Here is a 230,686-nt window from a genome sequence, read left to right as displayed (position 1 = left end):
GCACCTATACAACGCAGTGTACCTCTTGCAAGCGCAGGTTTGAGTAGGTTACCTGCATCAAGAAAGCTACCACTTGTAGAACCTGCTCCAATGATAGTGTGTATTTCGTCAATAAAAAGGATAGCACCTGGTTTTGCCTCAATTGCTTTTATTATAGATTTTATTCTCTCTTCAAAATCACCTCTGTAGCGTGTCCCTGCAAGGAGTGATCCTAAATCCAAAGCATAAATTATACTGGACCTGAGCGCACTTGGAACACTGCCTTCAATGATCTTGAGTACCAAACCCTCAACTATTGTTGTTTTGCCAACACCTGGGTCTCCAACATATAAAGGGTTGTTTTTTCTACGCCTCAATAATATTTCTATAGTGCGATTTAACTCATAATCACGACCAATAACATAATCTATTTTTTTGCTTCTTGCATAGTCATTTAAATTTTTACAATAACTTTGTAGAATTTCCTCATCTTTTAGTAGCTCACCTTTATTTACTGTAGTAGGAGCGTCATTATTTTTATCAAGTTTTACTTTATGATTGGTGGTGTATTCATCTATATCGCTCAAGTATTTCATATTAGATATATGGTAAATCAAATTGGAATCTTTCGCATTTTGTTTCTGCAATAGATTTTCAACGTATAAGTCTTGCCTAGACAAAATTTCTACTAGAACATTTGCTCCATTTATTTCTTTTTTTCCCAAGCTATGAGCCCGTATTATTGCTCTGTGTATTATGCATTGAAACATTGAGCTAGGTTTAACTCCACTGATAATCAATTCAGAACTGCTTTGTAAAAACCCTTTTATATTATTATTATAATCATTAGCCTTAATATTGCATCTTGATAGAATGTTATCCATACTGATGATTTCATCGGCTCTGATATTACATCTTGATAAAACGTAATTTACATCCACGTCTTTAGTTAACGCCAGCAATAAATGTTCTACTTTCGCATATTTAAGATTAAAATTAGAAGCAATGAATAGTGCTCTATTCAAACTTGCCTCTAAGTTTTTGGAAATCATCTCCTATTCTCTTTAAAAGTGGGAACTCATATATAATGAATAGCACACAATTATTAAAAAATTTGAAATCCAGCAGTTCGCTGTAGCCAATTTGAATCCCACTCTGGATCTACGTCATAGCACCGCAATATCTCAGCATAGATTCCGCTAATGAGTAGCGGAATGACGAGTTTTACGCTTATCAAATTGTAGGTAAATCCTATTTAATACGCTTTTTCTAGTACTCTGCTTTTCTTCTTAAATGCATTGATCTTTTTTCTACCGTATTTAGTCTTTAACGTACTTGGCCTTTTAAAGACCTTTTTGCTGTTACGTTTTTTAAATTGCACACTACAATCAAAATTTAGCTCTCCTTCTTTGTCTGCCAGTACAGGCAGTCTTCTCTTATCTTGAGGTGTAACAAAAGATAGCGCATACCCTTCAGCTCCAGCGCGTGCAGTTCTACCTATACGATGAATATAGTCAGCTTGCGATTGTGGTGCATCATAATTGATAACATGTTGAATGTGGGGAATATCAAGGCCGCGAGAAGCAACATCTGTTGCAACCATGATTTGATTACGGCCACGACGAAAAGAATTAATGACCCTTTCGCGCTTGTGCTGCCTTAAATCACCATGAATTGCTAAAGCGCTATAGTCATCTTTGTGCAATCTGTTAGCTAGCTGATCCGCTCCTCGCTTTGTTTTGACAAAGATAATGATTGATCCTTCGCGCTGACATAGTTGTGTAACAAGCTTTTCATATTTTTCTGATTCTGATGCATAAACAATTTCTTGCTTAATTTTTACAGAAGTTGTAACCTCACAATCAACAGAAATACGTTCTGGTCGATTAAGGTACTTCTCAGCAAGTTTTACTATATCTCCAGGAAGAGTTGCAGAAAACATAAGAGTTTGCCTTATTTTAGGCAAATGCTTCATAATTTCTTCAATCTGAACTCCAAAGCCCATATCAAACATACGATCCGTTTCATCAAGCACAAGAACGCTAACATTGCGAGTAATCAAAGTTTTACGCTCAATATGGTCTATAATACGACCAGGAGTACCTATTACAATTTGTGGTTTTTTCTGAAGCTGATTTAGCTGCCTAAAAATAGGCTCACCACCAATCAACAAAGCGACCCTTAGTGCAGAATTTTGAGATAAGAGTTTTCTTATCTCATTTGTTACCTGATGCGCAAGCTCTCTGGTTGGCACGATGACTAAAGCTGAACCAGTGTTAGGCTCATTCAGCAACTTAGCAACCAACGGAATAGCAAATGCTAAAGTTTTTCCAGTCCCCGTTTGAGCAGATCCGAGAATATCTTTACCTTGTAGCGCTAAGGGAATCGCTTGTATTTGAATCGGAGTTGGGACGAAAAGATTATTTTTATCTAGAGCTTGTCTAAGCGAAGCTGGGAGACCCATCTCATGAAAATTATTCACAATACGTTAATCCTGTTAAAAGACTTCATAATAGATTAATCTTCCAATCTTAAATTTATTGCAGATTTTTTATCTTCTCCGTTTCTACCGCGCTCCTCTTTAACCTCATAACTCACCCTTTCTCCTTTTATTCCCTTCTCTTTATTCTCTCCTTTAAGTGCCTCAGGTCTTATTCCCGAACGTTCCAATGTGCTAATATGTACAAAAACGTCACCCCCTTTACCTTCTGGCTTGATGAAACCATAGCCTTTTTCGGCATTAAACCATTTTACATTACCAAATTCCATTTAAACAACTCCTAAATTATTAACTAACATTACTAATGTGATGAAAAACTTTGAAATTACGATTGAGAATGCTTTAAGCTTAGCTATTGAAACTAAACCTTTATACTCCATAGTCTATTCTTAACATTACATGACAATAATACACAATTGTTGTACTTGATGCAAATAAATTTTTTAATCGTTAAGCGAACCTGCAACCGTCATTTCGCTAACTTTAATCGTTGGTGAATTAAATTGCCCACAAAAAGTTAGATCATCTGCAACGACTAAATTGCTAAACATATCCTTCAAATTGCTAGCAATGGTAATCTCATGTATTGGATACGTTATTTTTCCATTTTCTATAAAAAATCCGGAAGCGCCTTGGCTGTAATCGCCATTGATTAAATTGACACCAAAACCAAATAAATCAGTTACATATATTCCCTCTTTCACTTCCTGAATTAATTCTTCAAACGATACATCACCATTCTCAATGTAGAGGTTACTAGCTGCAGGAATAACTGCAGCATTACTTGCACGAGTTGCACTTCCGGTTGTTTCTGAATCTAATTTTCTAGCCGAGTATAAGTCTAAAATCCAATTTTGTAATATTCCGTTTTTTACAAATATATTTTTCTTGCTAGTTATCCCTTCTCCATCAAATGGTCTCGATGCTATGCCTCTTGGCAACAATGGATCATCGATAATATTAATTCTATCGTTGAAAATCTGAGCGTTTAAACTACCCCTCAAGAAAGAACTGTTGCTTATAATACTGCTCCCATTTATAGCAGAAGCAAAACTTTTTACTAGCCCTTTTGCTGCTCTTTTTTCAAAAATAACTGGAAATTTACCAGTTTTCATTGTACGTGAATTCAATTGATCAACTGCTCTTTTTGCTGCTTCTTTTCCCATTAACTCTGGCAACTTTAAATCACTAAAATTACATGCTATATCATAATCGTAACCAACCTTCATTTCACTTTCTCTTCCAGCAACAACAGAGACCTGATTAGCAAAGGTTGATTTACTAAACGAGCCAATAAAACCAGAAACAGTCGATAATACTGTATTCACTAAAGCGTATGAAGAAGAGGCTCCTTCAGAATTAGTGATACTCTTATGTGCAAGGGCTGAATTTTCTGCAGCTTCAGCAATTTCTTTTAGGTTATCAACGGTTACAACATTATTATCTGAGATACTTAAATCTGCAGAAGAGATATAATTACTACCATTTACAGCAAAATTAATGCAAGGATCTTCTGGCGCATTCTTTGCCATTTCTACCACTTGGCTTACTGTATCACTCAGATTATTCAAATCGTTTGTAGAAATATACGCAGCTTTGTTTTTACCTGCTATAGCTCTGATTCCTACAGTGCAATTTTTAGATTGTGATATTTGCTCAATTTTTGATAGACGCTGAGAAACTGAAGTCTTATTAGTTTCATATATTGTAACTTCCGCATCTTGATTTTGCTTTTTTATTAGTTTAGTAATATCTGCTGCAATATTTAATATATTCATTTTCTATTCCTTAGATTTCTATAAAGATTCTGCACCACCTATAACTTCAATTAAATCAGTCGTAATCGCTGCTTGACGAGAACGATTATAAAGCAATGCTAATTTGTTCAGTATCTCTTTAGTGTTTCTGTTTGCTGATTCCATAGCAACCATTCTAGCACTATTCTCACTCGTTGCACTTTCAAGTAAAGCAGAGTAAAGAGCAATTACAACGTAATCTTGAACCAAAGATTTTAAAATAAATTCAATATTTTGTGGTTCATACTCATAGCCGTAATCTGTTGTTGGACCAGCCAGAGAGCTATCAATCAAGGATGAGTCTTTACTCCATGGTTTTATTGTTTCCAACATTGGTTTTTGCGTGAAGGTATTATAGAATTTACTATAAAAAACTTTAACTTTATCGTATTTACTTAAATCTATACCATCAACCAAAGCTTCTACGTGCTTTAACGTGATTCCCTTACTATTTTCAATTTTTAAGATACTTTTAGAGTCAAATCTATTTTTACCTACATCAAAAGCTTTTTTACCAAGAAATACAATATCTACTTTTTTGCCATTTGCGATTGACTTATTTACACGCTCTTGACTAAATTTGACAATAGAAGAGTTAAAGTTGCCGCACAAGCCACGATCAGACGCAATAATGAATACTAGGTAAGAACCGTCGTTACTGACATTTAGAATTTTTGCCAGTAATTCTTGATCAACTGATAGCATTAATGAAAAAATAATGTTATGCAGCTTAGATACATATAATTTTGAATTTAATAACTTCTTTTGGCTTTGTAACAACTTTGCTGCAGAAACCATTTGCATTATTTTCGTGGTTTTCTGTACAGACCTAATATTCTTAATTCTTAAGGATAATTCCTTTAAGCTCTTCATTTTGTATACAACCCTGATTTATTAAAATATATAACTGTTAGTGTCTAAAAGCAAGTTTTTTTGACATTAAAACCAAGTCTAGCTAAGAAACTTGCAGGTTTATTGTTTGGAGATAAGGATTATATTAAGAAAGTGCTCTAACTTCAGCAATATCAATGTGAAAGTAGCCTAATGGTAATTTCTACACTTTGTGGAATTTTATAATATATAATAAACACAATTAAAACTATTACAACTTGAACACTTATGATCCCATTGTTCTAGTTCCCTGTTACAATTTTTACATTTCCAGCCTGGATCAGGCAAAGCTTCTGAGCCCATCTTGTTTAGCCAATAAATTACCTTGTCGTGTTCTTGCAATGTAACCTTGAGTTGTATTACAATAAAGTAGATTGACATGTAATTAGCTTTTTTCATAGCAGTGTCTAAATATTGACTTGCAAGATCATATTTACCTGAACTCATTGAGGACAAAGCAAGTAAACAGTAACTAAAATAATAATCAGGGCGTAAGTTGTATAGTCTTTCAGCACCTTTACTATTTAAATTGATGTACATTTTAGCTGACTGAGGAGTAGGATTTACTGTATACTCTGCCTCTAGCACTGCAGAAGCTTTTCTGATTTTTCCAAGTTTAATATATAATTCTGCCTTTAAATAATTGATGGGCTGAAAAATTGCACTATAACGTTGTGCTCTAAATAAAGACTTTATAGCCTCCTTAAAATTTCCTTTACTTTCATATTGCTTTGCTAAAGCGCAATAAAACACTGCAAACATTTCTTTATGATCAAAGGGGAGAAAAATATTGGACTTAACTGCTTCCTTCAACCTCAAAATTGCATTAATCCAATCTTCTTTCAATATGCAATGCTCTATTTGAAAGGGAATAGATAGCATTTTATCGTTAATTGAACTAGAGCAATATTCTATAAATTTTTGAAAGACTACTTTTTCTTGTTTGAGGTGGACAATCAGCTTATTGGCTAGAAGTAGAGCTAAGTTACGATTTTTATTTGCAATATTTGTTAAACCGTTACTGAAAAAGCTGTAATTTCCCGTCTTACCTGAGTTAAAGAGCTTTATTAAAGACAACCTATCGCTCTCCTCACTCAGACTTTTAACTAGCTTTTGGGCATTCTCTATATTGTCTAAGTCTATGCTAAAGAAAGCTTCAAAGAGAAGCAATTCTTCCCTATCCCTTCTTCTATTTCTTATGTTGGCAAATGTTGATGAAATGGAGGAAAAAAAGCGTACAAGTGTAATTAATAAAAATAATAAAACTACACAAGTAAAAATAATGAAATATAGATCAATACTTATAGTGTAATTGCCTAATTCCAATTTTATTACTTCACCACTTACCTTGACCCATATACCAAATAAAAACGAAAAAGCGAAAATTATAAAATAAATCATGAGATATATTGTAATAAGCGATGATATATTGTTGAAATATTCTTAGAAGCTACAATAAAACCATTCAATTTATTCAGCCATGGCTTGAATTCTGAATGCGTTAAATTGCTTACTGTAACAGTTATATTTTGCCAATCATTATCATTTATTGACTCCTCAATTTCTGCGAATTTTACTCTTAATGGATCATTTCGGTCGTCTACCTTTATCCAGTTTGAAATGATTTTTTTAGACAATGTACTTTTGTTGTAATCGATAGTATCAATAGTTTTTTCAAAAGATAACTTCAATTCGTGTAAGGTATTTATCTCTTTCAAATTTTCTAATTCATCTACTGCATTTTCTATCTCTGGATCGTCAAGCTCTGATATCAAAGGCTTTATTGAATTTATATGGTTATCAAATTTTGCTTCTCGCAATAACGAATTCTTCATTTTAACCACAAGTAATAGCAATTTTGCAAGGTTCTTACATCTTGAGTTATTATCACCTTGCTCACATTGAGTATGCTGACTTCTCTTGAGGTCAAATATCTTTTTTTCTATTCTAGATTGATTAACTTCAAGCAACATTCTAAATTCATCCATGTTTTCCGTTAAAGCTTTCACATTGTTTTCACTCTCTTGCTGATTTATTTTTAAAAAGATTATGTTATTTATTGTGATGTAACCGGTAAATAACAATACAATTAAGAACCAACCTATGTACTTTTGCTGAGTATCATTCATAACGTAGTATCTCCGCAGGATCTTGTGCAGCTGCCTGCAACGCAGGAGCAATTGTCGCTAAAAATGATAAGAGTAACGCAAGTGCAGAAATATTTACTACGTCTTGGGGTACTAATATCACTGGCAAACTTGAAAAAAAGTATATCATAGGATCAAACAGCTTGACGTTAGTAATGTTTTCTAAAAACACTCTAATGCTTTCGATATTGAGAGAAAAAACGACACCTATAATACAGCCAAGACAAGTTCCCGTAAAACCGATTAATAGACCACAAGCGCAAAATATACGCATAATGCTTCCACTTGTTGCACCAAATGTACGCATAATTGCAATCGCGGATTTCTTTTCTTGCACTATCATCATTAAATTTGAGATAATATTAAACGCTGCTACAACTATAATCAAAGTGAGAATTAAAAACATCACATTTCTTTCAGTTTTTAAAGCACTAAAATAATGGCTTTGCTGTGATTGCCAACTTTCAGCTTCCATTCCTATTTCTTTTTCTATAGCATCTGCCAGCTTATCAGCTCTAGTAACGTCGTCTACAAGTACTTCTATATTTTTTATGCTATTTTTATAATTAAAAAAGGCTTGTGCTGATTTTAGAGGCATATATATCAAGGTATTATCATACTCAAACATACCCATATCAAATATTGCTATAACTTTATATTTTTTCATTCGCGGCATTTCACCAAGTAATGCATCAAATTCTTCAGATGATATAAACGTAATTTCGTCGCCATAGTCAACGTTCAAAGCTTCTGCTAAGCGTGCTCCTATTATTATTCCTTCATCAAATTTTTTTACATCACCTATAATTACATTATTTGTAACGGCAGTACTATCAAGCAAGTCTTTAGTTGATACACCTCGCACTACGCTACCTGCAATTTTACCGTTTGCTACAATAATAACTTGATCATTGGTCATAGGAGTAGCTTTTAATATACCAGGAATTCTCTCAATAGATTTTGAAACTGCGTAGTAATCTGAATTTATGTTCCTATCAAAATAAACATTAATATGGCCATCAATGCCAAGTATTGAGTCAAGCAACTTTGCTCTGAATCCGTTCATCACAGACATCACCACTATTAGTGTTGCAACTCCAAGGGCAATGCCGATAATAGAGAACAAAGTCATTATAGAGCAAAATCTGGCATTTTTCGCTCGCAAATAGCAAGCAGCCATAGTAATTTCAAAGGCAATGGACATTACAAAATATTTTGAGGTTAAACATTATATTTTTGAAACTTCGTATAATTGTAGACTTTTCTTTATTTGAAAACTAGAGATTTTTGCTTCCTTAAATTTAGCAGGCTTATAGAGTATCTTTAACATTAGAATTTCAAAATCTTCCATATACATCATCCAACCTCACTATATCATTATCAGATAAATGCTCTCCTATCTGAAATTCAACTATTTCAAGTGGAGAGCTTATGCTTCTATTTTCAATCCTATGGGAAACTTCCCTTGGGATTTCTATCATATGGTCTTTTGCTATAGCATATTCTTTGTCTTCTAAACTAACATACCCAACTCCTGATAGCACTATATGGTATTCATCTCTATAGTGATGGAATTGCTTAGAAGTGCAGCTTAATGGATTTATAAAAAGATATTTTATAAGAAAATTTTCGCTCATTAAAATTATACTACAAAATCCCCATGGTTTAACTTCTTTCCTTATCACCTTTACTTTCTTAACTTTATGAATAAATGAAATTAGACTTTTGTTTGGTTGCTTACAAGCTCCACCCAATAAATTTTTATTACTTTTTGTCGTTGAAACTGGTTCTTTTTCTCTAATCACATGCTGAAATGACACCGGTTCTTTACTAAACTTCTCACTCAATTCTAAAACTGAATTCCAAGTTCCAACATCCAACCAATCGAAATTAGCTTCTATCATTGCAACGTTTTTTGCTTTCTCCATCACCAAGTAATCAATGGATATGCCTTCAATTCCTGCAAAATCTCGTTGTTTTAAATACAGAAATCTCTCTTGCGGTGTGAAATATTTAAAACATAAATTGTAAAGATTCGGGGCAGATTTTTTAATCTCATCTATGTAGCGTTTTGCTTTAAACACAAATATTCCAGAGTTCCAATAATGATCGTTACTTAACTTACGCTCGGGCTTTTCTGTAAAATCTTTCACTATATGACATTTTTCTTTCTGATCATATACTGCATTTATATAGCCGTATTCAGAATTGAATTCATGAGGCTTAACCCCAAAAGTGACTATAGAGTTAGTTTCAGAGGCTAACTTAGACGCTTTTTGAGTAGAAGCATAAAAACTATTCAAATCACCTATAAAATGTTCTGAAGGCAGAATTAACATTGTCTCGTTTTCATTGCAGAGAAGTGCAGCAATTAATATTGCCGCTGTTGTTCCAATTTTCACTGGTTCGAAAATCACTTTATATTCTTGCAGTGCATGCAATTCCTCCATCACTAATGACTCGTACTGTATATTTGTAGCAATTATGGGCGGCATATAATCGCTTTTTAGCCTCAACAAAGTGTTGTGAAACATAGTGTTCTGACTAAATATTTTCTGAAATTGCTTTGGCTTAGATAAAGGCCAAAGTCTGCTACCACTACCACCACACAATATTACAGGGCGCATTTAGTTAAGATATTAATTAAATAATTAATATCTTATACTGAGGGCAAAATACATGCAAGTTTTTGTTGTGGAATAGTTAATAAAGAAAGTAAATGTTGATTTAAAGTAATTGCTAATGAGAGTGATCATGTGTAGCGCCTTGCCCTTGCTGTGAATTTCTTCTATTTTGTAATTCCTCAACATGACCTTTTCTTTTATCACTTAATATTTCATTACCCTTATTTTGTTCTTCCTCAGGACTCTTTAGTATTTCATTACTCTTGCTAACTTCTTTATCATCCCCTTGTTTCTTTGGCCTTCTAGCGTTAAGCTCATCCCATGTGCCCACTAGTGAATCACGATTCCCATGATCCGGCTTTAGCCTTTCTTCACCTTTAATAACATTAAAGTCACTTTTTGCTTCTTCCAAACATCCTTTCAGTTGGTGTTTCCACATGGTGTAGTAAGCATCACCATATTTTTTCTCATTTGCTACAAACAATAAAATTGGAGCCTTAAGTATAGTAGCTCCCATATTCACTAAATTTTTTATTGCCATTGCAGGAGTAAATAAAAGATAACCAAAAGACTTTGCAATTGGGTTTTGTTCGCTTATTAAATACTTCCCTAACTTTATAGGAAAAGAAGTCAACAATTTAGTACAAACTTTAGCCAAGCTTGTAGCAAAAACGATAGGAACAGATATAAGACTTTTATCTAGCTCTAGATTACCATTCTGATCTCTAATTTCTGAAAAATGGGTGCTTAGCTTTTTGTCATCACTAGTGTATAATAATTCTCCATTTCTTCCTTTTTCATCAACAACTTCCTGAACTTTACCTTCTTTATTTTTCACCTCTTTAGTTAGCACAGAAGAGTTAGTTAATTCAAACGGATATTGAGGATTCTTAGTTTTTTGAGCTTCGAAAATTGGCGCGTGTTTTTTCAAATCCATTCTCGAAAAGCCTAATGGCTCAAAGTATGACTTATTTAACCAATCTATAGGAATTTGCTTACCCTGATTGTCTATATAATTGATAGTAAAATAAGATCTATCATTATCTTCATTTTTGGGAACTAAAGATAATCTGAAACTTGGTTGTTTTCTATTCTCATCTTTTTGACCATACAAAAGTTTATAGGTTGGATTTTTATCTTTATCTAGTATAGCATTTCCATGCATATCCCTGTTTTCTATGATTTTAGCAGACTGTACAATTTGATCATAATTTTTTGGATACTGGCATTTCCTTCCATCATACATCATTACCTTTCTAAGGTCTTCGACGTAAACTTGAGATTCAGGTGAAGTAAGCAGACCTTTTGCTTTAAGTGTAAGATCTATTGCTCCCTTTTTTAATGCTTCAAACATATTGTCAAACCAAAATCGCTATAATGCTATAGTTCAATAATAAAACTAGTACACTAATAATATATTAACACAGCACCGGTGATTTTACAAGAAAATATGCCTGTAGAAGATAAAGATTGTAAAAGCGAGGGTTATATAAGTAATGCTTGATAAGTACTTTATGCATGTAATTGTAAAAATCCTCAAAGGTACGCTGTGTATATAATCTTCGCATACTACCTGCATTCCAAGAACTGCGTGCCAAAAAATGCAAAACAACAATACAACAAAAAATAAAAGCTCTAGAGGGTGATTAATAAATTTTTCACTAAAAGACAAAGAGCTATCAGTATAAAATGTGCAAGAAAATGAATAGATAAACCAAGGAAACAGGAACAGTAAAATTACCGCAGAAACACGCTGAACCCACCAATGATGTACTGAATTTCCAGACTGACTCATATAAACATAAATAAAAAAGCCATAGTAGAAAGAAGTAGCGTTACTGTCAGCAGTATAGCACCCCTTGAAACGCCAGTAATTTCTAAATTAAGCCCAACATCCCACAATAAATGACGAATACCATTAAGAAAATGATATACAAAACTTATAAAACATAAGACATAAGCTAATTTAGCAACAGGAGTGAATAATAATGCATTTAAGTACCTTACTATAAGTAACTCAGGAAAGTAAACATGTAATATGAAATACCAAGAAAGTATCATTAATAAAAGGAATAGCAAGATACCAGTCAATCTATGCATAATAGAGAAAAAACTAGTAACTTGTACTTTATATATTTGTAAATGTGGAGAAAGAGGTCTATCACTCATAAAATTCCGTTATCGGGAAATTAAAATAAAGTAGAAGTAAAGACAGCAGTATAGCACATAACAACACCATCATTAAAAATGGTAAATTATGTGCAAAGCCTAAGGAGGTAATCCAGCTGCAGATTCCCCTACTGCTACCTTGTTACGACTTCACCCCAGTCACCGATCCCACTTTAAATAACTCCCTCCTTGCGGTTAGGTCGTTAGCTTCGAGTGAAACCAATTCCCATGGCGTGACGGGCAGTGTGTACAAGACCCGAGAACGTATTCACCGTGGCGTGCTGATCCACGATTACTAGCGATTCCAACTTCATGCACTCGAGTTGCAGAGTACAATCCGAACTGAGATGGCTTTTAAGGGATTAGCTTAGCCTCGCGACTTTGCAGCCCATTGTAGCCACCATTGTAGCACGTGTGTAGCCCACTCCATAAGGGCCATGATGACTTGACATCATCCCCACCTTCCTCCAGTTTATCACTGGCAGTTTCCTTAAAGTCCCCAGCATTACCTGATGGTAACTAAGGATGAGGGTTGCGCTCGTTGCGGGACTTAACCCAACATCTCACGACACGAGCTGACGACAGCCATGCAACACCTGTGTGAAACCCGGCCGAACCGACCCTATCCCTTCGAATAGGTATAATTTCCATGTCAAGGAGTGGTAAGGTTTTTCGCGTTGCATCGAATTAAACCACATGCTCCACCGCTTGTGCGGGTCCCCGTCAATTCCTTTGAGTTTTAATCTTGCGACCGTAGTCCCCAGGCGGAATGTTTAACGCGTTAGCTGTAATACAGAAAGTAAAACTTCCCATATTTAACATTCATCGTTTACAGCGTGGACTACCAGGGTATCTAATCCTGTTTGCTCCCCACGCCTTCGCGCCTCAGCGTCAGATTTGAACCAGATAGACGCCTTCGCCACTGGTGTTCCTCCTAATATTTACGAATTTCACCTCTACACTAGGAATTCCTCTATCCTCTTTCAATCTCTAGATTAGCAGTTTTAAAAGCAATTCCAAGGTTGAGCCTTGGGATTTCACTTTTAACTTACTAATCCGCCTACGCGCCCTTTACGCCCAATAATTCCGAATAACGCTAGCCCTCTCCGTATTACCGCGGCTGCTGGCACGGAGTTAGCCAGGACTTCTTCTGTGAGTACCGTCATTATCTTCCTCACTAAAAGAGCTTTACAACCCAAAGGCCTTCTTCACTCATGCGGCATGGCTGGATCAGGCTTTCGCCCATTGTCCAATATTCCCCACTGCTGCCTCCCGTAGGAGTCTGGACCGTATCTCAGTTCCAGTGTGGCTGATCATCCTCTCAGATCAGCTATAGATCATTGCCTTGGTAGGCTATTACTCTACCAACTAGCTAATCTAATATAGGCTCATCTAATAGCAATAAATTTTTCCCCCGTAGGGCGTATACGGTATTAGTTGCCGTTTCCAACAATTATTCCGTACTACTAGGTAGATTCCTATACATTACTCACCCGTCTGCCACTAAGTTATACCATAGCAGGCTACAATATAACTCCGTTCGACTTGCATGTGTTAGGCCTGCCGCCAGCGTTCATTCTGAGCCAGGATCAAACTCTCAAATTTAGACTTCAACCTATAAAAGGTTGAGGGTACATCGGATAAATCCGACAAAAAATAATTTAGCTTAATACTGCTGTCTTTATTTCTACTTTAGAAATATTTTAATCTCCAACTATTCAAACAACTTTAAGAATATTATTATGTGATATAATCACTATGTCAATATGTTTTTGCAAATCAAAAGCATTAATGTATAAATATATAACTATTTGGAATATTACCATGAAAAAATACATCTTTCTGCTTGCACTCGCGCCAATGTTAGTTGGCATCACATTATACTTATTGCGCAACATTGATAACACAAAACAATCTATAACTGCAGGTGACAAGTTTTACGAAGTATTATTCTTAAAAAAAGATAATAAGCCGCTGCTAGAAGAAATAGATTCAAATTGGGAGTATTTAGCAAATTTTGAACGCGCATTCAATCATATCTCAGATTCAATGCCAACAGACACAGCATCTATTTATAATGATTTGGCAGATGATAAAGATGCTCCTAATGTTTTGCGTGAGTTAGCACAATATTTAGAAGTAATGAGCTTACTTCACTCCAACGGTGAAAAAATAAATAAAGATAAAATTGATAATTTAGAATCAAGTGCAGTGTATCCTTATTCAAGCCAAGAAGCTATTGCTGTAGTAAAGATACACAATAACGACGTTAAGGGTGCAACTGAAATATTGCGTTCCCTATTAAATGATAGAAAATGCCCTATCCTAATCAAAGCTAATGCACAAGAATTACTCAGGATATATGGGAGTTAACTCATTGGACTTTTTGCATAGCTTTTGGCAGCGCATCGGATGAAACGAAAAAACTTACTTGACACCCTTCGCCAGCGCCCTTATCATGATAGTGAAGCTATTGTATTTGCTTTCGCCAATCTGCAGATTAAAAGGTAAGGATTACTTAATGTATCGGCGTCTTATGTTCAATTTTTTGCAGTATATAGATACTGTATGTCTTTACAAAACTTCATCTACATCTAGATTTTTATCTAAATAAGCTGAACGCGCTTATAAAGCGTTACAAGACATCAAAAAATGCCAATACTCGACAGAGATAGTAAAAGACTAGCTAACTCGGGGATTCTTTGTCTTTTTTTCTGCTTAGTAAATTTCTTAAACATTTGCAGCGTAAGTTAGTTGCAATTAAAAGCAGCTTAATCTTGCTTGTCAAGCGTTTAAAACATAAAAAACGCCAATATTTTAAAGCGGATAATAACCCCAGGGCTTCTTTTGCCTTTTTTTTCGTTTGGTAAATTTCTTAATATTTATGGCTAAAGATTGCACGAATGTTGCAATTACAAAAACGATTTCTACTAGGGTGTCATCCCAGTGCGTGACACTGGAATCCAGCCTTTATTATGCAGCCACTTGGTTGAAATTAAGTCTTCTGGATCCCAGTGTCACGCACTGGGATGACACCATTCTTTTTCCTGGATCCAAGTAGTCAGGGCACTGGGATGACAGCTACCCTGACAATCGTCATCCCGCTGCTTGTTAGCGGATACCGCGGCGGTATGACGTAGAAGTTATACTTTTATGCTTACCAACTTAATAAAATTCCTGGATTCCAGTGGGCTTTGTTGCATCGCTCAAGTGAAAAGAACTGGCAGTTACTGACAAAATTCATTATAAATAGCCATTTAACTGTTGAAGAAAAAATATGCCACAAAAAATGAGAGTCAGTAACTGCCATGAATATAACAAATTTCTCCAAGAAAGAGGAAGCATTTTTTGTTATATCAATGACGCCATAGAAAATTGGTACGAGAATTGTCCAAAAATGCAGGGCGGCAACTATATTTATAGTGATAAAGTTGTGATTTTGGTGCATATAATCGTCAGTTTCTTTAGAATTGGTTTAAGACAAACAGTCGGGTTTATAAAAGGGTATTTGCAACAAATAGGAAGAGATTTGGCAGTTATCAGCTATTCACAAGCATCAAGAAGGTTTAAGAAACTTAATATTAAGATAAATGATTGCAGAAAATAATATGGAAGATATCGAAATTGCTATAGACAGTACAGGAATTAGTATATACAACAACACTCCTGGTCACAGCAAGGAAAATAGCACTGACAGAAAATATCGTGGCTATGAGCAAACGAGAAAATTGCACGTAATGTTGAATATAAACAACAAAAAAGCCATAGCTGTAAAATACAGTAACGGTGTCTACTCTGATCACTATGGAGCTTGTGATTTGCTAAAAGAAGTTGATTTTCAGCATGCCATAAAAGCACTATATGCAGATAGAGCATGTGATAGGCACAAGTTTTATAAGTTGTGTAACGAATATGATATAAAGACAAAAATTCCACCAATAAACAATGCGGCAGAACATCCAGAAATAGATTATATGTCTGACAGGAATGCTGCTATTAGGTTAATAAAATTATACGGTGAAGATGGCATGAAAGAATGGAAAAAAGAAGTAAATTATGGGAAAAGATCTTATATTGAAGGGTTTTTCTCAAGATTAAAGCAAATATTCGGATTTAGTTTGAGGAATAAATCTGAGATAAATCGAGAAAAAGAACTGCTAATCAAATGCTATTTGCTTAATAAATTCACTGATATTGGTATGGCTAAATTTGAGATAGTTACATGAATTTACCATAAATCACCATCTCATAAAGTGTGATGCAACAAAGCCATTCCAGTGTCAGCTACTTTCATGACACCAACAGTTGATATTGGTTTGTTGCTTTGCTAGCCAACTACTAGCTATGCCTCAAGTTTCCTATTCAAAATTTTCAATATCAAATCCAATTCATTTGGATTATCATACCGTATCATAACTTTACCCTTAGAATTGTTGTCATTAATTTTGATCTTTAAACCAAGTTGAGAAGATATAGCGCCTTCTATTACTGTCATATCTTGATTTCTAGTATATCTCTGCTCTTTTTGATTGTTGTTTTGATGTAGGTCCTTTATCAGTTTTTCAGTTTGTCTAACGCTTAAGCCCTGAGAAACTATTTTTTCTGCAATACTTTCCGCATTTTCAACATTAATCAACGCTCTTGCATGACCCATAGACAATTTTTTCTCATTGATCATTGTTTTCACCCTATCAGGGAGCAACAACATCCGAATCATATTGGTTATGTGGCTGCGGCTTTTGCCTATAGCTGAAGCTAATTCCTCATGTGTATAGAAAAACTCATCTATCAGTTTTCTGTAAGCTTCACCTTCCTCTATTGGATTAATATCTTGCCTTTGTATGTTTTCAATAATGGATACTTCCAAGCATTCCTTGTCGCTCAGATCTTTTATGATAACCGGTGCACTATCAAGATTTGCAATCTTGCTTGCTCGCCAACGACGTTCTCCAGCTATTATTTCATAACCATCATCATTTGAATCTTTGCGTACCACGATAGGCTGTATAATGCCACTTTTCTTTATCGAATTTGCAAGTTCTCTTAATGACTCCTCGTCAAAATGTTTCCTCGGTTGAAATTTGCTTGGGTGCAGTAATGAAATAGGCAAATGCTCTTGTCGATCTTCTTTATTATCATAATTATCGCCTATGAGGCCGGCAAGACCTCTGCCGAGGCGTCTATCATCCTTCATACTACGCCCTCGCTTACTAGTTTCTTCTCCTTACAACTGCTCGCGTGCTTTTTTAAAATTTCCCTTGCCAAACTTATATATGCTTGTGCACCAGGACACTTAAGATCATACACAATAGCGGGTTTTCCATGAGAAGGCGCTTCTGATAACCGTACGTTACGTGGAATAACAGTCTCATACAATGGGATGATAGTTTTGTATACTTTATCATTTAAATACTGGCAAATATCGTTTTTAATCTGTTCACTGAGTTTGTTGCGCCTGTCATACATTGTTAACACTATCCCTTCTATTGCCAAAAAAGGGTTTAGGTTATTTCTTTTTATCAGCTCTACAGTTTTAACTAAATGGCTTAATCCCTCCAAAGCAAAAAATTCACACTGAAGAGGGACAATAATAGAATTAGCAGCAGTCAAAGCATTTATGGTTAGAAGCCCAAGTGATGGAGGGCAATCGATGATTATATACTCATAATTATCGCGTATCTTCTCTAATGCGCTTTTTAGCACAAATTTTCCTCGCTCAAGTTGCGATAATTCAATTTCTGCAGCTGATAAATCAACTACTGACGAAATTAGTGATAAATTTGGAATTTCCTTTATATTGAAAATTGCCGATTCTATCAATTTATTTTCGCTGCTTAGTAGTATTTTGTATATATTTTTTTCTTCCCTACTACGATAAGAAATCCCGAGCCCGGTGCTAGCATTTCCTTGAGGATCAAGATCTACCAATAAAGTGCTTTTTCCCACAGCAGCAAAGGCTGTCGATAAATTTATACTAGTTGTGGTTTTGCCAACTCCACCCTTTTGATTTACTATTGCAATAATCTTGCTCACGCCTTTTATCTTATGTATAAAATAATTCTATTGTATATATGCAAGAAACTTTTGCATTAGAAAATTTTTTTGTTGTTAACCACACTAAAATTAGACTGTCTTTTTTGCTTTGTGTAACACACTTTGAACCTTGTTTCCTAATTCATTCAGAGTGAATGGTTTTGGCAAAAAGTGAAAATCTTCTATATTGATGTCATCACTCTTTAAAAAAGCATCTTCTGCATACCCAGAAATAAAAATAACGTTGATATTTGGCCTATGGATCAATGCTTCTTTAACTATTTCTGGGCCGCTCACCTCTGGCATAATTACATCAGTGATTATAAGATCTATGTGTTGACTTTTTTTACTGATTATTTCTAGCGCCTCGCTGCCTATGCTTGCTTCTATTACATCAAATCCTTTTCTTTTGAGTGCTTTAGAGATGAATTCCCTTACTGAATCTTCATCTTCGATTAATAAAATTATACCATTACCTTTAATTTCACTTACTACCGGTTTTTCTGTTTCTTCACTATCTTCCTCTCTATCATTTTCATCTGATATGTAAACCATGGGCAAAAATATGCTAAATTTAGTTCCATGATTTACTTTGCTAGCAACATAGATGTATCCTTCAGTTTGTTTAATAATGCCATATACAGTAGAGAGGCCAAGACCTGTACCAGAGGTAATATCTTTGGTAGAAAAAAATGGATCAAAGATCTTTTCAGTTGTATCACTCGTCATTCCACATCCAGTATCAATTACTTCAATCACAACATAATTTCCATGTTCAATCGCTTCCTTGTCTGGAGAAAACATATCCTGAGGTGTAGAATTTAATGAGTCAATCTTTTGATTAAAGGTTCGTATAGTTAATTCTCCGCCCTTTTCCATAGCAGCACTAGCATTGACTGCTAAGTTAAGTATAACTTGCTCTAATTGCCCTTGATCAGCCCTAACAGCACCCAAGTCTCTACCATAATAAATATTAAATTTTATATTTTCACCTATTAATCTTTTTATCATTTCATAAAGATTAGCTATAGTATTATTTACATCAATAATTTTTGGCTGCAAGGTCTGTCTTCTTGAGAAAGCAAGCAATTGTCTTACTAAATTTGATCCACGCTTTGCATTTTGCTGTATCTGTATTATATCTCCAAAAGATGGGTCACCAGCTGAGTGTTGGAGTAAAAGCAAATCGCAAAATCCTATTATCCCAGTCAATATATTGTTGAAATCATGCGCAATACCACCTGCTAACTGCCCTATAGCTTGCATCTTTTGATAATGCTCAAGCTTTATCTCTAGGTTTTTGTGTTCAGTATTGTCAATAAAATAACAAAGTATGAAGATCATTTTATTATGAAGAAACTTATTGAAATATATTTTTATGTTATTACCGCCGTTGAGCTGTACATCAAAGGACGCATTATTTATTCTATTACTCGAAAAATATTCACGTATTTTCACATGATAACTATCCAATATCAATGTAAAGATTGAATTATTATCTGACCCTGCAAGCTTTATTAGTGCCGTATTTTTCTTTACAAAGTTGCCGTTTATGTCACATTGTGCAATAGCAATTGATGAATTTGCAAAACAAGGGTGTAATTGATAATCAACAAGATTTGATTCGGTTGGTGTTATAAAGCCATATATATAGCTATGGTTGTATTTATCACAAAATATAGCAGTGCTCATATAAGCCTTGAATGGAATACCACTTATAGTAAAAAACAAAATTTCATTATCGGTTATTGTATTGTTATACTTAGATTGAGATATAAAATCACTGATTGAGCTACCTTTTTCCAGTTTTTTCAGTTCAAATATGTCTAAAAATCTTTTATTTACAGATAAAATCACTCCTTTGGCATTTGCAATGTAAGTTCCTATACTGTGTTTTTCTATTAACTCTTCATATATCTGCTCCTTGTTTATCTGTGTTGCTTTTAACACAAAATACCCATCTGGCCTTGCTATTGGCACTAATGATAAATTTAAAATCTTATTACTATTTATAGCAATTTGGGGATTATCTGGTATTGGCTCAAAGAGCAAAAGAAAGTTAGATACTCTATTCTTCTTGTTTAAGGAAATGCATACCTGTACAGAAGAGTTATTTTTTAGTGCATGATAGAGTACTTTTTTGTCTGCTTCTGAAACATCTCCTATTTCAAGAATCTTGCCTAACGTAATGTCATCATCTATTATATGATCTTTAAACCTTTCGTAGAACCTTGCATCAGCATAAATAACACCCTCATCTTTATGTAAAATAAGGCAAAATTCTGTATTATGATTTAGTGCATTTGCAAATATTGCATTTTGAAATTCTATAGTATTAAGTAGGTATCTGTAGCGTTTTACATTATACATCATAAAGAGAGTTGTTAGAATGCTAACTAATAAATTAATCTCTATATTAATATGCTGACTATATATATCAAAAAAGTAGAGTATCGATATTGCTACTGGAGGTAAGAGCATAATAACTGCCATCACAACAATTGACATTCCATAATTTCTTAGTATGAAGTCAACCCTGTTCTCTTTTTTGTTATCTATGTATCTTTTACTCATTATTGTTACTTGGCATTGTTGTACATACGAAAATGTTTTATTATATTGATTTAATTATTATAGATTTATTAACGTCTTTGATAGATAATTATCATCCAAATCTAATTAAGTTCCTTAAATATCAGATATAACAATGTTAATAAGCTAGCGAGAGGGTATTATGGAAAAACAAAGAACACAAGCATTTAAATGGTTCTGTGCACTAAGAGATAAGATCATAGAATCTTTCTTATTAATTGAAAAACAATCATCCGCAGAGCCAAAGATCGAAAAGAGAAAGTGGGATCGCCCAGGTGGTGGAGGTGGTGAATCTACAATTATTTTTGGTAATGTTTTTGAAAAAGTTGGAGTAAACGTTTCAAAAGTACACGGAAAATTTGCAGATTCAGCCATCAATGAAATTCCTGGTGCAAGTGAAAGTAACGGAGAGTTCTGGGCAAGCGGTATATCTTTAGTGTCTCATATGCAATCGCCCCTTATCCCTGCAGCGCATATGAACACAAGGCTGATATATACTTCAAAACAATGGTTTGGTGGAGGAATGGATTTTACGCCAATATATAGAAATGAAGAAGATTGCAAGTATATTCATGAATCAATCAAAATGACATGTGATAGATTTGACACCGGATATTATCCAAAATTTAAAGAGCAATGTGACAATTATTTTTTCTTACAACACAGAAAAGAGCCACGTGGCATTGGTGGCATTTTCTATGATAATCTGAGTTCTGGCAACTGGGAAAACGATTTTGAGTTCACAAAAGCAGTAGGTGAAGCCTTTTTGGAAATTTATTCGCACGTCATACGTAAACATATGCAAAAATCTTGGACAAAAGAACAACGAGAAAATCAATTAATAAAACGTGGCAGATATGTAGAATTCAATCTGTTATACGATCGTGGCACAAGGTTTGGTTTAATGACGGACGGCAATCCAGATGCAATTATGATGTCAATGCCACCACTTGTTAAGTGGTTATAGAGAGCTGCTATTAGTAGAAAATAAATCATCATAGTTTAAAATTGCACCATGATAGTGAGCTTTTATATAGGGGGTATAATCATGGGCATAATAGATAATTTTTTAATTAAATCTGTCAAAAACAATGACATAAAAGGTGTTAAACTGACTCTAATTCTCTATGATGCATTAAATAGTTTTAGAAAATTCTTTTCAAAGACTATGTCTCTCAAGAATACAGGATCATTTGATATAAATAATAATCAAGCTTTAAATCAGGCTTTAGGACATGCTACAGATCACAAAATAATGGAATTGCTGATTAATCGTGGAGCTGATATCCACTCAATAGATGAGAATGGAAAGAATGTTATAATTCGTGTTATTGAGAGTTTAGCAGAATCAAAAAATCTAAAATTGGATAGTGAGAAAAACTTACCAGCAGAGATAATTCTTCACCCCACAGTTTCCTTTTTACTAGGAAAAGGCGCAGAGTATTATTCTACAGATGATTTGAATGTTGAAGCTATACAACAAAAACCTCCTAGAACCTCTGAATATGAGCCAATAACTATGTACGCTGAGGTGAACAACAATGTAATACCACCTCAAAAACCTTCTAGAACTTTTGAGTATAAGCCAAAGAGCACTAATTATGATGCTTTGCCTTCAAAAGAGCCAATTTACGCTGAGGTGTATGATGCTAAGGTTAGTAACTCATTAGGGGAGAATGGTTATTTGAGTGTATCAGAAGAATCTATTTATGCTGAAATATATGATTCACATAAAAAATCCACTGAAAATTTATCATTGGAAGATAGTGGTTATTTGAGTATATCAGAAGAACCTATTTATTGCACTATAGATGATCTTTCAGAACAAAAAAAGCCTGCTAGCCTAAAACAGAAAGAGCCAGAACAGTCGTCAGAACCTATTTATGCTAGGGTAGATTTGTCCAAGAAAAGAGCAGAAAGAAAAGCAAAAGACATAAAAGCTAATTCTGGAACTTGCCATGGGTTAGTGCAAGATAAAGTGAATGATTGGCAAGTGAAGCTAAATGAGCTAAGTGCTAATAAGTCGATAAGTCAGCAACAGACTAATGATCAAAAAATTAAGACCAAGGCTGGCTTTAGTGTAGAAGAAATAAGGCAGAAATATGAGCGTAGAGATTCTGGCTACGATTCTGGCTATGATTCCGATACAAAAGTTGAACAACAATTAGAATTAGCTCCTAAATCTGAGATAGGTTCAGTGAGTATTGAGCATGGAGTAATAGGAGGCTGTCGATATAAGATTACTGATATATCCCTCTAACTATGTGATTCAAAATAATTGAATTGACTTTATATATGTAATCGATATAACCTAGTTAGATTTAAGTTGACTCTTTCGTCTAGTGGTTAGGACACCACCCTTTCACGGTGGTAACACGGGTTCAAATCCCGTAAGAGTCACTCAAATAGAATATAATTAAAGTTTTAAATGGGAAAAATTAGGCTTTATGTTGAAGAAGCTTTATCACAAGGCGTGAGTTTAGCACTTAATCCACAACAAAGTCACTATATTTGCAATGTAATGCGGCTTAAGAAGTATGATAATCTCTCTCTTTTTAATGGAAAAGATGGAGAATGGTTAGGAGAAGTAGTTAATATATCGCGTAAATTGACAAAAATTACACTCAAAGAATGTGCCAAACAACAGCAATATGAGGAAAATTTATACCTGTATTGTGCCATGGTAAAAAGTGCTGCTTTGAACAACATAGTAAGACAGGCAACTGAAATGGGAATAACTTGCATTCAATTTATTTCAACGGAACGTACAGTAGTAAAAAACATTAACCTAAGTAGAGCAAAATTACAAGCAATCGAAGCAGCGGAACAATCCGGTAGGATGAGTATACCAGAGATTTTGCCTCCTATTAACTTTTGCGAATTACCTGATTCCCAGAGTAAAAATTTTGTTTTATGTGATGAAACAGGTAAAGCTGATAAAGTGCTGAAAGGTAAGAAAAATGTTGCTATTATTGTTGGCCCTGAAGGTGGTTTTTCATCTTATGAACTTGATCTTGCCGATAAGTTTTGTCAAAAATTGAGTCTAGGAAAAAGAATTTTAAGAGTCGATACCGCTGTGGTTGCTGCACTAACTTTCACCAATTGGTGTAGCTAGATTTTTAAATATGGCTAAGATAAAGAAATCTGGTTCAGTGTTGCGCGCACAAAAACCCTGTAGACTTTCTACGAAGCAGTCTGTTGTTAAAGAGGAGCTAATAAAAAACATATTCTAAGATAATATTAAATCTCATATTATATTTTTTCTAAAGTAAACAAATGAATCTTGCATTTTGCCTGAGTTATTGATACTCTGAGTAAAGAAGTCGGGGCGTAGCGCAGCCTGGTAGCGCATTTGGTTTGGGACCAAAGGGTCGGGAGTTCAAATCTCTCCGCCCCGATGTTAGTATAATTGTAAGAACGCTGTAACATAAGAGTAATCTCCATCAGTAAGCAAGTAGCTGACACTGGAATGACATTATTCACCATGTAAATTATGGCATATTACATTTTAACGCTCAAGTTTATAAAATAATTGACAATGTTAATTTTCTAATTTATAAATAGATTTTGAAATGATTACCGAAGGAGGTATAGAGTTTGATAGAAGTATCAGTCCATTATGGTGATGTAGACAGAGCTCTTCCAGTATTGAAAAAAACAATTCAAAAGGAAGGAAGAGGGTTGAAAATGAAAAAACAATATCATGAAAAAAAATCAGAAAAAAGAGCTAAAAAGAAAGCTGAAGCTAAAAAAAAGAGGTACCAACAAGAGTGCAGAAGGCAGCGTTATGGTTGGTAGTTTGTACTCAGGTTAATAGTTTATCATTGGTTATTTTATGAATATTCACGAATATCAAGCGAAAGAAGTTTTGCATAAATTTAATGTCCCAGTGCCAAAAGGTTTTGTTGCTACATCTGCGGAAGAAGTAAAGACTCAAGTAAGTCAATTAAAATCTGACGTGTTTGTAGTTAAAGCTCAAATTCATGCAGGTGGTAGGGGTAAAGCCGGTGGCGTAAAGCTAGCAAAGTCAGTTGAAGAAGCTCAACAGTTTGTAAAGGACATGATTGGTATGACTTTAGTTACTCATCAAACAGGGCCAAGCGGGCAGCAAGTAAGAAAAGTGTACGTTGAAGAAGGCTCAAGCATTAAGAAAGAGTATTATTTAAGCCTGGTAATCGACCCGAAGCTCAGTAGGCCAATATTCATATTTTCCTCAGAAGGTGGAATGGACATTGAAGAAGTGGCGAAAAATTCTCCTGCAAAAATTGTGAAATTTGATATTGATTCTGCTACAAGTTTTGATAGCAGCAAGTTAAGCAGCAGTTTTGATTTGAGTCCAGAACAAATAGAAAAGATATCGAACATTGCAAAAAAAATATATGATGCGTTTATTGCAACTGACGCGAGCCAAATTGAAATTAATCCACTGGTTGAAACAAATTCTGGAGATTTTATTGCGCTCGATGCGAAAATTAATTTCGATGACAATGCTTTATATCGTCACCCAGAAATTATGGAACTTCGTGATTATGATGAAGAAGTGAAAGAAGAGATAGAGGCTTCAAAATATGGGCTCAGTTACATCAAAATGGATGGCAGTATTGGTTGCATGGTAAACGGTGCAGGTCTTGCTATGGCAACAATGGATATAATAAAATACTACGGAGCAGAGCCTGCTAACTTTTTGGATGTTGGTGGTGGAGCGAGTAAAGAAACTGTAACTGAAGCATTTAAAATCATATTGTCTGATAGCAACGTAAAAGGAATTCTGGTTAACATATTTGGTGGTATAATGCGTTGCGATATTATCGCAAGTGGAATTGTTGCGGCTGCAAAAGAAATGAGCATTAAAGTTCCTCTAGTGGTTAGATTATCAGGTACTAATTTTGAAGAAGGAAAAAAAATCTTAGAAGAGTCAGGATTAAATATTATTGCTGCAGATGAACTGGGTGATGCTGCACAAAAGATAGTAAAAGAGGTAAAATAAAGCATGTCCGTTTTAGTAAACAAAGATACAAGATTAATATGCCAGGGTTTTACTGGTGCACAAGGCACATTTCATTCAGAGCAAGCAATTGATTACGGAACGAAAATGGTGGGAGGTGTAACTCCTGGAAAGGGTGGTAGCACTCACCTTAATTTACCGGTTTTTAATACTGTAGCAGAAGCCAAAGAAAAAACCGGTGCAAATGCTACAGTTATATATGTACCTGCTAAATTTGCTGCTGCTGCAATACTTGAAGCAATAGATGCAAAAATAGAATTGATAATTTGTATTACAGAGGGCATTCCTATACTTGATATGGTGAAAGTTAAGCGTGCGCTTATCGGCTCAAAAAGTCGATTGATTGGTCCCAACTGTCCGGGAATTATTACACCTGAAGAATGCAAAATAGGAATTATGCCTGGCCATATCCATAAGCGTGGACACATAGGAATTATGTCTCGCTCCGGAACTTTAACTTACGAGGCAGTAGCACAAACAACCGCTGTTGGTCTTGGTCAATCCACGTGTATCGGAATTGGGGGGGATCCAATTCATGGTATGACATTTGTCGACTGTATGGAGCTCTTTTTAAAAGATGACGATACTCATGGTATTGTAGTTATTGGTGAAATAGGTGGAAACGAAGAAGAAGATGTATCATATTTTGTGAAAACAGAAAAAACTAAAAAGCCAATCGTTGGTTTTGTAGCAGGCCAAACGGCACCTCCAGGAAGACGTATGGGACACGCTGGAGCAATCATCTCCTCCAGCGGTGGAAGTGCTGGTGCAAAACTAGAAGTTATGCGGAGTGCCGGGATTGCAATTGCTGAAACCCCTGCAGTAATTGGTAAGAAGGTATTGGAAGTAATGCATCACTAGAATTAGGGTCACAAAAACCCTATATCACCGGTCATGAATACGTTATTTGCCCATTCGATTAATAACTTGCCTCCTGGTAAATTTACTGAAGTCTGTTGGGCAACCAGATATCCACGTAGTGTGGATGCAACAAGTGCTGCACAGGCTGCACTACCGCATGATGCAGTAATGCCTGTACCTCTTTCCCAAACTCTTAAAGCTATTTCTCCAGACTTTTCAACTTGTGCAATACTAACATTAATTTTCCGAGGAAATAATGCGTGATTTTCTAGCTTTGGTCCTAAATTTCGCAATGGTATTTCACTTATGTTATCAACAAAAAAAACTATGTGAGGATTGCCAATATTTACTGCAACAGGATCTTTTAGCATTTCAAGCTCTATAGGTAAGTGAAGAGTGTCACACTCAGTAGACAAGGGAATTTCATGCCATTTTAGCAAAGGTTTACCCATGTTAACCTTTATGGATTTATCACCCACTTTAAAACACTCTAAAATGCGTTTGCTTGTTAGCTCAATAATGGAGTATTCAGCACCTTTTTCTGACATTATCAAATATCCAACACAGCGTGCTGCGTTTCCGCACATTTCAGCTCGACTGCCATCAGCATTATAGATATGCATAAAACAGTCTGCAGCATTAGACATTGTTATAATTATCACTTGATCACAACTGCTTTGATCAGCAATTTGTCTATGGTTCCAGTCTAAATTGTTTGTTGAACGTGAGTCTATGATAACGAAATTGTTACCAGTGCCGTGCATTTTGATAAAATTTTCAGAATTTTGGCCACTCATCATAAAAAAATATTTCTTCTATTGGTCTTCTTTTCTTCTTACTTGTTTCAGCACCCTCTTCTTCGTAACCAACCGCTATCACTGACATTACGTTAAAGTCATTGGGTATATTGAACTCTTTCACTATTTTATCTCTATCAAATCCACCCATTTGATGGGCCATTAAGTTCATAACTGCAGCTTGTAACATAAGTCCATAATTTGCTGCACCAGTATCATGATTAGCCCAAAGATTTTCTCCTTTACCTTGTTTACGGAAGTTTTTAGCACTTAAAGATATGATTAACACTTGTGCATCTTTTGCCCATTTTTGATTAGATTCATCAAGGCAATTTAGCAGCTTTTCCCATACGCTTTGATTGTTCTGTTTGTTGCATATTACGTATCTCCAGGGTTCATCACCAAAACATGAGGGAGTCAGCCTTACAGCTTCCATTAAAATATCCATGTCTTCCTGAGATATTGCTCTTGTAGGATCGTATGAACGTCCGCTGTGTCTTGCTTTCATCAACGATAATAGATCTTGTTTACTCATCATTTTTAATTTAATAGTGCATAAATAATTCATTGTAGCACAATATAAGCAAAATTTAAATTGCAAAACCTCTCATACACATATATTACATTTAATAAGTTATTTTTATTGGGAAGGTATGTTTATAACACAATCTAGCAGCAGATCAACACTGGCTGAAATATTGTCTTGCGTTTTACTTTTATTCTTGATGGCTCAAATAAGCATACCATTGCAGCCTGTGCCTATCACATTGCAAACTTTAGGAGTAATGCTTATTGGGCTTAAATTTAACCGCAGAACAGCATTCTATTCTGTGCTTACATATCTATCACTTGGTGCAGCAGGATTGCCTGTTCTTGCGAATTTTTCTGGTGGTTATCACGCTCTTCTTGGACCAACCGGTGGATATTTAATTGGCTGTTTAGCTGCTGTTATGGTAATGAGCAAAGTAAATGAATTACTGAACTCTAAGTATAAATCATTTGTATGTAATTCTTTAAGTTGTCTGGCTGGTACAGTTGTAATCTTTATTTGTGGTGTTAGTTGGCTTGCTGTTTACTTGGGTCTGGGACAAGCAATAATGGTGGGTGTTTTACCATTTATCCTTCCTGGTTTGATAAAAATTTTTCTACTTGTAGCAGCTTTGCAATATTTGAAAAAATGATAAAATTTCGCCCTCATCATTTCATGTGCACCCTCGCGTTTCGGGGATATGGGTATTCTCAGGGTTTTGTAGAAAATTATAAAAGGATAGCAAGCAAAGTAATTAGTACTCAAATCGAAGTAGTTGGTAACCTTGATAATATCTGTAGTGCTTGTCCAAATCAGACTAAACAAGGTAAATGCACCACACAAGCTAAAGTTTTAGAGCTAGATAGAAGGCATATGGAAATTTTAGGAATTAAAATTGGCGAGACTTTAACTTGGAATGAGGCAGTAAAAAAGATTAGGGAGAAAATGTCTTTAAAGAAATTCGAGTACGCATGTGAGGGGTGCAACTGGCAGCCATATGGAATATGTAAAAATGCCCTTTTAAATCTACAAAGGTAGTTGACAAAATGTTAAGATAAATTGAAGCATTTTTGTGGAAATAAAGCGAAATATGGAAGACAAAAGATAAATGCATTCTGAAAAGCTACACAGCATGTTCGTCCCGCTAATTAATAATATCTTTATTATTGTATGAGATAGGTAATTTAGCATTTATGAATTTGTAATGTGTTACGCATAGCTCAAAGAAATAAGGTTTACTGGTTACACGCTGCAGCCAATGCCACAACACTAGGACCTATGTTTATCTGCATGTTAATTTGCGTTGTGATTTTATGGAGGTCTTCTGTTACCTATGCTAGTGAAAATTTGGAGATACAAAAGGCCTTCGATAGTGTTGTCAAGCATATAAAAGCTGATAAAAAATATAAAGATTTTGATGTTATTGAGAGAAAAAGTGACAAATTTAATATCAAAATTTCGCAGAATTCTGGCAAGAGTTTTGACATATACTCTACTTTAAAAAAAGCAAAAGATTCCTTTGAATCAGGAGATAATGAAGCAGCTATTTCTCTCCTTAATCAGATTATCGCAAAGTTTCCTTATCATAAAAATGCTTTAATTGGATTGGGAAATATTTATTACGCTAATAAAGAATACAAAAAAGCTGTAGAGATTTACACAAGACTGTTAAAAGAACACCCTAGTAACCCTTACATATTAAAAAATTTTCTGACGATAATCTCACAATATGATCCTGATCTGGCGTTGAGTGAAATGTTAAAATTGTATGATATACATAAAAATTATGCTCCTTTATTAGCAAATTTAGGTCTGATCTATATGAAAAAGGAGGATTATGTAAAAGGTAAAGAGTATATGATAACTGCTATTTCCCTCGATGAAAACAATATTTTTTATACTTATAATTTAGCTGTTATTCTAGATAAACTTTCAGATTTTCAAAATGCTACAATATTCTACTTAAAGTTGTTAAACATGGCTACAACTTCGAAAGATGTGAGTGAAAAAATACCTTTATACAAAGTGACAGCAAGACTAAAATTTATAAAACTTCACAGCACGCACCCAAAGATTTCATAAAAGCTTATAGCTTACCTAAAGCTAATTTATCGTATCTGTTCAAGGGAGTGGCTAATGTGCAAATATTGAAGCAAAGTGTGTGACACACAGCTGTACGAACATTTGTTTGCAAAGGTAATTTGCACAACAAATGCATAACTGTACGAACATTGTGATTTTGGCCCATCAGGAGGGTGTCATCCCAGTGCTTGACACTGGGATGGCTTTGTTGCATCGCTACTTATGAAAGGCTAACTATAGTTAGGATTATAAGCAACCTATTGAAAATCTTGTTTTTTTGCAATCAATCTGATCAAATTTAAGAATAGTAATTTGTTATTTATATTAATAAATTTAATTCTATTGAAAATAGCTAAAGCATTGAAATTCTTGAATTTTAGCCGGATTGGTAAATGGTAGTGAAATTTCTTTTACTCAAATTTAGGTATTCATTGACCGTTGACTGCCAGTACAACATTGCATAATTCTATTATGGCTATTTTGATCAAAATTTGCAAGACTTTTTATGCGAAATACTATATACAAGTGATTGTGATTGATTTCAATTTGATGAATTAACATTCTAATAATATTTTGCTTAGTCTGCCAATCCACTTGATCAAGCTTTGATTCAACACTTGAGGAAAAGTTTTTCAAGCTATCTGTAACAAGGCTCAATTCTTGTTGTAGTTTTTTTTGATCAAGCGTTCTTTCTTTCTCTTCTTCAATTTCTTTCAAATGCTGTTTCATTGTTGTGATTCTTGGTTCAAATTCTTCTTGGCTTATAAACCCTTTAGCATAGCTATCAATAAATTTTTTGATACTTAATCTTAACTTACTTTCTTGCTTTTCACGTGTTTGATTATGTAAAGGTTTTTTGTTCTCTGATAATCTACGTTGATATTCATTTGCAATCCTATCTGGCTCTTTCAAGATACTCTTGACTTCTTCCCATATAACTCCATCTAATATATCAGTGCGTATTGATTTATTATCGCAGATTTTATTGCCATTGAATTTGCTAGAGTTTGTACCAGAGCAACGATAGTAATAATATGTCGACTTTTTATGAACGTGGTTTGTACCGCAATAAGTATATTGACAACGTTGACATACCATTAAACCTTGCAATAAATATGTTTCTCTTCTTTGTCGTACTCTTGCTCTTTGCCTATTTTCAGTTAGTTGTGCCTGTACTGAATCAAATAAAGGCTCATTGATTATTTTTGGTACTGGAATATAAGTCCAGTTCTCTTTATCACTGTTAAAGCGACCACTTTTAAGTTTACCACAAGTTCCTTTTTTTGACTTTTTTACTTGTGGTTTTGAGCATGTCCTAGTTTTACCATAAGCTGCTTTTCCTATATAAGCAGGATTTCTTAACATGTTCCAAATAGTGCTCCTTTTCCAATACCTTTTTCCTGTTCGTGTTATTACCGGTATCTTATTCAGTTCATGTACAACTTCTCCTATACTTGCTCTTTCTTGGCCAACCCGACTAAATATTTTACGCACTATATTTGCCTCTTCTTCATCAACCTCAAATTGAGCACTTCCTTCACCTACATGTTTTGCTATGTAGCGATAACCGTAAGGCGCCCTACCCATCACACTTATACACCCAGCTTTGGCCGCATGAAGTTTACCTCTACGGTTTCGTTCCATAATCTTTGCACGTTCATACTCTGCTATTGCTCCCTGAATCTGTAGAAATAAATGGGAATCAGGATTATCATCAAACTTATGATTCAAAAATACTATTTCAGATCCAGCCTTTTTAAACTCTTCGAGTAAGATCATTTGATATGAAAATTTACGTGATAGCCGATCAGGTGAATGAATGTATATCTTATCAATCTTACCTTCTGCTACTCTATCACGTAAACTCTCTAAGCCAGGACGTTCTAAATTTGATCCACTGTAACCATTATCGATGAACCTATGCTCATCTAACAATTCATGTCCATCACTACTAATGCGACGCTCCAATTCTACAATCTGACTCTCTATTGTATTCTCCTGTGCCTGTTGTCTTGATGAAACTCTTGCATACAAGCTTACCGTTGTCATTTTCTTTCACCTCCTTTGTTTTACATTTCAATAATTGTTCATAAGCATTTGCCAAATATGTACCCGCCAACCTGTGAGGTTCATAACGGCAATTAATAGTTAATTCCCCTTTTTGCATGTTTTTCTTCCTGTGAATTTTTTTATAGGTTAGGAGACTTCTATTAAACTAAACCAATGCACACCTTATTTAAGAAAGCTATCTAGTTCACACAAATTCTCCCTAATAAATATACAAGATTTGAAGAAATTATGTCCAAAAAATCTTTGCCTAAATCATCATATTATGTATAACATGGCTTATTTAATATGTTATGGAGATTTATCCAAGTCATAAATTCTGGGAGAGCGACTTAGAAGTTCCGGTTAACCTTTTATTAGATCGTTTTCAGGATTCTAATATACGTCAGTCTTGGTTAGATTCCCTTTCTGGTAAACAACTGAGCATTATTTTTCAGCATTGCTTTAAAAATCATTTAAATGGACAACTTTTTCAAGACGGAGATTATGATGATAGATCCACTCAGCAAAAACGTAAGATACTTACCAATTACTCTGACTCTCTTTTTAACTATTATCTCATTAGCTACTTTGATCGTACAAAACTTGAGGCTACAGTCAGTGAAGTAGCAAGATTTGCTCTGACTGAGAAGTTAATGAGATCGTATCTGATAAAAAATAATACCAAGTATGATAAAAGATCCTTGTTGTTTTTACTATTTCACATAAATTGTGAATTTCTAAAATCTGTCTATCATTTTGATAAAGTACAAAAGAAAGGTTTCATATCATTTGCTCTACAGAAATCACCAAGACAAATAAACACTTCATTTAAAGAGTTTATGTCACAAGAAGCTGTAGAGCAGATACTTAAGGATGATGATCAGTTGCAGGGTTTTTTCCATCATCAAGATCGAATATATATGTTTGTACGTCGAGGAAGTGACATGGATTTACTGCTTAATTCAAACAAAGTTGTTCATGGTCATAAACCTGAGTGGATGATTTTAGATTTCTCTCTTGATGGCACTCAGGTTAATCTCTGTGCTAAAAATACTAATAAAGCTGTGGAAATAGCAAATAGCATTGTAAGTGGGTATTTTGACTGCGAATGTACTTTTGTAAATATACAAGATAAGAACTTTCCACTACAAGTGCACAAATTTCTTCAAGCATGTATAGATGGTTCTGACTCTGACATTTGTATATTTGAGTTAAATTTTAAGTCAGATTATTTTAAAAATAGTAATACATATCTTACTTTAAGTGTAAAACCGCATGATCCTATTGCACCAGAGTTACATATTTTAAAGCCAGCTATTGGCAACATACTACAATCTATTCAATCAGCTAAAGTAATGTTCCAAAACAAAAAGGTAACATTTTCTTTCAAAATAAGTGGGGAAGTTTATTATTCAGAGCATCCACTCAATAAAAAAGAAAGAGAGGACCTGAAGAAACATATGGAACAATCTTATGGTCTTAAAATTCTTTCACGAGCAAATTGCTGATCTTTTAAGTTCAAATGGTTCCTGGATTAATCCAAGCCAAAATCATATTAAAGCAGCAAGATACTTATTCGATCTTGGATTGATAAAAATGCAAGAAAGGTATTATATTGTTTGCTCTCGTGAAGAAGATCATCTTGATTGGCCAAATGTAATTGATTCAAGTTGTAGCAATGAGATTTTTATCGATTCAGACTTTGATGAAGCATGTGATGACGCTATTTGTGAAAACTGTTCTCGTCATATTCTGCCTAATACTTATCAAAAACAGAGATTTCATCTCTTATCCATATACTTAAATACAGAAAAGGTCATAGACTGGTTTGAAACAAAGTTGAATGATTCAAAACTTATGTGGGAAAAAGTGGAAAAAGGAGTTTATTATATTTGTAATCAAGGTCGTATTGTAAATCTAATAATCCTTGATTTTTGTACTGATGCGATATTTTTAACTATAGATAAACTTAGAGTCCACCCTACAGTTCTCATCACTCTAAAAAAAGATATACCAAATCTATTACTGAATCTATATGTAGTGCCAATGGTGAAACTGTTTTGTCAGCTTAAGACTGTAACTGAGATATTCCGAGAGGCAGCTAAAAGAGGAGTAGCAAAGGTAGTAGAAAATACTTCTTTGCAAGTTTTACCAGCTTCATATATTTCGCTTAAACGTGTTGAACCAATTATACCAACAAAGCTTTTGGAGTTACAGGTAGTTAAAGGTATGGTATATGTTAATAGTATTGAAGTTATAAATAAAAAAGCTGCATCATGTCTTAATATTTTTCGAATATTATTTAGGCAATTTTTACATGACTGTGAGAAAGAATTACCACCTGAAAAACATACACTTCTCAATATTAATCAGTTAGAAAAACTCTTGGGACTTAATTTAGAAGCAGATTTAGAACAACAAATCAGAAAACCATTAAATAAAATGCAAAGAACAATCAAATCTACACTTGCTGAGAAATTAGGATTAAGTATTGAACGTGATGATGTAATACAAACACTTGGTTGGCAAAGATTATCACATGGTTATCGAATTAACCCTTTTACTTTGACTATAAAAAAATAGAGTTTTTTGTTATCAAAAATAGTTTTTTTCAGCTCCATGAATAAATTTTCCCACCCCACGTGCAAATGGTCCTGTTTTTACATCAAGCCATTTATCCTCTTTTGAGCCATTAGCCATTCCTTTAACTATTTGCTTTACCTGTAAAAGCTCTTGTACTATACGCTCTAATCTATCCCTTCCCATACTATGAAAAATCTCAGGCAGTCTATGTCGTTGTTTATGTATTCCTGCACTTCCTGTATGAGTAAATGGATGTCCTGAACTAGCAGCTCGCGCAATTGAATCAATAAGATATATTTTAAGATCTTTATCGCTAATATTTTGAGCTTTTAATTGTTCAGTAATGTCTTCCAATAGCCCTGTTTCTTCATTTCTTAGGTAAGTACGTATGGTACGATCAGCTAGGCCATTTGCCTTAACAACAGCTCCATAAAATAAGGCATTTTGTCTTGGGATTTTTCCAATTGACCTAAAAATCATCGGTTTAGTCATATCCTCAACAGGCCAAAAAGCAAAAGAACACCTGACTCCATTTACGAGAGCAGAAGTACCTCGAATAGCATCTCGTGCTTGCTCTACTGTTGATATAGGCTTTTCTCCCTTCAGCTTTCTCATATGATGTGCAGTAATTATTGAAGCTCCAGTGCTACATGCTAAATCAGATAATAAACACATGAGATAATCCCCTACTGCTGGGTCAGCATTTAAATCTGCATGAATGAAAGAAGCAAGGGGATCAAATATAATGAGCTTTAAATCCTTTATTCTGCTCAGCTGCTTCATTACCGACTCAAATTCTGGAGATATTTCTACAACTTTACCGCGAACGTTCTTAAGTATGGTAAGAGATCCTCCGATGTTTGGTAATGGTACAATAAATAGCCTATCTTTATATTTCAATCTCTCGCATTTTGGATCAAGTCGTTCTAAGCGACGATGTATTTCATTTGTATCATCTTCTGCAGAAAATACCACAACAGATCCGTGTTCAGTAACAAGTTGGCCAAATCCGCATACCTGATCTATGCTAGCTGCAACCTTGAGGGCTAGGTCAAGAAGAAGCATACCTTTACCAGTATCACCCATTGCAGCTAAAATAGATGTGACACCCAAAGGAAATAATCCTTCAACTAAGAATCTTTGCTTTGGTACTGGACCTACAAAACGCTCTACACTCCAGCTGAAAATATCAAGTGGTGGTTTAATAATTATTTTTCTTGAGTTTTTTTCAATAAATTCTTCAATATTTATTCCCTCTAACACACAATCAGCAGCATCCCAACTCCTTGGTTTATCCGATGGAATCTTAAGCGTAGCAAGTGATGCAACACCAAGTTCTAAAAGTCTCTTTTCAGCGTTTTTGGTATATTTATTACCTGCTTCATCGTTGTCTGGCCAAATAATAATATGCTTGCCCTTAAGCGGAGTCCAATCTGTTTTATCAATAGGCGCATTTGCTCCAAACATTGCTGTTGTTGCAGTTATTCCTTTCTCTATAAGTGCTTCTGCGCATTTTTCTCCTTCAACCAGAATAACTTTATCGGACTTTAAAATACCTGGAATGTTGTAGAGTGGTCTTATCTCCGGCTCTTTGAATCTTTGTTTTTTAACATCAAATGGTTTAAACTGTTTTTTCTCTAGAGGAGGATCATAACGGTAGACTATTACGATTACTTGATTGCTCTCGTCGTAGTAGTTCCAGCTACAAGTCAGGTATTGTTCTAAATCTCTAGTATTATTTTTTTCTTTGATGCCGAGCCATTCACTTATTGAAAGCATTACTTCAGGAAATTCTGTTTTCGCATTCTTCCCGTGTACTGTTGCCCAAAGGTCAATAATGTCACCACCTTCTCCTGTTGCAAAATCTTTCCATAATCCGGCTCTTTCGCCTGTTAATTCTATTACAGTACTTTTGCCTTTGTTACCCTGTACATCACCTACATAAAACTTATCACCACGAAATGTCCCTCTTGGTAATAGATGAAAAAGACAAGATCTGATATTTTGCAAAAGCTGAGTCTTTAGCTCTACCATAGTATCCGTTTTTTGCGGACAAGTTAAGCCGTAGCTATAATTTTAGAATTCTGCCAACGCCCATTTACCCTGCTAATGAATTTTGCTGGTATTGATTTACCGTTTCTTAGCTCATATACTACCTGCAAGACATTTGCGCGTTTACTTGGTTGAAACATTACCATACCAGACGTGTAAAAACTTCTTAAAGCATTAGCACCAATTAAAGCTTGAAAAGGACTTTTTGCTAGTGTAGCTGTGGATACTTTTCTGGTATGACGTGTAATAATGATTCCAGCCGTAGGATTAATTACAGAACGTAGTTTTTCTATTCTGCTTTGCAGGCCAGAAAACATATTTTCATAGTCAAGAGAATCCAAGACGATAAGGTCTATTGTTTTAAATTTTTCTCCTATGATCTCTTTTATTCTCTCTATACCTTCATCGTTTAAAGTTAATCTCATCTTTGTAGTAACAATCAAGTTTTCCTCTGCTAGATTTGGCAGCCTTTGATTGGTTATGATTTGTTGTATTCGTTCCCTGATGTAATTGTACTCCATCTCATTTTGCAGATAGATTATTTTTAGTGGCCTTGCTGATTTCATCTTAAGAAACGACACTCCTGCTGCAAGATGTGCAAGCAAAGAGAGAAGAAAATAACTTTTGCCAACCTTTGGCGTACCACCAATGACTAAAAGACCACCTGGAGTGAGAATTCGTGGAGCTATTATGTCTTCTGGTATTGGTGATTGATCACTTAAGTACTGCTTTACAGAAAATATTTTTTCTTCTCTTTTCCCCCCTTTTTTTTCTCCACTCTTTGATTTTTTATTGAGCCACTTTCTAGCAGAATATATATCACCCTTAATTAAAATCCAAAGATCAATAATATCACCACCAGTTCCTTCAGTAAAATTACGCCAATCACCAGCTTCCTTACCTAATATTTTAACTGTAATTGTATTTCCATTTAAGTCTCCAATATAAGTTTTATCTCGGTAAAACTCACCATTTGGAAGTAGGTAAGAAACACACTCCTTGATATTATCAATCAATAACATCTTTAACTCTTTTTGCTTTTTAGACATAAAATTCCCATACATATTTTTCATACGTGTAAAGTTGAGATTAGCTAGCTCACAAACAGTTTCAAAAGACTTTGAATTCAGCCAATTAATTGCTTCTTCTCTTAGCTTTGGGTTTTTTCCTACTGCGTCCTGAATACCTCTAGTAACGACAGCAGACCAAAGCTTTTCCTCGTCGTACTTCAAAATGGTACTCTGTCAATTTCATAATTTTTGCGGTATTCTACCGAAGCAATTTTGTTTTTCTCTCCATATTCATCAGTTATAACACCTACCTTTACTGTAAACTCCAACCCATTTAATTCTGCAATTGAATTTAGCTTACGAGCAAGGATTGCATTTTCTGAGTTATCATGTGGATGAATGTCACGTGCCGATTCCAAGATACTGCGAAGCATAGAGCGACCCATTTCTCCCCAAGTATCTTCTGCTTTATTACTTTTAATACCAATTATTTGGTAAATCTTGTGCTTTTCATATAGACCTTCAATAACGGTAAATTCTGTATTTAAATAAATGCTACCGGTAGTGGGGCTTTTAGTAAACCAATGCTCATAACCTCCAGGCTTGATTGTCATTTTTACCTTTACTATTGTACCTTTTGGTATCAATCTACTTTGCGGTTTTACAGTGTTAAAATCAGTTAATAGGTTTTGTAACATATATCACTCTCCATGTTTAAATTTTAAAACTTGCTTTTAATCTTTGTAAGCAGCTTGCCTAAATGCGGTTCTTCAACCATACTCAGGCGTCCACTGCGGTCTTTAGCTGGGTATCCCCAAGGGTTTAAAGTGTGGCAAACAAAAGAGCGTTTCTCCGTTCCATCATCTTTCTTGATTCCAACCATACTGATTACTTCGTCAACTATCCCAGGAATTTCACTAGCAGTTTTAGCCCCTTCGCATTGAGGTAGCCAGTTTGGACGATTAAAATCGTCTAAATACTGACCTAAAGTACCAACTATGATGATGTCTTTGTCTCTGATATGTTGAAATTGATTGAGCCAAGCCATCATTTCTTGAGCAAGTAATCCATAGGCAGCTCTCATATCCTGTTTTCCTGATCTCTCAGAAAAAGCTTCAGGTTGCATTTTTGTCCATAAAAGACATAAACGTGAAGCAACGGTTATGCTATCTATAAAAATGCATCGGTATTTAGAAAACTCAGAGGAAAAATCTTTGTACTTACTAGATACATGTTCATAGTGTCTTTGGCTGTATGCCTGATCAGATTTTAATGCAGGATTAGAACCGCCTATAAGACAAGCAATATCTCTAGCTTCACTCCAAGTGCGAAGGCTAATTGAATCTCCTTGCCAGTCTTGAACAGCAAGAAGCCCTGCTTCAAAATCAAGGCAAAGTGTTGGTTCATCTATAGTCTTTAGTAGACTTGTTTTACCAATACCATAAGGACCAAAGATGACCATCTTTACACTTGATATTGTTTGCAATCTTTCATTATTATTCAAAATTTTAAGAATCATTATTTATCCATGCTGCAATGTATATATACAAGAAAGGCAAAAATTTTGTTCAATTTTTCTTTTTGCCTGCGTAGTAAATAGGAAAAAGTTTGGCACGTATCTTCTTGATAATATTGTTTAAAGTGGTTCTTGAAACGTTGTTCATTTTGGCAACTTCATGTAAGTTAAAAAATTTAAGTTGCTCACATATATTTTGCCATTCCTTTGGTAAAACCGAGATCATATAGTCTACATCAATGCGTTTTGTTATTTCACCCTCAAATAGCTCTGTTACATCAATGCTAAGATAGTTATTGATATTACGTTTTGCACATTGCTGTTTCTTTAACAGGTTAATAGCTTTATTTTCAGTTAATCTTGCTACAAAGGTATTAAAGCTACTTTTGTCTTCATCATACTGATCAAGATATGGCCAAATTTCACAGAAGAGTTCTTGCTCAAGGTCTTCGTTATTCTCATCAATAAAGCACTTGGCAAGTTTTAGTCTATAGGCTTGGTATTTTACGTTTTTAACAATTATAGCTATATTTTTTAATTTCATGGTTTTCCCTAAAACAAATTAATGCTTTAAGGATGAGAGTTATTAATGCCCTTATGTAGGACAGGAGCAAAAATAAATAATACTGATGCGATTTTTAATCTATTGATATTCTGTTATTTTTTTTTGAGAATAATACCGGTGCAATTTAAAATAATACAGTTCAGGTTTTTAGAAACTATTTTGAATGGATTTCAATATTTTTAAGAATGGGTAGCTCAGGCTTCCTAAAGTTATATTAAAAATATATAAGAATTTCATATTTTGAAATTCAATATCACCTAAAGAGCTAAAAATGTGGATTTCGCTATTAAAAGAATAGCTTAAATTTTTAAGAGGAAAATAGTTGAAAAGTATGCTCTCTATAACCTTAAGTTCCGTTCCTGATTACTGGCTTCCTAAATCAGGAATTAGGAATCAGGAATCTAGAACTAGCCTGTATGGCGGGGTTTCACCATACGTTCCTAAAACCGTTCCTAGGAACGGCATATCTGAAGTCCGCCAATATGGAGGATTCTAGCTTCCTGAAACCCTTATATATAATATATATATATAATACATATATAAAAATATACACATATATAAAAACATATAAAAGTAGAATAATAAAAAAACCTCTAGAAGTAGAAAAATCATGTTTAGAAGGTTTTCAAATTCGAGAAAAATTTTTCAAAAATTGAAGATTTTTTGGACGAAAATTTTCCAAATCTTGTATATATATGTACTCGGCAATTGAAAGATTTGGCAAACAAACTGGCTGTAAAAGAGTTTTCATGTTAGTTGTTAAATTTCGAAAATTAAAGATTTTTTGGACATAATTTTTTCGAATCTTGTATATATATGTACACAACAACTGAAAGGAAATGCTCACCCTAGATCTTGGCAAACAAACTGGCTGGACTATTTTAAATGATGGAATAGTGCAAAGTGGAAGTAAGAGTTTTCATGTTAGCAGGTTTAGTGGTGGTGGAGTGCAGTTTTTAAACTTTCGTAATTGGCTTAATGCACTTAAGTATAAATTTCCAGGTATTGAAGTTGTGTACTTTGAAGAAGTGAGAAGACATCTAGGAACTGATGCTGCACATATCTATGGAGGGTTTTTAGCACACCTTTCTGCTTGGTGTGAGGAAAGCAATATTTCCTATCAAGGTGTTTCGGTTAAGACTATTAAACGTTTTATAACTGGCAAGGGTAATGCAAGTAAAGCTGATGTAATTGAAGCAGTGCAGGAAAAGGGTTTTTGTCCAATGGATGATAATGAAGCAGATTCTTTAGCTTTAATGTTCTATGTTATGAATTTTAGTAAAGATTTTAATATATTAAAAACACCATAGAAAGTGGGTCCTTCCGGCCATGCTGGCAGGTTTGGTGGTCTTGACCTCGGGCCTTCTTTAGCGTTAGACATATTTCAAATGTTAACTACTTACGAAATTATAGCTGAGCAGTGCTAAAATAAGGAGAAAAAAAAGGTGAGAATTACGCAAGCAGAATGGGCAAGGGAAAAAGGGTTTTCGAGGCAATATGTCTGTTCTTTAGTAAAAAAAGGAATAGTTGAGCTGGAAGATGGACTTATTGACCGAGAACAAGCAAATGAAGCGGTAGCAGCAATAAGAGATCCAAGTCAACCACTGAGGAGAAAAGAGCGCGGAGAAACACTTTCAACGATATTGCTAAAAACGCGAATAAAAAATGAAACCGAGCGTGGTAAACTTTTGGAAGCTAAAGTGAAAGCTGAAGTAGGCAAATTTGTGTCAATTGAAGAAGTAAAAACTGAAGCATTTAATGTAGCAAGAGTTGTTCGTAATAATTTGCTTAATATTCCAAATAGGGTTTCAGCACTACTTGCATCACTGAGTGACACTGAAAAGATTCATATGGCGCTAACCGAAGAGATTACAAACTCATTACAAGAATTATCTAATACTAAATTTCAAATATAAAAAGATTTTGAATATAAAATGGCTGATAACTTAAGTTTGGAGTTAATAAAGTGTCTCATTAATCAACCTGGATTAGATGTTAATGTCAGAGGATTAAATGGAAAGACACCACTACATTGCGCTATAGAATTTGACGAATTAAGCATGGTAGATCTGCTACTCACAAAAAAGAATATCAATCCTTTTGTTGAGGACAATGAAGGCAAAACCTCCTTAGATTATGCCAAAGAAGGTAAAAAAGCAGAAATATTACAAGCGCTAATTAATAACAAATACGGATCAGAACAAGATAACTTACTTCATTTAGCTGCAATGATAGGTGAAGTTAATGCAGTTAGATATTTGATAGGAAAAGGTGTTGACGTTAATGTACGAAATGCTCTGCATCATACGCCATTACATCTAGCAGCAGGCATAGGACATGCAGAAGTTGTAAAGATTTTGATAAGAGAAGGAAACGCTGAAATAGATGTCTTTGATGTACGAAATCAGACACCAATGCACTATGCAGTTAATAATAAAAAGTTGGAGATAGTAAAGTTACTGCTAAAGCTTGGAGCAGATGTAAATAGCGCGCGCATGGGACAAAATTCAATGAAATTGTCACCTATTCATATAGCTGTAAATAATACTAATTACGATGAAAGAGACTTATGTCTTGATATCCTCAAATGCTTAATAAAGGAGCCTAATGCTCAAGTGAATCTACAAGACTACGAAAATAAAACACCACTACATTACGCTGAAAGACTTAAAACAATAGAGGTCTTACTAACGCGAGAAGATATAGACCCTCTGGTAAAAGACGATAGCGGTAAAACACCATTTGATTACGCTAAAAATAGACCTGAAATAAAGAAGGCTTTGATGAACAATAAGTATGGTTATGAAAAGAATAGTCTACTCCATTTAGCTGTACAAACGGGAGAAATTGAGCTTGTAGATGCAATTTTAAAGGAAGAAATCGATATTGATATTGTAAATAATAAAGGTTTATCATCGATTTACCTTGCTGCGGAAAAAAGGCATTTACATGTAGTAAAGTTATTGCTGAAAAAAGGAGCAAATTATACACCTGTTTTACATTTAGCAATTAAATCAAACAATTTAGAGTTACTTAAAGTTTTATTTACTGAAAAAAATAGGGCATTGCTCTGCAGAGATACCGTTGTTAATTTTCCAACCCTTCATAATAAATATATAGCACAGAGAGAAATAGCAGATAAAAGGATGAAAAAACATAATAATATTATCTGCATCTGTATTACAGTCAGCGCAATAGCAGTAGCAGTGTATATAGGGTTAATAACAACAATAAGCAGTGTAATCATTTTTACAACAATAACAGGGGTATTTGCGCTTGTTATAGCAATAATGATAAGTGAGATGAGCAAAAGATATATAGAAAACGAATTTCAGAAAAAGATGTTTATGGAATTGGAGGAGTGTGGAGGAATAAACTCTACTGTTAACGATATTGAGATAGAACCAATTATGAGTAGATGCAGACAATGATATACGCTAGAGCTTTTTCTGAAGGTTTAAGACCAGATCCAGAGCTTAAAGTATCAGAGTGGGCGAATGAGTATCGAGTTTTAGCTCCAACTGCAGCATCAGAGCCAGGAAAATGGAGAACGGAAAGAACTCCTTATTTAAAAGAGATCATGGATTCATTATCTCCATCTTCACCTGCTGAAAAAGTAGTATTCATGAAAGGAGCGCAGATTGGAGGAACAGAAGCAGGTAACAATTGGATAGGCTATATTATAGATCAGACTCCTGGTCCAATGTTAGTTGTGCAGCCAACAGTTGAAATGGGAAAACGTTGGTCAAAGGGAAGATTTGCACCGTTAATAGAGAGTACGCCATGTTTAAAAAGTAAAGTAAAAGACCCAAGGTCAAGAGATTCAGGGAATACTGTACAAAGTAAGGAATTTCCAGGTGGAATAGTAGTAATAACTGGAGCAAACAGCAGTGTAGGACTGAGATCTATGCCAGTAAAGTATCTCTTTCTTGATGAGATTGATGCGTATCCAGGAGATTCAGGAGGAGAAGGAGATCCAGTACTGCTTAGTATTGCTCGAACTAATACATTTGCACGGCGAAAGATTTTTTTAGTATCAACGCCAACGATTCATGGAATAAGCAGAATTGAGAAGGAATTTGAAGCAACAGATAAGAGATATTTTTTTGTACCATGTCCACATTGTAATTACTATCAAGTTCTAAAGTGGTCACAAATAAAATGGGAAAATAACGATTCAAGAACAACACATTATGTCTGCGCTGAATGTAGCGGCAAAATAGAAAATCATCAAAAGACAGAGATGCTTGAGCGTGGAGAATGGAGGCCTACTAATAGAGTAAAAGGGGAGAAAAAAGGATTTCACCTTTCAAGTCTTTATAGTCCAGTTGGCTGGTATAGTTGGCAACAAGCAGTAGAGGACTTTCTCCATGCAAAGGAAAGTGAACAATTACTGAAAGTTTGGATAAATACCACTTTAGGAGAAACTTGGGTAGATAAAGGAGAAGTACCAGACTGGAAGCAATTATTCAACAGAAGAGAATTTTTTCCCGTAGGCACAGTACCAAAAGGTGAAGTGGTTTTGACAGCAGGAGTAGATGTTCAAAAAGATCGGTTAGAAGTAGAAGTTGTAGCATGGGGAAAAAGCCGTGAAAGTTGGTCAATAGACTACCGAGTATTTGAAGGAGATACAGGAAGTGGAGAAGTATGGGGAAAGCTTTCGGAGCTCCTCAATCATCATTTTATCGGTGAAAATGGGCTTGAATACATGATAAGCATGATGGCGGTTGATGCAGGGTATGCAACGCAGGAAGTTTACAACTGGGTGAGAAGTCATCAAGGCTCTGGAAGAGTAATGGCGGTGAAAGGTGTAAATAAAGCACTAGTGCCACTTAGCAGCCCAAGTAGAGTAGATATAACAGTTGGTGGTCAAAAGCTAAAGAGAGGAATAAAGCTCTGGCCAGTAGGAGTATCAATATTAAAGTCAGAGCTTTTTCAATTACTTAATATTTCAAAAGGAGAAGAAGGAAAAGCTCTACCTGGATATTGTCATTTTCCCGAGTATGCACCTGAATATTTTAAGCAGCTAACAGCAGAGCAATTAGTCAGCAAAGTGGTAAAAGGATACACCAAACAAGAGTGGCAAAAGGTAAGAGAAAGAAATGAAGTATTAGACTGTAGGATTTATGCAAGAGCTGCATCTATTGCGCTTGGAATCGATCGTTGGCCAGAGAGTAAATGGAATAGTTTAAGTGAAAAACCAGAAAGTAAAAAGCCTAAAAAAGTAAGACAGAGTAAGTGGCTTGGTAATCAAAATGTACAGTGAAAAATATTTAACTCAAGTTGAGAAAGCAATTCAAAAACTGCAAAGCGGAGAAAGAGTTGTCTCAATTGCATATGGTGACCATGTTGTGCGGTACGGGGAAGTTCAAATAAAGGATTTATTGGAGCTCAGGCAACGAATAAAAGCGGGGTTAAAAGTTGCAGGCATGAGGCCAAAGAGGAAAATTGTTTTTTCAACGAGTAAAGGAATTTTATAAATGCTGCTCAAAACCTTCAAGCAATTATTTAACAAACCAAAGATAAAAAGCTCTGCATGGGATGCAGCAGGCTCAGGAAGAAGATTTTTTCACTTTCAACCAGAGTTAGGAAGCATAAATAATTTACTTTCTCAAAGCCTTGGGCACTTACGTAGCCGCTCTCGGGATATGGTAAGAAAAAATCCATATGCAGCAAATATCATTGATACAATAGTAAGTAACTCTATTGGAACAGGAATAAAACCGCAATCAAAAGCAAAGAATGCAGAATTTAGAAAGAAAGTGCAAGAATTATGGCTAAGATGGACAGATGAAGCAGACAGTAGCGGGGTAAGTGATTTTTATGGATTACAAGCTCTAGTATGCAGAAGTATGATAGAGGGAGGAGAATGTTTTGTACGTTTAAGAACGAGAAAGCTGGAAGATAGATTTTCTGTACCATTACAACTGCAAGTACTTGAGTCTGAACACTTAGATAATAAAACAAATCAAACTTTAGCAAATGGTAATGTAATAAGAAACGGGATTGAGTTTAACAGGCTTGGGCAAAGAGAAGCATACTACCTATTTAAAGAACACCCTGGTGAAAGTATGTTTGGAGAATCAGTGAGAGTGCCAGCAAATGATGTTTTACATATTTATAGACCATTAAGACCTGGGCAAATCAGAGGGGAGCCTTGGCTTTCTAATATACTGCTGAAGCTTTATGAGCTTGATCAATATGATGATGCAGAGCTGGTGAGAAAGAAAACTGCAGCAATGTTTGCTGGATTTATTACGAGACTCGATCCAGAAGCAAATATCATGGGAGAAAGTGAAAGTAATGAGCAAGGAGTGGCACTATCAGGTTTAGAGCCAGGAACAATGCAGCTTTTAGACCCAGGAGAAGACATAAAATTTTCAGAACCGTCAGATGTTGGAGGAAGTTATGAAGCGTTTATAAGACAGCAACTCAGAGCAATAGCGATTGGTACAGGGATAACATATGAACAGCTAACAGGAGATTTAACAGGCGTTAATTATTCATCCATTCGAGCAGGATTGATAGAGTTTCGCAGGAGGTGCACGATGTTACAGCATAACATTATGGTATTTCAGTTTTGCCGTCCTGTATGGGATAGGTGGTTAGAGTTAGCACTACTTTCTGGAGAGCTAGACATAGGTGAAGAATGGACAAAGGGAAAAGAAGGAGCAAAAAAAGAAGTAAAATGGATACCACAGGGATTTGATTGGGTCGATCCGCTAAAAGATCAGCAAGCACAGCAAATGGCAGTAAGAAATGGATTTAAGAGTCGATCGGAAGTAGTATCAGAAATGGGTTACGATGTAGAAGAAATTGACCAAGAAATAGCAGAAGATCAAAGACGTGCAAGTGAACTGGGCTTAAGTTTTGATTCTGACGTTACGGCCAATCAAGAGGTACTATGAAACAACAATGGCTAAACAGATGTGTAATGGTAGAACCAAGGAGTTTTGAATTACTGTCACTACAAGCAGGAAAGCAGCCTATCTTTAAAAATATAAAACATGCAGTAAGAAATAGTGAAAGAGGAATAATACCGATACATGGAATCTTGACAAAAAAGTCAGAAACTTTTGATGGTTTACTGGGTATGACATCATATGAAAAAATTCATGAAGAGATAGAGAGCGCTTTAGAAGATAAAAGCATAGAGACGATTCTACTTGATATAGATAGCCCAGGAGGAGAAGTAAATGGAGTGTTTGACCTTGCTGATTTTATTTATGAATCAAGAGCAAAAAAGAGAATTATTGCAATAGCAAATGACGATGCGTATTCTGCTGCGTATGCAATTGCTTCTAGTGCTGAAAAGATTTTTCTCACCCGCACTTCAGGAGTTGGGAGTATAGGGGTAATCGCAAGTCATATAGATCAAAGTGGGTTTGATGAAAAACAGGGGATAAAATATACTACAGTATTTGCTGGAAGTAGAAAAAATGATTTAAATCCACATGAGCCAATAACTTCTGAGAGTTTAGAAAATCTAAAAAGCGAAGTGAATCGTTTATATGGAATGCTGGTTGAGCTAATAGCGCGGAATAGAAGCCTCTCTGTAGAGGCAATAAAAAATACTGAAGCAGAACTATATTTTGGCGAGAAAGCAATAGAGATGGGTCTTGCAGATGGAATGACAATTCTTTCATCTATTAATAAAAACAGGAGTATTACTATGAATGAACAAACTATAAATGACCTAGAAACTGATAATTTAACCAAGTATCGTACTGAAGTTCTTGAATTAATACGATTATGTAATATATCGAAGATGCCAGAAAAGATAGGAGAATTTATTGAGCAAAGCGTAAGTGTTGAGCAAGCAAGGGAGGTTTTAATGGAATTACTTGCAGAAAGAACGAAGAAGACAGAGATACTGAGTGCAGTACAACAGAATTCAGGAGAAGAATTGATGATGCAGGTAGCGAAAAGTCGTAGGAGTTAAAGTATTTTTATAACCGCCGTATATAGCATTGATAAAAGCGGCGGTAATCAGTTAAGGAGAGAAATTTATGAGTTGTATAAGCGAACAAAATAATCTGGGTGACTTATTAAAGTATGAGGTGTCAAGTCTATATTCAAGAGATCAGATAACAGTAGCCAAGGGACAAAATATTAAGCTTGGTGCAGTAGTTGCCAAAAAGACGGAAGATGGTCTTATTAGAGTACTTAATCCCGCTGGAACAGATGGCACACAAACAGCGATAGGTGTAATAGTAAGTGATGTAAATGCAATAGAAAATACTAAAGCGGTAATTATTACTCGTGTTGCAATGTTAGCAGATCATGCAGTGGTGTGGCCAGCAAATATCACTGAAGAACAGAAAGCTGAAGCAATAAAGCAACTTGAAGCACGAGGGATCATTATCCGCAAGGGAGTTTAACTAAAATTAATAAGGAGAAAAAGAATGCAAAATCCATTTACAAATCCAGCATTTAGTATGACGGCACTAACAAATGCGATGAATATATTGCCGATAAATTATGGACGTGTTGAAAATTTAAATTTATTTCCAAGTAGGTCAGTAAGATTTAGACATATTACCATAGAAGAGCAAAATGGAGTATTAAGTTTACTACCAACGCAAGTACCCGGAGCACCAGCAACAGTAGGAAAAAGAGGAAAAAGAAAGGTAAGAACATTTACGATTCCACATATTCCACATGATGATGTAGTGTTACCAGAAGAAGTACAGGGAATAAGAGCATTTGGATCAGAAAGTGAACTTAAAGCGCTGGCAGATGTAATAACTGACCATTTGCAGCTAATGAGAAATAAACATGCAATAACGTTGGAGCATTTGCGTATGGGAGCGCTGAAAGGAATAATTTTAGATGCTGATGGGTCAGAATTATTAAATTTGTACAACGAATTTGAAATAACACCAAAAGTAGTAAATTTTGCACTGGGAACAGCAACAACAGATGTCAAGCGTAAGTGTCTGGAAGTATTGAGGCACATAGAAGATAATCTAAGTGGTGAATATATGACAGGAATTCATGCTTTAGTAAGCCCTGAGTTTTTTGATGCACTTACTTCTCATACTAAAGTGAAAGAAGCATATGAGAGATGGCAAGAAGGAGCAGCGCTAAGAAATGATATGAGGTCAGGATTTGCGTTCTGTGGAATAACGTTTGAGGAATATAGAGGACAAGCAACTGATCCTGAAGGAACCGTGAGAAGATTTATTGACAAAGATACAGGGCACTGTTTTCCACTAGGAACAGCAAGCACATTTACAACATATTTTGCACCAGCAGACTTTAATGAGACAGTAAATACTCTTGGACAGCCACTATATGCAAAACAAGAGCCAAGAAGATTTGATAGAGGGACTGATTTGCATACGCAGTCAAACCCTCTGCCAATGTGCCACCGTCCAGCAATACTAGTCAAGATCGTTGCAACATAGGTAGAACAAATATAAAGCGGTGTGAGGCAGAAGAATGCTTTACCTCTTCTTAGCATATAAATGTTAGTATATAGCGGAGAAATGTGCAAGAGAATATTAAGAGATTATTTAAAGATTGTTTTGCTCATTTAGGAAAAGTAGCTTTGTATGAATCAAAGGATAAGTCATATATGGTACAAGTACTAAAGCAACAGCCAGATAAATTATACGAGATTGGTGAAGGACAATTTGTGGGAGAGATGCTTTTTCTTGAGGTAAGCGTTTTTGATGTACTCAGGCCAATGGTGGGAGATATTTTTGTTATTGATGGTTGTAAATATAAAGTATATTCTCCGCCACTGCGAGGTAATTCAGGAATAGTTTGGAATATAAACTGTACAGTACTTGGAGAGAAAGATGTTTAAAATTGAAGTTAATGAAAACATTGAGAGAATTACTCACGACATTGATGCTAACAAAGCTAAAGTAGAGTTGGCAGCGGTAAGAGCGCTAAACAAAACGGCACTATGGTTAAAATCTCAGGCTGTCCGAGAAATCAGTGAAGAAAAGCAAATTAGGCTGAAAGTAATTAGAAAAAGACTAAGAATCATCAAGTCAAGAAAAAGCACTTTGAAAGTTTTAATTAGAGCATATCTGTATGATATAAATATAAAACAAGCAAAAATAAGAACAGCATTTAATGATGAATTTATGGCAACAATGCCAAGAGGCTATCGTGGTATTTTTAAACGTGTAGGAAGAACAGCACTACCGATACAGGAGGTTAAACTACCACTTGAACCTGAGGCTTCAAGGATAATAGAAAATCTTGTTAATTATGAAGTTGAAAGGATATTTGAAAAATATTTTACACATGAGTTATTTTATGACGGCATTTTGGACTAATTTACATGAGGCAATTTGTAATACGCTAAAGGCAGAGATACCAGCAATTCAAACTTGTGAGGTTTATCCAGCAATCAGGAAAGAATTGATAGCACCAGCAGTATTTATAGAACTTAGTGGCTTTGAAAAAGGACATGATCCAGGAACAGAAGAATTAGCGCTGAGAGCAAAATTTGAAGCACGAATTGTGATTGATAGCACAATAGAAAATGCACCTATTATTGTCAGAGCATTGGCGGCAGAAGTAGCAAGAATGGTAAATAAAAACACTTGGAAAGTGGAAAAAATTTCACCAGGAGAATTTATCTCAGGAGGAGGAGATGATTTTAGGCCAGAGCTCGATGCATATTTAGTGTGGATGGTAGAGTGGGTGCATGAAGTACATCTTGGTGATTCAGTATGGGCAAAGAGTAGTATTCCGCCGAGTACTGTTTACATTGGGTTTACGCCTGATATTGGAGTTGCTAATAAGCATAAATATGTAAAGGTTGGCAAAAATGATGAATAGTTTTGAAGATGCGAACTTACTAATAAAACTTAATAACTTGATTAGAGTTGGCACAGTCGAAGAAGTAGGCTGTGGAACGGCTAAGGTACGTGTAAAAATGATAGGTAATATATTAACAGACTGGTTGCCATGGGTAACAGCAAGAGCTGGAGAAGACAGAAGTTGGTCTGCACCAAGTATTGGAGAACAGGTGATAGTACTTTCGCCATCTGGTGAAATTGCCAAAGGGATTGTCTTACCTGCAATTTATTATAAAAAATATCCTATTCCAGAAGGAAGTAAGGAAGAAGTAAGCGGTTTTGTTTTTAAAGATGGAACAGTTATTTACTATGACCGAAATGGTCGTAAGTTTACAATTTCTGTCAAAGAAGAAGGAGCTCTTGTTTTTGCAGTGAAAGAAACGCAAATGGAAGTAACTAGTAAGGAAGTTATTTTAAAAACGGGAAAATCAAGTTCAAATATAACTGATGAAAAGATTGTCTTACAGGTTGGGAACTCAAGTCTAGAGATTACTGAGAGTAGCATTAAGTTAAATGCGAAAAAAATAGATTTAAACTAGCCAGAGAAAAATGTTAGAGCTAATAATGATAAGGGTATTATGATTGGTGATATTGAGTATACCTCTCAAACATCAGAATTAAGTGGATATGAATCAGGATGTGAAGATGAGTCAAGAAGAGAGGAGGAAACAAGAGGTTCATTGTTAGGGCAAAAACGACTTTCAGAATCAGACAAAGATTTAAGTTTGGCAAAACAGGGAAAAGTTGTTCGTTTTGGTGATATGTGTAACCAACATGGAGATTATTTACAAAGCCCTGGCATAGGAGGAAGCAGTAATGTGTTTGTAAATGGTAGGCCTGTGCATCGTCAAGGAGATGAATGGTCACAACATGCATCAACAGACCCTTATAAACCACCACATACTAGTCAATCCCTTCTTGAGGGGTCAGATTCAGTGTTTGTAAATGGCAAAGCCATTGCTCGTACTGGTGACCTAATTTCCTGTGGAGCAGTGGCAGAACAAGGAAGCAATGATGTCTTTGCAGGGTAAGTGATATGCGTGGTATGAATTCTGAAACTGGTAAAACAATAAGTGGTATAGAGCATTTAAAACAATCAATAGTTGATATTTTAACTACACCAATTGGTGCTCGTGTTATGCGCCGAGATTATGGATCAAGGTTATTTGAGCTGATTGATCATCCAATTGTACCTGGTTTTGCACAAGAGCTTTATGCAGCAGTTGCAGAAGCATTAGAAAAGTGGGAGCGTCGATTTAAGCTTAAACGTGTACAAATAACAGAAATAAAAGAAGGTAAAGTAACTCTCATTTTAGAAGGAATCTATCTGCCAAATGGAAAGCCGATCCGCCTTGATGGTATTATAGTATAAGGTAGTAGGATGAAAACACCAAATATTGTCGAAACATTAAAATTTGAGGAAATCTTTTCGCGAATGAAAGAAGAGTTAGTGCGTCGGAATGCAAGTTTTTCTGCACTAACTGAGAGTGATCCAGCAATAAAGATACTGGAAGTAGCAGCCTGGCGTGAACTTTTGCTTAGGCAAAGGATTAATGATGCAGCACAGGCAAATTTACTTGCTTTTGCAAGAGGTAATGACCTTGATCACTTGGCTGAATTTTATGGTGTGCTGAGAAAGGAGTCAGAGAATGATGAATCCTTAAGGAAGCGGGTAAAAGCCAAAATTGTTGGTTGGTCAACAGCAGGGAGTAAAGAGCATTATCGCTATCATGCATTATCTGCTGACACGAGAGTAAAAGATGCGCAAGTGGTATCACCTATACCAGGAAGTGTACAGATTTCAATACTTTCCACAGAAAATGGTGGAGTACCTTCAGAAGAATTGCTAGAGATCGTCAGAAATCACGTTATTCGCGATGATATTCGTGTATTAACAGATACGCTTACAGTTATTGGCTGTGGTATTATTCCCATTACTATTCATGCTAAAGTGCATATTTACCCTACTGCATCAAAAGATGTTATCGAAGCTGCAAAGGAACAATTTATCAAAGGTCTTGAGTCTACTAAAGGTTTAGGGTGGAATGTAACCAGGTCCTGGATTATTGCTCATCTTTTTACAGAAGGTATACAAAATATAGAGCTTACAGAGCCAATAGAAGACATAATTGTACAAAATAATGAATGCGTTGCTTTAAGTGATTTAAGTGTTAGGTAAAAATTGGTGATACTTCCTCCAAATGCTTCAAAGCAAGAGCAAATACTTACAGACATAATTAATTATTCTCTTGATGCAAATTCTCTACGGGGATTTAAATTTAACCCACAGACTGAAATGTTGCCGTGGCTAGTAGCGGAATACGGCTTGGGAGAAATTTTATCCTGGGGTAAGAAAGCTACTAAGAGTGCATTAAAAGAATGGGTCTTAGCTAAGCAAAACGGAATAAGATTTCAACGTTTGCGCGGTACACCACAGTCACTGAAGATGGCGCTGAAATGGGCAAACATTGATAATATTACCATTCAAGAAGAACCACCAGGAGAGCATTTTGCTGAATTTCAAATTGGCATCTCTGATGTTCCTAATGACTTTTTTGTCGATAGTGTAATTGCTCTGGCAAAACTTTCTGCACCGGCAAGATCTCGATTAATGCGAATATTCAATGATTATTACAATGCTCAGCGGTTTATGTTAGATGAAAGTATTTTTGGAGATCTTCTTTCAGACTACTCGGGTGTAAGAATAGCAAAAGAAGGGCCAGTATTATCGTTTGGAAGAAAAAACTCATTTGAGCTAAAAATAGGAAATCCAAGATTTAAATTTAGCACTTTTAGATCACATTATGATAGAAGTTACAGTAATGATTTATATAGGTTGGATGTTGCAGTATTAGGAGAGACAGAGCCTCACACCAAGAATTACAACGGTATATATGAAAGAAGTCACGAGTGGTATAACTTAAAAGCACTATATCCTCTACCACAGGGTTTATTGCCAGAAATTAAGTTTGCTAAAGCGTTGATAGTATTATCAGATAGTTGGAATTTGGGAAATATCAATGCTTGTTTTGCACCAACTGCTTATAAAGAAATAGAGCATACATTTTACTTAAGTGAAGATAAACTCTCTGAGCAGATTTGGAATTTTCGACGTACACCAATTTTAGAGCGGTTTAGTATAACTTATTACTACGAAGCAAAGAGTTTTACTGATCAAAGAATAATAGAGTCTAATTTAAGGGAATATCATATTGATTGTCAAAATGACTCAGATTTAAAACAGAAAGATCCTATTCATGAGCTAGAAAATTACGTAGCAGTATTTTACCCAGGTATGGTCACTTGGCATGAACATCGCCACTTAAATCGCCCTTGGAAAAATTTTGAGCCCATTATTACAAAAAAATTGGACGTTTTTTCTACGAATCTTGTATATATATAATATCAATCACGCAATCAGACATGTCAATACTGACACAATCAGGCAGAGCAGCTATTGCTGCGAGCATAAAAGAGCAACCGATACATCTTGCTTGGGGATCTGGAGATTCTACCTGGGAAAGCAGCTACAAAGTTGAAAAAACTTTTGCAGCAGGCGGCAAGATAGGTTTAGATCACCACACTATTAAAGATGTAAAAGTTTGTACAGGGCAAACAATTTATCAGTCAAGCATAGATTATATAGTTGATAGTAGCTCAGGCACTATTGAGCGTGTAGAAAATGGTGCAATTATAGCAGATAGCGTAATCACTATAGAGTACACTCAAGACACACCACCGGAACTAATTACTTCTGCAACATTAATTAAGGAAGTTGGACGTCGTGTTGTTGATGAGATACTCTTCTGCAGCGGTGATGAGAATGGAGAGCTTTTGACTCCTTCTGGAAGGTTTAGGCCTTCTGATGTACCAACCAATAATCTTTTTCTCAAATTCACTTTCGATTTCACGGATGCAGCAAATCGAGTAATCAGAGAGCTAGGGGTTATGGTTGGTACTAAAGTAAAAAAAGAATTACCTGAAGGACAGAGATATTTTGAACCTCAAGATATAGAAGACCATGGAATCTTGCTGATTTTAGAACACACTGTACCACTTATCAGAACTGCTGCCACAAGAGAGACTTTTTCATTTGTTGTAACCTTTTAGAATAAAATGACTTTAAACACCTATTATAACCGCTTTAATCCTGACAAAGAATACGAAAAAAGCTTATTTCTTGCTGGAAGAGGTCTACAGTCTGCAGAATTAAACGAGACTCAGGAGTATGCTCTCTCTAAGCTTAAAGGCATAGGCGATGCAATATTTCGTGATGGTGATGTTATAATAGGAAGCAATTGTATTATAGATAGAGAAACTGGTAAAGTTACGCTTGAATCAGGAAAAATCTATCTTCGTGGAGCGGTTAGAAAAGTCGAAAAAGAAGAGTTTGTTATTCCACTGAGTACCACAGTGCGTATAGGTGTTTATTACGTAGAATCTACCATTACAGAACTTGAGGATGAAAACCTTCGTGATCCTGCTGTTGGTACACGTAACTATCAAGAAGTAGGGGCTGCAAGGCTTAAAGTTTCCACCACTTGGAGTTATCAAGCTGAGGGTGTGACTACTAATGCTTCAGGAGAATTTTATCCAATTTATAACATTGAAAATGGAGTATTGATAGAACATTCACCGCCACCACAAGCAAATATAGTAACTACTGCGCTTGCTCGTTATGACAAAGAGGCAAATGGTTCCTACGTTGTAAATGGCCTTGAAGTAATGTTCCTCCACAAAGAAGAAAAGGGAGAAGAAGGGGTAAAAAAAGGTAAAAAAGAAATATTTGTGATTAATGAGGGCAAAGCTCATGTTGATGGCTATGAGATTGAGCTACCTCACAGTATTCGTGTTTCTTTTGATGAAGATCCAGATATAAAAGCAGTTGAATCAGAACCACATACTTTTCAGCCAAATAGCCAAAGAGTAATGGAACTTAAAGTTAATGATTTTCCAATAAGTGAAATCAAAAAAGTAGATATCACTATTCAAAAAACCATTACTGTTACTCACGGTTCATATTCAGGAGCCACTGATCCAATACCTGACTCTGCGGTACTTGAAATTATTCAAATTAAACAAGGCAATGTTATTTATGAAAATAGTATAGACTATAAGTTAAATGCAGGAAATGTTGATTGGTCATTACCAGGTAAAGAGCCAGCTCCTGGAAGTAGTTATCAAATAACTTACCGCTGTCGTACTCATGTAAGCCCTGAAGATATAAGTGAACAGGGATGCAAAGTAAAAGGAGCAGTTGATAACAGCTTGGTTCTGATTGATTACACCTGGAAAATGCCCCGCTATGATTTAATTACTATCGATAGCAAAGGAGTAGTAAGGAGAATAAAAGGTATAGCTCACCCTTGGCGACCATCAATGCCTAAAGCACCTAGCGGACAACTTTTGCTCTGCTACATTCATCAGACATGGAAAAACGGAGAAAAAGAAGGGGTAAAAATAGTGAATAATGCTATTCATGCTGTACCGATGAATGAGCTTGAAGCAATGAAAAAAGGAATAAATGATCTTTATGCACTTGTTGCACAGGAGCGTTTACGCAATGATGCAAATTCAAGAGAACCTACCACCAAAAAAGGAGTATTTGTTGATTCATTCTTTGATGATGATATGCGTGATCAAGGAATTTCGCAGTCTGCAGCGATAGTAAACAAGGAATTAATTTTACCTATAGATGTGGAAATTATTGATGTTGAAAGAGGTAAAGAACCTCATTTGTTGCCGTATGAACTTGAGCCGGTACTAGAACAGCTCTTACAGACTAAAGGAGAAAGAATTAATCCGTATCAAGCTTTTGATCCAGTTCCGGCACAAATTACTCTAAATAAAAATATAGATCACTGGACGGAGGTTACCACGAATTGGAAAAGTCCAATAACCAGAGCATTTAATGTTAAAGAAACAACAGAGCTGATGTCAAGTACTTCATATGAAGCTGAATTTATGAGAGAAGCAGTACAGAATTTTGAAATTGAAGGTTTTGAGCCAGGTGAAAGGCTTAAGGAGGTAAAGTTTGATGGTGTTGTCATTCAGTCTACTGCATAAGAGGTAAAAAAATATGCTCACAACTAACAACCAGGGAAAATTAAAGGGAAAGATAAAAATCCCAGCAAATATTCCAGCAGGTACTAAATTAGTACAGTTTTATGGGGATAAAGGAAGCTATGGAGAAGCAACGTATACTGGTAAAAAAACAATTACCATAGAGGAAAGAAGAAGAGTTATCGCAGCAAGAAGAGTTGATCCTTTAGCGCAAACGTTTACTTTAAATGAAAGTAGGCACATAGGAGGTGTGGAGCTATGGTTTATAAATAAAGGCAAAAAACGTGTTGTTGTGCAGATTAGAGAAACAGCAGTGGGAATGCCCTCGCAGACTGTCATTGCTGAAAGTTATATTGAGCCAAAAGATATAAAGATAGATGGCACAGCAACACGTATCACTTGGTCGCCAGTGTTTTGCCATGCAGGAGAGGAGTATGCAATAGTTTTACTTACCGATGATTCAGAGACAACAGTCAAAATAGCAGAACTTGGCAAATATGATGCAGTAAATAGCCGTTGGGTAACAAGTCAGCCATATCAAGTAGGAGTATTACTTTCATCTAGCAATGCAAGCACCTGGACTCCACATCAAAATTTAGATTTAACGTTTCGACTACTAGCTGCAAAATTTAGCGAAAATTCTCACGTTATTGATCTTGGCAAAGTTACAGCAACCAATACTTCAGATTTAATTGTTTTGACAAACGTCGAAAAAGTAGCATTTGATACCAATGTAGAATTTATCTTAATAGATGAAGAGGGAAAAGAAAATTTTCTATCTGATAACTTGCCGCTCGCGCTGCGTGAAAGACTATCTGGAGAGTTAACAGTAAAGGCAAATTTAAAAGGGTCAAAAGAAAGAAGTCCTGTTCTCTATCCTGGGTTACAGCTAGTTCTAGGTAATCTTTCAGAGTCTGGAGATTATGTTACAAGAAGCATTACAGCAGGAGCTAACACTAAAATTACCATAACGTATGATGCGCTAATACCTGGCACTGCAGATGTAAAAGCATATGTAGAACAAAGCGCCAAAGGATGGCAATTAGTAAATTTAACATCAGGAAAACCAATAGGGGAAAATTGGGTAGAGAGAACTCATGTGCTATCAAACTTTAACGCCAATGAGACAAGGATAAAATTGGTTTTAAGTGGAACAGTTGTCTATCGGCCAAAAGTCAAAAATCTACGAATCATTGTCACGTAGCAGAATGTCAGATGATAAAACAAGCAGAGGATATCCTTTGCCACACCCAGAGAATATTGCAGTGGAAGATGTAGTACGTATTCGCAAAGCGATAGAAAAAATAGATGAAGATATGAGTGAGAGAGAAAATGAACTTAAGAGTAATTTTGAGCGGTTTAACTTTGAAACTTTTTTAAATTTTTGGGAATGAAAGAAGCAATATACCAAAGGATAAAGGATTTAGCAGCAAATAGCACACCTGATCAACTGGCATATCTTGCAAAATCGCTGGAGTTGATAGCAGATAAAAAAGCTATTGCTGACATTGTGCAGATGACTGAGGTAAAAGAGATAATTGATGCACTACAAAAGAGGCTTAAGGATTTAGCAGCAAATAGTACACCAGATCAGCTTGCATATCTTGCTAAAGCATTGGAATCAATAGTCGACAAAAGTGCAGTTTCTGAAATTGTACAGATGACTGATGGTAAGCTAAAAGAACTTCTTGATAGTGCAAAAAAACACCTAAATGATATAAACAGCAATAAAACAAACTCAATATCAGCAATAACTGCAGTAAAAACAGAGTCTGTTAATGAAATCAACAAGCTTAGGGATAATTCCTTAAATACTTTAAAAGCATCATCAGATTCACATATATCACTACTTGATACGAGAAAGAATGCCAATATTGCAGCAATAAATAGCATTAGTAATAGTCATAAAGATGGTCTTAAAGGTTTAGTAGAAGATTTTCGTGCTGTTAATAATGTACCATCTGGCTCATCAATTATTGGGGAAATAGAAACTCGTGATAACCAATTAAAAACATCCCTGATAAATGAGGTAAAAACTCGGGATGAACAGTTAAAAGTGTCTCTTATAAATGAAATAAGAAAGCGCAACATGGTTGAACCAGGGTCATTACCTTTCTTATTTGGTGTACTTGGCAGAAAAAATAATTATTTTGGCCACGGAACTTTTACGACAGAGCTTGGAAAGTGGAGTAGTGATATAACAAAAACTGACTATATGTTACAACTACTAGCAGGTAGCCATACGTACAATACAGATTACGTTAGTTTTTATCGGCCAAGACAACTAAGTTTTATAGAGGGAAGTAAAGGAACATTTATTTACGGAGAGTTATGCACAAAAAGTTTTTCTGGTAGTTATGATGAGATATACTATTACCCATATGCTGCACTTGGAGTAGTATTTATAAAAAATACAACGAATGTGAACATAAATAAAACAATAGAATTTGTTGGATCATCATACTCTAGTACGGAGTATGGGGGTGCAGGACTATTTGTGGGAACACCAGATAATACCAATTCTAATAAATCAAGAATTTCAAGAATAATATGGAAAAATGTTTACCAATACACGAGTTCTGATAGCAAGTTAGCTGGATCTGGTAATGTGGAAATTCCAGCAGGAAAAACAGTTGCAACATTACTTTACACATCATCTTACCTATGTTCCAGAATACAAGTCAGTCAAGGTATGCTTGCATCAAATTATGTATACAACTATGGTCAATTTATCCAGTGGGGAATACATAACATACGTAGCAATTTTCTAACCACAGGGCTTGAGGTGGATGTAGAGAGAACACTAAAGGCTTGGCAATGTCCAGGATTATCTGAAACTTATGAGCTCTGGAGGTAGCAAAGAATGCCAATTTATATTAGATTTGAAAATAACAAACAGATAGAAGTAACAGTACTTGAAAATAAGCCAACTGGGAATGATTGGTATGAAGCACCAAAGAATTTCGACTGGCAAAAAAGTTATTGTTTAACAGAAGGAGGAGAAATTGCTCAGTGTACTAGAGAAGATATACAAAAGGAGTTGCTGGATAATGCGAAGCTTTGTGCATTTGATAGTATGCGTTTTTATTATGATAGCTATATTAACCAATATGCAGGGAATTCTCACCAAAAAGCTAAATCTTATGAGATTCAAGCAGAAGCCGCAAAAAACATTCTAGCAGCACCAGAATCTATAAATAAAAAAGATGCAGCAATTATAGAGCCTTTAGCAAGAGTGAGAGGAATTTCAGTAGTAGAGATGGCAAAAATAATTCAAGAGAAGGCAAAAAAAGCAGTAAAAGAAATAATGAAATGTGAAGAATTGGAAGACATCGCCAAGAAGAAAATTAAAGAAGTCAAAAGTGAAGAAGAGCTACAGACTTTGCTCGATGATTTCAGGAAAAAAATGCAAGAAAGTTAAAAAGGGAAGAAATGCCAGAAGAATTTTTACACGGAGTAAAGGTTATTGAGGTAACCTCAGGAGCAAGATCAGTACGTACAGCTAAATCATCAGTGATAGGTGTAATTGGTACTGCCCCTGAAGCTGATGAGCAAAAATTTCCACTCAATAGTCCAGTATTAATAGCAGGAAGCTTAAAGGAAGCAGCAAAGCTTGGGAAAAGTGGAACACTACCTTCTGCAATAAACGGAATATTTTCCCAAATTGGTGCAACAGTAGTAGTTATTCGAATTGAAGAAAGTGAAGCTATTCAAAATATAATTGGTGGAGTTGATGAAGAGACTGGAAAATATCAGGGAATTCAAGCATTCCTCAGCAGTGAAAGCATAATACATGTTGCCCCAAGAATACTAATTGCACCTCAGTTTACTCATCAATTGCCTGAATCTGAAAATCCTAAAAACCCAGTAGTAGCAGCTTTGATAGGAGTAGCAGAAAAGCTAAGGGCAATAATAGTTGCAGATGGACCAAATACCAATGATGAAGAAGCCATAAAATGGAGAAAAAGTGTAGGTAGCTCAAGAGTTTACGTTGTTGACCCATGGGTTAAGGTGTTTATTGAAGGAAAAGAAGAAATTTTGCCGTCTAGCCCATTTGTAGCTGGTTTAATAGCGAAAGTAGATAGCGAACAAGGATTCTGGCACTCGCCTTCAAATAAAGAGATAAATGGTATTGTTGGCACAAGCAGGCCTATTGATTTTACGCTCGGTAATACAAATTGTAGAGCAAACCACTTAAATGAAAATGAAGTAACAACGATAATTCATCAAAATGGCTATAGGCTTTGGGGAAATAGAACATGTTCAAATGACTCAAAATGGACTTTTCTGTCAGTGAGAAGGACTGCAGATTTAATCAACAATAGTCTACTTCGAGCTCATTTATGGGCAGTTGATCGCAATATTACCAAAACTTATATAGATGATGTGATTGAGGGGGTAAATTCCTATCTGGCAAATTTAAAAGCGCAAGGGGCGATTATTAGCGGAAAGTGTTATGCAACTCCAGAGCTCAATACACCAACAAATATTGCAAGCGGAAAAGTGTCTTTTGATTTTGAGTTCACGCCACCATATCCAGCTGAACAGATTACTTTCAGGTCACACCTTGTGAGTGGCGCAATATTGTAAAAGGAGAAAGAGAGATGTTACCAAAGATCCTAAAGAATTTTAACGTATTTGTTGATGGTCGTGGTTATGCAGGAAAAATAGATGAAGTAACCTTGCCAAAACTTACCATAAAAACAGAAGAATACAGAGCTGGTGGTATGGATATTCCAATAAATATTGATATGGGCATGGAAAAGCTTGAAGCAGATTTCACTTTTTCTGAATATGACTCTGAGCTCTTTAGACTTTTCGGATTGATAAACAATAATGCTGTTTCTCTTACTTTAAGAGGAGGTTTACAGGGAAGTAGTGATGCCGAATCAGTAGTAATTAACTTAAGAGGGCTCTTTAAGGAACTTGATTTTGGTAACTGGAAGGCTGCTGAAAAAGCAACACTAAAATGTATAATTGCTGCCAACTATTATAAGCTTACCATTGATGGCAGAGAATTGATTGAAATTGATGCAGAAAACATGATTCGCAAGATCGATGGTGTTGATCAAATGGCTTCTATGCGCACAGCCTTAGGAATTTGAGTAAGAAGGTAAAGTAATGCAAAAAATTAAATTAACTGAACCAATAAAAATCGATGGGATTTTAGTTTCAGAGTTAACTCTACGCCGTCCAAAAGTGCGAGATCGTTTAGCTGTTGAACGTATGAGTAATAACGATGCAGAGAAGGAAGTAGCACTGATTGCAAATCTTGCAAGTATTTCAAGAGAAGCAGTAGAAGAGCTTGATCTTGCAGACTACAGTAAGATTCAAGGAGCATTACAAGGTTTTTTGTCTCAGCAGAAGACTTGAGGCTGAGCGTATTATCGCTTAGCTCAATGGTTGGTGGTGGAATCAATCAGTGGCTTGATATGGATATTGAAGAATTTATTACTTGGTTTGAAAGTAGCGGAAAATTATACAAATGAAAGCAATTTCTATAGTAATTGGAGCAACACTGCAAAGCAGTTTTAATAGTACGATAGCAGGTAGTACGAAGCAGCTTTCTCGTATTGGTAGTACGATAAAACAACTTGAATCATCAAGTAAATCAATATCCAAGTTTAAAGAGCTCAGCCACGATGCTCTGCTTGCTAGGCGTTCTTGGAATGAGCTAGAAATAAAAACAAAATCTCTGGCTAAACAGATAAAAAATGCAGAAGCACCAAGTAAGAGCCTGCAAAATGAATTTACAAAATCTAAAGCTGCAGCACTGAAAGCTAAAACAGCTTATTTACAAAAAAGAAGTGCTCTCCACCATTTACGCACGGAGTTCAGTAAAAGTGGTAGAGATATAAAATCTCTTATTGGAGACCAAGCTAAACTTGGCTCTTCTATTGAAAAGCTTAAAAATAACTATACGGCTTTAAATTCCGTAATGCAAAAACGTAAAGGAGTTTTAGCGCAAAGAGCAAATTTTAGAGCTCAAATGATGGATGCTGTAGCACTTGGCCTCACACTTGCTGCACCACTTAAGGCTGCAATTAGTTTTGAGAGTGCCATGGCTGATGTAAAGAAAGTTGTAAAGTTTGAAGATACAGATGTAAATGGCTTAACAAAACTTGGTGAAACATTAAAGGAAATGTCGCGTACAATTCCGCTATCTGCAGCAGAACTTGCGCAAATTACTGCAAGTGGTGGTCAACTTGGTATTAAAGCTAAAGATCTTACGACTTTTACAGACACTGTGGCCAAAATGGCAACTGCATTTGATATGTCAGCAGAAGAGGCAGGAGATGCTATTGCTAAACTTTCTAATATTTATCAAATTGAAATTGGTGAAATGGCAAATATTGGTGATGCAATAAATCATATTTCTGATAACACTGCAGCAAAAGCTAAAGACATTATTCCTGCGCTAAACAGAATCGGTGGTACAGCAAGGCAATTTGGTTTAACTGCAGTAGAAGCAGGAGCTTTAGCAAGTAGCTTCATTAGCCTAGGTAAAACTCCTGAAAAAGCAGGTACAGCAATTAATGCAATGCTCAGTAAGTTGCAAACAGCAAGTAAGCAAGGTGGCAATTTTCAAAAAGCTTTTCAGCAGCTAAAAATAAATGCTAAGGAATTTGAAAAAGCAATTGGCAAGAATGCACAAGGCACATTAGTTAAGTTTTTAGAAACAGTTGCAAAATTAGGTAAGCAAGAGCGTTCTAGTGTTCTCTTTGATCTCTTTGGCCTTGAATATCAAGATGATATAGCACTACTCATTGGTAGTCTTGATGAGTACAAAAAATCTTTACGATTAATAAACGAGGAATATAAGGGCTCAATGCAAAGGGAGTTTGAAAACAGAGCAAATACTACAGCAAATAACCTTCAGTTACTTAAAAACTCAATGGCAGAAGTGGGAATGAATCTTGGTTCTGTATTATTACCACCTTTAAATTTTACTGTTAATCTTCTGAAGTCAGCAACTACACAAGTAGCACTTTATGCCAAGGAGTATCCAGTATTGACTACAGTGATCATGAGCATGATTACTGCGTTGATTAGCATTAAAATAGCAGCCATATCTCTTGGATATGCTTGGACTTTTGTAAAAGGTTCCTTATTGGCTCTTTTATCTACTTGGAAAGTGTTTGGATCTGTTATTACTTTGGTAAAAATAGGTCTTTATTCTACTTCTGCAGTTTTTCCAGCAATTATTGCTGGATTTAAAGCATTAACAATTGCTGTGATGAGCAACCCTATGGGGCTGATTATTGGTGGTATTGCTGTTGCTGCAACTTTGATAATTACCAAATGGCAAGCAGTAAAGAACTTTTTTGTTACTATCTGGGAATCAGTGAAAATTGTATGGAAGTCTTTTTCTGATTGGGTAGGAAAATTTTGGAATAATATTACTCAGCCCTTTAGAACAATCAGTAATCTGTGGAATAAAAGAAATGAGTCTAAACTAGAAGTTAAGTCTGTAAATAACGTTATAAGTGATTCTCTTAAGTACCCCATTGCAGCACACAGTAAAGCTATAGAGAATAAAACTCAAAATAATCACTTCAGTATTAATATTCATTCAACTCCTGGGCAAGATACACGTAGCATTGCTGATGAAGTAATGGAGCGAATTAGAGAGCAATTTAGTGGCGCACTTTACGATATAAATTAAATTATGTTATCTCTTGGTCCATATAGATTTTCATTAATTGAGCAAGGCTTTACACGCAGAAGTGAATATCGCTGGCCTGCACTTGAGCGTATTGGAGAAAAGCCGTTGCTTCAAAGTATTGGTCCTGGAGAGGATATTGTTGAGCTTGCAGGGGTAATCTATTCAGGAGGGCTGAAGCAAATAAATAATATGCGAAATTCATCAAACCCTTTCTTACTCATTGATGGCCAAGGTAACATTTTAGGCCATTTTGTTATCGTGAAAATAGAAGAAACGCAGAAATATTTTTTTCCAAATGGTGAACCAAGAAAGATTGAGTTTCACTTAAGTTTGAAGCACTACGATAACGTGTTGTTAGATGGATCACTAAATAATCCCGTTGACAATATACAACTTGATGATGATGTACTACAAAACTAAAGAAAATGATATGTTAGATTTGATCTGTTGGAAGCACTATGGATTCAGCTCAGAAGCAGTTGAGGTTGTGTTAAGAGCTAATCCTGGACTTGCAGAGTATGAACTTCTTCCTGCAGGATTAATTATTAAATTGCCTGTCATTCAAAGAACGATACAAAAGCAAGTAGTAAAACTATGGGATTAAAATGACACCAGACTTTAGTATTTCAGTAGAAGGCATTTCCATCACTGAGTTGATAAAAAGTCGGTTAGTATCAATGCATATTACTGATGAAGCTGGAGTAATAAGTGATACTGCTGTAATTCATCTTGATGACCGTGATTCATTATTTGAGATTCCTAGAACTGGAGCAAAGCTGAATATTTTGCTTGGATATAAGGAAACTGGCATTATGCCGATGGGAGATTACATAGTAAATGAAATTACGATACAAGGTCCACCACAAGCACTAAAGATTAAAAGTCATGCAGCAGATTTGAAACAGTCTTTAAAGGAACAAGTATTTAATGAGTGGCATCAAATTACTTTAAATGATTTGGTGGAAAAAATTGCAGGTAACCATGGCTATAAAGCTAAAGTTGCTGCAGAGTTTGCAAATATCATGATATCACATATTGATCAGGCTGCAGAGAGCGATATGCATTTTTTGACCAGGCTTGCTCAAATTTATGGAGCAATAGCAAAACCTGCTGGAGGATATTTACTTTTTGTTTCAAAAGGGAAAGCAAAATCAGTTACCGGAAAAACTTTAAGCACTATTACTTTAACACCTAGAGATATTACAAGTTGGCAAGTAAGATTTAATGAGCGTAATCAATATGGCTCGGTTATTGCCTATTGGTATGATTATGAGAAAGCAGAGACGATGACGGAAAAAATGGGTAATCAGGAACCAAGCTATATTCTACGAGATATTTATGCAAATAGTGATTTGGCGCAAAGTGCAGCATCTGCAAAATTAAATCAGCTGATGAGTGGTGCAGCAACACTAAATATCACAATGCCAGGGAGTCCTGAATTATTTGCCGAAGCAAAGATCAACCTTTTGGGGTTTCACAAGGGAGTTTATGGTGAATGGATAATAAATAAGGCTGAGCATGTGATTGATAACCTGGGTTATCGTACTATCATCACAGCTGCTATGGGAATAATTGATAGTGAGAAAGTAAATTGATAATTTCCTCATAAATATCTTCTTTATTATTGTTTAATTCCTCTACAGCAAGATCTAAAGGAGTTTTTTTATCTTTGTTTTTAGCAAGAGGATTTGCTCCATTTTGCAGTAGAAATTTAGCAATTCCCAGATGTCCTTTTCGTGCAGCATAGTGCAAAGCTGTCCAGCTAAAAGCGTCAGTAGTATTTACATCAATGCCCTCTTCAATTAGAAATTTTACAACTTCTAAACAATCTCCGCTTGTGGCATAGTGTAATGATGTTGCACCAAAATAATAGGTATCATTGATATTTACTGTGTTTTTTACTAAGGATTTTACGTTATCCAAATTGCAACTTTCAGCTGCAATGCGTAATGCTATTCTATCCTCACTAGTTGTTTTACTTTTTATTGGTATGTTTTTTGAAGGTTTAAAGTGCTGAAACAAAAAGATAGCACATATTATTGGTATTATCGAGTTTATTAATAACTTTCCAAGAAGGCTAGATTTCATGTCTCTTATATTATTTGCATCGCTTGTTTAGTGCAATCAATTAACTTTATTTTAGAAAAGATTTTTTGGACGTAATTTTGATGAATCTTGTATATATCAATACGCAGCTATTTGTGCAAGAGAACTTTAAGATGAAAAACCAAAGTACAGGAAAGATCCCTGTAGCAGTAATTGCTACTATGGTGATACAAACAATAGCATTTATCTGGTGGCTGGCAAAACTCGATTTAAGAGTGCATATGCATGATAAATTTATAGAGCAAAATCAAAGGACTACAGAAATCATCTATCGCCTTGAAGAAAGGGTCAAAAACCTTGCTGAGGAAGTTAATGAACTTGAGCAGAGACAAAAATAAAAAAGTGGCAAAGTATATTTTATCTGTTGATGGAGGTGGAATCAGAGGAATAATTCCTGCCATTATTCTAGCAGAAATTGAATCTAGAACAAAAAAGCCAATTTCTCAAATTTTTGACTTAATGGCAGGAACCTCAACCGGTGGGATTATTGTTGCTGGACTTTGTAAAAGCAATAAACCTCAATACTCTGCCAATGATTTAGTTGGACTTTACCAAGAGTATGGAGCTTATATCTTTCAATCATCATTTTGGAGAAAATCAATTGCTTCTTGGCTGAGTGGTTCTCAGTACTCGTATAGAAATATGGAATTTATTCTCAACAAATACTTTGGTGAAAGTACTATGGCCGATGTTGCGAGTAATCTACTGCTCACCAGTTATGACATTCACAATAGTTGTGAATTTTTCTTCAAAAGTTGGAAAGAAAAAAACATTAAGTTGAAAGATGCACTCAGAGCTACAACAGCTGCTCCAACGTACTTCACACCAAAACGTCTGAAAATTAGCCAAACAGAGAGAGTGTTGATAGATGGCGGAGTGTTTGCCAATAATCCAGCGGCTTGTGCATATGCAAGTGCTAAGAGGTTATTTCGAAATGATGAGATTATACTGCTATCAATAGGCACTGGTGGAACAGATAGAAGTATAAAGTATGCTAACTCAAGGAGATTTGGCAAAATAGGGTGGATCAAGCCACTATTGAATGTGATGTTTGCTTCTGGATTGGATTGCGTTGATTATCAACTAGAACAAGTAATAGATGATAAATACATAAGAATACAATCGCAATTGAAAGTAGCATCGACTGAGATGGACAATATTACACTCAAAAATATCAAATTTCTTCAGCAAGAGGCAAGTAAAATGATAGAGGATAACCAGAAAGTGATAGACAAATTCTGCAAGCAAAATCGAAAACTATAACTGAGCTAGAAAAACAAAATAAGCGAGTTTCTAGTATCTACTTTAATAAATTTACTAAAATATTTTTTTAATATTATATATTGAATACAGAAGCACAAGAATTTCATCCAGTAATGCAGATAATTAATTATGTAATCACCTTTGTTGGTATTTTAATATATTGTGTAGAAATCAGTAAACTAATGTTGCTTTTAATTCAGGTTAAGTTTTGGAAGCATGATTTTCAAGTTCCTCAATAGATAAATCTGTTATTTTAGAAATAGCATTAACAGAAACGTCCAACATAAGTAGATTATTTGCAACCTTTATTGACTCTGCTTTGTAAATCAGGAATGTTGCACCAAATGTTGACATTAAACTTTATGATATGAGGTATCTTTGATGTTTTTACGCTACTAAATTCATGATATCCATCTCTTGGCGATTTAAGCCTATTTTTAGAGTATTTATAAAAAGACGATAAGACCCTTCTACATCTAAAGCCTAAAATGCAATTCTCAGATGATCTCTGACAGACGTTTTTTTCATCAACACATTCAAAACAATAAAAAGATTGAATATTTCTTCACAATTGTGTATAATTATTAATGCTTTGGTGCACGTAACGATTATACTTTAAAAAAAATATTGGCTACTGAGAAGAATGAAGACATCATCATCAGCGAAAAAAAAGGGCAAAAAACAGAGAAAATTGATGTAACTACTTAAGGAAGGTGTCTCTATTGCAGCTGAGACAGCTGATCACTCATGATCAAATAAAAAAGTTATAAGCACACAGATTGGATTACAGTATCTTTTTTAAGAAGAAGATTTATCTTGCTTAAAAACTTGTAGATACTATATTTTACATAAATTCTTCATGCGAGGCCTTTATGTTTACTAATAGAATATCTAATAATCTGGATCAGCTACAATTTTTTGTAGAGTTTTTAAATGAAAATTATGAAACTCAGAAACATCTTAGTCTTACACCACTACATTTAGCAGCAGGAAATGGTCAGTTGGATTTAGTCAACACTTTATTAGGAGAGGGTTTAGATATTAACTCAGAGATTAAATACGATGGCTTTACGCCACTGTATTTTGCAATTGCAAAAAATCGCTTAGAGATGGTTAACTTTCTTATTGCTCATGGAGCAGATGTAAACCATAAGACCATTCTAGGCTTTACACCTTTAAGTTTTGCATCCCAGCAAGGATATTTAGATATAGTCAACACCTTGATTGCAAATGGAGCAGATCTTAGTACTAAAACAGATAAACTTAATACACCTTTACACCTAGCAGCAGAGAATGGTCATCTAGATATAGTAAATGTTTTTATTGAAAAGGGATTAGATGTTAATGCTGTAAATAATGATCGAGCAAGACCTTTGCATTCTGCAGTACAAAATGGTAACCTCGAAGTAGTTAAAGCTCTTATTTCACAAGGGTCTAATATTAACGCTGGATCTTCAGGCATAGGTAATCGTAAAGTTGATGCAAACATTACACCCTTACATCTGGGAACACAAACTGGTAGGTTAGATATAGTTAAAGTTCTGCTTGAAGCGGGAGCAAACGTTAATGCAAAAACAGATGATAAGATTACACCTCTACATTTAGCGTCTCAAAATGGCTTTTTAGAGTTAGTAGACATTTTACTAAAAGCAAAATCTAATGTTAATGCTAAGGATTATGAGAATCTTACACCTCTGCATTTAGCAGCAGAACGTAATCACTTTGGAGTAGTTAAGTCTCTTCTTCTCGTAAAGGGAATTGATGTTAATGCTAAGGACCACGATAATTCCACAGCTTTACATATAGGATCTCAGAATGGTCACTTAGAAGTAGTGAAGATACTAATAGAGAAAAAAGCCAATGTTAATGCTAAAAAAAACGAAGGTTTTACACCTTTGCATCTAGCAATTCAGCAAAGTCATTTCGAGGTGAGTGATTTTTTAATTAAAAATGGAGCAAACATTAACACCGTGGATGATCAGAATTGGACTCCTTTACATAATGCAGCATATAATGGTTTTTCTTTAAAAATAGTAGAGAGCTTAATTGCAAAAGGAGCAAATATAAATGCAAAGATGGATGATGGTAGAAGAGCTCTACATTTGGCAGCAGAACATAATCACTTGGAAATAATGAATTTCTTGATTGAAAATGGAGCAGATATTAATGCTCTAGATAACAGAAGTTGGACTCCTCTACATTGTGCAGCATATGATGGTAATTTAGAAGTTGCTAAATCTTTGCTTGATAAAGGAGCAGACATTAATGCTAAAACAGTTAAAAGTACTACACCTCTACACTTTGCAGTAGACCATGATCATTTAGAGGTGGTTGAATTGCTCTTAGAAAAGGAAGCAGATATTAATGCTTTAGATCACACAAATTGGACTCCTTTACATTTTGCAGCAGAAAAAGGTTATGATCAGATAGCAACCGTTCTATTGAAACATGGTGCTGATGTAAATGTAAAAGAAAATCAAAATAAAGGCACAGCCCTACATCTTGCAGCTCAATATGGTCATCCTAAGGTAGTTAAAACTCTTATTATAAATGGAGCGGATGTTAATGCAAAAATGGATAAAAATGCTACGCCTTTACACTTAGGGGCACAAATTGGTAATTTAGATATAGTTAGGTCTCTACTTATGAGCGGAGCATACTTTAATGCTAGAGCTGAAGGAGGTAGATATGTTTTACCATTACACTTTGCGGAAAGAAGAGGAAACCCAGAAGTAATAAAATTACTAAAATTGGTTGAGAAGTTATTTAAGGCTATAGAAGATAATAATTATTTAGGAATTGAGAGTTCCATTAGAGATGGAGCAATCATTGATTCGAAGAACGTGGATGGAAGAACGCCATTACATTATGCTGTTAATAATGGGCACATAAAAGTTGTAAATATCTTGCTAGCAAATGGAGCTGATGCTACTCAAGTTACTAACAAGGGTAATACACCATTACACACTGCTGCTTCCAAAGGTCATAAAGAAATTATTGAAGCTTTGTTACAACGTGTAAGCCACAATAAATTGAGTGATTTTATTAATGCTAAAACTACTTCTAGTGGTACTACATCACTTCATGTTGCAGCTAAAGGTGGCTCCTTGGAAGTTGTAAAATCTTTATTAAAACATGGTGCAATTTATAACATCAAGAATAAAGAAGGTAAAGCACCACTTGATCTTTCTCGAGACCAAAATATTACTAACCTATTGAAATTAGTAGAAGAGCTGTTTGAGAATGCAAAAAATGGTAATGTTGAAATTATCAGTAAGCTGAAAGCAATAAAACCTGATGAGCGCGTAGCTGTAACAAATGCTCGTAATGATCAAGACAAGTCATTAATCCAGGTTGCAGTAATCAATAAACACTCAAACCTTGCAAGTAGATTATTAGAAATATTAAAAAGTCCAGATCAGAGTTTACAAGATGTCAGCGTAGAAAATCGAGTAAAGAGTTTAAAGTTATAGCTCTCTTAAATGAAACTCTAATGAGGGTGCCAAGATCTAGAAAATATACAAAAATTTTGTTACAAAATAGTGAAATTTAGGAGGATTTTAAAAATATGCTAAATAATAATATTAACAAAGAATTAGAAAAAGCAGTCTATGAACGAAACTTAGAAAAAGTTAAAGCTCTTTTGTCTGCAGGTGCTAATGCTAACCTTAGAGTAGAAAGGAATAGAGATACGTTACTTCATACTACTAGTAGTGTAGAAATTACTAAAGAGCTTTTGTTAGGTGGTGCCGAAGTCAATTCAAGAAACATGTATAGTGAAACTCCACTACATTCTGCTATAACACTGGGGAAGGAATTAGAATTAGTTAGAGAACTTCTGAAACATGGTGCTGATGTAAATGCAACAAACCGTAAAGGCAATACTGCACTGAACCATGCTGTAAAAAAAAGTGGTAAAAATCTGGAAGTAGTTAAAGAACTATTAGAATATGGAGCTGATATTAATATAAGAAATCGTGAACGACGGCTTTATGATAATTGTTCCACATCTTTAGATAACGCTGTAAGTGATCTAGCATGCGCTAAATTGTTGATTAAATTTACTTTAGTAAGGAACTTCAATAAGGATTACGGAAAAATTATTGACTTATCTCCTTATAAAGGATGCAGTAATTACAGTAAATTATCAAGTTATCTAGATGACTGTGTTTGTGAAATTCTTCAAATGAAAACAGATGAAATAAAAGATAGCCTTCCACTATATGAATTTGTTACAAATAACTTCAACATACATGTACTATATAATAATCAATTATCTGTAAGACTAGCAAAAATTGATTATTCCATACGCTATCCTATATATAATGATATCATATTAGATAAGGTAAAACCTTTTTTAGAAAGAGCAGATTTGTTAAATAAGTTAAGTAAGATACAATTTTATACTAAATTAGATGTGGCAGATCAAGATGCCAAAGAAAAGAAAATTATTCTGGATCATGATTCTACATATAATATAACTGAATATCTATCTAATGATAACTTGTTAAACTTTATAGTAGCGTTTGATGATTCCAATAAACGTACTTTTCAATCTTTAAGTTCCTTAAATAATCTCGTAGAGCCTGGTACAAGACTTTATGAAACTTCTATAAGTAATGATACCAAACGTGCAAGATTAGAATAAATACATTTTTTGTCAGTACTAGAGTTTTTTATGAACAACAATTAGTCGTATGGTTCCAGAGAGGTGATACATAAGAGATTGCTATAATGCCAAAACACTAAACTTAGTGCTTTTTTATGTAAGTTGATCATCATTTCTCTTTGTTGTTTTCAAACGGGTTATTATTAGTAGGTGTTACTAATAATTTAAACAACCAACACATTTCCCACACCCAAAATCAAATGTTGTGAAGGCTTTTCGTCCTGAAATTGCAGGATTAGTAGATATTCTCTCAAAAATATTTTATTAACAAAAGATGCTATTTTAATTTTTGCCATATTAAGTAAACTTTGCTATTCTAATACTGGTGTAAATATATCTCAGAGAGGGTTTATGCATGTACCTAAACAACAAACCAGTTTTTATCAAGAAGATAAACAGTTTTTATCACGTTCTTACACATCAAAAGAGGAGTTTATTAGAGAATATAAAAAGCTCTACCGCAGAAAAGCAAAAGCTGAAGAACTTTATCTCCTGGTTTTAACTGAACTCGAAGAGGCAATATCAGATGGTAATGTCGACAGCTTAAAAAAATTAAGCAATTTTATTGATTACATAAGTGATGCAGAAGATCAAGTAACTTTGAGAGACTATTATGATAATGCTAACAATCCTGTTAAGAGTACTAACTTAGTTATCTTAGCTTGTAAACACAATAAGGTAAAGATTTTAGAATACCTACTTGGCAATAATAGTAAAATTCTCAGTAATTTATCTGTTGGCATCAGAGAAACTACTATATTACCAGATGATGAGGATGAAACATGCCATAATGCGTTTTATTATGCTATACGTTCAGGTAATGTTGAACTTCTTGATACACTCATTAATAAATGGCCAGGTAATTATTTTGCTGTTCATTTCAGGGAATTAGATGAAATTCTTTCACGAGCTTATGAGGAATTAAAACTAAAGAACGTATTCTTGTCAGAAGAGATAGAAATTTTTGTTGAAAATAAGTTGATAAACCTCCGTTTTTTCTCTAGTGCTTCTGGACAAGATCAGAATGTGAAGAGTTATCTTAATAACATAAGAGAGCGGATTGAGTTAGTACTTCAAAATATTAGCCTGTTAAAGGCAGAGTATTCAAACACAGAAAAAGTAGATGAAAAGTTTTTATTCATAGCAAAATTTATTGCACAAAATATTCATATATTAAAGCGGCAGTTGAAATCAACCTACGATAGACTACCTTGGGAAGAAATGGAATTTTGTTTGATCAGTTTTGTTTCTTCTCACATAAAACGACAGGAAATGAATCTATTCTATAATGCCACATTGAATAAAAGTAAAATACTAGACCACTTGGAAAATTTTGCAAAGAAACTTAAAGAAGAAAAAGATATTATAGAAGGTGTGGACATTGGTAAATTTGCTGATCTCCCGAAGTTAAAACGTGAGAGGGTTGTTGCAGAGATCGTTAGCAATTATCCTCAATTTGGAGAGTTGTATAGCGATTATCAACAAATTAGGGATATTCATTCTTTAGAGAAAATAAGTGATTATATAAAGTTGGCATTATCAGCTAATCCTAAAGAAAGGGAAGGACAGTTAATTATTACAAGGGTTTTACAGGTTATTGGTGAATATTTAAAAAACACTCTAGAATCTCCCAAGTTATCTAGCACTACAAGCGAGCTTCTTCTACTATCATTACCAAAGAACACAAGAGAAGTCATTATAGATTTACGTAACTCACTATCACATGCTTACTCGCTCTCTAAAAGAACAGAGATTGAGGAAAATACAGATGTTAACTTTTTTATTGGTGTTCAAAATGATACTAAAAGAATCGATAATGTAATTACTGATATTCTTTACAATAACAAGATTAAAATAGTCATAATATTGCTAAAGAAAATTACCAGTAGTGAAAACTTAGACGAGATAAAAGAAGTTGCTGGAATATTTAGTAACGTTGAATTAGATGAAATGATTACAGAGAGTTTTAAAGTGATGGAACATGATAAGCTTGAAAAACTCATAAAAGAATTAAGCAATAATATAACTGAAAAGACGAATTATGAAAAGGAGCTGTTTAATAAAATTGATAACATAATCAATTTTGCAAAAACTAAATCAAAAAATATCAGAACTGATTATGTTACGGCGTTTATATCATTAAAGAGCTTAGATGTTGGTTTGAATGACAATAAGATTGACCATAATGTTATTAGAGGAATAAAATTCTTTGCTAATAAAACACTAGAGAATATTCCTTCCCAAATAGAGTCTCACAATCTTAAAGAAATAGCCGAACTATCAATGAAAATTTCTCATAGTGTTAGGTCAAGAATACAGGATGACAACCTTGATAAAGTAAATAGATTAACTTGTGAGATTTTTTACATTGCTGAACTTGGAACAGGTGACCTTAAATGGATTGAGGAATTAAGAAACAAGTTGAATGAGAAAGGTTCGTTTATTCCTATACATAAACAAAGGAAGGCTTACAACATAACAGAAGAAAAATACAATAACCAGCTTGAACTGAAGTTATCTGAACTGAAAAGTATTTTGAGGAATAACGCATTAAGTGGCAAGTTAACTGAAAAGCTTCCTTCCTACAAGAGGAATAAAAAGTTGCAAGCAGTAGTAGAAATGCTTGTTCTGGATATAATGTCAATTTTAGGTAGATCAGAGAAGCATCTAGAAAACAATCTACTTTTTTTAGATGATAACACTCCTTTATTAACTGGAAAATGTTTGCGTAATCATTTAGCACACGATAATACCTTAGTTGATGTATTGTTATCTGATCCCTCAATAGCAGTTATCTTGAACGCTAAAAAACTTATTTCAGAAAATGTAATAAAAAGTAAGAAGAAAATTGGCAAGTCGGTAAGAGATGATCCTTCCAAGCTGAAAGATAAATACGATCAAAACCTTATCACTATTACTAATCAGGAAAAAATGTTTGCTGCGTTGGAAGAAGGAAATCTTGAAGACTTAAAGAGTTATCTCAAAAAAGGAGCAGACATCAATGCTAGAAGTATTAACTCATGGACTACATTACATTTTGCTGCTAAGGGACCTAGTCTTGAAATTATAAAATTTGTTCTTAATCAAAATTTAGACGTTAATGTTAAAGATATTAATGGTCAAAGCCCACTACATATTGCTGCTGCATATGGAAGGAAAAATATTGTGGAATTTTTTATAGGAAAAACAGGTGTATATGTTGATGATCTAGATAATAGTGGCAAAACATCACTACATATTGCAGCTAAAAATGGTCACAAAGATGCTGTTGAAATTCTACTAAAAAATAATGCTAATACTAATACCAAAGATATAGCTGGTTTTTCACCTTTACACTATGCAATAAAAAACAATCATATTGATGTTGCTAAGATTATGCTGGAAAAAGAAGCGAATGTTGACATCAACGAAACTATGGGTGGCTTTACTTCACTACATATAGCTGCAGAAAGTGGTTATCTAGGGCTAGTTAATTTTTTACTGAAAAATGAGGCAAATGTTAATGCAAGAAACGATAAGGAGGGAATACCATTACATACAGCAGCACTAAATGGCCACCTAGAAGTAGTGAATGCTTTAATTCTCAAAGGAGCCGATGTTAACTCCAGAGTTATAGATGGTTGTACACCATTACACTATGCAATAGAAAACGGTCATGAAAAGATAGCTAATATTTTATTGAAGCATGGAGCTAATGTTAATGTTGTTGACAAAACCTATAATAACACACCTTTGCACTACGCAGCAAAAGATGGACATGAGAAAATTGTTAAGGCTTTACTGACAAATAAGGCAAATGCTAGTATTGCCACTGTGGAAGGTATAACCCCACTACATTTTGCAGTGCAGAGTGGCCACTTGAAGATAGTTGTTGCTCTTCTCGAGCATGGGGTTAACATTCGCGCTAAAGATAAAAATAATGCTACGCCATTACACTATGCAGCAGAGAGTGGTCATAAGGCAGTTGCTGAGCTTTTAATAAAAAATGGAGTAGAAATCAATGATAAAGCCAATAATAATCTAACACCATTACATGTAGCTGCTCTGAAAGGTCACAAAGATATTATTGAACTCCTAATAAGAAATAAAGCTGAAGTTAGAGCTCAAGATATTAAGGGTAGTACACCATTACATGCAGCTGCGATGAATGGTAGCAAAGATATTATTGATCTTCTAATAAAAAATAAAGCTGAAGTTGATGCTAGAACTAATGATGGCATGACGCCATTGCATGTAGCTGCTCTAAGTGGACATAAAGACGCTATTGCTTTTCTAATCAAAAGTAAAGCTGAAGTCAATACTAGTGCTAATTATGGCCTTACACCTTTACATGCAGCTATTGTGGGAGGTCACAAAGATATTGTGAATCTTTTAATAAAAAATAAAGCTAAAGTTAACACAGAAGGTATTGCAGGTAGTACACCATTACATGTAGCTGTGGAAGGAGGTCATAAGGAAATCGTTGGAATTTTGGTAGCAAATAGAGCCAGTGTTAATGTTAAGAGTAACAACCTAACACCATTGCTTTCTGCTATTAAGCATAATCATAAGGAGATCGTTGAAGTTCTTGTAGAAAATGGAGCTAGTGTTAATGCAGAAGGTGGTGAACCTTTATCATTAGCAGTACTCGCTGGTTATAGGGATATTGTAGAGATTTTGCTAAAAGACAAGGCCCATATTGATATAAAAGGTCCTGAAGATGCTACACTATTACATTTGGCTGCTAAAAGAGGACATAAGGGGATAGTAAATGCTCTGATAGAAAGGGGAGCCAATGTTGATGCTATGACTATTAATAGTATAACACCATTATATCTTGCGGCACAAGAAGGCCATGAAGAAATTGCTGAAGTTTTGATAGCAAACAAGGCTAATGTTAACTTTGTAAATGTTGAAGGTACTCCACTACATATAGCTGCAGGACACGGCCATGTTAATGTTGTTGAAGTCCTATTAAGTAATGGAGCAAAAGTTAATGTTAAGGATAATAAGAGCAGAACACCTTTAGAATTAGCAGTTGCACATGGTCATTTGCAAGTGGTTAAAATGTTACTGCAGTATAAAAAAGTAGATATGAATGCTAAAGGCAATGATGATTGGACTATACTGCACATTGCTTCACAGGAAAGTAACTTGGAAATGGTAAAATGTCTAGTAGATGAAGGGTCTAATATTAATGCTAAAAATGCCTCTGGATCAAAGCCTATACACATTGCAGCTAGAGAAGGTTATAAAGATACCGTAGAGTTTTTCCTTAGCAAGGGGTTGAGTATTAATGAGCTTGGTACAGCTAACCAGACATTACTACACTATGCTGCAATGAAAGGTCGGTTAGAAGTTGTAAAGTATTTGATAGCACAAGGTGCTGACGTTAATGCTAAAGATACTAATGGCTTAACCCCTATGCATATTGCTGCTAATTTTGGTTATAAAGACGTTATTGAAGTTTTATTAAAAAATGGTGCAGTTTATAACGCTGTTGACAAGCTTTGTAGAAGACCATTAGAAATGACTAACGATAAAGACGTTATCAATCTATTAGCATCAACTGAGAAATTATTTGAGGCTGTAAAACGTAATAGCTCTTCAGAGGTTGAGAATTACATTAAAGCAGGAGCGTTTGTTAATGCCAAAAATGCTGATAGTGTAACACCATTATATTATGCTGCATGGAAGGGCTATGATGGAGTTGTCAATATTCTATTACAAAATAAAGCTAATCCTAATGTGGTTGGTAACAAGGGGTTTACTCCTCTGCATTATGCTGCTAAGTTCTCTCACTTAAAAGTTGTAAAGGCCCTATTATCTAATGGTGCAGTATACAATGCTGTCTCTGACAGTGGGAAAACACCATCAGATTTTACTGTGGATAAAAGTATAACTAGCTTATTTAAACTAGTCAGTGAATCATTTAAAAAGGTTAAAGATGGTAATGCTCAAGTTATTAATGACCTAAATAAGATAAAGGATATTGATACAGTAAAAGCAGTGATGAGTGCTCGTAATAGAGAGAACAAAACGTTAGTAGTTGCTGCAGTACATAGTAACTTTTCAAAAGTCGAGCAGTTGAAGCAGATATCGCAAAGTGACGTATCCGCTCAGATTGATACAGCTTTAGTGCTCTTGAATCAAGGCAATTACCAAAAAGCCTTAAGTATTTTCAGAAGCGCATTTGAAAGAAGAAAAGAAATACTAGGACCAGACAATCCTGGTACTTTAGATATTCAGACATATATAGCCAAAGTGCTATATAAGCAAGGAATTTACCAAGAAGCTTTAAATATGCTTAAAGAGATTTTTCAGAAACAAAAAGAAATGCTGGGTTTAAACGATAAGGATACTTTAAGTACAAGAAGTACAATCGCTTTAGTGCTGCATAGACAGGGGAAAGATGAAGAAGCTTTTAATATTTATCAAGAAGTCTATCAGAGACAAAAGGAAATACTAGGGTCAAATCATTCAGATACCTTAAATACTCAGTTTCACATGGCATTAGTATTAGATAAACAGGGAAAATATGAAGAAGCGTTAAATATCAATAGGGCAGTTTTTGAAAAGAGGAAAGAAACACTAGGTACACATGATCTAGCCACTGTGAGTGCCAAAAATAATATAGCAATGGTACTAGCTAACCAAGGTAAATACGAAGAGTCCTTAAAAATCTATAAAGAGGTTTTTGAAAAGAAGAAAATAATTTTAGGTATTAATCATGCTGATACCTTGAGAACGTTACATAACATTGCTGGGGTACTCTTCAATCAAAATAAATATCATGAAGCCTTGAAAGCTTTTCAAGAGGTTTTAAATATCCAGAAAAAAGCTTTACAACAAAATCACCCAGAAACCTTGAATACTCAATACAACATAGCAAATGTACTTTTTGCTCAAGGGAAATGGATCAGCGCACTTAAAGTCTACAGAGAAAGTTTAGATCAAAGAAAAGCTGTTTTTGGACCAAGTCATCCGAGTGTTTTAGATATTTTAAAAAAGATAGAGATGATTAATTTTAGATTTAAGCTTGAGGGTAGCGAAGCATCAGAGGTTCTCCAGCATCTGCAGAAAGATATCAACATTGCTGCTAGTAAAGGTGATATACGAACTGTTCAGCGTCTGTTAAAAGATGGAGCTGATGCCAACGATAAAGATATTGATGGAAGAACACCGTTGCATTACGCTGTTAGCAATGGACACATAGATATTGTAAACATCTTACTAACAAATGGAGCTAACGTTAGTCAAGTTACTAATAAAGGTAATACACCATTACACACTGCTACTTCCAAATGTTACAAAGAAATTGTTGAGGTTCTGTTACAACATATCAGTCGTGATAAATTAAATGACTTTGTTAATGCTAAAACTACTTCTAGTGGTACTACATCACTTCATGTTGCAGCTAAAGGTGGCTCCTTGGAAGTTGTAAAATCTTTATTAAAACATGGTGCAATTTATAAAATTGAGAACAAAGAAGGTAAAATACCTATTGATCTTTCTAAGGACCAAAGAGTTACTAACTTACTGAAATTGATCGAAGAATTGTTTAGAGATATAAAAAATGGTAATGTTGAATCTATCAGCAAGCTAAGAGCAGTAAAACCTGATGAGTTCTTAGCTATAACAAATGCTCGTAATAATCAAGGGAATACATTATTGCAAGTTGCTATAGCCAATAAACATAAGAATATTGCAACTAAATTGTTAAAAATGCTGAAGGAGCCAGATCAAGTTCAATCACAGTTTAGCCCTGAATGTGAGTTGGATCAACTTGAGAAGCTTAAAAGTGCTACAGAGGTGCATATCCGTTTTTCTGAGCTTTACCTTCCTATGTTGCGTAGCATGTCGCAACCATATAGTTCAGAAAAGAATACTTCTCCTTGGAAAACTCTTAAGGAAGGTTCTTATTACCTAGGAAATGCATATCGCTTAGTTGAGGTATACAAAGATTGTGTACCTGGTTCGATAAATAATAAAAGCATACAGTCAGTAAATGATATGCTAGTAGCACTAGAATTTGATCCAAAACACATAACGTCAGGGTATACAGATGAAGCTTACGGTGGGAAGGCTGAATGCTTCGTTTCCAAAGGGCAAGGTACAAAATATTATAAGTTATTGCATAGTGAGTTAAAGAAAGATGTAAGATCGTTCATAGAAATGGTTGAACTTAATATTGACATTCCTGTAAAAAGGTTTTTAGAGTCAATCAATCAGAGGTTACAGTCTGCTTTTTCTGAAAAGTTACTTGAGGCCATAGAAAATGACAATCCTTTAGCGGTTGAGAATTGCATCAAAAGAGGGGTAATTGTTAACTTCAAAGATACCGATGGAAGAACGCCATTACATTATGCTGTTAATAATGGGCACATAAAAGTTGTAAATATCTTGCTAGCAAATGGAGCTGATGCTACTCAAGTTACTAACAAGGGTAATACACCATTACACACTGCTGCTTCCAAAGGTCATAAAGAAATTATTGAAGCTTTGTTACAACGTGTAAGCCACAATAAATTGAGTGATTTTATTAATGCTAAAACTACTTCTAGTGGTACTACATCACTTCATGTTGCAGCTAAAGGTGGCTCCTTGGAAGTTGTAAAATCTTTATTAAAACATGGTGCAATTTATAACATCAAGAATAAAGAAGGTAAAGCACCACTTGATCTTTCTCGAGACCAAAATATTACTAACCTATTGAAATTAGTAGAAGAGCTGTTTGAGAATGCAAAAAATGGTAATGTTGAAATTATCAGTAAGCTGAAAGCAATAAAACCTGATGAGCGCGTAGCTGTAACAAATGCTCGTAATGATCAAGACAAGTCATTAATCCAGGTTGCAGTAATCAATAAACACTCAAACCTTGCAAGTAGATTATTAGAAATATTAAAAAGTCCAGATCAGAGTTTACAAGATGTCAGCGTAGAAAATCGAGTAAAGAGTTTAAAGTTATAGCTCTCTTAAATGAAACTCTAATGAGGGTGCCAAGATCTAGAAAATATATAAAAATTACAGTGGACTTTACATCTTACTAATTATAAATTAACTTACTACCTAATCAATTCCTGAGTTATGTATGAGTAACATTTTGATAATATTAGCAGCAGGAAAGAGCAGTAGAATGAATTCTGAATATTCAAAAGCGTTGCACCAAGTGGGAAATCTTACTCTTTTAGAACATATAATTTCTAATGCAAAATCGCTGAGTCTAAAAAGCTTATCAATTGTTGTTAACAACTCCCTTCTAAAAGATTTAGAAAACTTTGATACTCTAAAAAGTATAATCGATCAATACAATATAAAACTAATAATTCAAGAAGATATTACAGGCACTGGCACTGCAGTTAAAATTGCTCTAGAAAATCTGGAGGAGTTATCTGATCAAGACATAGTTTTAATACAGTATGGAGACACTCCTTTTATATCTAGCGATACAGTTATGAAAATGACTGATTGTTTAAAGTATAATAATTTAGTTCTTCTTGGATTCAATAGTCAAGATGAACAATATGGAAGATTAGTAATTGATAATTACGGCAATGTTCAAAAAATCCTAAAAAATGGAGATAAAATGCTTCTTGCAAACTCTGGAATAATAGCTTCATATGCTAAAGATCTCTTTACCTTAGTAAAAGAAATAAAATTTAATAATTCGACCAATGAATATTGTCTTAATGATATAGTACCCATTGCAGCAAACAATAACTTGAGTGTAGGTTATGTAGTTTCTGATGAAAGAGAAGCAATGGGAGTAAATAATAAAGAGGATTTGATTAAAGCCGAACACTATTTTCAAAAAAAAAGGCAGCCAACTTTTCTTTCATAACTACATTTTTTTATTCATTAATTTAAGTTGACATTTATTTTATACTTGTTTTATAATACCTTTTAATTCTTACTTGTAAGATAATTGGTACGACAAATTTTCCTAGTTGTAGTGAGAGGGTATACATGGGGATATTAATAACAGGTGCTGCAGGTTTGATAGGGTCAACCTTGGTGAAAAAGTTAGAAAACCAGGGCCATGAAGTAATAAGCTGTGATATTAGGTTTCACAACAATCCACTCAGTTTTTTTTCAGAAGATATAGTACCACTACTTGCTCAGTGTACAGGAATCATTCATCTGGCTGCAATTTCTAGAGTTATACATGGTGAACTTTATCCTACACTGTGTCAAAAAATTAATGTTGATGGTACAATGCGGTTTTTAGGGTTATGTAAGTCACTTCCAAATAAACCGTGGTTTATATATGCAAGTAGTAGGGAAGTTTATGGAGAGCAGAAGGAACTGCCAGTTACAGAATCTGCTAGTATCGATCCAATAAATAATTATGCCAAAGGCAAAGCATTTATTGAGGAACAAATAACAAGTTTAAAAGATTTTAATGTAGCAATATTACGCTTTTCAAATGTATATGGTGGTTTACTAGATCATAACAGTAGAGTAATTCCTGCACTCTGTATTAATGCATTAAGAGGTGATCCAATTAAAATAGAAGGTAAAGAATGTGTTTTTGATTTTACCTATTTGGATGATGTTATAGAGGGTATATGCTTAACTGTTAAATATTTACAAAGTGAAAAATCTTCTCTTCCTGCTATTCATCTTACTACTAATAGCCCATGTACTTTAGAAAACTTAGCAAAAACAATATTAAAAGTCACGAAAAGTGATTCTAGAATTGATTTTTATCCTCCAAGAAATTTTGACGTAACTAAGTTCCATGGTGATTTTACTAGAGCTAAAGAGCTACTTGGTTGGTCTCCAAAGTATTCATTAGAAATAGGATTAAGTAAATTTATAAAAAGTCTGCAAAACAATACAAAAGAATATCCTAACAATATAGATATGGTAATATATGAAAATATTAAAAGTTATTCATGGTTACCCTCCTTATTATAGTGCTGGTTCAGAGGTTTACAGCCAAACTCTTGCTCATGAACTAGCAAATAACAATGAGGTACAAGTATTTACCAGGTATGAAAATAGCTTTTTACCTGATTTTTATTACACTACAGTCCTAGATCGTAGTGATTCCCGGATTTTACTGCATTTAATTAATATACCTACAGCTAAATATCGTTATAAATTTATCAATGAAGAAGTAAATATAAAATTTAAAAGAATAATAGATAACTTTCAGCCAGATCTTATACATTTTGGTCATCTTAATCATCTATCAATTACTTTACCAGAAATTGCTTTTAAAGAAAATATACCTACAATTTTTACGCTACATGACTTTTGGTTAATGTGTCCAAGAGGAAGGTTTATTCAACGTAATTCTGAAGATTTATTACAGCTTTGTGATGGACAAAAGGATCAAAAATGTGCAACCCAATGTTACAAGGGATATTTTACAGGAGATGAAGAATTCCTGAATTCAGACATAAATTATTGGGAACAATGGGTTGCAACTAGAATGAAGCACACAAGGAAAATAATAGACTATATAGATTACTTTATTTCCCCATCGAAATTCTTGATGGACAAATTTACTCAGGATTTTAATGTTCCGATAAACAAAATTTCTTATCTTGATTATGGTTTTGATCTCAATCGTCTTAAGAAGAGAAATAGAGTACAAGAAAAAGAGTTTATTTTCGGTTATATTGGTACTCATACTCCCGAAAAAGGTGTTGATCTATTATTGAAAGCTTTTTCTCACTTATCATCTAAAGCAAAACTTAGAATTTGGGGAGCAGCAAGAGAAGAAACTAAAGCTTTAAAAGCGATTGCCGATCAGTTTTCACCTGTTGTTAAAGAAAGAATAGAATGGATGGGAAGTTATGATAATAAGAATATAGTTACTGACGTATTTAATAAAGTCGATGCAATAGTCGTTCCTTCAATTTGGGGTGAAAATTCACCGTTAGTAATACATGAAGCACAGCAACTTAGAATACCAGTTATAACAGCCGATTATGGTGGCATGGCAGAATATGTAAGAGATGGACTATTATTTAAGCACAGAGATGCAAGTAGTTTGTCAGAAAAAATGCAAGTCCTATCTACAGATCAGGAGTTATATAATAAACTTACCCAAAAAGGCTATCCTTATACTGAAAATGGAAATATACCTTCTATAGGTGAGCATACTGAGAAACTTAACAAGATTTACCGTAATGCTATTGAAAAGAAAGGCAAATCAGTAGCTGTGAAACCTGGTCCTTGGAGAATTACTTTTGATACTAATCCAGATTACTGCAATTTTGCTTGTATAATGTGCGAATGTTTTTCACCATACAGCAAAGTTAAAGAAGAGAAGAAAGCTAAAGGAATAAAACCTAAGATACTGTCGATAGAAACTATCAGAAAAGTAATTAAGGAAGCAGCTGGCACACCTTTAAGGGAAATCATTCCTTCTACTATGGGTGAGCCTTTAATGTATAAAAGCTTTGATGAAATAATCAATTTGTGCCATGAGTTCGGCCTTAAGCTTAACCTCACAACCAATGGTTCTTTTCCCATTAAAGGAGCTAGAAAATGGGCTGAACTATTGGTACCAATTTTATCTGATGTTAAGATTTCCTGGAATGGGGCAACTAAAGAAACTCATGAAAGAATCATGAAAGGTTCAAAATGGGAAGTAGTGACAGAAAATTTAAAAACTTTCCTTGAAGTTAGAGATAAATACTTTAGCGATACAGGTGAAAGGTGTACCGTTACTTTACAATTAACATTTTTGGAAAGTAATTTACATGAACTCTATGACATAGTTAAGATGGCCATAAAAAATGGCATAGATAGAGTTAAAGGACATCATCTTTGGGCACATTTTGAGGAAATTAAGGATCTATCTATGAGAAGAGATGAGTTAGCAATTAGTAGATGGAATACAGAGGTGAGAAGGTTATATGAGCTTAGAGATAATATGCTATTACCAAATGGTAAAAAGATAAAATTAGAAAATTTTACAATTCTTTCTCAAGAAGGTATTAAGGATTTGGCTCCAGGTGGTCAATGCCCATTTTTAGGTAAAGAAGCATGGATAAACAATGAAGGAAAGTTTAGTCCTTGCTGTGCTCCAGATGAACTCCGTAAGACATTAGGAAATTTTGGTAATGTTAATGAGGTTAAACTCGAGGAAATATGGCAGAGTAGTGAGTACCTAAGCTTACAAAAGAATTATTTAAATTACAAATTATGCAAAACATGCAACATGAGAAAACCTTTGATCAATTAATCAAAGATAATCTTAGATCTATTAAAATTTCACCGTGTGAGAGCTTTCACGAATTACTAGGAAATCCTTTGTATGAAAATAGGTTTATAAAGGTTGGTAAATTTCATGAGCCCGGTCTTGCACCGGTTTATGATCAGACAGGTGCTTATCATATCAATGTAAGAGGAGAAGCAGTTTATCATAATAGATTTCTAAAAACTTTTGGATTCTACTTTAATAGAGCAGCCGTAGAAGATGATACAGGGTGTTACCATATTGATTCATCTGGATGTAGAGTATACAAACAGTCGTATCAATGGATTGGAAATTATCAGGAAGATATTTGTGTAGTTAGAAGACATGATAAATGTTTTCATATTAATTTAAATGGCAACAGGATTTATCAGGAGGAATATGATTATGTTGGAGATTTTAAGGATGGTATCGCTGTAGTCTATAAGGATGGTAAAGCTACACATATTAATCATCATGGAAAGTTAGTACATAATAAATGGTATAAAAAACTTAATGTTTTTCATAAAGGGTATTCTATTGCAGAAGATCAACATGGTTGGTTTCATATAGATATTAATGGTGATCCTGTTTACCAGCAGAGATTTAAAATGGTAGAAGCATTTTATAATGGGATGGCAAAAGTTGAAACTTTTGAAGGTGTGTTAGGACAAATCGATATTACCGGAAATGTAAAGTTTAGTATTTTTGATTTAGGTAAAGAATCTCAAGTGCATAGGATTTCTGCAGAACTTTCAGCCTTTTGGAAAACTTACCTAACAAGCGTTGCTATTGAACTTGATTTGTTAAATATTTTACCTGCAACTGTGCCGTTTTTATCTAAAAAGTTAAACATTATCGTACCAAATCTAGAAAGGCTGTTAAGGGCGTTGTGGGAAATAGGGTTTATTGATTACGATAAGGACGAGGACTTATGGAAACTATCATCAAAAGGTAAGTGTTTTAAGGAAATACCATTTTTGCCAAAAGCAGCAACAATGTGGGCAAGAGTTGCCGCTGAAAAGAATTGGTTAAAGATGGCCGATATACTAAAACAGAAGTCTATCTCTTCATTTGAATCTTTTAAGGAAAGAGAAGCATCAGAAGATAAGAAAATAGCATTTTACCAAGCATTACTAGGATATTCTAGGTTTGATACTAAAGAGTTTAATTCTAGAATTAATATAGATGATGCTAAGAATATATTGCTATTTGGTGTACACTCTTTATTTCTTGCTTATTCTGATATACACAATAAAGGTTCTATAGGCCTATATAACGAACATAAAGTACCAAGACAGTTAGTAGAAAATTTAAAAGTCAAACTTATAACTCAGGAAGAACTATCAGTTACAAATTATGAATTAGGTGTCTTTTGCCGCTTTCTACAGCACTATGATGATGATAAAGTATTGTCTTATTTAAAATTGGTCAAAGGAATATCTCGTATTTTATTGATAGAAACTATTTTAGATTACCGCTCTCCAACTGGAGGCTCTGTAGATATTAATGTCATGGTTGAAACAGGAGGTAAACTAAGAACATTAAACGATTGGGAAAAAATACTCAAACAAGTAAAAGGATTCAAAATTTTTGCTGTTTTACCTTTAACAGATTACTTATCAGTTATTGATGTCAGATGTTAATCACATGGAAACATTACAAAAAAATGGTTTTTTTATTATCAAAAATCTGGTTCCTTTAGAGCTAATAATTCAGTCTTTAAGTGATATAACAAATAAGATATCAAAGCTATCCCAAGAAATAAGTGTTTCAACTTCTGACTACTTAAACTGTACCGGCAGATGGGGCATGTTATCTCAAGTAACTAGAATTATATCTCAAGCATTAGATAAAATTATTAAAAATTACCTTGAAAAGTCACTTCAGTGTCAGATACTGCAGAAAAAATCAAATGTTATATGTAAAACTGCTGATTTAATAGATGCAGTTCCCTTTCACCAAGACATCTCCTATAGTTTCAATGATCCTTACCACTTTTCCGTTTGGTTAGCTTTGAATAATGTAAGTGAAACTTCAGGTGCACTACAAATTATAGAAAACAGTCATAAATGGGAAATACAGCCTTTAGTTGATTTTTGGTACCCATATTTTTTTGATCAGTACTCAAACAACCGAGAAAATTACAAAATTAAGTCACTACCTATTTCAGCAGGAGATGCGATAGTTTTTGATTCACGGTTATGGCATGGTAGTGATAAGAATACAGATGCTAAAGATAGATTTGCTTATGTAACAAGGTGGATTATAAAAGATCAAGACCTTCCCTATGTGCCAAAACCTCAGCCTTCAGTTTTTGGTATACTCAATTGTGGTGAGTTAACAGAATCTATACTGAGAGAATGCTTGTCATTGTTTGGCTACCAGGAAAGTATAAAAGCAAAAAACATGGAAGAACTTATCAAGAGCTGGTTAGCCTTTATTACAGATACAACTACAAATATTTCTGAGATCGACACTACTGAGGCTAAGCGAGATTTATATAAGCTGCTTATTCTAAATCAAGCATCAGCACTACATGATGCTGGAGACATCTCAGGAAAAATATACAAAAATTTATGGTTTTCACTACTTGTATTTCTCAATAAAAAAGTCAACGTAGTGGAGCTAGCATTGTAAATGAACAGAAGTAGAGTTGATAGCTTCAAATGTGTATTGATGTTCATCTTGAATATAGTATCTAAATTCAAACTTAATGTACTTATAATGTCTTTAGTTGCCCTGGTGGTAGCTGTTGATTTGTCTTTTAGAAAGTATTTAGTAAAAAATATTCTAGATACAGCTGTAAAATATCAGGAAGGTAATGTAATTGAAAATCTTTTATTACCTGTAAGCGCTTATCTTGGTATGGCATTACTTATCACTACTGCTTTTAGATTCTATGGCTATTTTGTTGACATTCAAATGTTTACCTTAATGCGTCAAAAGATAGCTGATATATCTTTTTGTAGGCTACTCCAACAAGACCATTCCTATTATCAGAACAATTTATCTGGAAGCTTAGTACATAAGGTCAGTAGCTTAATGGATAGTGTGATAGAGTTAATAAGATTGCTTATAGATTGTTTTTTCGGTTACAGTATAGCATTAGTCTTAGCTATTTATACCTTATCATTAGTAAACATAAAGTTTGCAATCGCTACATTCACTTGGGTAAGCATTTTTATTTTAGTCTCGATTTTCAGCTTTCGTGTGCTTACTGAATTAGCTGATAATTACTCTAAACAAAATTCACAGGTAATAGCTAGTATAGCAGATAGTATTTTAAATGTTATATCAGTAAGGTTATTTTCTCAGCAAGCACATGAGAGACACAAATTTTTTCAAATATGCAAGAAAAGAACTATTGCAGAGAGAAAATTACAATGGGCATACTTTTGGCTTTGGTTTATATACGGCTATTCATTTGATATACTCCAAGCAGTAAACTTGTATTTTTTAATTCATGATTATCAATTGAACAAAATCGCAATAGGAGATATTGTTCTTGTACTTGGAATTAATATATCGATTATAGAGTTTCTTAACCATCTAACTAGGAATCTTACCCAATTTTCTACTCATTTCGGCAAAGTTTCAGATGCATTGCCAATCTTGACTACCGTACCAGAAATTCAAGATAAGGAAAATGCTAAAGAATTAAATTTATTAAGTGGAAGAATAACGTTTAACAATGTTTCTTTTTCTTATGAAGGTCAGGAGCCATTATTTCAAGATTTCTCAGTTACCATTAATCCTTGCGAAAAGGTAGGTCTAGTTGGTTATTCTGGAGGTGGTAAATCTACTTTTATAAACTTAATTCTAAGGCTATTTGATGTTAAAAAAGGTAATATACAGATTGATAATCAAATAGTATCAGAAGTTACACAGAGTTCTTTGAGGCAACAAATATCTGTAATACCTCAAGACCCATTGTTATTTCATGATACTATTTTAGCAAACATCATATATGGTAAACTTCAATCTACTATCGAAGAAATAATGAGAGCTGCAAAGCTGGCTGGTATTCACGATTTCATTATGACTCTACCAGATCAATATGGAACTACAGTTGGAGAAAAAGGCATCAAGCTATCTGGAGGAGAAAGACAAAGAATAATAATAGCAAGGGCATTTTTAAAAAACGCTCCAATATTATTTCTCGATGAACCAACTAGTCAGTTAGATTCTATAACAGAAAAAACAATTCAAATGAGTTTATTCAAATTGATGAAAAATAAAACTACGATTACTATAGCACACCGTATTTCTACACTTTTACACATGGACCGAATTATAGTATTTAACAAAGGAAAAATTGTCCAAGATGGTAAACACGCTGAATTAGTTTCTAAGCAAGGTCTTTACAAGGAACTTTGGAATGCTCAAATTGGTTGTTTGAATGGCAAGAAATAAGATGGAAAAAATTATTGATCTGAGAAGTGACACTACAACTCTGCAGAGCTCCAACGTTATACATGCAATAAGTAATGCAACTGTTGGAGATTTTGCTTATGGTGAAGACAAAAGCTGTAATGACTTATCAGAATATTGCAAACAATTATTCAAAGTAGAAGAAGCATTATTTGTAACCAGCGGTATGCTTGCAAATAGATTAGCCATTGCCATTCAAACAAGTCCTGGTGATGAACTAATAACTAATTATAATTATCACATTAATTTTTTCGATAGTGCAGGCAATGCAAAAGTAAATAATATCGTATTTAATTGTATTAGAAATAATAGCGGAATCTTAGATGTTGATGAAGTAGAATATGCTATTAATTCTAAGCCGAGGTATAAAATTTTTGCTCAGGTGAGTCTTGTTTCTATAGAAAATAGTATAAATGGGTTTAATGGTAAAATTTATCCTTTTGAAAAACAAGTCGAGTTATATCACTTTTTAAAAGCTCACAATGTAAATCTTCATTTAGACGGTGCAAGAATATTTAATGCTCATATCGAAACAAATATTGCTTTAGCAGATTATGCTAAATATGTGGATACAATGAGCTTTTCTTTTACTAAAGGACTTGGCGCTCCTTTTGGTTCAATGCTTATGGGTAAAAGAGAGATAATTGAAAGGGCTAAAAAGCTACAGGTTTGGCTAGGTAGTGGTTATCATCAGATAGGGTATTGTGCTAATGCAGCAAAATACGTACTACAGAATAATATCTCTAGGCTTAAAGAAGATAATAAGCTCGCTAAATTGTTTGCAGATAAGATTAAAGAAATTCCACACATAAAACTGGTACTACCTTATCCAGAAACTAATATAGTAAGCTTTAGTATAAAAGCACTAAATGTAACTAATGAGGTTTTCTTGAGTAAGTGCCAAGCTTATGGTTTATTGCTTTTTCCTTGGCTCGAGTCTCATATAAGAGCAGTTACCCATCTTGGCACAAAGGAAACAGACATCATGAAAGCTGCTGAAATTATAAAGGAAGTTGTGTTAAATTTAATATGAGAATAAAAATAGATTTCTTTAGCGATTCAAACACTGACCCTTCAGCTAAAATGAGGGAAGCGATGGCTAAAGCAAAAGTTGGAAACGAAGCTGCATGTGAAGATCCAACTGTGAACGAATTAGTGGCAACCGCATGTAAAATATTAGGTAAACCTGCAGGAATCTTTTTGATTTCAGGAACGATGTCCAATGTAATTGCTTATAAAGTACACATTCAAAGACCTGGTGATTACTTGCTGCTTGATGAAACTTCACATCCGCTCATAGTACAATCTGGCTTGATCGCAGCCCAGGCACATGCCACTCCTTTGCCCATCAAAGGTACGAGAGGAATATTTACTGGAGAACAAATTGTTGAGTTTATTACTCGTCCTAGTTTAAGAAATATTCCGAGAGTTGGGCTTGTTTCTATCGAACAAACGACAAATTTTGGTGGTGGAGCTGTGTGGCCTTTAGAATATATTCAAGAGATCTCAAGTCTCTGCAAAGAGAATGACGTATTCACTCATTTAGATGGAGCAAGACTGTTCAACGCTTGTGCTCATACTAAAATATCTCCAAAAGAGTATGCAAGTTATTTTGATTCGGTATTCATTGATTTTAGTAAAGGATTAGGTGCTCCAATGGGCGCAATATTGCTTGGAAGTGAAGAGTTTATTGAAAAAGCTTGGTACTATAAGTTTCAAATTGGCGGAGGTATGCACCAAGCTGGCATTATTTCAGCTGCATGTTTATATGCTTTACATAATAATATAAATTGTTTAGAGGAAGATCATAAAAAGATGCAGCACCTTATAGAAGGCCTAGACTCCATAGATCAAGTTATAATTGATATCGACCTATACAAAACTAATATAGCGTATTTTTCATTACGTACTAATTGTATATCTACTCAAGAATTAATAAACGTACTAGTTACAAATTATGGAATTAGAATGGCTAACATAAGAGGTAAAATCAGAGCTATAACACATAGAGATATAAGCTATGAAGATATTAATACTACTGTATCTGCTATAAGAAAGATACTAAGTAAGTAATTTTCTGCACTAATTGTTTGCAAACTTCTTGTCAAACAATATTATACCAATATAGTATTATGCTAGCATCTGCATAGAGCTATTTGGGAATAGGTGTGAACTTTGTCTTCTTTCAATATTTGCTATTCTTCTGTGGATATATGCTGCTTTATTTATCAAGACAAAGTATACCAATTGCTCTACCACTGTTAATAGATACTGACCATGTAAAATTAAGCTATTTTTTTGCCTGCTTTTCTTTTTTTTATGGAGTATCAAAATTTGTTAATGGAATAATCATGGACTCCAAAAATAATCCATTATTTATGTTTGGGCTATGCAATATTGCAACTGGATTATTAACCATTGGTATAACTTTATCATATAATAATCTAACTTTATTACTGTTAACATTAATATTATTAGCTTGGACACAAGGGTTAGGTTGGCCAGCTATTACCAAGTTTATGGTTACAAACTCTAGCATCTCTTCAATTGCATCATCATGGGGAGTTATGAGCGCATCTCAGCAACTTGGTTCTTGTATTACTTTAATTGTATTACCAAGTATAATTAAAATATATGATGCAAAAAGTGCATTTTTGTACTCTGGTCTCTTATGCTTACTTTTTGGAATTTATATAATATTAAAAGCATATTACAAAGAAAGTGCCAACTTTACTACCTATTATAAGGTGCAGAAATCTCAAATAGGTATCAAGGTAACAAGTTCCATATGGTTTCTATGTTGTGCTACTTTTTGTGCTTATATTATAAAAATGGGAATCTTCTTTTGGTTTCCTATAATTTTAAAGAATAAATTACAAATTTCTCTTGTACAATCCTCACTAATAACAGGCGTATATGATTTAGGTGGAATCCTTGGAACTTTAATCACAGGAAGAATTAGTGATATGTACTTCTTTCAAAATAGAAGCTTGCTGGCATCACTTTATATGTTGGGTATAGCACTCACTTTTATTGCAATGAACTTTGGTCAAAACATAATTCTTATGAACCTTGGTGCAACCTTATCAGGATTCTTTATATTTGGAGTGCAAGTACTGACAGGTGTTATAGCTGTAGAAATTGCTCCACAAAATAATGTATGTGCAATTGTAAGCTTAACAGGATTATTTGGGTATATTGCAAGTTCAATATTTTCATGCGTGCTCTTAGGAGTACTTGTTAAGCACTGCGGTAACAGTATTATGTTTTCATTTTTTTCCATTTGCTCTGTTGTTGCACTCGTTTGCTTTTCTATATTATCAAGCAAAGACCTTAAAAAACTAAGTAAAGCGGTGTAAAAAAAATTTCTCAACAGTTAAACTTTGTAGATAGATTTTTTACCCAAGTAATAAACATGGTAACCATATCTTAGTAATAGCTCGCTATCTAATAAATTACGGAAATCAAAAACATTAGGTGCAGCCATAATACTCTTTAAACTTGCAAAATCTTGATTTTTAAATTCTTTCCACTCCGTTAACAATAACAAGGCTTCCGCGTCCCTTGCAGCCCCTATAGCATTGTCCGCGTATTCTATATCCTTTAGAACTTGCCTAGCATTATCTATCCCCATTGGGTCATATGCAGTAATTTTAGCCTTGTTATTCACTAACAATTGTACAATATCTATAGCTGGGCTATTTCTTACATCATCAGTACCAGACTTAAAAGTTAGCCCCCATATCGCTATTTTTTTATTTTGGACTCCATTTAATACATATTCTACCTTTTTAGCAATGTTTGTTATATGATTATAGTTAGATTCCTTAACTGAATTTAAAATTTGTAGCTTGACATTGTGATCTTCAGCAAGCCTTATTAAAGCTGACAAATCTTTAGGAAAACATGATCCTCCAAATCCTGGACCAGCTTTGAGAAATTCCTTACCTATTCTATGGTCCATTCCCATACTGTTAGCTAAAAGGTCAATGTCTGCTCCTAATAGCTCACATAAACCTGCCATCTCATTGATAAAAGCAACCTTTGTTGCTAGAAAAGCATTAGAAGCATATTTAATCATTTCAGCAGTAACTGTATCAGTGACTATTAACGGAATATTCTTATCTATAAATGATCTATATATAACTTCTAGTTTTGCCCTAGCTAGCTTAGTTTTTACTCCTATTATTATCCTATCTGGGTATAAAAAATCTGATACTGCAGAGCCTTGCTTGAGAAACTCTGGATTAACTCCCAAATCAAAGTTATAGCCCTTATTAGATAAATAATTATGTATATTTTCTGCAGTACCAGGAGGAATAGTTGACTTTATCACTATTAAGCAATCTTGATTAACCCTCTCAGAAACTTCACTTACTGCATTATATACATTCTTTAAATTTGCATTTCCTAGGGAGTCTGATGGAGTATCTACAGTTACAAATACTACTTCTGTATTGGGATTTATTTGAGAATACGAATCAAAAAATCTTATCCTTTGTGACTTTATATTATTCTCTAAATAATCTGCTAATCCAGGTTCATATAAGGGAATTTTCCCTGATTTCAAAAGTTCAATCTTCTCAGTATTTATGTCAATGCAATCAACTTTATGGCCCTGCTCCGATAACATTGTACCAGATACTAAGCCTACATACCCTACTCCTATAATAGTTATGTGCATTTTATTATCACCTTAAAAATATAGCTTAGCATCTAAAATAAATACCATTAACAATTATAAACTTTTGTTGTTACATTATTTTTCTTAATTGCCTTACCTTCCGAATAAGCTATAAATAAGGTTGATGGTATTAATATCAAAGTACCATATAAAGCACTTTTATCAGGTAATTCATTAAATATAACGTATGCTACTATTGCAGAAATTATTAGCTCTATGTATCTATAAGGTGCAAGTGCAGTAGCATCAGTAAGAGCAAAAGCTTTTAACATGAAGAACAGAATTAGGTTTGAACTTATTCCTAAAATCAGCAGTAATACTAACTCCAACAAGGAAGGCATATGCCAATAAAATAACAAAGGTGGAGTAGAAAAAATAGTTGTCGTTAGAGCTGAATAAAATAACATACTTATTACTGACTCTTTTATCACAAGTTTCTTATTAAGTATGTCTAATATAGCAAAGATTAACGCAGATACAATAAAAATAAGAATTTTAGGATTAAAGTCTTCACTATGAGCTTTGGTGGTAATAGCAATACCAACAAAACCAATAATAGTTACTATCCATCTTTGCCAAATTATATTTTCGTTTAGTAAAGGGATTGCAAGAAGTATAACAAATAATGGTATAGAAAAACTTATAATCGTTGCAGTTACTATGGGGAAAACAGTCAACCCGTAAGTCCATAAGGTCATTCCACAAAACAACAACCCACCCCTGGTTATTTGAGTAGATATTTGACTTGTTTTAAAAGTTTCTATTCCATAGTAAAACATAAAAGGTACAAGGGTAATAGTGGTAAACAGAAAGCGGAAAAAAATTATTTCAAAACTCTGAAGATGTAAACTTAGATATTTTGATATAGTATCATTAGCTACACTACTAAGTAAGCTAAGTATAAACCAGATAACCCCAAACAAATAAGCTCTCAATCTGTAATCCATAAAGCTTCTGATTTAATAGATACGATGTACTCATATAATTTTACTACAAAACTAATAATATAAAAGTTTTCTGATGTACGTCCCCAGAATGTGATCGTAAGGGTTCATTATAAATAATTCGGGAAATTTCGTCTCTTTAGACATATTAAGAGCTATGTAACGAACGTTTATATTTGTGAGTAATAGTAAGGCTCAAGGTAAGGAAAATGCTAGTGAGGTAAAGTAGAATAACGTTAATTTGATAATTTAAGCTCATTCCCTCTTGCTACATCTCTCTTTAATATCTCCTCTTTTGCAGCAGGTCTATAATTACTGCTTAAATTTAGGTGCACACTAATTTTTCGATTTATATATTATTCTAATGCTTGTATAATACCTTCATTGAATATTTGATTTTGAGGTAATTAGATGCCAAAAAGTAAAACTAAACGTGGAACGGAAGATTTGAAGGGTAATGCAGGCCCAAGCAAAAGATCTCGTCTCAGTTCTGATCCTAAAAAAAATAAAGAGATTATCTCTAGCAAAGTAATAAGTAAGCTGAAGGATGTTGTTAAAGGTGATAGAACTTCAGCTATTGAGGAATGGGTCAAGGCTCACCCTGTAACAGTAGAGGGTCTAACCGTTGAGCAATCGGACCTCTTATGTAATGCGTTTCGTGATGAATCTTGTTGGTCAGGTGCGACACTAGATGTTGCTAAATTGGTAGGAGAATTAGCTAAATCAGGTGTGTTGAATCCATTTGCTATATATAAAATAGCATGTATTGAGTGTGTAGAGAGTGAAATTAAGCAATTATTTGACAAGGCGTTAGAGTCTTTTAGATCTGACTTATCTCATAAAGGTGCATGTGAGGAAGATAGGAATTTAGCTTGCAGTGATAAGCTTGCAAGAGTTGAATTGTTAAGTTCCATGGGAAGACGTGATCCTGTTTTCAATTTCTGGATTGATCAAGAATCAGGTAACCTTAGAGAAAATATAGAAGCAGAAGATGGATTTAATAAGGCTGTAGATTTCAAGTGGAGTAAGGGAGTGGAACACTTCTATAATCGTCTGTGTTCTGAAGAAAAATTAGTGAAAGAAGAGAGAGAAAAATTGCTAGTTTCTGCTATTGCAAAATTATCTCCATTGCAATCTAGCTATAAACTTGCTTCTACCTTAAGTTCCCTTCTAGGTAAAGTCATAAGCGCAAAAGTAGATCATAAGTCACTACTTGGGCTACCGAATAAGAAAGATAGGGGTGTGATCTATCGTCCTCTTAGTTACTTAGTAGAGCACGGTTTTCTTTGCACAACTAAGTATGTTATCCAGTACTTGAGCGAGGGATGTTCAAGATCTGAAGTAGAGAAAATGCTTTCACCTAGAGGATATGCACATCTTCTCTCATCGCTTTCATTTGTTGTAGTTTCTAAAGATTATGACTTGGATAACAGGAATGAAGCAAGGTCAGCTATTAGCAGTCTTTGGGAATCTAGTGTATTTAACCAAAATAAAATAAATGTTGTCGATCCTTTTAAAGATAGGATTGCTTTTGTTGCAATGGAAAATGCAATTTCAAATTTGATTGTAGATCAGGAGAACAGCAAGGATACTCAAAGTGCTGGCGATGGTGAAAAAGTTGATTTGGTCTTGAGTATTTTAAAGTTTGCTAAAGATTGTTGTTCAGACAAAAGCTTTAAATCATTAAAAGAGAGGATAGCAAATAGTTTAGATAAAACAAGGAATTCTAAGATGATAGATGCAACTAGCTCCTGCAATTTAATAGAAGAGTTGTGTAAGTCAGCGAGAAATTTGAATTTATTCTCTGCTAGCACTGAAGGTCCTCAATCTACGTTAGTGGGTACTAATGTTAGTATTTCGCCTGCTGCAGTTGTTAACAAATAGGAGTATTTATGCATGGTAATAATGAAGATCGTGAATTAGTTAGGGCTTTATTAAGTGGAGGTTGTGATGAGTTTAGTAGACAATTTGTAGGTTTTTTAAACAACTGTCCATCTTTTTTGCATTCGGCTAATAAGCCTGGCTTTTTTCCTACATTCTTTTTTGGTATGTTTTCTACTGCACATGATGCAGGTATATTAGTTGAAGATGAAAGAGTCTATTTTCGTTTTGACAATTATGGAAATCTAAAAGTTGCTGTTCTCACTAATAAAGAAAATAGAAGAATAGTCAGGTGTTATACTGTTGCTGATAATGAGAACAGCCCTGGGTCAAGGTTTAGTGCAGAAGAGAAGCAGCAGGTAGAAGAGAATCTTCCACAAGAATTACAGGAAGATAAGGATCTGGATTGGGAAGAGTATAAAATATTTCGGTTTGGAGAAGAATGTAGGTTTATTCATGAAATAGATAGATTTCCTCAACGTGATGAACCTGGAGCTCCAATTTTTCATGAAATTAACCCAATCAGAGAACAAGGTGAATTGTTAGACCTGATGAGTGAGTTGGCAAATGATGATACAGGAGAAGTGCGTACTAATGTTAAAAGAATTTTGGAATATGTTATTGATATCCATGATGAACATGAAGATAGCTTAGTGTTTCGTGCAGAGTCTGATTACCACGGTTTTCTGTGTGGGTTTTTAGTAAATTTTAGATACCGAGCTGTGGCTGATTTCTACCCAGAGCTACTTATAGGAAAAGGTTATGCAGATGTTGTTTTGCTTGTTCGTGGTGTTGATCAGACAAATGATTCGGTTCCAATTATAATTGAGTTGAAGGTTGGTGATGAGGAAGGATTAGAGCAAGCTAAAGATTATGCTAAAAGTTGTTCTGTTTCGTCTTTGCCTATTCATACCTCATCACCAAGTGCTGTTTGTGTAGCGTTAAATTTTCAATTACGTGGAGGTGCTGGTCTCCGAACTTCTGTGCAGGCCTTTTCAGAAGGTGGTCTTTCCTTAATACCGGGTTTACTACATCCTCATGGAAATGGAGTTAGGGGAAATGTAAAACGTTTTTTACAACCCATAGCATCAGAGTTCACTCAATCGCCTCATTGTAACACTTTTTCCTGTACGTCATCGTTTGTTTTTGGAAATGTTTTATCTACAAGGAGGGACTTAGAAACAAATGATGGGCGGGAGGTAAGGGTTACCAAGTATCTATTTAACCACTCTCAGGGAGAGAAAATGAAACGTACAGGTGGTAGGGGAGATGCAGCAGATATTGTAAGCCATGCGTTAACTTTAGCTCTATTTTTATCAAATATTGGTTTTGTTGTGCTTCACATTTTTCGTCGTTTAAAGTGGCAGACTTTACCAGACAAAGCATTGAACCTGTCGTTACTGCCTCAAGCCACAGATGATGCTAAGGTGCGTCAAGTACTTTGTGAAGTAGATGTCCAGGGTCATCTGGAAGTGGCTTCTGCAAAGAAATTCGAATCACTACGTGCTTACTCACGTTCTCATAGTGAAGGTTATTTCGAGGGAAGGTTTTCAGAACAAATGGGTAATGTTAGGAATTTACATCAACTTGCAGATCAGTTGATGAGTGCTGAGCCTAATTTTGGTAATGATGGTAATGTTAATGGTGAGTACAGGGCTAGGTATGAAGTTTTATTTAATGAGATTTCTCGTCTGTTGTCTCCGTTATTAAATGGAAACCGTCTACTCGTGAACAATGAAGCTAAATTTCAGGCTTTGTTGCGTGGGATATTTCAAAGTTGCGATAATCCTGCCAAGGTAATTATTGAGTTCCAGCTACAGAGAGGAAGGAAAATAGACCTAGTATTATCAAAATCTGCGGAAAATGATGATACTCATCCAATTGGAATAGAGTTGAAGTATGCTAACACCGCAGAACAAGTTGAACGAAAAAGGGTGGAGGCAAATCGACAGTTAAGTGAATACGAATTTTGTGGAGGATGCAAGCGTATTACTGGGGGAGATGCGATGGTTTTGTTATACGCTATATTAAATGCTGTAGGACAAGAGCAGGATCTGATATTGATTGGTGGGCTTCGTAGAGCATCTGGGTTTTCTAGATGACTTGTAACTAATAAAAGTACCAAAGATAAGGTTGTTTATGGGTAAAATTATGCATTAAGCTAGAGTACGTTTGAGTAAGGTTGGAGAAAAAGCAAGGTCTTTGAGCAAGAAAATTTGATTTATGTTTTCTTAAGTTAAAGTTAACCTGATGAAGTTTGCATAATTTATTGTTGGAGTTTTTTTGTTCTATTTTTACTGTAAGTTCAATCTGCTCTATCTTTGGTCTTTTTTTCTTAGTTTTGCGGCAAGTCTAATATTTTTACTACTTAATGGAATAACTTGCAGAAAGTGGAGATATAATGCTAAGGCAGAGGAGCTCAGACAGTTATCTTAAACAATAAAGAAATACTAAAGGCAAAAGATACGCTTGCGTAGTTCGAAAGCTTTCTATAGGATAAGCCTCACCTGATTTACAAATAGAATTGTTATGTTAGATGTTTGCTATTTATTCTTAAGCTCATTTTAACAGCATTTTGCTTTTTTTAGTATGTAGGGGTTTTCTAGGAATTATCCTACTGAATTCTATGATATTATTTTTTGTAACATTGTTATACATTATAATGCACCCATTTGTCTAGACCATTTTTTTCAAAGTGATCCGATTTTTAAAATGAATATGTTGATAAATACGTCGACACACATTTAAAGTATTTATCAATATATTCATTTACTGTTTATGATAATAAAGATCAGCAGGAACTTTATAATGTAGAGTCTGATGTCGCCTTCTATAGTTATACCAAGAAACAAAATCATTTATTATAAGATTTAAATCTCTGATACTATTTGGTCTATAATAATATATAGCTTCTTGCTTTAAAGTTCTCCATAAGCGCTCAACAAATATATTGTCGAAGCAACGTCCTTTATGGTCCATACTGATTTTAATATTAGCACGCTCTAATTCCATAATAAAGTTGTAGCTAGTAAACTGCACCCCCTGATCACTATTAAAAATCTCAGGTTTACCTTGTTTTAGAGCTTCTTTGAGAGTATAAAGGCAAAATCCAGCATCGAGATATGGTGATAATGAATGAGCAATAATATAGCGACTATACAAGTCCATTATTGCCACAAAATAGATAAACTTACCTTCTACCATAATATATAGTAGCCCATACCTGATTAACTCTACAAATAATCAAATCTTTGAGTAAATAAGGATATATTTTATGCTTTTTTTCTTTAATACTTGTATTACATCTTTTTCTACAATACAGCCCACTAATCTTCATTTTTTTCATAATTCTTAAGATTTTTTTGTGATTGACTACTACTCCACTCGCTATGATCTCAGCAGTAATTTTACGATATCCATAACGGCAATCAGAAGCCAAATATACTTCTTGAATCAAATTTCACTTTCGTTATTAATTATAGGCCTATAATATAGGCTAGATCTGCAAATCCCCAGTAAATCAGCCTGTTTCCTAATTGACAGATCAGAATCTTTTTCTATAAATCTTACTCTATCTTTTTTGCTTATTTCAGTAATTTTTTTTTCAAATAACTATTTTCCACTGTCAATTCTCCTATTACTTTATGTAAACTTTCTATTTCTTGCGCTAAGATTCTTTGTTTTCTCGCACTTTCACTTTCTTCAACAAATAGGTCTTTTAACCTTGCCAATACTCTATCACGCCAATCATATAGATTTGTTGATGGTATTTTATATTCACTACATATCTCAGCTGTGCTTCTTTGATTTTTTATTGCTTCCAAAGCTATCTTTGCTTTTAACTCTGGTTCATATTTTTTTGTTGCCATACTTTTACCCCTTTACTTTCCTACTCGGATCAACCATTTTTTTTTGGTCTAGTTTATGGGGTGCATTATAGCACAGCCACCTTGACCAAAAAATCATCCCCCTATCGCGTTCTTATTATTATGCCTTATACGCTGTATTACACCTTCAGATATAGTCATTGCTAACCTCCAACATCCTTGCTAATAAACCCTCGCTAAAACTGCCGAAAAGACTTTATAAGTTAATATTCTAAATCTCAATATTTTATGGTGCAGGTTTTTATTTTTAAAACATTATACTTTGTGTAGGGTATAACTACACGCATCAAAGTGAAAGAAAAGCAAAATGATGAAGAAAATGAAAGTTTAAGTTTTCTTCAACGACTCAAGGAGAGAATTTATGCTTTAAAGCCTGTATTAGCAAGAGCCTTAATCACTAAATGAACAATGTCACGCAGAGTTTCATCCTCAATTTTTCTATATTCCCTCACTAGCCTTGATATTTCTTCGCTGCCTACATCGCTATGGAAGGCCTTATCATGTAAGTCTTCAGAGGCTTTGGTAAAAAAATACGACATATCAACCGATAGTACTTCTGCTAATTTATATAACCTATCAACTACAAGCCTAATCTCTCCGCTTTCATATCCTTGTACATGCTGAAATGAAATTTCAAGCTTTTTTCCTAAGTCTCTTTGACTAAAACCACACATTAGCCTTCTTTTCCTTATTCTTTCACCTATTTGTTTATCGATAGGATGTTGTATAGTCATTTTACGTATCAGGTAATATTAACTATGTATTATCACTTTGAGAAAAAGATTTTACCAATATATAAACTGCACTACGTAACCTTTTGCTCTTAATTTCGTTATATCCTTTGACTAACTTTAGTATTTCTTCATCATAAGCTTCATGTGAGTCAGTGTGCATATCAGTAAAAAAGTTAGCAACATCTATCGATAGTGCTTTTGCTAAATCATATAATCTACTGGCCAAAACACAATTTGAACCATTTTCGTACTTTTGTATCTGTCTATACGAAACACCTATTCTCTTTCCCAATTCGGTCTGTGTCAAAGCACGATCTAACCTAAGTTGTTTTATTTTTTTACCTAATTGCACTTTTCACCTCTTATTCAAATTTACAACAAATTTTATGAAGTGGAAAAAAAGCTAGCAAAGTAATTGCTTTAATAATTTCTGCCTCTCGCTAATTAAATCGTTTGGCCTTACGTATTTTTTCTCAATTTCCCTCATCTCTTTTTCTCGTTCTGCAATGCTATTTCGTATTACTTCAGCCGAGTATCTGCTTTTGCCACTTGCAAACTCTGATCTTAATCTTCTAACCTTGTATTCGAGCTCAGCAAATCTTTCGTGTTGCTCAAGAAGTTCTATCATATGACTAATTTCAGAGTTTAGCTTTTTTTCCTCAACATCTCTTACAATAAAAGAAAGTAGAAGCTTATCTATTTGGTAATCAATATTTGGTTGAGCAGCAAATAGATCAATTATGGCTTTTACGTCAGTAGGATTTGTAACTAGTAAGTTAAAATTACTACATAAAAAACTATAGAACTTTATCGTCTTCTCAAGATAATTTTTCATATCTTGTGATAATTGCAATTCTTTGTGAATTCCTGACAGCAATATTTTCAATTCTTCCAAGTATTTCGTGTCAAAATTACTTACTTCTGTAGGTGAAAGGATCATTAGCAGCTTTTTTACAAGCTCAACATCATTTAACTTTACTGCATTATAAAGAGCTTTTTCTTTATCTTCTTTTAAATCATAAAGCTCTGATGAGTTATCTATGCTGAATAGATATTCAGTATTTCCTTGAGGAGAGTAGATTAAAATGTCCACTTCTCTTAGCGGGTGATCATCATTAAACTTTTCTAGTAACTGCTTATCGGTAGTTTCCTCTATTGCTACAACTGCTTTGCTTACCTCTTTCAACTTTGCAATATCATCTCTTGAGTTTTCAAGTATATCTTTAGCCTTGTCTAGCAGCTGCTCATATAGAACTATTTTTTCTTCATCATCAAGTAGCTGACAATGCTTTTTCAGCTTTTCAGTAGAGTAAGATAGGATATCCATTTTTTTCAATTTTACGATTACGATACCCCATTTTTGTTGAAACTGAAATAATTTTTATAGGATGTGTTTTTCTAGTGTAGATGCCCGCAAAACTTGTTATTATAATATACAGTAAATCAATAAGTCGTATAATATTAACAATTAAATAATATTTATCACGATATGATTGAATGTTAATAAGATTAAGTGAGGGTTACAATGAAAAAAATAAATGGTAAAAAATTGTCTAGTAAAATGTTAAAAGCGGTAGAGCGAATAGCAAAAGAAGGGTTATTACCTAATTTTATAAAAGCTGCTCCAACAGCGAATAAAAAGATTAGTAAATTACCTGTCTTAACATATCCTGAGGAGCTCAATCCATTTCGATCAGCTTTATGCAAGATAAGGCTAAGTGAATATGAAAATGTGAAATTAAATGAATTCTTGGAAAAAGCTATTGCAGCTGAAAATCTAGACAAATTAAGTAAAATCGTCGATGAAGCTTTGGATTTAGGAATAAGAGTAAACGCTCGCAACGAAGATGGCTTTAGCTTCACTAACGTTACAATGTTTAAGATGTATCGTGATGAATTCAAAGAAAATAAACAAGAAGATATAATCAGAAAGTTAGCCTTACATGGAGCAGATTTTAATGTACAAGTTGATAAGAAAATAGCTGAAATGTATCAAAAAGTGCAAAAAGAAATTGAGCCACAAATATATAGTAGGCTCAAGAAACTTAGGGAAGTTGGAGAAGACGCTACTATAGAAGGAACTGTTGAAGATGTAGAAATCGATAATAAGACCTTCTATATTGAATTTTCACATAGCTGCATAGTTGATGTTGCCAAAGTTGTAGAAGGTGCAAAAAATTTGGGCTTAAGTAAAGGAGACTTAAACCTTGGCGGTAGTATCATAAAAATAGGTGATGGTGAAGTTGAGGTCAAAACTGGGAAAGACGGTAAAAGAAATTACGTAGATATATCCGATAACAGCGCTTTTACAGTAACACTTTGCACTAGCCTAGGAGAGCTAAATTTAATGGTATATCATGACACAGAAGACTATCATCAAGTACAAGTTGAAGTAGAAGATGAAGAAATGTGGAACGAGTTGCAAGAAATAGGAGAAATCGTAGGAAAGGGTTGTTTATTTGGTGGAATGTCTGTTAAAGAAGTAGTGGAAAAAGGCAGCTTTACTAGATGTGGAAGGTGGGGCGACCAAAATTCTAAAAGTAGTGAGACCTTTTCTTGGGTGAGCAAATTAAAAGATACCAAAACGACATCTGTAGGACGTTCTTGATTGGTGGCTATGTTTTACATAGCCATAATTATTGCAAAGTAAAGTAGTTTTTGAAATTTAATTAAGATTACCATAAAAAATTTACCTTAATTAGTATTGCTTGTAGAAGTGTTTTATATTATAAAAAATACCTAAACTTTAAAATTTGTACTATTTGTTAGCAAGAGCCTTTATCACTGAATGCACAATATCACGCAATGTTTCATCTTTAATTTTTCTATATTCTCTTACTAATCTTGATATTTCTTCGCTGCCTACATCGCTGTGAAAGGCCTTATCATGCAAGTCCTCAGAGGCTTTGGTAAAAAAATATGACATATCAACGGACAAAGCTTCTGCTAATTTATATAACCTATCAACTATAAGTCTAACTTCTCCAGTTTCATATCCTTGTATGTGCTGAAATGAAATTTCAAGCTTTTTTCCTAAGTCTCTTTGGCTAAAACCACACATTAGCCTTCTTTTCCTTATTCTTTCACCTATTTGCTTATCGATAGGATGTTGTATGGTCATTTTACGTATCAGACAATATTACCTATGTATTATCACTTTGAGAAAAAGATTTTACCAATATATAAACTACACTACGTAACCTTTTGCTCTTAATTTCGTTATATCCTTTGACTAGTTTTAGTATTTCTTCATCGTAAGTTTCATGTAAGCCGGTATGCACATCAGTAAAAAAATCAGCGACATTAACCGATAGAGCTTTTGCTAAGTCATATAGTCTACTGGCTAAAATGTAATTTGAACCATTTTCGTACCTTTGTATCTGCCTATACGAAACGCCTATTCTATTTCCTAACTCAGTTTGCGTTAAACCACAGTATAACCTAAGTTCCTTTATTTTTTTACCTAATTCCACCTTTCACTACTAATTCTAGCTGTTCAAGCTTATATTGAATTTTTTAATTTATGAAGTGAAAAAAAGAAGGAAAGTTGGAGAACTTTCCTTCCGGTCTACAGATTACAATAAACCACTATCATAAAAACTAAAGTGGCTCTTCTGTGTTACGATTATATGGTCTATCAATTTCATTCCTACATTTTCGCAGGTTGCAGCTAATGTAAGTGTGTTATCCTCATCCTCTTTTGATGGTTCTATATCTCCACTTGGATGATTATGTGAAATTGCAACAGATGCTGCATCAATCAGTAATCCCTGTTTTATTATTTCCCTGACATACAGAGGTACTCTGTCTATAGTTCCACAGTCTTGAATATACTCATATATTAAATGACCACTTCGATCTAAGTATACCACTCGTAAGCTTTCCTTTCTTGACTGCCCTATTGCTGCTTTAAAGTATTTTAGTAGCTCTTCTCTATTATCAAGAATCGACAGCTTTTTTAACTTACCTTTCAATATCCTATCGAAAATCTCTTTCAGACAAAAGATACTTGCTATTGCTCCATCGTTCATTCCTGTAACATTTTTTAGCTCATGAAAATCAGCATTAATTACCCTTCCTAAACTACTAAAAAGCTCCATTAGCCTTTTGGCGACTTCTCTTCCTTCTGTACACGCGGATAGATTACGTTCCAGTAGCTCATGGTCAAGTAAAGACCTACCTCTACTTGATAGAATACGAGTTTCTAATTTCTCTTTTCTCTCACTATTATTCATAAAAACCTCCAAGATCAACATTATATACAAATTCAGCGCCAGCTTTCTGACGCAGTAGTTCTCGAGGAATTACCCTTTTGAACTCTAAATTTGCAATGTTGTCCTTGTTGCTTTGACTGCTAGTACAACATTGCATAATTCTATTATGCCTATTTTGATCAAAATTTGCAAGACTTTTTATGCGAAATACTATGTATAAGTGGTTGTGGTTGATTTCAATTTGATGAATTAACATTCTAATAATATTTTGTTTAGTCTGCCAATCTACCAGATCAAGTTTTGATTCAACACTTGAGGAAAAGTTTTTCAAGCTATCTGTAACAAGGCTCAATTCTTGTTGTAACTTCTTTTGATCGAGTGTTCTTTCTTTCTCTTCTTCAATTTCTTTCAAATGTTGTTTCATTGTTGTGATTCTTGGTTCAAATTCTTCTTGGCTTATAAACCCTTTGGCATAGCTATCAATAAATTTTTTGATACTTAATCTTAGCTTACTTTCTTGCTTTTCACGTGTTTGATTATGTAAAGGCTTTTTGTTCTCTGACAATCTACGTTGATATTCATTTGCAATCCTATCTGGCTCTTTCAGGATACTCTTGACTTCTTCCCATATAACTCCATCTAATACATCAGTGCGTATTGATTTATTATCGCAGATTTTATTGCCATTGAATTTGCTAGAGTTTGTACCAGAGCAACGATAGTAATAATATGTCGACTTTTTATGAACGTGGTTTGTACCGCAATAAGTATATTGACAACGTTGACATACCATTAAACCTTGCAATAAATATGTTTCTCTTCTTTGTCGTACTCTTGCTCTTTGCCTATTTTCAGTTAGTTGTGCCTGTACTGAATCAAATAAAGGCTCATTGATTATTTTTGGTACTGGAATATAAGTCCAGTTCTCTTTATCACTGTTAAAGCGACCACTTTTAAGTTTACCACAAGTTCCTTTTTTTGACTTTTTTACTTGTGGTTTTGAGCATGTCCTAGTTTTACCATAAGCTGCTTTTCCTATATAAGCAGGATTTCTTAACATGTTCCAAATAGTGCTCCTTTTCCAATACCTTTTTCCTGTTCGTGTTATTACCGGTATCTTATTCAGTTCATGTACAACTTCTCCTATACTTGCTCTTTCTTGGCCAACCCGACTAAATATTTTACGCACTATATTTGCCTCTTCTTCATCAACCTCAAATTGAGCACTTCCTTCACCTACATGTTTTGCTATGTAGCGATAACCGTAAGGCGCCCTACCCATCACACTTATACACCCAGCTTTGGCCGCATGAAGTTTACCTCTACGGTTTCGTTCCATAATCTTTGCACGTTCATACTCTGCTATTGCTCCCTGAATCTGTAGAAATAAATGGGAATCAGGATTATCATCAAACTTATGATTCAAAAATACTATTTCAGATCCAGCCTTTTTAAACTCTTCGAGTAAGATCATTTGATATGAAAATTTACGTGATAGCCGATCAGGTGAATGAATGTATATCTTATCAATCTTACCTTCTGCTACTCTATCACGTAAACTCTCTAAGCCAGGACGTTCTAAATTTGATCCACTGTAACCATTATCGATGAACCTATGCTCATCTAACAATTCATGTCCATCACTACTAATGCGACGCTCCAATTCTACAATCTGACTCTCTATTGTATTCTCCTGTGCCTGTTGTCTTGATGAAACTCTTGCATACAAGCTTACCGTTGTCATTTTCTTCTACCTCCTTTGTTTTACATTTCAATAATTGTTCATAAGCATTTGCCAAATATGTACCCGCCAACCTGTGAGGTTCATAACGGCAATTAATAGTTAATTCCCCTTTTTGCATGTTTTTCTTCCTGTGAATTTTTTTATAGGTTAGGAGACTTCTATTAAACTAAACCAATGCACACCTTATTTAAGAAAGCTATCTAGTTCACACAAATTCTCCCTAATAAATATACAAGATTTGAAGAAATTATGTCCAAAAAATCTTTGCCTAAATCATCATATTATGTATAACATGGCTTATTTAATATGTTATGGAGATTTATCCAAGTCATAAATTCTGGGAGAGCGACTTAGAAGTTCCGGTTAACCTTTTATTAGATCGTTTTCAGGATTCTAATATACGTCAGTCTTGGTTAGATTCCCTTTCTGGTAAACAACTGAGCATTATTTTTCAGCATTGCTTTAAAAATCATTTAAATGGACAACTTTTTCAAGACGGAGATTATGATGATAGATCCACTCAGCAAAAACGTAAGATACTTACCAATTACTCTGACTCTCTTTTTAACTATTATCTCATTAGCTACTTTGATCGTACAAAACTTGAGGCTACAGTCAGTGAAGTAGCAAGATTTGCTCTGACTGAGAAGTTAATGAGATCGTATCTGATAAAAAATAATACCAAGTATGATAAAAGATCCTTGTTGTTTTTACTATTTCACATAAATTGTGAATTTCTAAAATCTGTCTATCATTTTGATAAAGTACAAAAGAAAGGTTTCATATCATTTGCTCTACAGAAATCACCAAGACAAATAAACACTTCATTTAAAGAGTTTATGTCACAAGAAGCTGTAGAGCAGATACTTAAGGATGATGATCAGTTGCAGGGTTTTTTCCATCATCAAGATCGAATATATATGTTTGTACGTCGAGGAAGTGACATGGATTTACTGCTTAATTCAAACAAAGTTGTTCATGGTCATAAACCTGAGTGGATGATTTTAGATTTCTCTCTTGATGGCACTCAGGTTAATCTCTGTGCTAAAAATACTAATAAAGCTGTGGAAATAGCAAATAGCATTGTAAGTGGGTATTTTGACTGCGAATGTACTTTTGTAAATATACAAGATAAGAACTTTCCACTACAAGTGCACAAATTTCTTCAAGCATGTATAGATGGTTCTGACTCTGACATTTGTATATTTGAGTTAAATTTTAAGTCAGATTATTTTAAAAATAGTAATACATATCTTACTTTAAGTGTAAAACCGCATGATCCTATTGCACCAGAGTTACATATTTTAAAGCCAGCTATTGGCAACATACTACAATCTATTCAATCAGCTAAAGTAATGTTCCAAAACAAAAAGGTAACATTTTCTTTCAAAATAAGTGGGGAAGTTTATTATTCAGAGCATCCACTCAATAAAAAAGAAAGAGAGGACCTGAAGAAACATATGGAACAATCTTATGGTCTTAAAATTCTTTCACGAGCAAATTGCTGATCTTTTAAGTTCAAATGGTTCCTGGATTAATCCAAGCCAAAATCATATTAAAGCAGCAAGATACTTATTCGATCTTGGATTGATAAAAATGCAAGAAAGGTATTATATTGTTTGCTCTCGTGAAGAAGATCATCTTGATTGGCCAAATGTAATTGATTCAAGTTGTAGCAATGAGATTTTTATCGATTCAGACTTTGATGAAGCATGTGATGACGCTATTTGTGAAAACTGTTCTCGTCATATTCTGCCTAATACTTATCAAAAACAGAGATTTCATCTCTTATCCATATACTTAAATACAGAAAAGGTCATAGACTGGTTTGAAACAAAGTTGAATGATTCAAAACTTATGTGGGAAAAAGTGGAAAAAGGAGTTTATTATATTTGTAATCAAGGTCGTATTGTAAATCTAATAATCCTTGATTTTTGTACTGATGCGATATTTTTAACTATAGATAAACTTAGAGTCCACCCTACAGTTCTCATCACTCTAAAAAAAGATATACCAAATCTATTACTGAATCTATATGTAGTGCCAATGGTGAAACTGTTTTGTCAGCTTAAGACTGTAACTGAGATATTCCGAGAGGCAGCTAAAAGAGGAGTAGCAAAGGTAGTAGAAAATACTTCTTTGCAAGTTTTACCAGCTTCATATATTTCGCTTAAACGTGTTGAACCAATTATACCAACAAAGCTTTTGGAGTTACAGGTAGTTAAAGGTATGGTATATGTTAATAGTATTGAAGTTATAAATAAAAAAGCTGCATCATGTCTTAATATTTTTCGAATATTATTTAGGCAATTTTTACATGACTGTGAGAAAGAATTACCACCTGAAAAACATACACTTCTCAATATTAATCAGTTAGAAAAACTCTTGGGACTTAATTTAGAAGCAGATTTAGAACAACAAATCAGAAAACCATTAAATAAAATGCAAAGAACAATCAAATCTACACTTGCTGAGAAATTAGGATTAAGTATTGAACGTGATGATGTAATACAAACACTTGGTTGGCAAAGATTATCACATGGTTATCGAATTAACCCTTTTACTTTGACTATAAAAAAATAGAGTTTTTTGTTATCAAAAATAGTTTTTTTCAGCTCCATGAATAAATTTTCCCACCCCACGTGCAAATGGTCCTGTTTTTACATCAAGCCATTTATCCTCTTTTGAGCCATTAGCCATTCCTTTAACTATTTGCTTTACCTGTAAAAGCTCTTGTACTATACGCTCTAATCTATCCCTTCCCATACTATGAAAAATCTCAGGCAGTCTATGTCGTTGTTTATGTATTCCTGCACTTCCTGTATGAGTAAATGGATGTCCTGAACTAGCAGCTCGCGCAATTGAATCAATAAGATATATTTTAAGATCTTTATCGCTAATATTTTGAGCTTTTAATTGTTCAGTAATGTCTTCCAATAGCCCTGTTTCTTCATTTCTTAGGTAAGTACGTATGGTACGATCAGCTAGGCCATTTGCCTTAACAACAGCTCCATAAAATAAGGCATTTTGTCTTGGGATTTTTCCAATTGACCTAAAAATCATCGGTTTAGTCATATCCTCAACAGGCCAAAAAGCAAAAGAACACCTGACTCCATTTACGAGAGCAGAAGTACCTCGAATAGCATCTCGTGCTTGCTCTACTGTTGATATAGGCTTTTCTCCCTTCAGCTTTCTCATATGATGTGCAGTAATTATTGAAGCTCCAGTGCTACATGCTAAATCAGATAATAAACACATGAGATAATCCCCTACTGCTGGGTCAGCATTTAAATCTGCATGAATGAAAGAAGCAAGGGGATCAAATATAATGAGCTTTAAATCCTTTATTCTGCTCAGCTGCTTCATTACCGACTCAAATTCTGGAGATATTTCTACAACTTTACCGCGAACGTTCTTAAGTATGGTAAGAGATCCTCCGATGTTTGGTAATGGTACAATAAATAGCCTATCTTTATATTTCAATCTCTCGCATTTTGGATCAAGTCGTTCTAAGCGACGATGTATTTCATTTGTATCATCTTCTGCAGAAAATACCACAACAGATCCGTGTTCAGTAACAAGTTGGCCAAATCCGCATACCTGATCTATGCTAGCTGCAACCTTGAGGGCTAGGTCAAGAAGAAGCATACCTTTACCAGTATCACCCATTGCAGCTAAAATAGATGTGACACCCAAAGGAAATAATCCTTCAACTAAGAATCTTTGCTTTGGTACTGGACCTACAAAACGCTCTACACTCCAGCTGAAAATATCAAGTGGTGGTTTAATAATTATTTTTCTTGAGTTTTTTTCAATAAATTCTTCAATATTTATTCCCTCTAACACACAATCAGCAGCATCCCAACTCCTTGGTTTATCCGATGGAATCTTAAGCGTAGCAAGTGATGCAACACCAAGTTCTAAAAGTCTCTTTTCAGCGTTTTTGGTATATTTATTACCTGCTTCATCGTTGTCTGGCCAAATAATAATATGCTTGCCCTTAAGCGGAGTCCAATCTGTTTTATCAATAGGCGCATTTGCTCCAAACATTGCTGTTGTTGCAGTTATTCCTTTCTCTATAAGTGCTTCTGCGCATTTTTCTCCTTCAACCAGAATAACTTTATCGGACTTTAAAATACCTGGAATGTTGTAGAGTGGTCTTATCTCCGGCTCTTTGAATCTTTGTTTTTTAACATCAAATGGTTTAAACTGTTTTTTCTCTAGAGGAGGATCATAACGGTAGACTATTACGATTACTTGATTGCTCTCGTCGTAGTAGTTCCAGCTACAAGTCAGGTATTGTTCTAAATCTCTAGTATTATTTTTTTCTTTGATGCCGAGCCATTCACTTATTGAAAGCATTACTTCAGGAAATTCTGTTTTCGCATTCTTCCCGTGTACTGTTGCCCAAAGGTCAATAATGTCACCACCTTCTCCTGTTGCAAAATCTTTCCATAATCCGGCTCTTTCGCCTGTTAATTCTATTACAGTACTTTTGCCTTTGTTACCCTGTACATCACCTACATAAAACTTATCACCACGAAATGTCCCTCTTGGTAATAGATGAAAAAGACAAGATCTGATATTTTGCAAAAGCTGAGTCTTTAGCTCTACCATAGTATCCGTTTTTTGCGGACAAGTTAAGCCGTAGCTATAATTTTAGAATTCTGCCAACGCCCATTTACCCTGCTAATGAATTTTGCTGGTATTGATTTACCGTTTCTTAGCTCATATACTACCTGCAAGACATTTGCGCGTTTACTTGGTTGAAACATTACCATACCAGACGTGTAAAAACTTCTTAAAGCATTAGCACCAATTAAAGCTTGAAAAGGACTTTTTGCTAGTGTAGCTGTGGATACTTTTCTGGTATGACGTGTAATAATGATTCCAGCCGTAGGATTAATTACAGAACGTAGTTTTTCTATTCTGCTTTGCAGGCCAGAAAACATATTTTCATAGTCAAGAGAATCCAAGACGATAAGGTCTATTGTTTTAAATTTTTCTCCTATGATCTCTTTTATTCTCTCTATACCTTCATCGTTTAAAGTTAATCTCATCTTTGTAGTAACAATCAAGTTTTCTTCTGCTAGATTTGGCAGCCTTTGATTGGTTATGATTTGTTGTATTCGTTCCCTGATGTAATTGTACTCCATCTCATTTTGCAGATAGATTATTTTTAGTGGCCTTGCTGATTTCATCTTAAGAAACGACACTCCTGCTGCAAGATGTGCAAGCAAAGAGAGAAGAAAATAACTTTTGCCAACCTTTGGCGTACCACCAATGACTAAAAGACCACCTGGAGTGAGAATTCGTGGAGCTATTATGTCTTCTGGTATTGGTGATTGATCACTTAAGTACTGCTTTACAGAAAATATTTTTTCTTCTCTTTTCCCCCCTTTTTTTTCTCCACTCTTTGATTTTTTATTGAGCCACTTTCTAGCAGAATATATATCACCCTTAATTAAAATCCAAAGATCAATAATATCACCACCAGTTCCTTCAGTAAAATTACGCCAATCACCAGCTTCCTTACCTAATATTTTAACTGTAATTGTATTTCCATTTAAGTCTCCAATATAAGTTTTATCTCGGTAAAACTCACCATTTGGAAGTAGGTAAGAAACACACTCCTTGATATTATCAATCAATAACATCTTTAACTCTTTTTGCTTTTTAGACATAAAATTCCCATACATATTTTTCATACGTGTAAAGTTGAGATTAGCTAGCTCACAAACAGTTTCAAAAGACTTTGAATTCAGCCAATTAATTGCTTCTTCTCTTAGCTTTGGGTTTTTTCCTACTGCGTCCTGAATACCTCTAGTAACGACAGCAGACCAAAGCTTTTCCTCGTCGTACTTCAAAATGGTACTCTGTCAATTTCATAATTTTTGCGGTATTCTACCGAAGCAATTTTGTTTTTCTCTCCATATTCATCAGTTATAACACCTACCTTTACTGTAAACTCCAACCCATTTAATTCTGCAATTGAATTTAGCTTACGAGCAAGGATTGCATTTTCTGAGTTATCATGTGGATGAATGTCACGTGCCGATTCCAAGATACTGCGAAGCATAGAGCGACCCATTTCTCCCCAAGTATCTTCTGCTTTATTACTTTTAATACCAATTATTTGGTAAATCTTGTGCTTTTCATATAGACCTTCAATAACGGTAAATTCTGTATTTAAATAAATGCTACCGGTAGTGGGGCTTTTAGTAAACCAATGCTCATAACCTCCAGGCTTGATTGTCATTTTTACCTTTACTATTGTACCTTTTGGTATCAATCTACTTTGCGGTTTTACAGTGTTAAAATCAGTTAATAGGTTTTGTAACATATATCACTCTCCATGTTTAAATTTTAAAACTTGCTTTTAATCTTTGTAAGCAGCTTGCCTAAATGCGGTTCTTCAACCATACTCAGGCGTCCACTGCGGTCTTTAGCTGGGTATCCCCAAGGGTTTAAAGTGTGGCAAACAAAAGAGCGTTTCTCCGTTCCATCATCTTTCTTGATTCCAACCATACTGATTACTTCGTCAACTATCCCAGGAATTTCACTAGCAGTTTTAGCCCCTTCGCATTGAGGTAGCCAGTTTGGACGATTAAAATCGTCTAAATACTGACCTAAAGTACCAACTATGATGATGTCTTTGTCTCTGATATGTTGAAATTGATTGAGCCAAGCCATCATTTCTTGAGCAAGTAATCCATAGGCAGCTCTCATATCCTGTTTTCCTGATCTCTCAGAAAAAGCTTCAGGTTGCATTTTTGTCCATAAAAGACATAAACGTGAAGCAACGGTTATGCTATCTATAAAAATGCATCGGTATTTAGAAAACTCAGAGGAAAAATCTTTGTACTTACTAGATACATGTTCATAGTGTCTTTGGCTGTATGCCTGATCAGATTTTAATGCAGGATTAGAACCGCCTATAAGACAAGCAATATCTCTAGCTTCACTCCAAGTGCGAAGGCTAATTGAATCTCCTTGCCAGTCTTGAACAGCAAGAAGCCCTGCTTCAAAATCAAGGCAAAGTGTTGGTTCATCTATAGTCTTTAGTAGACTTGTTTTACCAATACCATAAGGACCAAAGATGACCATCTTTACACTTGATATTGTTTGCAATCTTTCATTATTATTCAAAATTTTAAGAATCATTATTTATCCATGCTGCAATGTATATATACAAGAAAGGCAAAAATTTTGTTCAATTTTTCTTTTTGCCTGCGTAGTAAATAGGAAAAAGTTTGGCACGTATCTTCTTGATAATATTGTTTAAAGTGGTTCTTGAAACGTTGTTCATTTTGGCAACTTCATGTAAGTTAAAAAATTTAAGTTGCTCACATATATTTTGCCATTCCTTTGGTAAAACCGAGATCATATAGTCTACATCAATGCGTTTTGTTATTTCACCCTCAAATAGCTCTGTTACATCAATGCTAAGATAGTTATTGATATTACGTTTTGCACATTGCTGTTTCTTTAACAGGTTAATAGCTTTATTTTCAGTTAATCTTGCTACAAAGGTATTAAAGCTACTTTTGTCTTCATCATACTGATCAAGATATGGCCAAATTTCACAGAAGAGTTCTTGCTCAAGGTCTTCGTTATTCTCATCAATAAAGCACTTGGCAAGTTTTAGTCTATAGGCTTGGTATTTTACGTTTTTAACAATTATAGCTATATTTTTTAATTTCATGGTTTTCCCTAAAACAAATTAATGCTTTAAGGATGAGAGTTATTAATGCCCTTATGTAGGACAGGAGCAAAAATAAATAATACTGATGCGATTTTTAATCTATTGATATTCTGTTATTTTTTTTTGAGAATAATACCGGTGCAATTTAAAATAATACAGTTCAGGTTTTTAGAAACTATTTTGAATGGATTTCAATATTTTTAAGAATGGGTAGCTCAGGCTTCCTAAAGTTATATTAAAAATATATAAGAATTTCATATTTTGAAATTCAATATCACCTAAAGAGCTAAAAATGTGGATTTCGCTATTAAAAGAATAGCTTAAATTTTTAAGAGGAAAATAGTTGAAAAGTATGCTCTCTATAACCTTAAGTTCCGTTCCTGATTACTGGCTTCCTAAATCAGGAATTAGGAATCAGGAATCTAGAACTAGCCTGTATGGCGGGGTTTCACCATACGTTCCTAAAACCGTTCCTAGGAACGGCATATCTGAAGTCCGCCAATATGGAGGATTCTAGCTTCCTGAAACCCTTATATATAATATATATATATAATACATATATAAAAATATACACATATATAAAAACATATAAAAGTAGAATAATAAAAAAACCTCTAGAAGTAGAAAAATCATGTTTAGAAGGTTTTCAAATTCGAGAAAAATTTTTCAAAAATTGAAGATTTTTTGGACGAAAATTTTCCAAATCTTGTATATATATGTACTCGGCAATTGAAAGATTTGGCAAACAAACTGGCTGTAAAAGAGTTTTCATGTTAGTTGTTAAATTTCGAAAATTAAAGATTTTTTGGACATAATTTTTTCGAATCTTGTATATATATGTACACAACAACTGAAAGGAAATGCTCACCCTAGATCTTGGCAAACAAACTGGCTGGACTATTTTAAATGATGGAATAGTGCAAAGTGGAAGTAAGAGTTTTCATGTTAGCAGGTTTAGTGGTGGTGGAGTGCAGTTTTTAAACTTTCGTAATTGGCTTAATGCACTTAAGTATAAATTTCCAGGTATTGAAGTTGTGTACTTTGAAGAAGTGAGAAGACATCTAGGAACTGATGCTGCACATATCTATGGAGGGTTTTTAGCACACCTTTCTGCTTGGTGTGAGGAAAGCAATATTTCCTATCAAGGTGTTTCGGTTAAGACTATTAAACGTTTTATAACTGGCAAGGGTAATGCAAGTAAAGCTGATGTAATTGAAGCAGTGCAGGAAAAGGGTTTTTGTCCAATGGATGATAATGAAGCAGATTCTTTAGCTTTAATGTTCTATGTTATGAATTTTAGTAAAGATTTTAATATATTAAAAACACCATAGAAAGTGGGTCCTTCCGGCCATGCTGGCAGGTTTGGTGGTCTTGACCTCGGGCCTTCTTTAGCGTTAGACATATTTCAAATGTTAACTACTTACGAAATTATAGCTGAGCAGTGCTAAAATAAGGAGAAAAAAAAGGTGAGAATTACGCAAGCAGAATGGGCAAGGGAAAAAGGGTTTTCGAGGCAATATGTCTGTTCTTTAGTAAAAAAAGGAATAGTTGAGCTGGAAGATGGACTTATTGACCGAGAACAAGCAAATGAAGCGGTAGCAGCAATAAGAGATCCAAGTCAACCACTGAGGAGAAAAGAGCGCGGAGAAACACTTTCAACGATATTGCTAAAAACGCGAATAAAAAATGAAACCGAGCGTGGTAAACTTTTGGAAGCTAAAGTGAAAGCTGAAGTAGGCAAATTTGTGTCAATTGAAGAAGTAAAAACTGAAGCATTTAATGTAGCAAGAGTTGTTCGTAATAATTTGCTTAATATTCCAAATAGGGTTTCAGCACTACTTGCATCACTGAGTGACACTGAAAAGATTCATATGGCGCTAACCGAAGAGATTACAAACTCATTACAAGAATTATCTAATACTAAATTTCAAATATAAAAAGATTTTGAATATAAAATGGCTGATAACTTAAGTTTGGAGTTAATAAAGTGTCTCATTAATCAACCTGGATTAGATGTTAATGTCAGAGGATTAAATGGAAAGACACCACTACATTGCGCTATAGAATTTGACGAATTAAGCATGGTAGATCTGCTACTCACAAAAAAGAATATCAATCCTTTTGTTGAGGACAATGAAGGCAAAACCTCCTTAGATTATGCCAAAGAAGGTAAAAAAGCAGAAATATTACAAGCGCTAATTAATAACAAATACGGATCAGAACAAGATAACTTACTTCATTTAGCTGCAATGATAGGTGAAGTTAATGCAGTTAGATATTTGATAGGAAAAGGTGTTGACGTTAATGTACGAAATGCTCTGCATCATACGCCATTACATCTAGCAGCAGGCATAGGACATGCAGAAGTTGTAAAGATTTTGATAAGAGAAGGAAACGCTGAAATAGATGTCTTTGATGTACGAAATCAGACACCAATGCACTATGCAGTTAATAATAAAAAGTTGGAGATAGTAAAGTTACTGCTAAAGCTTGGAGCAGATGTAAATAGCGCGCGCATGGGACAAAATTCAATGAAATTGTCACCTATTCATATAGCTGTAAATAATACTAATTACGATGAAAGAGACTTATGTCTTGATATCCTCAAATGCTTAATAAAGGAGCCTAATGCTCAAGTGAATCTACAAGACTACGAAAATAAAACACCACTACATTACGCTGAAAGACTTAAAACAATAGAGGTCTTACTAACGCGAGAAGATATAGACCCTCTGGTAAAAGACGATAGCGGTAAAACACCATTTGATTACGCTAAAAATAGACCTGAAATAAAGAAGGCTTTGATGAACAATAAGTATGGTTATGAAAAGAATAGTCTACTCCATTTAGCTGTACAAACGGGAGAAATTGAGCTTGTAGATGCAATTTTAAAGGAAGAAATCGATATTGATATTGTAAATAATAAAGGTTTATCATCGATTTACCTTGCTGCGGAAAAAAGGCATTTACATGTAGTAAAGTTATTGCTGAAAAAAGGAGCAAATTATACACCTGTTTTACATTTAGCAATTAAATCAAACAATTTAGAGTTACTTAAAGTTTTATTTACTGAAAAAAATAGGGCATTGCTCTGCAGAGATACCGTTGTTAATTTTCCAACCCTTCATAATAAATATATAGCACAGAGAGAAATAGCAGATAAAAGGATGAAAAAACATAATAATATTATCTGCATCTGTATTACAGTCAGCGCAATAGCAGTAGCAGTGTATATAGGGTTAATAACAACAATAAGCAGTGTAATCATTTTTACAACAATAACAGGGGTATTTGCGCTTGTTATAGCAATAATGATAAGTGAGATGAGCAAAAGATATATAGAAAACGAATTTCAGAAAAAGATGTTTATGGAATTGGAGGAGTGTGGAGGAATAAACTCTACTGTTAACGATATTGAGATAGAACCAATTATGAGTAGATGCAGACAATGATATACGCTAGAGCTTTTTCTGAAGGTTTAAGACCAGATCCAGAGCTTAAAGTATCAGAGTGGGCGAATGAGTATCGAGTTTTAGCTCCAACTGCAGCATCAGAGCCAGGAAAATGGAGAACGGAAAGAACTCCTTATTTAAAAGAGATCATGGATTCATTATCTCCATCTTCACCTGCTGAAAAAGTAGTATTCATGAAAGGAGCGCAGATTGGAGGAACAGAAGCAGGTAACAATTGGATAGGCTATATTATAGATCAGACTCCTGGTCCAATGTTAGTTGTGCAGCCAACAGTTGAAATGGGAAAACGTTGGTCAAAGGGAAGATTTGCACCGTTAATAGAGAGTACGCCATGTTTAAAAAGTAAAGTAAAAGACCCAAGGTCAAGAGATTCAGGGAATACTGTACAAAGTAAGGAATTTCCAGGTGGAATAGTAGTAATAACTGGAGCAAACAGCAGTGTAGGACTGAGATCTATGCCAGTAAAGTATCTCTTTCTTGATGAGATTGATGCGTATCCAGGAGATTCAGGAGGAGAAGGAGATCCAGTACTGCTTAGTATTGCTCGAACTAATACATTTGCACGGCGAAAGATTTTTTTAGTATCAACGCCAACGATTCATGGAATAAGCAGAATTGAGAAGGAATTTGAAGCAACAGATAAGAGATATTTTTTTGTACCATGTCCACATTGTAATTACTATCAAGTTCTAAAGTGGTCACAAATAAAATGGGAAAATAACGATTCAAGAACAACACATTATGTCTGCGCTGAATGTAGCGGCAAAATAGAAAATCATCAAAAGACAGAGATGCTTGAGCGTGGAGAATGGAGGCCTACTAATAGAGTAAAAGGGGAGAAAAAAGGATTTCACCTTTCAAGTCTTTATAGTCCAGTTGGCTGGTATAGTTGGCAACAAGCAGTAGAGGACTTTCTCCATGCAAAGGAAAGTGAACAATTACTGAAAGTTTGGATAAATACCACTTTAGGAGAAACTTGGGTAGATAAAGGAGAAGTACCAGACTGGAAGCAATTATTCAACAGAAGAGAATTTTTTCCCGTAGGCACAGTACCAAAAGGTGAAGTGGTTTTGACAGCAGGAGTAGATGTTCAAAAAGATCGGTTAGAAGTAGAAGTTGTAGCATGGGGAAAAAGCCGTGAAAGTTGGTCAATAGACTACCGAGTATTTGAAGGAGATACAGGAAGTGGAGAAGTATGGGGAAAGCTTTCGGAGCTCCTCAATCATCATTTTATCGGTGAAAATGGGCTTGAATACATGATAAGCATGATGGCGGTTGATGCAGGGTATGCAACGCAGGAAGTTTACAACTGGGTGAGAAGTCATCAAGGCTCTGGAAGAGTAATGGCGGTGAAAGGTGTAAATAAAGCACTAGTGCCACTTAGCAGCCCAAGTAGAGTAGATATAACAGTTGGTGGTCAAAAGCTAAAGAGAGGAATAAAGCTCTGGCCAGTAGGAGTATCAATATTAAAGTCAGAGCTTTTTCAATTACTTAATATTTCAAAAGGAGAAGAAGGAAAAGCTCTACCTGGATATTGTCATTTTCCCGAGTATGCACCTGAATATTTTAAGCAGCTAACAGCAGAGCAATTAGTCAGCAAAGTGGTAAAAGGATACACCAAACAAGAGTGGCAAAAGGTAAGAGAAAGAAATGAAGTATTAGACTGTAGGATTTATGCAAGAGCTGCATCTATTGCGCTTGGAATCGATCGTTGGCCAGAGAGTAAATGGAATAGTTTAAGTGAAAAACCAGAAAGTAAAAAGCCTAAAAAAGTAAGACAGAGTAAGTGGCTTGGTAATCAAAATGTACAGTGAAAAATATTTAACTCAAGTTGAGAAAGCAATTCAAAAACTGCAAAGCGGAGAAAGAGTTGTCTCAATTGCATATGGTGACCATGTTGTGCGGTACGGGGAAGTTCAAATAAAGGATTTATTGGAGCTCAGGCAACGAATAAAAGCGGGGTTAAAAGTTGCAGGCATGAGGCCAAAGAGGAAAATTGTTTTTTCAACGAGTAAAGGAATTTTATAAATGCTGCTCAAAACCTTCAAGCAATTATTTAACAAACCAAAGATAAAAAGCTCTGCATGGGATGCAGCAGGCTCAGGAAGAAGATTTTTTCACTTTCAACCAGAGTTAGGAAGCATAAATAATTTACTTTCTCAAAGCCTTGGGCACTTACGTAGCCGCTCTCGGGATATGGTAAGAAAAAATCCATATGCAGCAAATATCATTGATACAATAGTAAGTAACTCTATTGGAACAGGAATAAAACCGCAATCAAAAGCAAAGAATGCAGAATTTAGAAAGAAAGTGCAAGAATTATGGCTAAGATGGACAGATGAAGCAGACAGTAGCGGGGTAAGTGATTTTTATGGATTACAAGCTCTAGTATGCAGAAGTATGATAGAGGGAGGAGAATGTTTTGTACGTTTAAGAACGAGAAAGCTGGAAGATAGATTTTCTGTACCATTACAACTGCAAGTACTTGAGTCTGAACACTTAGATAATAAAACAAATCAAACTTTAGCAAATGGTAATGTAATAAGAAACGGGATTGAGTTTAACAGGCTTGGGCAAAGAGAAGCATACTACCTATTTAAAGAACACCCTGGTGAAAGTATGTTTGGAGAATCAGTGAGAGTGCCAGCAAATGATGTTTTACATATTTATAGACCATTAAGACCTGGGCAAATCAGAGGGGAGCCTTGGCTTTCTAATATACTGCTGAAGCTTTATGAGCTTGATCAATATGATGATGCAGAGCTGGTGAGAAAGAAAACTGCAGCAATGTTTGCTGGATTTATTACGAGACTCGATCCAGAAGCAAATATCATGGGAGAAAGTGAAAGTAATGAGCAAGGAGTGGCACTATCAGGTTTAGAGCCAGGAACAATGCAGCTTTTAGACCCAGGAGAAGACATAAAATTTTCAGAACCGTCAGATGTTGGAGGAAGTTATGAAGCGTTTATAAGACAGCAACTCAGAGCAATAGCGATTGGTACAGGGATAACATATGAACAGCTAACAGGAGATTTAACAGGCGTTAATTATTCATCCATTCGAGCAGGATTGATAGAGTTTCGCAGGAGGTGCACGATGTTACAGCATAACATTATGGTATTTCAGTTTTGCCGTCCTGTATGGGATAGGTGGTTAGAGTTAGCACTACTTTCTGGAGAGCTAGACATAGGTGAAGAATGGACAAAGGGAAAAGAAGGAGCAAAAAAAGAAGTAAAATGGATACCACAGGGATTTGATTGGGTCGATCCGCTAAAAGATCAGCAAGCACAGCAAATGGCAGTAAGAAATGGATTTAAGAGTCGATCGGAAGTAGTATCAGAAATGGGTTACGATGTAGAAGAAATTGACCAAGAAATAGCAGAAGATCAAAGACGTGCAAGTGAACTGGGCTTAAGTTTTGATTCTGACGTTACGGCCAATCAAGAGGTACTATGAAACAACAATGGCTAAACAGATGTGTAATGGTAGAACCAAGGAGTTTTGAATTACTGTCACTACAAGCAGGAAAGCAGCCTATCTTTAAAAATATAAAACATGCAGTAAGAAATAGTGAAAGAGGAATAATACCGATACATGGAATCTTGACAAAAAAGTCAGAAACTTTTGATGGTTTACTGGGTATGACATCATATGAAAAAATTCATGAAGAGATAGAGAGCGCTTTAGAAGATAAAAGCATAGAGACGATTCTACTTGATATAGATAGCCCAGGAGGAGAAGTAAATGGAGTGTTTGACCTTGCTGATTTTATTTATGAATCAAGAGCAAAAAAGAGAATTATTGCAATAGCAAATGACGATGCGTATTCTGCTGCGTATGCAATTGCTTCTAGTGCTGAAAAGATTTTTCTCACCCGCACTTCAGGAGTTGGGAGTATAGGGGTAATCGCAAGTCATATAGATCAAAGTGGGTTTGATGAAAAACAGGGGATAAAATATACTACAGTATTTGCTGGAAGTAGAAAAAATGATTTAAATCCACATGAGCCAATAACTTCTGAGAGTTTAGAAAATCTAAAAAGCGAAGTGAATCGTTTATATGGAATGCTGGTTGAGCTAATAGCGCGGAATAGAAGCCTCTCTGTAGAGGCAATAAAAAATACTGAAGCAGAACTATATTTTGGCGAGAAAGCAATAGAGATGGGTCTTGCAGATGGAATGACAATTCTTTCATCTATTAATAAAAACAGGAGTATTACTATGAATGAACAAACTATAAATGACCTAGAAACTGATAATTTAACCAAGTATCGTACTGAAGTTCTTGAATTAATACGATTATGTAATATATCGAAGATGCCAGAAAAGATAGGAGAATTTATTGAGCAAAGCGTAAGTGTTGAGCAAGCAAGGGAGGTTTTAATGGAATTACTTGCAGAAAGAACGAAGAAGACAGAGATACTGAGTGCAGTACAACAGAATTCAGGAGAAGAATTGATGATGCAGGTAGCGAAAAGTCGTAGGAGTTAAAGTATTTTTATAACCGCCGTATATAGCATTGATAAAAGCGGCGGTAATCAGTTAAGGAGAGAAATTTATGAGTTGTATAAGCGAACAAAATAATCTGGGTGACTTATTAAAGTATGAGGTGTCAAGTCTATATTCAAGAGATCAGATAACAGTAGCCAAGGGACAAAATATTAAGCTTGGTGCAGTAGTTGCCAAAAAGACGGAAGATGGTCTTATTAGAGTACTTAATCCCGCTGGAACAGATGGCACACAAACAGCGATAGGTGTAATAGTAAGTGATGTAAATGCAATAGAAAATACTAAAGCGGTAATTATTACTCGTGTTGCAATGTTAGCAGATCATGCAGTGGTGTGGCCAGCAAATATCACTGAAGAACAGAAAGCTGAAGCAATAAAGCAACTTGAAGCACGAGGGATCATTATCCGCAAGGGAGTTTAACTAAAATTAATAAGGAGAAAAAGAATGCAAAATCCATTTACAAATCCAGCATTTAGTATGACGGCACTAACAAATGCGATGAATATATTGCCGATAAATTATGGACGTGTTGAAAATTTAAATTTATTTCCAAGTAGGTCAGTAAGATTTAGACATATTACCATAGAAGAGCAAAATGGAGTATTAAGTTTACTACCAACGCAAGTACCCGGAGCACCAGCAACAGTAGGAAAAAGAGGAAAAAGAAAGGTAAGAACATTTACGATTCCACATATTCCACATGATGATGTAGTGTTACCAGAAGAAGTACAGGGAATAAGAGCATTTGGATCAGAAAGTGAACTTAAAGCGCTGGCAGATGTAATAACTGACCATTTGCAGCTAATGAGAAATAAACATGCAATAACGTTGGAGCATTTGCGTATGGGAGCGCTGAAAGGAATAATTTTAGATGCTGATGGGTCAGAATTATTAAATTTGTACAACGAATTTGAAATAACACCAAAAGTAGTAAATTTTGCACTGGGAACAGCAACAACAGATGTCAAGCGTAAGTGTCTGGAAGTATTGAGGCACATAGAAGATAATCTAAGTGGTGAATATATGACAGGAATTCATGCTTTAGTAAGCCCTGAGTTTTTTGATGCACTTACTTCTCATACTAAAGTGAAAGAAGCATATGAGAGATGGCAAGAAGGAGCAGCGCTAAGAAATGATATGAGGTCAGGATTTGCGTTCTGTGGAATAACGTTTGAGGAATATAGAGGACAAGCAACTGATCCTGAAGGAACCGTGAGAAGATTTATTGACAAAGATACAGGGCACTGTTTTCCACTAGGAACAGCAAGCACATTTACAACATATTTTGCACCAGCAGACTTTAATGAGACAGTAAATACTCTTGGACAGCCACTATATGCAAAACAAGAGCCAAGAAGATTTGATAGAGGGACTGATTTGCATACGCAGTCAAACCCTCTGCCAATGTGCCACCGTCCAGCAATACTAGTCAAGATCGTTGCAACATAGGTAGAACAAATATAAAGCGGTGTGAGGCAGAAGAATGCTTTACCTCTTCTTAGCATATAAATGTTAGTATATAGCGGAGAAATGTGCAAGAGAATATTAAGAGATTATTTAAAGATTGTTTTGCTCATTTAGGAAAAGTAGCTTTGTATGAATCAAAGGATAAGTCATATATGGTACAAGTACTAAAGCAACAGCCAGATAAATTATACGAGATTGGTGAAGGACAATTTGTGGGAGAGATGCTTTTTCTTGAGGTAAGCGTTTTTGATGTACTCAGGCCAATGGTGGGAGATATTTTTGTTATTGATGGTTGTAAATATAAAGTATATTCTCCGCCACTGCGAGGTAATTCAGGAATAGTTTGGAATATAAACTGTACAGTACTTGGAGAGAAAGATGTTTAAAATTGAAGTTAATGAAAACATTGAGAGAATTACTCACGACATTGATGCTAACAAAGCTAAAGTAGAGTTGGCAGCGGTAAGAGCGCTAAACAAAACGGCACTATGGTTAAAATCTCAGGCTGTCCGAGAAATCAGTGAAGAAAAGCAAATTAGGCTGAAAGTAATTAGAAAAAGACTAAGAATCATCAAGTCAAGAAAAAGCACTTTGAAAGTTTTAATTAGAGCATATCTGTATGATATAAATATAAAACAAGCAAAAATAAGAACAGCATTTAATGATGAATTTATGGCAACAATGCCAAGAGGCTATCGTGGTATTTTTAAACGTGTAGGAAGAACAGCACTACCGATACAGGAGGTTAAACTACCACTTGAACCTGAGGCTTCAAGGATAATAGAAAATCTTGTTAATTATGAAGTTGAAAGGATATTTGAAAAATATTTTACACATGAGTTATTTTATGACGGCATTTTGGACTAATTTACATGAGGCAATTTGTAATACGCTAAAGGCAGAGATACCAGCAATTCAAACTTGTGAGGTTTATCCAGCAATCAGGAAAGAATTGATAGCACCAGCAGTATTTATAGAACTTAGTGGCTTTGAAAAAGGACATGATCCAGGAACAGAAGAATTAGCGCTGAGAGCAAAATTTGAAGCACGAATTGTGATTGATAGCACAATAGAAAATGCACCTATTATTGTCAGAGCATTGGCGGCAGAAGTAGCAAGAATGGTAAATAAAAACACTTGGAAAGTGGAAAAAATTTCACCAGGAGAATTTATCTCAGGAGGAGGAGATGATTTTAGGCCAGAGCTCGATGCATATTTAGTGTGGATGGTAGAGTGGGTGCATGAAGTACATCTTGGTGATTCAGTATGGGCAAAGAGTAGTATTCCGCCGAGTACTGTTTACATTGGGTTTACGCCTGATATTGGAGTTGCTAATAAGCATAAATATGTAAAGGTTGGCAAAAATGATGAATAGTTTTGAAGATGCGAACTTACTAATAAAACTTAATAACTTGATTAGAGTTGGCACAGTCGAAGAAGTAGGCTGTGGAACGGCTAAGGTACGTGTAAAAATGATAGGTAATATATTAACAGACTGGTTGCCATGGGTAACAGCAAGAGCTGGAGAAGACAGAAGTTGGTCTGCACCAAGTATTGGAGAACAGGTGATAGTACTTTCGCCATCTGGTGAAATTGCCAAAGGGATTGTCTTACCTGCAATTTATTATAAAAAATATCCTATTCCAGAAGGAAGTAAGGAAGAAGTAAGCGGTTTTGTTTTTAAAGATGGAACAGTTATTTACTATGACCGAAATGGTCGTAAGTTTACAATTTCTGTCAAAGAAGAAGGAGCTCTTGTTTTTGCAGTGAAAGAAACGCAAATGGAAGTAACTAGTAAGGAAGTTATTTTAAAAACGGGAAAATCAAGTTCAAATATAACTGATGAAAAGATTGTCTTACAGGTTGGGAACTCAAGTCTAGAGATTACTGAGAGTAGCATTAAGTTAAATGCGAAAAAAATAGATTTAAACTAGCCAGAGAAAAATGTTAGAGCTAATAATGATAAGGGTATTATGATTGGTGATATTGAGTATACCTCTCAAACATCAGAATTAAGTGGATATGAATCAGGATGTGAAGATGAGTCAAGAAGAGAGGAGGAAACAAGAGGTTCATTGTTAGGGCAAAAACGACTTTCAGAATCAGACAAAGATTTAAGTTTGGCAAAACAGGGAAAAGTTGTTCGTTTTGGTGATATGTGTAACCAACATGGAGATTATTTACAAAGCCCTGGCATAGGAGGAAGCAGTAATGTGTTTGTAAATGGTAGGCCTGTGCATCGTCAAGGAGATGAATGGTCACAACATGCATCAACAGACCCTTATAAACCACCACATACTAGTCAATCCCTTCTTGAGGGGTCAGATTCAGTGTTTGTAAATGGCAAAGCCATTGCTCGTACTGGTGACCTAATTTCCTGTGGAGCAGTGGCAGAACAAGGAAGCAATGATGTCTTTGCAGGGTAAGTGATATGCGTGGTATGAATTCTGAAACTGGTAAAACAATAAGTGGTATAGAGCATTTAAAACAATCAATAGTTGATATTTTAACTACACCAATTGGTGCTCGTGTTATGCGCCGAGATTATGGATCAAGGTTATTTGAGCTGATTGATCATCCAATTGTACCTGGTTTTGCACAAGAGCTTTATGCAGCAGTTGCAGAAGCATTAGAAAAGTGGGAGCGTCGATTTAAGCTTAAACGTGTACAAATAACAGAAATAAAAGAAGGTAAAGTAACTCTCATTTTAGAAGGAATCTATCTGCCAAATGGAAAGCCGATCCGCCTTGATGGTATTATAGTATAAGGTAGTAGGATGAAAACACCAAATATTGTCGAAACATTAAAATTTGAGGAAATCTTTTCGCGAATGAAAGAAGAGTTAGTGCGTCGGAATGCAAGTTTTTCTGCACTAACTGAGAGTGATCCAGCAATAAAGATACTGGAAGTAGCAGCCTGGCGTGAACTTTTGCTTAGGCAAAGGATTAATGATGCAGCACAGGCAAATTTACTTGCTTTTGCAAGAGGTAATGACCTTGATCACTTGGCTGAATTTTATGGTGTGCTGAGAAAGGAGTCAGAGAATGATGAATCCTTAAGGAAGCGGGTAAAAGCCAAAATTGTTGGTTGGTCAACAGCAGGGAGTAAAGAGCATTATCGCTATCATGCATTATCTGCTGACACGAGAGTAAAAGATGCGCAAGTGGTATCACCTATACCAGGAAGTGTACAGATTTCAATACTTTCCACAGAAAATGGTGGAGTACCTTCAGAAGAATTGCTAGAGATCGTCAGAAATCACGTTATTCGCGATGATATTCGTGTATTAACAGATACGCTTACAGTTATTGGCTGTGGTATTATTCCCATTACTATTCATGCTAAAGTGCATATTTACCCTACTGCATCAAAAGATGTTATCGAAGCTGCAAAGGAACAATTTATCAAAGGTCTTGAGTCTACTAAAGGTTTAGGGTGGAATGTAACCAGGTCCTGGATTATTGCTCATCTTTTTACAGAAGGTATACAAAATATAGAGCTTACAGAGCCAATAGAAGACATAATTGTACAAAATAATGAATGCGTTGCTTTAAGTGATTTAAGTGTTAGGTAAAAATTGGTGATACTTCCTCCAAATGCTTCAAAGCAAGAGCAAATACTTACAGACATAATTAATTATTCTCTTGATGCAAATTCTCTACGGGGATTTAAATTTAACCCACAGACTGAAATGTTGCCGTGGCTAGTAGCGGAATACGGCTTGGGAGAAATTTTATCCTGGGGTAAGAAAGCTACTAAGAGTGCATTAAAAGAATGGGTCTTAGCTAAGCAAAACGGAATAAGATTTCAACGTTTGCGCGGTACACCACAGTCACTGAAGATGGCGCTGAAATGGGCAAACATTGATAATATTACCATTCAAGAAGAACCACCAGGAGAGCATTTTGCTGAATTTCAAATTGGCATCTCTGATGTTCCTAATGACTTTTTTGTCGATAGTGTAATTGCTCTGGCAAAACTTTCTGCACCGGCAAGATCTCGATTAATGCGAATATTCAATGATTATTACAATGCTCAGCGGTTTATGTTAGATGAAAGTATTTTTGGAGATCTTCTTTCAGACTACTCGGGTGTAAGAATAGCAAAAGAAGGGCCAGTATTATCGTTTGGAAGAAAAAACTCATTTGAGCTAAAAATAGGAAATCCAAGATTTAAATTTAGCACTTTTAGATCACATTATGATAGAAGTTACAGTAATGATTTATATAGGTTGGATGTTGCAGTATTAGGAGAGACAGAGCCTCACACCAAGAATTACAACGGTATATATGAAAGAAGTCACGAGTGGTATAACTTAAAAGCACTATATCCTCTACCACAGGGTTTATTGCCAGAAATTAAGTTTGCTAAAGCGTTGATAGTATTATCAGATAGTTGGAATTTGGGAAATATCAATGCTTGTTTTGCACCAACTGCTTATAAAGAAATAGAGCATACATTTTACTTAAGTGAAGATAAACTCTCTGAGCAGATTTGGAATTTTCGACGTACACCAATTTTAGAGCGGTTTAGTATAACTTATTACTACGAAGCAAAGAGTTTTACTGATCAAAGAATAATAGAGTCTAATTTAAGGGAATATCATATTGATTGTCAAAATGACTCAGATTTAAAACAGAAAGATCCTATTCATGAGCTAGAAAATTACGTAGCAGTATTTTACCCAGGTATGGTCACTTGGCATGAACATCGCCACTTAAATCGCCCTTGGAAAAATTTTGAGCCCATTATTACAAAAAAATTGGACGTTTTTTCTACGAATCTTGTATATATATAATATCAATCACGCAATCAGACATGTCAATACTGACACAATCAGGCAGAGCAGCTATTGCTGCGAGCATAAAAGAGCAACCGATACATCTTGCTTGGGGATCTGGAGATTCTACCTGGGAAAGCAGCTACAAAGTTGAAAAAACTTTTGCAGCAGGCGGCAAGATAGGTTTAGATCACCACACTATTAAAGATGTAAAAGTTTGTACAGGGCAAACAATTTATCAGTCAAGCATAGATTATATAGTTGATAGTAGCTCAGGCACTATTGAGCGTGTAGAAAATGGTGCAATTATAGCAGATAGCGTAATCACTATAGAGTACACTCAAGACACACCACCGGAACTAATTACTTCTGCAACATTAATTAAGGAAGTTGGACGTCGTGTTGTTGATGAGATACTCTTCTGCAGCGGTGATGAGAATGGAGAGCTTTTGACTCCTTCTGGAAGGTTTAGGCCTTCTGATGTACCAACCAATAATCTTTTTCTCAAATTCACTTTCGATTTCACGGATGCAGCAAATCGAGTAATCAGAGAGCTAGGGGTTATGGTTGGTACTAAAGTAAAAAAAGAATTACCTGAAGGACAGAGATATTTTGAACCTCAAGATATAGAAGACCATGGAATCTTGCTGATTTTAGAACACACTGTACCACTTATCAGAACTGCTGCCACAAGAGAGACTTTTTCATTTGTTGTAACCTTTTAGAATAAAATGACTTTAAACACCTATTATAACCGCTTTAATCCTGACAAAGAATACGAAAAAAGCTTATTTCTTGCTGGAAGAGGTCTACAGTCTGCAGAATTAAACGAGACTCAGGAGTATGCTCTCTCTAAGCTTAAAGGCATAGGCGATGCAATATTTCGTGATGGTGATGTTATAATAGGAAGCAATTGTATTATAGATAGAGAAACTGGTAAAGTTACGCTTGAATCAGGAAAAATCTATCTTCGTGGAGCGGTTAGAAAAGTCGAAAAAGAAGAGTTTGTTATTCCACTGAGTACCACAGTGCGTATAGGTGTTTATTACGTAGAATCTACCATTACAGAACTTGAGGATGAAAACCTTCGTGATCCTGCTGTTGGTACACGTAACTATCAAGAAGTAGGGGCTGCAAGGCTTAAAGTTTCCACCACTTGGAGTTATCAAGCTGAGGGTGTGACTACTAATGCTTCAGGAGAATTTTATCCAATTTATAACATTGAAAATGGAGTATTGATAGAACATTCACCGCCACCACAAGCAAATATAGTAACTACTGCGCTTGCTCGTTATGACAAAGAGGCAAATGGTTCCTACGTTGTAAATGGCCTTGAAGTAATGTTCCTCCACAAAGAAGAAAAGGGAGAAGAAGGGGTAAAAAAAGGTAAAAAAGAAATATTTGTGATTAATGAGGGCAAAGCTCATGTTGATGGCTATGAGATTGAGCTACCTCACAGTATTCGTGTTTCTTTTGATGAAGATCCAGATATAAAAGCAGTTGAATCAGAACCACATACTTTTCAGCCAAATAGCCAAAGAGTAATGGAACTTAAAGTTAATGATTTTCCAATAAGTGAAATCAAAAAAGTAGATATCACTATTCAAAAAACCATTACTGTTACTCACGGTTCATATTCAGGAGCCACTGATCCAATACCTGACTCTGCGGTACTTGAAATTATTCAAATTAAACAAGGCAATGTTATTTATGAAAATAGTATAGACTATAAGTTAAATGCAGGAAATGTTGATTGGTCATTACCAGGTAAAGAGCCAGCTCCTGGAAGTAGTTATCAAATAACTTACCGCTGTCGTACTCATGTAAGCCCTGAAGATATAAGTGAACAGGGATGCAAAGTAAAAGGAGCAGTTGATAACAGCTTGGTTCTGATTGATTACACCTGGAAAATGCCCCGCTATGATTTAATTACTATCGATAGCAAAGGAGTAGTAAGGAGAATAAAAGGTATAGCTCACCCTTGGCGACCATCAATGCCTAAAGCACCTAGCGGACAACTTTTGCTCTGCTACATTCATCAGACATGGAAAAACGGAGAAAAAGAAGGGGTAAAAATAGTGAATAATGCTATTCATGCTGTACCGATGAATGAGCTTGAAGCAATGAAAAAAGGAATAAATGATCTTTATGCACTTGTTGCACAGGAGCGTTTACGCAATGATGCAAATTCAAGAGAACCTACCACCAAAAAAGGAGTATTTGTTGATTCATTCTTTGATGATGATATGCGTGATCAAGGAATTTCGCAGTCTGCAGCGATAGTAAACAAGGAATTAATTTTACCTATAGATGTGGAAATTATTGATGTTGAAAGAGGTAAAGAACCTCATTTGTTGCCGTATGAACTTGAGCCGGTACTAGAACAGCTCTTACAGACTAAAGGAGAAAGAATTAATCCGTATCAAGCTTTTGATCCAGTTCCGGCACAAATTACTCTAAATAAAAATATAGATCACTGGACGGAGGTTACCACGAATTGGAAAAGTCCAATAACCAGAGCATTTAATGTTAAAGAAACAACAGAGCTGATGTCAAGTACTTCATATGAAGCTGAATTTATGAGAGAAGCAGTACAGAATTTTGAAATTGAAGGTTTTGAGCCAGGTGAAAGGCTTAAGGAGGTAAAGTTTGATGGTGTTGTCATTCAGTCTACTGCATAAGAGGTAAAAAAATATGCTCACAACTAACAACCAGGGAAAATTAAAGGGAAAGATAAAAATCCCAGCAAATATTCCAGCAGGTACTAAATTAGTACAGTTTTATGGGGATAAAGGAAGCTATGGAGAAGCAACGTATACTGGTAAAAAAACAATTACCATAGAGGAAAGAAGAAGAGTTATCGCAGCAAGAAGAGTTGATCCTTTAGCGCAAACGTTTACTTTAAATGAAAGTAGGCACATAGGAGGTGTGGAGCTATGGTTTATAAATAAAGGCAAAAAACGTGTTGTTGTGCAGATTAGAGAAACAGCAGTGGGAATGCCCTCGCAGACTGTCATTGCTGAAAGTTATATTGAGCCAAAAGATATAAAGATAGATGGCACAGCAACACGTATCACTTGGTCGCCAGTGTTTTGCCATGCAGGAGAGGAGTATGCAATAGTTTTACTTACCGATGATTCAGAGACAACAGTCAAAATAGCAGAACTTGGCAAATATGATGCAGTAAATAGCCGTTGGGTAACAAGTCAGCCATATCAAGTAGGAGTATTACTTTCATCTAGCAATGCAAGCACCTGGACTCCACATCAAAATTTAGATTTAACGTTTCGACTACTAGCTGCAAAATTTAGCGAAAATTCTCACGTTATTGATCTTGGCAAAGTTACAGCAACCAATACTTCAGATTTAATTGTTTTGACAAACGTCGAAAAAGTAGCATTTGATACCAATGTAGAATTTATCTTAATAGATGAAGAGGGAAAAGAAAATTTTCTATCTGATAACTTGCCGCTCGCGCTGCGTGAAAGACTATCTGGAGAGTTAACAGTAAAGGCAAATTTAAAAGGGTCAAAAGAAAGAAGTCCTGTTCTCTATCCTGGGTTACAGCTAGTTCTAGGTAATCTTTCAGAGTCTGGAGATTATGTTACAAGAAGCATTACAGCAGGAGCTAACACTAAAATTACCATAACGTATGATGCGCTAATACCTGGCACTGCAGATGTAAAAGCATATGTAGAACAAAGCGCCAAAGGATGGCAATTAGTAAATTTAACATCAGGAAAACCAATAGGGGAAAATTGGGTAGAGAGAACTCATGTGCTATCAAACTTTAACGCCAATGAGACAAGGATAAAATTGGTTTTAAGTGGAACAGTTGTCTATCGGCCAAAAGTCAAAAATCTACGAATCATTGTCACGTAGCAGAATGTCAGATGATAAAACAAGCAGAGGATATCCTTTGCCACACCCAGAGAATATTGCAGTGGAAGATGTAGTACGTATTCGCAAAGCGATAGAAAAAATAGATGAAGATATGAGTGAGAGAGAAAATGAACTTAAGAGTAATTTTGAGCGGTTTAACTTTGAAACTTTTTTAAATTTTTGGGAATGAAAGAAGCAATATACCAAAGGATAAAGGATTTAGCAGCAAATAGCACACCTGATCAACTGGCATATCTTGCAAAATCGCTGGAGTTGATAGCAGATAAAAAAGCTATTGCTGACATTGTGCAGATGACTGAGGTAAAAGAGATAATTGATGCACTACAAAAGAGGCTTAAGGATTTAGCAGCAAATAGTACACCAGATCAGCTTGCATATCTTGCTAAAGCATTGGAATCAATAGTCGACAAAAGTGCAGTTTCTGAAATTGTACAGATGACTGATGGTAAGCTAAAAGAACTTCTTGATAGTGCAAAAAAACACCTAAATGATATAAACAGCAATAAAACAAACTCAATATCAGCAATAACTGCAGTAAAAACAGAGTCTGTTAATGAAATCAACAAGCTTAGGGATAATTCCTTAAATACTTTAAAAGCATCATCAGATTCACATATATCACTACTTGATACGAGAAAGAATGCCAATATTGCAGCAATAAATAGCATTAGTAATAGTCATAAAGATGGTCTTAAAGGTTTAGTAGAAGATTTTCGTGCTGTTAATAATGTACCATCTGGCTCATCAATTATTGGGGAAATAGAAACTCGTGATAACCAATTAAAAACATCCCTGATAAATGAGGTAAAAACTCGGGATGAACAGTTAAAAGTGTCTCTTATAAATGAAATAAGAAAGCGCAACATGGTTGAACCAGGGTCATTACCTTTCTTATTTGGTGTACTTGGCAGAAAAAATAATTATTTTGGCCACGGAACTTTTACGACAGAGCTTGGAAAGTGGAGTAGTGATATAACAAAAACTGACTATATGTTACAACTACTAGCAGGTAGCCATACGTACAATACAGATTACGTTAGTTTTTATCGGCCAAGACAACTAAGTTTTATAGAGGGAAGTAAAGGAACATTTATTTACGGAGAGTTATGCACAAAAAGTTTTTCTGGTAGTTATGATGAGATATACTATTACCCATATGCTGCACTTGGAGTAGTATTTATAAAAAATACAACGAATGTGAACATAAATAAAACAATAGAATTTGTTGGATCATCATACTCTAGTACGGAGTATGGGGGTGCAGGACTATTTGTGGGAACACCAGATAATACCAATTCTAATAAATCAAGAATTTCAAGAATAATATGGAAAAATGTTTACCAATACACGAGTTCTGATAGCAAGTTAGCTGGATCTGGTAATGTGGAAATTCCAGCAGGAAAAACAGTTGCAACATTACTTTACACATCATCTTACCTATGTTCCAGAATACAAGTCAGTCAAGGTATGCTTGCATCAAATTATGTATACAACTATGGTCAATTTATCCAGTGGGGAATACATAACATACGTAGCAATTTTCTAACCACAGGGCTTGAGGTGGATGTAGAGAGAACACTAAAGGCTTGGCAATGTCCAGGATTATCTGAAACTTATGAGCTCTGGAGGTAGCAAAGAATGCCAATTTATATTAGATTTGAAAATAACAAACAGATAGAAGTAACAGTACTTGAAAATAAGCCAACTGGGAATGATTGGTATGAAGCACCAAAGAATTTCGACTGGCAAAAAAGTTATTGTTTAACAGAAGGAGGAGAAATTGCTCAGTGTACTAGAGAAGATATACAAAAGGAGTTGCTGGATAATGCGAAGCTTTGTGCATTTGATAGTATGCGTTTTTATTATGATAGCTATATTAACCAATATGCAGGGAATTCTCACCAAAAAGCTAAATCTTATGAGATTCAAGCAGAAGCCGCAAAAAACATTCTAGCAGCACCAGAATCTATAAATAAAAAAGATGCAGCAATTATAGAGCCTTTAGCAAGAGTGAGAGGAATTTCAGTAGTAGAGATGGCAAAAATAATTCAAGAGAAGGCAAAAAAAGCAGTAAAAGAAATAATGAAATGTGAAGAATTGGAAGACATCGCCAAGAAGAAAATTAAAGAAGTCAAAAGTGAAGAAGAGCTACAGACTTTGCTCGATGATTTCAGGAAAAAAATGCAAGAAAGTTAAAAAGGGAAGAAATGCCAGAAGAATTTTTACACGGAGTAAAGGTTATTGAGGTAACCTCAGGAGCAAGATCAGTACGTACAGCTAAATCATCAGTGATAGGTGTAATTGGTACTGCCCCTGAAGCTGATGAGCAAAAATTTCCACTCAATAGTCCAGTATTAATAGCAGGAAGCTTAAAGGAAGCAGCAAAGCTTGGGAAAAGTGGAACACTACCTTCTGCAATAAACGGAATATTTTCCCAAATTGGTGCAACAGTAGTAGTTATTCGAATTGAAGAAAGTGAAGCTATTCAAAATATAATTGGTGGAGTTGATGAAGAGACTGGAAAATATCAGGGAATTCAAGCATTCCTCAGCAGTGAAAGCATAATACATGTTGCCCCAAGAATACTAATTGCACCTCAGTTTACTCATCAATTGCCTGAATCTGAAAATCCTAAAAACCCAGTAGTAGCAGCTTTGATAGGAGTAGCAGAAAAGCTAAGGGCAATAATAGTTGCAGATGGACCAAATACCAATGATGAAGAAGCCATAAAATGGAGAAAAAGTGTAGGTAGCTCAAGAGTTTACGTTGTTGACCCATGGGTTAAGGTGTTTATTGAAGGAAAAGAAGAAATTTTGCCGTCTAGCCCATTTGTAGCTGGTTTAATAGCGAAAGTAGATAGCGAACAAGGATTCTGGCACTCGCCTTCAAATAAAGAGATAAATGGTATTGTTGGCACAAGCAGGCCTATTGATTTTACGCTCGGTAATACAAATTGTAGAGCAAACCACTTAAATGAAAATGAAGTAACAACGATAATTCATCAAAATGGCTATAGGCTTTGGGGAAATAGAACATGTTCAAATGACTCAAAATGGACTTTTCTGTCAGTGAGAAGGACTGCAGATTTAATCAACAATAGTCTACTTCGAGCTCATTTATGGGCAGTTGATCGCAATATTACCAAAACTTATATAGATGATGTGATTGAGGGGGTAAATTCCTATCTGGCAAATTTAAAAGCGCAAGGGGCGATTATTAGCGGAAAGTGTTATGCAACTCCAGAGCTCAATACACCAACAAATATTGCAAGCGGAAAAGTGTCTTTTGATTTTGAGTTCACGCCACCATATCCAGCTGAACAGATTACTTTCAGGTCACACCTTGTGAGTGGCGCAATATTGTAAAAGGAGAAAGAGAGATGTTACCAAAGATCCTAAAGAATTTTAACGTATTTGTTGATGGTCGTGGTTATGCAGGAAAAATAGATGAAGTAACCTTGCCAAAACTTACCATAAAAACAGAAGAATACAGAGCTGGTGGTATGGATATTCCAATAAATATTGATATGGGCATGGAAAAGCTTGAAGCAGATTTCACTTTTTCTGAATATGACTCTGAGCTCTTTAGACTTTTCGGATTGATAAACAATAATGCTGTTTCTCTTACTTTAAGAGGAGGTTTACAGGGAAGTAGTGATGCCGAATCAGTAGTAATTAACTTAAGAGGGCTCTTTAAGGAACTTGATTTTGGTAACTGGAAGGCTGCTGAAAAAGCAACACTAAAATGTATAATTGCTGCCAACTATTATAAGCTTACCATTGATGGCAGAGAATTGATTGAAATTGATGCAGAAAACATGATTCGCAAGATCGATGGTGTTGATCAAATGGCTTCTATGCGCACAGCCTTAGGAATTTGAGTAAGAAGGTAAAGTAATGCAAAAAATTAAATTAACTGAACCAATAAAAATCGATGGGATTTTAGTTTCAGAGTTAACTCTACGCCGTCCAAAAGTGCGAGATCGTTTAGCTGTTGAACGTATGAGTAATAACGATGCAGAGAAGGAAGTAGCACTGATTGCAAATCTTGCAAGTATTTCAAGAGAAGCAGTAGAAGAGCTTGATCTTGCAGACTACAGTAAGATTCAAGGAGCATTACAAGGTTTTTTGTCTCAGCAGAAGACTTGAGGCTGAGCGTATTATCGCTTAGCTCAATGGTTGGTGGTGGAATCAATCAGTGGCTTGATATGGATATTGAAGAATTTATTACTTGGTTTGAAAGTAGCGGAAAATTATACAAATGAAAGCAATTTCTATAGTAATTGGAGCAACACTGCAAAGCAGTTTTAATAGTACGATAGCAGGTAGTACGAAGCAGCTTTCTCGTATTGGTAGTACGATAAAACAACTTGAATCATCAAGTAAATCAATATCCAAGTTTAAAGAGCTCAGCCACGATGCTCTGCTTGCTAGGCGTTCTTGGAATGAGCTAGAAATAAAAACAAAATCTCTGGCTAAACAGATAAAAAATGCAGAAGCACCAAGTAAGAGCCTGCAAAATGAATTTACAAAATCTAAAGCTGCAGCACTGAAAGCTAAAACAGCTTATTTACAAAAAAGAAGTGCTCTCCACCATTTACGCACGGAGTTCAGTAAAAGTGGTAGAGATATAAAATCTCTTATTGGAGACCAAGCTAAACTTGGCTCTTCTATTGAAAAGCTTAAAAATAACTATACGGCTTTAAATTCCGTAATGCAAAAACGTAAAGGAGTTTTAGCGCAAAGAGCAAATTTTAGAGCTCAAATGATGGATGCTGTAGCACTTGGCCTCACACTTGCTGCACCACTTAAGGCTGCAATTAGTTTTGAGAGTGCCATGGCTGATGTAAAGAAAGTTGTAAAGTTTGAAGATACAGATGTAAATGGCTTAACAAAACTTGGTGAAACATTAAAGGAAATGTCGCGTACAATTCCGCTATCTGCAGCAGAACTTGCGCAAATTACTGCAAGTGGTGGTCAACTTGGTATTAAAGCTAAAGATCTTACGACTTTTACAGACACTGTGGCCAAAATGGCAACTGCATTTGATATGTCAGCAGAAGAGGCAGGAGATGCTATTGCTAAACTTTCTAATATTTATCAAATTGAAATTGGTGAAATGGCAAATATTGGTGATGCAATAAATCATATTTCTGATAACACTGCAGCAAAAGCTAAAGACATTATTCCTGCGCTAAACAGAATCGGTGGTACAGCAAGGCAATTTGGTTTAACTGCAGTAGAAGCAGGAGCTTTAGCAAGTAGCTTCATTAGCCTAGGTAAAACTCCTGAAAAAGCAGGTACAGCAATTAATGCAATGCTCAGTAAGTTGCAAACAGCAAGTAAGCAAGGTGGCAATTTTCAAAAAGCTTTTCAGCAGCTAAAAATAAATGCTAAGGAATTTGAAAAAGCAATTGGCAAGAATGCACAAGGCACATTAGTTAAGTTTTTAGAAACAGTTGCAAAATTAGGTAAGCAAGAGCGTTCTAGTGTTCTCTTTGATCTCTTTGGCCTTGAATATCAAGATGATATAGCACTACTCATTGGTAGTCTTGATGAGTACAAAAAATCTTTACGATTAATAAACGAGGAATATAAGGGCTCAATGCAAAGGGAGTTTGAAAACAGAGCAAATACTACAGCAAATAACCTTCAGTTACTTAAAAACTCAATGGCAGAAGTGGGAATGAATCTTGGTTCTGTATTATTACCACCTTTAAATTTTACTGTTAATCTTCTGAAGTCAGCAACTACACAAGTAGCACTTTATGCCAAGGAGTATCCAGTATTGACTACAGTGATCATGAGCATGATTACTGCGTTGATTAGCATTAAAATAGCAGCCATATCTCTTGGATATGCTTGGACTTTTGTAAAAGGTTCCTTATTGGCTCTTTTATCTACTTGGAAAGTGTTTGGATCTGTTATTACTTTGGTAAAAATAGGTCTTTATTCTACTTCTGCAGTTTTTCCAGCAATTATTGCTGGATTTAAAGCATTAACAATTGCTGTGATGAGCAACCCTATGGGGCTGATTATTGGTGGTATTGCTGTTGCTGCAACTTTGATAATTACCAAATGGCAAGCAGTAAAGAACTTTTTTGTTACTATCTGGGAATCAGTGAAAATTGTATGGAAGTCTTTTTCTGATTGGGTAGGAAAATTTTGGAATAATATTACTCAGCCCTTTAGAACAATCAGTAATCTGTGGAATAAAAGAAATGAGTCTAAACTAGAAGTTAAGTCTGTAAATAACGTTATAAGTGATTCTCTTAAGTACCCCATTGCAGCACACAGTAAAGCTATAGAGAATAAAACTCAAAATAATCACTTCAGTATTAATATTCATTCAACTCCTGGGCAAGATACACGTAGCATTGCTGATGAAGTAATGGAGCGAATTAGAGAGCAATTTAGTGGCGCACTTTACGATATAAATTAAATTATGTTATCTCTTGGTCCATATAGATTTTCATTAATTGAGCAAGGCTTTACACGCAGAAGTGAATATCGCTGGCCTGCACTTGAGCGTATTGGAGAAAAGCCGTTGCTTCAAAGTATTGGTCCTGGAGAGGATATTGTTGAGCTTGCAGGGGTAATCTATTCAGGAGGGCTGAAGCAAATAAATAATATGCGAAATTCATCAAACCCTTTCTTACTCATTGATGGCCAAGGTAACATTTTAGGCCATTTTGTTATCGTGAAAATAGAAGAAACGCAGAAATATTTTTTTCCAAATGGTGAACCAAGAAAGATTGAGTTTCACTTAAGTTTGAAGCACTACGATAACGTGTTGTTAGATGGATCACTAAATAATCCCGTTGACAATATACAACTTGATGATGATGTACTACAAAACTAAAGAAAATGATATGTTAGATTTGATCTGTTGGAAGCACTATGGATTCAGCTCAGAAGCAGTTGAGGTTGTGTTAAGAGCTAATCCTGGACTTGCAGAGTATGAACTTCTTCCTGCAGGATTAATTATTAAATTGCCTGTCATTCAAAGAACGATACAAAAGCAAGTAGTAAAACTATGGGATTAAAATGACACCAGACTTTAGTATTTCAGTAGAAGGCATTTCCATCACTGAGTTGATAAAAAGTCGGTTAGTATCAATGCATATTACTGATGAAGCTGGAGTAATAAGTGATACTGCTGTAATTCATCTTGATGACCGTGATTCATTATTTGAGATTCCTAGAACTGGAGCAAAGCTGAATATTTTGCTTGGATATAAGGAAACTGGCATTATGCCGATGGGAGATTACATAGTAAATGAAATTACGATACAAGGTCCACCACAAGCACTAAAGATTAAAAGTCATGCAGCAGATTTGAAACAGTCTTTAAAGGAACAAGTATTTAATGAGTGGCATCAAATTACTTTAAATGATTTGGTGGAAAAAATTGCAGGTAACCATGGCTATAAAGCTAAAGTTGCTGCAGAGTTTGCAAATATCATGATATCACATATTGATCAGGCTGCAGAGAGCGATATGCATTTTTTGACCAGGCTTGCTCAAATTTATGGAGCAATAGCAAAACCTGCTGGAGGATATTTACTTTTTGTTTCAAAAGGGAAAGCAAAATCAGTTACCGGAAAAACTTTAAGCACTATTACTTTAACACCTAGAGATATTACAAGTTGGCAAGTAAGATTTAATGAGCGTAATCAATATGGCTCGGTTATTGCCTATTGGTATGATTATGAGAAAGCAGAGACGATGACGGAAAAAATGGGTAATCAGGAACCAAGCTATATTCTACGAGATATTTATGCAAATAGTGATTTGGCGCAAAGTGCAGCATCTGCAAAATTAAATCAGCTGATGAGTGGTGCAGCAACACTAAATATCACAATGCCAGGGAGTCCTGAATTATTTGCCGAAGCAAAGATCAACCTTTTGGGGTTTCACAAGGGAGTTTATGGTGAATGGATAATAAATAAGGCTGAGCATGTGATTGATAACCTGGGTTATCGTACTATCATCACAGCTGCTATGGGAATAATTGATAGTGAGAAAGTAAATTGATAATTTCCTCATAAATATCTTCTTTATTATTGTTTAATTCCTCTACAGCAAGATCTAAAGGAGTTTTTTTATCTTTGTTTTTAGCAAGAGGATTTGCTCCATTTTGCAGTAGAAATTTAGCAATTCCCAGATGTCCTTTTCGTGCAGCATAGTGCAAAGCTGTCCAGCTAAAAGCGTCAGTAGTATTTACATCAATGCCCTCTTCAATTAGAAATTTTACAACTTCTAAACAATCTCCGCTTGTGGCATAGTGTAATGATGTTGCACCAAAATAATAGGTATCATTGATATTTACTGTGTTTTTTACTAAGGATTTTACGTTATCCAAATTGCAACTTTCAGCTGCAATGCGTAATGCTATTCTATCCTCACTAGTTGTTTTACTTTTTATTGGTATGTTTTTTGAAGGTTTAAAGTGCTGAAACAAAAAGATAGCACATATTATTGGTATTATCGAGTTTATTAATAACTTTCCAAGAAGGCTAGATTTCATGTCTCTTATATTATTTGCATCGCTTGTTTAGTGCAATCAATTAACTTTATTTTAGAAAAGATTTTTTGGACGTAATTTTGATGAATCTTGTATATATCAATACGCAGCTATTTGTGCAAGAGAACTTTAAGATGAAAAACCAAAGTACAGGAAAGATCCCTGTAGCAGTAATTGCTACTATGGTGATACAAACAATAGCATTTATCTGGTGGCTGGCAAAACTCGATTTAAGAGTGCATATGCATGATAAATTTATAGAGCAAAATCAAAGGACTACAGAAATCATCTATCGCCTTGAAGAAAGGGTCAAAAACCTTGCTGAGGAAGTTAATGAACTTGAGCAGAGACAAAAATAAAAAAGTGGCAAAGTATATTTTATCTGTTGATGGAGGTGGAATCAGAGGAATAATTCCTGCCATTATTCTAGCAGAAATTGAATCTAGAACAAAAAAGCCAATTTCTCAAATTTTTGACTTAATGGCAGGAACCTCAACCGGTGGGATTATTGTTGCTGGACTTTGTAAAAGCAATAAACCTCAATACTCTGCCAATGATTTAGTTGGACTTTACCAAGAGTATGGAGCTTATATCTTTCAATCATCATTTTGGAGAAAATCAATTGCTTCTTGGCTGAGTGGTTCTCAGTACTCGTATAGAAATATGGAATTTATTCTCAACAAATACTTTGGTGAAAGTACTATGGCCGATGTTGCGAGTAATCTACTGCTCACCAGTTATGACATTCACAATAGTTGTGAATTTTTCTTCAAAAGTTGGAAAGAAAAAAACATTAAGTTGAAAGATGCACTCAGAGCTACAACAGCTGCTCCAACGTACTTCACACCAAAACGTCTGAAAATTAGCCAAACAGAGAGAGTGTTGATAGATGGCGGAGTGTTTGCCAATAATCCAGCGGCTTGTGCATATGCAAGTGCTAAGAGGTTATTTCGAAATGATGAGATTATACTGCTATCAATAGGCACTGGTGGAACAGATAGAAGTATAAAGTATGCTAACTCAAGGAGATTTGGCAAAATAGGGTGGATCAAGCCACTATTGAATGTGATGTTTGCTTCTGGATTGGATTGCGTTGATTATCAACTAGAACAAGTAATAGATGATAAATACATAAGAATACAATCGCAATTGAAAGTAGCATCGACTGAGATGGACAATATTACACTCAAAAATATCAAATTTCTTCAGCAAGAGGCAAGTAAAATGATAGAGGATAACCAGAAAGTGATAGACAAATTCTGCAAGCAAAATCGAAAACTATAACTGAGCTAGAAAAACAAAATAAGCGAGTTTCTAGTATCTACTTTAATAAATTTACTAAAATATTTTTTTAATATTATATATTGAATACAGAAGCACAAGAATTTCATCCAGTAATGCAGATAATTAATTATGTAATCACCTTTGTTGGTATTTTAATATATTGTGTAGAAATCAGTAAACTAATGTTGCTTTTAATTCAGGTTAAGTTTTGGAAGCATGATTTTCAAGTTCCTCAATAGATAAATCTGTTATTTTAGAAATAGCATTAACAGAAACGTCCAACATAAGTAGATTATTTGCAACCTTTATTGACTCTGCTTTGTAAATCAGGAATGTTGCACCAAATGTTGACATTAAACTTTATGATATGAGGTATCTTTGATGTTTTTACGCTACTAAATTCATGATATCCATCTCTTGGCGATTTAAGCCTATTTTTAGAGTATTTATAAAAAGACGATAAGACCCTTCTACATCTAAAGCCTAAAATGCAATTCTCAGATGATCTCTGACAGACGTTTTTTTCATCAACACATTCAAAACAATAAAAAGATTGAATATTTCTTCACAATTGTGTATAATTATTAATGCTTTGGTGCACGTAACGATTATACTTTAAAAAAAATATTGGCTACTGAGAAGAATGAAGACATCATCATCAGCGAAAAAAAAGGGCAAAAAACAGAGAAAATTGATGTAACTACTTAAGGAAGGTGTCTCTATTGCAGCTGAGACAGCTGATCACTCATGATCAAATAAAAAAGTTATAAGCACACAGATTGGATTACAGTATCTTTTTTAAGAAGAAGATTTATCTTGCTTAAAAACTTGTAGATACTATATTTTACATAAATTCTTCATGCGAGGCCTTTATGTTTACTAATAGAATATCTAATAATCTGGATCAGCTACAATTTTTTGTAGAGTTTTTAAATGAAAATTATGAAACTCAGAAACATCTTAGTCTTACACCACTACATTTAGCAGCAGGAAATGGTCAGTTGGATTTAGTCAACACTTTATTAGGAGAGGGTTTAGATATTAACTCAGAGATTAAATACGATGGCTTTACGCCACTGTATTTTGCAATTGCAAAAAATCGCTTAGAGATGGTTAACTTTCTTATTGCTCATGGAGCAGATGTAAACCATAAGACCATTCTAGGCTTTACACCTTTAAGTTTTGCATCCCAGCAAGGATATTTAGATATAGTCAACACCTTGATTGCAAATGGAGCAGATCTTAGTACTAAAACAGATAAACTTAATACACCTTTACACCTAGCAGCAGAGAATGGTCATCTAGATATAGTAAATGTTTTTATTGAAAAGGGATTAGATGTTAATGCTGTAAATAATGATCGAGCAAGACCTTTGCATTCTGCAGTACAAAATGGTAACCTCGAAGTAGTTAAAGCTCTTATTTCACAAGGGTCTAATATTAACGCTGGATCTTCAGGCATAGGTAATCGTAAAGTTGATGCAAACATTACACCCTTACATCTGGGAACACAAACTGGTAGGTTAGATATAGTTAAAGTTCTGCTTGAAGCGGGAGCAAACGTTAATGCAAAAACAGATGATAAGATTACACCTCTACATTTAGCGTCTCAAAATGGCTTTTTAGAGTTAGTAGACATTTTACTAAAAGCAAAATCTAATGTTAATGCTAAGGATTATGAGAATCTTACACCTCTGCATTTAGCAGCAGAACGTAATCACTTTGGAGTAGTTAAGTCTCTTCTTCTCGTAAAGGGAATTGATGTTAATGCTAAGGACCACGATAATTCCACAGCTTTACATATAGGATCTCAGAATGGTCACTTAGAAGTAGTGAAGATACTAATAGAGAAAAAAGCCAATGTTAATGCTAAAAAAAACGAAGGTTTTACACCTTTGCATCTAGCAATTCAGCAAAGTCATTTCGAGGTGAGTGATTTTTTAATTAAAAATGGAGCAAACATTAACACCGTGGATGATCAGAATTGGACTCCTTTACATAATGCAGCATATAATGGTTTTTCTTTAAAAATAGTAGAGAGCTTAATTGCAAAAGGAGCAAATATAAATGCAAAGATGGATGATGGTAGAAGAGCTCTACATTTGGCAGCAGAACATAATCGCTTGGAAATAATGAATTTCTTGATTGAAAATGGAGCAGATATTAATGCTCTAGATAACAGAAGTTGGACTCCTCTACATTGTGCAGCATATGATGGTAATTTAGAAGTTGCTAAATCTTTGCTTGATAAAGGAGCAGACATTAATGCTAAAACAGTTAAAAGTACTACACCTCTACACTTTGCAGTAGACCATGATCATTTAGAGGTGGTTGAATTGCTCTTAGAAAAGGAAGCAGATATTAATGCTTTAGATCACACAAATTGGACTCCTTTACATTTTGCAGCAGAAAAAGGTTATGATCAGATAGCAACCGTTCTATTGAAACATGGTGCTGATGTAAATGTAAAAGAAAATCAAAATAAAGGCACAGCCCTACATCTTGCAGCTCAATATGGTCATCCTAAGGTAGTTAAAACTCTTATTATAAATGGAGCGGATGTTAATGCAAAAATGGATAAAAATGCTACGCCTTTACACTTAGGGGCACAAATTGGTAATTTAGATATAGTTAGGTCTCTACTTATGAGCGGAGCATACTTTAATGCTAGAGCTGAAGGAGGTAGATATGTTTTACCATTACACTTTGCGGAAAGAAGAGGAAACCCAGAAGTAATAAAATTACTAAAATTGGTTGAGAAGTTATTTAAGGCTATAGAAGATAATAATTATTTAGGAATTGAGAGTTCCATTAGAGATGGAGCAATCATTGATTCGAAGAACGTGGATGGAAGAACGCCATTACATTATGCTGTTAATAATGGGCACATAAAAGTTGTAAATATCTTGCTAGCAAATGGAGCTGATGCTACTCAAGTTACTAACAAGGGTAATACACCATTACACACTGCTGCTTCCAAAGGTCATAAAGAAATTATTGAAGCTTTGTTACAACGTGTAAGCAACAATAAATTGAGTGATTTTATTAATGCTAAAACAATAGTTAAAGGCACTACATCGTTGCATGTTGCTACTGAAAATAGCTTTTTCGAAGCTGTAAAATCTTTGTTGAAACATGGTGCAATTTATAACATCAAGAATAAAGAAGGTAAAACACCACTTGATCTTTCTCGAGACCAGAATATTACTAACCTATTGAAATTAGTAGAAGAGCTATTTGAAAATGCAAAAAATGGTAATGTTGAAATTATCAGTAAGCTGAGAGCAATAAAACCCGATGAGCGCGTAGCTGTAACAAATGCTCGTGATGATCAAGGCAAGTCATTAGTCCAGGTTGCAGTAATCAATAAACACTCAAACCTTGCAAGTAGATTATTAGAAATATTAAAAAGTCCAGATCAGAGTTTACAAGATGTCAGCGTAGAAAATCGAGTAAAGAGTTTAAAGTTATAGCTCTCTTAAATGAAACTCTAATGAGGGTGCCAAGATCTAGAAAATATACAAAAATTTTGTTACAAAATAGTGAAATTTAGGAGGATTTTAAAAATATGCTAAATAATAATATTAACAAAGAATTAGAAAAAGCAGTCTATGAACGAAACTTAGAAAAAGTTAAAGCTCTTTTGTCTGCAGGTGCTAATGCTAACCTTAGAGTAGAAAGGAATAGAGATACGTTACTTCATACTACTAGTAGTGTAGAAATTACTAAAGAGCTTTTGTTAGGTGGTGCCGAAGTCAATTCAAGAAACATGTATAGTGAAACTCCACTACATTCTGCTATAACACTGGGGAAGGAATTAGAATTAGTTAGAGAACTTCTGAAACATGGTGCTGATGTAAATGCAACAAACCGTAAAGGCAATACTGCACTGAACCATGCTGTAAAAAAAAGTGGTAAAAATCTGGAAGTAGTTAAAGAACTATTAGAATATGGAGCTGATATTAATATAAGAAATCGTGAACGACGGCTTTATGATAATTGTTCCACATCTTTAGATAACGCTGTAAGTGATCTAGCATGCGCTAAATTGTTGATTAAATTTACTTTAGTAAGGAACTTCAATAAGGATTACGGAAAAATTATTGACTTATCTCCTTATAAAGGATGCAGTAATTACAGTAAATTATCAAGTTATCTAGATGACTGTGTTTGTGAAATTCTTCAAATGAAAACAGATGAAATAAAAGATAGCCTTCCACTATATGAATTTGTTACAAATAACTTCAACATACATGTACTATATAATAATCAATTATCTGTAAGACTAGCAAAAATTGATTATTCCATACGCTATCCTATATATAATGATATCATATTAGATAAGGTAAAACCTTTTTTAGAAAGAGCAGATTTGTTAAATAAGTTAAGTAAGATACAATTTTATACTAAATTAGATGTGGCAGATCAAGATGCCAAAGAAAAGAAAATTATTCTGGATCATGATTCTACATATAATATAACTGAATATCTATCTAATGATAACTTGTTAAACTTTATAGTAGCGTTTGATGATTCCAATAAACGTACTTTTCAATCTTTAAGTTCCTTAAATAATCTCGTAGAGCCTGGTACAAGACTTTATGAAACTTCTATAAGTAATGATACCAAACGTGCAAGATTAGAATAAATACATTTTTTGTCAGTACTAGAGTTTTTTATGAACAACAATTAGTCGTATGGTTCCAGAGAGGTGATACATAAGAGATTGCTATAATGCCAAAACACTAAATTTAGTGCTTTTTTATGTAAGTTGATCATCATTTCTCTTTGTTGTTTTCAAACGGGTTATTATTAGTAGGTGTTACTAAAAATTTAAACAACCAACACATTTCCCACACCCAAAATCAAATGTTGTGAAGGCTTTTCGTCCTGAAATTGCAGGATTAGTAGATATTCTCTCAAAAATATTTTATTAACAAAAGATGCTATTTTAATTTTTGCCATATTAAGTAAACTTTGCTATTCTAATACTGGTGTAAATATATCTCAGAGAGGGTTTATGCATGTACCTAAACAACAAACCAGTTTTTATCAAGAAGATAAACAGTTTTTATCACGTTCTTACACATCAAAAGAGGAGTTTATTAGAGAATATAAAAAGCTCTACCGCAGAAAAGCAAAAGCTGAAGAACTTTATCTCCTGGTTTTAACTGAACTCGAAGAGGCAATATCAGATGGTAATGTCGACAGCTTAAAAAAATTAAGCAATTTTATTGATTACATAAGTGATGCAGAAGATCAAGTAACTTTGAGAGACTATTATGATAATGCTAACAATCCTGTTAAGAGTACTAACTTAGTTATCTTAGCTTGTAAACACAATAAGATAAAGATTTTAGAATACCTACTTGGCAATAATAGTAAAATTCTCAGTAATTTATCTGTTGGCATCAGAGAAACTACTATATTACCAGATGATGAGGATGAAACATGCCATAATGCGTTTTATTATGCTATACGTTCAGGTAATGTTGAACTTCTTGATACACTCATTAATAAATGGCCAGGTAATTATTTTGCTGTTCATTTCAGGGAATTAGATGAAATTCTTTCACGAGCTTATGAGGAATTAAAACTAAAGAACGTATTCTTGTCAGAAGAGATAGAAATTTTTGTTGAAAATAAGTTGATAAACCTCCGTTTTTTCTCTAGTGCTTCTGGACAAGATCAGAATGTGAAGAGTTATCTTAATAACATAAGAGAGCGGATTGAGTTAGTACTTCAAAATATTAGCCTGTTAAAGGCAGAGTATTCAAACACAGAAAAAGTAGATGAAAAGTTTTTATTCATAGCAAAATTTATTGCACAAAATATTCATATATTAAAGCGGCAGTTGAAATCAACCTACGATAGACTACCTTGGGAAGAAATGGAATTTTGTTTGATCAGTTTTGTTTCTTCTCACATAAAACGACAGGAAATGAATCTATTCTATAATGCCACATTGAATAAAAGTAAAATACTAGACCACTTGGAAAATTTTGCAAAGAAACTTAAAGAAGAAAAAGATATTATAGAAGGTGTGGACATTGGTAAATTTGCTGATCTCCCGAAGTTAAAACGTGAGAGGGTTGTTGCAGAGATCGTTAGCAATTATCCTCAATTTGGAGAGTTGTATAGCGATTATCAACAAATTAGGGATATTCATTCTTTAGAGAAAATAAGTGATTATATAAAGTTGGCATTATCAGCTAATCCTAAAGAAAGGGAAGGACAGTTAATTATTACAAGGGTTTTACAGGTTATTGGTGAATATTTAAAAAACACTCTAGAATCTCCCAAGTTATCTAGCACTACAAGCGAGCTTCTTCTACTATCATTACCAAAGAACACAAGAGAAGTCATTATAGATTTACGTAACTCACTATCACATGCTTACTCGCTCTCTAAAAGAACAGAGATTGAGGAAAATACAGATGTTAACTTTTTTATTGGTGTTCAAAATGATACTAAAAGAATCGATAATGTAATTACGGATATTCTTTACAATAACAAGATTAAAATAGTCATAATATTGCTAAAGAAAATTACCAGTAGTGAAAACTTAGACGAGATAAAAGAAGTTGCTGGAATATTTAGTAACGTTGAATTAGATGAAATGATTACAGAGAGTTTTAAAGTGATGGAACATGATAAGCTTGAAAAACTCATAAAAGAATTAAGCAATAATATAACTGAAAAGACGAATTATGAAAAGGAGCTGTTTAATAAAATTGATAACATAATCAATTTTGCAAAAACTAAATCAAAAAATATCAGAACTGATTATGTTACGGCGTTTATATCATTAAAGAGCTTAGATGTTGGTTTGAATGACAATAAGATTGACCATAATGTTATTAGAGGAATAAAATTCTTTGCTAATAAAACACTAGAGAATATTCCTTCCCAAATAGAGTCTCACAATCTTAAAGAAATAGCCGAACTATCAATGAAAATTTCTCATAGTGTTAGGTCAAGAATACAGGATGACAACCTTGATAAAGTAAATAGATTAACTTGTGAGATTTTTTACATTGCTGAATTTGGAACAGGTGACCTTAAATGGATTGAGGAATTAAGAAACAAGTTGAATGAGAAAGGTTCGTTTATTCCTATACATAAACAAAGGAAGGCTTACAACATAACAGAAGAAAAATACAATAACCAGCTTGAACTGAAGTTATCTGAACTGAAAAGTATTTTGAGGAATAACGCATTAAGTGGCAAGTTAACTGAAAAGCTTCCTTCCTACAAGAGGAATAAAAAGTTGCAAGCAGTAGTAGAAATGCTTGTTCTGGATATAATGTCAATTTTAGGTAGATCAGAGAAGCATCTAGAAAACAATCTACTTTTTTTAGATGATAACACTCCTTTATTAACTGGAAAATGTTTGCGTAATCATTTAGCACACGATAATACCTTAGTTGATGTATTGTTATCTGATCCCTCAATAGCAGTTATCTTGAACGCTAAAAAACTTATTTCAGAAAATGTAATAAAAAGTAAGAAGAAAATTGGCAAGTCGGTAAGAGATGATCCTTCCAAGCTGAAAGATAAATACGATCAAAACCTTATCACTATTACTAATCAGGAAAAAATGTTTGCTGCGTTGGAAGAAGGAAATCTTGAAGACTTAAAGAGTTATCTCAAAAAAGGAGCAGACATCAATGCTAGAAGTATTAACTCATGGACTACATTACATTTTGCTGCTAAGGGACCTAGTCTTGAAATTATAAAATTTGTTCTTAATCAAAATTTAGACGTTAATGTTAAAGATATTAATGGTCAAAGCCCACTACATATTGCTGCTGCATATGGAAGGAAAAATATTGTGGAATTTTTTATAGGAAAAACAGGTGTATATGTTGATGATCTAGATAATAGTGGCAAAACATCACTACATATTGCAGCTAAAAATGGTCACAAAGATGCTGTTGAAATTCTACTAAAAAATAATGCTAATACTAATACCAAAGATATAGCTGGTTTTTCACCTTTACACTATGCAATAAAAAACAATCATATTGATGTTGCTAAGATTATGCTGGAAAAAGAAGCGAATGTTGACATCAACGAAACTATGGGTGGCTTTACTTCACTACATATAGCTGCAGAAAGTGGTTATCTAGGGCTAGTTAATTTTTTACTGAAAAATGAGGCAAATGTTAATGCAAGAAACGATAAGGAGGGAATACCATTACATACAGCAGCACTAAATGGCCACCTAGAAGTAGTGAATGCTTTAATTCTCAAAGGAGCCGATGTTAACTCCAGAGTTATAGATGGTTGTACACCATTACACTATGCAATAGAAAACGGTCATGAAAAGATAGCTAATATTTTATTGAAGCATGGAGCTAATGTTAATGTTGTTGACAAAACCTATAATAACACACCTTTGCACTACGCAGCAAAAGATGGACATGAGAAAATTGTTAAGGCTTTACTGACAAATAAGGCAAATGCTAGTATTGCCACTGTGGAAGGTATAACCCCACTACATTTTGCAGTGCAGAGTGGCCACTTGAAGATAGTTGTTGCTCTTCTCGAGCATGGGGTTAACATTCGCGCTAAAGATAAAAATAATGCTACGCCATTACACTATGCAGCAGAGAGTGGTCATAAGGCAGTTGCTGAGCTTTTAATAAAAAATGGAGTAGAAATCAATGATAAAGCCAATAATAATCTAACACCATTACATGTAGCTGCTCTGAAAGGTCACAAAGATATTATTGAACTCCTAATAAGAAATAAAGCTGAAGTTAGAGCTCAAGACATTAAGGGTAGTACACCATTACATGCAGCTGCGATGAATGGTAGCAAAGATATTATTGATCTTCTAATAAAAAATAAAGCTGAAGTTGATGCTAGAACTAATGATGGCATGACGCCATTGCATGTAGCTGCTCTAAGTGGACATAAAGACGCTATTGCTTTTCTAATCAAAAGTAAAGCTGAAGTCAATACTAGTGCTAATTATGGTCTTACACCTTTACATGCAGCTATTGTAGGGGGTCACAAAGATATTGTGAACCTTTTAATAAAAAATGAAGCCAAAGTTAATATGGAAGGTATTGCAGGTAGTACACCATTACATGTAGCTGTGGAGGAAGGTTATAAAGAAATCGTTGGAATTTTGGTAGCAAATAGAGCCAATGTTAATGTTAAGAGTAACAACCTAACACCATTGCTTTCTGCTATTAAGCATAATCATAAGGAAATCGTTGAAGTTCTTGTAGAAAATGGAGCTAGTGTTAATGCAGAAGGTGATGAACCTTTATCATTAGCAGTGCTCGCTGGTTATAGGGATATTGTAGAGATTTTGCTAAAAAACAAGGCCCGTACTAATATGAAAGGTCCTGAAGATGCTACACTATTACATTTGGCTGCTAAAAGAGGCCACAAGGAAATAGTAAATGCTCTGATAGCAAGGGGAGCCAATGTTGATGCTATGACTATTAATAGTACAACACCATTATATCTTGCGGCACAAGAAGGCCATGAAGAAGTTGCTGAAATTTTGATAGCAAACAAGGCTAACGTTAACTTTGTAAATGTTGAAGGTGCTCCACTACATATAGCTGCAGGACACGGCCATGTTAATGTTATTGAAGTCCTATTAAGTAATGGAGCAAAAGTTAATGTTAAGGACAATAAGAGCAGAACACCTTTAGAATTAGCAGTTGCACATGGTCATTTGCAAGTGGTAAAAATGTTACTGCAGTATAAAAAAGTAGATATGAATGCTAAAGGCAATGATGATTGGACTATACTGCACATTGCTTCACAGGAAAGTAACTTGGAAATGGTAAAATGTCTAGTAGATGAAGGGTCTAATATTAATGCTAAAAATGCCTCTGGATCAAAGCCTATACACATTGCAGCTAGAGAAGGTTATAAAGATACCGTAGAGTTTTTCCTTAGCAAGGGGTTGAGTATTAATGAGCTTGGTACAGCTAACCAGACATTACTACACTATGCTGCAATGAAAGGTCGGTTAGAAGTTGTAAAGTATTTGATAGCACAAGGTGCTGACGTTAATGCTAAAGATACTAATGGCTTAACCCCTATGCATATTGCTGCTAATTTTGGTTATAAAGACGTTATTGAAGTTTTATTAAAAAATGGTGCAGTTTATAACGCTGTTGACAAGCTTTGTAGAAGACCATTAGAAATGACTAACGATAAAGACGTTATCAATCTATTAGCATCAACTGAGAAATTATTTGAGGCTGTAAAACGTAATAGCTCTTCAGAGATTGAGAATTACATTAAAGCAGGAGCGTTTGTTAATGCCAAAAATGCTGATAGTGTAACACCATTATATTATGCTGCATGGAAGGGCTATGATGGAGTTGTCAATATTCTATTACAAAATAAAGCTAATCCTAATGTGGTTGGTAACAAGGGGTTTACTCCTCTGCATTATGCTGCTAAGTTCTCTCACTTAAAAGTTGTAAAGGCCCTATTATCTAATGGTGCAGTATACAATGCTGTCTCTGACAGTGGGAAAACACCATCAGATTTTACTGTGGATAAAAGTATAACTAGCTTATTTAAACTAGTCAGTGAATCATTTAAAAAGGTTAAAGATGGTAATGCTCAAGTTATTAATGACCTAAATAAGATAAAGGATATTGATACAGTAAAAGCAGTGATGAGTGCTCGTAATAGAGAGAACAAAACGTTAGTAGTTGCTGCAGTACATAGTAACTTTTCAAAAGTCGAGCAGTTGAAGCAGATATCGCAAAGTGACGTATCCGCTCAGATTGATACAGCTTTAGTGCTCTTGAATCAAGGCAATTACCAAAAAGCCTTAAGTATTTTCAGAAGCGCATTTGAAAGAAGAAAAGAAATACTAGGACCAGACAATCCTGGTACTTTAGATATTCAGACATATATAGCCAAAGTGCTATATAAGCAAGGAATTTACCAAGAAGCTTTAAATATGCTTAAAGAGATTTTTCAGAAACAAAAAGAAATGCTGGGTTTAAACGATAAGGATACTTTAAGTACAAGAAGTACAATCGCTTTAGTGCTGCATAGACAGGGGAAAGATGAAGAAGCTTTTAATATTTATCAAGAAGTCTATCAGAGACAAAAGGAAATACTAGGGTCAAATCATTCAGATACCTTAAATACTCAGTTTCACATGGCATTAGTATTAGATAAACAGGGAAAATATGAAGAAGCGTTAAATATCAATAGGGCAGTTTTTGAAAAGAGGAAAGAAACACTAGGTACACATGATCTAGCCACTGTGAGTGCCAAAAATAATATAGCAATGGTACTAGCTAACCAAGGTAAATACGAAGAGTCCTTAAAAATCTATAAAGAGGTTTTTGAAAAGAAGAAAATAATTTTAGGTATTAATCATGCTGATACCTTGAGAACGTTACATAACATTGCTGGGGTACTCTTCAATCAAAATAAATATCATGAAGCCTTGAAAGCTTTTCAAGAGGTTTTAAATATCCAGAAAAAAGCTTTACAACAAAATCACCCAGAAACCTTGAATACTCAATACAACATAGCAAATGTACTTTTTGCTCAAGGGAAATGGATCAGCGCACTTAAAGTCTACAGAGAAAGTTTAGATCAAAGAAAAGCTGTTTTTGGACCAAGTCATCCGAGTGTTTTAGATATTTTAAAAAAGATAGAGATGATTAATTTTAGATTTAAGCTTGAGGGTAGCGAAGCATCAGAGGTTCTCCAGCATCTGCAGAAAGATATCAACATTGCTGCTAGTAAAGGTGATATACGAACTGTTCAGCGTCTGTTAAAAGATGGAGCTGATGCCAACGATAAAGATATTGATGGAAGAACACCGTTGCATTACGCTGTTAGCAATGGACACATAGATATTGTAAACATCTTACTAACAAATGGAGCTAATGTTAGTCAAGTTACTAATAAAGGTAATACACCATTACACACTGCTACTTCCAAATGTTACAAAGAAATTGTTGAGGTTCTGTTACAACATATCAGTCGTGATAAATTAAATGACTTTGTTAATGCTAAAACTACTTCTAGTGGTACTACATCACTTCATGTTGCAGCTAAAGGTGGCTCCTTGGAAGTTGTAAAATCTTTATTAAAACATGGTGCAATTTATAAAATTGAGAACAAAGAAGGTAAAATACCTATTGATCTTTCTAAGGACCAAAGAGTTACTAACTTACTGAAATTGATCGAAGAATTGTTTAGAGATATAAAAAATGGTAATGTTGAATCTATCAGCAAGCTAAGAGCAGTAAAACCTGATGAGTTCTTAGCTATAACAAATGCTCGTAATAATCAAGGGAATACATTATTGCAAGTTGCTATAGCCAATAAACATAAGAATATTGCAACTAAATTGTTAAAAATGCTGAAGGAGCCAGATCAAGTTCAATCACAGTTTAGCCCTGAATGTGAGTTGGATCAACTTGAGAAGCTTAAAAGTGCTACAGAGGTGCATATCCGTTTTTCTGAGCTTTACCTTCCTATGTTGCGTAGCATGTCGCAACCATATAGTTCAGAAAAGAATACTTCTCCTTGGAAAACTCTTAAGGAAGGTTCTTATTACCTAGGAAATGCATATCGCTTAGTTGAGGTATACAAAGATTGTGTACCTGGTTCGATAAATAATAAAAGCATACAGTCAGTAAATGATATGCTAGTAGCACTAGAATTTGATCCAAAACACATAACGTCAGGGTATACAGATGAAGCTTACGGTGGGAAGGCTGAATGCTTCGTTTCCAAAGGGCAAGGTACAAAATATTATAAGTTATTGCATAGTGAGTTAAAGAAAGATGTAAGATCGTTCATAGAAATGGTTGAACTTAATATTGACATTCCTGTAAAAAGGTTTTTAGAGTCAATCAATCAGAGGTTACAGTCTGCTTTTTCTGAAAAGTTACTTGAGGCCATAGAAAATGACAATCCTTTAGCGGTTGAGAATTGCATCAAAAGAGGGGTAATTGTTAACTTCAAAGATACCGATGGAAGAACGCCATTACATTATGCTGTTAATAATGGGCACATAAAAGTTGTAAATATCTTGCTAGCAAATGGAGCTGATGCTACTCAAGTTACTAACAAGGGTAATACACCATTACACACTGCTGCTTCCAAAGGTCATAAAGAAATTATTGAAGCTTTGTTACAACGTGTAAGCCACAATAAATTGAGTGATTTTATTAATGCTAAAACTACTTCTAGTGGTACTACATCACTTCATGTTGCAGCTAAAGGTGGCTCCTTGGAAGTTGTAAAATCTTTATTAAAACATGGTGCAATTTATAACATCAAGAATAAAGAAGGTAAAGCACCACTTGATCTTTCTCGAGACCAAAATATTACTAACCTATTGAAATTAGTAGAAGAGCTGTTTGAGAATGCAAAAAATGGTAATGTTGAAATTATCAGTAAGCTGAAAGCAATAAAACCTGATGAGCGCGTAGCTGTAACAAATGCTCGTAATGATCAAGACAAGTCATTAATCCAGGTTGCAGTAATCAATAAACACTCAAACCTTGCAAGTAGATTATTAGAAATATTAAAAAGTCCAGATCAGAGTTTACAAGATGTCAGCGTAGAAAATCGAGTAAAGAGTTTAAAGTTATAGCTCTCTTAAATGAAACTCTAATGAGGGTGCCAAGATCTAGAAAATATATAAAAATTACAGTGGACTTTACATCTTACTAATTATAAATTAACTTACTACCTAATCAATTCCTGAGTTATGTATGAGTAACATTTTGATAATATTAGCAGCAGGAAAGAGCAGTAGAATGAATTCTGAATATTCAAAAGCGTTGCACCAAGTGGGAAATCTTACTCTTTTAGAACATATAATTTCTAATGCAAAATCGCTGAGTCTAAAAAGCTTATCAATTGTTGTTAACAACTCCCTTCTAAAAGATTTAGAAAACTTTGATACTCTAAAAAGTATAATCGATCAATACAATATAAAACTAATAATTCAAGAAGATATTACAGGCACTGGCACTGCAGTTAAAATTGCTCTAGAAAATCTGGAGGAGTTATCTGATCAAGACATAGTTTTAATACAGTATGGAGACACTCCTTTTATATCTAGCGATACAGTTATGAAAATGACTGATTGTTTAAAGTATAATAATTTAGTTCTTCTTGGATTCAATAGTCAAGATGAACAATATGGAAGATTAGTAATTGATAATTACGGCAATGTTCAAAAAATCCTAAAAAATGGAGATAAAATGCTTCTTGCAAACTCTGGAATAATAGCTTCATATGCTAAAGATCTCTTTACCTTAGTAAAAGAAATAAAATTTAATAATTCGACCAATGAATATTGTCTTAATGATATAGTACCCATTGCAGCAAACAATAACTTGAGTGTAGGTTATGTAGTTTCTGATGAAAGAGAAGCAATGGGAGTAAATAATAAAGAGGATTTGATTAAAGCCGAACACTATTTTCAAAAAAAAAGGCAGCCAACTTTTCTTTCATAACTACATTTTTTTATTCATTAATTTAAGTTGACATTTATTTTATACTTGTTTTATAATACCTTTTAATTCTTACTTGTAAGATAATTGGTACGACAAATTTTCCTAGTTGTAGTGAGAGGGTATACATGGGGATATTAATAACAGGTGCTGCAGGTTTGATAGGGTCAACCTTGGTGAAAAAGTTAGAAAACCAGGGCCATGAAGTAATAAGCTGTGATATTAGGTTTCACAACAATCCACTCAGTTTTTTTTCAGAAGATATAGTACCACTACTTGCTCAGTGTACAGGAATCATTCATCTGGCTGCAATTTCTAGAGTTATACATGGTGAACTTTATCCTACACTGTGTCAAAAAATTAATGTTGATGGTACAATGCGGTTTTTAGGGTTATGTAAGTCACTTCCAAATAAACCGTGGTTTATATATGCAAGTAGTAGGGAAGTTTATGGAGAGCAGAAGGAACTGCCAGTTACAGAATCTGCTAGTATCGATCCAATAAATAATTATGCCAAAGGCAAAGCATTTATTGAGGAACAAATAACAAGTTTAAAAGATTTTAATGTAGCAATATTACGCTTTTCAAATGTATATGGTGGTTTACTAGATCATAACAGTAGAGTAATTCCTGCACTCTGTATTAATGCATTAAGAGGTGATCCAATTAAAATAGAAGGTAAAGAATGTGTTTTTGATTTTACCTATTTGGATGATGTTATAGAGGGTATATGCTTAACTGTTAAATATTTACAAAGTGAAAAATCTTCTCTTCCTGCTATTCATCTTACTACTAATAGCCCATGTACTTTAGAAAACTTAGCAAAAACAATATTAAAAGTCACGAAAAGTGATTCTAGAATTGATTTTTATCCTCCAAGAAATTTTGACGTAACTAAGTTCCATGGTGATTTTACTAGAGCTAAAGAGCTACTTGGTTGGTCTCCAAAGTATTCATTAGAAATAGGATTAAGTAAATTTATAAAAAGTCTGCAAAACAATACAAAAGAATATCCTAACAATATAGATATGGTAATATATGAAAATATTAAAAGTTATTCATGGTTACCCTCCTTATTATAGTGCTGGTTCAGAGGTTTACAGCCAAACTCTTGCTCATGAACTAGCAAATAACAATGAGGTACAAGTATTTACCAGGTATGAAAATAGCTTTTTACCTGATTTTTATTACACTACAGTCCTAGATCGTAGTGATTCCCGGATTTTACTGCATTTAATTAATATACCTACAGCTAAATATCGTTATAAATTTATCAATGAAGAAGTAAATATAAAATTTAAAAGAATAATAGATAACTTTCAGCCAGATCTTATACATTTTGGTCATCTTAATCATCTATCAATTACTTTACCAGAAATTGCTTTTAAAGAAAATATACCTACAATTTTTACGCTACATGACTTTTGGTTAATGTGTCCAAGAGGAAGGTTTATTCAACGTAATTCTGAAGATTTATTACAGCTTTGTGATGGACAAAAGGATCAAAAATGTGCAACCCAATGTTACAAGGGATATTTTACAGGAGATGAAGAATTCCTGAATTCAGACATAAATTATTGGGAACAATGGGTTGCAACTAGAATGAAGCACACAAGGAAAATAATAGACTATATAGATTACTTTATTTCCCCATCGAAATTCTTGATGGACAAATTTACTCAGGATTTTAATGTTCCGATAAACAAAATTTCTTATCTTGATTATGGTTTTGATCTCAATCGTCTTAAGAAGAGAAATAGAGTACAAGAAAAAGAGTTTATTTTCGGTTATATTGGTACTCATACTCCCGAAAAAGGTGTTGATCTATTATTGAAAGCTTTTTCTCACTTATCATCTAAAGCAAAACTTAGAATTTGGGGAGCAGCAAGAGAAGAAACTAAAGCTTTAAAAGCGATTGCCGATCAGTTTTCACCTGTTGTTAAAGAAAGAATAGAATGGATGGGAAGTTATGATAATAAGAATATAGTTACTGACGTATTTAATAAAGTCGATGCAATAGTCGTTCCTTCAATTTGGGGTGAAAATTCACCGTTAGTAATACATGAAGCACAGCAACTTAGAATACCAGTTATAACAGCCGATTATGGTGGCATGGCAGAATATGTAAGAGATGGACTATTATTTAAGCACAGAGATGCAAGTAGTTTGTCAGAAAAAATGCAAGTCCTATCTACAGATCAGGAGTTATATAATAAACTTACCCAAAAAGGCTATCCTTATACTGAAAATGGAAATATACCTTCTATAGGTGAGCATACTGAGAAACTTAACAAGATTTACCGTAATGCTATTGAAAAGAAAGGCAAATCAGTAGCTGTGAAACCTGGTCCTTGGAGAATTACTTTTGATACTAATCCAGATTACTGCAATTTTGCTTGTATAATGTGCGAATGTTTTTCACCATACAGCAAAGTTAAAGAAGAGAAGAAAGCTAAAGGAATAAAACCTAAGATACTGTCGATAGAAACTATCAGAAAAGTAATTAAGGAAGCAGCTGGCACACCTTTAAGGGAAATCATTCCTTCTACTATGGGTGAGCCTTTAATGTATAAAAGCTTTGATGAAATAATCAATTTGTGCCATGAGTTCGGCCTTAAGCTTAACCTCACAACCAATGGTTCTTTTCCCATTAAAGGAGCTAGAAAATGGGCTGAACTATTGGTACCAATTTTATCTGATGTTAAGATTTCCTGGAATGGGGCAACTAAAGAAACTCATGAAAGAATCATGAAAGGTTCAAAATGGGAAGTAGTGACAGAAAATTTAAAAACTTTCCTTGAAGTTAGAGATAAATACTTTAGCGATACAGGTGAAAGGTGTACCGTTACTTTACAATTAACATTTTTGGAAAGTAATTTACATGAACTCTATGACATAGTTAAGATGGCCATAAAAAATGGCATAGATAGAGTTAAAGGACATCATCTTTGGGCACATTTTGAGGAAATTAAGGATCTATCTATGAGAAGAGATGAGTTAGCAATTAGTAGATGGAATACAGAGGTGAGAAGGTTATATGAGCTTAGAGATAATATGCTATTACCAAATGGTAAAAAGATAAAATTAGAAAATTTTACAATTCTTTCTCAAGAAGGTATTAAGGATTTGGCTCCAGGTGGTCAATGCCCATTTTTAGGTAAAGAAGCATGGATAAACAATGAAGGAAAGTTTAGTCCTTGCTGTGCTCCAGATGAACTCCGTAAGACATTAGGAAATTTTGGTAATGTTAATGAGGTTAAACTCGAGGAAATATGGCAGAGTAGTGAGTACCTAAGCTTACAAAAGAATTATTTAAATTACAAATTATGCAAAACATGCAACATGAGAAAACCTTTGATCAATTAATCAAAGATAATCTTAGATCTATTAAAATTTCACCGTGTGAGAGCTTTCACGAATTACTAGGAAATCCTTTGTATGAAAATAGGTTTATAAAGGTTGGTAAATTTCATGAGCCCGGTCTTGCACCGGTTTATGATCAGACAGGTGCTTATCATATCAATGTAAGAGGAGAAGCAGTTTATCATAATAGATTTCTAAAAACTTTTGGATTCTACTTTAATAGAGCAGCCGTAGAAGATGATACAGGGTGTTACCATATTGATTCATCTGGATGTAGAGTATACAAACAGTCGTATCAATGGATTGGAAATTATCAGGAAGATATTTGTGTAGTTAGAAGACATGATAAATGTTTTCATATTAATTTAAATGGCAACAGGATTTATCAGGAGGAATATGATTATGTTGGAGATTTTAAGGATGGTATCGCTGTAGTCTATAAGGATGGTAAAGCTACACATATTAATCATCATGGAAAGTTAGTACATAATAAATGGTATAAAAAACTTAATGTTTTTCATAAAGGGTATTCTATTGCAGAAGATCAACATGGTTGGTTTCATATAGATATTAATGGTGATCCTGTTTACCAGCAGAGATTTAAAATGGTAGAAGCATTTTATAATGGGATGGCAAAAGTTGAAACTTTTGAAGGTGTGTTAGGACAAATCGATATTACCGGAAATGTAAAGTTTAGTATTTTTGATTTAGGTAAAGAATCTCAAGTGCATAGGATTTCTGCAGAACTTTCAGCCTTTTGGAAAACTTACCTAACAAGCGTTGCTATTGAACTTGATTTGTTAAATATTTTACCTGCAACTGTGCCGTTTTTATCTAAAAAGTTAAACATTATCGTACCAAATCTAGAAAGGCTGTTAAGGGCGTTGTGGGAAATAGGGTTTATTGATTACGATAAGGACGAGGACTTATGGAAACTATCATCAAAAGGTAAGTGTTTTAAGGAAATACCATTTTTGCCAAAAGCAGCAACAATGTGGGCAAGAGTTGCCGCTGAAAAGAATTGGTTAAAGATGGCCGATATACTAAAACAGAAGTCTATCTCTTCATTTGAATCTTTTAAGGAAAGAGAAGCATCAGAAGATAAGAAAATAGCATTTTACCAAGCATTACTAGGATATTCTAGGTTTGATACTAAAGAGTTTAATTCTAGAATTAATATAGATGATGCTAAGAATATATTGCTATTTGGTGTACACTCTTTATTTCTTGCTTATTCTGATATACACAATAAAGGTTCTATAGGCCTATATAACGAACATAAAGTACCAAGACAGTTAGTAGAAAATTTAAAAGTCAAACTTATAACTCAGGAAGAACTATCAGTTACAAATTATGAATTAGGTGTCTTTTGCCGCTTTCTACAGCACTATGATGATGATAAAGTATTGTCTTATTTAAAATTGGTCAAAGGAATATCTCGTATTTTATTGATAGAAACTATTTTAGATTACCGCTCTCCAACTGGAGGCTCTGTAGATATTAATGTCATGGTTGAAACAGGAGGTAAACTAAGAACATTAAACGATTGGGAAAAAATACTCAAACAAGTAAAAGGATTCAAAATTTTTGCTGTTTTACCTTTAACAGATTACTTATCAGTTATTGATGTCAGATGTTAATCACATGGAAACATTACAAAAAAATGGTTTTTTTATTATCAAAAATCTGGTTCCTTTAGAGCTAATAATTCAGTCTTTAAGTGATATAACAAATAAGATATCAAAGCTATCCCAAGAAATAAGTGTTTCAACTTCTGACTACTTAAACTGTACCGGCAGATGGGGCATGTTATCTCAAGTAACTGGAATTATCTCTCAAGCATTAGATAAAATTATTAAAAATTACCTTGAAAAGTCACTTCAGTGTCAGATACTGCAGAAAAAATCAAATGTTATATGTAAAACTGCTGATTTAATAGATGCAGTTCCCTTTCACCAAGACATCTCCTATAGTTTCAATGATCCTTACCACTTTTCCGTTTGGTTAGCTTTGAATAATGTAAGTGAAACTTCAGGTGCACTACAAATTATAGAAAACAGTCATAAATGGGAAATACAGCCTTTAGTTGATTTTTGGTACCCATATTTTTTTGATCAGTACTCAAACAACCGAGAAAATTACAAAATTAAGTCACTACCTATTTCAGCAGGAGATGCGATAGTTTTTGATTCACGGTTATGGCATGGTAGTGATAAGAATACAGATGCTAAAGATAGATTTGCTTATGTAACAAGGTGGATTATAAAAGATCAAGACCTTCCCTATGTGCCAAAACCTCAGCCTTCAGTTTTTGGTATACTCAATTGTGGTGAGTTAACAGAATCTATACTGAGAGAATGCTTGTCATTGTTTGGCTACCAGGAAAGTATAAAAGCAAAAAACATGGAAGAACTTATCAAGAGCTGGTTAGCCTTTATTACAGATACAACTACAAATATTTCTGAGATCGACACTACTGAGGCTAAGCGAGATTTATATAAGCTGCTTATTCTAAATCAAGCATCAGCACTACATGATGCTGGAGACATCTCAGGAAAAATATACAAAAATTTATGGTTTTCACTACTTGTATTTCTCAATAAAAAAGTCAACGTAGTGGAGCTAGCATTGTAAATGAACAGAAGTAGAGTTGATAGCTTCAAATGTGTATTGATGTTCATCTTGAATATAGTATCTAAATTCAAACTTAATGTACTTATAATGTCTTTAGTTGCCCTGGTGGTAGCTGTTGATTTGTCTTTTAGAAAGTATTTAGTAAAAAATATTCTAGATACAGCTGTAAAATATCAGGAAGGTAATGTAATTGAAAATCTTTTATTACCTGTAAGCGCTTATCTTGGTATGGCATTACTTATCACTACTGCTTTTAGATTCTATGGCTATTTTGTTGACATTCAAATGTTTACCTTAATGCGTCAAAAGATAGCTGATATATCTTTTTGTAGGCTACTCCAACAAGACCATTCCTATTATCAGAACAATTTATCTGGAAGCTTAGTACATAAGGTCAGTAGCTTAATGGATAGTGTGATAGAGTTAATAAGATTGCTTATAGATTGTTTTTTCGGTTACAGTATAGCATTAGTCTTAGCTATTTATACCTTATCATTAGTAAACATAAAGTTTGCAATCGCTACATTCACTTGGGTAAGCATTTTTATTTTAGTCTCGATTTTCAGCTTTCGTGTGCTTACTGAATTAGCTGATAATTACTCTAAACAAAATTCACAGGTAATAGCTAGTATAGCAGATAGTATTTTAAATGTTATATCAGTAAGGTTATTTTCTCAGCAAGCACATGAGAGACACAAATTTTTTCAAATATGCAAGAAAAGAACTATTGCAGAGAGAAAATTACAATGGGCATACTTTTGGCTTTGGTTTATATACGGCTATTCATTTGATATACTCCAAGCAGTAAACTTGTATTTTTTAATTCATGATTATCAATTGAACAAAATCGCAATAGGAGATATTGTTCTTGTACTTGGAATTAATATATCGATTATAGAGTTTCTTAACCATCTAACTAGGAATCTTACCCAATTTTCTACTCATTTCGGCAAAGTTTCAGATGCATTGCCAATCTTGACTACCGTACCAGAAATTCAAGATAAGGAAAATGCTAAAGAATTAAATTTATTAAGTGGAAGAATAACGTTTAACAATGTTTCTTTTTCTTATGAAGGTCAGGAGCCATTATTTCAAGATTTCTCAGTTACCATTAATCCTTGCGAAAAGGTAGGTCTAGTTGGTTATTCTGGAGGTGGTAAATCTACTTTTATAAACTTAATTCTAAGGCTATTTGATGTTAAAAAAGGTAATATACAGATTGATAATCAAATAGTATCAGAAGTTACACAGAGTTCTTTGAGGCAACAAATATCTGTAATACCTCAAGACCCATTGTTATTTCATGATACTATTTTAGCAAACATCATATATGGTAAACTTCAATCTACTATCGAAGAAATAATGAGAGCTGCAAAGCTGGCTGGTATTCACGATTTCATTATGACTCTACCAGATCAATATGGAACTACAGTTGGAGAAAAAGGCATCAAGCTATCTGGAGGAGAAAGACAAAGAATAATAATAGCAAGGGCATTTTTAAAAAACGCTCCAATATTATTTCTCGATGAACCAACTAGTCAGTTAGATTCTATAACAGAAAAAACAATTCAAATGAGTTTATTCAAATTGATGAAAAATAAAACTACGATTACTATAGCACACCGTATTTCTACACTTTTACACATGGACCGAATTATAGTATTTAACAAAGGAAAAATTGTCCAAGATGGTAAACACGCTGAATTAGTTTCTAAGCAAGGTCTTTACAAGGAACTTTGGAATGCTCAAATTGGTTGTTTGAATGGCAAGAAATAAGATGGAAAAAATTATTGATCTGAGAAGTGACACTACAACTCTGCAGAGCTCCAACGTTATACATGCAATAAGTAATGCAACTGTTGGAGATTTTGCTTATGGTGAAGACAAAAGCTGTAATGACTTATCAGAATATTGCAAACAATTATTCAAAGTAGAAGAAGCATTATTTGTAACCAGCGGTATGCTTGCAAATAGATTAGCCATTGCCATTCAAACAAGTCCTGGTGATGAACTAATAACTAATTATAATTATCACATTAATTTTTTCGATAGTGCAGGCAATGCAAAAGTAAATAATATCGTATTTAATTGTATTAGAAATAATAGCGGAATCTTAGATGTTGATGAAGTAGAATATGCTATTAATTCTAAGCCGAGGTATAAAATTTTTGCTCAGGTGAGTCTTGTTTCTATAGAAAATAGTATAAATGGGTTTAATGGTAAAATTTATCCTTTTGAAAAACAAGTCGAGTTATATCACTTTTTAAAAGCTCACAATGTAAATCTTCATTTAGACGGTGCAAGAATATTTAATGCTCATATCGAAACAAATATTGCTTTAGCAGATTATGCTAAATATGTGGATACAATGAGCTTTTCTTTTACTAAAGGACTTGGCGCTCCTTTTGGTTCAATGCTTATGGGTAAAAGAGAGATAATTGAAAGGGCTAAAAAGCTACAGGTTTGGCTAGGTAGTGGTTATCATCAGATAGGGTATTGTGCTAATGCAGCAAAATACGTACTACAGAATAATATCTCTAGGCTTAAAGAAGATAATAAGCTCGCTAAATTGTTTGCAGATAAGATTAAAGAAATTCCACACATAAAACTGGTACTACCTTATCCAGAAACTAATATAGTAAGCTTTAGTATAAAAGCACTAAATGTAACTAATGAGGTTTTCTTGAGTAAGTGCCAAGCTTATGGTTTATTGCTTTTTCCTTGGCTCGAGTCTCATATAAGAGCAGTTACCCATCTTGGCACAAAGGAAACAGACATCATGAAAGCTGCTGAAATTATAAAGGAAGTTGTGTTAAATTTAATATGAGAATAAAAATAGATTTCTTTAGCGATTCAAACACTGACCCTTCAGCTAAAATGAGGGAAGCGATGGCTAAAGCAAAAGTTGGAAACGAAGCTGCATGTGAAGATCCAACTGTGAACGAATTAGTGGCAACCGCATGTAAAATATTAGGTAAACCTGCAGGAATCTTTTTGATTTCAGGAACGATGTCCAATGTCATTGCTTATAAAGTACACATTCAAAGACCTGGTGATTACTTGCTGCTTGATGAAACTTCACATCCGCTCATAGTACAATCTGGCTTGATCGCAGCCCAGGCACATGCCACTCCTTTGCCCATCAAAGGTACGAGAGGAATATTTACTGGAGAACAAATTGTTGAGTTTATTACTCGTCCTAGTTTAAGAAATATTCCGAGAGTTGGGCTTGTTTCTATCGAACAAACGACAAATTTTGGTGGTGGAGCTGTGTGGCCTTTAGAATATATTCAAGAGATCTCAAGTCTCTGCAAAGAGAATGACGTATTCACTCATTTAGATGGAGCAAGACTGTTCAACGCTTGTGCTCATACTAAAATATCTCCAAAAGAGTATGCAAGTTATTTTGATTCGGTATTCATTGATTTTAGTAAAGGATTAGGTGCTCCAATGGGCGCAATATTGCTTGGAAGTGAAGAGTTTATTGAAAAAGCTTGGTACTATAAGTTTCAAATTGGCGGAGGTATGCACCAAGCTGGCATTATTTCAGCTGCATGTTTATATGCTTTACATAATAATATAAATTGTTTAGAGGAAGATCATAAAAAGATGCAGCACCTTATAGAAGGCCTAGACTCCATAGATCAAGTTATAATTGATATCGACCTATACAAAACTAATATAGCGTATTTTTCATTACGTACTAATTGTATATCTACTCAAGAATTAATAAACGTACTAGTTACAAATTATGGAATTAGAATGGCTAACATAAGAGGTAAAATCAGAGCTATAACACATAGAGATATAAGCTATGAAGATATTAATACTACTGTATCTGCTATAAGAAAGATACTAAGTAAGTAATTTTCTGCACTAATTGTTTGCAAACTTCTTGTCAAACAATATTATACCAATATAGTATTATGCTAGCATCTGCATAGAGCTATTTGGGAATAGGTGTGAACTTTGTCTTCTTTCAATATTTGCTATTCTTCTGTGGATATATGCTGCTTTATTTATCAAGACAAAGTATACCAATTGCTCTACCACTGTTAATAGATACTGACCATGTAAAATTAAGCTATTTTTTTGCCTGCTTTTCTTTTTTTTATGGAGTATCAAAATTTGTTAATGGAATAATCATGGACTCCAAAAATAATCCATTATTTATGTTTGGGCTATGCAATATTGCAACTGGATTATTAACCATTGGTATAACTTTATCATATAATAATCTAACTTTATTACTGTTAACATTAATATTATTAGCTTGGACACAAGGGTTAGGTTGGCCAGCTATTACCAAGTTTATGGTTACAAACTCTAGCATCTCTTCAATTGCATCATCATGGGGAGTTATGAGCGCATCTCAGCAACTTGGTTCTTGTATTACTTTAATTGTATTACCAAGTATAATTAAAATATATGATGCAAAAAGTGCATTTTTGTACTCTGGTCTCTTATGCTTACTTTTTGGAATTTATATAATATTAAAAGCATATTACAAAGAAAGTGCCAACTTTACTACCTATTATAAGGTGCAGAAATCTCAAATAGGTATCAAGGTAACAAGTTCCATATGGTTTCTATGTTGTGCTACTTTTTGTGCTTATATTATAAAAATGGGAATCTTCTTTTGGTTTCCTATAATTTTAAAGAATAAATTACAAATTTCTCTTGTACAATCCTCACTAATAACAGGCGTATATGATTTAGGTGGAATCCTTGGAACTTTAATAACAGGAAGAATTAGTGATATGTACTTCTTTCAAAATAGAAGCTTGCTGGCATCACTTTATATGTTGGGTATAGCACTCACTTTTATTGCAATGAACTTTGGTCAAAACATAATTCTTATGAACCTTGGTGCAATCTTATCAGGATTCTTTATATTTGGAGTGCAAGTACTGACAGGTGTTATAGCTGTAGAAATTGCTCCACAAAATAATGTATGTGCAATTGTAAGCTTAACAGGATTATTTGGGTATATTGCAAGTTCAATATTTTCATGCGTGCTCTTAGGAGTACTTGTTAAGCACTGTGGTAACAGTATTATGTTTTCATTTTTTTCCATTTGCTCTGTTGTTGCACTCGTTTGCTTTTCCATACTATCAAGCAAAGATCTAAAAAAACTAAGTAAAGCGGTGTAAAAAAAATTTCTCAACAGTTAAACTTTGTAGATAGATTTTTTACCCAAGGAATAAACATGGTAACCATATCTTAGTAATAGCTCGCTATCTAATAAATTACGGAAATCAAAAACATTAGGTGCAGCCATAATACTCTTTAAACTTGCAAAATCTTGATTTTTAAATTCTTTCCACTCCGTTAATAATAATAAGGCTTCCGCGTCTCTTGCAGCTCCTATAGCGCTGTCCGCGTACTCTATATCCTTTAGAACTTGCCTAGCATTATCCATCCCCATTGGATCATATGCAGTAATTTTAGCCTTGTTATTCACTAGCAATTTTGCAACGTCTATAGCTGGGCTATTTCTTACATCATCAGTACCAGACTTAAAAGTTAGCCCCCATATCGCTATTTTTTTATTTTGGACTCCATTTAATACATATTCTACCTTTTTAGCAATGTTTGTTATATGATTATAGTTAGATTCCTTAACTGAATTTAAAATTTGTAGCTTGACATTGTGATCTTCAGCAAGCCTTATTAAAGCTGACAAATCTTTAGGAAAACATGATCCTCCAAATCCTGGACCAGCTTTGAGAAATTCCTTACCTATTCTATGGTCCATTCCCATACTGTTAGCTAAAAGGTCAATGTCTGCTCCTAATAGCTCACATAAACCTGCCATCTCATTGATAAAAGCAACCTTTGTTGCTAGAAAAGCATTAGAAGCATATTTAATCATTTCAGCAGTAACTGTATCAGTGACTATTAACGGAATATTCTTATCTATAAATGATCTATATATAACTTCTAGTTTTGCCCTAGCTAGCTTAGTTTTTACTCCTATTATTATCCTATCTGGGTATAAAAAATCTGATACTGCAGAGCCTTGCTTGAGAAACTCTGGATTAACTCCCAAATCAAAGTTATAGCCCTTATTAGATAAATAATTATGTATATTTTCTGCAGTACCAGGAGGAATAGTTGACTTTATCACTATTAAGCAATCTTGATTAACCCTCTCAGAAACTTCACTTACTGCATTATATACATTCTTTAAATTTGCATTTCCTAGGGAGTCTGATGGAGTATCTACAGTTACAAATACTACTTCTGTATTGGGATTTATTTGAGAATACGAATCAAAAAATCTTATCCTTTGTGACTTTATATTATTCTCTAAATAATCTGCTAATCCAGGTTCATATAAGGGAATTTTCCCTGATTTCAAAAGTTCAATCTTCTCAGTATTTATGTCAATGCAATCAACTTTATGGCCCTGCTCCGATAACATTGTACCAGATACTAAGCCTACATACCCTACTCCTATAATAGTTATGTGCATTTTATTATCACCTTAAAAATATAGCTTAGCATCTAAAATAAATACCATTAACAATTATAAACTTTTGTTGTTACATTATTTTTCTTAATTGCCTTACCTTCCGAATAAGCTATAAATAAGGTTGATGGTATTAATATCAAAGTACCATATAAAGCACTTTTATCAGGTAATTCATTAAATATAACGTATGCTACTATTGCAGAAATTATTAGCTCTATGTATCTATAAGGTGCAAGTGCAGTAGCATCAGTAAGAGCAAAAGCTTTTAACATGAAGAACAGAATTAGGTTTGAACTTATTCCTAAAATCAGCAGTAATACTAACTCCAACAAGGAAGGCATATGCCAATAAAATAACAAAGGTGGAGTAGAAAAAATAGTTGTCGTTAGAGCTGAATAAAATAACATACTTATTACTGACTCTTTTATCACAAGTTTCTTATTAAGTATGTCTAATATAGCAAAGATTAACGCAGATACAATAAAAATAAGAATTTTAGGATTAAAGTCTTCACTATGAGCTTTGGTGGTAATAGCAATACCAACAAAACCAATAATAGTTACTATCCATCTTTGCCAAATTATATTTTCGTTTAGTAAAGGGATTGCAAGAAGTATAACAAATAATGGTATAGAAAAACTTATAATCGTTGCAGTTACTATGGGGAAAACAGTCAACCCGTAAGTCCATAAGGTCATTCCACAAAACAACAACCCACCCCTGGTTATTTGAGTAGATATTTGACTTGTTTTAAAAGTTTCTATTCCATAGTAAAACATAAAAGGTACAAGGGTAATAGTGGTAAACAGAAAGCGGAAAAAAATTATTTCAAAACTCTGAAGATGTAAACTTAGATATTTTGATATAGTATCATTAGCTACACTACTAAGTAAGCTAAGTATAAACCAGATAACCCCAAACAAATAAGCTCTCAATCTGTAATCCATAAAGCTTCTGATTTAATAGATACGATGTACTCATATAATTTTACTACAAAACTAATAATATAAAAGTTTTCTGATGTACGTCCCCAGAATGTGATCGTAAGGGTTCATTATAAATAATTCGGGAAATTTCGTCTCTTTAGACATATTAAGAGCTATGTAACGAACGTTTATATTTGTGAGTAATAGTAAGGCTCAAGGTAAGGAAAATGCTAGTGAGGTAAAGTAGAATAACGTTAATTTGATAATTTAAGCTCATTCCCTCTTGCTACATCTCTCTTTAATATCTCCTCTTTTGCAGCAGGTCTATAATTACTGCTTAAATTTAGGTGCACACTAATTTTTCGATTTATATATTATTCTAATGCTTGTATAATACCTTCATTGAATATTTGATTTTGAGGTAATTAGATGCCAAAAAGTAAAACTAAACGTGGAACGGAAGATTTGAAGGGTAATGCAGGCCCAAGCAAAAGATCTCGTCTCAGTTCTGATCCTAAAAAAAATAAAGAGATTATCTCTAGCAAAGTAATAAGTAAGCTGAAGGATGTTGTTAAAGGTGATAGAACTTCAGCTATTGAGGAATGGGTCAAGGCTCACCCTGTAACAGTAGAGGGTCTAACCGTTGAGCAATCGGACCTCTTATGTAATGCGTTTCGTGATGAATCTTGTTGGTCAGGTGCGACACTAGATGTTGCTAAATTGGTAGGAGAATTAGCTAAATCAGGTGTGTTGAATCCATTTGCTATATATAAAATAGCATGTATTGAGTGTGTAGAGAGTGAAATTAAGCAATTATTTGACAAGGCGTTAGAGTCTTTTAGATCTGACTTATCTCATAAAGGTGCATGTGAGGAAGATAGGAATTTAGCTTGCAGTGATAAGCTTGCAAGAGTTGAATTGTTAAGTTCCATGGGAAGACGTGATCCTGTTTTCAATTTCTGGATTGATCAAGAATCAGGTAACCTTAGAGAAAATATAGAAGCAGAAGATGGATTTAATAAGGCTGTAGATTTCAAGTGGAGTAAGGGAGTGGAACACTTCTATAATCGTCTGTGTTCTGAAGAAAAATTAGTGAAAGAAGAGAGAGAAAAATTGCTAGTTTCTGCTATTGCAAAATTATCTCCATTGCAATCTAGCTATAAACTTGCTTCTACCTTAAGTTCCCTTCTAGGTAAAGTCATAAGCGCAAAAGTAGATCATAAGTCACTACTTGGGCTACCGAATAAGAAAGATAGGGGTGTGATCTATCGTCCTCTTAGTTACTTAGTAGAGCACGGTTTTCTTTGCACAACTAAGTATGTTATCCAGTACTTGAGCGAGGGATGTTCAAGATCTGAAGTAGAGAAAATGCTTTCACCTAGAGGATATGCACATCTTCTCTCATCGCTTTCATTTGTTGTAGTTTCTAAAGATTATGACTTGGATAACAGGAATGAAGCAAGGTCAGCTATTAGCAGTCTTTGGGAATCTAGTGTATTTAACCAAAATAAAATAAATGTTGTCGATCCTTTTAAAGATAGGATTGCTTTTGTTGCAATGGAAAATGCAATTTCAAATTTGATTGTAGATCAGGAGAACAGCAAGGATACTCAAAGTGCTGGCGATGGTGAAAAAGTTGATTTGGTCTTGAGTATTTTAAAGTTTGCTAAAGATTGTTGTTCAGACAAAAGCTTTAAATCATTAAAAGAGAGGATAGCAAATAGTTTAGATAAAACAAGGAATTCTAAGATGATAGATGCAACTAGCTCCTGCAATTTAATAGAAGAGTTGTGTAAGTCAGCGAGAAATTTGAATTTATTCTCTGCTAGCACTGAAGGTCCTCAATCTACGTTAGTGGGTACTAATGTTAGTATTTCGCCTGCTGCAGTTGTTAACAAATAGGAGTATTTATGCATGGTAATAATGAAGATCGTGAATTAGTTAGGGCTTTATTAAGTGGAGGTTGTGATGAGTTTAGTAGACAATTTGTAGGTTTTTTAAACAACTGTCCATCTTTTTTGCATTCGGCTAATAAGCCTGGCTTTTTTCCTACATTCTTTTTTGGTATGTTTTCTACTGCACATGATGCAGGTATATTAGTTGAAGATGAAAGAGTCTATTTTCGTTTTGACAATTATGGAAATCTAAAAGTTGCTGTTCTCACTAATAAAGAAAATAGAAGAATAGTCAGGTGTTATACTGTTGCTGATAATGAGAACAGCCCTGGGTCAAGGTTTAGTGCAGAAGAGAAGCAGCAGGTAGAAGAGAATCTTCCACAAGAATTACAGGAAGATAAGGATCTGGATTGGGAAGAGTATAAAATATTTCGGTTTGGAGAAGAATGTAGGTTTATTCATGAAATAGATAGATTTCCTCAACGTGATGAACCTGGAGCTCCAATTTTTCATGAAATTAACCCAATCAGAGAACAAGGTGAATTGTTAGACCTGATGAGTGAGTTGGCAAATGATGATACAGGAGAAGTGCGTACTAATGTTAAAAGAATTTTGGAATATGTTATTGATATCCATGATGAACATGAAGATAGCTTAGTGTTTCGTGCAGAGTCTGATTACCACGGTTTTCTGTGTGGGTTTTTAGTAAATTTTAGATACCGAGCTGTGGCTGATTTCTACCCAGAGCTACTTATAGGAAAAGGTTATGCAGATGTTGTTTTGCTTGTTCGTGGTGTTGATCAGACAAATGATTCGGTTCCAATTATAATTGAGTTGAAGGTTGGTGATGAGGAAGGATTAGAGCAAGCTAAAGATTATGCTAAAAGTTGTTCTGTTTCGTCTTTGCCTATTCATACCTCATCACCAAGTGCTGTTTGTGTAGCGTTAAATTTTCAATTACGTGGAGGTGCTGGTCTCCGAACTTCTGTGCAGGCCTTTTCAGAAGGTGGTCTTTCCTTAATACCGGGTTTACTACATCCTCATGGAAATGGAGTTAGGGGAAATGTAAAACGTTTTTTACAACCCATAGCATCAGAGTTCACTCAATCGCCTCATTGTAACACTTTTTCCTGTACGTCATCGTTTGTTTTTGGAAATGTTTTATCTACAAGGAGGGACTTAGAAACAAATGATGGGCGGGAGGTAAGGGTTACCAAGTATCTATTTAACCACTCTCAGGGAGAGAAAATGAAACGTACAGGTGGTAGGGGAGATGCAGCAGATATTGTAAGCCATGCGTTAACTTTAGCTCTATTTTTATCAAATATTGGTTTTGTTGTGCTTCACATTTTTCGTCGTTTAAAGTGGCAGACTTTACCAGACAAAGCATTGAACCTGTCGTTACTGCCTCAAGCCACAGATGATGCTAAGGTGCGTCAAGTACTTTGTGAAGTAGATGTCCAGGGTCATCTGGAAGTGGCTTCTGCAAAGAAATTCGAATCACTACGTGCTTACTCACGTTCTCATAGTGAAGGTTATTTCGAGGGAAGGTTTTCAGAACAAATGGGTAATGTTAGGAATTTACATCAACTTGCAGATCAGTTGATGAGTGCTGAGCCTAATTTTGGTAATGATGGTAATGTTAATGGTGAGTACAGGGCTAGGTATGAAGTTTTATTTAATGAGATTTCTCGTCTGTTGTCTCCGTTATTAAATGGAAACCGTCTACTCGTGAACAATGAAGCTAAATTTCAGGCTTTGTTGCGTGGGATATTTCAAAGTTGCGATAATCCTGCCAAGGTAATTATTGAGTTCCAGCTACAGAGAGGAAGGAAAATAGACCTAGTATTATCAAAATCTGCGGAAAATGATGATACTCATCCAATTGGAATAGAGTTGAAGTATGCTAACACCGCAGAACAAGTTGAACGAAAAAGGGTGGAGGCAAATCGACAGTTAAGTGAATACGAATTTTGTGGAGGATGCAAGCGTATTACTGGGGGAGATGCGATGGTTTTGTTATACGCTATATTAAATGCTGTAGGACAAGAGCAGGATCTGATATTGATTGGTGGGCTTCGTAGAGCATCTGGGTTTTCTAGATGACTTGTAACTAATAAAAGTACCAAAGATAAGGTTGTTTATGGGTAAAATTATGCATTAAGCTAGAGTACGTTTGAGTAAGGTTGGAGAAAAAGCAAGGTCTTTGAGCAAGAAAATTTGATTTATGTTTTCTTAAGTTAAAGTTAACCTGATGAAGTTTGCATAATTTATTGTTGGAGTTTTTTTGTTCTATTTTTACTGTAAGTTCAATCTGCTCTATCTTTGGTCTTTTTTTCTTAGTTTTGCGGCAAGTCTAATATTTTTACTACTTAATGGAATAACTTGCAGAAAGTGGAGATATAATGCTAAGGCAGAGGAGCTCAGACAGTTATCTTAAACAATAAAGAAATACTAAAGGCAAAAGATACGCTTGCGTAGTTCGAAAGCTTTCTATAGGATAAGCCTCACCTGATTTACAAATAGAATTGTTATGTTAGATGTTTGCTATTTATTCTTAAGCTCATTTTAACAGCATTTTGCTTTTTTTAGTATGTAGGGGTTTTCTAGGAATTATCCTACTGAATTCTATGATATTATTTTTTGTAACATTGTTATACATTATAATGCACCCATTTGTCTAGACCATTTTTTTCAAAGTGATCCGATTTTTAAAATGAATATGTTGATAAATACGTCGACACACATTTAAAGTATTTATCAATATATTCATTTACTGTTTATGATAATAAAGATCAGCAGGAACTTTATAATGTAGAGTCTGATGTCGCCTTCTATAGTTATACCAAGAAACAAAATCATTTATTATAAGATTTAAATCTCTGATACTATTTGGTCTATAATAATATATAGCTTCTTGCTTTAAAGTTCTCCATAAGCGCTCAACAAATATATTGTCGAAGCAACGTCCTTTATGGTCCATACTGATTTTAATATTAGCACGCTCTAATTCCATAATAAAGTTGTAGCTAGTAAACTGCACCCCCTGATCACTATTAAAAATCTCAGGTTTACCTTGTTTTAGAGCTTCTTTGAGAGTATAAAGGCAAAATCCAGCATCGAGATATGGTGATAATGAATGAGCAATAATATAGCGACTATACAAGTCCATTATTGCCACAAAATAGATAAACTTACCTTCTACCATAATATATAGTAGCCCATACCTGATTAACTCTACAAATAATCAAATCTTTGAGTAAATAAGGATATATTTTATGCTTTTTTTCTTTAATACTTGTATTACATCTTTTTCTACAATACAGCCCACTAATCTTCATTTTTTTCATAATTCTTAAGATTTTTTTGTGATTGACTACTACTCCACTCGCTATGATCTCAGCAGTAATTTTACGATATCCATAACGGCAATCAGAAGCCAAATATACTTCTTGAATCAAATTTCACTTTCGTTATTAATTATAGGCCTATAATATAGGCTAGATCTGCAAATCCCCAGTAAATCAGCCTGTTTCCTAATTGACAGATCAGAATCTTTTTCTATAAATCTTACTCTATCTTTTTTGCTTATTTCAGTAATTTTTTTTTCAAATAACTATTTTCCACTGTCAATTCTCCTATTACTTTATGTAAACTTTCTATTTCTTGCGCTAAGATTCTTTGTTTTCTCGCACTTTCACTTTCTTCAACAAATAGGTCTTTTAACCTTGCCAATACTCTATCACGCCAATCATATAGATTTGTTGATGGTATTTTATATTCACTACATATCTCAGCTGTGCTTCTTTGATTTTTTATTGCTTCCAAAGCTATCTTTGCTTTTAACTCTGGTTCATATTTTTTTGTTGCCATACTTTTACCCCTTTACTTTCCTACTCGGATCAACCATTTTTTTTTGGTCTAGTTTATGGGGTGCATTATAGCACAGCCACCTTGACCAAAAAATCATCCCCCTATCGCGTTCTTATCATTATGCCTTATACGCTGTATTACACCTTCAGATATAGTCATTGCTAACCTCCAACATCCTTGCTAATAAACCCTCGCTAAAACTGCCGAAAAGACTTTATAAGTTAATATTCTAAATCTCAATATTTTATGGTGCAGGTTTTTATTTTTAAAACATTATACTTTGTGTAGGGTATAACTACACGCATCAAAGTGAAAGAAAAGCAAAATGATGAAGAAAATGAAAGTTTAAGTTTTCTTCAACGACTCAAGGAGAGAATTTATGCTTTAAAGCCTGTATTAGCAAGAGCCTTAATCACTAAATGAACAATGTCACGCAGAGTTTCATCCTCAATTTTTCTATATTCCCTCACTAGCCTTGATATTTCTTCGCTGCCTACATCGCTATGGAAGGCCTTATCATGTAAGTCTTCAGAGGCTTTGGTAAAAAAATACGACATATCAACCGATAGTACTTCTGCTAATTTATATAACCTATCAACTACAAGCCTAATCTCTCCGCTTTCATATCCTTGTACATGCTGAAATGAAATTTCAAGCTTTTTTCCTAAGTCTCTTTGACTAAAACCACACATTAGCCTTCTTTTCCTTATTCTTTCACCTATTTGTTTATCGATAGGATGTTGTATAGTCATTTTACGTATCAGGTAATATTAACTATGTATTATCACTTTGAGAAAAAGATTTTACCAATATATAAACTGCACTACGTAACCTTTTGCTCTTAATTTCGTTATATCCTTTGACTAACTTTAGTATTTCTTCATCATAAGCTTCATGTGAGTCAGTGTGCATATCAGTAAAAAAGTTAGCAACATCTATCGATAGTGCTTTTGCTAAATCATATAATCTACTGGCCAAAACACAATTTGAACCATTTTCGTACTTTTGTATCTGTCTATACGAAACACCTATTCTCTTTCCCAATTCGGTCTGTGTCAAAGCACGATCTAACCTAAGTTGTTTTATTTTTTTACCTAATTGCACTTTTCACCTCTTATTCAAATTTACAACAAATTTTATGAAGTGGAAAAAAAGCTAGCAAAGTAATTGCTTTAATAATTTCTGCCTCTCGCTAATTAAATCGTTTGGCCTTACGTATTTTTTCTCAATTTCCCTCATCTCTTTTTCTCGTTCTGCAATGCTATTTCGTATTACTTCAGCCGAGTATCTGCTTTTGCCACTTGCAAACTCTGATCTTAATCTTCTAACCTTGTATTCGAGCTCAGCAAATCTTTCGTGTTGCTCAAGAAGTTCTATCATATGACTAATTTCAGAGTTTAGCTTTTTTTCCTCAACATCTCTTACAATAAAAGAAAGTAGAAGCTTATCTATTTGGTAATCAATATTTGGTTGAGCAGCAAATAGATCAATTATGGCTTTTACGTCAGTAGGATTTGTAACTAGTAAGTTAAAATTACTACATAAAAAACTATAGAACTTTATCGTCTTCTCAAGATAATTTTTCATATCTTGTGATAATTGCAATTCTTTGTGAATTCCTGACAGCAATATTTTCAATTCTTCCAAGTATTTCGTGTCAAAATTACTTACTTCTGTAGGTGAAAGGATCATTAGCAGCTTTTTTACAAGCTCAACATCATTTAACTTTACTGCATTATAAAGAGCTTTTTCTTTATCTTCTTTTAAATCATAAAGCTCTGATGAGTTATCTATGCTGAATAGATATTCAGTATTTCCTTGAGGAGAGTAGATTAAAATGTCCACTTCTCTTAGCGGGTGATCATCATTAAACTTTTCTAGTAACTGCTTATCGGTAGTTTCCTCTATTGCTACAACTGCTTTGCTTACCTCTTTCAACTTTGCAATATCATCTCTTGAGTTTTCAAGTATATCTTTAGCCTTGTCTAGCAGCTGCTCATATAGAACTATTTTTTCTTCATCATCAAGTAGCTGACAATGCTTTTTCAGCTTTTCAGTAGAGTAAGATAGGATATCCATTTTTTTCAATTTTACGATTACGATACCCCATTTTTGTTGAAACTGAAATAATTTTTATAGGATGTGTTTTTCTAGTGTAGATGCCCGCAAAACTTGTTATTATAATATACAGTAAATCAATAAGTCGTATAATATTAACAATTAAATAATATTTATCACGATATGATTGAATGTTAATAAGATTAAGTGAGGGTTACAATGAAAAAAATAAATGGTAAAAAATTGTCTAGTAAAATGTTAAAAGCGGTAGAGCGAATAGCAAAAGAAGGGTTATTACCTAATTTTATAAAAGCTGCTCCAACAGCGAATAAAAAGATTAGTAAATTACCTGTCTTAACATATCCTGAGGAGCTCAATCCATTTCGATCAGCTTTATGCAAGATAAGGCTAAGTGAATATGAAAATGTGAAATTAAATGAATTCTTGGAAAAAGCTATTGCAGCTGAAAATCTAGACAAATTAAGTAAAATCGTCGATGAAGCTTTGGATTTAGGAATAAGAGTAAACGCTCGCAACGAAGATGGCTTTAGCTTCACTAACGTTACAATGTTTAAGATGTATCGTGATGAATTCAAAGAAAATAAACAAGAAGATATAATCAGAAAGTTAGCCTTACATGGAGCAGATTTTAATGTACAAGTTGATAAGAAAATAGCTGAAATGTATCAAAAAGTGCAAAAAGAAATTGAGCCACAAATATATAGTAGGCTCAAGAAACTTAGGGAAGTTGGAGAAGACGCTACTATAGAAGGAACTGTTGAAGATGTAGAAATCGATAATAAGACCTTCTATATTGAATTTTCACATAGCTGCATAGTTGATGTTGCCAAAGTTGTAGAAGGTGCAAAAAATTTGGGCTTAAGTAAAGGAGACTTAAACCTTGGCGGTAGTATCATAAAAATAGGTGATGGTGAAGTTGAGGTCAAAACTGGGAAAGACGGTAAAAGAAATTACGTAGATATATCCGATAACAGCGCTTTTACAGTAACACTTTGCACTAGCCTAGGAGAGCTAAATTTAATGGTATATCATGACACAGAAGACTATCATCAAGTACAAGTTGAGGTAGAAGATGAAGAAATGTGGAACGAGTTGCAAGAAATAGGAGAAATCGTAGGAAAGGGTTGTTTATTTGGTGGAATGTCTGTTAAAGAAGTAGTGGAAAAAGGCAGCTTTACTAGATGTGGAAGGTGGGGCGACCAAAATTCTAAAAGTAGTGAGACCTTTTCTTGGGTGAGCAAATTAAAAGATACCAAAACGACATCTGTAGGACGTTCTTGATTGGTGGCTATGTTTTTACATAGCCATAATTATTGCAAAGTAAAGTAGTTCTTGAAATTTAATCAAAATTACCATAAAAAATTTACCTTAACTAGCATTGCTTGTAGAAGTGGATTGAAGATATATTCAGGCAATATTATTTATTGGCAAGCGCTTTTATCACTGAATGCACAATATCACGCAACGTTTCATCCTTAATTTTCCTGTATTCCCTCACTAGCCTTGATATTTCTTCACTACCCACATCGCTACAAAAGGCCTTATCGTGTAAGTCTTCAGAAGCTTTGGTAAAAAAATATGACATATCAACGGACAAAGCTTCTGCCAAATTATACAATCTATCAATTACAAGCCTTACCTCTCCAGTTTCATATCCTTGTATATGCTGAAATGAAATTCCGAGCTTTTTTCCTAAGTCTCTTTGGCTAAAACCGCATATTAACCTTCTCTTCCTTATTCTTTCACCTATTTGTTTATCAATAGGATGTTGTTCATCTTGTACAATCATTTATTAATATATTAACTGAGGTATTGAAGCAATACTAACTCTCATTGTAACTTTGAGAAAAAGATTTTACCAATATATAAACTACGCTACGTAACCTTTTGCTTTTAATTTCATTATATCCTTTGACTAATTTTAGTATTTCTTCATCATAAGTTTCATGTGAGTCGACATGCACATCAGTAAAAAAATCAGCCACATTAATCGATAGTGCTTTTGCTAAGTCGTATAGCCTACTGGCCAAAATTTGGTTTGAACTATTTTCGTACCTTTGTATTTGTCTATACGAAACGCCTATTTTCTTTCCCAACTCAGTTTGTGTTAAACCACAGTATAATCTAAGTTCTTTTATTTTTTTGCCTAATTCCACCTTTCATTACTAATTTTAGCTGCTCAAGCTTATATTGAATTTTTTAATTTATGAAGTAGAAAAAAAGAAGGAAAGTTGGAGAACTTTCCTTCCGGTCTACAGATTACAATAAACCACTATCATAAAAACTAAAGTGGCTCTTCTGTGTTACGATTATGTGATCTATTAATTTCATTCCTACATTTTCGCAGGTTGCAGCTAATGTAAGTGTGTTATCCTCATCCTCCTTTGATGGTTCTGTATCTCCACTTGGATGATTATGTGAAATTGCAATAGATGATGCATCGATCAGTAATCCCTATTTGATTATTTCTCTCACATATAGAGGTACTCTGTCTATAGTTCCACAGTCTTGAATATACTCGTATATCAAATGACCACTTCGATCTAAGTATATTACTCGCAAGCTTTCCTTTCGTGACTGCCCTATTGCTGTTTTAAAGTATTTTAGTAGCTCTTCTCTGTTATCAAGAATCGACAGCTTTTTTAACTTACCTTTCAGTATCCTATCGAAAATCTCTTTCAGACAAAAGATACTTGCTATTGCTCCATCATTCATTCCTGTAACATTTTTTAGCTCATGAAAGTCAGCGTTAATTACCCTTCCTAAACTACTAAAGAGCTCTATTAGCTTTTTGGCCACTTCTCTTCCTTCTTCACATTCAGATAGAGTACGTTCCAGTAGCTCATGGTCAAGTAAAGACCTGCCTCTACTTGATAAAATGCGAGTTTCCAATTTTTCTTTTCTCTCACTATTATTCATAAAAACCTCCAAGGTCAACATTATATACAAATTCAACGCCAACTTTCTGACGCAGTAGTTCTCGAGGAATAACCCTTTTGAACTCTAAATTTGCAATGTTGTCCTTGTTGCTTTCTTGTTATAAATACCAGAATAATAAGCTAATGATATTCCCTATCTTTTTTATCTTTAATCCATCATAGCTAGCGATGCAACAAAGCCCACTGGGATCCAGGAATTTTATTAAGTTGGCGAGCATAAAAATAGCTGTTTTATGTAAAAATACAACGTTTTAATGATTATGAAAAAGCTGGATTCCAGTGTCAAGCACTGGAATGACACCATTCTTTTTTCTGGATCCCAGTGTCGGCTACTTGGATGACATCATTTATTGTAAGGACTTACCTCACATTTACTCTATGATTATCTTTTTAGATCACCTTGTCTACCTATTTTGCCACTCTGCTGAACGGATACAATTTATTGCTATTTTTGTTTACAATAATAATATTGAGCTATAGAATTAGATCTAAAGGGGCAATTAGCTCAGCTGGTAGAGCATCTCGTTTACACCGAGGAGGTCGGCAGTTCAAGTCTGTCATTGCCCATTTGCTTAACTGAATGTTAGTATTATTAATTACTTCAATTAAAGTATAGAAAATGCAGGATAATATAGTACCAATCTCAATAGTAAAAGAGCTGGAAGATTCTTATCTTTCCTACGCAATGAGCGTTATCATAAGCCGGGCTATACCTGACGTGCGGGATGGATTTAAACCTGTTCACAGGCGCATATTATATGCAATGTCAAGAGCTGGATTCGATGCCGGTAAGCCATATAAAAAGGCAGCTCGTATAGTTGGGGATGTAATGGGGAAATATCACCCACATGGTGATGCAGCTATTTACGATTCCTTGGTTAGAATGGCCCAAGATTTCTCTCTTCTTTTACCACTTGTTGATGGGCAAGGTAACTTTGGTTCGATAGATGGAGATCCACCAGCTTCAATGCGATACACAGAAGCAAGACTTCAAAAAGTGTCGCACTTTTTACTGAATGATATTGATGAAGATACAGTTAATTTTAGGCCAAACTACGATGGAAATGAAACAGAACCAGTTGTGCTGCCTGCAGAGTTTCCGAATCTATTGGTAAACGGTGCAAGTGGTGTTGCAGTTGGTATGGCAACCAATATTCCTTCTCATAATCTTGGAGAAATAATAGATGCTTGTATATTATATGTAAATAATCCTGAAGTTACTTTGGATGAGTTACTTGAAGTGATGCCAGGGCCGGATTTTCCAACTGGGGGAACAATTCTTGGAAGGTCTGGAATAAGATCAGCATTTGCAACTGGTCGTGGATCAATTGTTGTGCAAGGCAAGACTCATATAGAAGATCTGCCACAAGATAGGCAAGCAATAGTGATTGATGAAATACCTTACCAGGTAAATAAAGTAAAATTAATTGAGAAGATAGGTGAGCTTGTAAAAGAAAAAAGAATTGATGGTATAACAGAAATTAGGGATGAGTCCGATAAGTCTGGTATTAGAGTAGTAATTGACCTCAAAAGAAATGCTGAAGCAAGTTTTATACTTAATCAAATATTGGGGCTAACTCCACTAAGAAGTAGTTTTAGTGTTAACACTTTAGTGCTCAATAACAACAGGCCTGCTTTGATGTCATTGAAAGAAATCATAGAGGCCTTTATTGATTTTAGAAAAGAAGTGTTAATCAGGAGAACAGAATTTCGTCTAAGAAAAACGAGAGAAAAAGCTCATATATATATAGGGCTCTACATTGCGGTCCTCAGCATAGATGAAGTGATAAAAATCATCCGCGGTGCAAAAGATCCTGCGGAAGCAAGTAGAGAACTTTTAAATAAAGAATGGAAAACTTCGAATGAAATCAACACTATTATCGAGTTGATTTCAGATAGCGCAAGTTTTTTGAAAGATGGAGTGTATAGATTAACTGAGCTACAAATTAAAGCTATCCTTGATATGAAACTGCAGCGTTTAACAGGCCTTGAAAAAGACAAATTAGAAGCTGAGCTAAGTTCAATGATCAACCTGATAAAAGAATATATCGCTTTTCTTGGCTCAGGAGAGAAGTTGATGAAAGAAATAAAAAACAATCTACAAGAAATAAAGAACAGATTTGCTGTGCCGCGAAAAACTTCAATAGAAGAGTCAGAAGCGGACATTGAAGCTGAAGATCTAATTCCACAAGAGGATATGGTGATAACCGTAACTATGAATGGTTATATCAAGCGTGTAAAACTTTCTCACTACAGAACTCAGCGTCGTGGTGGAAAAGGAAAGCTAGGACAGGGATTAAAAGAAGAGGATGTAATCACAGAATTATTTGTTGGAAATACCCATACTAGCTTTTTATTCTTTTCTAACATTGGTCGAGTTTATAGATTAAAAGTTTATAAGTTACCTCTTGCAGAGCCAACCGCACGTGGAAGAGCACTTGTTAACATATTTCCGCTTAGCGATGGTGAAACTATAACTAATATCATGCCATTGCCAAGTGAAAATGACGAAAATCAAAACATAGTTTTTGCTACTGCCTATGGAAACATAAGGCGTAACTCCTTAGCGGACTTTCACTATATTCCAAGCAATGGAAAAATAGCAATAAAGCTCGATGAAGGAGACAAATTAGTATCGGTTAAGGTATGTAATGAAATTGACCATGTTTTACTTTCAACAACGCTTGGAAAAAGTATCAGATTTGTTGTAAGTGATGTGCGTCAATTTAAGAGTCGCAATTCAGATGGCGTAAGAGGTATCAAACTTGTAAAGAATGACAGCGTGATATCCATGACCATATTAAATGGGATAGGTGTAGCAACAGAAACAAAAGAACTTTACTTAAAAGTTCCACTTGCAAAAAGACTGGGGACTGCAATTAATAACTCCATTGATTCTAAATTGGAAAAGACTTTGAATGATTTAGGAATAGATAACGAATTATTCTTAAAACTTGCAGTGAATGAGGAGTTTATATTAACTATTACTGAAAATGGCTTTGGTAAAAGAACTTCTGCGTATGAATATAGAGTAACTAACAGGGGTGGTGTTGGTATCACCAATATTCTTACTACTAGCAGAAACGGTAATGTTGTTGCTAGTTTTCCAGTTGAGCAGGGTGATAATATAATGCTTATTACAGATAAAGGAAAGTTAATTCGCATTTCGGTCAATGAGATTAGAATTGCAGGACGCAGCACTCAAGGAGTCACTCTGTTTAAAACAGAAAGTAGAGAAAAAGTGGTGTCAGTAGCGAAAATTGAAGATCCTGATTCCACTGAAGATAGTATTTTTGAAGTTGAAAACTCTATCTCTTCTCAACCGTAGTACAGGTTAAACAAAAAGCGCAAGTTTTTGTTGATTAATACGCAGTATTTAAATTAAAATATATACTTATGGCTAAGTAAAGATCAATGGACAAAAATTTAACTAAAAATAAAAAACCACTGGCAAACAAAGAGGATAAAAAAACACCTCCTGTTAAAGACCTTACTAAAAATAAGAGTAGGAGAGATTTTATAACATTAACTACATGCGCTATGGCAGGTATAGGAGCTGCAAGCGGACTTTGGCCACTGGTTAAATCTATGAATCCTTCTGCTGAAGTTCTAGCAACTTCCACAGTGGAGGTGAATTTGTCTGGAATTCAGGAAGGACACGGAGTAAAAGTAAAGTGGCAAGGTAAACCAGTATTCATTCGTAGACGCACAAAGCAAGAAATTGAGGCTGCAAGAGCTGTGAATGTGAAGAGCTTGAGGGATCCTCAATTAGATGAGCAGAGAGTATACGAAGGAAAAGACGAATGGTTAATTATGCTTGGAATATGTACACATCTTGGGTGTGTACCGGTTGACCACGCTACAAGAGATGGTAATGGTTGGTTCTGTCCTTGCCACGGTTCATATTATGATACATCAGGCCGAGTGATTGGGGGTCCTGCACCGAAAAATATGGCTGTACCTGATTATTTTTTTCCCAGTGAGAATGTTGTGGTAATTGGCAAGAAGGCTTAACGGAACTCGTTAAAAAAAACTCACAGGATCAACATCTATTATCACTGCAATACTCGAATTCAAGTTACAATTTTTAATCCAATATTTCAGCTTTTTTTGTATAGATAAACTGTGTTTATTGTGTATTTTTAATAATACCCTATGCCGATACTTATTATTTAAAAAATTTATTGCTGCTGGTGATGGGCCAAGAATTTCAAATTCCTTTTTGTCTACACCTACATTTTTTTCCTGGATACAAGTAGTTAAGCTACTTGGATAACAAAGAAGAGATTTTACTATTTCATTCGCTGCTTTTTGTGTTGCAATCTGATTCTTACCACAAATTATAAGCGCTATTAATCTGCTAAATGGTGGCATTTTGGCTTCGCGTCTTGACTTAAGTTCGATTTCATAAAATGAGTCTCTTTTTTGATGCAGCAATGCTTTTATTATTGAACTTTCAGGATTATTAGTTTGCACTATTACCATTCCTTTTTCATTAAACCTTCCTGATCTGCCTGCAACTTGGTGCAATAATTGATACGTCTTTTCCGCTGCTCTTAAATCAGAATTTTCGAGGCTCAAATCTGCATTTATTACTCCAACCAAAGTTAATTTGGGAAAATTGTGCCCCTTAGCAATTATCTGTGTGCCGATTATAATGTTCACCTCTTCCTTTAACACTAAATCAATGATGTTACTAACCGACTTCTGATCGCTGCTTATCATCGCAGTTTTTGCGTTTGGTATTAATTTCACCATTTCTTCAAGTAACCTTTCAATTCCTATGCCGTAGAGGGACAATGGCTGTTCACTTTGGCAATTAGAGCATTTTTTTGGAAGTTTCAATTGATAAGAGCAGTGGTGGCACAAAAGAGCATTTTTTTTCTTGTGATATGTAAGCCAAACAGCACAATTTAAGCAGGAAATTTTATATCCACACTTTTTACAAATTGCCAGTTGTGCATACCCTCTGCGGTTTAGAAAAAGCATAACCTGCTGTTTTTTCTCTATGGTTTGTTTGATGCTTTCAAAAAGCTCAGAGGAGATCCATTGCTTGTTGTTCCTCATATCTACTACTTTAATGAGTGGCAATTCTGCACCACCAAATCGCTTAGTTAGCTTTACATGATTGTAATTCCCGTTTTTAACATGATGAATCGTTTCAAGCAGTGGAGTAGCTGATGATAAAATAATCGGAATATTTTCAAATTTGGCTAAGATTATCGCCATATCTCGAGCATTATATATAATTCCCTGTTCTTGTTTAAAAGATGAGTCGTGCTCTTCATCAACGATAATCAATTTTAGGTTTTTATAAGGCAAAAAAAGCGCTGACCGTGCACCAATAATTATCTGCGCATTTCCATTTGCTATATTGAGCCAATTATTCCGGCGAGTTTTTGGAGTGAGCCCTGAGTGCCATTCAACTAAGTTTTTTGATATCTGACCGCGAACACGATTTACCAATTGTGAAGTTAAAACAATTTCAGGTAGGAGGATTAAAATTTGTGTATTACCTTCTCCTGATGTCATTTCAACATATTCTGGTGTCATACTAGTACGTGGCAAAGACGGTATGCTAAATGTTACAGTGGGTTTTGCCTTGAGTATAAAGGTGTCATTCCAGTGCTTGACACTGGAATCCAGGAATTTTGATTGTAAATTAGGTATTGGTTTTAAGTTAAAATAAACATTTGTAATGAGGTTATATGAAAAACTGGATCCCAGTGTCAGGCTACTCGGATAACACCCTCTTGGTAGACCCAAATCACAATGTTCGTACAGTTGTGTCTCTGGGCACTGGGATGGTAAAGTCTGAGCAGCATTTGGAACGGCAGTGTAATTCTTAATCAATTGTGCAATCACAGAGAGATAAACTTCGGTTTTTCCAGATCCTGTCTCACCGTCAAGCAAAGTCACTGAATACTCGTTCAAATTGCTTATTATTTTATCACTAGCTATCTGCTGTTCAGGGCTTAATTGGCAACTTATTTCACTTGTTTCCTGCTTTTGTTCAACACAAACCAATTTATCTATGTGATTTACTTTTAACACTCCTCCCATTATCACTTTGGCAAGCATACCAATAGGTATTAAATTGTATTGTGCAACCCACTCTGCAAATGCAATCAATTTTGGTCTAATATTTGGTAAATCGATTTTTTGCTCAATAAATTTTAATTCTCGGTTACTTTTATCACTGTATTTCCAAACTATTCCGATTAAGCGTTTTTTGCCAAATGGCACCACTACGTAATCTCCAAGTAAAATCTCAGTATTTTCCTCAATTGCATATGAAAATAACTGATCAATTGGAAGTGATAGTAATACGTCAACTGTTTTTGCCATAGTGATTGAGTTTAACATTGTTTTAAAGAGCTTGTAACTTTATTAAGCCTGGCAATATAGATGAATCGGTACAGAGAAAATCTTAACGTTTAACACATTTTTCATAGTACAGACCGTATGATTGATAAATAAAATGATTTATAGAATTTGTGGAGGCTACCAATGGTCAACGACAAGATTACTTTGAACTTTGAAATAGAAAAAGGCAAACCTATAGATCGATACTACTTTTCTGCACATATAAAGCTTACAGATGAAAGCAAAAATCTTTTGCGGGAGAAGCTTGGCAGTACAATTCAATTCGATAATCTAGATGATCACTTCAATCTTAACCATGAGAATTTTTATATCTACTACAACAAATATAGTGAGCACAATGGTAGAAGTGAGCTACACGTTAGGGATGATAACGGTAAATATTTAACCTCCAATCTTCCACTTAATTACTATGGATTCTCAATGGAACTATCACCTGACGGAGCGTCAATTGCAGATTATGGTTTTTATCCTCTGTATGCAATCTATAACCCAAATCACTATAATAAAGCAAAGGAAAAAGTATTTGATGATCACGGTGAATTGTCACCAATTGCATCAAATGTGTTAGATAATTTTTTAAGCAACACAAATAGCTTAACCACACAAGATATATTACAAAATGTATTCTCACAACTGCAGAAGAAAGCTGATGAAGAAGCAGAAAGATTGGCAAGAGAAAGAGAAGCAGAAAGACAAAGGGAGGAAGAGTTAAATGAAAAGAACGAGGAGTTAAAAGAACTTGTAGAAAAGGATGAGATTAAAATATTCAAAGTGGTAAAAGGTAATGATTTAGGTAATGGGCATTCAGCAGTAGTTTTACAACTTGATGGGGAAGAAGGTGACAAGATACCTCTCGACTCTAGTAAATACTACATAGCAGAGTATAGACACCACCCAGAATGGGAAGGCGATGAATATTTAAATTTTGTTAGCCCTGATAGTGATATGCTGGTTAATTATGAAAACTTATTTTTTGTGCTCAATCAAAGCTCCTACTCAGACTTTGAAAGTGGGTTTTATTCAGAAAACAGAACCGATCCCCATAATTATGCTAAATATTCAAAGGAACCATATTTGAGTGGTGACCAGCTATCTGAAAAATTATCTAATGAATTGGAGGAAGATAGCAATCAGATAGGTACTGAATTTACAATTGATGATGAGCAAGTAGACGAAGAAGTTGTGGTAGAGAGTGAAGCCAAGTCTGGGGAGAAAGGAACGGTTGGTGAGGATAACGCAAAAAATACTATACAGGAAGAAGAATCTAACTATATAGATCAAATGCAAGCGGATGATAGCAGCAGTTATAAACCAGCTTTGCAAAGCAATCGTGATGATTATGCTGATACGAAAAAAGCTCTGCAGGAAAAATTGCATGGAGATGAAATACACAAGCAAAGTAATGAGAAAGCTCAAAAAGATATAGAAGTAAAAAAAGTAACTGTGGAAACTGACAGTAGCAGTAATAAGACTGAAAAACAAACAAAACCAACAGAAGATGAACAAGAAACTGTTATGGCAAGTGTGATAGAAAATATGGATAAAAATTCTGATATTGAAGCAGAAACTTCTAACAGTGTTGCAAATTCACAACATCCCTTAAAAATAAAGACAGGAAGTCCTCTTGAAGTGGGAAAGTATAAGGTGGAGCTGCAAGTGACATATGATGATGTAAAGAATTTTTATGATACCGTACGTGGTAAATATCATGCTGGCGATGGATATAACTACGAACAAGTAATGGTTTTATATAATGAAATTGTTAGGCCCGCTCACAATCATCATTACGAGCTGTTTACTCTTGATGAAGCACATGTTGCTAATGATCACCTGTTTATCAAGGGTCAGGATTTTGGAACTCTAAATGATTTTAATGAGATGTTCTATAAAAGTGATGAGTTAATGTGATGTAAAAAGCAAGATTCAATCTGGTGAACGAGAGTTAACTGACAGAGGAGATTGACACGTATGCCTTTATCTTTAAGATTGTTTATCAAGTATAGACATCAGCTCGCCCCATTCTCTTTTACCAATATTACTTTCTTCTCTAGTAACGTTTTCCCCTTTAATTAATTTGCGAATTATTTCTAGACCAGTTCTTGAAATACAGGCTGATTCTAGGCAATATTCAACAAAGGCATTGTAGGCCAGTGGAACCCATTTTTTTATTATATCCAGCATAACTTCTGCATAAACTCTGATTTCATATTGGGCATGCTTATCAGCTCTAAGCTTCAAAAAATGAAGGAGATTATGCAGATCTATTTTCCAATAAAATTGCGTGTAGTAATTAAGCATTAGGTTAGTTCTGGCAATTTCTCTTGCAAGCCCCTGCTCAATAAATTTTTCATAATGAGAATATACTAAATTAGAGTCATTTGTTAGAGAATCTATTATTTCCTTTGAGGTATCTGGATCAAAAGCTTCCCCGCTACCTTGTTTATTATTGTCAGATTGTTTTGCAACTTGTTCTGGTTTAGGTGTATAAAATTCATTATCAAGTATTGAATACCTTGCTGAATATTCATTCACATTTGCAGTTCTATGCCTTATCCATTGCCTTGCAACAAAAATTGGAAGTTTCACGTGAAACTTAATTTCACACATTTCAAATGGAGTTGTATGATGATGTCTCATTAAATACTTTATAAGTGCTTCATCCTGACTTATCTGTTTTGTTCCCTTGCCATAAGAAACACGAGCAGCTTGAACTATAGCGCTATCAGAGCCCATATAATCCACTACTCGAATAAATCCATGGTCTAATACCTTATGTTCTTCATATAAGATTGCATCTATTTCTTTTACTATAGTTCGTTTGGTTGCTTCATTCATAAAATATCCTCAAGACGAAATGGAGATATCAGCTCCACATGAATTGAGTTTTTCATGCATTGCTTCATATCCTCTCCATAAATGATGTGAATTGTTTATTATAGTTTCTCCACCGGCTACCAAAGAAGCAAGCACCAAAGCTGCTGTTGATCTTAAGTCAGTAGCATATAGATTAGCTCCAGATAAGCTTTTTATTCCACTTATAGTAGCTTTGCTTTTCTCGATGCTGATATTAGCACCTAACTTTCTCAATTCATCTGCATGTGTAAATCTGTTTTCAAAAATGTTCTCTTCAATTACTGATATCCCATCAGCGATGCACATTGCAGACATCAGTTGTGGTTGCATATCACTGGGAAAATTGGGATATGGATCTGTCGCAACGTTAGCAGACTTAATAGAGCCATTTTTTCTGGAAATAACAATGCCTCCATCATACAGTTCAACCATAGCTCCTATAGTCTCCAACTCATTTGTAATACACCTTATATCAGATAGATTTATTCCTTCCAACTCCAACTTACCACCGGTTATTATAGCAGCTAGTGCATAGGTGCCTGCTTCTATGCGATCTGGTATTATTTTATGAACACATCCATTTAGTGCTTCAACTCCTGTTATTATGACCTTTGTATTATCAATTTCAATATCAGCACCCATTTTCTTCAGAAAATCTATTAAATCAAGAACTTCCGGCTCAGTTGCAGCATTGTTTATTGTTGTCACTCCTTCTGCAAATGTTGCTGCCATTATTACATTTTCTGTTGCGCCAACACTTATTTTCTCAAATGTGATTTCTTTTCCTTGTAGCTTTCCTTTCACTGTTGCAATTATATTATAGCCGTCAATTTCAATTTTAGCTCCCATTTCTTCTAATGCTTTAATATGCATATCAACGGGACGCTTTCCAATGTTGCATCCACCAGGAAATGCTGTTCTCGCTTTGCCAAATCTGCTAAGCATTGGACCCAATATTAGAAAAGAAGTTCTTAGCTTACTTGCGGTTTTATATGGCATCACGTGATTGTTGATATTGCTGCAGTCAATTTTCAAAGTATGGTTCGCTTTATAATTTTTATTGTGCATAAAGTTCACTTCTGCTCCAAGACTTTCAAGCAACTTAGACATTAGATGCACATCAATTAAATCAGGTACATTATGCAAAATTACCGGGGAGCTACTTAATAGACTTGCTGCCATTATTGGTAAAACAGCATTTTTTGAGCCATTAATCTTGATTTTTCCGACCAAAGGTTTGTAGTTATTTCTTATTAATATCTTGTGCATTTAATTAGATATAAAGTATAATTCATTAGTTTATTGAAGTCTTACTAAGTATAATAGATTGACCGTAAAAGGCAAAATTTGCTTTTTCTTCCTCATCATCCCAGTGTCATGCTACCTGCATGACACCTGATGCGAATTGCCCCCGAAATTTTATACTATGAATTACTCAAATGACGCTCTCGAGCTTTATCAAACCAAATAACACCAATTGCAACAATGAAATAACCAGCTGCTCCTAATGTAAGGCGAATTACTGCATCGAAAGTTGACAGAGGAGGAGACGGCATTAGAATGCTCAAAACACTATACACAAGATTATTTGTTGCATGAGCAATAGTTACTGGCCAAATCGAGTTGTCTTTTTCAAACAACCAGGTAAACATTATAGACATTGCACAAATATAAAGGGTATAAGCACAAATAGTCGGGAATGTAAAGCCATCCTTCCACAAAGCTGAGCCAGCAACCACATAAGTTGGTATGTGCCATACTGACCAAATAATACCGACAATAATTGCTCTGATATAAAAATTTGATATTTTGCTTTTAAGATTTTTCAAAAGATAGCCACGCCAACCGATCTCTTCACCAAGAGACATAATGATCCACATCACAAAGGTTGATAATAAAACAAATAACATCACTAATGGACTCAAAACTGCACTCAAATCCTTTACACGGTCTAACGTAAAAGACTCTCGGAAAAATGAAAAACCGCAGTAAATTGACAAAAGACCATTGGAAATTAGCATACTTACCAGAATAAGTATAAACCCTAATAGACAGTTTTTTGGCGAACTAAGTTTAAAAAGATCCCTTACCTTCTGTTTATTATAAATGGTTAGCAAAATTGCAACTGAAGCCGGAACAAATGTTGTTAATAATGTTATGTCTTTGAAAGGTAAGCACCAAGCTATAATGCACGTCAAAAAATATGTAATTACAACAAATAATGTACAATTAATAGTGGTTAAATTCATGCATACGCCCATCAATTCCTTTTCTGCATTATTGATCTTTATTCATAAATTGTCAATAAAATACTTCTTCAGGGATGAATAGAATATTTTTTCTTTTTGAATTGCTATTGATAGTTTAATTTTTATATGTATTCCATTTCACAACCGTTTGTCATCCCAGTGTCACGTGCTGGGATGACAGTAGGAGAGCTGCTTGCATGACAAGAGGAGGGTACTGGAATGACAAGAGGAAGACACTGGGGTGACATCAACTAAACTTGTCCAAATATGAGCGATGCATTAGTGCCACCAAAACCAAACGAATTAGAAAGTGCATATTGAATTTTATGCTCCTGAGCTTTAAACGGTACAAAATTTAAATCACATCCTTCTGAAGGCTTGTGTAAATTTAAGGTTGGTGGAATAATCCCATTATTTAATGCAAGAATACTGAATATTGCCTCAACGCTTCCTGCAGCACCAAGCAAGTGCCCTGTAGAGGATTTAGTTGAAGAAACGGGTATTTTATAAGCGTAATCGCCGAACAACTTTTTCATTGCTATCACTTCGATTTTATCTCCAAGTGGTGTTGAAGTTCCATGTGCATTGATATACCCTACTTGATTGGGATTAATTTGTGCACTATGAAGAGCAAGTTGCATTGCTTTAAATGCGCCTCTTCCTTCTGGATGCGGTGCAGTGATGTGGTGTGCGTCTCCTGTGAGTCCATATCCATTCAGTTCAGCATATATTTTTGCTCCCCTTTTTTTTGCATGTTCGTATTCTTCCAACACCAATATACCTGCTCCTTCACCCATAACAAAACCATCGCGTTCTGCATCCCATGGTCTGGAAGCTTCTTTGGGTTTATCATTGAATTTAGTTGATAACGCTTTCATAGATGCAAAACCTGCAATTCCAACTCTACACAGTGCACTTTCTGCTCCACCTGCAATCATCACATCCGCTTCACCAAGTTTTATAGTTCTTGCTGAGTTTATGATTGCATGCGCACCTGTTGCACATGCGGTTACTGCTGAATCGTTTGGACCTGTAAATTCGTATTTAATAGAAATATGGCCAGATATCAAATTTATTAGACTTGCAGGGACAAAAAATGGACTGACACGTCTGGGCCCTTTTTCCTGCATGGTAATAACATTTTCCTGAATTGACGGAAGACCACCTATACCAGAGCCAATAGTCACACCAACACGTTCCCGATTGATATTTTGGCTTTCCAAAATTAATGAATCATCTACTGCCTGAATAGCTGCTGCAATACCGTAATGGATAAAACGATCTGTCCTTTTTGAGTCTTTCTCAGAAATATAATCTAGTGGATTGAAATGGTGCTCAATGTTGTCTGATTGCAACGGCACCTGCCCTGCAATTTTGCAAGCAAGATCAGAAGAGTCAAATCTATCCGTATTGATTGCTTTTATGCCGGATTCACCTTTTATTAGCCTTAACCAAGTGTTGTCAACATCTGCTGCTAGTGGAGTGATTAAACCAACACCAGTGACTACTACTCTTCTGCTCATTTAACACTAACTATTAGCCTTTTTTATTATTAATGTACTCAACTATTTGCTCCATAGTTTCCATTTTTTGTGCGTCTTCATCTGGAATTTCTATCCCGAACTCTTCTTCTGCCGCCATGATGATTTCAACTGCATCTAAACTGTCCGTACCATGCTCTGAAAGCTTTGAAGAGCTGTTGAATTTCTCTACATCCTTACTAATGTGCTCTAGTATAATCTTTTTCACTTTTTCTTCTATGTCTTCTCTAGTGCTCTTTGCTAGTTCGCTATTCACATTTCTTACCAAAAAAATAACCTATTCTTTGATGTTATAAAAAATTTTTATGTTTGCAATATCTTTTATAACTGGTAAACTACAGCAAAGTTTTCTACTGCCCTAGCTGGCTAGCGTTACGTGCTAAACAATTAACAATTCAAAAATGCTAGACGAAACAACAAAAAATTTGCTTATTGTAGAAGTAAACAAACTCTTACCCGAAAATAGCGAGAATAAGCTTATATCAGCTATGCGTTATATACTCCTTGCTCCTGCAAAACATATACGCTCCTTTTTAGTCATAGCTTCATCGCAAGTGTTTAACGCGGAAGCTAAAAAAGTAATATCAGTTGCTGCAGCAATTGAATTTGTTCATGCTTACTCTCTAATTCACGATGATTTACCGTGCATGGACAACAGTGATACTCGCAGAAGCCAGCTAAGCTGCCATAAAAAATTTGATGAAGCAACAGCAGTGCTTGCCGGAGATGCACTACTTACTCTGGCTTTTGAGGTATTATCTTCGTTAAATGAGAAACGCTGTGAGATCATAAAAGTGCTCTCTCAAGCAATAGGAATTAGGGGAATGGTGGGAGGACAGGCTTTAGGTATTGACACAGATTTTAACAAAATAAAAGAAATTCATTTGATGAAAACCGCAAAACTATTTGCAGCTTCATGTGAAATAGGTGCTATAATAGGGGGTGCTACAGATGAACAACGGAGAGCGTTATATAACTACGGGATAAACCTAGGGCTTATCTTTCAAGCTAAGGATGATATTGAAGACTACGAACAAGATAAAACAAATAACCTAATGTCTGTGCTTGGTAAAAGTGAAGTAGAGGACTATATAGACGGCCTCTTTAAACAAGGCTTGGATAATTTGAGTGCGCTTTCAGGGGATACTAATTATTTATATGATTTATTGAATCAAGTAAAGAAAGATGGTTAGAAAAATTATATTACAAATGCTTATTTCCGTAGTAATGATTCTCACTTTAACTTCTGCTTTTGTGTTTACTATTGTCTATATAAACAAAGGTAAACCGGAAAAAAAGGACAAGCTTTATGAGATAAATGCCACGCATGGTGGTTTGATACAGACGATAGCATATTACCTAGTGAAGCCAATACTTGAATCAGCACTTGACCGCTATATTGAAAAGCATGGGCTAACAGAATATTTAGAAGAAATGACGCAGCAAAAAGAAGAGGATTCGATAAATTTTTATGAAATTACTGAAGGCAGTGGCAGCAAGGCTTTTTGTGGCCTGGAAGTCCTATTGCAAATATATAAAATTTCTAATAATAACTCAGCAACACTCCCTAGCAAAGTTTCTGATGTTACTTTGAAAATAGGTCAAGATGACCTAAAAGAAGTGAGTTTAGGGGCAATAGGTATGAAAGAAGGCGGAGAGCGTGTAGTTACTATTGCCAATGAGAACAAAATGAATTTTAATTCTTATTACGTCAAACTGATCGAAGTAAAGGATAAATATCCCGACTCAGTAAATAATCTGATGGTTTTTAATGACTTAATTAACAAGACTGGAAAACAAGTAAGGTGCGGTGATGAGATATCGGTTAAATATAGCGTAAAGGAGCATAATGGGGAATATATAGTCAAAGATCAAACAGTGCAATTTAGGGTTGGCGATAAAAAAATACCACTTGCTATAGAGCTTGGAGTTGTGGGAATGAGAGCTGGTAATAAAAGAACTATTCTTTCTCCGCCTGACCTTTTGACTATTACTGACGATATGTTAATAAAAGACATAGATTATGATGAAAAAAATATCTCAATAATTGACTTAAGCTTAGATGTTAAGCAAGAGGTCGCAGCACACCATTCTACTGTTGAAAAACAGCCTAAAGAATATAGCTGAAATTTTAGGTCTACTGGCTAATCTTCTGAACACTCTCTATACTACTTAAAGTAGGCTTTTCGTTTTTCCTAAAGTATAAACTTAGATAAATCAAGCTGCTTCGAAATTGACTCAAGTTTATCTTTTACATACTTGCTGTCTATAATGAATTTTTCGCTATTTTTCTCAGAAGCAATGAAACTTATTTCATCTAAAAGCTTCTCCATGACAGTGTGAAGCCTTCTTGCGCCTATATTTTCCACTTGCCTATTAACTGTAAACGCTATTTCAGCTATGGTTTTTATACCATCATCAGTGAACTCAAGTGTCACATTTTCTGTTTTCATTAAAGCTATGTACTGCTTTAACAAACTAGATTCTGGTTCCTTTAATATTCTTATTAAATCCTCTTGAGTAAGTGCCTTAAGTTCTACCCTGATCGGTAATCTGCCCTGCAATTCCGGTAAGAGGTCAGATGGTTTAGACTGATGAAAAGCACCAGATGCAATAAATAATATATAGTCTGTTTTTACATGGCCATACTTAGTTGTAACAGTTGTTCCTTCAAGTAATGGTAACAGATCGCGTTGCACTCCTTCTCTGTTTACTTCACCTTTTACTTCTGTACGCGCTGCAATTTTGTCTATTTCATCCAAAAATACTATACCGTCATTACTAACAAGATCAATGGCTTCTTTGATTATCTTATCTTCATCCATTAGCCTTTCACTTTCTTCATTAATTAATATTTCACGCGCTTCTTTTACCTTCACCGTAATAGTTTTTGTTTTTTTGCTCCCGTTAAACATCTTGCCCATTATTTCTGTTACATTCATCACACCAACTTGCCCACCTGGCATGCCTGGTATATCGAAAGTAGGTAACATACTCTTGCTCTCTCTGACGTTAATAGAAACTTCTCCGTCCTCAAACTCTTTATTCCTCAACCTTTCTCTAAAAATTTTTTTACTCTCTTCGGTTGCATTTTCGCCTACCATAGAGTTTACTATTGTTTTCTCAGCTAAAATTAAAGCCTTTTTAGCTAAGGCTTTACGGGCTTTCTCTTTAACTAAAACTATTGCTGCATCAACTAAATCGCGTATTATCGAATCAACGTCACGTCCAACGTACCCTATTTCAGTAAACTTCGTTGCCTCAATTTTTATGAACGGTGCACCGGCAAGTTTTGCTAAGCGACGAGCTATTTCAGTTTTACCAACCCCTGTATGACCGATCATCAATATATTCTTAGGTATGATTTCATCACGCAATGGAAATGGAACCTGATTGCGACGCCAACGATTTCTGAGCGCAATAGCAACAGCACGCTTTGCATCATCCTGTCCGATTATGAATCTGTCCAATTCTTTAACTATCTTCTGTGGTGGCAGGTCATCTAACAAAACTTGAGTGCTGTCATTAACTTGAACATCGCTGTCATTTGAATCAAAACCACTCTTAGTATCTTTATAGAGGTTATCTTTTTCATCGTAGGTGTCACTACTACAAGACCGCCCTTCTGAAAGGGTTATGGGCTGATTGGAAAAATTGGTGCATAAAGTTTTTTGCTTGGAAGACATATCACTCCTCTATCTTTTCAATAACTACATTATGATTTGTATAAACACATATATCGCCAGCTATCTTCATAGCCTTTTTCGCAATTTCCTCTATTGATATTCCTTTAATGTCAATTAAAGCTCTTGCTGCAGATAGAGCAAAATTTCCCCCAGAGCCAATAGCTGCGACTCCATCTTCAGGTTCAAGAACATCACCTGTTCCCGTAATTACTAATGAAATAGATTTATCTGCAACGATCATCATAGCTTCTAATTTCCTCAGATATTTATCCATTCTCCAGTCTTTTGCAAGTTCAACACATGCTCTCATTAATTGCCCTGGGTGCTTGTCAAGTTTAGATTCTAATCTTTCAAAAAGAGTAAATGCGTCGGCTGTTGCCCCGGCAAATCCAGCAATTACGGAATCACCAGAAAGACGCCTAACTTTTTTTGCTCCAGATTTTATAACAGTGTGGCCCAGTGAAACTTGTCCGTCACCTATTACTACTAGACTTTTATCTTTTCTAATTGATAATATAGTAGTGCCATACATTTTATTGTTATCGTGTTGAATCATTTTTCTATCACTTTAAATAAGAATCTCATTATACTTTAATCTTTAGTCAAATTTACTAAATATGTTCAACTATAGCTTATAATATAATACCTTCCTTATAACATTTAAAGTGCAGATGCAAAACATAATTCACCCAGATTTGGAAAAAAGTATAAATAATTGGTTCGAAGCAAAATTTAATGGCCTTACATCGCCATTTTATAGCTCTATAGATCTTAGAAACTCTGGCTATAAAATCGTTCCAGTAGACGCTAATTTATTTCCTGCGGGGTTCAATAACTTAAGTGAAGAATCAAGAACGATGGCAGCAAGATTGATAAAAAGCTATTTTAAAAGACATCAATACAAAAAGGTTCTTATAATACCGGAAAATTATACACGCAATAAAATGTATATAGAAAACGTATTTGTTATAGAGAAAATACTACAACTCGCAGGTTTTGAGACTAGAATTGGCCTTTTATATAATGAAGTATACAATTTAATAGAACAGTATGAAACTGTTGTGAAAGAAAACTCTCTGCTAAAGACAACTTCAGGATTTGTGCCTGATGTTATTATACTGAACCGTGATATGACGAGCCACATTCCAGACACGCTGAAAGACGTAAAGCAAGATATAGTACCAAGCCCACTATACGGTTGGCATAGCAGGCAGAAATTTAAGTATTTTGAAATCTATCAAGAATTAGCATCTGAGTTTTGTGGCGAATTTAAAATAGACCCATGGCTAATTTCTGTGCTTACAGAGAGCTGTGATGGAGTTGATTTTGATGATGATTTGTCACTAGGAGCAGTAGCAACTAAAGTTGACCAAATATTATCTCTAGTGCAAAAAAAATATGAGGAATATGAAATAAAAACACAACCTTACGTTTTTATCAAAGCAAGCAATGGCACATATGGGATGGGCATTATAACAGCAACAAGTGGAGAGGAAATATTAAACCTCAATAAAAAAAAGCGTCATAAAATGAAAAAGATAAAAGAAGGAATAGCAATCAATAGCGTTATTATACAAGAAGGTGTACCAACCATTGACATGTTTAAAAGCAGTTCTGCAGAACCGCTAATATACTATATAGGAGATACTCCAACATGTTACTTATACCGATGTAATAGCAGAAAAGATGTATATTCTAGCTTGAATGCCACTGACTGTGAGTTTCATGATGTTAGCCAGGTTGTAGAAGGTAAAATTCTATCACTTTGGAGTATTGTTAGCAAATTAGCAGTACTAGCGTTGGCAGTAGAAATAAAATCTTTTCATCCCTAATTCTTATACCTCTACAGTGCTGTCATTAGAATGACCGTTTATATTATGAACATCATCAAGTTCAGTGGAAGGATCATCATTGACAGGTTGTTGAAACAATTTGTCAAGCTGAACTGCAAGAAATACTGCACTATATATTATGCTGACTGTTACGCTTAAGTTGAAATTATAGATTATACCATTACCTAAGTTTATTGGTATAGTTGGAGTCTCTATCCTTCTTAATATGAAGTTTAATAAACCTAACGACAAAGTTAATGTGCTAATAATAAGGTCCTTCTTACACTCAGCAGACTTTTCAGGATCCTTATTATCCAGATATTCCTTGCATGTATAATAATAGCTTATAGGTTCTGAAATGAACAAAAATAGGATCGTTGAGGTTAAGTTAATATAACTTATTATGTCTGTATTGCTTCCAGTGCAAAAATGGATGATTTTCAACATCATTAGCGCTTCTATGGTGCTGCTTGCAAGATTAGCCGATTTACCCACAATTTTTGCCAGCTCTTTTTTACTCTCAGGGTTTCTGTAATCCTTAATTAGATCCTGTAGAGTAAATGCAGAATGGGCAATGTATAGAATAGATGTCGGAAACTTTACTAGTCGAGCAACATTCCGTATAAGAAAGATATTGGATCTATTATTGTCAATGAACTCGCAGCAAAATTGCAGTGAAATCTTACACAATAGGGCTGTTAAACCTGTTGTGATGCAGATTACCTTCCTGAAATCATGATCATAAATATCATGCACCCTTTGTGCGAGTATGTTAGATTTCTTTTTTAGCTTGTTTGGCATGAAATAGTTAATAACTTCCTGTTATTCTATCACATAAAATCCTAAAAGAAAAGCCCTATGAATCAGGACTTTAAGGGAGATTTATGCACAAATCGGCTAAGCATTTTATAAACAAGGGATCGGTACTGAGAGTTGGCACACGAAAGTAATATCCATCCTTGATAATTGCTTTATATTCTATATCAAGTTCAACTAGAGTTTCTGAATGCTCAGAAACAAAAGATATAGGTGATAGAACTACAGGTACACCATCAGCTTTTGCGCGTAATAGCTCACTTTCAGTGCTTGGCTCTAGCCATTTTACAGGACCAATCTTACTCTGATAACATATTGACCAATCTAAGTTATTGATAGCTAACTTTTCTACTATTAACTCTACGCTTCTTTCTACCTGTGAAGCGTAAGGGTCGCCCTTTTTAATGATACTAAGAGGTAAGCTATGGGCTGAAAATAGGACTCTTGGTTTACCGATTTTTCTAGCCAATTTATAGTACTTAGCTATCAGATTAGTGTGAGCTTCAATAAAATCTTGGTTATCATAATAACGGTGAATCATTTTTGTATTGCATTTTAGGCCATACCGTTTAGCATTTTTTTGCCAATTCTCGATGGATGACAGAGTTGTGGTAGTTGAATATTGTGGATACAGTGGCAGCAGAATTACTTCGTCAGGATCAAACTGTTTTACACTTTCAATAACTTCGTCAGCAAATGGACGCCAATAGCGCATGCAGATGAATACCTTGTGTACATGGTTTCTATTTTCGTTTAATTTTAGTTCTGAAGCATTAGCTTGCATTTTTGTATTCTCTAGAATTGGCGATTTACCTCCAATTTCCTCGTATATTTTTCGTGCAGTATTTTCTCGTTTCGCAGATATAAACTTTGCTAAAAGAAACCGAAAGGGATTCGGTAGATTGATTATTCTCCTGTCATAAAAAAGGTTGAATAAAAAAGGACGGACCGCATTTAGTGAATCAGGCCCGCCAAGATTAAATAAGATAACTGCCTTTTTCACCTACGCACTACTACAACAAGTTACTTCTGGGGTGCCTATAAAATTAGCTACACACTCATCAAATTTAGTTATAGGCACTAAATTTCTTACACTGGCATACAATAAGTGGCCTGATCTCTTCAGGTTACTCTTGGTAGATGTGAAGTTCCAATCGAAAAATGTATCGACAAAAAGACTTGGTACCGTTTCAAGAAGTTCAACAGCAGCTAAAGATAGCATTATACAACTTTGCAGGACATTCAGAAGAACCTTGAGGGGAAAAAGTAAAACTTTAACGAAAAGAGAGGTGCTACTTGTTTCATCCAGTAGTCGCCCTGAGTTAGGCGAATTATACTCGGTGTGTTTTCTATTTTGATCAAAGATAGGAAATTTTATAGTATCTTTCTTAAATTCCGCGTCTATTTCTTTTCTACTATGGTTAGTGATTTTTTCCATTAACTTCTCACGCAGATGAAAAGTTCTGACAATAAAACATGTGGCAATCATTAAGGAAGCACATAAAAGTGCGCATTGCATGAGGCTCATACTGCCTAGCATAGCTGGCAGTGCAAAACAAACAAATGGCACTATGATAGCCATTTCAAGAAATGGAATAGTGTTTCTTTTCATTGCAAAAGCAGCACCTTTTTTTAATTCTGTATTATGATGTAAGCTATATTCCAAAAAGCTTAAAAAGGCCAAATTAAAAGTTAAAAATCCTTTTGTTCCACAAAAAAGTGATGACTTAAAGTTACTTACTAATTTTTTAGTAGTAGATTTAGCTTGTTTTTTAGTGGTAGGCTCAGCTTGTTTAGTAGTGTTATTTTTACAACATTCACCCATACAATACCTCCTTGATGGTTTATTCTTAACTATAAATAAAAAACTACTTTTATCAAATCAAAATTTGCAATAAAATGAATCCATAAATATACAATCTTATATAAGGGAATAATATGGCAATTGAGAAGACACTTTCGATATTAAAACCTGATGCAGTAAAAAATAATATTACAGGCAATATAAATTCCTACATCGAACAATCTGGGCTGAAAATCACAGCACAAAAAATGATGTTACTAACAAAAAAACAAGCAGAGCTGTTTTATGAAATTCATAAAGATAGGCCTTTTTTTGGGGAATTAGTAGAGTTTATGACCTCTGGTTCTGTGGTAGTTCAAGTTTTAGTTGGTGAAAATGCAGTAAGTAAATACAGACAAATCATGGGAGCTACCGATCCAAAGCAGGCAGATAAAGGCACAATCAGGGGTGATTTTGCTGATGATATTAGTGAAAATAGAGTTCACGGCTCAGATAGTCTAGAAAATGCTCGTAAGGAGATAGCTTTCTTTTTTGCTGAATGTGAGTTGGTGTAGTCAACTCAGATTGGCGTCATCCAAGTAGCTGACAACATAGAAACGAAAAAACTTGCTTGACACCCTCCGCCAGCCCCCTTATCATGAAACTGAAGCTATTGTATTTGCTTTCGCCAATCTGCAGATTAAAAGGTAAGGATTACTTAATGTATCGGCGTCTTATATTCAATTTTTTGCAGTATATAGATACTGTATGTCTTTACAAAACTTCATCTACATCTAGATTTTTATCTAAATAAGCTGAACGCGCTTATAAAGCGTTACAAGACATCAAAAAATGCCAATACTCGACAGAGATAGTAAAAGACTAGCTAACTCGGGGATTCTTTGTCTTTTTTTCTGCTTAGTAAATTTCTTAAACATTTGCAGCGTAGGTTAGTTGCAATTAAAAGCAGCTAAATCTTGCTTGTCAAGCGTTTAAAACATAAAAAACGCCAATATTTTAAAGCAGATAATAACCCCAGGGCTTCTTTTGCCTTTTTTTTTATTTGGTAAATTTCTTAATGTTTATGGCTAAACGACAACCGTCATCCCGCTGCTTGTTAGCGGGATCTCTTGTTAGCGGCTGAGATACCGCGAATGAATCGCGGTATGACGTAGATTGCTGTCATTCCAGTGCTCCTTTTTTTGTCATCCCAGTGTCTGGGCACTGGGATGACAGCTAGCCTGACAACCGTCATCCCGCTACTTGTTAGCGGCCGAGATACCGCGAATGAATCGCGGTATGACGGTTCGCGGCAGTATGACGTAGAGCTCACGTTAGCTATACTTTTATGCTTACAAACTTAATAAAATTCCTGGATCCCAGTGTCTGGGCACTGGGATGACAAAGGAGAGCTACTCGGATGATACCTTTTTCTACTTAGTTTGGGTTATGCAAGAAGTCTATTATAATCAGGCTTTAAGTGTGCGGAAGTAATTTTTTGCGTTAGAGTAAAAAATTTTTTCTATAGCTAATCAAAGTGGATCAAGAGAAACTTACCACTTTCTTTACAAAGGGTTTGATGTTACCATTTGACTGCCTATTCTGAATTTATTGAATGAACGTTAACATAAAGAATCTAGTTCATGCTTTCTCTAAATTGCCAAGTTTAGGGCCATCATCATCACGCAGGTTAGTTATACATTTACTCCAAAACAAAGAAAAAGTTATGCTACCACTTGCATCTTTGATTAAAGAGCTAGCAGATCTTATAATAGAGTGTGAAGTTTGCGGAAATCTAGATACTAAATCACCTTGTTCTATTTGTACTAACCCAAAACGTGACACTAAGTTACTGTGTGTAGTAGAAGAATTGGGTGATTTATGGGCGTTTGAAAAAGGAAATATATATTCAGGTTTATACCATGTTTTGGGGGGCAGATTGTCTGCGATAAATGGCATAGGTCCAAAAGAACTCAACCTTGATACTATTCTGAAAAGAGTGACAGAGTCTAAAATTGAAGAGATAATTATCGCAATTAATCCGACATTAGAGGGTCAAGTTACTGCACAATATATAATTGAATTGCTAAAAAATTTGGATGTGAAAATATCACGTCTTGCTTGCGGCATACCAATGGGCGGAGAAATTGACTATCTTGATGAAGGAACGCTGAGGATAGCACTTACTTCAAGACAAGAATATGAGTTAAATATAAAATAAGACATGTGCTTAAAAAAACTTATATCGCTAATAACATTCAAAAAGAAAGAAATAGCGCCACCACTTAAAGTGGTGGCTTGGGAAAATGACCGTCTAAACTATAAGCAATTTTCAGGTAAATTTAACAATATAATTAAAACAATTGATCAGTCTTTTACAATAATATCTTTGGAAGGATATGATGGATGGGGCAAGACGTTTTTTTTGAAAGAATGGGTAAAAGAGTTAAAACAGCAAAATGAAATTGCAGCTTATTATAGTGCATGGGATATCAATGCATTGGACCAACCACTGCCTTCTTTTTTAAATTTCCTATTTGAAGATTTATTTGTATCGTATAAAGTAAAAAGAAGTGTTATACAACAGTTCAAGAACATAAACCAAGAGCTATTTTCTCTAAACACACTAGGAAAGCTGATCAGTAAATCTCCACTTGCTATGCTTTCAGTATTTCTTGATGCTGCAAAAGAGGCTGATAAAAAAGACATAGGTTTTGTCTTGAGTGAATTAAGTCTTCTCCAAAGAAGAAAAGAGAGTACTAGAGATTTTAAAACACAGTTAGCGGATGTGGTTAATAAAATCAGAAAAGACAAAAACATTTATATAATGGTGGATAATCTTGATGTGTGCCGTCCTAAATTCGTTGTCGATTTTTTGGAATCTATAAAGTATATGCTTGATGTGGAGGGGCTGGTTTTCATTATTCCTGTAAGTAAAGATAAGAGTAATGTACAAAGAGCAATCAGCACAATACTTGGACCAAATTTTGACCTAAAATCTTTTACTGATCTCTCTTTACATTTGCCAAAACAACCGATAGAAAAATTTACAAAAGAACTATTTGAAAATATTAAATTACCGAAAAAGTCAAAAAATTTGATTGTAGATAGTTTTATATTTTATGCAGAAAGCCTGTCACTATCGTTAAAAACAATAGAATACTGCGTAAAAAAAATAAAGCTGTGTCTTCTGAATCACACAAGAGAAGAATTACCTGATCCGAATTTGTTTTCATTTTTGGTAATACTGCAATCGATAAATATTGATATATATGAGGAATTAGGTTTTTCATATCAAAGAGCATTGGAAAAAATTGAAAATGAATATAAATCTTTAGTTCTAAATGGTCAAGAAGAATGGGAAAAACTTAAAACCTCTCTAGAAACTGCTTTTGCAGAGAGGGAGTCAAAAATTAACAAAGCTATAAAGGATATACTATTTTGAAAAGATACCCTACCTTCACATATACAAAGATAGGGTAACATTTGATTAACGCCCTTTTACTATGTCATTACCTTGTTCAAACTTTCTGATTAATTCGCTTACATTGACATTAGATAATTTTTTACCTGCAGATTTGTCATTATGTGAAGCATCAGGTTTACGAAGGTCTTCCTTACTGTTACTCCTAGTAATATTACATCTAACAATGTTTGAATTATTAGACTTATCGCTTACATCTGAAATATTGCTTTTTTCACTACATGAAGACGAATTACTCGACATATTGCCTAAGCTAAAGAGCTTTTTACCTTGATAGATTGGATTCCAATCAAGTGGATTATAAGTTTTTTTGCTAGTCTCAACCTTTTGGTTATTTTGCTGTTTAGGAGAAAAACCAAGTTTTTCTCTTTCTTTCTTGCTTAGCGTTTTGAGAAATTTTACGGTTTCTAATTCATCAGTTGCTTGTACTTTATGTAAATCAAAGCTTTTTTGATGGTTATCCTGCTTAACATTTTCCATCATTTTATCTTTTATTGTTCTATCCTCATCATCAGAAGTGCTGCTACTAATATCACTGATACCACTATCCCCTGAATTGCGGCGTTGTTTGTTAGGAGTGCTATGAATGTTGTCTTCCATGAGTTTTTGCATTGTTGGGCCAAATGTTCTTCCAAGATTGCTACTCACTGTTTCATTACTATCATTTGCTTGAGAATGAGGTACATTTCGCTCAAAAATTGCTTTTATTCCAGCAAATTTAGCTTGGGAAGATTTCGGAGGAACAGGTGGGGCAACCATGCCTTTTGAGTTAATCTTTCCTTCATTTTGAGGAAAAATTTTTGGATTATTTTTTTCTACTGTAGTATTCATTTTTTTACCTCTAAACCTATTAACTAATAAAAGTATAAACTTAGAGGTATTAATTTTGTAATAACAATGCTAATAGATTACCGCAGTTTCAATAAGCATCACCAGAGGATTCTCTATATAATGCTTAAAGGCATTTAAAAACTTTGCTCCGAGTGCCCCATCAACTGCTCTATGGTCAACAGAGAGCGTTACTGTCATTATTTCTGCTGTTTCTATTTTCTCATTCATAACAATTGGTTGTTTTTTAGATGCACCAACTGCCATAATGCAAGATTGCGGCGGATTGATTATAGCACTGAAGGCTTTTATACCAAACATCCCTAAGTTGGAGATAGTAAACCCTCCTCCTTGAAACTCTTCAGGTTTCAATTTTCCAGATCTTGCTCTGCTTACTAAATCTTTCACTTCTTTTGATATAGATAAAATACCCTTTTTATCAGCATTTTTTACTATAGGAGTAATTAGCCCATCTTCAAGTGCCACAGCGATTGAGATATCTACATTCGAGTATTTAAGTATTTTATTATCTATCCACGAAGAATTTATATCAGGAAATTTTTTCATGCTAAAAGCCACAGCTTTGATAATTAAGTCATTGATTGTTACTTTATTGTTTTCATCTGCTGAGTTAATCTCGTTTTTTAACGATATTAACTTATCAACCTGGCAGTCTACAGTTAAATAAAAATGTGGAACATTCTGTTTGGATTCAGTCAGGCGCTGTGCTATCACTTGGCGTATGTTGCTTACTTCAACTATCTCAGGACTTTCAGTATGTATACCACTGCCTAAAAACTCCAACACATCAGCCTTAATTATGCGACCGTATGGTCCTGTACCTTTTAATTGCTGCACATTAACCCCTTCATTTTGAGCTATTTTCTTAGCTAATGGGCTTATTTTTATTCTACCTTCTGTTGTCTTAGTATCTTCTTCTTTTCTAGATCCCAGTGTCAAGCACTGGGATGACATTGAGAGGTTGGATTCCAGCGTCACGCGCTGGAATGACACCGAAGAATGACTTATTGGCTTTCCGTTTAAATCTTGGTGTTCTGATTTTTGATTATCAACAGCACATTTTGTCACTTCCTTTTTAACTGCACTATTGATGGAAGTTGAGGTATAGTTGTTAAGTGCATTTTCATCCTCCCCTTCTTCCAGCATTAAAGCTATTGGTTGATTTACAGGCACGCCACTTGTTCCTTCTGTTACTAAAATTTTTGCTACAACTCCTTCATCTACAGATTCAAACTCCATTATGGCTTTATCAGTCTCTATCTCAGCAATTACGTCGCCTACTTCAACTTTGTCTTGTTCTTTTTTATGCCACTTTACAATTTTTCCTCCAGTTTTGCTCATTGTCGGTGAAAGAGCAGGCATTAATATTTCTATAGGCATTGATTTTGCATTTAAAGATCTATTCAATTTTTAATTTACTCTTTATCTTATGTCAACCTAATCGTGAATTATGATGAATAAGTCTGTTACACTATCCCTCACGTTATCCCAGTGCGTGACACTGGGATCTTGGTTCAGTACTATTATCCTATTGTTTTTATTATTTAGCCATAGCTTGTTTGCTAACAACTTTGTTTCAACCAAATCAAATAAGATCAACATGAGAACGGGGCCAGGGTTTCACTATCCTGTAAAATGGATATACACTTGCAAAAATCTGCCCCTGAAAGTGATAGAAGAGTTTGAGAGTTGGAAAAAGGTCTGCGATATAGATGAAGACTGCGGATGGATAAAAGGCAATCTTCTTAGTGATAAGCGCTACGCGATTGTAAAAGAAGATACTTATGGATATCAAAAACAGAGTGTAGACAGCAAGATTACTATAAAAATAGACAAATTTGTTGTAATGAAAATAGAAAAGTGTAACGAAGAGTGGTGTTTTCTTTCTACCCCAAAACGCAAAGCATGGGTACAAAAAAAACATATATATGGGGTTGATTAGGTTGACAAAAGATCTGAATTAACACTAGTTTCTAGGCCTTCTGTAGCATGCTCTTCATGTGAAGCAGAGGATGGCACTGACTTCTTCATGCTCTGGAGACTGTACAGGGCTATCACAGAAACTCCTTAACATCTCCTCAGCGGATGAATCTAAAATTTGTACAATAGACTTTTCACTTTGTTCTCTTAGCGATTGATCCACTCTAGAAATCAACTCAGAAAACTCGCTACCTGATTTTTCAGCTTCACTTTTTATTTTACTTTCTATGCTTGCAATATTACCTTGTTCAATTTCTTCTTTTGTTATGTTGAACGAATTTGCAGCATCTTGATATCCAATCTTGCAATTTCCACAACCAATTATGCAAAAAGCAATGGAATTAGATATTTCGCTTGCAGCCCACTTATGTATAGCGTAAGCCAAATAATTGTCATGGTATTTAATGCTAAATTGTTGTTCTATTAGCTCAGAAATTTTATTCTTTAGAGACATAAAGTACCCTCCTTACATTCGTTATACCTTTTTGTTAAGATACAGCAATTACACCATTTACTACATGCTTTACTTTAATTAATTATTAAAACGAGAGCATAATTTTCAGAGTTATATCTTTTTACCTTAACAATTCTTTTTTGAGTTCCTCTTCAATCATCTTAGTTAAACTCGTGTCAAACTCACTCCTCGAAAAATCCCTAACCTCCCCGGGATCATATCGATTTCCTATCATTTTTTCAATAGCATCATTTATTATGTTTATGTCAAATCCCTTTATAATAGGCGTTACCTTCACCTACCCTGCAGAGCCTTTACCATAAATTCTTTTGCTTTTATCAATGCAACCACCTGCACCAGGTTTACTGCTTCCAAAACCCTTGCTACAATTTACTGTTTCATGCTTGATTTCACCATTTTCTATATATATTATTTTATTATCTTCAGTAACCCGCAATCCTGTTGTTGTGGTTTTTTCTTTTAATTTTACACTATCATCAATTATTGGTTCGGTATAATCCTTATACTCATATATTTTATAGATGCCTCCGCCTCCCATAGTGATTAAATCCTTGCACTCTTGTTTACCTAAACGACACTTTCTTATAAAAATAGGACCCCCATCCTTATCTGTATATTCCTTTTCCCTGTTACCTCCTCCCTGTTCAACTTTAATGTTAATTATAGGATAATCAAGATCAATTTCCAATTCAGCTTTAATATAATCTCCTGGCATTCCTACTCTACTTTCAGTGGAATTAGGTGTGTAAGTGTAAGGTGTATCTTTTATGTGACCTGCTTCACCACATCCCCACACTTCTATTTCAACACGGCTAGATGTTATTTGTGAGCCATCCACATCATAATCTCCACTTCCAAAAACATGGGACTTTTCGCTCTTTTTTTCCGGTTCTTGTTTCTCTTTTTCCAGTTGTTTCTCGATTATCTCTTTTAACTTCTCTTTGAGACCTTCTAAATCGAACCTACACAATTTATCAGCGTAAAAGACCTCCGTTCTGTTTGCTTTAATTGGTGCTTCTTGTTGTGTGACAACGCCATTTGTATTTTGTGAAATCTTTGTATAAAAAGGTTGAGTGTTTTCTTTGTCTACATATCGTGTTGAACGGCTGCATGTTCCAGTAAAGCAGATACAACCATCATCACCTTGATTACATTTTTCTCTATGCTCTACATCCGTCAATTTGTATACTACTTTCAGTCCTTTACTAGATTTAAATGTATCGTCTATCTCATCATTTCTTTTTACACAGTAACTGCATTCTCTCTTCTTCTGCTCATTTTCATCAGGGAAGAAAACATACCCTTGTTTATTGAATATTATTTTATCTAACTCACTCTGATCTCTGTTTAAGAGATCGGCTCTTTTATTTTCCTTGCTTGGAAGATAATAGAACTGATTTGATTCCTTGGAGTAAACAGCATTGTATTTAGTATATCTTGTTCCCATTAATTTTAGTGGTATTATTTTATTTTCTCTTTTAAGAACAAACTCCTCTGGTTCTGGCTGCCATCCAGAAAGACAAAGCATTTTACTGTTAGAATTTCCTTTATACTTTACTTCTATTTCCGGCTGCCCAGAGTTATTAAATTCACATTGAATAGATTTGTCTTTTAACTTTTTCTCAAAATCATTAAAACTATAAAAACTTCCGCCTTTAGAACATTTAATTTGCACATCAGGAACATAGCCATATTCTTTCAGAACTTTAAATTGTTGCGGATTACTTTCTAATATACCTTCTATAATATTATCAATATTACTATCAGTTGTTTTTGCTACTATTGCTGGTTTTACTACTTTTAAAGATAGGGGGCCAATGTTTATAGGATGGTTGAGGTCAGTATTAACATTAAAAGTACAGGAACCATTACTATAGGTTCCATGTGCTTTAGCACAAGTGCTCTCACTCATCTTCATTTCTACTTTCAATGTATTTTTATTTACTATCTCCACTATCTCAGGTTCTGGAGCAGGTGGTGCAGGAAAACAGCGGACGAACCGTGGATTTTGTTCATTTATACTTTGAGTTCCAAGGTATTCAGCACAGAGCTGGCCCTTTTTTCTATAGGTTTTGAAGTAATAGTGAGTATCCTTATCTGTAACAGTATATGAGTGATTTGGAATGTTCTCATTATTTGAAACAACGTGTGGAAAACCTAACTCTTTTCTTTCCTCCAGTCCGCTAATTATCACCCCAACTCTTGGATCGAAGTAATCATTATCTTCATTTGTTATAGGAACAATTCTAACTTGTGGAGGTGACATCGCAAGTTGTTCACAGAATGGAGGGGGGCTAGGTGCAAGTGGCACAGGAGCACATTTTACTGCCGTTTGGTAGCAGGTATCACAGACTTTTTCCATCTCCCCAGGACGGAAAATATTCTCACCCGAAAATACTCTAGAACCCCATGAAGAAATTCCTGACATACAAGCCCCTTTTTGACTGCAAGCACATATTTTAGGAGAGTTAGCGAATCTTCTTTTTTCCTCATCAGTAACACCGTCTGCCCATTCCCATTTAAGACCCCGAGCAATTTCTCCTCCAGCTTTTGTTTTATCTCCTTCCCAGTCGATAAAAGCTGCAGCAGAAACTCCAGCTCCTGTACCTTGCGTTCCATATATCTGGCGGCAGGATTCCCCACTTTGTAAGTCATAACAATAACTTTGTCCATCATAAGCACATACTCTAATTTTGGGATTAAAGTAACCATCAACTCCTTGATCTTTTATTGCTTGCACCTTAATTTCCTTTACCCAATCTCCACCAACTATTGCTTCCAACCAAGTATTACTTTCTACAAATGTTGGACAATCAGCATATCCTTGATACGAAAGACCAAGTATCAAAAAAAATATCAATAAGAAATTAAGCCTTACACTTCTCATAAAATACCGGTAACCACTCATTAACTTCTTCTCCTTTTTCCTTTATTGCCTCGTACATATACTTTATCGTCTCTTTGTTAGCTGAAAGTACATGTATTTCTTGCATATTCTTTAAATCTAAATTTAAAGTTACTAATCCTTTATACTGTTTTATCAAAAATAAACCTTCCTGCGTTGGCGTCTGCAGAATTATATTCAGCTCCTCTTTTGATAAAGAAAATGCTTTCATGTATAATCTATTTGCATTGACGTTCGGCATCAAGATTCTTGTATCAACATGTTTATCTAAATATTGAGTAAATTTGCTAGCAAATGCGAGATTTAAATTTTCAGTACTTAGGATTACTACAACATTTAGTTCCGTCATTCTTTGCATCCAGTTATCAAACTCTTTCTCTGTAGGAAAAATATTACTTATCTCCCATGCTTCATCCAAAACAAGTATTGCAGGCGAGCCATCACATTTTGCCTCAAAAGAATATAAAAAATAGTAAAGTATCACGGACATACATTCCTTTTGTTTTGTAAGGTTTGCGGTGTTGAGAGATATAATTTTTGTTTCCCAGTCAATATCTGATTCATTACCATCTTGAAATAAGTAAGCAAAGTCACCATCGTCACACCATCTACTTATCTTACCCCCAAGGAGCAAGAGCACCTCAGAAATTTGTGAAATAGAACGTGATTCCTTGGGTATAGCAAATATAGAATCCACAATTTTTCTTATCTTTTCTTCTACGTCCACCAAGCTCGTATCGGCTACCATTCTTCTGATCAGTTCAACCAACATATTGCGATTGGAAGCACTATCTTCAATGTTTAGTGGATTAAATTTTAGGCTTTTGTCCTTATATTTTGGATCGATTATGTAATATTTACCACTCACTGCTTTAGTAAAAATTATTGATTTTCCAGTGTTATCCAATATGACAATTCTTGGGTTAAACTTTCTTGATTCTGATAATAGAAAATTAATGAGTGAAGTTCTGCCTGAATTTGGAGCTCCGAGTATCGTAGTATGGCCATTATTTCTTTTTCCATGAAAATTAAAGAAGTAAGGATTTCCTTTTTTTGAGAAAAAAATCATTACCGCTTCTTTCCACCTTCTTCCTTTTAATGTACCTGACGTAAAATCGTGCAGCATAGCAAAGCTGCAAGCGTATTTTGTTAAGATATTTTTCGGTTGCGTAATAAAAGCAAAATTGCCTGGAAGTTGTGCCCAAAAATGACTTTCCATATGTAAATCAGTTCTAAACATCATGAAGCCAACTAATGACATTATAGAAGATAAATCACTAATACTTTCAGCTAACTTATTCCTATCATCTGCAAATATTGTAAAAATAATTTTCTGTTGGCAGAAGTCTATACTAGAGGTCTTTTCAAGCTCTATTATTTCTTCAATTCCTGAGCTTTTAAGTAAGGTATTATCCTCACTAATTTGCAGCATGTTGATTTGTTTTTTAAATTCTTTTATTGCTTTGTTATTACTAGTAAATATCATTATTTCTGTAATGATAAATTCAGATTCAAGCTGCAAGCATCTATCTATATTACCTAAAGAGATTTCCCGGTATTCTTTTATGCTGAAAATAGAGCCAAATTTCTGTTGATTTTCAAATATTGTTTGAAACGTATTGAAACCAAAAGCTATTTTAAAATTTCTAATATATTGCGACAGGTCCCTTTCATGTATTGGATAATCTTTGTGCGTTAATGTAACAATATAGTGGAGAAATTCTATCATTTCAGAATATATTTTACCTTCACTAAACCTTAGACTCAGTTTTTTAGCTCCAAAAGGTCCTAAATCATTTTGAATTACGTCAGTTATCTTTTGCAACTCCTGATGGCTTTCTTGTAAAGACAACTTATGCTTATTCTTTATTCTATTGAAAAAAAACGAATTATTAGTATGCTTGCCAAAATCGCTAAACAATATTACAATGTATAGTTCATTTATATACTGTAATTTACTATCAGTTGGTTTATTAAACCACGTTGAATGTAGGTTGTCAGAGAAGTCTTCAGTTTTATTCCATTTCAAGCTCAGTTTATTGCGCTTTCTAACGGTATGAATCCAAACGGTAAAACACAGGCTATTAATATTTTTTGATATGCTTTTTCTAATTTCAGTTCTGAGGTCCCTGTAGTTATCAACAGAAGAATAATCTTCTAACTTGATTATTTTTAACAATTCTCCCTGTTTTGTTAGTATGGTTTCTTCATCGTAATGACAAGCATAAGGAACAAAATCTAAATCAATGCTTTCTAGTAATGCTAAGTTGTTCTTTTTTTTAAGCTTAGAGTTAACTGTTGGTACTTTTAACTGCATATGCGTATTCAATAAAGATAATTAAAAAAGATAAAAATACTATCTTAATTTTTATCTTTTTTTTCGCTATCGGATTGTAATTTTATATCTTTTGCAAAGTTAAATTTTTCTTTTAAGTAGTCTGTTGCCTTTTCTGTACTACCGAACATCAGGACCAGTACACCAAACATTATCATAAAAAAGATTAGACCTCTGAACACTACTGCAAGTATCACTGCAGCTATACACAACCCTATGATTGTTGAAGGACTCATATTTTCTACAGTATCTTTAACTGAAAATGAAGAAATAAAATTTTTTACCGTTTCTTGTATACCCTTTAATTCATCACTCGCCGAACTTGCTTCGCTAGAATATGATGCAAAAATGAAACTTAATAAGGCTATAAAAACCAAAACTTTATTCAATTGAATGCGCATCAACTAAACACCTTTTAAACATTCCTCAAATATAACAACTTTTATATCAATAGGCAAGAACTGAATTCACTTATCCACTACAAGTAACACATATTTAATTTTTACCGCTGTGAACATGCTGTAAGCTCTTATCATCAACAAGAGGACTCACATTAATGGATGTTAATTTACTTGATAGGAAGTTTGAATGCAATTCAGCTACTGCTGCTATAGCAAGCACTGCAACCATAGCAAGTAGTCCTGCTCCTATCAATCCTGATGTCATTGCTCCTGCAACAATGCACCCTATTGTGGAGAGAGCACAACCTGCTACAAGTGCAACGTGAAGATTTCTGTTATTGGGTTGGTTTTTAAGTAGGATATCTTTCTTAACTTGATCTGGATTTGCTTGACCATCTGAGTTTTCATTTTCTTGCATTTTTGGCTCTTTTTTTACAGTCTGCTCTGGCTGCACTTGAGTCTCGTTTTCTTTTGGGGATTCCAAATTTGATTCTAATAACTCAGTTTTTTCTCCACCCTCTGGTTGTAAGCCATTATCTCCTTCAACAGAGCTCAATGTTGAGTTTAAACTTTCCTCAGATGAAGTGCTTGTTACTAAAGTTAAACTGCTCCTTCTGCTACTTACTGGTGATTTCAAACTTTCTTTACTCGTTCTAGGTGAGTCTATTCCACTATCTGAGTCATTGCCACTACTGAGTTTAGAAGTTTTCTTCTCCTCTATTTCTTTCACAACCTTGCTATATTTTTCAAACACTTCCTCTGCAACATCTGAATTACTAAGTATTTTATTATCACCACTTTTTTTCTCAGCTACATTCAAGGGTGTTTCTTGTGTGTTGTTTTGCTCTTCAATATGTTTTAGCTGCATTTGATCTTCAATATTTTCTTCAACAGCATTTGGTATTGAGCTTACACTGCTGCTCCTGTTAGTAATATCCAAAATTGTTTTTACTATTTTTCCTCTTATTGTTTGTGGTCTTTGTGATTGTTCTCTTTCATTGTTAAATACTGTAGGTACAGCTAGTTCTTCTGATTTTATTACTTCATCTTTCAATGCAGGAAGAAAGTTTTCGATATAATACTTATAATGTTTTTGATATTCCTCTTGTTTTTCTGGTGATTTTTCTAATTGTTCTCTCAGCGATTTTTCTAATTCAGTTAATACCTCAGGACTAGCTCCTTCCTTGAACAACTCTATGCATTTTTTGATAGCTCCATCTCCCTTTTGTGGGCTTCCATATTTATGATTTTCTTTTGTTACCTTTTTGTATATAGTGTCGTGCAATTGTTGGTTAATATCTTTTTTAGAACTTAGCATAGACTCCTCCATACATAACAAAATGTATAGATACCTCTTTAGCGTTAATTTTACATTAAAACTGGGCAATTATGCCATATTATAAATAATTGCGGCAACTTGCTTATTGGAAGGTCGCTTAACTATTTGCTTTCTGGGCTTTCTACTTCTACAGATTTGCTATTAATATGATTCTTTGCTTGTTGAACTAACATATTCACTACTTCTTTTACAGGCTTTTCCCTATCAACCATGCCAACACTTTGGCCAGCCATTAGAGATCCTGTTTCAACATCTCCATCAATTACTGCTCTTCTTAAAGCTCCAGCCCAGAATTTTTCTATTTCAAGCTGCCCATCTTCTTTTGAGATCTGGCCCTTTTGGTATTCATCAATAACTTCTTTTTGACGCTTCATGAAGTCATCACTTGCTTTGTTGGCTATAGCTCTTACAGGAATTACAGGAAAATCAGCACTTATCTGTACAGAAGGTATTGCATTACGTGCGGCCGATTTAATAAACACTTCCTTAAAATTTTTGTGGGCAATTGACTCATTAGTGCAGACAAATAATGTGCCTATTTGACAGCCACTTGCTCCCATTTCTAAGTAATTAACTATCACTTCGCCTCTGCCTATTCCACCTGCAACAAACACTGGTATTTGTTCATTTTTAAAATGAGGCAATATCTCTTGTGCAAGAACAGAAGTGCTCACTGGACCTATATGCCCACCTGCTTCCATTCCTTCTATTATTAATGCATCTACTCCCATTTTTACTAACCTTTTCGCAAGGCTTAATGCTGGTGCAAAGCACATAACTTTAATGCCTGCACCCTTGATTTTTTCTATATTAGGCTTTGTTGGCAGTCCACCGGCAAGCACTATATGGCTCACTTTCGTTTCAATACACACATCTATCAACTCACTCAACTTTGGGTGCATAGTAATTAGGTTTACACCAAATGGCTTGTTAGTTAATTTTTGTGTCTCTATGATTTCTTTTTCCAGTAAGTCTGGGAACATTGCACCACATGCAATCACACCAAAACCACCAGCGTTTGAGATTGCTGAGACCAAGTTTCTCTCTGAAACCCAGCTCATAGCACCACCCATTATAGCAAACTCACTGCCAAGAAAATCTGTTCCTTTTTTCCAGAGGCTACTTAACATATAACCTATATCATACGTTTAAAAATGTTTTGCTTATCTATAAATGTGTGCTTCAAAGCGCCAAGTATATGTAAGATTATAAAGAGTACCATAAAATATGCAAGCATCGAATGTAGCTCGTTAGCCGTGTTAGCTAGATCTTTGTTTTGATTAATCAACAAAGGGATATGGAAAAAATATTTGATCTGTTTGCCAGAAGCAGAAGACATGACATAGCCAGATAGTGGCATTAGCACCATTAAAGAATACAAACCAAAGTGCACTGCTTTACTTATATTGATTACAAACCGAGAAAAATTTGCTGGAAGTGGTGGAACATAAGTAAAGACGCGAAAAAATATGCGTACTATGATTAATCCAAGAATAGTGATACCGCAAGCCTTATGAATAGCGTATATGTTGAACTTAATTTCATTGCTAAGTGGTAAGCTTTTCATATAAAGTCCAGAGCAAAGCATACCGATAATAAAAACAGCCATCAACCAATGGATAACTCTTAAACCTAGGCTATATTTATTTTCTTCCATTTTGATTACTCTAAAGTAGCATTTATATAATAGAAAAACTATTTTTCAATCAAAATTATTAAAGCAATTTAGATTTACCAACAATGTAGCTATACAAATTCGACCCAGCCGGAAGTCAAGGGCACCTAAATCAAGAAACGGATTAAACGAAAAACTTACTTGACACCCTTCGCCAGCGCCCTTATCATGAAACTGAAGCTATTGTATTTGCTTTCGCCAATCTGCAGATTAAAAGGTAAGGATTACTTAATGTATCGGCGTCTTATGTTCAATTTTTTGCAGTATATAGATACTGTATGTCTTTACAAAACTTCATCTACATCTAGATTTTTATCTAAATAAGCTGAACGCGCTTATAAAGCGTTACAAGACATCAAAAAATGCCAATACTCGACAGAGATAGTAAAAGACTAGCTAACTCGGGGATTCTTTGTCTTTTTTTCTGCTTAGTAAATTTCTTAAACATTTGCAGCGTAAGTTAGTTGCAATTAAAAGCGGCTGAATCTCGCTTGTCAAGCGTTTAAAACATAAAAAACGCCAATATTTTAAAGCGGATAATAACCCCAGGGTTTCTTTTGCCTTTTTTTTCATTTGGTAAATTTCTTAATATTTATAGCTAAACAACAACCGTCATCCCGCTACGTGTTAGCGGGATCTATGTTAAGGTATAGTAGGGGATCTATGTTAAGAGATACCGCGAATGAATCGCGGTATGACGGTCTGCGGCGGTATGACGGTTCGTGGCGGTATGACGGTTCGCGCGGTGGCATGACCTCGTCATCCCGCTACGTGTTAGCGGGATCTATGCTTTGAGATACCGCGAATGAATCGCGGTATGACGGTGTAGATGATGGTTAAGTAATTCGTCATCCCGCTACGTGTTAGCGGGATCTCTTGTTAGCGCCGCAGCGGTATGACGGTTCGTGGCGGCATGACGATAAGGTTCCAGTGTCAAGCGTTTGGCATGCAAATTTCCTTAAACGTTCGTAAGCTTAAAACTTTACTTTAGATCAAACTGCTGTATAGTGACTTTATAGCTTTAGTTTTACAATGAGTATACCTAGTATAGAAAATTGTGATCTTCACAATAAAGCCGTCTTACTCAGAGTTGACTTCAATGTTCCTATAAAAGATGGAGAAATTCGTGACGTCACTCGTATTTTGAGAGCATTGCCTACTATTCAGTATTTAGTGAATGCGAGTGCAAAGATTATTATTATATCACATTTTGGACGCCCAAAGGCCAGAGACAATAATCTGTCGCTAAAAAATGTAATTGACACTTTATCGCAGTTACTAAATAAAAAAGTGAAATTCATTGACGATTGCTTTGGTGAAAAAGTACAAAGAGCAGTAAGTGTTATGGATGCAGGAGATATAATATTACTAGAGAATCTAAGATTTTATAAAGAGGAAGAGCAAAGTGACTCAAATTTTGCCAAACAACTAGCATCTCTAGCGGATATATATGTAAATGATGCATTTTCTTGCTCTCACAGAGCTCACGCTTCTATTTCACGCATTACAGAATTTTTACCTTCTTATGCGGGATTTTGCTTGCAAGATGAGCTAAAGTATCTTGAAAAAGCTGTATCATTTAAAGCTAAACCTATTACTGCGATAGTTGGGGGAGCTAAAATATCAACTAAAATAAAAGTGCTTATGAAGCTAACAGAAAAGGTTGATTACCTAGTTCTAGGTGGTGCAATAGCCAATAATTTTTTGTCATTTAGCAAAGTAAATATAGGGAAATCTTTCTTTCAAAATGGTGTTGACGACCTTCTACATAATATTGTTGAAACAGCAAATAAAAACAATTGCAAAATAGTTGTGCCAGAAGACGTTCTGGTTGCAGTAAACTCTGATTACAGCACTAGTATTTCAAGAAGAACTGAGTCCATTTTGGACGGTGATATAATTTTGGATATCGGACCACAAACTTTGAGTACAATAAGCAGTATAATAGCAAGCAGTAAGACTCTGCTGTGGAATGGACCTATTGGTGTTTTTGAACATTCAGCTTTTGCAAGTGGTACAATAGGGGTAATGAAAATCGTAAGTGACTTAACGCACAAAGGAAAGTTAACCAGCATAATAGGGGGAGGCGATAGTCTATCTGCAATAAGCGCTGCAGGCCTTACCGATAAGGATTTTACATATGTTTCCACTGGTGGAGGAGCATTTTTAGATTGGTTAAGTGGCGATGAAATGCCGGGAGTTGCTGCTCTGCAAAAACGATTAGATTAAAACTTTTTTAAATTATTTCTTATAGGCTAGCTTTTTTGTGAACGTGATTATGTCGAAGACAGTTAAACTAATTTTGTGTTTAATAATACCAATAATAGGATTTATTTTTTATATTAAGGATCATTATTTTCACACCGGCTATGTAGAAGAAAATGTTGAAGTCAATTTTGAACCATTTTTCAGTTCACAACCAGCCACCGTTTCAGAATTAACTGACTTCGATAGAGGAGTGTTGAAAGTTTGTGGAGATTGGGGAGCACATCCAGATAAAGAAGATTTCAAAATTTTACTTAGTTGTCCGCAGCATCAAGAAGTAGTGAAAGGAATATATAAGTGATTACGCCAGATGCGGATTTGGAGTTACTTAAAGATGAACTGGCTAACATTTGGTTTACAAATAGTGAAAGTGAAAAAGAAACTATAGGGTTTGGACATATTTTTTGTGGTGAGCCAAACGATAAACTAGGTGGTATGCATTTTGTAGGTAGATATGTTGAAGCTCAAGAAGATAAATGGGCAGGTGCAATTTGGAATGATAAGTCCCTATGCAATAAATCAGATATTAAGCCGCCAGTTTATACATTTGGAATGAAATATTTAGGTAAGGATGGGGAAGTGAAAGTTAAATGCCCAAATGGATACGCATATAACCTTCATGCCGATAATTTCTGCAACTAAGGCGTTTAAGGAATTAGGAAAAGATGGAATGTGTCTATATGAAATGGAAGATGACGATTATCAATCAGTGTTTGTAAGAAAGAATGATGCTATACTCACGTTCTATCCTGACTTAACACCAAAATGTGATGATAAGAGTACTTATTGTAGTTGCGGTAAATCTTAATTTCAAAACCAATAGGGTAAACAAATGATAAAAATGCTATAGGGTGTAGCAAATCCAAATGAGTTAAAATTTTGATTAAAGGGTTTTGTGAATAATAATGAAGAAGGGCATTATTCGTCTAATAAAAGCAATTCAATACTCTTGTGAAGGAATAAAATCAGCTTTTATATCAGAAATTGCGTTCAGACAGGAGTTACTGCTTTTTATAGTATGTGTCTCAATTTTGTTTGTTTTGGATGTAAGTAATCTAGAACGTGCAGTAATGATAAGCAGCCTATTCCTGGTGTTAATTGTGGAAATTGTTAACACTGCTTTTGAAACGACAATTGAGCGTATTTCCAGTGAACAACACATACTTTCAAAAAAGGTGAAAGATCTAGGTAGTGCAGCAGTTTTTCTTTCATTAATTAACTTCCTGATAACATGGATGATAATATTGATAGGTTAATACGAATGTTATTAAGATATGTTGTCAAACTCACCAATTAAAGTTTTTATATCTTGCGGTAAATCAGAGACAAATTCCATGTATCCCTTACTTTTGGGGTGATATAAGCCCAGTGTATAAGCATGTAGTGCTTGTCTATTGAAATTACGAATAAAACTAGAGTTTTTAGCATATTTTGTGCTTTTACTACTATTTTTTCCATAAACTTGATCACCAACTATGGAATGTCCTATGTGGCTCATGTGGACTCGAATTTGGTGTGTTCTGCCTGTCTCTAAAGTGCATTTAACGAGGCTTACTTGTCCTATAACTTTTTGCACTAAATAGTGAGTGATTGCTAATTTGCCTGTGATTTTTGTTACACACATCATTTCTTTATTACCGCGTTTGGGAGCAATGTTAGTTTTTATCGTGCCTTGCTGAGAAGATAATGTTCCCCAAACTACTGCTAAGTATTCCCGCTTTATTTTGCGATTCGATAACAATTCAGACAAAAAACTATGGGCTGCTTCATTTTTTGCAATTACCATTAGCCCACTAGTATCTTTATCGAGTCTATGAACAATTCCTGGTCTTACATTAAGGTGAGCGATAACTGCGTTCAAAAGCGTATCATTGTTTGTCCCAGCACCTGGGTGCACTGTTAATCCACTTTGTTTACTCAGAACTATAATATCCTCATCTTCATAGACGATATCAAGTTTTATGTCATAATTAGGCTCAATTGATGTGGATATGTCAGGTTGAACGAGATGTACTATATACTCTTCACCTGGTTTTACTATGTGATCATTATTAATTATCGGTATGCCAAGTAATTTCACCTGCTCATTTTGTATCAATCTTTGAGCTTTACTGCGTGATATGTTGCATTTTTCAGCTATATAGGTGTCTAACCTTAATTTCTCTTTATCATTATTAACACTTAAGGTTATTATTGAGTGATCTATAGTGATTTACCCCGCGCCATTTCCCATGCTGCTTGAACATTTGGGTCTGTAAACATTGTTGCACTAGACTCAATTTGCAGATCACCTTGTTTTTTAATATGGCAAATTGTTTGAGAGCCATCTTTCCAGTAGATTGTAACTTTATTATCAAAATCTCGTAATGTTGCCTCAACCTTTTTTTCTTTATTATCTTTTTCTTCCAGCTTAATAGATTCTAATAAATAATATAGAAAGTCACTTGGTTTGCCGTTGATTTTTTCTTTCCATTCATCTGTTTTTTCTTGTTCAGATTTTTTTTGCTCTAACTTTTCCTTCTTTTGCTGCAGCTTATTTTGTTCTGCTTCCAGCTCTAACTTTCTAACTGTGTCACGTAGTTCTTTGACTTTATTTTCTAATACTAATAATTTATTAGTATTATTTCCATTGTTAGCTTCTAAATCAGGCGTACTTGGTTGAGCTTGCTTCTTTTTTATTTCTTCTAATTCATTCCTTACTACGTTTAATTGCTTCTTCAATTCCGTTTTTTCCTTTTCTGTATCCTCTTTTAACTTTTTTAGCATGCTAAGGAACTCGTTATTATTAGACTGCGTAGTTGATTGAAGCCAGCCTACAAAGCGGCTTGGTTCAAATCGTTCAATTTTATCTTCAGCAATTTTAATAGCATTCTCTAACCTAGAAAAAGTACCTTCAATATCTAGTGAATGTGCTTTTTTTGTCAATTCTTTAGTGTTATTTAAAACTTCTGAAATTTCTGCATGTAGCCAATCTAAATCTTTTTTGATGTCTTCTCTGATTTTTTTTAGGTGATCAAGCGTTTCTTTAATGTTAATATTTGCAGGCTTTAAAAGACTATTATCAAGTAAATCGCAAGCTTTTTTAAGGTTACTGTCAAATGAGTTGCAAAGCGGACTAAGTAGTTTTTTCATTAGAGATATTAGTTCATTTTCCCTTTTACCAAGCTTATTTTCTACTACTGATACAATCATGCCCTTTCCAGACCAGTATGGAAATAGAAGACCTAAAGAACTGTGTTTTCTAATAGTATGATTTTCATGATCCACGCTATTACTTATTAGATTGCTAAGTGTTGATATGATGCATAAAAGAATAGCGACTAATAAAGCTATTAATATTATTGGAGCATTAATGGATTGTGATATTGCTGAAACTACTATAATAGTACCAAATACATATGATCCAGTAAACAAGAGAATCCTATTTCTATTTTCTGCTTCTATATCTTCTAGTATTTCTCTCTGCGTCTTAGAAATTGGTAAAACTATTGAAAGCTTTTCCCCCTTTTTATCTAAATTTGTTACAATTTCAATTTTTTCGGCTTCTTGAACAATCTGGCTGTACTGTTCATCAACTTGATAGTTTCCTACTTTTTTATCTATCTCATTCTCTTTTATTTTTTGTGTATTTATAAAGTTTATAACAGCAGTAAATAAGAGAACTATAAGAGGAATAAAGGCAAGAGGTGCTGGCGTGAACGCAAACCCAGCAATACTTACTGTAACAGGCTGAATAGAAAAGGCAGTAAATGCTATAAGAGTAGCAATGGTACTTGCTATCGATATAGTACCAGAATACTTTCTTATAGAGCTCAAAATTCTACTGGGCTGGTCAGAAAGTTTTCTAAATCCTAAAAAATCAAAATAGTCTTTGAAAGGATCTTGAGTGTCTGTAACCATAACATTTTTCTAGTTTAAACTTATTTAGGTATACATTAACCAAACCTTAAAATCAAGTTTCTTAATTTTTCAACATGTGCCAAGGCCTATTGGAGCGCACTGTATTAATCTTTACGTAACGATTTGTTAACCAAACAGAATGTGTGCCATACGTTTCTAGATCAGCATGTTTAATAATTTTAGCGTTGCAAGCTGAATAGTCAAACTCACTTAATTGAATTGTTAAATCAACTTTATCACAATTTTCTGAAATATCTTCTTTTTTATAAGCTAGCAGCACTAATTTATTATTTCCTTTATTATATATGCAGCCATACTTTAGTCTTTTATCTGGATTGCTATATTTTGTATGATTCAAAATTTGGTTCTGTCCGTTTTGCTTTGCCCACGTTTTGATAACAAAATTTCTGCTTTTTCTAGTGAGAGAATATAGTAAGTTATCACTCTCCTTTGCAGCAACATTATCAGCATTTATTAGGATGTCGGGGGTTTTATATGCAGCGCTAAAGCAAATACCTAGTACAATAAAAAAAAATCCCAAAAAACGCCAATTTCTTTCCCACAAGCACAGCCACAATAACCCAAATGTTATTATAATAATTGATGAGGCAGGAAAAGTACGAATGGGAATAACCAAATACTGAAGACTAGCGATAGCGTTTGTTATATACAAAATGCTGTCAATTGGGCGCTCTATAAGTGGCGCTATAATCCACTCAATACCCAAAGGAATCAAAAAAACATAGATTATTCCAAGTGGAATAATAATTAATGTAACTATCGGTATAGCAACTAAATTTGTGATAATGCCACTAATTGAAAAATAATTAAAATTATATATCGTATACGGAACAGTTGCTAAACTTGCTATTACTGAGCTGATCATTATCGACACAAAATATTTCATTATTTTTATTTTGAATAATTTGTTGGCATTGATCTGATAACTGGCAACCAGTGCCAAAACAGCAGAAAATGACATCTGAAAGCCAGGCTTTAAAATTGCTTCTGGTTCTACTGAGAGTATCACTGAAGCAGCAAACGCAATTGCTATTAACCCTCGATATTTTCTCTCTATCATTATTGCAACGAGTACTAAAATCACCATGATGTAGGCACGCTGAGCAGAAATTTGCATACCGGTAATCAACAAATAAAACGTGGTTGGCAAGATAGTAAGGAATGCAGATATTTTCTTGGTGTTATACTTAAGAGTCAAAGTTTCAGATATTGCGAATAAATTACGAAACACTACAAAAAACAGACCAGCAACGAATGATAAATGCAAACCAGATATGGCAAACAAATGTGCTATACCTGAATCTCGTATCGCGTCCATAGTTTTTTGATCTATGCCATCTTTTTTACCGATCAGTAATGCAGAGATTATATCCGCATGTGGTTTCTTGATATTTTGCTGCAGGTTTTCATAAATGTATTGACGGAAAGATTCTATATATTCTTGAAATTTCCTTGCTTCAGCCTTTTTGTGCAGGGCTATTTTGCTTGTTGCAAAGCCTGTTGCACTTATTTTCTGGTAATATGCTATTCTTGCAAAATCGTATGCATACTCCGAGGGCGCAATCTTTAGAGGGAAGAGTTTTGCTGATAATTTTACTTGATCGCCTATTTTAATGCCTTTTTCCACTTTGGTTCTAACTGATATTCTGATGTTATCTAGAGCTCTATCCGGTGTCATTCCAGCGCGTGACGCTGGAATCCATATCTTTTTTTTCTGGATCCCAGTATCAAGTACTGGGATGACAAAAGGGGGCGCTGGGATGACAGGAGAGGATTTTGAGATAGTAGGGGATTTTTCAACAGAAAGCAGAAATTGTTTATATGAGCCCCTGTCGTTAATATCCTTCACTGTGGCAACGATATCTTTTACATATCTCTCTTTATCAAGAATTTGAGTATCAACTAAAGCTGTTCTTAATTTACTAGCTGTAAATCCTATGAGCACTGCTATTAAAGCGATACACAATATCGCGTACCTTTTATACAATATTGCAATCAAAATTAGTGTGGGTAAAAGCAAAAGAAAAATAGATATGCAGCTTGGTTCAAAACTTAGGGAAAAATAGGTTAGAATTCCTACACACTGAAAAACAGGAAACCACAGTATCAAGTTATATTGTTCATTGCGCAGATTGTTACGTATATAACTAACTATTATGTCAAGAAAAGTTAATAAGTGTGTCGATATTTGCATGTGGTGAAATTTTATTTTTCTTTTTTCATTATTTGTATATATAATAACTAAATAAGCAACGACGCGGGATGGAGCAGCTCGGTAGCTCGTCAGGCTCATAACCTGAAGGTCGTAGGTTCAAATCCTACTCCCGCAACCATTTTTAAGGATATAGTTGTTCCACTTTCCAATCGCTTCCCTCAACAAGAGTGTATCTAAATCTAATATGCTTCCTATATTCACCTTCTTGCCAAAATTCAATTACTTTTGGGATTACGCAAAATCCCACCCAAAAATCAGGACGAGGGACCTTTTGATCATAAAATTCTTTATTCTTCAATTCAATAGCTTGCTCAAAATCTTGCCAATCTTTCAGAATGCTCGATTGTTTTGAGCACCATGCGCTAATTTGACTATCACGTGCTCGAGAAGAGAAGTATTTGTCAGTTCTTTCATCGTTTAGAAGTTTAACCTCTCCTTCAATTCTTACCTGCCTAGAAAATTCTATCCAGTGAAACACTAACGCAGCTTTGGGGTTCTCAGTCAATTCTTTCCCTTTTTTACTGTTTACGTTAGTGAAAAACACAAAACCTTCTTTGCTATATTCCTTTAGTAATACCACTCTTGCAGATGGAATACAGTCTTTGCTACAAGTTGCTAGCGTCATTGCAGTTGGTTGTTCACACGGAGAATTAAGTACTGCTTTGTACCACTTTGAAAACAAATCAAATGGATCTTTTTCAAGTGAAAATATCATATCAAAAAATAAAATCTTAATTCTGGCACGCGTTGCAAAAATAAGTGCTACGGCCATTTTGTCGTATAAGTGTTATGATATTATTGCAAATCTTGCAAGGTTTTTGAACTTTACCATATACGTAAAAGTTATTTTGAAAGTATCCAGCAGATCCAGATGGCTGTGCATAATCTTTCAGTGTTGAACCGCCTGCAGCAATTGCATCACTCAGAGTATTTTTTATTTCAGCAGCAAGTTTTTCGCACTCTCTATAGGTCAAGTTTTTTGCTGACCTGAGTGGTGATATACAGGCTCTAAACAAGCTCTCAGAAGCATATATGTTGCCTACGCCAACTATTGATTTATTGTCCATTAACGCTGATTTGATATTCACTTTTTTGTTTTTCAGCAACTCCTGTAAATAGTCTCCACTGAATTCATCCGTGAGGGGCTCTATTCCAAAATCGCTAAAAAAATCCGTTTCTTGTTCTTTATTTAAAACGATAACTAATCCAAATCTTCTTGGGTCATTAAAAATTATTGAAGTATTGTCAGAAAATAAAAATACCACGTGATCATGCTTATTCCGCATTTGATCGTGGTCAGCATATATAAGCTTTCCGCTCATGCCAAGATGTATGATTACAGCCACACTACCATCTGTATTCCAGATGGTATACTTACCTCTACGCTTGATGTTGCGTATGACTTTGCCCTTTAGCATATCATCAATATTTTTTGTTATTGGGGCACGTAAATTCCAATTATTCACTATAACATTACTGATTTGCTTGTTTTTAATTTTATCAAGCAAAAAATTAGAGATTACTTCCACTTCCGGTAGTTCTGGCATGATACCTCCTTCAAAACTTAAGTTTCTGATGGTAATTTTGTCGTTCTCAAATACATTCGAGTATTCTGCGGTGCTTTCTCCTAAAAATTCCTCACCACAAACGAGTTTTGAAAGGGTTCTCTGTCTACTCTGTTGCTGCTTTTTTCTTTTCAAAATATTTTGCTTTAAAGCTTTCGCTAATCTTTTTTTCTCCTCTTCTTTTTCCTTATTCTTTTTTGTGTTATTCATTATCATAATATATAAACTTGCCGTTGTAGCTCAGGTGGTAGAGTACGTCATTGGTAATGACGAGGTCCCAAGTTCGAGTCTTGGTAACGGCACACTGATTATACTTATAATATTGCATAACTTGTAAGCAAGGCTTAGAAGAAAGTTACAGAGGTAAGTTGTCATGCTTTTTCCATATCCTTTCTACCTTCTTGTTTTTGAGTAGCTCTAATGCTTTACAAAAGTGATACCTTGTTTTACTTGGCACTATAATGTCATCAATGTATCCATATGATGCAGCAAAAAATGGGTTAGCAAATTTTTCTTTATATTCTTTAATTAACGTTTGCTGATCTTTTTCGTGTCGAAATATAATCTCAACTGCACTTTCAGGGCCCATCACAGCTATTTCAGCAGTTGGCCAGGCATAATTTATATCACCTTTTAGATGTTTCGAATTCATAACAATGTATGCACCACCATACGCTTTTCTAGTGATAAGGCTAATTTTCGGCACGGTCGCTTCAGCGTAAGCGTAAAGCAGTTTCGCTCCGTGTTGTATTATATTATTGTATTCTTGATTTGTACCCGGCAAAAATCCTGGAACATCAATAAGTGTGATGATCGGAATGTTAAATGCGTCACAAAACCTTACAAACCTCGCAGCTTTTCTTGAAGAATCAATATCCAAACATCCTGCAAGGTGCATAGGTTGATTTGCAACAATACCGACAGTATTTCCTCCAATTCTACCAAAACCAGTTATGATATTACGAGCAAAATCAGGTTTCAGTTCAAAGAAATTCCTTTCATCACAAACTTTTTCAATGAGTTCATACATATCATAAGGAGTATTAGGATTGGTAGGAATTAGAGTGTTTAAGGATTCATCAATGTCGTCAACATCATTACAGATTGGTGCAGATTTTGGTGATTCTTGATTATTTGCTGGTAAGAAAGTAAAGAATTCACGCATTTTTAGCAGCATTTCAACATCATTATTGAATGCAAAATCCGCTACTCCTGTTTTGCTTGTATGAATTTTTGCTCCACCGAGGTCTTCGAAACTTACATCTTCGTAGGTAACCTTTTTTACTACATCTGGCCCGGTTATAAACATATATGAACTGTTTTTCACCATGAAAGTAAAGTCAGTTAATGCTGGGGAATAAACTGCACCTCCTGCACATGGGCCCATAATTAAAGAAATTTGTGGTATAACACCCGATGCATTTACGTTTCTTTGAAAAATTTCTCCATAACCAGCAAGAGAATTTACTCCTTCCTGAATTCTGGCTCCACCAGAATCATTTAGTCCGATAATTGGAACTCTGGCATTAATTGCCATATCCATAATTTTGCATATTTTTTTTGCATGTGACGCACCAAGTGAACCACCAAAGACAGTAAAATCCTGAGAATAAACAAAAACTTTTCTGCCATAAATAGTACCATGACCAATCACTACCCCATCACCTAAAAAATTAGCATTTTGCATGCCAAAATCATTTGCATGATGTTTTACGAATTTATCGTATTCTGCAAAAGAACTTTC

The 230,686-nt window shown here is 34.6% G+C and carries 198 protein-coding genes, 5 tRNA genes, 1 rRNA gene and 4 pseudogenes (2 of these 208 cut by a window edge); 130 read left to right on the top strand and 78 right to left on the bottom strand.

The window, feature by feature from the left end:
• The 13 genes from ABWU32_RS01615 to ABWU32_RS01555 all read right to left on the bottom strand — a co-directional run.
• On the bottom strand, positions 1-1,031 hold the start of the coding sequence (locus tag ABWU32_RS01615; protein ID WP_265027914.1) for an AAA family ATPase. The gene continues 1,276 nt to the left of window position 1, outside the view; 1,031 of the gene's 2,307 nt are visible here — the first part of the coding sequence; the start codon lies at positions 1,029-1,031; its stop codon lies off the left edge, out of view.
• Between the two features lie 203 nt (positions 1,032-1,234).
• The gene (locus ABWU32_RS01610) at positions 1,235-2,461 is read right to left on the bottom strand and encodes a DEAD/DEAH box helicase (RefSeq protein WP_015589458.1); all 1,227 of its coding nucleotides are present in this window, start codon (positions 2,459-2,461) and stop codon (positions 1,235-1,237) included.
• Between the two features lie 35 nt (positions 2,462-2,496).
• A complete protein-coding gene (locus ABWU32_RS01605; RefSeq protein ID WP_006279919.1) occupies positions 2,497-2,748 on the bottom strand; it encodes a cold-shock protein in 252 nt (83 codons plus the stop codon).
• Positions 2,749-2,922: 174 nt separating this feature from the next.
• Positions 2,923-4,257, bottom strand: coding sequence for a TldD/PmbA family protein (locus tag ABWU32_RS01600; protein ID WP_010081974.1), 1,335 nt, complete (start codon positions 4,255-4,257; stop codon positions 2,923-2,925).
• 18 nt (positions 4,258-4,275) lie between these two features.
• A complete protein-coding gene (gene atpG / locus ABWU32_RS01595) occupies positions 4,276-5,148 on the bottom strand; it encodes an ATP synthase F1 subunit gamma (protein WP_010081973.1) in 873 nt (290 codons plus the stop codon).
• 198 nt (positions 5,149-5,346) lie between these two features.
• Positions 5,347-6,567 carry a hypothetical protein gene (locus tag ABWU32_RS01590; protein ID WP_007548692.1) on the bottom strand — a complete coding sequence of 407 codons (1,221 nt, stop codon included), beginning with the start codon at positions 6,565-6,567 and terminating at the stop codon, positions 5,347-5,349.
• Positions 6,564-7,295, bottom strand: a complete 732-nt coding sequence (locus ABWU32_RS01585; protein WP_015589456.1) for a hypothetical protein — start codon at positions 7,293-7,295, stop codon at positions 6,564-6,566. The genes ABWU32_RS01590 and ABWU32_RS01585 overlap by 4 nt, the downstream gene beginning before the upstream one ends.
• The gene (locus tag ABWU32_RS01580; RefSeq protein ID WP_012673387.1) at positions 7,288-8,517 is read right to left on the bottom strand and encodes a lipoprotein-releasing ABC transporter permease subunit; all 1,230 of its coding nucleotides are present in this window, start codon (positions 8,515-8,517) and stop codon (positions 7,288-7,290) included. The genes ABWU32_RS01585 and ABWU32_RS01580 overlap by 8 nt, the downstream gene beginning before the upstream one ends.
• A gap of 133 nt (positions 8,518-8,650) precedes the next feature.
• On the bottom strand, positions 8,651-9,940 hold the full coding sequence (locus tag ABWU32_RS01575; protein ID WP_265027913.1) for a sugar phosphate nucleotidyltransferase: 1,290 nt from the start codon (positions 9,938-9,940) through the stop codon (positions 8,651-8,653).
• Between the two features lie 112 nt (positions 9,941-10,052).
• Positions 10,053-11,291 (bottom strand): hypothetical protein, encoded by a 1,239-nt coding sequence (locus tag ABWU32_RS01570; protein ID WP_353278712.1) that lies wholly within the window; start codon positions 11,289-11,291, stop codon positions 10,053-10,055.
• Between the two features lie 84 nt (positions 11,292-11,375).
• The gene (gene sdhD / locus ABWU32_RS01565) at positions 11,376-11,732 is read right to left on the bottom strand and encodes a succinate dehydrogenase, hydrophobic membrane anchor protein (protein WP_010963113.1); all 357 of its coding nucleotides are present in this window, start codon (positions 11,730-11,732) and stop codon (positions 11,376-11,378) included.
• Positions 11,729-12,106, bottom strand: coding sequence for a succinate dehydrogenase, cytochrome b556 subunit (sdhC, locus tag ABWU32_RS01560; RefSeq protein ID WP_015589453.1), 378 nt, complete (start codon positions 12,104-12,106; stop codon positions 11,729-11,731). The genes sdhD and sdhC overlap by 4 nt, the downstream gene beginning before the upstream one ends.
• 100 nt (positions 12,107-12,206) lie before the next feature.
• Positions 12,207-13,711 (bottom strand): 16S ribosomal RNA (locus ABWU32_RS01555).
• A gap of 153 nt (positions 13,712-13,864) precedes the next feature.
• Here ABWU32_RS01555 and ABWU32_RS01550 point away from each other — a divergent pair.
• The 3 genes from ABWU32_RS01550 (at position 13,865) to ABWU32_RS01535 (ending at position 16,332) form a co-directional block, all read left to right on the top strand.
• Positions 13,865-14,479 (top strand): hypothetical protein, encoded by a 615-nt coding sequence (locus ABWU32_RS01550; RefSeq protein WP_015589452.1) that lies wholly within the window; start codon positions 13,865-13,867, stop codon positions 14,477-14,479.
• A 904-nt stretch (positions 14,480-15,383) separates the two neighbouring features.
• Positions 15,384-15,713, top strand: a complete 330-nt coding sequence (locus ABWU32_RS01540; RefSeq protein WP_141456678.1) for a transposase — start codon at positions 15,384-15,386, stop codon at positions 15,711-15,713.
• Positions 15,697-16,332 carry a transposase gene (locus tag ABWU32_RS01535; protein WP_265027790.1) on the top strand — a complete coding sequence of 212 codons (636 nt, stop codon included), beginning with the start codon at positions 15,697-15,699 and terminating at the stop codon, positions 16,330-16,332. Before ABWU32_RS01540 ends, ABWU32_RS01535 begins: the two co-directional genes overlap by 17 nt.
• A 116-nt stretch (positions 16,333-16,448) precedes the next feature.
• On the opposite strand, the gene ABWU32_RS01530 is transcribed toward ABWU32_RS01535, so the two are convergent.
• The 3 genes from ABWU32_RS01530 to ABWU32_RS01520 form a co-directional block, all read right to left on the bottom strand.
• Positions 16,449-17,300, bottom strand: coding sequence for a ParB/RepB/Spo0J family partition protein (locus tag ABWU32_RS01530; protein ID WP_006279814.1), 852 nt, complete (start codon positions 17,298-17,300; stop codon positions 16,449-16,451).
• Complete coding sequence (locus ABWU32_RS01525) at positions 17,297-18,139, bottom strand: ParA family protein (protein WP_006280226.1); 843 nt, start codon at positions 18,137-18,139, stop codon at positions 17,297-17,299. The genes ABWU32_RS01530 and ABWU32_RS01525 overlap by 4 nt, the downstream gene beginning before the upstream one ends.
• A 90-nt stretch (positions 18,140-18,229) precedes the next feature.
• The gene (locus ABWU32_RS01520) at positions 18,230-20,713 is read right to left on the bottom strand and encodes a response regulator (protein WP_141456695.1); all 2,484 of its coding nucleotides are present in this window, start codon (positions 20,711-20,713) and stop codon (positions 18,230-18,232) included.
• Positions 20,714-20,873: 160 nt separating this feature from the next.
• Here ABWU32_RS01520 and hemF point away from each other — a divergent pair, with 160 nt between their 5' ends.
• The 8 genes from hemF (at position 20,874) to sucD (ending at position 26,597) form a co-directional block, all read left to right on the top strand.
• Entirely contained in the window at positions 20,874-21,698 is an 825-nt protein-coding gene (gene hemF / locus ABWU32_RS01515; RefSeq protein WP_015589449.1) for an oxygen-dependent coproporphyrinogen oxidase, read from the top strand.
• Positions 21,699-21,779: 81 nt separating this feature from the next.
• Complete coding sequence (locus tag ABWU32_RS01510) at positions 21,780-22,991, top strand: ankyrin repeat domain-containing protein (RefSeq protein ID WP_227738571.1); 1,212 nt, start codon at positions 21,780-21,782, stop codon at positions 22,989-22,991.
• A 68-nt stretch (positions 22,992-23,059) separates the two neighbouring features.
• A tRNA-Glu gene (locus tag ABWU32_RS01505) sits at positions 23,060-23,131 on the top strand.
• Positions 23,132-23,159: 28 nt separating this feature from the next.
• The gene (locus tag ABWU32_RS01500; RefSeq protein WP_015589447.1) at positions 23,160-23,846 is read left to right on the top strand and encodes a 16S rRNA (uracil(1498)-N(3))-methyltransferase; all 687 of its coding nucleotides are present in this window, start codon (positions 23,160-23,162) and stop codon (positions 23,844-23,846) included.
• A gap of 209 nt (positions 23,847-24,055) precedes the next feature.
• Positions 24,056-24,129: transfer RNA gene (locus ABWU32_RS01495), tRNA-Pro, on the top strand.
• 199 nt (positions 24,130-24,328) lie between these two features.
• Positions 24,329-24,529 carry a 30S ribosomal protein S21 gene (gene rpsU / locus ABWU32_RS01490; protein WP_006279819.1) on the top strand — a complete coding sequence of 67 codons (201 nt, stop codon included), beginning with the start codon at positions 24,329-24,331 and terminating at the stop codon, positions 24,527-24,529.
• Positions 24,530-24,566: 37 nt separating this feature from the next.
• Positions 24,567-25,718: an ADP-forming succinate--CoA ligase subunit beta gene (gene sucC, locus ABWU32_RS01485; RefSeq protein ID WP_015589445.1), complete on the top strand. Its 1,152-nt coding sequence runs from the start codon at positions 24,567-24,569 to the stop codon at positions 25,716-25,718.
• A 3-nt stretch (positions 25,719-25,721) separates the two neighbouring features.
• Positions 25,722-26,597 (top strand): succinate--CoA ligase subunit alpha, encoded by an 876-nt coding sequence (gene sucD, locus ABWU32_RS01480; RefSeq protein ID WP_353278709.1) that lies wholly within the window; start codon positions 25,722-25,724, stop codon positions 26,595-26,597.
• An 8-nt stretch (positions 26,598-26,605) separates the two neighbouring features.
• Here the strand turns inward: sucD and dapF are convergent, their stop codons facing one another.
• Both dapF and ABWU32_RS01470 read right to left on the bottom strand, forming a co-directional pair.
• Complete coding sequence (dapF, locus tag ABWU32_RS01475; protein ID WP_006279822.1) at positions 26,606-27,394, bottom strand: diaminopimelate epimerase; 789 nt, start codon at positions 27,392-27,394, stop codon at positions 26,606-26,608.
• A complete protein-coding gene (locus ABWU32_RS01470) occupies positions 27,375-27,962 on the bottom strand; it encodes a nitroreductase family protein (protein WP_077188423.1) in 588 nt (195 codons plus the stop codon). The genes dapF and ABWU32_RS01470 overlap by 20 nt, the downstream gene beginning before the upstream one ends.
• An 85-nt stretch (positions 27,963-28,047) precedes the next feature.
• On the opposite strand from ABWU32_RS01470, the gene ABWU32_RS01465 reads away from it, so the two are divergent.
• From ABWU32_RS01465 to ABWU32_RS01455, 3 genes are all read left to right on the top strand, one after another.
• Positions 28,048-28,575 (top strand): biotin transporter BioY, encoded by a 528-nt coding sequence (locus ABWU32_RS01465; protein ID WP_015589442.1) that lies wholly within the window; start codon positions 28,048-28,050, stop codon positions 28,573-28,575.
• Positions 28,572-28,961 (top strand): DUF1284 domain-containing protein, encoded by a 390-nt coding sequence (locus ABWU32_RS01460; protein ID WP_006279825.1) that lies wholly within the window; start codon positions 28,572-28,574, stop codon positions 28,959-28,961. The genes ABWU32_RS01465 and ABWU32_RS01460 overlap by 4 nt, the downstream gene beginning before the upstream one ends.
• A 168-nt stretch (positions 28,962-29,129) precedes the next feature.
• Positions 29,130-30,005 (top strand): tetratricopeptide repeat protein, encoded by an 876-nt coding sequence (locus ABWU32_RS01455; protein WP_174516848.1) that lies wholly within the window; start codon positions 29,130-29,132, stop codon positions 30,003-30,005.
• A 420-nt stretch (positions 30,006-30,425) separates the two neighbouring features.
• Here ABWU32_RS01455 and ABWU32_RS01450 read toward each other — a convergent pair whose 3' ends face one another.
• Entirely contained in the window at positions 30,426-32,054 is a 1,629-nt protein-coding gene (locus ABWU32_RS01450) for a recombinase family protein (protein ID WP_353278707.1), read from the bottom strand.
• 311 nt (positions 32,055-32,365) lie between these two features.
• Between ABWU32_RS01450 and ABWU32_RS01445 the strand changes: the two genes are divergently transcribed.
• Both ABWU32_RS01445 and ABWU32_RS01440 read left to right on the top strand, forming a co-directional pair.
• Entirely contained in the window at positions 32,366-33,562 is a 1,197-nt protein-coding gene (locus tag ABWU32_RS01445) for a hypothetical protein (protein ID WP_341823929.1), read from the top strand.
• Positions 33,528-34,637 carry a hypothetical protein gene (locus tag ABWU32_RS01440; RefSeq protein WP_264704926.1) on the top strand — a complete coding sequence of 370 codons (1,110 nt, stop codon included), beginning with the start codon at positions 33,528-33,530 and terminating at the stop codon, positions 34,635-34,637. The genes ABWU32_RS01445 and ABWU32_RS01440 overlap by 35 nt, the downstream gene beginning before the upstream one ends.
• A 12-nt stretch (positions 34,638-34,649) precedes the next feature.
• Here the strand turns inward: ABWU32_RS01440 and ABWU32_RS01435 are convergent, their stop codons facing one another.
• From ABWU32_RS01435 to ABWU32_RS01415, 5 genes are read right to left on the bottom strand one after another with little or no spacing between them, the layout of a single operon-like run.
• Positions 34,650-36,671 (bottom strand): AAA family ATPase, encoded by a 2,022-nt coding sequence (locus ABWU32_RS01435; protein WP_264704928.1) that lies wholly within the window; start codon positions 36,669-36,671, stop codon positions 34,650-34,652.
• Between the two features lie 23 nt (positions 36,672-36,694).
• Positions 36,695-37,921, bottom strand: coding sequence for an AAA family ATPase (locus ABWU32_RS01430; RefSeq protein ID WP_341823928.1), 1,227 nt, complete (start codon positions 37,919-37,921; stop codon positions 36,695-36,697).
• The gene (locus ABWU32_RS01425) at positions 37,918-38,397 is read right to left on the bottom strand and encodes a hypothetical protein (RefSeq protein WP_264705213.1); all 480 of its coding nucleotides are present in this window, start codon (positions 38,395-38,397) and stop codon (positions 37,918-37,920) included. The genes ABWU32_RS01430 and ABWU32_RS01425 overlap by 4 nt, the downstream gene beginning before the upstream one ends.
• Before the next feature lie 23 nt (positions 38,398-38,420).
• Complete coding sequence (locus ABWU32_RS01420) at positions 38,421-39,218, bottom strand: ATP-binding protein (RefSeq protein WP_341823927.1); 798 nt, start codon at positions 39,216-39,218, stop codon at positions 38,421-38,423.
• A gap of 49 nt (positions 39,219-39,267) precedes the next feature.
• Positions 39,268-39,759, bottom strand: coding sequence for a sigma-70 family RNA polymerase sigma factor (locus ABWU32_RS01415; protein WP_341823926.1), 492 nt, complete (start codon positions 39,757-39,759; stop codon positions 39,268-39,270).
• 860 nt (positions 39,760-40,619) lie between these two features.
• Here ABWU32_RS01415 and ABWU32_RS01410 point away from each other — a divergent pair.
• From ABWU32_RS01410 to ABWU32_RS01265, 30 genes are all read left to right on the top strand, one after another.
• A complete protein-coding gene (locus tag ABWU32_RS01410) occupies positions 40,620-41,090 on the top strand; it encodes a Holliday junction resolvase (RefSeq protein ID WP_341823925.1) in 471 nt (156 codons plus the stop codon).
• Positions 41,091-41,225: 135 nt separating this feature from the next.
• Positions 41,226-41,696: a hypothetical protein gene (locus ABWU32_RS01405; RefSeq protein ID WP_341823924.1), complete on the top strand. Its 471-nt coding sequence runs from the start codon at positions 41,226-41,228 to the stop codon at positions 41,694-41,696.
• 18 nt (positions 41,697-41,714) lie between these two features.
• Positions 41,715-43,211, top strand: coding sequence for an ankyrin repeat domain-containing protein (locus ABWU32_RS01400; protein WP_341823923.1), 1,497 nt, complete (start codon positions 41,715-41,717; stop codon positions 43,209-43,211).
• Positions 43,208-45,046 (top strand): phage terminase large subunit family protein, encoded by a 1,839-nt coding sequence (locus ABWU32_RS01395; RefSeq protein WP_341823922.1) that lies wholly within the window; start codon positions 43,208-43,210, stop codon positions 45,044-45,046. The genes ABWU32_RS01400 and ABWU32_RS01395 overlap by 4 nt, the downstream gene beginning before the upstream one ends.
• On the top strand, positions 45,036-45,260 hold the full coding sequence (locus tag ABWU32_RS01390) for a gpW family head-tail joining protein (protein ID WP_174516715.1): 225 nt from the start codon (positions 45,036-45,038) through the stop codon (positions 45,258-45,260). Before ABWU32_RS01395 ends, ABWU32_RS01390 begins: the two co-directional genes overlap by 11 nt.
• Positions 45,261-46,688 (top strand): phage portal protein, encoded by a 1,428-nt coding sequence (locus tag ABWU32_RS01385; protein ID WP_264376317.1) that lies wholly within the window; start codon positions 45,261-45,263, stop codon positions 46,686-46,688.
• Positions 46,685-47,722: a S49 family peptidase gene (locus tag ABWU32_RS01380; RefSeq protein ID WP_341823921.1), complete on the top strand. Its 1,038-nt coding sequence runs from the start codon at positions 46,685-46,687 to the stop codon at positions 47,720-47,722. Before ABWU32_RS01385 ends, ABWU32_RS01380 begins: the two co-directional genes overlap by 4 nt.
• A 67-nt stretch (positions 47,723-47,789) precedes the next feature.
• Positions 47,790-48,161, top strand: a complete 372-nt coding sequence (locus tag ABWU32_RS01375) for a head decoration protein (protein ID WP_341823920.1) — start codon at positions 47,790-47,792, stop codon at positions 48,159-48,161.
• 24 nt (positions 48,162-48,185) lie between these two features.
• Positions 48,186-49,190, top strand: coding sequence for a major capsid protein (locus ABWU32_RS01370; protein ID WP_341823919.1), 1,005 nt, complete (start codon positions 48,186-48,188; stop codon positions 49,188-49,190).
• An 83-nt stretch (positions 49,191-49,273) separates the two neighbouring features.
• A complete protein-coding gene (locus tag ABWU32_RS01365) occupies positions 49,274-49,594 on the top strand; it encodes a hypothetical protein (RefSeq protein ID WP_174516711.1) in 321 nt (106 codons plus the stop codon).
• The gene (locus ABWU32_RS01360; RefSeq protein ID WP_164224822.1) at positions 49,587-50,075 is read left to right on the top strand and encodes a phage tail protein; all 489 of its coding nucleotides are present in this window, start codon (positions 49,587-49,589) and stop codon (positions 50,073-50,075) included. The genes ABWU32_RS01365 and ABWU32_RS01360 overlap by 8 nt, the downstream gene beginning before the upstream one ends.
• Positions 50,056-50,583 (top strand): hypothetical protein, encoded by a 528-nt coding sequence (locus ABWU32_RS01355; RefSeq protein ID WP_341823918.1) that lies wholly within the window; start codon positions 50,056-50,058, stop codon positions 50,581-50,583. Before ABWU32_RS01360 ends, ABWU32_RS01355 begins: the two co-directional genes overlap by 20 nt.
• Complete coding sequence (locus tag ABWU32_RS01350; protein WP_341823917.1) at positions 50,573-51,142, top strand: phage baseplate assembly protein V; 570 nt, start codon at positions 50,573-50,575, stop codon at positions 51,140-51,142. The genes ABWU32_RS01355 and ABWU32_RS01350 overlap by 11 nt, the downstream gene beginning before the upstream one ends.
• 39 nt (positions 51,143-51,181) lie before the next feature.
• Positions 51,182-51,634: a PAAR domain-containing protein gene (locus ABWU32_RS01345; RefSeq protein WP_318010167.1), complete on the top strand. Its 453-nt coding sequence runs from the start codon at positions 51,182-51,184 to the stop codon at positions 51,632-51,634.
• Positions 51,635-51,639: 5 nt separating this feature from the next.
• Positions 51,640-51,975 carry a GPW/gp25 family protein gene (locus tag ABWU32_RS01340; protein ID WP_015588498.1) on the top strand — a complete coding sequence of 112 codons (336 nt, stop codon included), beginning with the start codon at positions 51,640-51,642 and terminating at the stop codon, positions 51,973-51,975.
• Positions 51,976-51,984: 9 nt separating this feature from the next.
• On the top strand, positions 51,985-52,782 hold the full coding sequence (locus tag ABWU32_RS01335) for a baseplate J/gp47 family protein (protein ID WP_015588499.1): 798 nt from the start codon (positions 51,985-51,987) through the stop codon (positions 52,780-52,782).
• 6 nt (positions 52,783-52,788) lie between these two features.
• A complete protein-coding gene (locus ABWU32_RS01330; RefSeq protein WP_341824347.1) occupies positions 52,789-54,006 on the top strand; it encodes a phage tail protein in 1,218 nt (405 codons plus the stop codon).
• 20 nt (positions 54,007-54,026) lie between these two features.
• A complete protein-coding gene (locus tag ABWU32_RS01325; RefSeq protein WP_341823916.1) occupies positions 54,027-54,713 on the top strand; it encodes a hypothetical protein in 687 nt (228 codons plus the stop codon).
• A 6-nt stretch (positions 54,714-54,719) separates the two neighbouring features.
• The gene (locus ABWU32_RS01320) at positions 54,720-56,669 is read left to right on the top strand and encodes a DUF4815 domain-containing protein (protein WP_341823915.1); all 1,950 of its coding nucleotides are present in this window, start codon (positions 54,720-54,722) and stop codon (positions 56,667-56,669) included.
• Positions 56,670-56,682: 13 nt separating this feature from the next.
• A complete protein-coding gene (locus ABWU32_RS01315) occupies positions 56,683-57,870 on the top strand; it encodes a hypothetical protein (protein WP_341823914.1) in 1,188 nt (395 codons plus the stop codon).
• 4 nt (positions 57,871-57,874) lie between these two features.
• On the top strand, positions 57,875-58,060 hold the full coding sequence (locus ABWU32_RS01310) for a hypothetical protein (protein WP_015588504.1): 186 nt from the start codon (positions 57,875-57,877) through the stop codon (positions 58,058-58,060).
• Complete coding sequence (locus ABWU32_RS01305) at positions 58,057-59,523, top strand: hypothetical protein (RefSeq protein ID WP_341823913.1); 1,467 nt, start codon at positions 58,057-58,059, stop codon at positions 59,521-59,523. The genes ABWU32_RS01310 and ABWU32_RS01305 overlap by 4 nt, the downstream gene beginning before the upstream one ends.
• Before the next feature lie 6 nt (positions 59,524-59,529).
• Positions 59,530-60,087, top strand: a complete 558-nt coding sequence (locus tag ABWU32_RS01300) for a hypothetical protein (RefSeq protein ID WP_015588506.1) — start codon at positions 59,530-59,532, stop codon at positions 60,085-60,087.
• A gap of 11 nt (positions 60,088-60,098) precedes the next feature.
• Positions 60,099-61,256, top strand: a complete 1,158-nt coding sequence (locus ABWU32_RS01295) for a phage tail sheath subtilisin-like domain-containing protein (protein ID WP_341823912.1) — start codon at positions 60,099-60,101, stop codon at positions 61,254-61,256.
• Positions 61,257-61,270: 14 nt separating this feature from the next.
• The gene (locus ABWU32_RS01290; protein WP_341823911.1) at positions 61,271-61,771 is read left to right on the top strand and encodes a phage major tail tube protein; all 501 of its coding nucleotides are present in this window, start codon (positions 61,271-61,273) and stop codon (positions 61,769-61,771) included.
• 16 nt (positions 61,772-61,787) lie between these two features.
• Positions 61,788-62,039 (top strand): phage tail assembly protein, encoded by a 252-nt coding sequence (locus ABWU32_RS01285; protein WP_182319222.1) that lies wholly within the window; start codon positions 61,788-61,790, stop codon positions 62,037-62,039.
• A gap of 112 nt (positions 62,040-62,151) precedes the next feature.
• The gene (locus ABWU32_RS01280) at positions 62,152-64,332 is read left to right on the top strand and encodes a phage tail tape measure protein (protein ID WP_341824332.1); all 2,181 of its coding nucleotides are present in this window, start codon (positions 62,152-62,154) and stop codon (positions 64,330-64,332) included.
• A gap of 3 nt (positions 64,333-64,335) precedes the next feature.
• On the top strand, positions 64,336-64,752 hold the full coding sequence (locus ABWU32_RS01275) for a phage tail protein (RefSeq protein ID WP_341824331.1): 417 nt from the start codon (positions 64,336-64,338) through the stop codon (positions 64,750-64,752).
• Positions 64,730-64,936: a tail protein X gene (locus tag ABWU32_RS01270; RefSeq protein WP_264685331.1), complete on the top strand. Its 207-nt coding sequence runs from the start codon at positions 64,730-64,732 to the stop codon at positions 64,934-64,936. The genes ABWU32_RS01275 and ABWU32_RS01270 overlap by 23 nt, the downstream gene beginning before the upstream one ends.
• A 1-nt stretch (position 64,937) precedes the next feature.
• A complete protein-coding gene (locus ABWU32_RS01265) occupies positions 64,938-65,927 on the top strand; it encodes a phage late control D family protein (protein WP_341824330.1) in 990 nt (329 codons plus the stop codon).
• Here the strand turns inward: ABWU32_RS01265 and ABWU32_RS01260 are convergent.
• A complete protein-coding gene (locus tag ABWU32_RS01260) occupies positions 65,893-66,420 on the bottom strand; it encodes an ankyrin repeat domain-containing protein (protein ID WP_341824329.1) in 528 nt (175 codons plus the stop codon). The genes ABWU32_RS01265 and ABWU32_RS01260 overlap by 35 nt on opposite strands.
• Positions 66,421-66,551: 131 nt before the next feature.
• Between ABWU32_RS01260 and ABWU32_RS01255 the strand changes: the two genes are divergently transcribed.
• Both ABWU32_RS01255 and ABWU32_RS01250 read left to right on the top strand, forming a co-directional pair.
• Positions 66,552-66,776, top strand: coding sequence for a hypothetical protein (locus tag ABWU32_RS01255; RefSeq protein WP_065094365.1), 225 nt, complete (start codon positions 66,552-66,554; stop codon positions 66,774-66,776).
• A 4-nt stretch (positions 66,777-66,780) separates the two neighbouring features.
• A complete protein-coding gene (locus ABWU32_RS01250; RefSeq protein WP_341824346.1) occupies positions 66,781-67,701 on the top strand; it encodes a patatin-like phospholipase family protein in 921 nt (306 codons plus the stop codon).
• 201 nt (positions 67,702-67,902) lie between these two features.
• Here ABWU32_RS01250 and ABWU32_RS01245 read toward each other — a convergent pair whose 3' ends face one another.
• Positions 67,903-68,055: a hypothetical protein gene (locus ABWU32_RS01245; RefSeq protein WP_174516912.1), complete on the bottom strand. Its 153-nt coding sequence runs from the start codon at positions 68,053-68,055 to the stop codon at positions 67,903-67,905.
• A 518-nt stretch (positions 68,056-68,573) separates the two neighbouring features.
• Between ABWU32_RS01245 and ABWU32_RS01240 the strand changes: the two genes are divergently transcribed.
• The 12 genes from ABWU32_RS01240 to ABWU32_RS01185 all read left to right on the top strand — a co-directional run bounded on the left by ABWU32_RS01240 (position 68,574) and on the right by ABWU32_RS01185 (position 93,337).
• Positions 68,574-71,174: an ankyrin repeat domain-containing protein gene (locus ABWU32_RS01240; protein WP_341824328.1), complete on the top strand. Its 2,601-nt coding sequence runs from the start codon at positions 68,574-68,576 to the stop codon at positions 71,172-71,174.
• Positions 71,175-71,269: 95 nt separating this feature from the next.
• On the top strand, positions 71,270-72,349 hold the full coding sequence (locus ABWU32_RS01235; protein WP_174516910.1) for an ankyrin repeat domain-containing protein: 1,080 nt from the start codon (positions 71,270-71,272) through the stop codon (positions 72,347-72,349).
• 372 nt (positions 72,350-72,721) lie between these two features.
• On the top strand, positions 72,722-81,319 hold the full coding sequence (locus tag ABWU32_RS01230; protein WP_264683035.1) for an ankyrin repeat domain-containing protein: 8,598 nt from the start codon (positions 72,722-72,724) through the stop codon (positions 81,317-81,319).
• 121 nt (positions 81,320-81,440) lie between these two features.
• Positions 81,441-82,190 (top strand): NTP transferase domain-containing protein, encoded by a 750-nt coding sequence (locus ABWU32_RS01225; RefSeq protein ID WP_226079610.1) that lies wholly within the window; start codon positions 81,441-81,443, stop codon positions 82,188-82,190.
• 125 nt (positions 82,191-82,315) lie between these two features.
• Entirely contained in the window at positions 82,316-83,269 is a 954-nt protein-coding gene (locus tag ABWU32_RS01220; protein WP_341824327.1) for an NAD(P)-dependent oxidoreductase, read from the top strand.
• The gene (locus ABWU32_RS01215; RefSeq protein ID WP_341824326.1) at positions 83,226-85,553 is read left to right on the top strand and encodes a glycosyltransferase; all 2,328 of its coding nucleotides are present in this window, start codon (positions 83,226-83,228) and stop codon (positions 85,551-85,553) included. The genes ABWU32_RS01220 and ABWU32_RS01215 overlap by 44 nt, the downstream gene beginning before the upstream one ends.
• Positions 85,514-87,190, top strand: coding sequence for a WG repeat-containing protein (locus ABWU32_RS01210; protein ID WP_341824325.1), 1,677 nt, complete (start codon positions 85,514-85,516; stop codon positions 87,188-87,190). The genes ABWU32_RS01215 and ABWU32_RS01210 overlap by 40 nt, the downstream gene beginning before the upstream one ends.
• A 4-nt stretch (positions 87,191-87,194) precedes the next feature.
• The gene (locus tag ABWU32_RS01205) at positions 87,195-88,184 is read left to right on the top strand and encodes a phytanoyl-CoA dioxygenase family protein (RefSeq protein WP_211908674.1); all 990 of its coding nucleotides are present in this window, start codon (positions 87,195-87,197) and stop codon (positions 88,182-88,184) included.
• Positions 88,185-89,960 carry an ABC transporter ATP-binding protein gene (locus ABWU32_RS01200; RefSeq protein WP_341824324.1) on the top strand — a complete coding sequence of 592 codons (1,776 nt, stop codon included), beginning with the start codon at positions 88,185-88,187 and terminating at the stop codon, positions 89,958-89,960. It begins immediately after the preceding gene.
• A 1-nt stretch (position 89,961) separates the two neighbouring features.
• A complete protein-coding gene (locus ABWU32_RS01195; protein ID WP_026097216.1) occupies positions 89,962-91,011 on the top strand; it encodes a threonine aldolase family protein in 1,050 nt (349 codons plus the stop codon).
• Positions 91,008-92,051 carry a threonine aldolase family protein gene (locus tag ABWU32_RS01190; protein WP_019236558.1) on the top strand — a complete coding sequence of 348 codons (1,044 nt, stop codon included), beginning with the start codon at positions 91,008-91,010 and terminating at the stop codon, positions 92,049-92,051. The genes ABWU32_RS01195 and ABWU32_RS01190 overlap by 4 nt, the downstream gene beginning before the upstream one ends.
• 140 nt (positions 92,052-92,191) lie before the next feature.
• Positions 92,192-93,337: an MFS transporter gene (locus tag ABWU32_RS01185; protein ID WP_341824323.1), complete on the top strand. Its 1,146-nt coding sequence runs from the start codon at positions 92,192-92,194 to the stop codon at positions 93,335-93,337.
• Positions 93,338-93,354: 17 nt separating this feature from the next.
• Here the strand turns inward: ABWU32_RS01185 and ABWU32_RS01180 are convergent, their stop codons facing one another.
• Together ABWU32_RS01180 and ABWU32_RS01175 are read right to left on the bottom strand one after the other, a co-directional pair.
• Positions 93,355-94,662 (bottom strand): UDP-glucose/GDP-mannose dehydrogenase family protein, encoded by a 1,308-nt coding sequence (locus ABWU32_RS01180; protein ID WP_341824322.1) that lies wholly within the window; start codon positions 94,660-94,662, stop codon positions 93,355-93,357.
• Between the two features lie 47 nt (positions 94,663-94,709).
• Positions 94,710-95,609, bottom strand: coding sequence for a DMT family transporter (locus ABWU32_RS01175; RefSeq protein WP_264687304.1), 900 nt, complete (start codon positions 95,607-95,609; stop codon positions 94,710-94,712).
• A gap of 408 nt (positions 95,610-96,017) precedes the next feature.
• On the opposite strand from ABWU32_RS01175, the gene ABWU32_RS01170 reads away from it, so the two are divergent.
• Positions 96,018-97,490 carry a hypothetical protein gene (locus tag ABWU32_RS01170; protein WP_077188281.1) on the top strand — a complete coding sequence of 491 codons (1,473 nt, stop codon included), beginning with the start codon at positions 96,018-96,020 and terminating at the stop codon, positions 97,488-97,490.
• 8 nt (positions 97,491-97,498) lie between these two features.
• On the top strand, positions 97,499-99,589 hold the full coding sequence (locus ABWU32_RS01165; protein WP_226079617.1) for a PD-(D/E)XK nuclease domain-containing protein: 2,091 nt from the start codon (positions 97,499-97,501) through the stop codon (positions 99,587-99,589).
• A 667-nt stretch (positions 99,590-100,256) separates the two neighbouring features.
• On the opposite strand, the pseudogene ABWU32_RS01160 reads toward ABWU32_RS01165, so the two are convergent.
• The 4 genes and pseudogenes from ABWU32_RS01160 to ABWU32_RS01145 all read right to left on the bottom strand — a co-directional run bounded on the left by ABWU32_RS01160 (position 100,257) and on the right by ABWU32_RS01145 (position 103,435).
• A pseudogene (locus ABWU32_RS01160) lies at positions 100,257-101,356 on the bottom strand (IS3 family transposase).
• A gap of 377 nt (positions 101,357-101,733) precedes the next feature.
• On the bottom strand, positions 101,734-102,108 hold the full coding sequence (locus ABWU32_RS01155) for a helix-turn-helix domain-containing protein (RefSeq protein WP_007549999.1): 375 nt from the start codon (positions 102,106-102,108) through the stop codon (positions 101,734-101,736).
• A 22-nt stretch (positions 102,109-102,130) separates the two neighbouring features.
• Complete coding sequence (locus ABWU32_RS01150) at positions 102,131-102,460, bottom strand: helix-turn-helix domain-containing protein (protein WP_007549995.1); 330 nt, start codon at positions 102,458-102,460, stop codon at positions 102,131-102,133.
• A gap of 51 nt (positions 102,461-102,511) precedes the next feature.
• The gene (locus ABWU32_RS01145; protein WP_012673225.1) at positions 102,512-103,435 is read right to left on the bottom strand and encodes a hypothetical protein; all 924 of its coding nucleotides are present in this window, start codon (positions 103,433-103,435) and stop codon (positions 102,512-102,514) included.
• Positions 103,436-103,633: 198 nt separating this feature from the next.
• On the opposite strand from ABWU32_RS01145, the gene ABWU32_RS01140 reads away from it, so the two are divergent.
• On the top strand, positions 103,634-104,716 hold the full coding sequence (locus tag ABWU32_RS01140; protein WP_012673224.1) for a hypothetical protein: 1,083 nt from the start codon (positions 103,634-103,636) through the stop codon (positions 104,714-104,716).
• A gap of 150 nt (positions 104,717-104,866) precedes the next feature.
• On the opposite strand, the gene ABWU32_RS01135 is transcribed toward ABWU32_RS01140, so the two are convergent.
• The 4 genes from ABWU32_RS01135 to ABWU32_RS01120 all read right to left on the bottom strand — a co-directional run bounded on the left by ABWU32_RS01135 (position 104,867) and on the right by ABWU32_RS01120 (position 108,066).
• The gene (locus ABWU32_RS01135) at positions 104,867-105,229 is read right to left on the bottom strand and encodes a helix-turn-helix domain-containing protein (protein WP_191110956.1); all 363 of its coding nucleotides are present in this window, start codon (positions 105,227-105,229) and stop codon (positions 104,867-104,869) included.
• A gap of 22 nt (positions 105,230-105,251) precedes the next feature.
• A complete protein-coding gene (locus tag ABWU32_RS01130) occupies positions 105,252-105,581 on the bottom strand; it encodes a helix-turn-helix domain-containing protein (RefSeq protein ID WP_191110957.1) in 330 nt (109 codons plus the stop codon).
• Between the two features lie 102 nt (positions 105,582-105,683).
• Positions 105,684-106,343 carry a RadC family protein gene (locus tag ABWU32_RS01125; protein ID WP_143689033.1) on the bottom strand — a complete coding sequence of 220 codons (660 nt, stop codon included), beginning with the start codon at positions 106,341-106,343 and terminating at the stop codon, positions 105,684-105,686.
• Positions 106,336-108,066 carry a recombinase family protein gene (locus tag ABWU32_RS01120; RefSeq protein ID WP_353278703.1) on the bottom strand — a complete coding sequence of 577 codons (1,731 nt, stop codon included), beginning with the start codon at positions 108,064-108,066 and terminating at the stop codon, positions 106,336-106,338. The genes ABWU32_RS01125 and ABWU32_RS01120 overlap by 8 nt, the downstream gene beginning before the upstream one ends.
• Positions 108,067-108,377: 311 nt before the next feature.
• Here ABWU32_RS01120 and ABWU32_RS01115 point away from each other — a divergent pair, with 311 nt between their 5' ends.
• Entirely contained in the window at positions 108,378-109,574 is a 1,197-nt protein-coding gene (locus ABWU32_RS01115) for a hypothetical protein (RefSeq protein ID WP_341823929.1), read from the top strand.
• Positions 109,540-110,649, top strand: a complete 1,110-nt coding sequence (locus ABWU32_RS01110; RefSeq protein ID WP_264704926.1) for a hypothetical protein — start codon at positions 109,540-109,542, stop codon at positions 110,647-110,649. The genes ABWU32_RS01115 and ABWU32_RS01110 overlap by 35 nt, the downstream gene beginning before the upstream one ends.
• Before the next feature lie 12 nt (positions 110,650-110,661).
• Here the strand turns inward: ABWU32_RS01110 and ABWU32_RS01105 are convergent, their stop codons facing one another.
• Genes ABWU32_RS01105 through ABWU32_RS01085 form a run of 5 tightly spaced genes read right to left on the bottom strand, consistent with a single transcriptional unit; the run spans position 110,662 to position 115,771 of the window.
• Positions 110,662-112,683, bottom strand: a complete 2,022-nt coding sequence (locus tag ABWU32_RS01105; protein ID WP_264704928.1) for an AAA family ATPase — start codon at positions 112,681-112,683, stop codon at positions 110,662-110,664.
• 23 nt (positions 112,684-112,706) lie between these two features.
• A complete protein-coding gene (locus tag ABWU32_RS01100; protein ID WP_341823928.1) occupies positions 112,707-113,933 on the bottom strand; it encodes an AAA family ATPase in 1,227 nt (408 codons plus the stop codon).
• Positions 113,930-114,409, bottom strand: coding sequence for a hypothetical protein (locus tag ABWU32_RS01095; RefSeq protein ID WP_264705213.1), 480 nt, complete (start codon positions 114,407-114,409; stop codon positions 113,930-113,932). The genes ABWU32_RS01100 and ABWU32_RS01095 overlap by 4 nt, the downstream gene beginning before the upstream one ends.
• A 23-nt stretch (positions 114,410-114,432) precedes the next feature.
• Entirely contained in the window at positions 114,433-115,230 is a 798-nt protein-coding gene (locus ABWU32_RS01090) for an ATP-binding protein (RefSeq protein WP_341823927.1), read from the bottom strand.
• Positions 115,231-115,279: 49 nt separating this feature from the next.
• Positions 115,280-115,771, bottom strand: coding sequence for a sigma-70 family RNA polymerase sigma factor (locus ABWU32_RS01085; RefSeq protein WP_341823926.1), 492 nt, complete (start codon positions 115,769-115,771; stop codon positions 115,280-115,282).
• 860 nt (positions 115,772-116,631) lie between these two features.
• Here ABWU32_RS01085 and ABWU32_RS01080 point away from each other — a divergent pair.
• The 30 genes from ABWU32_RS01080 (at position 116,632) to ABWU32_RS00935 (ending at position 141,939) form a co-directional block, all read left to right on the top strand.
• Complete coding sequence (locus ABWU32_RS01080) at positions 116,632-117,102, top strand: Holliday junction resolvase (RefSeq protein WP_341823925.1); 471 nt, start codon at positions 116,632-116,634, stop codon at positions 117,100-117,102.
• Positions 117,103-117,237: 135 nt separating this feature from the next.
• Positions 117,238-117,708, top strand: coding sequence for a hypothetical protein (locus tag ABWU32_RS01075; protein ID WP_341823924.1), 471 nt, complete (start codon positions 117,238-117,240; stop codon positions 117,706-117,708).
• A gap of 18 nt (positions 117,709-117,726) precedes the next feature.
• Complete coding sequence (locus ABWU32_RS01070) at positions 117,727-119,223, top strand: ankyrin repeat domain-containing protein (protein ID WP_341823923.1); 1,497 nt, start codon at positions 117,727-117,729, stop codon at positions 119,221-119,223.
• A complete protein-coding gene (locus ABWU32_RS01065) occupies positions 119,220-121,058 on the top strand; it encodes a phage terminase large subunit family protein (protein WP_341823922.1) in 1,839 nt (612 codons plus the stop codon). Before ABWU32_RS01070 ends, ABWU32_RS01065 begins: the two co-directional genes overlap by 4 nt.
• Complete coding sequence (locus tag ABWU32_RS01060) at positions 121,048-121,272, top strand: gpW family head-tail joining protein (protein ID WP_174516715.1); 225 nt, start codon at positions 121,048-121,050, stop codon at positions 121,270-121,272. The genes ABWU32_RS01065 and ABWU32_RS01060 overlap by 11 nt, the downstream gene beginning before the upstream one ends.
• Positions 121,273-122,700: a phage portal protein gene (locus ABWU32_RS01055; protein ID WP_264376317.1), complete on the top strand. Its 1,428-nt coding sequence runs from the start codon at positions 121,273-121,275 to the stop codon at positions 122,698-122,700.
• Positions 122,697-123,734: a S49 family peptidase gene (locus ABWU32_RS01050; protein WP_341823921.1), complete on the top strand. Its 1,038-nt coding sequence runs from the start codon at positions 122,697-122,699 to the stop codon at positions 123,732-123,734. Before ABWU32_RS01055 ends, ABWU32_RS01050 begins: the two co-directional genes overlap by 4 nt.
• Before the next feature lie 67 nt (positions 123,735-123,801).
• Complete coding sequence (locus ABWU32_RS01045) at positions 123,802-124,173, top strand: head decoration protein (RefSeq protein ID WP_341823920.1); 372 nt, start codon at positions 123,802-123,804, stop codon at positions 124,171-124,173.
• Between the two features lie 24 nt (positions 124,174-124,197).
• Entirely contained in the window at positions 124,198-125,202 is a 1,005-nt protein-coding gene (locus tag ABWU32_RS01040; RefSeq protein ID WP_341823919.1) for a major capsid protein, read from the top strand.
• Between the two features lie 83 nt (positions 125,203-125,285).
• Entirely contained in the window at positions 125,286-125,606 is a 321-nt protein-coding gene (locus ABWU32_RS01035) for a hypothetical protein (RefSeq protein WP_174516711.1), read from the top strand.
• A complete protein-coding gene (locus ABWU32_RS01030; RefSeq protein ID WP_164224822.1) occupies positions 125,599-126,087 on the top strand; it encodes a phage tail protein in 489 nt (162 codons plus the stop codon). Before ABWU32_RS01035 ends, ABWU32_RS01030 begins: the two co-directional genes overlap by 8 nt.
• Positions 126,068-126,595 carry a hypothetical protein gene (locus ABWU32_RS01025; protein ID WP_341823918.1) on the top strand — a complete coding sequence of 176 codons (528 nt, stop codon included), beginning with the start codon at positions 126,068-126,070 and terminating at the stop codon, positions 126,593-126,595. Before ABWU32_RS01030 ends, ABWU32_RS01025 begins: the two co-directional genes overlap by 20 nt.
• Complete coding sequence (locus tag ABWU32_RS01020) at positions 126,585-127,154, top strand: phage baseplate assembly protein V (RefSeq protein WP_341823917.1); 570 nt, start codon at positions 126,585-126,587, stop codon at positions 127,152-127,154. The genes ABWU32_RS01025 and ABWU32_RS01020 overlap by 11 nt, the downstream gene beginning before the upstream one ends.
• Before the next feature lie 39 nt (positions 127,155-127,193).
• Positions 127,194-127,646 (top strand): PAAR domain-containing protein, encoded by a 453-nt coding sequence (locus ABWU32_RS01015; protein WP_318010167.1) that lies wholly within the window; start codon positions 127,194-127,196, stop codon positions 127,644-127,646.
• 5 nt (positions 127,647-127,651) lie between these two features.
• Positions 127,652-127,987 carry a GPW/gp25 family protein gene (locus tag ABWU32_RS01010; RefSeq protein WP_015588498.1) on the top strand — a complete coding sequence of 112 codons (336 nt, stop codon included), beginning with the start codon at positions 127,652-127,654 and terminating at the stop codon, positions 127,985-127,987.
• 9 nt (positions 127,988-127,996) lie between these two features.
• Positions 127,997-128,794 carry a baseplate J/gp47 family protein gene (locus tag ABWU32_RS01005; protein WP_015588499.1) on the top strand — a complete coding sequence of 266 codons (798 nt, stop codon included), beginning with the start codon at positions 127,997-127,999 and terminating at the stop codon, positions 128,792-128,794.
• Positions 128,795-128,800: 6 nt separating this feature from the next.
• Entirely contained in the window at positions 128,801-130,018 is a 1,218-nt protein-coding gene (locus ABWU32_RS01000) for a phage tail protein (RefSeq protein WP_341824347.1), read from the top strand.
• A gap of 20 nt (positions 130,019-130,038) precedes the next feature.
• On the top strand, positions 130,039-130,725 hold the full coding sequence (locus ABWU32_RS00995) for a hypothetical protein (protein ID WP_341823916.1): 687 nt from the start codon (positions 130,039-130,041) through the stop codon (positions 130,723-130,725).
• Between the two features lie 6 nt (positions 130,726-130,731).
• Entirely contained in the window at positions 130,732-132,681 is a 1,950-nt protein-coding gene (locus tag ABWU32_RS00990; RefSeq protein ID WP_341823915.1) for a DUF4815 domain-containing protein, read from the top strand.
• A 13-nt stretch (positions 132,682-132,694) separates the two neighbouring features.
• Positions 132,695-133,882 carry a hypothetical protein gene (locus tag ABWU32_RS00985; protein ID WP_341823914.1) on the top strand — a complete coding sequence of 396 codons (1,188 nt, stop codon included), beginning with the start codon at positions 132,695-132,697 and terminating at the stop codon, positions 133,880-133,882.
• 4 nt (positions 133,883-133,886) lie between these two features.
• Positions 133,887-134,072, top strand: coding sequence for a hypothetical protein (locus ABWU32_RS00980; RefSeq protein WP_015588504.1), 186 nt, complete (start codon positions 133,887-133,889; stop codon positions 134,070-134,072).
• Positions 134,069-135,535: a hypothetical protein gene (locus tag ABWU32_RS00975; RefSeq protein WP_341823913.1), complete on the top strand. Its 1,467-nt coding sequence runs from the start codon at positions 134,069-134,071 to the stop codon at positions 135,533-135,535. The genes ABWU32_RS00980 and ABWU32_RS00975 overlap by 4 nt, the downstream gene beginning before the upstream one ends.
• Before the next feature lie 6 nt (positions 135,536-135,541).
• Positions 135,542-136,099, top strand: coding sequence for a hypothetical protein (locus tag ABWU32_RS00970; protein ID WP_015588506.1), 558 nt, complete (start codon positions 135,542-135,544; stop codon positions 136,097-136,099).
• An 11-nt stretch (positions 136,100-136,110) separates the two neighbouring features.
• On the top strand, positions 136,111-137,268 hold the full coding sequence (locus ABWU32_RS00965) for a phage tail sheath subtilisin-like domain-containing protein (RefSeq protein ID WP_341823912.1): 1,158 nt from the start codon (positions 136,111-136,113) through the stop codon (positions 137,266-137,268).
• A gap of 14 nt (positions 137,269-137,282) precedes the next feature.
• The gene (locus ABWU32_RS00960) at positions 137,283-137,783 is read left to right on the top strand and encodes a phage major tail tube protein (protein WP_341823911.1); all 501 of its coding nucleotides are present in this window, start codon (positions 137,283-137,285) and stop codon (positions 137,781-137,783) included.
• A gap of 16 nt (positions 137,784-137,799) precedes the next feature.
• Positions 137,800-138,051, top strand: coding sequence for a phage tail assembly protein (locus ABWU32_RS00955; protein ID WP_182319222.1), 252 nt, complete (start codon positions 137,800-137,802; stop codon positions 138,049-138,051).
• 112 nt (positions 138,052-138,163) lie between these two features.
• Positions 138,164-140,344 carry a phage tail tape measure protein gene (locus ABWU32_RS00950; protein WP_341824332.1) on the top strand — a complete coding sequence of 727 codons (2,181 nt, stop codon included), beginning with the start codon at positions 138,164-138,166 and terminating at the stop codon, positions 140,342-140,344.
• A 3-nt stretch (positions 140,345-140,347) separates the two neighbouring features.
• Complete coding sequence (locus tag ABWU32_RS00945) at positions 140,348-140,764, top strand: phage tail protein (RefSeq protein WP_341824331.1); 417 nt, start codon at positions 140,348-140,350, stop codon at positions 140,762-140,764.
• Complete coding sequence (locus ABWU32_RS00940; protein WP_264685331.1) at positions 140,742-140,948, top strand: tail protein X; 207 nt, start codon at positions 140,742-140,744, stop codon at positions 140,946-140,948. Before ABWU32_RS00945 ends, ABWU32_RS00940 begins: the two co-directional genes overlap by 23 nt.
• Before the next feature lies 1 nt (position 140,949).
• On the top strand, positions 140,950-141,939 hold the full coding sequence (locus tag ABWU32_RS00935) for a phage late control D family protein (protein WP_341824330.1): 990 nt from the start codon (positions 140,950-140,952) through the stop codon (positions 141,937-141,939).
• Here ABWU32_RS00935 and ABWU32_RS00930 read toward each other — a convergent pair.
• Positions 141,905-142,432 (bottom strand): ankyrin repeat domain-containing protein, encoded by a 528-nt coding sequence (locus ABWU32_RS00930; RefSeq protein WP_341824329.1) that lies wholly within the window; start codon positions 142,430-142,432, stop codon positions 141,905-141,907. The two genes, ABWU32_RS00935 and ABWU32_RS00930, sit on opposite strands and share 35 nt — an antisense overlap.
• A 131-nt stretch (positions 142,433-142,563) precedes the next feature.
• Between ABWU32_RS00930 and ABWU32_RS00925 the strand changes: the two genes are divergently transcribed.
• Both ABWU32_RS00925 and ABWU32_RS00920 read left to right on the top strand, forming a co-directional pair.
• Positions 142,564-142,788: a hypothetical protein gene (locus ABWU32_RS00925; protein WP_065094365.1), complete on the top strand. Its 225-nt coding sequence runs from the start codon at positions 142,564-142,566 to the stop codon at positions 142,786-142,788.
• 4 nt (positions 142,789-142,792) lie between these two features.
• The gene (locus ABWU32_RS00920) at positions 142,793-143,713 is read left to right on the top strand and encodes a patatin-like phospholipase family protein (protein WP_341824346.1); all 921 of its coding nucleotides are present in this window, start codon (positions 142,793-142,795) and stop codon (positions 143,711-143,713) included.
• Between the two features lie 201 nt (positions 143,714-143,914).
• On the opposite strand, the gene ABWU32_RS00915 is transcribed toward ABWU32_RS00920, so the two are convergent.
• Positions 143,915-144,067 carry a hypothetical protein gene (locus tag ABWU32_RS00915; protein ID WP_174516912.1) on the bottom strand — a complete coding sequence of 51 codons (153 nt, stop codon included), beginning with the start codon at positions 144,065-144,067 and terminating at the stop codon, positions 143,915-143,917.
• A 518-nt stretch (positions 144,068-144,585) separates the two neighbouring features.
• On the opposite strand from ABWU32_RS00915, the gene ABWU32_RS00910 reads away from it, so the two are divergent.
• The 12 genes from ABWU32_RS00910 (at position 144,586) to ABWU32_RS00855 (ending at position 169,349) form a co-directional block, all read left to right on the top strand.
• On the top strand, positions 144,586-147,186 hold the full coding sequence (locus ABWU32_RS00910) for an ankyrin repeat domain-containing protein (RefSeq protein WP_353278580.1): 2,601 nt from the start codon (positions 144,586-144,588) through the stop codon (positions 147,184-147,186).
• Between the two features lie 95 nt (positions 147,187-147,281).
• Positions 147,282-148,361: an ankyrin repeat domain-containing protein gene (locus tag ABWU32_RS00905; RefSeq protein WP_174516910.1), complete on the top strand. Its 1,080-nt coding sequence runs from the start codon at positions 147,282-147,284 to the stop codon at positions 148,359-148,361.
• 372 nt (positions 148,362-148,733) lie between these two features.
• The gene (locus ABWU32_RS00900; protein ID WP_353278698.1) at positions 148,734-157,331 is read left to right on the top strand and encodes an ankyrin repeat domain-containing protein; all 8,598 of its coding nucleotides are present in this window, start codon (positions 148,734-148,736) and stop codon (positions 157,329-157,331) included.
• 121 nt (positions 157,332-157,452) lie between these two features.
• A complete protein-coding gene (locus tag ABWU32_RS00895) occupies positions 157,453-158,202 on the top strand; it encodes an NTP transferase domain-containing protein (protein ID WP_226079610.1) in 750 nt (249 codons plus the stop codon).
• 125 nt (positions 158,203-158,327) lie between these two features.
• Complete coding sequence (locus tag ABWU32_RS00890; protein ID WP_341824327.1) at positions 158,328-159,281, top strand: NAD(P)-dependent oxidoreductase; 954 nt, start codon at positions 158,328-158,330, stop codon at positions 159,279-159,281.
• Positions 159,238-161,565, top strand: coding sequence for a glycosyltransferase (locus tag ABWU32_RS00885; protein WP_341824326.1), 2,328 nt, complete (start codon positions 159,238-159,240; stop codon positions 161,563-161,565). The genes ABWU32_RS00890 and ABWU32_RS00885 overlap by 44 nt, the downstream gene beginning before the upstream one ends.
• Positions 161,526-163,202, top strand: coding sequence for a WG repeat-containing protein (locus tag ABWU32_RS00880; RefSeq protein ID WP_341824325.1), 1,677 nt, complete (start codon positions 161,526-161,528; stop codon positions 163,200-163,202). Before ABWU32_RS00885 ends, ABWU32_RS00880 begins: the two co-directional genes overlap by 40 nt.
• Before the next feature lie 4 nt (positions 163,203-163,206).
• Positions 163,207-164,196, top strand: a complete 990-nt coding sequence (locus tag ABWU32_RS00875; RefSeq protein WP_319803486.1) for a phytanoyl-CoA dioxygenase family protein — start codon at positions 163,207-163,209, stop codon at positions 164,194-164,196.
• A complete protein-coding gene (locus tag ABWU32_RS00870) occupies positions 164,197-165,972 on the top strand; it encodes an ABC transporter ATP-binding protein (protein WP_341824324.1) in 1,776 nt (591 codons plus the stop codon). It abuts the gene before it with no gap.
• A gap of 1 nt (position 165,973) precedes the next feature.
• The gene (locus ABWU32_RS00865) at positions 165,974-167,023 is read left to right on the top strand and encodes a threonine aldolase family protein (RefSeq protein WP_026097216.1); all 1,050 of its coding nucleotides are present in this window, start codon (positions 165,974-165,976) and stop codon (positions 167,021-167,023) included.
• Positions 167,020-168,063, top strand: a complete 1,044-nt coding sequence (locus ABWU32_RS00860) for a threonine aldolase family protein (protein ID WP_019236558.1) — start codon at positions 167,020-167,022, stop codon at positions 168,061-168,063. The genes ABWU32_RS00865 and ABWU32_RS00860 overlap by 4 nt, the downstream gene beginning before the upstream one ends.
• A gap of 140 nt (positions 168,064-168,203) precedes the next feature.
• Entirely contained in the window at positions 168,204-169,349 is a 1,146-nt protein-coding gene (locus tag ABWU32_RS00855; RefSeq protein WP_264686281.1) for an MFS transporter, read from the top strand.
• Between the two features lie 17 nt (positions 169,350-169,366).
• Here the strand turns inward: ABWU32_RS00855 and ABWU32_RS00850 are convergent, their stop codons facing one another.
• Both ABWU32_RS00850 and ABWU32_RS00845 read right to left on the bottom strand, forming a co-directional pair.
• Positions 169,367-170,674, bottom strand: coding sequence for a UDP-glucose dehydrogenase family protein (locus ABWU32_RS00850; RefSeq protein ID WP_353278694.1), 1,308 nt, complete (start codon positions 170,672-170,674; stop codon positions 169,367-169,369).
• Positions 170,675-170,721: 47 nt separating this feature from the next.
• Positions 170,722-171,621, bottom strand: coding sequence for a DMT family transporter (locus ABWU32_RS00845; RefSeq protein WP_264687304.1), 900 nt, complete (start codon positions 171,619-171,621; stop codon positions 170,722-170,724).
• A gap of 408 nt (positions 171,622-172,029) precedes the next feature.
• Between ABWU32_RS00845 and ABWU32_RS00840 the strand changes: the two genes are divergently transcribed.
• Both ABWU32_RS00840 and ABWU32_RS00835 read left to right on the top strand, forming a co-directional pair.
• Positions 172,030-173,502, top strand: a complete 1,473-nt coding sequence (locus ABWU32_RS00840) for a hypothetical protein (RefSeq protein WP_077188281.1) — start codon at positions 172,030-172,032, stop codon at positions 173,500-173,502.
• Positions 173,503-173,510: 8 nt separating this feature from the next.
• Complete coding sequence (locus tag ABWU32_RS00835) at positions 173,511-175,601, top strand: PD-(D/E)XK nuclease domain-containing protein (protein WP_226079617.1); 2,091 nt, start codon at positions 173,511-173,513, stop codon at positions 175,599-175,601.
• Between the two features lie 667 nt (positions 175,602-176,268).
• On the opposite strand, the pseudogene ABWU32_RS00830 reads toward ABWU32_RS00835, so the two are convergent.
• The 4 genes and pseudogenes from ABWU32_RS00830 to ABWU32_RS00815 form a co-directional block, all read right to left on the bottom strand.
• Positions 176,269-177,368, bottom strand: a pseudogene (locus ABWU32_RS00830) (IS3 family transposase).
• A gap of 377 nt (positions 177,369-177,745) precedes the next feature.
• Positions 177,746-178,120 carry a helix-turn-helix domain-containing protein gene (locus ABWU32_RS00825; RefSeq protein ID WP_007549999.1) on the bottom strand — a complete coding sequence of 125 codons (375 nt, stop codon included), beginning with the start codon at positions 178,118-178,120 and terminating at the stop codon, positions 177,746-177,748.
• A 22-nt stretch (positions 178,121-178,142) separates the two neighbouring features.
• Complete coding sequence (locus ABWU32_RS00820) at positions 178,143-178,472, bottom strand: helix-turn-helix domain-containing protein (RefSeq protein WP_007549995.1); 330 nt, start codon at positions 178,470-178,472, stop codon at positions 178,143-178,145.
• Between the two features lie 51 nt (positions 178,473-178,523).
• Positions 178,524-179,447 (bottom strand): hypothetical protein, encoded by a 924-nt coding sequence (locus ABWU32_RS00815; protein WP_012673225.1) that lies wholly within the window; start codon positions 179,445-179,447, stop codon positions 178,524-178,526.
• Between the two features lie 198 nt (positions 179,448-179,645).
• Here ABWU32_RS00815 and ABWU32_RS00810 point away from each other — a divergent pair, with 198 nt between their 5' ends.
• Positions 179,646-180,728: a hypothetical protein gene (locus tag ABWU32_RS00810; RefSeq protein ID WP_012673224.1), complete on the top strand. Its 1,083-nt coding sequence runs from the start codon at positions 179,646-179,648 to the stop codon at positions 180,726-180,728.
• Positions 180,729-180,864: 136 nt separating this feature from the next.
• Here ABWU32_RS00810 and ABWU32_RS00805 read toward each other — a convergent pair whose 3' ends face one another.
• From ABWU32_RS00805 to ABWU32_RS00795, 3 genes and pseudogenes are all read right to left on the bottom strand, one after another.
• Positions 180,865-181,236, bottom strand: a complete 372-nt coding sequence (locus ABWU32_RS00805; protein WP_041582616.1) for a helix-turn-helix domain-containing protein — start codon at positions 181,234-181,236, stop codon at positions 180,865-180,867.
• 34 nt (positions 181,237-181,270) lie between these two features.
• Positions 181,271-181,603 (bottom strand): helix-turn-helix domain-containing protein, encoded by a 333-nt coding sequence (locus ABWU32_RS00800; RefSeq protein WP_041582615.1) that lies wholly within the window; start codon positions 181,601-181,603, stop codon positions 181,271-181,273.
• Positions 181,604-181,706: 103 nt separating this feature from the next.
• Positions 181,707-182,162, bottom strand: a pseudogene (locus ABWU32_RS00795) (JAB domain-containing protein).
• Between the two features lie 718 nt (positions 182,163-182,880).
• On the opposite strand from ABWU32_RS00795, the gene ABWU32_RS00790 reads away from it, so the two are divergent.
• The 3 genes from ABWU32_RS00790 to petA all read left to right on the top strand — a co-directional run bounded on the left by ABWU32_RS00790 (position 182,881) and on the right by petA (position 186,400).
• A tRNA-Val gene (locus tag ABWU32_RS00790) sits at positions 182,881-182,953 on the top strand.
• Positions 182,954-183,005: 52 nt separating this feature from the next.
• Complete coding sequence (gyrA, locus tag ABWU32_RS00785; protein WP_264723558.1) at positions 183,006-185,714, top strand: DNA gyrase subunit A; 2,709 nt, start codon at positions 183,006-183,008, stop codon at positions 185,712-185,714.
• An 86-nt stretch (positions 185,715-185,800) separates the two neighbouring features.
• A complete protein-coding gene (gene petA, locus ABWU32_RS00780) occupies positions 185,801-186,400 on the top strand; it encodes a ubiquinol-cytochrome c reductase iron-sulfur subunit (RefSeq protein WP_015589439.1) in 600 nt (199 codons plus the stop codon).
• A 9-nt stretch (positions 186,401-186,409) separates the two neighbouring features.
• On the opposite strand, the gene priA is transcribed toward petA, so the two are convergent.
• Positions 186,410-188,752: a primosomal protein N' gene (priA, locus tag ABWU32_RS00775; RefSeq protein ID WP_353278690.1), complete on the bottom strand. Its 2,343-nt coding sequence runs from the start codon at positions 188,750-188,752 to the stop codon at positions 186,410-186,412.
• Between the two features lie 144 nt (positions 188,753-188,896).
• Here priA and ABWU32_RS00770 point away from each other — a divergent pair, with 144 nt between their 5' ends.
• Entirely contained in the window at positions 188,897-190,681 is a 1,785-nt protein-coding gene (locus ABWU32_RS00770) for a hypothetical protein (RefSeq protein ID WP_265027910.1), read from the top strand.
• A gap of 72 nt (positions 190,682-190,753) precedes the next feature.
• On the opposite strand, the gene thyX is transcribed toward ABWU32_RS00770, so the two are convergent.
• The 5 genes from thyX to acpP all read right to left on the bottom strand — a co-directional run bounded on the left by thyX (position 190,754) and on the right by acpP (position 195,672).
• On the bottom strand, positions 190,754-191,608 hold the full coding sequence (thyX, locus tag ABWU32_RS00765) for an FAD-dependent thymidylate synthase (RefSeq protein WP_015589436.1): 855 nt from the start codon (positions 191,606-191,608) through the stop codon (positions 190,754-190,756).
• A 9-nt stretch (positions 191,609-191,617) separates the two neighbouring features.
• Entirely contained in the window at positions 191,618-192,895 is a 1,278-nt protein-coding gene (gene murA / locus ABWU32_RS00760; RefSeq protein ID WP_006279833.1) for a UDP-N-acetylglucosamine 1-carboxyvinyltransferase, read from the bottom strand.
• 155 nt (positions 192,896-193,050) lie between these two features.
• Positions 193,051-193,536 carry a CPBP family intramembrane glutamic endopeptidase gene (locus ABWU32_RS00755; protein WP_227738600.1) on the bottom strand — a complete coding sequence of 162 codons (486 nt, stop codon included), beginning with the start codon at positions 193,534-193,536 and terminating at the stop codon, positions 193,051-193,053.
• Between the two features lie 590 nt (positions 193,537-194,126).
• Positions 194,127-195,398 carry a beta-ketoacyl-ACP synthase II gene (fabF, locus tag ABWU32_RS00750; protein ID WP_015589434.1) on the bottom strand — a complete coding sequence of 424 codons (1,272 nt, stop codon included), beginning with the start codon at positions 195,396-195,398 and terminating at the stop codon, positions 194,127-194,129.
• A 13-nt stretch (positions 195,399-195,411) separates the two neighbouring features.
• Positions 195,412-195,672 (bottom strand): acyl carrier protein, encoded by a 261-nt coding sequence (acpP, locus tag ABWU32_RS00745; RefSeq protein WP_006279836.1) that lies wholly within the window; start codon positions 195,670-195,672, stop codon positions 195,412-195,414.
• 145 nt (positions 195,673-195,817) lie between these two features.
• Here acpP and ABWU32_RS00740 point away from each other — a divergent pair, with 145 nt between their 5' ends.
• Positions 195,818-196,609 carry a polyprenyl synthetase family protein gene (locus ABWU32_RS00740; protein WP_265027909.1) on the top strand — a complete coding sequence of 264 codons (792 nt, stop codon included), beginning with the start codon at positions 195,818-195,820 and terminating at the stop codon, positions 196,607-196,609.
• Entirely contained in the window at positions 196,602-197,543 is a 942-nt protein-coding gene (locus tag ABWU32_RS00735) for an FKBP-type peptidyl-prolyl cis-trans isomerase (protein WP_015589432.1), read from the top strand. The genes ABWU32_RS00740 and ABWU32_RS00735 overlap by 8 nt, the downstream gene beginning before the upstream one ends.
• A gap of 68 nt (positions 197,544-197,611) precedes the next feature.
• On the opposite strand, the gene hslU is transcribed toward ABWU32_RS00735, so the two are convergent.
• On the bottom strand, positions 197,612-199,102 hold the full coding sequence (gene hslU / locus ABWU32_RS00730) for an ATP-dependent protease ATPase subunit HslU (RefSeq protein ID WP_006280200.1): 1,491 nt from the start codon (positions 199,100-199,102) through the stop codon (positions 197,612-197,614).
• 1 nt (position 199,103) lies between these two features.
• Positions 199,104-199,658: an ATP-dependent protease subunit HslV gene (gene hslV, locus ABWU32_RS00725; protein WP_353278687.1), complete on the bottom strand. Its 555-nt coding sequence runs from the start codon at positions 199,656-199,658 to the stop codon at positions 199,104-199,106.
• A gap of 115 nt (positions 199,659-199,773) precedes the next feature.
• On the opposite strand from hslV, the gene gshA reads away from it, so the two are divergent.
• A complete protein-coding gene (gene gshA, locus ABWU32_RS00720; RefSeq protein ID WP_015589431.1) occupies positions 199,774-200,934 on the top strand; it encodes a glutamate--cysteine ligase in 1,161 nt (386 codons plus the stop codon).
• A gap of 3 nt (positions 200,935-200,937) precedes the next feature.
• Here gshA and ABWU32_RS00715 read toward each other — a convergent pair whose 3' ends face one another.
• The 3 genes from ABWU32_RS00715 to ABWU32_RS00705 form a co-directional block, all read right to left on the bottom strand.
• Positions 200,938-201,735 (bottom strand): hypothetical protein, encoded by a 798-nt coding sequence (locus ABWU32_RS00715; protein ID WP_006280195.1) that lies wholly within the window; start codon positions 201,733-201,735, stop codon positions 200,938-200,940.
• 70 nt (positions 201,736-201,805) lie between these two features.
• Positions 201,806-202,753, bottom strand: a complete 948-nt coding sequence (gene hemH, locus ABWU32_RS00710; protein WP_010082099.1) for a ferrochelatase — start codon at positions 202,751-202,753, stop codon at positions 201,806-201,808.
• On the bottom strand, positions 202,754-203,575 hold the full coding sequence (locus ABWU32_RS00705) for a hypothetical protein (RefSeq protein WP_015589429.1): 822 nt from the start codon (positions 203,573-203,575) through the stop codon (positions 202,754-202,756).
• A gap of 113 nt (positions 203,576-203,688) precedes the next feature.
• Between ABWU32_RS00705 and ndk the strand changes: the two genes are divergently transcribed.
• The 3 genes from ndk to ABWU32_RS00690 all read left to right on the top strand — a co-directional run bounded on the left by ndk (position 203,689) and on the right by ABWU32_RS00690 (position 206,978).
• Entirely contained in the window at positions 203,689-204,108 is a 420-nt protein-coding gene (gene ndk / locus ABWU32_RS00700; protein ID WP_015589428.1) for a nucleoside-diphosphate kinase, read from the top strand.
• A gap of 1,040 nt (positions 204,109-205,148) precedes the next feature.
• On the top strand, positions 205,149-205,754 hold the full coding sequence (gene recR, locus ABWU32_RS00695) for a recombination mediator RecR (RefSeq protein ID WP_010963080.1): 606 nt from the start codon (positions 205,149-205,151) through the stop codon (positions 205,752-205,754).
• A gap of 3 nt (positions 205,755-205,757) precedes the next feature.
• Entirely contained in the window at positions 205,758-206,978 is a 1,221-nt protein-coding gene (locus ABWU32_RS00690; protein WP_015589427.1) for a P-loop NTPase fold protein, read from the top strand.
• 45 nt (positions 206,979-207,023) lie between these two features.
• Here the strand turns inward: ABWU32_RS00690 and ABWU32_RS00685 are convergent, their stop codons facing one another.
• A complete protein-coding gene (locus ABWU32_RS00685; RefSeq protein WP_015589426.1) occupies positions 207,024-207,848 on the bottom strand; it encodes a hypothetical protein in 825 nt (274 codons plus the stop codon).
• A 69-nt stretch (positions 207,849-207,917) separates the two neighbouring features.
• Complete coding sequence (locus ABWU32_RS00680) at positions 207,918-209,246, bottom strand: pyruvate dehydrogenase complex dihydrolipoamide acetyltransferase (RefSeq protein ID WP_141456686.1); 1,329 nt, start codon at positions 209,244-209,246, stop codon at positions 207,918-207,920.
• Positions 209,247-209,316: 70 nt separating this feature from the next.
• Here ABWU32_RS00680 and ABWU32_RS00675 point away from each other — a divergent pair, with 70 nt between their 5' ends.
• Positions 209,317-209,808, top strand: coding sequence for an SH3 domain-containing protein (locus ABWU32_RS00675; protein ID WP_015589424.1), 492 nt, complete (start codon positions 209,317-209,319; stop codon positions 209,806-209,808).
• Positions 209,809-209,862: 54 nt separating this feature from the next.
• Here the strand turns inward: ABWU32_RS00675 and ABWU32_RS00670 are convergent, their stop codons facing one another.
• The 7 genes and pseudogenes from ABWU32_RS00670 to ABWU32_RS00640 form a co-directional block, all read right to left on the bottom strand.
• Positions 209,863-210,300, bottom strand: coding sequence for a hypothetical protein (locus tag ABWU32_RS00670; protein ID WP_242049510.1), 438 nt, complete (start codon positions 210,298-210,300; stop codon positions 209,863-209,865).
• 121 nt (positions 210,301-210,421) lie between these two features.
• Positions 210,422-213,208 (bottom strand): annotated as a pseudogene (locus ABWU32_RS00665) (hypothetical protein).
• Positions 213,189-215,543, bottom strand: coding sequence for a type VI secretion protein (locus ABWU32_RS00660; protein WP_353278683.1), 2,355 nt, complete (start codon positions 215,541-215,543; stop codon positions 213,189-213,191). The pseudogene ABWU32_RS00665 and the gene ABWU32_RS00660 overlap by 20 nt, the downstream one beginning before the upstream one ends.
• Positions 215,544-215,587: 44 nt before the next feature.
• Positions 215,588-215,962, bottom strand: coding sequence for a hypothetical protein (locus ABWU32_RS00655; protein WP_022626145.1), 375 nt, complete (start codon positions 215,960-215,962; stop codon positions 215,588-215,590).
• A 94-nt stretch (positions 215,963-216,056) separates the two neighbouring features.
• On the bottom strand, positions 216,057-217,280 hold the full coding sequence (locus tag ABWU32_RS00650) for a hypothetical protein (RefSeq protein WP_265027905.1): 1,224 nt from the start codon (positions 217,278-217,280) through the stop codon (positions 216,057-216,059).
• 122 nt (positions 217,281-217,402) lie between these two features.
• Positions 217,403-218,431: an NAD(P)H-dependent flavin oxidoreductase gene (locus ABWU32_RS00645; RefSeq protein WP_015589418.1), complete on the bottom strand. Its 1,029-nt coding sequence runs from the start codon at positions 218,429-218,431 to the stop codon at positions 217,403-217,405.
• Between the two features lie 5 nt (positions 218,432-218,436).
• Positions 218,437-218,958 carry a cytochrome b gene (locus ABWU32_RS00640; protein WP_265027904.1) on the bottom strand — a complete coding sequence of 174 codons (522 nt, stop codon included), beginning with the start codon at positions 218,956-218,958 and terminating at the stop codon, positions 218,437-218,439.
• Between the two features lie 1,050 nt (positions 218,959-220,008).
• Here ABWU32_RS00640 and ABWU32_RS00635 point away from each other — a divergent pair.
• From ABWU32_RS00635 to ABWU32_RS00615, 5 genes are all read left to right on the top strand, one after another.
• Entirely contained in the window at positions 220,009-221,205 is a 1,197-nt protein-coding gene (locus ABWU32_RS00635) for a phosphoglycerate kinase (protein WP_015589416.1), read from the top strand.
• 49 nt (positions 221,206-221,254) lie between these two features.
• On the top strand, positions 221,255-221,542 hold the full coding sequence (locus ABWU32_RS00630; protein ID WP_012673373.1) for a hypothetical protein: 288 nt from the start codon (positions 221,255-221,257) through the stop codon (positions 221,540-221,542).
• Positions 221,539-221,883, top strand: coding sequence for an EndoU domain-containing protein (locus ABWU32_RS00625; protein ID WP_227738569.1), 345 nt, complete (start codon positions 221,539-221,541; stop codon positions 221,881-221,883). Before ABWU32_RS00630 ends, ABWU32_RS00625 begins: the two co-directional genes overlap by 4 nt.
• Positions 221,861-222,049: a hypothetical protein gene (locus ABWU32_RS00620; RefSeq protein WP_041573545.1), complete on the top strand. Its 189-nt coding sequence runs from the start codon at positions 221,861-221,863 to the stop codon at positions 222,047-222,049. Before ABWU32_RS00625 ends, ABWU32_RS00620 begins: the two co-directional genes overlap by 23 nt.
• 97 nt (positions 222,050-222,146) lie before the next feature.
• A complete protein-coding gene (locus ABWU32_RS00615; RefSeq protein WP_007549043.1) occupies positions 222,147-222,497 on the top strand; it encodes a diacylglycerol kinase in 351 nt (116 codons plus the stop codon).
• An 11-nt stretch (positions 222,498-222,508) separates the two neighbouring features.
• On the opposite strand, the gene ABWU32_RS00610 is transcribed toward ABWU32_RS00615, so the two are convergent.
• The 3 genes from ABWU32_RS00610 to ABWU32_RS00600 form a co-directional block, all read right to left on the bottom strand.
• The gene (locus ABWU32_RS00610) at positions 222,509-223,453 is read right to left on the bottom strand and encodes an RluA family pseudouridine synthase (RefSeq protein ID WP_041573544.1); all 945 of its coding nucleotides are present in this window, start codon (positions 223,451-223,453) and stop codon (positions 222,509-222,511) included.
• Positions 223,444-225,141, bottom strand: coding sequence for a hypothetical protein (locus ABWU32_RS00605; protein WP_141456661.1), 1,698 nt, complete (start codon positions 225,139-225,141; stop codon positions 223,444-223,446). The genes ABWU32_RS00610 and ABWU32_RS00605 overlap by 10 nt, the downstream gene beginning before the upstream one ends.
• Before the next feature lie 61 nt (positions 225,142-225,202).
• Entirely contained in the window at positions 225,203-227,356 is a 2,154-nt protein-coding gene (locus tag ABWU32_RS00600; RefSeq protein ID WP_015589413.1) for a ComEC/Rec2 family competence protein, read from the bottom strand.
• A 62-nt stretch (positions 227,357-227,418) separates the two neighbouring features.
• Here ABWU32_RS00600 and ABWU32_RS00595 point away from each other — a divergent pair.
• Positions 227,419-227,495, top strand: a tRNA-Met gene (locus ABWU32_RS00595).
• A 3-nt stretch (positions 227,496-227,498) separates the two neighbouring features.
• Here ABWU32_RS00595 and pdxH read toward each other — a convergent pair.
• Both pdxH and mutM read right to left on the bottom strand, forming a co-directional pair.
• Positions 227,499-228,092 (bottom strand): pyridoxamine 5'-phosphate oxidase, encoded by a 594-nt coding sequence (gene pdxH / locus ABWU32_RS00590; protein WP_015589412.1) that lies wholly within the window; start codon positions 228,090-228,092, stop codon positions 227,499-227,501.
• A gap of 16 nt (positions 228,093-228,108) precedes the next feature.
• Entirely contained in the window at positions 228,109-228,924 is an 816-nt protein-coding gene (mutM, locus tag ABWU32_RS00585) for a bifunctional DNA-formamidopyrimidine glycosylase/DNA-(apurinic or apyrimidinic site) lyase (protein WP_015589411.1), read from the bottom strand.
• 247 nt (positions 228,925-229,171) lie between these two features.
• On the opposite strand from mutM, the gene ABWU32_RS00580 reads away from it, so the two are divergent.
• Positions 229,172-229,244 (top strand) — tRNA-Thr (locus ABWU32_RS00580).
• Between the two features lie 53 nt (positions 229,245-229,297).
• Here ABWU32_RS00580 and ABWU32_RS00575 read toward each other — a convergent pair.
• Positions 229,298-230,686, bottom strand: the 3' portion of a protein-coding gene (locus ABWU32_RS00575) for an acyl-CoA carboxylase subunit beta (protein ID WP_015589410.1). Its footprint extends 138 nt past the window's final position; 1,389 of the gene's 1,527 nt are visible here — the last part of the coding sequence; its start codon lies off the right edge, out of view; its stop codon occupies positions 229,298-229,300.

The organism is Wolbachia endosymbiont (group A) of Udea olivalis (genome assembly GCF_964028365.1).
GTDB classification, from domain to species: Bacteria; Pseudomonadota; Alphaproteobacteria; order Rickettsiales; family Anaplasmataceae; genus Wolbachia; species Wolbachia pipientis.
Note: the sequence above shows the minus strand (reverse complement) of the source record. Positions and strands in the feature narration are given on the sequence as shown.

What these genes read in the sequence shown, in the direction of transcription:
- ABWU32_RS00975 (WP_341823913.1), top strand. Translation starts at nt 134,069, where the DNA reads ATGAAAGAAGCAATATACCAAAGGATAAAGGATTTAGCAGCAAATAGC.
- ABWU32_RS00650 (WP_265027905.1), bottom strand. Translation starts at nt 217,280, where the DNA reads ATGCTAAGTTCTAAAAAAGATATTAACCAACAATTGCACGACACTATA.
- ABWU32_RS01300 (WP_015588506.1), top strand. Translation starts at nt 59,530, where the DNA reads ATGCCAATTTATATTAGATTTGAAAATAACAAACAGATAGAAGTAACA.
- ABWU32_RS01180 (WP_341824322.1), bottom strand. Translation starts at nt 94,662, where the DNA reads ATGCACATAACTATTATAGGAGTAGGGTATGTAGGCTTAGTATCTGGT.
- ABWU32_RS01235 (WP_174516910.1), top strand. Translation starts at nt 71,270, where the DNA reads ATGCTAAATAATAATATTAACAAAGAATTAGAAAAAGCAGTCTATGAA.
- ABWU32_RS01040 (WP_341823919.1), top strand. Translation starts at nt 124,198, where the DNA reads ATGCAAAATCCATTTACAAATCCAGCATTTAGTATGACGGCACTAACA.
- ABWU32_RS01195 (WP_026097216.1), top strand. Translation starts at nt 89,962, where the DNA reads ATGGAAAAAATTATTGATCTGAGAAGTGACACTACAACTCTGCAGAGC.
- hslV (WP_353278687.1), bottom strand. Translation starts at nt 199,658, where the DNA reads ATGATTCAACACGATAACAATAAAATGTATGGCACTACTATATTATCA.
- ABWU32_RS01410 (WP_341823925.1), top strand. Translation starts at nt 40,620, where the DNA reads ATGCTCACCCTAGATCTTGGCAAACAAACTGGCTGGACTATTTTAAAT.
- ABWU32_RS01325 (WP_341823916.1), top strand. Translation starts at nt 54,027, where the DNA reads ATGTCAATACTGACACAATCAGGCAGAGCAGCTATTGCTGCGAGCATA.
- ABWU32_RS01230 (WP_264683035.1), top strand. Translation starts at nt 72,722, where the DNA reads ATGCATGTACCTAAACAACAAACCAGTTTTTATCAAGAAGATAAACAG.
- ABWU32_RS00870 (WP_341824324.1), top strand. Translation starts at nt 164,197, where the DNA reads ATGAACAGAAGTAGAGTTGATAGCTTCAAATGTGTATTGATGTTCATC.
- murA (WP_006279833.1), bottom strand. Translation starts at nt 192,895, where the DNA reads ATGCACAAGATATTAATAAGAAATAACTACAAACCTTTGGTCGGAAAA.
- ABWU32_RS00990 (WP_341823915.1), top strand. Translation starts at nt 130,732, where the DNA reads ATGACTTTAAACACCTATTATAACCGCTTTAATCCTGACAAAGAATAC.
- ABWU32_RS01085 (WP_341823926.1), bottom strand. Translation starts at nt 115,771, where the DNA reads ATGAAATTAAAAAATATAGCTATAATTGTTAAAAACGTAAAATACCAA.
- ABWU32_RS01205 (WP_211908674.1), top strand. Translation starts at nt 87,195, where the DNA reads ATGGAAACATTACAAAAAAATGGTTTTTTTATTATCAAAAATCTGGTT.
- ABWU32_RS01015 (WP_318010167.1), top strand. Translation starts at nt 127,194, where the DNA reads ATGATTGGTGATATTGAGTATACCTCTCAAACATCAGAATTAAGTGGA.
- ABWU32_RS01080 (WP_341823925.1), top strand. Translation starts at nt 116,632, where the DNA reads ATGCTCACCCTAGATCTTGGCAAACAAACTGGCTGGACTATTTTAAAT.
- gshA (WP_015589431.1), top strand. Translation starts at nt 199,774, where the DNA reads ATGCAAAACATAATTCACCCAGATTTGGAAAAAAGTATAAATAATTGG.
- ABWU32_RS01375 (WP_341823920.1), top strand. Translation starts at nt 47,790, where the DNA reads ATGAGTTGTATAAGCGAACAAAATAATCTGGGTGACTTATTAAAGTAT.
- ABWU32_RS01360 (WP_164224822.1), top strand. Translation starts at nt 49,587, where the DNA reads ATGTTTAAAATTGAAGTTAATGAAAACATTGAGAGAATTACTCACGAC.
- ABWU32_RS00690 (WP_015589427.1), top strand. Translation starts at nt 205,758, where the DNA reads ATGTGCTTAAAAAAACTTATATCGCTAATAACATTCAAAAAGAAAGAA.
- ABWU32_RS01550 (WP_015589452.1), top strand. Translation starts at nt 13,865, where the DNA reads ATGTCAATATGTTTTTGCAAATCAAAAGCATTAATGTATAAATATATA.
- thyX (WP_015589436.1), bottom strand. Translation starts at nt 191,608, where the DNA reads ATGAATGAAGCAACCAAACGAACTATAGTAAAAGAAATAGATGCAATC.
- hslU (WP_006280200.1), bottom strand. Translation starts at nt 199,102, where the DNA reads ATGTCTTCCAAGCAAAAAACTTTATGCACCAATTTTTCCAATCAGCCC.
- ABWU32_RS01255 (WP_065094365.1), top strand. Translation starts at nt 66,552, where the DNA reads ATGAAAAACCAAAGTACAGGAAAGATCCCTGTAGCAGTAATTGCTACT.
- ABWU32_RS00995 (WP_341823916.1), top strand. Translation starts at nt 130,039, where the DNA reads ATGTCAATACTGACACAATCAGGCAGAGCAGCTATTGCTGCGAGCATA.
- ABWU32_RS01370 (WP_341823919.1), top strand. Translation starts at nt 48,186, where the DNA reads ATGCAAAATCCATTTACAAATCCAGCATTTAGTATGACGGCACTAACA.
- ABWU32_RS00675 (WP_015589424.1), top strand. Translation starts at nt 209,317, where the DNA reads ATGATGAATAAGTCTGTTACACTATCCCTCACGTTATCCCAGTGCGTG.
- ABWU32_RS00900 (WP_353278698.1), top strand. Translation starts at nt 148,734, where the DNA reads ATGCATGTACCTAAACAACAAACCAGTTTTTATCAAGAAGATAAACAG.
- ABWU32_RS00680 (WP_141456686.1), bottom strand. Translation starts at nt 209,246, where the DNA reads ATGCCTATAGAAATATTAATGCCTGCTCTTTCACCGACAATGAGCAAA.
- ABWU32_RS01285 (WP_182319222.1), top strand. Translation starts at nt 61,788, where the DNA reads ATGCAAAAAATTAAATTAACTGAACCAATAAAAATCGATGGGATTTTA.
- ABWU32_RS00850 (WP_353278694.1), bottom strand. Translation starts at nt 170,674, where the DNA reads ATGCACATAACTATTATAGGAGTAGGGTATGTAGGCTTAGTATCTGGT.
- ABWU32_RS00825 (WP_007549999.1), bottom strand. Translation starts at nt 178,120, where the DNA reads ATGACTATACAACATCCTATCGATAAACAAATAGGTGAAAGAATAAGG.
- ABWU32_RS01030 (WP_164224822.1), top strand. Translation starts at nt 125,599, where the DNA reads ATGTTTAAAATTGAAGTTAATGAAAACATTGAGAGAATTACTCACGAC.
- ABWU32_RS01190 (WP_019236558.1), top strand. Translation starts at nt 91,008, where the DNA reads ATGAGAATAAAAATAGATTTCTTTAGCGATTCAAACACTGACCCTTCA.
- ABWU32_RS00855 (WP_264686281.1), top strand. Translation starts at nt 168,204, where the DNA reads ATGCTGCTTTATTTATCAAGACAAAGTATACCAATTGCTCTACCACTG.
- ABWU32_RS01215 (WP_341824326.1), top strand. Translation starts at nt 83,226, where the DNA reads ATGAAAATATTAAAAGTTATTCATGGTTACCCTCCTTATTATAGTGCT.
- ABWU32_RS01295 (WP_341823912.1), top strand. Translation starts at nt 60,099, where the DNA reads ATGCCAGAAGAATTTTTACACGGAGTAAAGGTTATTGAGGTAACCTCA.
- ABWU32_RS01265 (WP_341824330.1), top strand. Translation starts at nt 64,938, where the DNA reads ATGACACCAGACTTTAGTATTTCAGTAGAAGGCATTTCCATCACTGAG.
- ABWU32_RS01310 (WP_015588504.1), top strand. Translation starts at nt 57,875, where the DNA reads ATGTCAGATGATAAAACAAGCAGAGGATATCCTTTGCCACACCCAGAG.
- ABWU32_RS01305 (WP_341823913.1), top strand. Translation starts at nt 58,057, where the DNA reads ATGAAAGAAGCAATATACCAAAGGATAAAGGATTTAGCAGCAAATAGC.
- ABWU32_RS01125 (WP_143689033.1), bottom strand. Translation starts at nt 106,343, where the DNA reads ATGAATAATAGTGAGAGAAAAGAGAAATTAGAAACTCGTATTCTATCA.
- hemF (WP_015589449.1), top strand. Translation starts at nt 20,874, where the DNA reads ATGGAAAAACAAAGAACACAAGCATTTAAATGGTTCTGTGCACTAAGA.
- ABWU32_RS01060 (WP_174516715.1), top strand. Translation starts at nt 121,048, where the DNA reads ATGTACAGTGAAAAATATTTAACTCAAGTTGAGAAAGCAATTCAAAAA.
- ABWU32_RS01185 (WP_341824323.1), top strand. Translation starts at nt 92,192, where the DNA reads ATGCTGCTTTATTTATCAAGACAAAGTATACCAATTGCTCTACCACTG.
- ABWU32_RS01520 (WP_141456695.1), bottom strand. Translation starts at nt 20,713, where the DNA reads ATGAGTAAAAGATACATAGATAACAAAAAAGAGAACAGGGTTGACTTC.
- ABWU32_RS00630 (WP_012673373.1), top strand. Translation starts at nt 221,255, where the DNA reads ATGTCGAAGACAGTTAAACTAATTTTGTGTTTAATAATACCAATAATA.
- ABWU32_RS01350 (WP_341823917.1), top strand. Translation starts at nt 50,573, where the DNA reads ATGATGAATAGTTTTGAAGATGCGAACTTACTAATAAAACTTAATAAC.
- ABWU32_RS01385 (WP_264376317.1), top strand. Translation starts at nt 45,261, where the DNA reads ATGCTGCTCAAAACCTTCAAGCAATTATTTAACAAACCAAAGATAAAA.
- ABWU32_RS01070 (WP_341823923.1), top strand. Translation starts at nt 117,727, where the DNA reads ATGGCTGATAACTTAAGTTTGGAGTTAATAAAGTGTCTCATTAATCAA.
- ABWU32_RS01380 (WP_341823921.1), top strand. Translation starts at nt 46,685, where the DNA reads ATGAAACAACAATGGCTAAACAGATGTGTAATGGTAGAACCAAGGAGT.
- ABWU32_RS00950 (WP_341824332.1), top strand. Translation starts at nt 138,164, where the DNA reads ATGAAAGCAATTTCTATAGTAATTGGAGCAACACTGCAAAGCAGTTTT.
- ABWU32_RS00740 (WP_265027909.1), top strand. Translation starts at nt 195,818, where the DNA reads ATGCTAGACGAAACAACAAAAAATTTGCTTATTGTAGAAGTAAACAAA.
- ABWU32_RS01020 (WP_341823917.1), top strand. Translation starts at nt 126,585, where the DNA reads ATGATGAATAGTTTTGAAGATGCGAACTTACTAATAAAACTTAATAAC.
- ABWU32_RS00810 (WP_012673224.1), top strand. Translation starts at nt 179,646, where the DNA reads ATGAAAAAAATAAATGGTAAAAAATTGTCTAGTAAAATGTTAAAAGCG.
- ABWU32_RS01115 (WP_341823929.1), top strand. Translation starts at nt 108,378, where the DNA reads ATGGAGATTTATCCAAGTCATAAATTCTGGGAGAGCGACTTAGAAGTT.
- ABWU32_RS00835 (WP_226079617.1), top strand. Translation starts at nt 173,511, where the DNA reads ATGCATGGTAATAATGAAGATCGTGAATTAGTTAGGGCTTTATTAAGT.
- ABWU32_RS01535 (WP_265027790.1), top strand. Translation starts at nt 15,697, where the DNA reads ATGATTGCAGAAAATAATATGGAAGATATCGAAATTGCTATAGACAGT.
- ABWU32_RS01175 (WP_264687304.1), bottom strand. Translation starts at nt 95,609, where the DNA reads ATGGATTACAGATTGAGAGCTTATTTGTTTGGGGTTATCTGGTTTATA.
- ABWU32_RS01120 (WP_353278703.1), bottom strand. Translation starts at nt 108,066, where the DNA reads ATGACAACGGTAAGCTTGTATGCAAGAGTTTCATCAAGACAACAGGCA.
- ABWU32_RS00845 (WP_264687304.1), bottom strand. Translation starts at nt 171,621, where the DNA reads ATGGATTACAGATTGAGAGCTTATTTGTTTGGGGTTATCTGGTTTATA.
- ABWU32_RS00980 (WP_015588504.1), top strand. Translation starts at nt 133,887, where the DNA reads ATGTCAGATGATAAAACAAGCAGAGGATATCCTTTGCCACACCCAGAG.
- ABWU32_RS01110 (WP_264704926.1), top strand. Translation starts at nt 109,540, where the DNA reads ATGGTCTTAAAATTCTTTCACGAGCAAATTGCTGATCTTTTAAGTTCA.
- ABWU32_RS01450 (WP_353278707.1), bottom strand. Translation starts at nt 32,054, where the DNA reads ATGACAACGGTAAGCTTGTATGCAAGAGTTTCATCAAGACAACAGGCA.
- ABWU32_RS01170 (WP_077188281.1), top strand. Translation starts at nt 96,018, where the DNA reads ATGCCAAAAAGTAAAACTAAACGTGGAACGGAAGATTTGAAGGGTAAT.
- ABWU32_RS01320 (WP_341823915.1), top strand. Translation starts at nt 54,720, where the DNA reads ATGACTTTAAACACCTATTATAACCGCTTTAATCCTGACAAAGAATAC.
- ABWU32_RS00715 (WP_006280195.1), bottom strand. Translation starts at nt 201,735, where the DNA reads ATGCCAAACAAGCTAAAAAAGAAATCTAACATACTCGCACAAAGGGTG.
- ABWU32_RS00755 (WP_227738600.1), bottom strand. Translation starts at nt 193,536, where the DNA reads ATGTTATTTGTTTTATTATCAACCTTTGTGATGTGGATCATTATGTCT.
- ABWU32_RS01245 (WP_174516912.1), bottom strand. Translation starts at nt 68,055, where the DNA reads ATGTCAACATTTGGTGCAACATTCCTGATTTACAAAGCAGAGTCAATA.
- ABWU32_RS00880 (WP_341824325.1), top strand. Translation starts at nt 161,526, where the DNA reads ATGCAAAACATGCAACATGAGAAAACCTTTGATCAATTAATCAAAGAT.
- ABWU32_RS00770 (WP_265027910.1), top strand. Translation starts at nt 188,897, where the DNA reads ATGGTCAACGACAAGATTACTTTGAACTTTGAAATAGAAAAAGGCAAA.
- ABWU32_RS00670 (WP_242049510.1), bottom strand. Translation starts at nt 210,300, where the DNA reads ATGTCTCTAAAGAATAAAATTTCTGAGCTAATAGAACAACAATTTAGC.
- ABWU32_RS00640 (WP_265027904.1), bottom strand. Translation starts at nt 218,958, where the DNA reads ATGGAAGAAAATAAATATAGCCTAGGTTTAAGAGTTATCCATTGGTTG.
- ABWU32_RS00930 (WP_341824329.1), bottom strand. Translation starts at nt 142,432, where the DNA reads ATGAAATCTAGCCTTCTTGGAAAGTTATTAATAAACTCGATAATACCA.
- ABWU32_RS01280 (WP_341824332.1), top strand. Translation starts at nt 62,152, where the DNA reads ATGAAAGCAATTTCTATAGTAATTGGAGCAACACTGCAAAGCAGTTTT.
- ABWU32_RS00645 (WP_015589418.1), bottom strand. Translation starts at nt 218,431, where the DNA reads ATGTTAAGTAGCCTCTGGAAAAAAGGAACAGATTTTCTTGGCAGTGAG.
- ABWU32_RS01200 (WP_341824324.1), top strand. Translation starts at nt 88,185, where the DNA reads ATGAACAGAAGTAGAGTTGATAGCTTCAAATGTGTATTGATGTTCATC.
- ABWU32_RS01045 (WP_341823920.1), top strand. Translation starts at nt 123,802, where the DNA reads ATGAGTTGTATAAGCGAACAAAATAATCTGGGTGACTTATTAAAGTAT.
- ABWU32_RS00600 (WP_015589413.1), bottom strand. Translation starts at nt 227,356, where the DNA reads ATGCAAATATCGACACACTTATTAACTTTTCTTGACATAATAGTTAGT.
- ABWU32_RS01460 (WP_006279825.1), top strand. Translation starts at nt 28,572, where the DNA reads ATGATAAAATTTCGCCCTCATCATTTCATGTGCACCCTCGCGTTTCGG.
- ABWU32_RS01220 (WP_341824327.1), top strand. Translation starts at nt 82,316, where the DNA reads ATGGGGATATTAATAACAGGTGCTGCAGGTTTGATAGGGTCAACCTTG.
- ABWU32_RS01500 (WP_015589447.1), top strand. Translation starts at nt 23,160, where the DNA reads ATGGGAAAAATTAGGCTTTATGTTGAAGAAGCTTTATCACAAGGCGTG.
- ABWU32_RS00815 (WP_012673225.1), bottom strand. Translation starts at nt 179,447, where the DNA reads ATGGATATCCTATCTTACTCTACTGAAAAGCTGAAAAAGCATTGTCAG.
- ABWU32_RS00915 (WP_174516912.1), bottom strand. Translation starts at nt 144,067, where the DNA reads ATGTCAACATTTGGTGCAACATTCCTGATTTACAAAGCAGAGTCAATA.
- ABWU32_RS01510 (WP_227738571.1), top strand. Translation starts at nt 21,780, where the DNA reads ATGGGCATAATAGATAATTTTTTAATTAAATCTGTCAAAAACAATGAC.
- ABWU32_RS01225 (WP_226079610.1), top strand. Translation starts at nt 81,441, where the DNA reads ATGAGTAACATTTTGATAATATTAGCAGCAGGAAAGAGCAGTAGAATG.
- ABWU32_RS00910 (WP_353278580.1), top strand. Translation starts at nt 144,586, where the DNA reads ATGTTTACTAATAGAATATCTAATAATCTGGATCAGCTACAATTTTTT.
- ABWU32_RS01335 (WP_015588499.1), top strand. Translation starts at nt 51,985, where the DNA reads ATGAAAACACCAAATATTGTCGAAACATTAAAATTTGAGGAAATCTTT.
- ABWU32_RS01025 (WP_341823918.1), top strand. Translation starts at nt 126,068, where the DNA reads ATGACGGCATTTTGGACTAATTTACATGAGGCAATTTGTAATACGCTA.
- ABWU32_RS00875 (WP_319803486.1), top strand. Translation starts at nt 163,207, where the DNA reads ATGGAAACATTACAAAAAAATGGTTTTTTTATTATCAAAAATCTGGTT.
- ABWU32_RS01135 (WP_191110956.1), bottom strand. Translation starts at nt 105,229, where the DNA reads ATGACCATACAACATCCTATCGATAAGCAAATAGGTGAAAGAATAAGG.
- sdhC (WP_015589453.1), bottom strand. Translation starts at nt 12,106, where the DNA reads ATGAGTGATAGACCTCTTTCTCCACATTTACAAATATATAAAGTACAA.
- ABWU32_RS00970 (WP_015588506.1), top strand. Translation starts at nt 135,542, where the DNA reads ATGCCAATTTATATTAGATTTGAAAATAACAAACAGATAGAAGTAACA.
- ABWU32_RS01425 (WP_264705213.1), bottom strand. Translation starts at nt 38,397, where the DNA reads ATGTTACAAAACCTATTAACTGATTTTAACACTGTAAAACCGCAAAGT.
- ABWU32_RS00935 (WP_341824330.1), top strand. Translation starts at nt 140,950, where the DNA reads ATGACACCAGACTTTAGTATTTCAGTAGAAGGCATTTCCATCACTGAG.
- ABWU32_RS00895 (WP_226079610.1), top strand. Translation starts at nt 157,453, where the DNA reads ATGAGTAACATTTTGATAATATTAGCAGCAGGAAAGAGCAGTAGAATG.
- ABWU32_RS01165 (WP_226079617.1), top strand. Translation starts at nt 97,499, where the DNA reads ATGCATGGTAATAATGAAGATCGTGAATTAGTTAGGGCTTTATTAAGT.
- ABWU32_RS01275 (WP_341824331.1), top strand. Translation starts at nt 64,336, where the DNA reads ATGTTATCTCTTGGTCCATATAGATTTTCATTAATTGAGCAAGGCTTT.
- ABWU32_RS01240 (WP_341824328.1), top strand. Translation starts at nt 68,574, where the DNA reads ATGTTTACTAATAGAATATCTAATAATCTGGATCAGCTACAATTTTTT.
- ABWU32_RS01420 (WP_341823927.1), bottom strand. Translation starts at nt 39,218, where the DNA reads ATGATTCTTAAAATTTTGAATAATAATGAAAGATTGCAAACAATATCA.
- ABWU32_RS00635 (WP_015589416.1), top strand. Translation starts at nt 220,009, where the DNA reads ATGAGTATACCTAGTATAGAAAATTGTGATCTTCACAATAAAGCCGTC.
- sdhD (WP_010963113.1), bottom strand. Translation starts at nt 11,732, where the DNA reads ATGAGTCAGTCTGGAAATTCAGTACATCATTGGTGGGTTCAGCGTGTT.
- ABWU32_RS01590 (WP_007548692.1), bottom strand. Translation starts at nt 6,567, where the DNA reads ATGATTTATTTTATAATTTTCGCTTTTTCGTTTTTATTTGGTATATGG.
- ABWU32_RS01140 (WP_012673224.1), top strand. Translation starts at nt 103,634, where the DNA reads ATGAAAAAAATAAATGGTAAAAAATTGTCTAGTAAAATGTTAAAAGCG.
- ABWU32_RS00860 (WP_019236558.1), top strand. Translation starts at nt 167,020, where the DNA reads ATGAGAATAAAAATAGATTTCTTTAGCGATTCAAACACTGACCCTTCA.
- atpG (WP_010081973.1), bottom strand. Translation starts at nt 5,148, where the DNA reads ATGAAGAGCTTAAAGGAATTATCCTTAAGAATTAAGAATATTAGGTCT.
- ABWU32_RS01290 (WP_341823911.1), top strand. Translation starts at nt 61,271, where the DNA reads ATGTTACCAAAGATCCTAAAGAATTTTAACGTATTTGTTGATGGTCGT.
- ABWU32_RS00985 (WP_341823914.1), top strand. Translation starts at nt 132,695, where the DNA reads ATGCTCACAACTAACAACCAGGGAAAATTAAAGGGAAAGATAAAAATC.
- recR (WP_010963080.1), top strand. Translation starts at nt 205,149, where the DNA reads ATGAACGTTAACATAAAGAATCTAGTTCATGCTTTCTCTAAATTGCCA.
- ABWU32_RS00940 (WP_264685331.1), top strand. Translation starts at nt 140,742, where the DNA reads ATGATGATGTACTACAAAACTAAAGAAAATGATATGTTAGATTTGATC.
- ABWU32_RS01435 (WP_264704928.1), bottom strand. Translation starts at nt 36,671, where the DNA reads ATGGTAGAGCTAAAGACTCAGCTTTTGCAAAATATCAGATCTTGTCTT.
- ABWU32_RS01270 (WP_264685331.1), top strand. Translation starts at nt 64,730, where the DNA reads ATGATGATGTACTACAAAACTAAAGAAAATGATATGTTAGATTTGATC.
- ABWU32_RS01575 (WP_265027913.1), bottom strand. Translation starts at nt 9,940, where the DNA reads ATGCGCCCTGTAATATTGTGTGGTGGTAGTGGTAGCAGACTTTGGCCT.
- ABWU32_RS01145 (WP_012673225.1), bottom strand. Translation starts at nt 103,435, where the DNA reads ATGGATATCCTATCTTACTCTACTGAAAAGCTGAAAAAGCATTGTCAG.
- gyrA (WP_264723558.1), top strand. Translation starts at nt 183,006, where the DNA reads ATGCAGGATAATATAGTACCAATCTCAATAGTAAAAGAGCTGGAAGAT.
- sucC (WP_015589445.1), top strand. Translation starts at nt 24,567, where the DNA reads ATGAATATTCACGAATATCAAGCGAAAGAAGTTTTGCATAAATTTAAT.
- ABWU32_RS01440 (WP_264704926.1), top strand. Translation starts at nt 33,528, where the DNA reads ATGGTCTTAAAATTCTTTCACGAGCAAATTGCTGATCTTTTAAGTTCA.
- ABWU32_RS00615 (WP_007549043.1), top strand. Translation starts at nt 222,147, where the DNA reads ATGAAGAAGGGCATTATTCGTCTAATAAAAGCAATTCAATACTCTTGT.
- ABWU32_RS00805 (WP_041582616.1), bottom strand. Translation starts at nt 181,236, where the DNA reads ATGATTGTACAAGATGAACAACATCCTATTGATAAACAAATAGGTGAA.
- ABWU32_RS01065 (WP_341823922.1), top strand. Translation starts at nt 119,220, where the DNA reads ATGATATACGCTAGAGCTTTTTCTGAAGGTTTAAGACCAGATCCAGAG.
- ABWU32_RS01090 (WP_341823927.1), bottom strand. Translation starts at nt 115,230, where the DNA reads ATGATTCTTAAAATTTTGAATAATAATGAAAGATTGCAAACAATATCA.
- ABWU32_RS00655 (WP_022626145.1), bottom strand. Translation starts at nt 215,962, where the DNA reads ATGCGCATTCAATTGAATAAAGTTTTGGTTTTTATAGCCTTATTAAGT.
- sucD (WP_353278709.1), top strand. Translation starts at nt 25,722, where the DNA reads ATGTCCGTTTTAGTAAACAAAGATACAAGATTAATATGCCAGGGTTTT.
- ABWU32_RS00925 (WP_065094365.1), top strand. Translation starts at nt 142,564, where the DNA reads ATGAAAAACCAAAGTACAGGAAAGATCCCTGTAGCAGTAATTGCTACT.
- priA (WP_353278690.1), bottom strand. Translation starts at nt 188,752, where the DNA reads ATGTTAAACTCAATCACTATGGCAAAAACAGTTGACGTATTACTATCA.
- ABWU32_RS00955 (WP_182319222.1), top strand. Translation starts at nt 137,800, where the DNA reads ATGCAAAAAATTAAATTAACTGAACCAATAAAAATCGATGGGATTTTA.
- ABWU32_RS00960 (WP_341823911.1), top strand. Translation starts at nt 137,283, where the DNA reads ATGTTACCAAAGATCCTAAAGAATTTTAACGTATTTGTTGATGGTCGT.
- ABWU32_RS00885 (WP_341824326.1), top strand. Translation starts at nt 159,238, where the DNA reads ATGAAAATATTAAAAGTTATTCATGGTTACCCTCCTTATTATAGTGCT.
- ABWU32_RS01315 (WP_341823914.1), top strand. Translation starts at nt 56,683, where the DNA reads ATGCTCACAACTAACAACCAGGGAAAATTAAAGGGAAAGATAAAAATC.
- ABWU32_RS01445 (WP_341823929.1), top strand. Translation starts at nt 32,366, where the DNA reads ATGGAGATTTATCCAAGTCATAAATTCTGGGAGAGCGACTTAGAAGTT.
- dapF (WP_006279822.1), bottom strand. Translation starts at nt 27,394, where the DNA reads ATGAGTGGCCAAAATTCTGAAAATTTTATCAAAATGCACGGCACTGGT.
- ABWU32_RS01010 (WP_015588498.1), top strand. Translation starts at nt 127,652, where the DNA reads ATGCGTGGTATGAATTCTGAAACTGGTAAAACAATAAGTGGTATAGAG.
- ABWU32_RS01395 (WP_341823922.1), top strand. Translation starts at nt 43,208, where the DNA reads ATGATATACGCTAGAGCTTTTTCTGAAGGTTTAAGACCAGATCCAGAG.
- mutM (WP_015589411.1), bottom strand. Translation starts at nt 228,924, where the DNA reads ATGCCAGAACTACCGGAAGTGGAAGTAATCTCTAATTTTTTGCTTGAT.
- fabF (WP_015589434.1), bottom strand. Translation starts at nt 195,398, where the DNA reads ATGAGCAGAAGAGTAGTAGTCACTGGTGTTGGTTTAATCACTCCACTA.
- ABWU32_RS00605 (WP_141456661.1), bottom strand. Translation starts at nt 225,141, where the DNA reads ATGGTTACAGACACTCAAGATCCTTTCAAAGACTATTTTGATTTTTTA.
- ABWU32_RS00660 (WP_353278683.1), bottom strand. Translation starts at nt 215,543, where the DNA reads ATGCAGTTAAAAGTACCAACAGTTAACTCTAAGCTTAAAAAAAAGAAC.
- ABWU32_RS01470 (WP_077188423.1), bottom strand. Translation starts at nt 27,962, where the DNA reads ATGAATTATTTATGCACTATTAAATTAAAAATGATGAGTAAACAAGAT.
- ABWU32_RS00620 (WP_041573545.1), top strand. Translation starts at nt 221,861, where the DNA reads ATGCCGATAATTTCTGCAACTAAGGCGTTTAAGGAATTAGGAAAAGAT.
- ABWU32_RS01105 (WP_264704928.1), bottom strand. Translation starts at nt 112,683, where the DNA reads ATGGTAGAGCTAAAGACTCAGCTTTTGCAAAATATCAGATCTTGTCTT.
- ABWU32_RS01210 (WP_341824325.1), top strand. Translation starts at nt 85,514, where the DNA reads ATGCAAAACATGCAACATGAGAAAACCTTTGATCAATTAATCAAAGAT.
- ABWU32_RS00945 (WP_341824331.1), top strand. Translation starts at nt 140,348, where the DNA reads ATGTTATCTCTTGGTCCATATAGATTTTCATTAATTGAGCAAGGCTTT.
- ABWU32_RS01260 (WP_341824329.1), bottom strand. Translation starts at nt 66,420, where the DNA reads ATGAAATCTAGCCTTCTTGGAAAGTTATTAATAAACTCGATAATACCA.
- pdxH (WP_015589412.1), bottom strand. Translation starts at nt 228,092, where the DNA reads ATGATATTTTCACTTGAAAAAGATCCATTTGATTTGTTTTCAAAGTGG.
- ABWU32_RS01570 (WP_353278712.1), bottom strand. Translation starts at nt 11,291, where the DNA reads ATGTTTGAAGCATTAAAAAAGGGAGCAATAGATCTTACACTTAAAGCA.
- ABWU32_RS01355 (WP_341823918.1), top strand. Translation starts at nt 50,056, where the DNA reads ATGACGGCATTTTGGACTAATTTACATGAGGCAATTTGTAATACGCTA.
- ABWU32_RS01005 (WP_015588499.1), top strand. Translation starts at nt 127,997, where the DNA reads ATGAAAACACCAAATATTGTCGAAACATTAAAATTTGAGGAAATCTTT.
- ndk (WP_015589428.1), top strand. Translation starts at nt 203,689, where the DNA reads ATGGCAATTGAGAAGACACTTTCGATATTAAAACCTGATGCAGTAAAA.
- ABWU32_RS00840 (WP_077188281.1), top strand. Translation starts at nt 172,030, where the DNA reads ATGCCAAAAAGTAAAACTAAACGTGGAACGGAAGATTTGAAGGGTAAT.
- ABWU32_RS00865 (WP_026097216.1), top strand. Translation starts at nt 165,974, where the DNA reads ATGGAAAAAATTATTGATCTGAGAAGTGACACTACAACTCTGCAGAGC.
- ABWU32_RS00735 (WP_015589432.1), top strand. Translation starts at nt 196,602, where the DNA reads ATGGTTAGAAAAATTATATTACAAATGCTTATTTCCGTAGTAATGATT.
- ABWU32_RS01155 (WP_007549999.1), bottom strand. Translation starts at nt 102,108, where the DNA reads ATGACTATACAACATCCTATCGATAAACAAATAGGTGAAAGAATAAGG.
- petA (WP_015589439.1), top strand. Translation starts at nt 185,801, where the DNA reads ATGGACAAAAATTTAACTAAAAATAAAAAACCACTGGCAAACAAAGAG.
- ABWU32_RS01465 (WP_015589442.1), top strand. Translation starts at nt 28,048, where the DNA reads ATGTTTATAACACAATCTAGCAGCAGATCAACACTGGCTGAAATATTG.
- ABWU32_RS01340 (WP_015588498.1), top strand. Translation starts at nt 51,640, where the DNA reads ATGCGTGGTATGAATTCTGAAACTGGTAAAACAATAAGTGGTATAGAG.
- ABWU32_RS00905 (WP_174516910.1), top strand. Translation starts at nt 147,282, where the DNA reads ATGCTAAATAATAATATTAACAAAGAATTAGAAAAAGCAGTCTATGAA.
- ABWU32_RS01580 (WP_012673387.1), bottom strand. Translation starts at nt 8,517, where the DNA reads ATGTCCATTGCCTTTGAAATTACTATGGCTGCTTGCTATTTGCGAGCG.
- ABWU32_RS01415 (WP_341823926.1), bottom strand. Translation starts at nt 39,759, where the DNA reads ATGAAATTAAAAAATATAGCTATAATTGTTAAAAACGTAAAATACCAA.
- ABWU32_RS01585 (WP_015589456.1), bottom strand. Translation starts at nt 7,295, where the DNA reads ATGAATGATACTCAGCAAAAGTACATAGGTTGGTTCTTAATTGTATTG.
- ABWU32_RS01605 (WP_006279919.1), bottom strand. Translation starts at nt 2,748, where the DNA reads ATGGAATTTGGTAATGTAAAATGGTTTAATGCCGAAAAAGGCTATGGT.
- ABWU32_RS00965 (WP_341823912.1), top strand. Translation starts at nt 136,111, where the DNA reads ATGCCAGAAGAATTTTTACACGGAGTAAAGGTTATTGAGGTAACCTCA.
- ABWU32_RS01390 (WP_174516715.1), top strand. Translation starts at nt 45,036, where the DNA reads ATGTACAGTGAAAAATATTTAACTCAAGTTGAGAAAGCAATTCAAAAA.
- ABWU32_RS01095 (WP_264705213.1), bottom strand. Translation starts at nt 114,409, where the DNA reads ATGTTACAAAACCTATTAACTGATTTTAACACTGTAAAACCGCAAAGT.
- ABWU32_RS00685 (WP_015589426.1), bottom strand. Translation starts at nt 207,848, where the DNA reads ATGAATACTACAGTAGAAAAAAATAATCCAAAAATTTTTCCTCAAAAT.
- ABWU32_RS01540 (WP_141456678.1), top strand. Translation starts at nt 15,384, where the DNA reads ATGCCACAAAAAATGAGAGTCAGTAACTGCCATGAATATAACAAATTT.
- ABWU32_RS01055 (WP_264376317.1), top strand. Translation starts at nt 121,273, where the DNA reads ATGCTGCTCAAAACCTTCAAGCAATTATTTAACAAACCAAAGATAAAA.
- ABWU32_RS01050 (WP_341823921.1), top strand. Translation starts at nt 122,697, where the DNA reads ATGAAACAACAATGGCTAAACAGATGTGTAATGGTAGAACCAAGGAGT.
- ABWU32_RS01345 (WP_318010167.1), top strand. Translation starts at nt 51,182, where the DNA reads ATGATTGGTGATATTGAGTATACCTCTCAAACATCAGAATTAAGTGGA.
- ABWU32_RS00705 (WP_015589429.1), bottom strand. Translation starts at nt 203,575, where the DNA reads ATGGGTGAATGTTGTAAAAATAACACTACTAAACAAGCTGAGCCTACC.
- ABWU32_RS01530 (WP_006279814.1), bottom strand. Translation starts at nt 17,300, where the DNA reads ATGAAGGATGATAGACGCCTCGGCAGAGGTCTTGCCGGCCTCATAGGC.
- ABWU32_RS01600 (WP_010081974.1), bottom strand. Translation starts at nt 4,257, where the DNA reads ATGAATATATTAAATATTGCAGCAGATATTACTAAACTAATAAAAAAG.
- ABWU32_RS00890 (WP_341824327.1), top strand. Translation starts at nt 158,328, where the DNA reads ATGGGGATATTAATAACAGGTGCTGCAGGTTTGATAGGGTCAACCTTG.
- ABWU32_RS01400 (WP_341823923.1), top strand. Translation starts at nt 41,715, where the DNA reads ATGGCTGATAACTTAAGTTTGGAGTTAATAAAGTGTCTCATTAATCAA.